General features: G+C 44.8%; 204 protein-coding genes, 2 tRNA genes, 1 other RNA gene, 8 pseudogenes and 2 other annotated features (2 of these 217 running past the window's edge). Of the genes and pseudogenes, 177 read left to right on the top strand and 38 right to left on the bottom strand.

What is annotated here, in order from left to right; translation table 11 throughout:
• The 4 genes from VSQ32_15845 to VSQ32_15830 form a co-directional block, all read left to right on the top strand.
• On the top strand, nt 1–214 hold the 3' portion of the coding sequence (locus tag VSQ32_15845) for a chemotaxis protein CheW (protein MEH2944292.1). 14 nt of this gene lie to the left of the window's left edge; the window shows 214 of its 228 coding nt (coding positions 15–228); its start codon lies off the left edge, out of view; its stop codon occupies nt 212–214.
• A gap of 318 nt (nt 215–532) precedes the next feature.
• On the top strand, nt 533–1,156 hold the full coding sequence (locus VSQ32_15840) for a cytidylate kinase-like family protein (protein ID MEH2944291.1): 624 nt from the start codon (nt 533–535) through the stop codon (nt 1,154–1,156).
• Entirely contained in the window at nt 1,153–1,437 is a 285-nt protein-coding gene (locus VSQ32_15835) for an MATE family efflux transporter (protein ID MEH2944290.1), read from the top strand. The genes VSQ32_15840 and VSQ32_15835 overlap by 4 nt, the downstream gene beginning before the upstream one ends.
• Nucleotides 1,434–2,483 (top strand): MATE family efflux transporter, encoded by a 1,050-nt coding sequence (locus tag VSQ32_15830; GenBank protein MEH2944289.1) that lies wholly within the window; start codon nt 1,434–1,436, stop codon nt 2,481–2,483. Before VSQ32_15835 ends, VSQ32_15830 begins: the two co-directional genes overlap by 4 nt.
• Nucleotides 2,484–2,822: 339 nt before the next feature.
• Here the strand turns inward: VSQ32_15830 and VSQ32_15825 are convergent.
• A protein-coding gene (locus VSQ32_15825; protein MEH2944288.1) for an IS3 family transposase occupies nt 2,823–3,955 on the bottom strand; the annotation gives its coding sequence in 2 pieces (ribosomal slippage) (nt 2,823–3,688 and nt 3,688–3,955; 1,134 coding nt in all).
• A 176-nt stretch (nt 3,956–4,131) separates the two neighbouring features.
• On the opposite strand from VSQ32_15825, the gene tnpA reads away from it, so the two are divergent.
• From tnpA to VSQ32_15790, 7 genes and pseudogenes are all read left to right on the top strand, one after another.
• Nucleotides 4,132–4,566: an IS200/IS605 family transposase gene (tnpA, locus tag VSQ32_15820; GenBank protein ID MEH2944287.1), complete on the top strand. Its 435-nt coding sequence runs from the start codon at nt 4,132–4,134 to the stop codon at nt 4,564–4,566.
• A gap of 143 nt (nt 4,567–4,709) precedes the next feature.
• Nucleotides 4,710–5,771, top strand: coding sequence for a hypothetical protein (locus VSQ32_15815; protein ID MEH2944286.1), 1,062 nt, complete (start codon nt 4,710–4,712; stop codon nt 5,769–5,771).
• Complete coding sequence (locus VSQ32_15810) at nt 5,768–5,905, top strand: transposon-transfer assisting family protein (protein ID MEH2944285.1); 138 nt, start codon at nt 5,768–5,770, stop codon at nt 5,903–5,905. Before VSQ32_15815 ends, VSQ32_15810 begins: the two co-directional genes overlap by 4 nt.
• A 798-nt stretch (nt 5,906–6,703) precedes the next feature.
• A pseudogene (gene ltrA, locus VSQ32_15805) lies at nt 6,704–8,111 on the top strand (group II intron reverse transcriptase/maturase).
• A gap of 189 nt (nt 8,112–8,300) precedes the next feature.
• Complete coding sequence (locus VSQ32_15800) at nt 8,301–9,200, top strand: hypothetical protein (protein ID MEH2944284.1); 900 nt, start codon at nt 8,301–8,303, stop codon at nt 9,198–9,200.
• A 55-nt stretch (nt 9,201–9,255) separates the two neighbouring features.
• Nucleotides 9,256–9,786 carry a hypothetical protein gene (locus VSQ32_15795; GenBank protein MEH2944283.1) on the top strand — a complete coding sequence of 177 codons (531 nt, stop codon included), beginning with the start codon at nt 9,256–9,258 and terminating at the stop codon, nt 9,784–9,786.
• Nucleotides 9,787–9,800: 14 nt separating this feature from the next.
• Nucleotides 9,801–10,484 carry a hypothetical protein gene (locus tag VSQ32_15790; GenBank protein MEH2944282.1) on the top strand — a complete coding sequence of 228 codons (684 nt, stop codon included), beginning with the start codon at nt 9,801–9,803 and terminating at the stop codon, nt 10,482–10,484.
• Nucleotides 10,485–10,561: 77 nt separating this feature from the next.
• Here the strand turns inward: VSQ32_15790 and VSQ32_15785 are convergent, their stop codons facing one another.
• The 3 genes and pseudogenes from VSQ32_15785 to mobC all read right to left on the bottom strand — a co-directional run bounded on the left by VSQ32_15785 (nt 10,562) and on the right by mobC (nt 12,517).
• On the bottom strand, nt 10,562–11,059 hold the full coding sequence (locus tag VSQ32_15785; GenBank protein MEH2944281.1) for a hypothetical protein: 498 nt from the start codon (nt 11,057–11,059) through the stop codon (nt 10,562–10,564).
• An 836-nt stretch (nt 11,060–11,895) separates the two neighbouring features.
• Nucleotides 11,896–12,336 (bottom strand): annotated as a pseudogene (locus VSQ32_15780) (relaxase/mobilization nuclease domain-containing protein).
• A pseudogene (gene mobC / locus VSQ32_15775) lies at nt 12,308–12,517 on the bottom strand (plasmid mobilization relaxosome protein MobC). The pseudogenes VSQ32_15780 and mobC overlap by 29 nt, the downstream one beginning before the upstream one ends.
• A 93-nt stretch (nt 12,518–12,610) precedes the next feature.
• On the opposite strand from mobC, the gene VSQ32_15770 reads away from it, so the two are divergent.
• Nucleotides 12,611–13,339: a LysR family transcriptional regulator substrate-binding protein gene (locus tag VSQ32_15770; GenBank protein ID MEH2944280.1), complete on the top strand. Its 729-nt coding sequence runs from the start codon at nt 12,611–12,613 to the stop codon at nt 13,337–13,339.
• A gap of 232 nt (nt 13,340–13,571) precedes the next feature.
• A complete protein-coding gene (locus VSQ32_15765; GenBank protein ID MEH2944279.1) occupies nt 13,572–13,874 on the top strand; it encodes a MerR family transcriptional regulator in 303 nt (100 codons plus the stop codon).
• Nucleotides 13,875–14,012: 138 nt separating this feature from the next.
• Here the strand turns inward: VSQ32_15765 and VSQ32_15760 are convergent, their stop codons facing one another.
• The 4 genes from VSQ32_15760 to VSQ32_15745 form a co-directional block, all read right to left on the bottom strand.
• On the bottom strand, nt 14,013–15,257 hold the full coding sequence (locus VSQ32_15760) for an MFS transporter (protein MEH2944278.1): 1,245 nt from the start codon (nt 15,255–15,257) through the stop codon (nt 14,013–14,015).
• Between the two features lie 97 nt (nt 15,258–15,354).
• Complete coding sequence (locus tag VSQ32_15755) at nt 15,355–16,524, bottom strand: helix-turn-helix transcriptional regulator (protein MEH2944277.1); 1,170 nt, start codon at nt 16,522–16,524, stop codon at nt 15,355–15,357.
• Entirely contained in the window at nt 16,506–17,840 is a 1,335-nt protein-coding gene (locus tag VSQ32_15750) for an RNA-binding domain-containing protein (protein MEH2944276.1), read from the bottom strand. The genes VSQ32_15755 and VSQ32_15750 overlap by 19 nt, the downstream gene beginning before the upstream one ends.
• A 122-nt stretch (nt 17,841–17,962) precedes the next feature.
• Nucleotides 17,963–18,154, bottom strand: coding sequence for a TnpV protein (locus VSQ32_15745; GenBank protein MEH2944275.1), 192 nt, complete (start codon nt 18,152–18,154; stop codon nt 17,963–17,965).
• A 207-nt stretch (nt 18,155–18,361) separates the two neighbouring features.
• On the opposite strand from VSQ32_15745, the pseudogene VSQ32_15740 reads away from it, so the two are divergent.
• The 18 genes and pseudogenes from VSQ32_15740 to rsmA all read left to right on the top strand — a co-directional run bounded on the left by VSQ32_15740 (nt 18,362) and on the right by rsmA (nt 34,929).
• Nucleotides 18,362–18,450, top strand: a pseudogene (locus VSQ32_15740) (sigma-70 family RNA polymerase sigma factor).
• Entirely contained in the window at nt 18,417–19,004 is a 588-nt protein-coding gene (locus VSQ32_15735) for a TetR/AcrR family transcriptional regulator (GenBank protein ID MEH2944274.1), read from the top strand. Before VSQ32_15740 ends, VSQ32_15735 begins: the two are co-directional and overlap by 34 nt.
• An 82-nt stretch (nt 19,005–19,086) precedes the next feature.
• A pseudogene (locus VSQ32_15730) lies at nt 19,087–19,930 on the top strand (ABC transporter ATP-binding protein).
• Nucleotides 19,927–20,607 (top strand): ABC transporter permease, encoded by a 681-nt coding sequence (locus VSQ32_15725; GenBank protein ID MEH2944273.1) that lies wholly within the window; start codon nt 19,927–19,929, stop codon nt 20,605–20,607. The pseudogene VSQ32_15730 and the gene VSQ32_15725 overlap by 4 nt, the downstream one beginning before the upstream one ends.
• Nucleotides 20,604–21,317: an ABC transporter permease gene (locus VSQ32_15720; GenBank protein MEH2944272.1), complete on the top strand. Its 714-nt coding sequence runs from the start codon at nt 20,604–20,606 to the stop codon at nt 21,315–21,317. The genes VSQ32_15725 and VSQ32_15720 overlap by 4 nt, the downstream gene beginning before the upstream one ends.
• A gap of 162 nt (nt 21,318–21,479) precedes the next feature.
• Complete coding sequence (locus VSQ32_15715; protein MEH2944271.1) at nt 21,480–21,911, top strand: MarR family transcriptional regulator; 432 nt, start codon at nt 21,480–21,482, stop codon at nt 21,909–21,911.
• A gap of 18 nt (nt 21,912–21,929) precedes the next feature.
• The gene (locus VSQ32_15710) at nt 21,930–22,343 is read left to right on the top strand and encodes an EamA family transporter (protein ID MEH2944270.1); all 414 of its coding nucleotides are present in this window, start codon (nt 21,930–21,932) and stop codon (nt 22,341–22,343) included.
• A gap of 167 nt (nt 22,344–22,510) precedes the next feature.
• Nucleotides 22,511–23,818, top strand: coding sequence for an MATE family efflux transporter (locus tag VSQ32_15705; GenBank protein MEH2944269.1), 1,308 nt, complete (start codon nt 22,511–22,513; stop codon nt 23,816–23,818).
• A 97-nt stretch (nt 23,819–23,915) separates the two neighbouring features.
• Entirely contained in the window at nt 23,916–25,124 is a 1,209-nt protein-coding gene (locus VSQ32_15700) for an aminotransferase class I/II-fold pyridoxal phosphate-dependent enzyme (GenBank protein MEH2944268.1), read from the top strand.
• Nucleotides 25,125–25,221: 97 nt separating this feature from the next.
• Nucleotides 25,222–25,502: a binding site (T-box leader), on the top strand.
• 332 nt (nt 25,503–25,834) lie between these two features.
• The gene (metG, locus tag VSQ32_15695; protein ID MEH2944267.1) at nt 25,835–27,802 is read left to right on the top strand and encodes a methionine--tRNA ligase; all 1,968 of its coding nucleotides are present in this window, start codon (nt 25,835–25,837) and stop codon (nt 27,800–27,802) included.
• 73 nt (nt 27,803–27,875) lie between these two features.
• Nucleotides 27,876–29,507, top strand: a complete 1,632-nt coding sequence (locus VSQ32_15690) for a tetratricopeptide repeat-containing diguanylate cyclase (protein MEH2944266.1) — start codon at nt 27,876–27,878, stop codon at nt 29,505–29,507.
• Nucleotides 29,504–30,280: a TatD family hydrolase gene (locus tag VSQ32_15685; GenBank protein ID MEH2944265.1), complete on the top strand. Its 777-nt coding sequence runs from the start codon at nt 29,504–29,506 to the stop codon at nt 30,278–30,280. The genes VSQ32_15690 and VSQ32_15685 overlap by 4 nt, the downstream gene beginning before the upstream one ends.
• A 134-nt stretch (nt 30,281–30,414) precedes the next feature.
• Nucleotides 30,415–31,260, top strand: coding sequence for an ABC transporter ATP-binding protein (locus VSQ32_15680; GenBank protein ID MEH2944264.1), 846 nt, complete (start codon nt 30,415–30,417; stop codon nt 31,258–31,260).
• Between the two features lie 71 nt (nt 31,261–31,331).
• Nucleotides 31,332–32,045: a hypothetical protein gene (locus tag VSQ32_15675; GenBank protein MEH2944263.1), complete on the top strand. Its 714-nt coding sequence runs from the start codon at nt 31,332–31,334 to the stop codon at nt 32,043–32,045.
• A 32-nt stretch (nt 32,046–32,077) separates the two neighbouring features.
• Complete coding sequence (locus VSQ32_15670) at nt 32,078–32,452, top strand: GntR family transcriptional regulator (GenBank protein ID MEH2944262.1); 375 nt, start codon at nt 32,078–32,080, stop codon at nt 32,450–32,452.
• A 55-nt stretch (nt 32,453–32,507) separates the two neighbouring features.
• On the top strand, nt 32,508–33,500 hold the full coding sequence (locus tag VSQ32_15665; protein ID MEH2944261.1) for an ABC transporter ATP-binding protein: 993 nt from the start codon (nt 32,508–32,510) through the stop codon (nt 33,498–33,500).
• Nucleotides 33,466–34,005, top strand: coding sequence for a hypothetical protein (locus VSQ32_15660; GenBank protein MEH2944260.1), 540 nt, complete (start codon nt 33,466–33,468; stop codon nt 34,003–34,005). Before VSQ32_15665 ends, VSQ32_15660 begins: the two co-directional genes overlap by 35 nt.
• Nucleotides 34,006–34,056: 51 nt before the next feature.
• On the top strand, nt 34,057–34,929 hold the full coding sequence (gene rsmA, locus VSQ32_15655; protein MEH2944259.1) for a 16S rRNA (adenine(1518)-N(6)/adenine(1519)-N(6))-dimethyltransferase RsmA: 873 nt from the start codon (nt 34,057–34,059) through the stop codon (nt 34,927–34,929).
• 58 nt (nt 34,930–34,987) lie between these two features.
• Here rsmA and VSQ32_15650 read toward each other — a convergent pair whose 3' ends face one another.
• Complete coding sequence (locus VSQ32_15650; GenBank protein ID MEH2944258.1) at nt 34,988–35,785, bottom strand: TIGR03915 family putative DNA repair protein; 798 nt, start codon at nt 35,783–35,785, stop codon at nt 34,988–34,990.
• 13 nt (nt 35,786–35,798) lie between these two features.
• Nucleotides 35,799–37,151, bottom strand: a complete 1,353-nt coding sequence (locus VSQ32_15645; protein MEH2944257.1) for a putative DNA modification/repair radical SAM protein — start codon at nt 37,149–37,151, stop codon at nt 35,799–35,801.
• A 192-nt stretch (nt 37,152–37,343) separates the two neighbouring features.
• On the opposite strand from VSQ32_15645, the gene VSQ32_15640 reads away from it, so the two are divergent.
• The 4 genes from VSQ32_15640 to VSQ32_15625 all read left to right on the top strand — a co-directional run bounded on the left by VSQ32_15640 (nt 37,344) and on the right by VSQ32_15625 (nt 41,434).
• A complete protein-coding gene (locus tag VSQ32_15640) occupies nt 37,344–38,276 on the top strand; it encodes a SpoIID/LytB domain-containing protein (GenBank protein MEH2944256.1) in 933 nt (310 codons plus the stop codon).
• 158 nt (nt 38,277–38,434) lie between these two features.
• On the top strand, nt 38,435–39,235 hold the full coding sequence (locus VSQ32_15635) for a M23 family metallopeptidase (GenBank protein ID MEH2944255.1): 801 nt from the start codon (nt 38,435–38,437) through the stop codon (nt 39,233–39,235).
• 302 nt (nt 39,236–39,537) lie between these two features.
• Nucleotides 39,538–40,956 (top strand): hypothetical protein, encoded by a 1,419-nt coding sequence (locus VSQ32_15630; protein MEH2944254.1) that lies wholly within the window; start codon nt 39,538–39,540, stop codon nt 40,954–40,956.
• A 220-nt stretch (nt 40,957–41,176) separates the two neighbouring features.
• Nucleotides 41,177–41,434 (top strand): GIY-YIG nuclease family protein, encoded by a 258-nt coding sequence (locus VSQ32_15625; protein MEH2944253.1) that lies wholly within the window; start codon nt 41,177–41,179, stop codon nt 41,432–41,434.
• Nucleotides 41,435–41,448: 14 nt separating this feature from the next.
• On the opposite strand, the gene VSQ32_15620 is transcribed toward VSQ32_15625, so the two are convergent.
• Nucleotides 41,449–42,114: a hemolysin III family protein gene (locus tag VSQ32_15620; protein ID MEH2944252.1), complete on the bottom strand. Its 666-nt coding sequence runs from the start codon at nt 42,112–42,114 to the stop codon at nt 41,449–41,451.
• 279 nt (nt 42,115–42,393) lie between these two features.
• Between VSQ32_15620 and VSQ32_15615 the strand changes: the two genes are divergently transcribed.
• The 3 genes from VSQ32_15615 (at nt 42,394) to VSQ32_15605 (ending at nt 45,697) form a co-directional block, all read left to right on the top strand.
• Nucleotides 42,394–43,986, top strand: a complete 1,593-nt coding sequence (locus tag VSQ32_15615; GenBank protein ID MEH2944251.1) for a DEAD/DEAH box helicase — start codon at nt 42,394–42,396, stop codon at nt 43,984–43,986.
• Between the two features lie 126 nt (nt 43,987–44,112).
• Entirely contained in the window at nt 44,113–44,964 is an 852-nt protein-coding gene (locus tag VSQ32_15610) for an RNA polymerase sigma factor (protein ID MEH2944250.1), read from the top strand.
• A gap of 49 nt (nt 44,965–45,013) precedes the next feature.
• Entirely contained in the window at nt 45,014–45,697 is a 684-nt protein-coding gene (locus VSQ32_15605; GenBank protein MEH2944249.1) for a DUF2461 domain-containing protein, read from the top strand.
• A 95-nt stretch (nt 45,698–45,792) separates the two neighbouring features.
• Here the strand turns inward: VSQ32_15605 and VSQ32_15600 are convergent, their stop codons facing one another.
• The 5 genes from VSQ32_15600 to tadA all read right to left on the bottom strand — a co-directional run bounded on the left by VSQ32_15600 (nt 45,793) and on the right by tadA (nt 48,330).
• Nucleotides 45,793–46,335: an NADH peroxidase gene (locus tag VSQ32_15600; protein ID MEH2944248.1), complete on the bottom strand. Its 543-nt coding sequence runs from the start codon at nt 46,333–46,335 to the stop codon at nt 45,793–45,795.
• Nucleotides 46,336–46,491: 156 nt separating this feature from the next.
• Nucleotides 46,492–46,890: a transcriptional repressor gene (locus tag VSQ32_15595; GenBank protein MEH2944247.1), complete on the bottom strand. Its 399-nt coding sequence runs from the start codon at nt 46,888–46,890 to the stop codon at nt 46,492–46,494.
• Nucleotides 46,891–46,997: 107 nt separating this feature from the next.
• Nucleotides 46,998–47,468 (bottom strand): hypothetical protein, encoded by a 471-nt coding sequence (locus VSQ32_15590; protein MEH2944246.1) that lies wholly within the window; start codon nt 47,466–47,468, stop codon nt 46,998–47,000.
• 30 nt (nt 47,469–47,498) lie between these two features.
• Nucleotides 47,499–47,760, bottom strand: an RNA gene (ffs, locus tag VSQ32_15585) — signal recognition particle sRNA large type.
• Nucleotides 47,761–47,811: 51 nt separating this feature from the next.
• Nucleotides 47,812–48,330 (bottom strand): tRNA adenosine(34) deaminase TadA, encoded by a 519-nt coding sequence (gene tadA, locus VSQ32_15580; GenBank protein MEH2944245.1) that lies wholly within the window; start codon nt 48,328–48,330, stop codon nt 47,812–47,814.
• Nucleotides 48,331–48,406: 76 nt separating this feature from the next.
• Between tadA and VSQ32_15575 the strand changes: the two genes are divergently transcribed.
• Entirely contained in the window at nt 48,407–48,982 is a 576-nt protein-coding gene (locus VSQ32_15575; GenBank protein ID MEH2944244.1) for a GNAT family protein, read from the top strand.
• Between the two features lie 5 nt (nt 48,983–48,987).
• Here VSQ32_15575 and VSQ32_15570 read toward each other — a convergent pair whose 3' ends face one another.
• Entirely contained in the window at nt 48,988–50,139 is a 1,152-nt protein-coding gene (locus tag VSQ32_15570) for a DUF6128 domain-containing protein (GenBank protein ID MEH2944243.1), read from the bottom strand.
• A 94-nt stretch (nt 50,140–50,233) separates the two neighbouring features.
• Nucleotides 50,234–50,878 (bottom strand): DUF5105 domain-containing protein, encoded by a 645-nt coding sequence (locus VSQ32_15565; protein ID MEH2944242.1) that lies wholly within the window; start codon nt 50,876–50,878, stop codon nt 50,234–50,236.
• A gap of 214 nt (nt 50,879–51,092) precedes the next feature.
• Between VSQ32_15565 and VSQ32_15560 the strand changes: the two genes are divergently transcribed.
• Complete coding sequence (locus tag VSQ32_15560; GenBank protein ID MEH2944241.1) at nt 51,093–52,028, top strand: helix-turn-helix domain-containing protein; 936 nt, start codon at nt 51,093–51,095, stop codon at nt 52,026–52,028.
• Nucleotides 52,029–52,737: 709 nt separating this feature from the next.
• Here VSQ32_15560 and VSQ32_15555 read toward each other — a convergent pair.
• A tRNA-Ser gene (locus tag VSQ32_15555) sits at nt 52,738–52,826 on the bottom strand.
• 246 nt (nt 52,827–53,072) lie between these two features.
• Between VSQ32_15555 and VSQ32_15550 the strand changes: the two genes are divergently transcribed.
• The 77 genes and pseudogenes from VSQ32_15550 (at nt 53,073) to VSQ32_15170 (ending at nt 144,448) form a co-directional block, all read left to right on the top strand.
• Nucleotides 53,073–54,146, top strand: a complete 1,074-nt coding sequence (locus VSQ32_15550) for an ATP-dependent 6-phosphofructokinase (protein ID MEH2944240.1) — start codon at nt 53,073–53,075, stop codon at nt 54,144–54,146.
• Nucleotides 54,147–54,148: 2 nt separating this feature from the next.
• The gene (gene dnaX, locus VSQ32_15545) at nt 54,149–55,747 is read left to right on the top strand and encodes a DNA polymerase III subunit gamma/tau (protein MEH2944239.1); all 1,599 of its coding nucleotides are present in this window, start codon (nt 54,149–54,151) and stop codon (nt 55,745–55,747) included.
• Between the two features lie 23 nt (nt 55,748–55,770).
• Nucleotides 55,771–56,124, top strand: coding sequence for a YbaB/EbfC family nucleoid-associated protein (locus VSQ32_15540; GenBank protein ID MEH2944238.1), 354 nt, complete (start codon nt 55,771–55,773; stop codon nt 56,122–56,124).
• Between the two features lie 21 nt (nt 56,125–56,145).
• Nucleotides 56,146–56,742: a recombination mediator RecR gene (recR, locus tag VSQ32_15535; protein MEH2944237.1), complete on the top strand. Its 597-nt coding sequence runs from the start codon at nt 56,146–56,148 to the stop codon at nt 56,740–56,742.
• Nucleotides 56,743–56,832: 90 nt separating this feature from the next.
• Entirely contained in the window at nt 56,833–58,632 is a 1,800-nt protein-coding gene (locus tag VSQ32_15530) for a LysM peptidoglycan-binding domain-containing protein (GenBank protein ID MEH2944236.1), read from the top strand.
• 111 nt (nt 58,633–58,743) lie between these two features.
• Entirely contained in the window at nt 58,744–59,928 is a 1,185-nt protein-coding gene (locus VSQ32_15525) for a DUF5711 family protein (GenBank protein MEH2944235.1), read from the top strand.
• 13 nt (nt 59,929–59,941) lie between these two features.
• Nucleotides 59,942–60,661, top strand: coding sequence for a CvpA family protein (locus VSQ32_15520; protein MEH2944234.1), 720 nt, complete (start codon nt 59,942–59,944; stop codon nt 60,659–60,661).
• A gap of 245 nt (nt 60,662–60,906) precedes the next feature.
• On the top strand, nt 60,907–61,260 hold the full coding sequence (locus VSQ32_15515; protein ID MEH2944233.1) for a hypothetical protein: 354 nt from the start codon (nt 60,907–60,909) through the stop codon (nt 61,258–61,260).
• A 49-nt stretch (nt 61,261–61,309) separates the two neighbouring features.
• Nucleotides 61,310–61,486 carry a hypothetical protein gene (locus tag VSQ32_15510; GenBank protein ID MEH2944232.1) on the top strand — a complete coding sequence of 59 codons (177 nt, stop codon included), beginning with the start codon at nt 61,310–61,312 and terminating at the stop codon, nt 61,484–61,486.
• 1,016 nt (nt 61,487–62,502) lie between these two features.
• Nucleotides 62,503–70,062, top strand: a complete 7,560-nt coding sequence (locus VSQ32_15505; protein MEH2944231.1) for a hypothetical protein — start codon at nt 62,503–62,505, stop codon at nt 70,060–70,062.
• Between the two features lie 25 nt (nt 70,063–70,087).
• Nucleotides 70,088–71,251, top strand: coding sequence for a class B sortase (gene srtB, locus VSQ32_15500; GenBank protein ID MEH2944230.1), 1,164 nt, complete (start codon nt 70,088–70,090; stop codon nt 71,249–71,251).
• Between the two features lie 36 nt (nt 71,252–71,287).
• A complete protein-coding gene (locus tag VSQ32_15495) occupies nt 71,288–72,844 on the top strand; it encodes a leucine-rich repeat domain-containing protein (protein ID MEH2944229.1) in 1,557 nt (518 codons plus the stop codon).
• 435 nt (nt 72,845–73,279) lie between these two features.
• A complete protein-coding gene (flgM, locus tag VSQ32_15490) occupies nt 73,280–73,555 on the top strand; it encodes a flagellar biosynthesis anti-sigma factor FlgM (GenBank protein MEH2944228.1) in 276 nt (91 codons plus the stop codon).
• Between the two features lie 15 nt (nt 73,556–73,570).
• Complete coding sequence (locus VSQ32_15485) at nt 73,571–74,083, top strand: flagellar protein FlgN (protein ID MEH2944227.1); 513 nt, start codon at nt 73,571–73,573, stop codon at nt 74,081–74,083.
• A gap of 83 nt (nt 74,084–74,166) precedes the next feature.
• Entirely contained in the window at nt 74,167–75,867 is a 1,701-nt protein-coding gene (flgK, locus tag VSQ32_15480) for a flagellar hook-associated protein FlgK (protein ID MEH2944226.1), read from the top strand.
• Nucleotides 75,868–75,880: 13 nt separating this feature from the next.
• On the top strand, nt 75,881–77,731 hold the full coding sequence (gene flgK, locus VSQ32_15475; protein ID MEH2944225.1) for a flagellar hook-associated protein FlgK: 1,851 nt from the start codon (nt 75,881–75,883) through the stop codon (nt 77,729–77,731).
• A 15-nt stretch (nt 77,732–77,746) separates the two neighbouring features.
• The gene (flgL, locus tag VSQ32_15470; protein MEH2944224.1) at nt 77,747–79,276 is read left to right on the top strand and encodes a flagellar hook-associated protein FlgL; all 1,530 of its coding nucleotides are present in this window, start codon (nt 77,747–77,749) and stop codon (nt 79,274–79,276) included.
• Nucleotides 79,277–79,288: 12 nt separating this feature from the next.
• Nucleotides 79,289–79,753, top strand: coding sequence for a flagellar assembly protein FliW (locus VSQ32_15465; protein MEH2944223.1), 465 nt, complete (start codon nt 79,289–79,291; stop codon nt 79,751–79,753).
• A gap of 1 nt (nt 79,754) precedes the next feature.
• Nucleotides 79,755–79,970: a carbon storage regulator CsrA gene (csrA, locus tag VSQ32_15460; protein ID MEH2944222.1), complete on the top strand. Its 216-nt coding sequence runs from the start codon at nt 79,755–79,757 to the stop codon at nt 79,968–79,970.
• 413 nt (nt 79,971–80,383) lie between these two features.
• Nucleotides 80,384–80,578, top strand: a complete 195-nt coding sequence (locus tag VSQ32_15455) for a sigma factor (GenBank protein MEH2944221.1) — start codon at nt 80,384–80,386, stop codon at nt 80,576–80,578.
• 131 nt (nt 80,579–80,709) lie between these two features.
• On the top strand, nt 80,710–82,161 hold the full coding sequence (locus VSQ32_15450; GenBank protein MEH2944220.1) for an IS5 family transposase: 1,452 nt from the start codon (nt 80,710–80,712) through the stop codon (nt 82,159–82,161).
• 13 nt (nt 82,162–82,174) lie between these two features.
• Nucleotides 82,175–82,564 (top strand): RNA polymerase sigma factor, encoded by a 390-nt coding sequence (locus tag VSQ32_15445; GenBank protein MEH2944219.1) that lies wholly within the window; start codon nt 82,175–82,177, stop codon nt 82,562–82,564.
• A 172-nt stretch (nt 82,565–82,736) separates the two neighbouring features.
• Entirely contained in the window at nt 82,737–83,213 is a 477-nt protein-coding gene (locus VSQ32_15440) for a flagellar protein FlaG (protein MEH2944218.1), read from the top strand.
• Between the two features lie 11 nt (nt 83,214–83,224).
• The gene (gene fliD / locus VSQ32_15435) at nt 83,225–85,159 is read left to right on the top strand and encodes a flagellar filament capping protein FliD (GenBank protein ID MEH2944217.1); all 1,935 of its coding nucleotides are present in this window, start codon (nt 83,225–83,227) and stop codon (nt 85,157–85,159) included.
• A gap of 15 nt (nt 85,160–85,174) precedes the next feature.
• A complete protein-coding gene (fliS, locus tag VSQ32_15430) occupies nt 85,175–85,561 on the top strand; it encodes a flagellar export chaperone FliS (protein MEH2944216.1) in 387 nt (128 codons plus the stop codon).
• A 1-nt stretch (nt 85,562) separates the two neighbouring features.
• The gene (flgN, locus tag VSQ32_15425) at nt 85,563–86,039 is read left to right on the top strand and encodes a flagellar export chaperone FlgN (GenBank protein MEH2944215.1); all 477 of its coding nucleotides are present in this window, start codon (nt 85,563–85,565) and stop codon (nt 86,037–86,039) included.
• 87 nt (nt 86,040–86,126) lie between these two features.
• Entirely contained in the window at nt 86,127–87,833 is a 1,707-nt protein-coding gene (locus VSQ32_15420) for an AAA family ATPase (GenBank protein ID MEH2944214.1), read from the top strand.
• Between the two features lie 256 nt (nt 87,834–88,089).
• Nucleotides 88,090–89,253, top strand: a complete 1,164-nt coding sequence (locus VSQ32_15415) for a flagellin (GenBank protein MEH2944213.1) — start codon at nt 88,090–88,092, stop codon at nt 89,251–89,253.
• A 133-nt stretch (nt 89,254–89,386) separates the two neighbouring features.
• A complete protein-coding gene (locus VSQ32_15410) occupies nt 89,387–90,493 on the top strand; it encodes a flagellin (protein MEH2944212.1) in 1,107 nt (368 codons plus the stop codon).
• 395 nt (nt 90,494–90,888) lie between these two features.
• On the top strand, nt 90,889–91,899 hold the full coding sequence (locus VSQ32_15405; GenBank protein ID MEH2944211.1) for an NAD-dependent epimerase/dehydratase family protein: 1,011 nt from the start codon (nt 90,889–90,891) through the stop codon (nt 91,897–91,899).
• A 24-nt stretch (nt 91,900–91,923) separates the two neighbouring features.
• Entirely contained in the window at nt 91,924–93,705 is a 1,782-nt protein-coding gene (locus tag VSQ32_15400) for a thiamine pyrophosphate-binding protein (GenBank protein MEH2944210.1), read from the top strand.
• Between the two features lie 14 nt (nt 93,706–93,719).
• Nucleotides 93,720–94,748, top strand: a complete 1,029-nt coding sequence (locus VSQ32_15395) for a radical SAM/SPASM domain-containing protein (protein ID MEH2944209.1) — start codon at nt 93,720–93,722, stop codon at nt 94,746–94,748.
• Nucleotides 94,749–94,808: 60 nt separating this feature from the next.
• The gene (locus VSQ32_15390; GenBank protein MEH2944208.1) at nt 94,809–96,485 is read left to right on the top strand and encodes a hypothetical protein; all 1,677 of its coding nucleotides are present in this window, start codon (nt 94,809–94,811) and stop codon (nt 96,483–96,485) included.
• Nucleotides 96,486–96,561: 76 nt separating this feature from the next.
• Nucleotides 96,562–98,583 (top strand): sulfatase-like hydrolase/transferase, encoded by a 2,022-nt coding sequence (locus tag VSQ32_15385; GenBank protein ID MEH2944207.1) that lies wholly within the window; start codon nt 96,562–96,564, stop codon nt 98,581–98,583.
• On the top strand, nt 98,580–99,512 hold the full coding sequence (locus VSQ32_15380) for a choline/ethanolamine kinase family protein (protein ID MEH2944206.1): 933 nt from the start codon (nt 98,580–98,582) through the stop codon (nt 99,510–99,512). The genes VSQ32_15385 and VSQ32_15380 overlap by 4 nt, the downstream gene beginning before the upstream one ends.
• Nucleotides 99,499–100,242: an NTP transferase domain-containing protein gene (locus VSQ32_15375; protein ID MEH2944205.1), complete on the top strand. Its 744-nt coding sequence runs from the start codon at nt 99,499–99,501 to the stop codon at nt 100,240–100,242. Before VSQ32_15380 ends, VSQ32_15375 begins: the two co-directional genes overlap by 14 nt.
• Nucleotides 100,229–101,767, top strand: a complete 1,539-nt coding sequence (locus VSQ32_15370) for a BCCT family transporter (GenBank protein ID MEH2944204.1) — start codon at nt 100,229–100,231, stop codon at nt 101,765–101,767. The genes VSQ32_15375 and VSQ32_15370 overlap by 14 nt, the downstream gene beginning before the upstream one ends.
• A gap of 559 nt (nt 101,768–102,326) precedes the next feature.
• A complete protein-coding gene (locus VSQ32_15365; GenBank protein MEH2944203.1) occupies nt 102,327–102,653 on the top strand; it encodes a hypothetical protein in 327 nt (108 codons plus the stop codon).
• Nucleotides 102,650–104,581 carry a 6-hydroxymethylpterin diphosphokinase MptE-like protein gene (locus VSQ32_15360; protein ID MEH2944202.1) on the top strand — a complete coding sequence of 644 codons (1,932 nt, stop codon included), beginning with the start codon at nt 102,650–102,652 and terminating at the stop codon, nt 104,579–104,581. Before VSQ32_15365 ends, VSQ32_15360 begins: the two co-directional genes overlap by 4 nt.
• A complete protein-coding gene (locus VSQ32_15355; GenBank protein MEH2944201.1) occupies nt 104,571–106,292 on the top strand; it encodes a glycosyltransferase in 1,722 nt (573 codons plus the stop codon). Before VSQ32_15360 ends, VSQ32_15355 begins: the two co-directional genes overlap by 11 nt.
• Complete coding sequence (locus VSQ32_15350) at nt 106,293–107,528, top strand: glycosyltransferase (protein MEH2944200.1); 1,236 nt, start codon at nt 106,293–106,295, stop codon at nt 107,526–107,528. It begins immediately after the preceding gene.
• Between the two features lie 7 nt (nt 107,529–107,535).
• Nucleotides 107,536–108,918 carry a radical SAM protein gene (locus tag VSQ32_15345; GenBank protein ID MEH2944199.1) on the top strand — a complete coding sequence of 461 codons (1,383 nt, stop codon included), beginning with the start codon at nt 107,536–107,538 and terminating at the stop codon, nt 108,916–108,918.
• Nucleotides 108,919–108,945: 27 nt separating this feature from the next.
• Complete coding sequence (locus VSQ32_15340) at nt 108,946–109,869, top strand: NAD(P)-dependent oxidoreductase (protein ID MEH2944198.1); 924 nt, start codon at nt 108,946–108,948, stop codon at nt 109,867–109,869.
• Complete coding sequence (locus VSQ32_15335; GenBank protein ID MEH2944197.1) at nt 109,870–111,465, top strand: aldolase catalytic domain-containing protein; 1,596 nt, start codon at nt 109,870–109,872, stop codon at nt 111,463–111,465.
• A gap of 15 nt (nt 111,466–111,480) precedes the next feature.
• Nucleotides 111,481–113,313: a thiamine pyrophosphate-binding protein gene (locus VSQ32_15330; protein ID MEH2944196.1), complete on the top strand. Its 1,833-nt coding sequence runs from the start codon at nt 111,481–111,483 to the stop codon at nt 113,311–113,313.
• A gap of 5 nt (nt 113,314–113,318) precedes the next feature.
• The gene (locus VSQ32_15325; GenBank protein ID MEH2944195.1) at nt 113,319–113,966 is read left to right on the top strand and encodes an HAD-IA family hydrolase; all 648 of its coding nucleotides are present in this window, start codon (nt 113,319–113,321) and stop codon (nt 113,964–113,966) included.
• A gap of 71 nt (nt 113,967–114,037) precedes the next feature.
• Nucleotides 114,038–115,138 (top strand): DegT/DnrJ/EryC1/StrS family aminotransferase, encoded by a 1,101-nt coding sequence (locus tag VSQ32_15320; protein MEH2944194.1) that lies wholly within the window; start codon nt 114,038–114,040, stop codon nt 115,136–115,138.
• 522 nt (nt 115,139–115,660) lie between these two features.
• A complete protein-coding gene (locus tag VSQ32_15315) occupies nt 115,661–116,884 on the top strand; it encodes an ATP-grasp domain-containing protein (protein ID MEH2944193.1) in 1,224 nt (407 codons plus the stop codon).
• On the top strand, nt 116,881–117,207 hold the full coding sequence (locus tag VSQ32_15310) for a GNAT family N-acetyltransferase (protein MEH2944192.1): 327 nt from the start codon (nt 116,881–116,883) through the stop codon (nt 117,205–117,207). The genes VSQ32_15315 and VSQ32_15310 overlap by 4 nt, the downstream gene beginning before the upstream one ends.
• Nucleotides 117,161–117,337, top strand: coding sequence for a GNAT family N-acetyltransferase (locus VSQ32_15305; protein MEH2944191.1), 177 nt, complete (start codon nt 117,161–117,163; stop codon nt 117,335–117,337). The genes VSQ32_15310 and VSQ32_15305 overlap by 47 nt, the downstream gene beginning before the upstream one ends.
• 17 nt (nt 117,338–117,354) lie before the next feature.
• A complete protein-coding gene (locus VSQ32_15300) occupies nt 117,355–118,668 on the top strand; it encodes an AMP-binding protein (GenBank protein MEH2944190.1) in 1,314 nt (437 codons plus the stop codon).
• 1 nt (nt 118,669) lies between these two features.
• Nucleotides 118,670–119,476 (top strand): formyltransferase family protein, encoded by an 807-nt coding sequence (locus tag VSQ32_15295; protein ID MEH2944189.1) that lies wholly within the window; start codon nt 118,670–118,672, stop codon nt 119,474–119,476.
• A gap of 12 nt (nt 119,477–119,488) precedes the next feature.
• On the top strand, nt 119,489–120,133 hold the full coding sequence (locus VSQ32_15290) for an RraA family protein (protein ID MEH2944188.1): 645 nt from the start codon (nt 119,489–119,491) through the stop codon (nt 120,131–120,133).
• Between the two features lie 38 nt (nt 120,134–120,171).
• On the top strand, nt 120,172–121,800 hold the full coding sequence (locus tag VSQ32_15285; protein MEH2944187.1) for a hypothetical protein: 1,629 nt from the start codon (nt 120,172–120,174) through the stop codon (nt 121,798–121,800).
• Between the two features lie 4 nt (nt 121,801–121,804).
• Nucleotides 121,805–124,144: a PEP/pyruvate-binding domain-containing protein gene (locus VSQ32_15280; protein MEH2944186.1), complete on the top strand. Its 2,340-nt coding sequence runs from the start codon at nt 121,805–121,807 to the stop codon at nt 124,142–124,144.
• Between the two features lie 35 nt (nt 124,145–124,179).
• A complete protein-coding gene (locus VSQ32_15275) occupies nt 124,180–124,929 on the top strand; it encodes a class I SAM-dependent methyltransferase (protein ID MEH2944185.1) in 750 nt (249 codons plus the stop codon).
• Nucleotides 124,930–124,939: 10 nt separating this feature from the next.
• A complete protein-coding gene (locus VSQ32_15270) occupies nt 124,940–125,548 on the top strand; it encodes a gamma-glutamyl-gamma-aminobutyrate hydrolase family protein (protein ID MEH2944184.1) in 609 nt (202 codons plus the stop codon).
• A gap of 1 nt (nt 125,549) precedes the next feature.
• The gene (locus tag VSQ32_15265) at nt 125,550–126,329 is read left to right on the top strand and encodes a phosphocholine cytidylyltransferase family protein (GenBank protein ID MEH2944183.1); all 780 of its coding nucleotides are present in this window, start codon (nt 125,550–125,552) and stop codon (nt 126,327–126,329) included.
• Nucleotides 126,330–126,352: 23 nt separating this feature from the next.
• Nucleotides 126,353–126,880, top strand: a complete 528-nt coding sequence (locus VSQ32_15260) for an adenylyl-sulfate kinase (GenBank protein ID MEH2944182.1) — start codon at nt 126,353–126,355, stop codon at nt 126,878–126,880.
• Nucleotides 126,881–127,038: 158 nt separating this feature from the next.
• Nucleotides 127,039–128,010 (top strand): class I SAM-dependent methyltransferase, encoded by a 972-nt coding sequence (locus VSQ32_15255; GenBank protein MEH2944181.1) that lies wholly within the window; start codon nt 127,039–127,041, stop codon nt 128,008–128,010.
• A 23-nt stretch (nt 128,011–128,033) separates the two neighbouring features.
• Nucleotides 128,034–128,810 carry a sugar phosphate nucleotidyltransferase gene (locus VSQ32_15250; protein ID MEH2944180.1) on the top strand — a complete coding sequence of 259 codons (777 nt, stop codon included), beginning with the start codon at nt 128,034–128,036 and terminating at the stop codon, nt 128,808–128,810.
• Nucleotides 128,811–128,848: 38 nt separating this feature from the next.
• Nucleotides 128,849–130,375 carry a glycosyltransferase gene (locus VSQ32_15245; GenBank protein ID MEH2944179.1) on the top strand — a complete coding sequence of 509 codons (1,527 nt, stop codon included), beginning with the start codon at nt 128,849–128,851 and terminating at the stop codon, nt 130,373–130,375.
• 267 nt (nt 130,376–130,642) lie between these two features.
• Nucleotides 130,643–131,695, top strand: a complete 1,053-nt coding sequence (rfbG, locus tag VSQ32_15240; GenBank protein MEH2944178.1) for a CDP-glucose 4,6-dehydratase — start codon at nt 130,643–130,645, stop codon at nt 131,693–131,695.
• Nucleotides 131,696–131,739: 44 nt separating this feature from the next.
• Nucleotides 131,740–132,510, top strand: a complete 771-nt coding sequence (gene rfbF / locus VSQ32_15235) for a glucose-1-phosphate cytidylyltransferase (protein MEH2944177.1) — start codon at nt 131,740–131,742, stop codon at nt 132,508–132,510.
• Nucleotides 132,511–132,551: 41 nt separating this feature from the next.
• Complete coding sequence (locus tag VSQ32_15230) at nt 132,552–134,336, top strand: AAA family ATPase (GenBank protein ID MEH2944176.1); 1,785 nt, start codon at nt 132,552–132,554, stop codon at nt 134,334–134,336.
• A 91-nt stretch (nt 134,337–134,427) separates the two neighbouring features.
• Nucleotides 134,428–135,765 carry a lipopolysaccharide biosynthesis protein RfbH gene (rfbH, locus tag VSQ32_15225; GenBank protein ID MEH2944175.1) on the top strand — a complete coding sequence of 446 codons (1,338 nt, stop codon included), beginning with the start codon at nt 134,428–134,430 and terminating at the stop codon, nt 135,763–135,765.
• Nucleotides 135,766–135,806: 41 nt separating this feature from the next.
• The gene (locus tag VSQ32_15220) at nt 135,807–136,172 is read left to right on the top strand and encodes a molecular chaperone (protein MEH2944174.1); all 366 of its coding nucleotides are present in this window, start codon (nt 135,807–135,809) and stop codon (nt 136,170–136,172) included.
• Nucleotides 136,169–136,834 (top strand): hypothetical protein, encoded by a 666-nt coding sequence (locus VSQ32_15215; GenBank protein MEH2944173.1) that lies wholly within the window; start codon nt 136,169–136,171, stop codon nt 136,832–136,834. Before VSQ32_15220 ends, VSQ32_15215 begins: the two co-directional genes overlap by 4 nt.
• Nucleotides 136,835–136,889: 55 nt before the next feature.
• Nucleotides 136,890–137,900, top strand: coding sequence for an N-acetylneuraminate synthase (gene neuB, locus VSQ32_15210; protein ID MEH2944172.1), 1,011 nt, complete (start codon nt 136,890–136,892; stop codon nt 137,898–137,900).
• Between the two features lie 13 nt (nt 137,901–137,913).
• Nucleotides 137,914–139,080, top strand: coding sequence for a UDP-N-acetylglucosamine 2-epimerase (gene neuC / locus VSQ32_15205; protein ID MEH2944171.1), 1,167 nt, complete (start codon nt 137,914–137,916; stop codon nt 139,078–139,080).
• 34 nt (nt 139,081–139,114) lie between these two features.
• Entirely contained in the window at nt 139,115–139,486 is a 372-nt protein-coding gene (locus tag VSQ32_15200) for a hypothetical protein (GenBank protein ID MEH2944170.1), read from the top strand.
• Nucleotides 139,440–139,880 (top strand): acylneuraminate cytidylyltransferase family protein, encoded by a 441-nt coding sequence (locus tag VSQ32_15195; protein MEH2944169.1) that lies wholly within the window; start codon nt 139,440–139,442, stop codon nt 139,878–139,880. Before VSQ32_15200 ends, VSQ32_15195 begins: the two co-directional genes overlap by 47 nt.
• 32 nt (nt 139,881–139,912) lie before the next feature.
• Nucleotides 139,913–140,167 (top strand): annotated as a pseudogene (locus VSQ32_15190) (PD-(D/E)XK nuclease domain-containing protein).
• Nucleotides 140,168–140,200: 33 nt separating this feature from the next.
• Nucleotides 140,201–141,274, top strand: coding sequence for a nucleotidyltransferase family protein (locus VSQ32_15185; GenBank protein MEH2944168.1), 1,074 nt, complete (start codon nt 140,201–140,203; stop codon nt 141,272–141,274).
• Between the two features lie 37 nt (nt 141,275–141,311).
• Nucleotides 141,312–142,292 (top strand): NAD-dependent 4,6-dehydratase LegB, encoded by a 981-nt coding sequence (locus tag VSQ32_15180; protein ID MEH2944167.1) that lies wholly within the window; start codon nt 141,312–141,314, stop codon nt 142,290–142,292.
• Nucleotides 142,293–142,333: 41 nt separating this feature from the next.
• Complete coding sequence (locus tag VSQ32_15175) at nt 142,334–143,500, top strand: DUF3880 domain-containing protein (GenBank protein ID MEH2944166.1); 1,167 nt, start codon at nt 142,334–142,336, stop codon at nt 143,498–143,500.
• Between the two features lie 135 nt (nt 143,501–143,635).
• A complete protein-coding gene (locus VSQ32_15170; GenBank protein MEH2944165.1) occupies nt 143,636–144,448 on the top strand; it encodes a flagellin in 813 nt (270 codons plus the stop codon).
• 124 nt (nt 144,449–144,572) lie between these two features.
• Here the strand turns inward: VSQ32_15170 and fliD (VSQ32_15165) are convergent, their stop codons facing one another.
• Complete coding sequence (fliD, locus tag VSQ32_15165) at nt 144,573–145,874, bottom strand: flagellar filament capping protein FliD (protein MEH2944164.1); 1,302 nt, start codon at nt 145,872–145,874, stop codon at nt 144,573–144,575.
• Between the two features lie 261 nt (nt 145,875–146,135).
• Between fliD (VSQ32_15165) and rpmG the strand changes: the two genes are divergently transcribed.
• The 13 genes from rpmG (at nt 146,136) to rpoC (ending at nt 161,892) form a co-directional block, all read left to right on the top strand.
• Nucleotides 146,136–146,285 (top strand): 50S ribosomal protein L33, encoded by a 150-nt coding sequence (gene rpmG / locus VSQ32_15160; GenBank protein MEH2944163.1) that lies wholly within the window; start codon nt 146,136–146,138, stop codon nt 146,283–146,285.
• A 36-nt stretch (nt 146,286–146,321) separates the two neighbouring features.
• Complete coding sequence (gene secE, locus VSQ32_15155; protein MEH2944162.1) at nt 146,322–146,528, top strand: preprotein translocase subunit SecE; 207 nt, start codon at nt 146,322–146,324, stop codon at nt 146,526–146,528.
• Nucleotides 146,529–146,544: 16 nt separating this feature from the next.
• A complete protein-coding gene (gene nusG / locus VSQ32_15150; protein MEH2944161.1) occupies nt 146,545–147,063 on the top strand; it encodes a transcription termination/antitermination protein NusG in 519 nt (172 codons plus the stop codon).
• Between the two features lie 62 nt (nt 147,064–147,125).
• Nucleotides 147,126–147,551 (top strand): 50S ribosomal protein L11, encoded by a 426-nt coding sequence (gene rplK, locus VSQ32_15145; GenBank protein MEH2944160.1) that lies wholly within the window; start codon nt 147,126–147,128, stop codon nt 147,549–147,551.
• Nucleotides 147,552–147,657: 106 nt separating this feature from the next.
• Complete coding sequence (gene rplA, locus VSQ32_15140; GenBank protein ID MEH2944159.1) at nt 147,658–148,350, top strand: 50S ribosomal protein L1; 693 nt, start codon at nt 147,658–147,660, stop codon at nt 148,348–148,350.
• Between the two features lie 34 nt (nt 148,351–148,384).
• Nucleotides 148,385–148,534 (top strand) — a sequence feature (ribosomal protein L10 leader region).
• A 23-nt stretch (nt 148,535–148,557) separates the two neighbouring features.
• Complete coding sequence (gene rplJ, locus VSQ32_15135) at nt 148,558–149,094, top strand: 50S ribosomal protein L10 (GenBank protein MEH2944158.1); 537 nt, start codon at nt 148,558–148,560, stop codon at nt 149,092–149,094.
• A gap of 115 nt (nt 149,095–149,209) precedes the next feature.
• Complete coding sequence (rplL, locus tag VSQ32_15130; GenBank protein MEH2944157.1) at nt 149,210–149,587, top strand: 50S ribosomal protein L7/L12; 378 nt, start codon at nt 149,210–149,212, stop codon at nt 149,585–149,587.
• Nucleotides 149,588–149,937: 350 nt separating this feature from the next.
• Nucleotides 149,938–151,248 (top strand): hypothetical protein, encoded by a 1,311-nt coding sequence (locus VSQ32_15125; protein ID MEH2944156.1) that lies wholly within the window; start codon nt 149,938–149,940, stop codon nt 151,246–151,248.
• A complete protein-coding gene (locus VSQ32_15120; protein ID MEH2944155.1) occupies nt 151,235–152,194 on the top strand; it encodes a tetratricopeptide repeat protein in 960 nt (319 codons plus the stop codon). Before VSQ32_15125 ends, VSQ32_15120 begins: the two co-directional genes overlap by 14 nt.
• Nucleotides 152,195–152,287: 93 nt before the next feature.
• On the top strand, nt 152,288–152,851 hold the full coding sequence (locus VSQ32_15115; protein MEH2944154.1) for a sigma-70 family RNA polymerase sigma factor: 564 nt from the start codon (nt 152,288–152,290) through the stop codon (nt 152,849–152,851).
• Entirely contained in the window at nt 152,841–154,007 is a 1,167-nt protein-coding gene (locus VSQ32_15110; GenBank protein MEH2944153.1) for a DUF4179 domain-containing protein, read from the top strand. The genes VSQ32_15115 and VSQ32_15110 overlap by 11 nt, the downstream gene beginning before the upstream one ends.
• A 284-nt stretch (nt 154,008–154,291) precedes the next feature.
• Nucleotides 154,292–158,158, top strand: a complete 3,867-nt coding sequence (locus VSQ32_15105) for a DNA-directed RNA polymerase subunit beta (GenBank protein MEH2944152.1) — start codon at nt 154,292–154,294, stop codon at nt 158,156–158,158.
• A 38-nt stretch (nt 158,159–158,196) separates the two neighbouring features.
• Nucleotides 158,197–161,892: a DNA-directed RNA polymerase subunit beta' gene (gene rpoC / locus VSQ32_15100; protein MEH2944151.1), complete on the top strand. Its 3,696-nt coding sequence runs from the start codon at nt 158,197–158,199 to the stop codon at nt 161,890–161,892.
• Nucleotides 161,893–162,025: 133 nt separating this feature from the next.
• Here rpoC and VSQ32_15095 read toward each other — a convergent pair whose 3' ends face one another.
• Nucleotides 162,026–162,853 carry a hypothetical protein gene (locus VSQ32_15095; protein MEH2944150.1) on the bottom strand — a complete coding sequence of 276 codons (828 nt, stop codon included), beginning with the start codon at nt 162,851–162,853 and terminating at the stop codon, nt 162,026–162,028.
• Between VSQ32_15095 and VSQ32_15090 the strand changes: the two genes are divergently transcribed.
• The 7 genes and pseudogenes from VSQ32_15090 (at nt 162,852) to VSQ32_15060 (ending at nt 168,963) form a co-directional block, all read left to right on the top strand.
• Nucleotides 162,852–163,331: a hypothetical protein gene (locus tag VSQ32_15090; protein ID MEH2944149.1), complete on the top strand. Its 480-nt coding sequence runs from the start codon at nt 162,852–162,854 to the stop codon at nt 163,329–163,331. The two genes, VSQ32_15095 and VSQ32_15090, sit on opposite strands and share 2 nt — an antisense overlap.
• 156 nt (nt 163,332–163,487) lie before the next feature.
• Nucleotides 163,488–163,910, top strand: coding sequence for a 30S ribosomal protein S12 (gene rpsL / locus VSQ32_15085; GenBank protein MEH2944148.1), 423 nt, complete (start codon nt 163,488–163,490; stop codon nt 163,908–163,910).
• 205 nt (nt 163,911–164,115) lie between these two features.
• Entirely contained in the window at nt 164,116–164,586 is a 471-nt protein-coding gene (rpsG, locus tag VSQ32_15080; GenBank protein ID MEH2944147.1) for a 30S ribosomal protein S7, read from the top strand.
• A 21-nt stretch (nt 164,587–164,607) separates the two neighbouring features.
• The gene (gene fusA / locus VSQ32_15075) at nt 164,608–166,722 is read left to right on the top strand and encodes an elongation factor G (protein ID MEH2944146.1); all 2,115 of its coding nucleotides are present in this window, start codon (nt 164,608–164,610) and stop codon (nt 166,720–166,722) included.
• Nucleotides 166,723–166,938: 216 nt separating this feature from the next.
• The gene (gene tuf / locus VSQ32_15070; protein ID MEH2944145.1) at nt 166,939–168,126 is read left to right on the top strand and encodes an elongation factor Tu; all 1,188 of its coding nucleotides are present in this window, start codon (nt 166,939–166,941) and stop codon (nt 168,124–168,126) included.
• A 313-nt stretch (nt 168,127–168,439) separates the two neighbouring features.
• Nucleotides 168,440–168,631, top strand: a pseudogene (locus VSQ32_15065) (hypothetical protein).
• A gap of 113 nt (nt 168,632–168,744) precedes the next feature.
• A complete protein-coding gene (locus tag VSQ32_15060; GenBank protein MEH2944144.1) occupies nt 168,745–168,963 on the top strand; it encodes a PC4/YdbC family ssDNA-binding protein in 219 nt (72 codons plus the stop codon).
• A 393-nt stretch (nt 168,964–169,356) separates the two neighbouring features.
• On the opposite strand, the gene gdhA is transcribed toward VSQ32_15060, so the two are convergent.
• Nucleotides 169,357–170,688, bottom strand: a complete 1,332-nt coding sequence (gene gdhA, locus VSQ32_15055; protein MEH2944143.1) for an NADP-specific glutamate dehydrogenase — start codon at nt 170,686–170,688, stop codon at nt 169,357–169,359.
• A 199-nt stretch (nt 170,689–170,887) separates the two neighbouring features.
• A complete protein-coding gene (locus VSQ32_15050) occupies nt 170,888–172,978 on the bottom strand; it encodes a TaqI-like C-terminal specificity domain-containing protein (protein MEH2944142.1) in 2,091 nt (696 codons plus the stop codon).
• Between the two features lie 77 nt (nt 172,979–173,055).
• Between VSQ32_15050 and bsh the strand changes: the two genes are divergently transcribed.
• Nucleotides 173,056–174,033, top strand: coding sequence for a choloylglycine hydrolase (gene bsh, locus VSQ32_15045; protein MEH2944141.1), 978 nt, complete (start codon nt 173,056–173,058; stop codon nt 174,031–174,033).
• Between the two features lie 80 nt (nt 174,034–174,113).
• Here the strand turns inward: bsh and VSQ32_15040 are convergent.
• Both VSQ32_15040 and VSQ32_15035 read right to left on the bottom strand, forming a co-directional pair.
• Nucleotides 174,114–174,187, bottom strand: a tRNA-Pro gene (locus VSQ32_15040).
• A 52-nt stretch (nt 174,188–174,239) separates the two neighbouring features.
• Complete coding sequence (locus tag VSQ32_15035; protein MEH2944140.1) at nt 174,240–174,824, bottom strand: biotin transporter BioY; 585 nt, start codon at nt 174,822–174,824, stop codon at nt 174,240–174,242.
• Between the two features lie 441 nt (nt 174,825–175,265).
• On the opposite strand from VSQ32_15035, the gene VSQ32_15030 reads away from it, so the two are divergent.
• The 12 genes and pseudogenes from VSQ32_15030 (at nt 175,266) to VSQ32_14975 (ending at nt 184,901) form a co-directional block, all read left to right on the top strand.
• Nucleotides 175,266–175,781 carry a hypothetical protein gene (locus VSQ32_15030; GenBank protein ID MEH2944139.1) on the top strand — a complete coding sequence of 172 codons (516 nt, stop codon included), beginning with the start codon at nt 175,266–175,268 and terminating at the stop codon, nt 175,779–175,781.
• Between the two features lie 41 nt (nt 175,782–175,822).
• Nucleotides 175,823–176,002, top strand: a complete 180-nt coding sequence (locus VSQ32_15025; GenBank protein MEH2944138.1) for a hypothetical protein — start codon at nt 175,823–175,825, stop codon at nt 176,000–176,002.
• Nucleotides 175,945–176,343: pseudogene (locus VSQ32_15020) on the top strand (helix-turn-helix domain-containing protein). The gene VSQ32_15025 and the pseudogene VSQ32_15020 overlap by 58 nt, the downstream one beginning before the upstream one ends.
• A gap of 171 nt (nt 176,344–176,514) precedes the next feature.
• Nucleotides 176,515–177,852 (top strand): citrate/2-methylcitrate synthase, encoded by a 1,338-nt coding sequence (locus VSQ32_15015; GenBank protein ID MEH2944137.1) that lies wholly within the window; start codon nt 176,515–176,517, stop codon nt 177,850–177,852.
• A 78-nt stretch (nt 177,853–177,930) separates the two neighbouring features.
• Nucleotides 177,931–178,677, top strand: coding sequence for a hypothetical protein (locus VSQ32_15010; GenBank protein MEH2944136.1), 747 nt, complete (start codon nt 177,931–177,933; stop codon nt 178,675–178,677).
• Entirely contained in the window at nt 178,667–179,737 is a 1,071-nt protein-coding gene (locus VSQ32_15005; protein ID MEH2944135.1) for an AAA family ATPase, read from the top strand. Before VSQ32_15010 ends, VSQ32_15005 begins: the two co-directional genes overlap by 11 nt.
• Entirely contained in the window at nt 179,734–181,113 is a 1,380-nt protein-coding gene (locus VSQ32_15000; GenBank protein ID MEH2944134.1) for a hypothetical protein, read from the top strand. Before VSQ32_15005 ends, VSQ32_15000 begins: the two co-directional genes overlap by 4 nt.
• Before the next feature lie 58 nt (nt 181,114–181,171).
• On the top strand, nt 181,172–181,429 hold the full coding sequence (locus tag VSQ32_14995) for a hypothetical protein (GenBank protein ID MEH2944133.1): 258 nt from the start codon (nt 181,172–181,174) through the stop codon (nt 181,427–181,429).
• A 104-nt stretch (nt 181,430–181,533) separates the two neighbouring features.
• Nucleotides 181,534–181,662 (top strand): hypothetical protein, encoded by a 129-nt coding sequence (locus tag VSQ32_14990; protein MEH2944132.1) that lies wholly within the window; start codon nt 181,534–181,536, stop codon nt 181,660–181,662.
• Between the two features lie 443 nt (nt 181,663–182,105).
• Complete coding sequence (locus VSQ32_14985) at nt 182,106–182,897, top strand: PepSY domain-containing protein (protein MEH2944131.1); 792 nt, start codon at nt 182,106–182,108, stop codon at nt 182,895–182,897.
• A gap of 86 nt (nt 182,898–182,983) precedes the next feature.
• On the top strand, nt 182,984–183,619 hold the full coding sequence (gene nth, locus VSQ32_14980; GenBank protein MEH2944130.1) for an endonuclease III: 636 nt from the start codon (nt 182,984–182,986) through the stop codon (nt 183,617–183,619).
• 22 nt (nt 183,620–183,641) lie between these two features.
• Entirely contained in the window at nt 183,642–184,901 is a 1,260-nt protein-coding gene (locus tag VSQ32_14975; GenBank protein MEH2944129.1) for a DUF1015 family protein, read from the top strand.
• Here the strand turns inward: VSQ32_14975 and VSQ32_14970 are convergent.
• The gene (locus VSQ32_14970) at nt 184,861–186,267 is read right to left on the bottom strand and encodes a PLP-dependent aminotransferase family protein (protein ID MEH2944128.1); all 1,407 of its coding nucleotides are present in this window, start codon (nt 186,265–186,267) and stop codon (nt 184,861–184,863) included. The genes VSQ32_14975 and VSQ32_14970 overlap by 41 nt on opposite strands.
• Before the next feature lie 333 nt (nt 186,268–186,600).
• Here VSQ32_14970 and VSQ32_14965 point away from each other — a divergent pair, with 333 nt between their 5' ends.
• From VSQ32_14965 to VSQ32_14945, 5 genes are all read left to right on the top strand, one after another.
• Nucleotides 186,601–187,026 (top strand): hypothetical protein, encoded by a 426-nt coding sequence (locus VSQ32_14965; GenBank protein MEH2944127.1) that lies wholly within the window; start codon nt 186,601–186,603, stop codon nt 187,024–187,026.
• A 4-nt stretch (nt 187,027–187,030) separates the two neighbouring features.
• Nucleotides 187,031–189,637: a hypothetical protein gene (locus VSQ32_14960; GenBank protein ID MEH2944126.1), complete on the top strand. Its 2,607-nt coding sequence runs from the start codon at nt 187,031–187,033 to the stop codon at nt 189,635–189,637.
• A gap of 219 nt (nt 189,638–189,856) precedes the next feature.
• Nucleotides 189,857–190,468 (top strand): GTP pyrophosphokinase, encoded by a 612-nt coding sequence (locus VSQ32_14955; GenBank protein MEH2944125.1) that lies wholly within the window; start codon nt 189,857–189,859, stop codon nt 190,466–190,468.
• Nucleotides 190,469–190,615: 147 nt separating this feature from the next.
• Nucleotides 190,616–192,349: a methyl-accepting chemotaxis protein gene (locus VSQ32_14950; GenBank protein ID MEH2944124.1), complete on the top strand. Its 1,734-nt coding sequence runs from the start codon at nt 190,616–190,618 to the stop codon at nt 192,347–192,349.
• A gap of 93 nt (nt 192,350–192,442) precedes the next feature.
• A complete protein-coding gene (locus VSQ32_14945; GenBank protein ID MEH2944123.1) occupies nt 192,443–192,673 on the top strand; it encodes a hypothetical protein in 231 nt (76 codons plus the stop codon).
• A gap of 198 nt (nt 192,674–192,871) precedes the next feature.
• Here the strand turns inward: VSQ32_14945 and VSQ32_14940 are convergent, their stop codons facing one another.
• Nucleotides 192,872–193,582 carry a GntR family transcriptional regulator gene (locus VSQ32_14940; protein ID MEH2944122.1) on the bottom strand — a complete coding sequence of 237 codons (711 nt, stop codon included), beginning with the start codon at nt 193,580–193,582 and terminating at the stop codon, nt 192,872–192,874.
• Nucleotides 193,583–193,801: 219 nt separating this feature from the next.
• Here VSQ32_14940 and hypB point away from each other — a divergent pair, with 219 nt between their 5' ends.
• The 3 genes from hypB (at nt 193,802) to VSQ32_14925 (ending at nt 197,620) form a co-directional block, all read left to right on the top strand.
• Nucleotides 193,802–194,473 carry a hydrogenase nickel incorporation protein HypB gene (gene hypB, locus VSQ32_14935; protein MEH2944121.1) on the top strand — a complete coding sequence of 224 codons (672 nt, stop codon included), beginning with the start codon at nt 193,802–193,804 and terminating at the stop codon, nt 194,471–194,473.
• 1 nt (nt 194,474) lies between these two features.
• A complete protein-coding gene (locus VSQ32_14930) occupies nt 194,475–197,213 on the top strand; it encodes an FAD-dependent oxidoreductase (GenBank protein ID MEH2944120.1) in 2,739 nt (912 codons plus the stop codon).
• A 65-nt stretch (nt 197,214–197,278) separates the two neighbouring features.
• A complete protein-coding gene (locus tag VSQ32_14925; GenBank protein ID MEH2944119.1) occupies nt 197,279–197,620 on the top strand; it encodes a hydrogenase maturation nickel metallochaperone HypA in 342 nt (113 codons plus the stop codon).
• A 75-nt stretch (nt 197,621–197,695) separates the two neighbouring features.
• On the opposite strand, the gene VSQ32_14920 is transcribed toward VSQ32_14925, so the two are convergent.
• Both VSQ32_14920 and VSQ32_14915 read right to left on the bottom strand, forming a co-directional pair.
• The gene (locus VSQ32_14920; protein ID MEH2944118.1) at nt 197,696–198,736 is read right to left on the bottom strand and encodes a glycosyltransferase family 2 protein; all 1,041 of its coding nucleotides are present in this window, start codon (nt 198,734–198,736) and stop codon (nt 197,696–197,698) included.
• Entirely contained in the window at nt 198,729–201,833 is a 3,105-nt protein-coding gene (locus VSQ32_14915; GenBank protein MEH2944117.1) for a YfhO family protein, read from the bottom strand. The genes VSQ32_14920 and VSQ32_14915 overlap by 8 nt, the downstream gene beginning before the upstream one ends.
• Before the next feature lie 353 nt (nt 201,834–202,186).
• Here VSQ32_14915 and VSQ32_14910 point away from each other — a divergent pair, with 353 nt between their 5' ends.
• The 3 genes from VSQ32_14910 to greA all read left to right on the top strand — a co-directional run bounded on the left by VSQ32_14910 (nt 202,187) and on the right by greA (nt 204,921).
• The gene (locus VSQ32_14910; protein ID MEH2944116.1) at nt 202,187–202,933 is read left to right on the top strand and encodes a response regulator transcription factor; all 747 of its coding nucleotides are present in this window, start codon (nt 202,187–202,189) and stop codon (nt 202,931–202,933) included.
• Nucleotides 202,926–204,311 carry a histidine kinase dimerization/phospho-acceptor domain-containing protein gene (locus VSQ32_14905; GenBank protein MEH2944115.1) on the top strand — a complete coding sequence of 462 codons (1,386 nt, stop codon included), beginning with the start codon at nt 202,926–202,928 and terminating at the stop codon, nt 204,309–204,311. The genes VSQ32_14910 and VSQ32_14905 overlap by 8 nt, the downstream gene beginning before the upstream one ends.
• Nucleotides 204,312–204,417: 106 nt before the next feature.
• Nucleotides 204,418–204,921 (top strand): transcription elongation factor GreA, encoded by a 504-nt coding sequence (gene greA, locus VSQ32_14900; protein ID MEH2944114.1) that lies wholly within the window; start codon nt 204,418–204,420, stop codon nt 204,919–204,921.
• A gap of 10 nt (nt 204,922–204,931) precedes the next feature.
• Here the strand turns inward: greA and VSQ32_14895 are convergent, their stop codons facing one another.
• Both VSQ32_14895 and VSQ32_14890 read right to left on the bottom strand, forming a co-directional pair.
• Nucleotides 204,932–205,294 carry a metal-sensing transcriptional repressor gene (locus tag VSQ32_14895; GenBank protein MEH2944113.1) on the bottom strand — a complete coding sequence of 121 codons (363 nt, stop codon included), beginning with the start codon at nt 205,292–205,294 and terminating at the stop codon, nt 204,932–204,934.
• 74 nt (nt 205,295–205,368) lie between these two features.
• Complete coding sequence (locus VSQ32_14890) at nt 205,369–205,935, bottom strand: glycerol-3-phosphate responsive antiterminator (protein ID MEH2944112.1); 567 nt, start codon at nt 205,933–205,935, stop codon at nt 205,369–205,371.
• A 209-nt stretch (nt 205,936–206,144) separates the two neighbouring features.
• Here VSQ32_14890 and VSQ32_14885 point away from each other — a divergent pair, with 209 nt between their 5' ends.
• The 4 genes from VSQ32_14885 (at nt 206,145) to VSQ32_14870 (ending at nt 211,845) form a co-directional block, all read left to right on the top strand.
• Nucleotides 206,145–206,849, top strand: a complete 705-nt coding sequence (locus VSQ32_14885) for a tRNA threonylcarbamoyladenosine dehydratase (GenBank protein ID MEH2944111.1) — start codon at nt 206,145–206,147, stop codon at nt 206,847–206,849.
• A gap of 194 nt (nt 206,850–207,043) precedes the next feature.
• Entirely contained in the window at nt 207,044–208,090 is a 1,047-nt protein-coding gene (locus VSQ32_14880; protein MEH2944110.1) for a DNA repair exonuclease, read from the top strand.
• The gene (locus tag VSQ32_14875; protein MEH2944109.1) at nt 208,087–209,739 is read left to right on the top strand and encodes an AAA family ATPase; all 1,653 of its coding nucleotides are present in this window, start codon (nt 208,087–208,089) and stop codon (nt 209,737–209,739) included. The genes VSQ32_14880 and VSQ32_14875 overlap by 4 nt, the downstream gene beginning before the upstream one ends.
• A gap of 21 nt (nt 209,740–209,760) precedes the next feature.
• Complete coding sequence (locus tag VSQ32_14870; protein MEH2944108.1) at nt 209,761–211,845, top strand: PBP1A family penicillin-binding protein; 2,085 nt, start codon at nt 209,761–209,763, stop codon at nt 211,843–211,845.
• A gap of 226 nt (nt 211,846–212,071) precedes the next feature.
• On the opposite strand, the gene VSQ32_14865 is transcribed toward VSQ32_14870, so the two are convergent.
• The 4 genes from VSQ32_14865 to VSQ32_14850 all read right to left on the bottom strand — a co-directional run bounded on the left by VSQ32_14865 (nt 212,072) and on the right by VSQ32_14850 (nt 217,557).
• Complete coding sequence (locus tag VSQ32_14865; GenBank protein MEH2944107.1) at nt 212,072–214,924, bottom strand: ABC transporter permease; 2,853 nt, start codon at nt 214,922–214,924, stop codon at nt 212,072–212,074.
• Nucleotides 214,921–215,604, bottom strand: coding sequence for an ABC transporter ATP-binding protein (locus tag VSQ32_14860; protein MEH2944106.1), 684 nt, complete (start codon nt 215,602–215,604; stop codon nt 214,921–214,923). Before VSQ32_14860 ends, VSQ32_14865 begins: the two co-directional genes overlap by 4 nt.
• A 115-nt stretch (nt 215,605–215,719) precedes the next feature.
• Nucleotides 215,720–216,727, bottom strand: a complete 1,008-nt coding sequence (locus VSQ32_14855) for a HAMP domain-containing sensor histidine kinase (protein ID MEH2944105.1) — start codon at nt 216,725–216,727, stop codon at nt 215,720–215,722.
• Nucleotides 216,728–216,879: 152 nt separating this feature from the next.
• Nucleotides 216,880–217,557 carry a response regulator transcription factor gene (locus tag VSQ32_14850; GenBank protein MEH2944104.1) on the bottom strand — a complete coding sequence of 226 codons (678 nt, stop codon included), beginning with the start codon at nt 217,555–217,557 and terminating at the stop codon, nt 216,880–216,882.
• A 205-nt stretch (nt 217,558–217,762) separates the two neighbouring features.
• Between VSQ32_14850 and VSQ32_14845 the strand changes: the two genes are divergently transcribed.
• The 4 genes from VSQ32_14845 to VSQ32_14830 all read left to right on the top strand — a co-directional run bounded on the left by VSQ32_14845 (nt 217,763) and on the right by VSQ32_14830 (nt 220,371).
• On the top strand, nt 217,763–218,704 hold the full coding sequence (locus tag VSQ32_14845) for an ROK family glucokinase (protein MEH2944103.1): 942 nt from the start codon (nt 217,763–217,765) through the stop codon (nt 218,702–218,704).
• A 48-nt stretch (nt 218,705–218,752) separates the two neighbouring features.
• Complete coding sequence (locus VSQ32_14840; GenBank protein ID MEH2944102.1) at nt 218,753–219,226, top strand: hypothetical protein; 474 nt, start codon at nt 218,753–218,755, stop codon at nt 219,224–219,226.
• A complete protein-coding gene (locus VSQ32_14835) occupies nt 219,226–219,780 on the top strand; it encodes a hypothetical protein (protein MEH2944101.1) in 555 nt (184 codons plus the stop codon). Before VSQ32_14840 ends, VSQ32_14835 begins: the two co-directional genes overlap by 1 nt.
• 186 nt (nt 219,781–219,966) lie before the next feature.
• Nucleotides 219,967–220,371, top strand: a complete 405-nt coding sequence (locus tag VSQ32_14830; GenBank protein ID MEH2944100.1) for a protein-export chaperone SecB — start codon at nt 219,967–219,969, stop codon at nt 220,369–220,371.
• A gap of 192 nt (nt 220,372–220,563) precedes the next feature.
• Here VSQ32_14830 and VSQ32_14825 read toward each other — a convergent pair whose 3' ends face one another.
• A complete protein-coding gene (locus VSQ32_14825; protein MEH2944099.1) occupies nt 220,564–222,588 on the bottom strand; it encodes an Ig-like domain-containing protein in 2,025 nt (674 codons plus the stop codon).
• Nucleotides 222,589–222,801: 213 nt separating this feature from the next.
• Here VSQ32_14825 and VSQ32_14820 point away from each other — a divergent pair, with 213 nt between their 5' ends.
• Nucleotides 222,802–223,035: a hypothetical protein gene (locus VSQ32_14820; protein MEH2944098.1), complete on the top strand. Its 234-nt coding sequence runs from the start codon at nt 222,802–222,804 to the stop codon at nt 223,033–223,035.
• A 13-nt stretch (nt 223,036–223,048) separates the two neighbouring features.
• Here the strand turns inward: VSQ32_14820 and VSQ32_14815 are convergent, their stop codons facing one another.
• On the bottom strand, nt 223,049–223,996 hold the full coding sequence (locus VSQ32_14815; protein MEH2944097.1) for an EamA family transporter: 948 nt from the start codon (nt 223,994–223,996) through the stop codon (nt 223,049–223,051).
• Nucleotides 223,997–224,191: 195 nt separating this feature from the next.
• Here VSQ32_14815 and VSQ32_14810 point away from each other — a divergent pair, with 195 nt between their 5' ends.
• The 6 genes from VSQ32_14810 (at nt 224,192) to VSQ32_14785 (ending at nt 228,637) form a co-directional block, all read left to right on the top strand.
• Entirely contained in the window at nt 224,192–224,365 is a 174-nt protein-coding gene (locus VSQ32_14810; GenBank protein ID MEH2944096.1) for a hypothetical protein, read from the top strand.
• A 39-nt stretch (nt 224,366–224,404) separates the two neighbouring features.
• Complete coding sequence (locus VSQ32_14805) at nt 224,405–225,238, top strand: bacteriohemerythrin (protein MEH2944095.1); 834 nt, start codon at nt 224,405–224,407, stop codon at nt 225,236–225,238.
• A 3-nt stretch (nt 225,239–225,241) separates the two neighbouring features.
• Nucleotides 225,242–226,285: an aldose epimerase family protein gene (locus VSQ32_14800; GenBank protein ID MEH2944094.1), complete on the top strand. Its 1,044-nt coding sequence runs from the start codon at nt 225,242–225,244 to the stop codon at nt 226,283–226,285.
• Between the two features lie 272 nt (nt 226,286–226,557).
• The gene (locus VSQ32_14795) at nt 226,558–227,004 is read left to right on the top strand and encodes a MarR family transcriptional regulator (protein MEH2944093.1); all 447 of its coding nucleotides are present in this window, start codon (nt 226,558–226,560) and stop codon (nt 227,002–227,004) included.
• Nucleotides 227,004–228,350, top strand: a complete 1,347-nt coding sequence (locus VSQ32_14790) for an MATE family efflux transporter (GenBank protein ID MEH2944092.1) — start codon at nt 227,004–227,006, stop codon at nt 228,348–228,350. The genes VSQ32_14795 and VSQ32_14790 overlap by 1 nt, the downstream gene beginning before the upstream one ends.
• Nucleotides 228,351–228,508: 158 nt before the next feature.
• Nucleotides 228,509–228,637: a hypothetical protein gene (locus VSQ32_14785; GenBank protein ID MEH2944091.1), complete on the top strand. Its 129-nt coding sequence runs from the start codon at nt 228,509–228,511 to the stop codon at nt 228,635–228,637.
• Nucleotides 228,638–228,849: 212 nt separating this feature from the next.
• On the opposite strand, the gene VSQ32_14780 is transcribed toward VSQ32_14785, so the two are convergent.
• Nucleotides 228,850–230,190, bottom strand: coding sequence for a butyryl-CoA:acetate CoA-transferase (locus tag VSQ32_14780; GenBank protein ID MEH2944090.1), 1,341 nt, complete (start codon nt 230,188–230,190; stop codon nt 228,850–228,852).
• Between the two features lie 230 nt (nt 230,191–230,420).
• Here VSQ32_14780 and VSQ32_14775 point away from each other — a divergent pair, with 230 nt between their 5' ends.
• Nucleotides 230,421–230,686, top strand: the 5' end (the start) of a protein-coding gene (locus VSQ32_14775; GenBank protein MEH2944089.1) for a TIGR00266 family protein. The gene runs 415 nt beyond the window's last position; the window shows 266 of its 681 coding nt (coding positions 1–266); it begins with the start codon at nt 230,421–230,423; its stop codon lies off the right edge, out of view.

Genomic DNA, 230,686 nt, shown 5'->3' with positions numbered 1-230,686 from the left:
ACAGATTATAATCTTTTATCTCGGAACAGAATGTTTTGGATTGGATATTAAAGGTGTAAATTGGGTGGTTACGGGGAAAGCAGAACAGGGTACAAAAATGGAAGCGAAAGCGGACAGACGGACAGTGACTCTGAATAATGAAGTGATACCAGTTTTGAACCTGTATAAAAAATTACATATTAAGCCTTTGAAAGAAAATAGTAATTTTTTTTGATTCTTCCTGATGCTAAAGGCAGTTTTATAGCAATTACTGTTGATAAAGTGGAAAAAAGCTGTCCGATACCGTTTGAATGTATAAAACCGGTGCCACTGGTTTTAAGGAATTCAAAAACGCAGTATTTGGAAGAAATTGTGAGCTTGGAAGGCAGACTTATATTGATGGTTTCTAAAGAATGGCTGTTTCAGATAACAAGGTAAAGCATAGTAATATTTTATTTTGCATAAAAAGAACGAACAGCTATTGACTCTCCTACGGTGGGATAGTTTATAATCTTATATTGGCGGCAAATTTTAGAAATTGGAGGAATGACATATGAAACATAAAATTATTACAATCAGCCGTGAGTTTGGCAGCGGGGGACGTGAATTAGGAAAGCGGCTGTCTGACCAGCTTGGTGTTCCCTATTTTGACAGGGAGATTTTGGAAGAACTTTCCAAACGGCTTAGTATGGAGGAAGATTATATTGAGAAGATTACGGAAAAATATCCTTTTGGCATTACGCTGCACTTTAACCGCAGTATCAGCACTTTTTCACAGGTCACACAGGGATATACGGAAATCCTTGGCATTCAGCATAAGCTGCTGAAAGAAATTGCAGGGCGGGAAAGCTGTATCATTGTAGGGCGTGGTGCAAATGTTATTTTGGAGGAATATGAACCGTTTAATATTTTTGTGTATGCAGATGCAGAGTCAAAAGTAAAACGCTGTAAAGAACGTGCTGCCGAAACAGAAGTAATATCCGAAAAAGTGTTTCTGCTCCAAATGAAAGAGATTGACCGTGCAAGGGCAAAAACGCAGGAGCTTTTTTCTTCCAGCAAATGGGGGGAGAAAAGCGGGTATCATCTCTGTGTCAATACAAGCTGGCAGGAAATTAAAAACCTGACTCCGGCTGTTGCGTCCTATATTACTGCATGGTTTGAAGGGAGAAATTTATGAGAATACAGTTATCTGACCATTTTACCTATAAACGGCTCGTGCGTTTTGTAATGCCGTCCATATGTATGAATGTTTTTTCAGCGTTATACTACATAGTAGACGGCTTTTTTGTTTCCAATTTTGTAGGGAAAACGCCTTTTGCGGCAATTAATCTTATCTTCCCGCTCCTTATGGCTATCAGTACGATAGGGTTTATGATTGGTTCGGGTGGAAGCGCAGTCATATCCAAAACATTAGGGGAGGGAGAACAAGAGAAAGCAAACCAGTATTTTCCCTTATGATTTACTTTATTATCATTATAAGCACGATAATTGCCATATTTGGAGCGATATTTATCCGCCCTATTATGTCTATGTTCGGTGTAGATGGAGAAATTCTTGAATATGGTATTCTCTATGGCAGGATTATGTTTATTACACTTCCGGCTTTTATCCTGCAATATACATACCAGTGCTTTTTTGTCGCAGCAGAAAAACCAAACCTTAGTCTTGTGTTTATGGTGGCATCAGGGGTTACCCATGTTGCGCTGGACTGGATATTCATTGCCATTTTCGACTGGGGTATTTTGGGGGCGGCTTATGCCTGTGCTGTCGGACAGATTATTGGCGGGGTTGGACCTCTGATTTATTTTGCAAGAAAAAACAGCAGCCTGCTCAGGCTGACAAAAACAAAGTTCTATGGAAAAGTCCTTTGGAAAACCTGCACAAACGGTTCTTCTGAAATGGTAACAAACCTTTCTACCTCTGTTATGAACATGATTTATAATTTCCAGCTTTTACGAATTGCAGGGGAAGATGGCGTTGTTGCATATGGTGTTATCATGTATATCTATGTGATATTTACAGGCGTGTTTTTCGGATATTCTATTGGCAGCTCACCAATTGTAGGCTATCACTATGGCGCAGGCAATACAGACGAATTAAAGAATATGTTCAAAAAAGGGATTGTTTTGATGGCGGTTTTAGGTGTAGGAATGTTAGCTGCTGCAGAAATTTTGAATGTTCCACTCGTTCGGACTTTTACAAGTTATGATGAAGAACTGTTCCGCATGACATCAAGGGGATTTCGAATTTATTCATGTTCGTTCCTGTTTATGGGATTTAACATTTGGGCGTCCGGATTCTTTACAGCTTTAAACAATGGGGCAGTTTCGGCGGCAATCTCTTTTGTAAGGACTTTTGTTTTTCAGATAGCAGCTATTTTCATTTTGCCGCTCCTAATTGGAATTGACGGAATATGGTCTGCTATTGTGGCGGCGGAATTTATATCGGTGTTTATGTCCGTGGCTTTTTTATATGCATACAGAAAACGATATCAATACGTTTAAGCAATAAAAAGATTGTTTTTAGTATTGTTTTGTTAACGAAACTTTCTTCACAAAGCTGCTTTCGCTACATAGGTATATCTAAAAACAGCATATTTAAAAAGTGTAAAGGGAGTATACGAATAGCTGACAACAAGAGTATTCATGATAAGTGTGGCATAATGCCTGAAGAACAAAGAAAAGCAACATAATGAAAATGAAACAAAAAGTACATAAATACAAGATTAAGAAGGATTTCAAAATTAATAGCATACTGCACAAAAAAAGTGTATCGGAATGAGGCATAAAACTTCAATTACGATACACTTTTTAGTACCATATAAGTGGATTGTCAACACTTTTTCAGACAACTTTTTTAAGGTTGTTTTCCCTATATTGTACCGGTGTTTGATATCCTAAAGCGGAATGTATTCTGTGATGGTTATACCAGTTCACATAATCCCATAACTTCAATTTCAGCTCCTTCAGATCTGCAAATGTTTCATTCCATACGAATTCTGTTTTTATAATCTTAAATGTCGCTTCTGCTACGGCATTATCATAAGGGCATCCTTTATGGCTCAGGGAACGTTCTATATCAAATGCCTCCAGCAGTTCTTCGATTGTCTGGTTTTTGAATTCGTTTCCACGGTCAGTATGGAACAGGCGGATATCCTGCAGACTTCCTTCCACACTCTGGAATGCCTCTTTTACAAGTCCTGCCGTTTTATGCTCTCCGGCACTGTAGCCTATGATTTCCCTGTTAAAGAGGTCTACAAGTACACATATGTAATTCCAGTCTGTCCCTACCCTTACATATGTTAAATCGCTTATTACAACGTCCCTGTATTCCCTGTCCTGAAACTGACGGTCCAGGACATTTCCTGTTTTGGATTCGTTGCAGGTGTCTTTGTGCGGCTTAAATTGTGCGGTTGTGTAATTGGAAACCAGGCCTTCCTGCTTCATGATCCGTCCAGTCCGGCGTCTGGATACCTGTTTTCCTGTTTTCATCAGCTCCTCCTTTATTTTGCGTGTGCCGTAATTGTTACGGCTTGCTTTGAAAATTTCTGTGATTTCAGAGGAGAGCTCTGAATCGACGGGCGTTTGTTTTGCTTCGTAATAATAAGTGCTTCTGTTTACCTGCAGGACGCGGCACATTGCTGATACAGAGTATTTGTGGGCATTGGCCTTTATCACATTTACTTTCGTCCTGAGATCAGCGCCGCCTGTTTTAAAATATCGTTCTCCATCTTAAGCTGCTGGTTTTCCTTACGGAGTTTTAGCAGTTCTTCCTGCTCTGGTGTGCGGTTGTCCTTTTCGTGGAAAGAGCCGGAGTTTTCCGCCTGCTTTACCCATTTATCAAACAGGGAATGAGCAATATCGTATTCCCGGCAGATATCACATCTTCGTTTACCGGAATGGTATAAATCCACCAGCTGCTGTTTAAATTCATCTGTGTACTTACGAGGTTTTCTGTTCTGTTTTGATTCGGTCATATTGGCTGCTCCTTTTCTTACTGGTTTTATATTATATGACCTTAAAAAATCTGTCCAGTTTATTGTCTGTATAATGGGGTTAAAACCCTCGCCTTTAGGCGAAACCTTTAGGTAAACCCCATAGCTTCAAGTTTAGAAAAGGTGAAAACAGAGATACTAAACTTGAGGTGAAAGAAATGGAAAATTACAGAAAGTCAGCACATTGCACATACGATATCAAGTACCATTTAGTCTGGATAACAAAATATCGAAAACCAGTGATAACAGGAAAAATAGCGATAAGAACAAGAGAACTCATCAGAATCATCTGCCAGAGCAATGAAGTAGAAATACTGGCAGGACATGTTGGAAATGACCATATCCATCTGTTGGTATCCGTTCCGCCGCATTTGTCAGCGAGTAAGTTGGTACAGTATATAAAAGGGAATACGTCGCGAAAATTGCAGATGGAATATAAAGAATTAAATAAGCAATTCTGGGGTCAACACTTGTGGGCAAGAGGCTATTTTGTAGCAAGCAGTGGAAATGTAACAGATGAAATCATCAAGGAGTATATCAAGAATCAAGATCTGCAAGAGAGGAGCAATTCTGATAACTTTGAGATAGGATAAAAGTAATGGGATACCGATAACTTGCAGCATGCACAACTTTAGGCTGCTTTAGCAGCATGTTGAACCTACCGGCTTTAGCCGGTAGTGGTTCAGTGTAACCTATCCAGACACAGGAGGATATAGAACTGGGTGTCTACGCTTATTTGCAGTCTAAAATTGACGAGTATGGGATAAATATAGAGCTTGTTGATGCAGCAGTATCCGGAAGTCGGTGCAGAGGTTTGGAGGAAGCGGCTTCTGACCTTGACGTGGTGGTGGAGTACCGGGGAAGGGAAAGCGAAGATGACCTGTTCAATGCCTTTAACGAGGACGGTTTTACAATCGGCGGCGTTAAGGTAGACATCAATCCCATTACAGAGGGCAAGACCGGGACGCTTGGGGAGTATCTTCCGGGTGTGGAAGCCTGTCTTGCGGAAAAAAGAGCCGCCCTGCAGGAGAAAGCCGCAGAGCAGGCACAGGAGGAAAAACAGACGGTTGTCACCCTTACAGTGGCGGAGTGCGGGGAATTCCACAATTTCGGAGAGTACCATGAGGATATAGCGGGTGTGGAGGAAGCAATCGCCATTTTCAACCGGATACCGCCGGAGAGGATGAACGCTGTCCCAAGCATCGGCATCAATATCCATACAGAAGGGACAGAGAGCTATGAGGATACGCAGATGGATATTGTATCCGGAAGAATTGCGGATTTGGAGATTCTGGACTATGTGCCGGATATTACCGACAACCCGAAGGCGGTGGAGATCATTGCGGAGCTGATCGACAAGCTGCCGGACATCGAGGTGCGGGGTTCTCTGGAAAAGTGGCAGGCGGCTTTCCTTGCTGCGGAGATAGACCAGCTTTCCTGCAACTACAACACTGTTCAGTACAATCAGACCGTGGAGGACAGGGAAGCGCAGATAGCGAACATCACAGAGGACATCAGGAACGGGAATACCGGGTACCTGAATGATTTCCTCAAGGCGCTCATTTCAGACAGTATCCGGGAAGGCATGACGGACATTATCGGGAAAGGGACGGAGCCTGATGACAGTAAGGGCGTACAGACCGCAAGGAAGGCGAAGGAGCTGTTAGATAAGCTGGCGGAATACAAGCCGCTTGCAAAGATTGAGGAACTGGAAGAATGTAACTACAACATGATTGATAACGTCCTGAACAATGAGAAGCCGAAAGAGGAAAAAGAGAAGCATACAGGAAGGGCATGATTGCCGACATAAAGAACGTGATCCCCCATATACAGGACAGTGACATGGTGGAGCTTGCCGGACAGATCTTAGGGAAACTGGAAGCCATGAGCGATGCGGAATTTGCAGAGGTGGTATTGGAAGCGGCAGAGTGATTAACGCAAATCTTTTATAGCATTATTCGACATAACGTGCTATAATTCTCTTAGTCAGATTAGAGCAGGTAGGGATAGTCTGCGGTTGTCCTTTCTGGAAACGGAAAGGAGGTCGGTATGAACACACTTGAGATACTTACACTGCTGTTGGTCATTTTCGCAGCATTAACATACTTAGACAACAGAAACAACCGCAAGTAACGGAAAAGGCTATCTTCTACTGCAATAGAGGATAGCCTGTAATCCGTTTGCTTTTTTGAAATTGATTACTCGTTTCCGATTGCCAGCCGTTGGACGCTTCAATATCCTTCGGTTTCTAACCTGATTATAAACCAACACTGCGAATTTTGCAAGAGGGTTTAGGGAATGGGGGTGCTTCGGCACTCCTGTTTTTTTGGTGTGCCCGGTGGGCATACATTCTAACGGGTGAAAGTCCCCAATCCGCCCGGCAGTGGGAAGGATACAGCCAAAGCCAGGGGTGTCCATCGTGAGGTGGAATCTGAAGAAAGGATCAGGCAAAACTCTGGCTTGCTACATTTGAGGCTAAATACAGGGATAAGGTTGCCAAACAAACCAAAGTCCGATAACTGCACGAAACTGTAGTTAGCAGTTATGGAGTGAGTATAAGAGGGAAAGAGCGTGTGAGTACCCGGGGAGGTCTCGTGGACGCATCCAGTGCAATAAAATATTTGCGGAAGCGGTTGAAACAAGATTTATCACGAGAAGTCAGCAGAGGTCATAGTACCACTACGGTTGCAAACGTGGTGGGAAGGACTGAACTTTAGGAGATGTGAGTAAATGAATGTAACCAAAGATGGGTTTAAGGACAGACAACTTGATATGGAAGACTATCTGCAAATGGTATCTGCGGAACAGAAAGAGTATGCAGAAGTGTCCGTCTGTCAGCGGATTACTGAAAACAACGACATCATCACGGACTTTTGGACGGACAATCTACTGGAACTGATTTTGCGAAAAGACAACTGAAACAAAGCGTATAAAAGAGTGAAATCAAACAAAGGCAAAGGCGGGATTGACGGGATGCAGGTGGATGAACTTCTGCCCTGCCTGAAAGAAAACCAGAGCGAAATAATCCAGAAGATAAGGGAAGGAAAATATAAACCGAATCCAGTCCGCAGGGTAGAGATACCCAGGGAAGAAAAAGGCAGGGTCAGGAAACTGGGAATACCCACTGTTGTAGACCGCCTGGTTCAGCAGGCAGTCACCCAGGAACTGTCGCCGCTGTTTGAACCGCAGTTTTCAGAAAACAGTTATGGGTTCAGACCGGGAAGGAGCCAGCATGACGCATTGAGAGCCTGCAAAAAGAATGCAGAGGAAGGGTATGTATATGTGGTAAGCATGGATTTAGAGAAATTTTTTGATACGGTAAACCACAGCAAACTCATAGAGGTACTGTCACGGACAGTCAAGGACGGACGTGTGGTATCGCTGATACACAAATACCTGAACGCAGGAGTATTGCAGAACGGATTCTTTGAGAAAACGGAGGAAGGCGTGCCCACAGGGTGGACCGTTAAGCCCATTGTATGGAAATGTGATGCTGAATGAACTGGATAAGGAACTGGAACGCAGGGGACACCGATTCGTAAGGTATGCGGACGATGCGCTGATATTCTGCAAGAGCAGAAAGAGTGCGGAGAGGACGCTTGCGAACATAATCCCATTCATAGAGGGAGAATTATTCCTGAAAGTAAACCGGGCCAGGACAACAGTAACCCATGTCAGCAAAATAAAATATCCGGGATACGCATTTTACAGGAACAAAGGGGAGTGCAGATTCCGGGTACACCCTAAGAGTGCCAAAAAGATGAAAGGCAAGCTAAGGGAGATAACCCGGAAGAGCAAAGGGTGGAGTAACGACTACCGGCGACAGAAACTTGCGGAGTATGCCAGAGGGTGGATAAATTACTACAAACTTGCAGACATGAAAGGACTGATGTCGGAGACAGATGAATGGCTCCGGCGCAGAATACGTGCAATCTATTGGAAACAATGGAAAAAGGTGAAAACGAGGTACCGAAACCTAAGAGCGTTAAAGATTGAAGAATGGCAGGTGCATCAGATAGCCAACAGCCGGAAAGGTTACTGGAGGACAGCACAGATATTAAGAATTGCCCTTACCAATAAAGTAATAGCCAGGCTGGGATATATCTCCATGCTTGACTATTATCTAAAAGTATCGTGAAAACTATTGAACCGTTGTATACCGAACGGTACGTACAGTGGTGTGGGAGGTCGGCTGCTCAATTAATGGGTAGCCTCCTACCCGATTGTCTTGAACAATGGAGAGTTTCTCTGTATAATAAAACCATAGCAGACAGGGCATAGCTGATCTGCCAGATTGATCAGCAAAAGCCAGAACCGAGGTGATACGATGCAGGGTGAAACATTACAGGAAGAACCAAAAGGGAAAACAGCGGAGAAAAAGGAGGCGTTTGCAAAATATACGGCGAAAGACAGTGTTTTTTCAACGCTTTTTCGGGATAAGAAGTACCTGATACAGCTATACCATGCGCTCCACCCGGAGGATGCGGAGACGACGGAAGATGCGCTTACGGACATTACGATAAGAAATGTCCTCACGAATGGGATCTACAATGACCTGTGTTTCAGAGTTGGGGATAAAGTCATGTTCCTGGTCGAGCATCAATCTTCATGGACGATGAATATCATTATACGTGTGCTGATGTATTTAGCGCAGATTTACCACGATTACTTTGAGGAACAGGATGCAGACTTATACGGAAGTAAGAAAGTTCATGTACCAGAACCGGAATTATACATGATTTTTACAGGAGAGCGTACCGACAGGCCGGAAACGATTTCACTTTCCAAAGAATTTTTCGGTGGTAAGGAATGTGCCATTGAAATAAAGGTGAAAGTGCTTTATGGTGGCAAAGGCAATGACATTATCAGCCAGTATGTAAATTTTACAAAAGTATATAATGAACAGGTGAAACAGTATGGGAGAAGCCGGGAAGCTGTCACGGAAACTATCCGTATCTGTAAGGACAGTGACGTGCTCCGGGAGTTTTTGGCAGGCAGGGAAAAGGAGGTTATATCTATTATGATGGCTTTGTTTGATGAAGAAAAGATTATGCGTACCCATATAGCAAGCGAAAAGAAAGCAGCCTCAAAAGAGACTGCACGAAAAGCTGCGGAACAGATGTTGAGGTTGGGGAAATTGTCAGCAGAAGAAATTGCAGGCTGTTTTACGGAGTTGTCTGTGGAGGACATTCTGGAAATTGAAAAAGGATTGTTTCAAACGATATAATACTTGTCATCACGCAGATACAATGGAGAAAAATCAATAGAATCCCCGGCTGTGAATGGATATAGCCGGGGTTATTTACATGGAGGATACAGTGAAAGAATCAGAACTGATAGGGAAAGTACACTCTGCTGTCTACCACCAGTGCCAGAAGAGAGGATATGCTGCCCCGGCAGATGTACTGGTTGACGTAGGAGTGTTGCCAAAGCAGAAATATGAGGACTGGAGGTTCGGGAAAATACGGTATCTGGAAGCGGTCTGTACGTGTAATTTAAAGAAACTTTCATTTATCATGAAACAGATTCGCTCCTATGCGAAGAAATCAAATCTGAAACCGTCCTTCTGCTACTATAAACGATGGGGCGTGAAGAAAAGGCATGGGCATAAGCCGGTAATCCCCCTGCAGTTCAGTAAAAGTGGAAATCCAGAGATTGAAAAGGCATATGCAACACATTATGTGGATTCAGGATGGATAGAACAGTTGAAGAAAGAAAAGATGGAGAAAGCGGCAGCTGCAAACCAGGCTGAAATATCGGACGGAACACAAGATATGCCGATTAATATTCCTGACAGCAGAAGTGGGGCATAAAATGGGGAGGAAAGATGGGAAAAGAACCGGACAAAAAATATGAAACCATGAAGAAAATCATGGATGCTTTAGAGGATATTTTATGCTCCTGCCAGGGCAGGGGGCATATGTCCGTGTATGTTGACCTGGATTCCCTTGCGTTTTTCACAAGCCTGATTGCATACGGCCGGGTACAGGTAGAAAATTACAGGTACGACTATAATGATAATATCTGGGAGGATGAAGAAGCTGAATGGATTTATAGGGAGTTTGTCCCGCAGACAAGATGGCGTGTAGGGCAGCATACCCAGATAGAAGCGATACGGATGAACGCATTGAAGCAGCTTGCGTCCCTGGGTACGCCGACATATCAGGGACAGATTTATTATGCGGATACAGGCTCTGTCCTGATATGTGGGGAAATCCTGCCCTATGGGATTTTCCAGTTGTTTACAGATATGCCGGAAGTGAAGAAATTATATGTTTTCCCCTACCCGTTCCGGGAGGGATGGGAAAAGCCGCTCTATTCTTCTTTTGAGCCGACAGAATCGGCACTGGAGGAAATGCGAAAATATGTGGAGAGGAAATTGGAAGAAACACTCCGTATAATGAGAGAAACACCCTTCGGGTATCCCTCTATGCCATCCGGCAGTAAAGAGGAAAAAAGCGAAAGCATTAGCGTAGTAATCCCTAAATTGGATGGAGAAGATATTTTTTAAATATATCCGTTTTATTAGAAAATAACAGCCGCAGAATTTTCATATGGAATCCTGCGGCTGTTTTCCTGCCAGAATGATTAAGAAATGTCGGCGCTTTTCTGTTTTCCCGGCTGTCGGGTATGCGTCTGTCCTAAGATATTATCGACATTGGAGCAGACTGTATACAATTCATTTTGGTAATCCCGGTAGTAATGGTAGGTTTTCTGTACCTCTTTTTTCTGTTGGAGCAGCTTTTCCTTTTCTGCTTTCAATAGTTTCATGGAGGGGAGTTTCCCGTCTGCAGACTGCCCTTTCAGAAATTTCCGTGCGGATTCATAGAGTGCAATTTCCGTCGGATATTCCTGCCGGAACTGCCCTTTATTCTTTACTTTCATAAACTTTTGGTAAGCAGATTTATTGGCGAGGTACTGGCCTGTGTAATGGATTTGAACATTTACCTTCCGGAGATTATCTTCCACAGACTTTAAATCTTTTCTGGAAGAGGAAGCATGGTTCTTAATTTCTGAAAAAGAATCTTCCAGGGAATCCCTTGTATCATACCTATGTTCCTGTATATAAGCGACCGTCTTAGCCATCTCTTTCAGGTTGGAAGGTTTCACCTTGTTAGCGTAGGCGGATTCTGCTGTGCCTTTACGCAGTCCTGCAGATTAACCACCAGCCGCAGATCCGACTTGATAAACAGGATTGATACAGCTTCCTTCTGCAGTAGATTGGATGGATGGGGTGCAAATTTCTCCGATTCCGTATTATATTTTTCCACATCAACCGTTTTCTTTTTGTTTTCTTTACGTTCTGCATTTTCCTTAAACAGCTCCCGGAGGTAATCTTCTTCATAATGTGTACCGAGCGCCCTTCCCGTTATATATTTGTTCCGCTCCGGGGGGAGATAGCTGAACCTGCCACGGCTGACTTTCAGTTTGACATCATATTTTTCAAAAAGTAATTTCTGAAAATCTTCCTGGCTGCAGGAAACGGCTGCGGCATCTTCGATTGCAGAACGTAAGAAATCTTTCTGTGTTTGGAATACCGTTTTTCGTGGTGTAAGCCCGTCTGCACGGAGCTGTCTGTTACGTTCATCCAGTTTCTTTTGCCCCCTGCGCCCTGCATGGTATTCCCGGTCTGTGATTTTTTTCTCTGCAGGGGCAAGGAGGTCTACCTGATGCAGATGTTCCCGGCGGCATATATCCATAAGTGACTGCTTTAAGTGGATCAGGTAATCTTTGGTGACATGATGCTTATACCCGGCACGGGAATCGCAGGGGCGCTCCACATAATATTCTGCCATGCCACCTCGATTCCGCTGCGCTCCATCTCGGTGCGGCTGATCGCCGTATACAGAATTGTCCAAACATCCCTTAGCAAGTGAACTTGCACGGTCTGCTTGGACAGTTCTGTGCATGGCTTGACAGGTATCATATTTCCGCAAGCTGTTGATCACGATATGCACATGGATGTTGCCGCTTTCATTATGCCCATCCATGTGGGTGCAGACAAGAGCCTGATGTCCGGGGAAGTTCTTCTTTGTATATTCCATTCCAATCTGCTGTGCCTGTTCCCCGGTCAGTCCATTTTCTGCTGCGTCCTTTGGATCGAAGCTGATGATATAATGGTGGGATTTGATTTCATCATAGGATTCGTTTTTGTGGTGCAGGGCGTTCAGTTCCCTGCACTCCATGTCGAACGTGAACGGCTCACAGTTTATGCCGTCCATGATATATTCCTTTCGTGGGATCAATTCACCATTTTCATCAAGTATCGGTTTGTTCGTACTTTCATCATACTGGAATATGAGATATCGTTGTGCTTCCCCATAGTCGGCATTTTTACTTGCTATGTGTTTCAGTATTGCCATCCAAACTACCTCCGGCGGCAGAGTGGAAATCTCCCGTCATCTTTAAGACTTCATACTTCATTTCATAAATTCTGGCCACGCTCTGGTCGATTGCCTTACGCATTTCCTGTGAGTGGATGCCGCCGCTGTTAAAATGTCTTGCAATCTGGTTTAAGTTGCTTCCGATTTTCCCAAACTTAGAAGGCTTCCACGCTTCGAAGAGCAAGATTCGCCTGTCATCATTGGAAGAGGAAGTCGGCATAAAGCTTTTTCACAGGGGGCAAGGAAAATCACTTTGACAAATGAAGGGATTCTGCTCAGGCGGCGGGCTGAGGAAATCCTGGCATTAGTTGATAAGGCGGAAAAAGAGCTGATTGAACAGGAAGAACTTGTAGATGGAAAGATTACGATCGGCTGCGGGGAACTGGCGGCAATGCAGCTTCTGCCGGATGTATTCCGGTCTTTCAACAAAAAACATCCGCTTGTCAGCTATGACCTTTATACTGCGAATGCAGATGAAGTAAAAGAGCAGATGGAAAAAGGGCTGATTGATATTGGCGTATTATTAGAACCGGTTGATATAGAAAAATTTGATTTTATTCGGCTGGAAAAAACAGAACGGTGGGTTGTCTTAATGCGTCCTGATGATCCATTGGCAGAGAAAGAAAGCGTATCAGCGGCAGATCTATGCGGGCATTCCATCATTCTCCCGCGGCGTTTAAATATACAGAGTGAACTTGCAAGCTGGTTTGGGGACCATTTCCAGAGCCTGCATATTTTATTTACGAGCAATTTGAATACCAACGGCGCCCTTGTGGTTCGGGGCGGCATGGGATATTCTTTGGTGATCGAGGGTGCGATGCCATTGTGGGATCAAAATGAAGTCACTTACCGCCCGTTATGCCCGGCGCTTTTTGCAAGCAGTGTCCTGGCATGGAAAAGAGGGCAGCCATTCAGCTTAGCGGTAACAAAATTTATAGAACATTTGAAAACAACCGATTTTTTACGCCAGGGAAATTCATAGAACTAAATAAGCACGATCCACGGATGCGTAAATATATGCTTTTAAGGCATAACCGGAGGGTACAAAACAAGTATTTGATAAGGATTACAACCCGTATTATAATGGGGGCATAGCAGAAAAGGCAGTAATCGTATTTTCTGTTATGCCCCTATTTTCGATAGGGATCTATTTATATCAGAAGGAGGGGAATCCGTGACGTTAGAAAGATGCAACGTGCAGATATGGACTTAGCATGGAAAAATTGCAGAGTTATGCAGAGGAAGGTTTTTTACATTGTCAGACAAGGCCAGACGGCAGTGTGAATTATGACGAAGAGGATTTTAAGAAAATCGGACAGATACAGTCACTCACAGCAATAGGGATGTCTCCGGAAAATCTACGGCTATTCTTTGACTTGCCTGAAAACAGCGCCCGGGGACGCGAAGGGAAAACGCGGATGCTGCGGAAATGCAGGGCAAGCCTGTTGGAAGAAATCCACAAAAAGCAGCAGATTCTGGATCGGATTGATTATTATATTTGTGAGCTGAAAAAATAAGGTGTTTTATGAGTTATCAATTTTATGTCCCGACGCGGACATTATTCGGCGCCGGTAAACTAAATGAACTTCACGCGCAGGAATTTCCTGGAAATAAGGCAATGGTCGTAATATCTAATCTGTAAGAGCCGGTATAAATTATTGTGTCATCTCGTCATCGCCCGTTTCATACACCCTGCGCACGTCCTTACGCCTGCCCCAGATCAAAAGCCAACTGGCAAGCATGGCGATGGCACCGCCGATCGTGACACACCAACGGTAGTCGAGAATTTCCCCAAAAAAGCCCATCATCAGGGAAAAAACGCTGGCTCCGGCGGTGATCAGTACGTCGTCAAAAGCATTGATACGAGACCGAAGTTTTTCGGGAATATAGCGCTGCACAGCTGCGCTTCGAAGAATTGCGCTGTTGCTCCCGAGGAATCCACAGATCCCACGGTTGACCAGCATCAGCGGATAGGGCAGCCAAAGCAGGCACATGTCCATAGATTCATAAACCTGATAGACAAAAAACACGAGGCCGTACTTCTTCTTATCAGGGATCTTGATTCGGTATTGCAGCGCACTGCCAATTGTCCGTCCGGCGAATTCTACCACGGAAAATGCTGAGTACATAGCGGCAGTGAAACCCGGAAAAGTGCGAAAGAATGCCACCAAAATGGGTGAAAAACCACTGGCAACACCGTTTGTAACTGCCATATATTCGTAGATACTGCGAAGACCACGCTCCTCCTTTAAGTACTGCACTGCCTCCCGTATATCACCAGCCCAAGCCTGTAGAGAGTATGGTGTACGGTGTTGTCGTTCTGTTTCGTCCAGATGGATAAAGCTCTCTGTGATGGCTGCTGCAAAAGAGAGACCACTTTGAGCAATCAAAATCCATGTGACGCCGAGCGTGTCCAGAAGAACAGCAGCCAACGGCGTCATGATGACCTTCAAAACCGGATAGAGCATGGAGGACACCGCGTAGCCTTTTTGCTCTGCGCCTTCCGGAATCAGTTCCGGATAGATGCTGGTGAATGCCAACTCATCCACCGCGCCAATGCAAGCCAGCAGCAAAGACACCGCAAGATAACCTACATAGGAAAAATTAAAAAATAGCAGCCACAGACCCATTCCGGCCAGCAATACAGCGTTTGCGATATCGCCTGCTACCAGAAATGATTTGCGGGGTAGCCGGTCCATGAACGGCGCAATCAAAACCGGGAGTAAAAGATGCGGAAGGAGCTGGATTGCTACAATCAGAGCCGAGGCCAATGTACTGCCAGTTTCATCAAATACCAAGAATGCTAATGCAAAACCGCCTGCGATTGCACCAACTGTGCCAATAGCTGATGCAAGAATCACTAAGCGGAAGTTCCGCGTCCATAGTTTCGCTTCTTTCATATGTATCACCTCTGCAAATAGTGTAGCAGTTCGGTGAGATAAATAATAGCCCGCATATTTGGGAAAGTTCCTCTGAATATGCGGGCTAAATTATGCTTTATAATGTTTTTTCAGGAAACTCCTCCAGCAGTTCGCAGGCTTTCTTATATTGCCTGGTTGCTTTATACCATTCCAGCACCCAAGGCAAGTGGAAGATTGCAAAGCCAGAGGGCAGTTCTCTTCGGAGGCGGGTAAAGCTTTCCAAAAGCAGCGTGCCATAATCCTCTCGTGGGAGATAGTCCGGGTGCTCTACGCGATACCGAACGAGAGAAAGAAGCTGCATGGCAAGGGAGCAATCCATCTCGTCGGTATCCATGCCTTCGGCCCGTTTCAATGTGCTGAGGGCCATCTCCCGCCGTCCGGTCTTTTCACAGCAGATCGCCAGCTTGTGCAGTGACATCAGTGAAGGCTGTTCCTGCCGGGAGAACCATGTGTAGGCATCCTCATAGCGTCCTGTCTCAATCCACGCCGATGCTGTGTTATAGCCAATGGCCCCAAGGGCTCTCTGATCTTGCAAATCCTCAGCCAGCCGCTGCGCCACCCGATATTGACGCTCCATGTTGGGAAGATCCTGCCGATTGCAATATGCGTTGCCGAGGAAGAGCTTCGCCTCCAGCATGATCCGCACCGCACCTTCCCTGCTTGCTAAGTCATAAGCAGTCTGCAGCGCGTCCACTGCGGATGAGTAGTTTCCGGCTTTATAGTCGGCCATGCCCAGCGTCAGGTAGGTATATGCGTTAGGCATGAGTTGCACCGCCTCAATTTCCCGCCCTTGTAATATCCGTTGCAGGGCTAATTGCCGTGTATCCATGCATGCTTCCAATGCAGTATCCAACGGCTTTTCGGAAGAAAGCAACGTCAGATCCAGCCACGCAGGAACAGCTCGATAGCGTTCTATGTCCTTTTCATGTAGCAGATGTCGTAGCTGATTAAACCTACCGTCAAACAGCAGCTCCCAACCCTGCATTGCTAATTCAGCAGCTTCTTTCTCAGTTCTTTGATCGCTTTTTAACTCAAGCCGCTCCAAGAGGAGACGCAAAACCTCTTCTGACGGATCTGCTTTGCCGGTTTCAATCTTGGACAGATACGATACTGTACAAATTCCTTTGCACAGCCCCGATTGACTCCAATTTCGCCGAAGCCGCTCACGATAAATGATATAGCCTAGGTAATTCATATAATTATAAACACCTTTCTTTGGAAGATTGATTATTTCAGCACTTTCCATCTCGGCTCCTGCTTGGAGCCGACACGCTGGATATATCCTTTGTCTCTTAAGGAATTCAACGCCCTCTGTACCGTTCTGACCGTTTTGGATATCTTGTCAGCGATTTCGCCGCGTGAAGAATCTGGCTTTTGCTTTAGAATAGCAAGAACAGCCATTTCTGTTCCGTTCAAAGTGACATCCAAAGTGACGCTGGGAATGTCACTTTGACGCTGCGGCCTATACAGGGTGAACTTGAAGCCAAGCTCATCGCTCTCGTAGGAAAAGCGGATTCCGGCATCCTTGCACAAACTGTTGATACGCTTAAAACCACTTCCGAACTGTTCGATCGACTTATTGAGATAAAGGATTTTGGCAATCGTGGCGTTTCGGATCACGGATTCGTAATTGCCCTTCATATAGTCTTCCGGCTTGTGATTGCTGGCATATTCGCCGGGTCTGTATATGGTGATCATTCCGGGATGAATACAAATCTCGTGATTCGTGCGGCTATTGTAAACCGCATGGGCAAAGCTGTTGGCCAAAACTTCTCTGATGACCGCCACGGGGATTTCCGGTATCTCAGTTCTCTCTGTGCCGATGATTTCGCTTCTCCACCGGATGTTTTTCAGTATGTAATCCTCAGCCGTTCCGAGAAGATTATAGATGTTATCCTCAAACAGCTTCATATCAAGGAAAGTGAGCTTTTCGTCCGTCGCAAATATGGCGGCTTTCAGCGTGACGGGATGCGTGCTTCCGAAAAGGTACTCACTCGCATTGTTGAGGTTGTCGCCATTGACAAGCCCATACCGCTTCAGGATGACCGGGCAAGTATATCTTCCCTCAGGTATTCTTCCGACGGAAACGGCTTTTTGCCAAAACGATTTGACAGTATTCTTATCGACCTGTTTCGCCGATGCGGTAGAGGGAGATTTTTCCCACTTTTCACGGTATTCGTTTGAAACGAAGAAGTTTTTCAGTTCTTCTGGCGTCACCTCTCGATCCTCGTCGGAGGTCCGAAGATAATACCTTCCAGCAGCGGAATACGGTGTATTATTACCGTTGAATTCTACCTTAATCAAATGTTTTCCGTCCAGAACGACTTCCTCAATGGCAGGATAGATCTGTGGCCGTATGCTTTCATATACGGATCGTGACACATCTCTGAGCGAGGATTCGGACACATCCTGACCGCAGATGTCACCATTAGGCTTTACACCAAAATAGAGCGTTCCGATCCCATGCTTATTCAGGATGGACGAAATAGAGATCATCGCCTCTTTCATTTCTCCTGTTGTCTTCTTGAATTCAAGTGTTTCTGTTTCTTTTCCTAAGTTCATATCCTGCCCCTCGCTTTCCGAAGTGACATTATCATACCACGTAGTGACATATTTGTCACTATAAAAATGTCAGTTCGATCGCAAAAATGGACAGCGGGGATTGCTCCCCGCCGCCCGGTTCATTATGCGTAGATCAGACTGTGATTTACGATCTCTATTGCCCTGTCCCGGATGTTGTTCATCCGTTGCACCCACAGCATTTGATCCTGCGCCTTGAGCTGTTCGGTGACGCCCTCACGCTCTGCCATCTGTTTTATCAGCAGGAGCATTTGCTCCGTCGCCTGCTCGTTGATGTCGTCAAGGTAGGTATTCAGCCTGCCGCTGGTCAGCAGTTTCGTGTACAGGGTTTTGCGCTCTGTTTTGATGAGAGGATTTCATAAAAGCCCTATAATCACTGGCGGATGCCTATGATTTCGGGGATTTCAGAATTCCTGTTTGCAGGGAAGAACAAATACATCGTCAAAGAATCAGATGTAAAGACGCAGAGCCGACAGACGCACAGAAGTATACAGGAACACATCATGTATTCTTTCAATGGTTTTTGCAAAGTCGTCATACGCTATGCAGCTTCAACCTATGGCGCGACAGGAACAGACGTGGCAAGGAGAAATTTCTTCTCTAACCGCAAGTAACGGAAAAGACTATCCTCTACTGCGAATAGGGGTCCGCCGCACAACAGTCGATGAAATCGTGAAACGGGTGAATATTCCAAAAGGAACTTTCTATCTCTTTTATAAATCAAAAGAATTACTTTTGGTTGAAGTTATCCAGGAACAGCAGGAAAATGTCAACCGCAGACTGTATCAGACCATTTCCGGCATTGCCAGTACAGAGTTGTCAGCAAAAAAGCTGACCGACGTGATATTTGAGTTCTATAAAATGACAGAGGAAATGCTGATTTTGAAATTGACAGATGTCAATGAAGTGGAATTGCTTGTGCGTAAGCTGCCACGGGAAATTGTGGAGGAGCATTTTCAGGACGATACAGATACGATTGAAAAAATGCTTACCCTGTTTCCTGTGAAAAAAGAAGTAGATATAAAAGTTCTCAGTGCCGCATTCCACGCAATTTATTTTGCAACGCTGCATAAGGCGGAGATTGGCGAGCAGTATGATGAAGCGTTGTATTCCCTGATTTATGGTGTGGTGACACAAATTATTTAAAGAGTCTGGCAACCGGCCGGACTTAAAACAGCCCCTAAATTGACTATATAGAGCGATTAAGTCAAATGGTATGAAGGTAGACATGATTACAGTAGAAAATCTTTCGTTTCGTTACACGAAAACCCCACTTATTTCCGGTATGAATTTTTCTGTTCCGGAGGGTGAAATTTTTGGATTTTCAGGACTATCCGGGGCAGGCAAAAGCACATTGCAGAAAATCCTGATTGGAATGTTGAGAACATATCAGGGCTCCTGTCTGGTAAATGGCATTGAGTGTAAAAATCGTACAAAGAATTTTTATGAGAATATAGGGGTTGATTTTGAATTTTCAACAATGTATGAAAAGTTGACGGCAAGAGAGAACTTGCAGTTTTTCTCATCATTATACGAAAAAGGCCGCGCCCGATGGATGAACTTTTGGAAACGGTAGGTTTGGAGCAGGATGCAGATAAACGTGTAGCCGATTATTCAAAGGGCATGAAATCTCGCTTAAATTTTATAAAAGCATTGCTGCATGACCCTGTCCTGCTCTGCCTTGACGAGCCGACCAGCGGGCTTGACCCCGCAAACAGCCGCAGGATGAAAAATATAATTTTAGAGGAAAAGGCAAAAGGGAAAACCATTCTTCTGACGACGCATAATATGCAGGACGCAGCCGAGCTTTCGACAGGGTAGCGTTTATTGTAAACGGTAAAATATGCGCCCTTGACAGCCCGCACAATCTGATTATGTCAAAAGGAGCGGCAACCGTAACTTATACATGGGTTGAGAATGGGGAGCACAGTGCAGGCTGCCCTTTGGAACAAATATCTTCTGATGAGCGGCTGAAAAGGCTGATAGCTGAAAACCGTCTGCAATCCATCCACAGCAGTGAGCCAACCTTAAATGACATTTTTATGGATATTACAGGGAGGACGCTGTTATGAGGTTGAAAAAGCTGTTTTTACTGGATATGCGCTTTCAGGCAAAATATGGTTTTTACTTTTTATATGCAGCGTTGACTGTAATCTATATAACAGTACTGTTTGCGCTTCCCGAAAACTGGAAAGAAAAAGCTGCCGCAATTTTAATCTTTTCCGACCCCGCGTCCATGGGGCTGTTCTTCATGGGAGCGATTGTCCTTTTGGAAAAGAGCCGGCATACAACATGTGAATTGGCAGTTTCTCCTGTCCATGCGGCAGAATATGTGATTGCTAAAGTTTGTTCATTGTCTGCCATTTCACTTGTTGTAGCAGCTATTTTAGCGTTAGCCGCAGATGCGAATCATTTGCACATTGTACTTTTTGGCACGTTTCTATCCGGTGTTATATTTACATTATCTGGAATAATCGTTGCAAGAAAAATTACAGGCCTTAACCAGTTTATATTGTGGACTGTGCCAATCGAAGCCGTTTGCTTTGTTCCTGCAATTTTGCATTTATTTAAAATTACTCCTGCATGGTGCAGGTATTATCCTGTCAATGTCTGTATGGATATGGTTTCAGGGCATTCTTCGTCCGCAACAGGTTTTTTGGGCGTGGTGGCAATGATGGTAATTCTATTTGTGATTTCAGGATTTTGTGTTTCGAAAATGTGGGATAGCATGGGAGGTGTAAAGCTATGAAAGCAATTAGATTGAGCTTTTTCCAAATGGTGGCAGCCATGCGGCGGGACATGATGTTGTCTGTATCTTGTTTTGCGCCAGTCCTTGCAGGCATTTTCTTTCGGTTTGCCATACCTTCAATAGAAGCTGCTTTGACAGACAGTCTTCATATGAATGCAATTATTTCTCCCTGTTACAAATTGGTTGACATCCTGTTTGCAATGCTGTCGTCCACTATGTTCTGTTTTGTTTCAGCAATGATTTCTTTAGAGGAAAGGGATGAAAAGACAGACGTCTATTTATTCATCACGCCTTTAAGAAAAACAGGATACATAGTTGCACGGTTTGGTGTGCCTTCTGTCATTGCATTTTTTACGACTATTATTCTGCTGCCTGCTTTTAAACTGACGCCCCTTTCTTCGATTACCATTTTATTGCTGGCGGCAGGAGGAACCTTGCAGGGCATGATTGTTGCATTACTTGTACTGACGTTTTCATCAAATAAGCTGGAGGGTATGGCAGTAACGAAGCTATCTACGCTGACTGTTTTTGGTGCAGTTATCCCGTTTTTCATTAAATCAGATATACAGTATGTAATATCTCCGCTACCCTCTTTTTGGATTGGAAAAGCGATTTTAGAGAATATACCTCTTTATATGCTTCCCGCATTTGTTTTATCTGCTATGTGGATTTGCTTTTTGTTTAAACGGTATTTGTGTAAAATCCGGTAAGAAATAAGCATCTGTTTTATGAAAGAAAAAGATTTTTATGTTACAATATCCTGCTATTCGGCTATTTTGAAGCGGTACTTTAGTCGGAACAGAAAGGTCTTGATAAAAGTATGTATAAATACTATAATGGCATTTAGTATGAGGAAACAGGGAGGGAGAACTATGCCTGCAGATGAACAGAAATTATGGACAGTATGGGGAAAGTCAGATGGACTGTACAATTCCTGGGCAGCTTCCAGGAATATAAATTATTATCTTCTGCTTGTGCTGTATGCTCTGGAAGGACAGAAGGCAATGACACAGAAGAAAATCTGTATCTGTACCGGACTGACCAAGCAGACGGTCAACAGTGTGATTCGCTCTTTGAAGAAAGACGAATATATTGAACTGGTTCCCGGCACTGAGGACCGGAGGGAAAAGCAGATTGCATTAACCGGGAAAGGCATTGCTTATTCCAGAGAACTTTTAACACCGTTGCTGGAACTGGAACACCGGGTATTTCAGATTATGGGAAACGACAAAGTGCAGCAAATGGTTGACAATATCGCATTGTTTAATACGGTATTTGAGAAAGAAATGGAAAAGGATATGTGAGGCTGGAGGTGAACATATATGTGGTTTCTATTTGCAATACTGTCTGCGGTGTTTGCGGCGTTAACGTCCATACTGGCTAAAATTGGAATAGAAGGCGTTAATTCGAATCTTGCCACAGCAATACGTACCGTGGTGGTTCTTGTCATGGCATGGGGAATGGTATTTCTGACGAATGCCCATAGCGGCATAACAGAAATCAGTAAAAAAAGCTGGATTTTCCTGATTCTTTCCGGACTGGCAACCGGAGCGTCCTGGCTCTGCTATTACCGGGCATTGCAGGTGGGGAAGGCCTCTCAGGTGGTTCCTGTTGATAAACTGAGTGTGGTGATTACCCTTTTACTGGCGTTTATTTTCCTTCATGAAGAAGTTACGGTCAGGTCTCTGGCAGGCTGTATACTAATCGGTGCAGGGACATTATGTATGGTTTTATAATTTGCTTTAAAGCTGCATATTTCTTTTACACAGTACCGCAATGGGGCTGTCGGGAAAAGGCAAATTTCATTTTCCGGCAGCTCCATTTTTTCTTGACATTTAGTCCGTACATATACTATAATGAATATAGTACATGTACGGACTAAAATAAAGGAGCAGTAAAATATATGAGTAATACAAAAACGTTTTTTCAGTATGTGATACCTTCTGTATTATCCTTTACATTGTCAGGGATTTATTCGATTGTAGACGGTTTTTTTGTGGGGAACAGTATCGGTGATATGGGGCTTTCAGCCATAAATATCGCTTATCCGATTGTGGCAGTTATCCAGGCATCGGGGACCGGAATCGGTATGGGCGGAGCAATTTATTATTCCATCAGTAAAGCGGAACAGAAAGACGCTCAGGCAAAAGAATTTACGGCAGGCGCGTTATGGCTTCTGATGATTTCGAGTATTATCCTGACAGTTTCCACCTTCTTTCTGAACAGTTCCCTTTTAAGGCTGTTAGGAGCAGACGGGCAGCTTCTTTCTATGGGGGAAGAATATATTGCTGTGATTGCTGCAGGAGCAGCTCTGCAGGTAATCGGTACGGGGCTGGTGCCCTTTATCCGCAATCACGGAGGCGCCTTTTATGCAATGGTTTCCATGATTGCAGGTTTTGTTACGAATATCATTCTGGATTATGTGTTTGTGTGGATACTGGGACAGGGAGTAGCAGGTGCGGCATGGGCTACCGTTATCGGGCAGGGGGTTACCATGCTGACTGCCCTGGTTTATTTATTGAGGAAAAAACAGTTCACATTATGTATTTCTTTTTCAAAAACGGGAAAGGTGTGGGCTTCCATCATTAAAGTTGGAATTGCGCCTTTTGGACTTGCCATGTCGCCCAATATATCGCTGATGATTATCAACCGTTTTTCTGCTTTCTATGGAGGAGAAAAGGCAATCGCAACTTATGCGTGTATTGCGTATGTGATTTGTATTATTTATCTGATATTACAGGGAGTAGGCGATGGAAGCCAGCCCCTGCTCAGCCGGTGTTACGGCGAAAGGAACTGGAGTGAACTGAAATTTGTGCGGAAATCAGCGTATGGCTTTGCATTTGCATTGTCCGTGGCCGGCTGTATCGTTATGTATCTGACCAGAGGAAGCCTGGGAGCATTATTTGGAGCTTCTCATGAAGTAAACAGAGAGATTGCCGAAATTATGCCTGTTTTTCTGATTTCTGTACCCTTTGTGGCTGTTCTCAGAATTACTACGACAAGTTTTTATGCAACGGAAAAAAGCGCGTTTTCCTATATTCTGACTTTTACAGAGCCATTGTTTATGCTGGTGCTGATGCTTGTTTTACCGCCGCTGTTCGGCGGCCAGATTATGATTTGGTGGAGTACGGTGTTTGCAAGGATTTTATCTGCTCTTTTGGCATTAATTCTGAAACATCATGTGGATAATACCTGTGATAAACAGATATAAAATTCTTCCGGATATTTTTAAAATTCATGTGTCTGAAGCAGCGGCGTGTGGTAAAATATGCAGTAGAGACAGAAGAAAACACACGGAGGAAGAAGCCATGAAATACGATTTTACTTCAGTTATGGACCGCTGCGGCAGAGACGCCATTGCGGTAGACGCACTGGGAACGGAAATGAGCGGAGCTCCGGCAGCTCCCCAGGAGGGATTTGACCCCATTCCCATGTGGGTGGCCGATATGAATTTTCCCACAGTTCCTACGGTGCAGGAAGCAATTACGGAACGGGTGAAACACCCGGCATTCGGATATTTTACACCCACAGATGAATACTTCCAATCCATCATCCGTTGGCAGGAATGCAGAAACGGTGTAAAGGGGCTGAAGCCGGAAGATATCGGATATGAAAACGGTGTTCTGGGATGCGTTGTATCCGTTCTGAATGCTTTTGCAGCGTCGGGAGATAAGGTATTGCTGCACAGTCCCACTTATGTGGGATTTACAGGCAGTATCGAAAACAACGGATATAAAATCATTCACAGCCCTCTGAAACAGGATGAAAATCATGTCTGGCGCATGGATTTTGAGGATATGGACAGGAAACTGAAGGAACATCGGATTCATGTGGCCGTATTCTGCAGTCCCCACAATCCCTGCGGCCGGGTCTGGGAGCAGTGGGAACTGGAGCAGGCCATGGAGGTCTACCGGAAAAATGACTGTGTGGTAATCTCAGATGAAATCTGGTCTGACGTTATTCTGAACCATCACAGGCACATTCCCACCCAGTCGATAAGCGAAGACGCCAGAAACCGTACGGTGGCTGTCTATGCCCCCAGTAAAACCTTCAACCTGGCGGGTCTGGTGGGCAGTTATCATATTATCTATCATCCGTATCTTAAGGACCGTGTAAGGGCTCAGGGCAGCAAATCCCATTATAACAGCATGAATGTGCTGTCCATGCACGCACTGATTGGGGCATATAAGCCGGAAGGCCAGGAATGGGTGGATGAGCTGCGGCAGGTGCTGAGCACAAATATAAATTATGCCTGCGACTATATCGGACAACATTTTCCGGGGGTGCAGGTCAGCAAACCGGAGGGAACCTATATGCTGTTTTTAGACTGTTCCCGTTGGTGCCAGGACCATGGAACCACCATTGATGAGGTATTGCAGGCAGGCTGGAAAGTGGGAGTGGCCTGGCAGGACGGCAGAATGTTCCACGGAGCCTGTGCTGTCCGCATGAATCTGGCCCTGCCTTTTTCCAGGGTACAGGAGGCTTTTGAACGGCTGAACCGATATGTTTTTCGTTAAAGTTCATACCATGACGAATTACTCCGCTGATTTGTCATGGGCATTTATCTTGACTTTCCGCCGGTTCTGTGGTAGTCTTTGATAAAATAAAAACAAACCAAACACAGCGAAAAAGAGAGTATGCATAACGGAATGACACAGAGAGTTCCGGCTGGTGAAAAGGGACGCAGGAGGTTATGCAGAAGATGGCTTTGGAGTGGCATTGCTGAACGGTATGCTCCGGCCCGCAGCAGAACGGAGCGGCAGAAAGATACGGAGAAAATACCGATAAGCGATGACAGGTTCGCCTGTTACAGCGAAAAGTATGGAATACTTGATAAGGCTCTTTTTGTGAGAAAGGAGCGAAAAGAAGTGGTACCGCGGACAGCCGCCTTCTGACTGATGCAGAAGGCGGTTCTTTTATCTTACAGGAAAGACCTTGTCACGCTAAAGCGTGAAAGTGTCTTCCTGTAAGATAAAAAATAATATGCGCACTCGTGCGAATGGAAGATGTCACTACGTGACCGTCCTAAGGTATCCCCCAGGCAAGCCTGGTACCCCTTAGGACAAATCCGCACTCGGCGCGACAAAATGTGCAAATCTACGCTCCGCTTCGGTCCGCGCTAAACGGACATCCGCAGGATGTCCAGCGCCCCTCAAGACTGAGGGGCAGGAGAGTTGAAGTGGGCTTGCCCATTTTGTTCTTCCAATTATTTAAGGAGGCAGATCATATGTGTACAAAATGCACCAAAGGGAAATACTACATGACAACAGCCATTGCCTATACATCCGGGAAACCTCATATTGGAAATACCTACGAGATTGTACTGGCAGACAGCATTGCAAGATTTAAGAGGCAGGAAGGGTATGATGTTTACTTCCAGACCGGAACCGATGAACATGGGCAGAAAATTCAGATTAAGGCAGAGGAAGCCGGAATTACCCCCAAAGAATATGTGGATAAAGTGGCCGGCCAGGTGAAAGAAATATGGGATTTGATGAATTCATCCTATGACAGCTTCGTGCGTACTACGGATAAGGACCATGAGGAGCAGGTGGCAAAGATTTTCAAAAGGCTTTATGACCAGGGAGATATTTACAAGAGCGCCTATGAGGGACTGTATTGTACCCCCTGTGAATCTTTCTGGACGGAATCCCAGCTTGTGGATGGAAAGTGCCCGGACTGCGGCGGAGAAGTGCAGCCCGCCAGAGAAGAAGCCTATTTCTTTAAGATGAGCAAATATGCGGACCGCCTGATTGAACATATCAACACCCACCCTGAATTTATTCAGCCCGTATCCAGGAAAAATGAGATGATGAACAACTTCCTGCTGCCGGGCCTCCAGGATTTGTGCGTATCCAGAACTTCTTTCAGCTGGGGAATTCCGGTGGATTTTGACCCCGGACATGTGGTTTATGTCTGGCTGGATGCACTGAGCAACTATATTACCAAAATCGGATATGATGCTGCAGGAAATTCCAGTGAATTATTTAAAAAGAACTGGCCGGCAGAGCTGCATCTGATAGGGAAAGATATTATCCGTTTCCATACCATTTACTGGCCGATTTTCCTGATGGCCCTGGATTTGCCCCTGCCGAAACAGATTTTCGGCCATCCTTGGCTTCTGCAGGGAGAGGGGAAAATGAGTAAATCCAAAGGAAATGTACTCTATGCCGACGAAATGACGGAAATTTTCGGTGTGGACGCCGTTCGTTATTTCCTGCTCCATGAAATGCCTTTTGAAAATGACGGAGTGATTTCCTGGGAACTGGTAACGGAGCGCCGCAATTCCGATCTGGCAAATACCCTGGGAAATCTGGTGAACCGCACCATCTCCATGAGCAATAAATATTTTGAAGGAGTGGTTACCAATGAAAATGTGGCGGAAGATGTGGATGAAGAACTGAAGCGGGTGGTTACAGGCGCCGCAGCCAAAGTAACTGCCAAAATGAATGAGCTGCGCGTGGCGGACGCTCTGACGGAAATCTTTAATCTGTTCAAACGCTGCAACAAATATATTGACGAGACAACCCCCTGGATTCTGGCAAAGGAGGAGGCCTCCAAACCCCGTCTTGCCACGGTTCTGTACAACCTGGTGGAGAGCATTACCATTGGGGCCAGCCTGTTAAAGAGCTTTATGCCGGAAACTTCGGAAAAGATTCTGTCTCAGTTAAATGCCTTTGAAGTGCCTTTTGAGGAGCTGGGCAGCTTCGGCCATTATGGAAGCGGAACCAAGGTGACCTCCCAGCCGGAAATCCTGTTTGAGCGGATGAAACCGGAGGATGTGCTGGCAAAGGTGGAAGAACTGTATCCGGAGACTCAGGAATCAGCGCCGGAACCGGAAGAGGCAGGCATAGATTTGGAGGCGAAACCGGAAATTGAATACGATGATTTCATGAAAATGCAGTTCCAGGTGGGCGAAATCATCGCCTGCGAAGCAGTGGCCAAGTCCAAAAAACTGCTGTGTTCTCAGGTGCGTATCGGAAGTCAGGTGAAACAGATTGTGTCCGGCATTCGGAAATACTATGCTCCGGAGGAAATGGTTGGAAAGAAAGTCATGGTACTGGTAAACCTGAAACCGGCAAAACTGGCAGGGGTATTGTCTGAAGGAATGCTGCTCTGTGCAGAAAATGAAAAAGGAGAACTGGCGCTGGTAGTACCTGAAAAGAATATGCCTTCCGGAGCGGAAATCTGTTAGACAGGAAGTCAGGCCCTTTTGCGGGAACAGAAGATCGGGCAGCCCGGGGACGGGCTGTCACGGAGGAAAAAGGATGGACTTTACGAATTACGGGAAAGAAATTCAGGCGCAGATAGAGGAAATGATGGAGCTCCGCTATAAGAGAGGAGAACCGTACATGGAAAGCTGCCGCAGGCTGGTGGATGTTGGAAAAGAGAAGAATGATTCGTATCTTCTGGGATTCGCATATTACTATCTGGCGGAAAGTTATCTCTGTCTGAATGATCATCAGAATCTGATGATCTGCCTGGCAGAAAGCATTGTAAACCAGCAGAAGGCTTCCCAGTGGGATTTGCTGATACGTTCTCATAATGTGATGGGAGTTGACGCGTTTAACCGGGGAAACACCACGGTGGCGCTGGATCAGTATATTACAGCATTGTCTTATGGGGAAAAGTATGATTTTCCCTATGAGACTGCTCTGGTTACCTGCAACATTGGGCGCCTGTATATGGGTTTTGGAGAATTTGATTCCGCAGTCCGGTATCTGAAAAAGGCACAGGATATTTTTTCAGATTATAAACAGGAGTTTTTTGGCAGAGGAAATCTGGCCAACACTTATGCCTCGCTGGGGAGGTGCAGCCTGTTTCAGAAGAATCTGGAAGAAGCTGCAGAATACGAAGAAAAAATCCGTGAAATCGGAGAAATGGATGAGACAGGTATAGATTTTTTCATGACTCAGGGGCTGATTGTGAGAATACGTCATGTCCAGGGACGTTTTGCGGAGCGGGATCAGTATATTGAAAACATAATTCAGAAACTGGAAAATCTCCAGATTATTATGGACAGCCATGAAGACGTTTTCGATTTTCTGGATTTTCTTCTGGAAATTGGGAAATTTAAGGAGCTGGAAAGAATTTTTCCGGGACTGGAGCTGCTGGTGAAAGAGACAGGTATTACCAATCTGCAGATGGAACTGCTGCGCCGGCAGGCAGAATATTACCGGGATACCGGACAGCGGGAACGATATCTGGAGGTTTGCGCCAGTCTCTATGAGGACGGAAAGATTCTGAAAGAAGAAAATGTGGGAGTGATTCACCGATCTACTGAGCTGCGGTTCAGCCTGAAAGAGGCCCGTCTGAAAGAGGAGGCTTTACTCAAAGAGAAGAAAGAGTTGCAGGAGCGTTCTGAGAAAGACGAACTGACAGGGCTGCCCAATCGCTATAAACTCAATGATTTTGCCGGAAAGATATTTGACAGAGCCAGTGAAAATCAGGAGCGCCTTTCCATCGAAATTTTTGATGTGGACTTTTTCAAACAATATAATGACGCATACGGACATCAGGCAGGCGATACATGTCTGCAGCAAATCGGTGAAATCTTAAAAGAGCTGATGAAGCGGGACAGTAATATTTTCTGTGCCAGATATGGCGGCGATGAATTTATCATTATCTATTATGGGAAAACCGATGAAGAGATTCTGGCACTGGCCAAAGAGCTGCGGGAGCGGATTTCAGGGCTGAAGATAGAGCATAAGGGTTCTCAGGTATCAGAATATGTAACTGTATCGCAGGGAATCCGAAACAGTGTTCCCACACATCAGAACCGGATGTGGGATTATCTCTATGCGGCAGACGGGGCTCTGTACAACGTAAAGCGGAAACAGAAAAACAGTATCTGCCTGATACACAGAAATGAAGATAATGCGGAAAGTGTGATATTATGATATTTGAAAGTCATGCCCATTACGATGACAGAAGGTTTGATTCTGACCGGAAAGAGCTTCTGTTATCCATGGAGGAACATGGGATTGAAACGATTATAAATGTGGGTTCCGATTTGGAGGGAGTGAAAAAAACTCTTGCCCTTACGGAGGAATATCCTTTTATTTACGGAGCCATAGGCATACACCCCAGCGAAATAGAAGATTTGAGTGAAGAAGTGTATGAATGGCTGCGGGAAAGGTGCTGTTTGCCCAAAGTTGCGGCTGTGGGAGAGATTGGCCTGGATTATTACTGGGATAAAGATGAGGAAGTGAAGCGGAGCCAGCGTTACTGGTTCTGCCGGCAGATGGAACTGGCCAGGGAGCAGGAACTGCCGGTCATCATCCACTCCAGAGATGCGGCGGAGGATACTCTGAAGCTGGTACAGGGTATTCACGGGGAACAGATACCGGGAGTGGTACATTGTTTTTCCTATTCACCGGAACAGGCCTTTGCATATATAAAAATGGGTTATTACATTGGAATCGGAGGAGTCGTAACCTTTAAAAATGCCAGAAAGTTAAAGGAGACTGCGGCCGCAATTCCCCTGGAACATATTCTGCTGGAAACGGACTGTCCCTATCTATCTCCGGAACCGGAGCGGGGGAAACGGAATTCATCCCTGAATCTGCCTTATGTGGCGCAGGAAATTGCACGTCTGCGGGGGATTACCCAGGAAGAAGTGATGGAGGTTACCAGAGAAAATGCCCGGAGGCTGTTTTCCAGAGTCAGATAAGACAGTATTCCGGATGGCAGATGAAAATGTTTCGAATTTCTGAATAAAGTATTGACATATCTGTGCATATACTGTATATATAGATATATACAGTATATGCACACTTTGCGTTTCAGGAAGGAGGGAATGTATGTATGGAACCGATATTGCGAATTGAAGGTGCCGGGGCGGAACGGGGAACCACTTTCTGGCTGCGGGATATAAATCTGACGCTGGAGCCTGGAATGTTTATGGGTGTAATCGGCAGGAACGGAGCCGGAAAGACAACGCTGTTTCATATGATTTGCGGCCTTTCCCGCATCAGCCAGGGCGATTTATGGCTGAAAGGCGTCAGCATGAAGCAGGAGCCGGAGCGGTGTAAACGGGAGACAGGAGTTATTTTTGACGATGACTACTTCCGGCTGGACTTGTCCGTAAAACATGCGGGAGCAATTTATGGAACTTATTATAAAACATATAATCAGAATGATTTCCTGAACTACTGCAGGCAGTTTGATGTGGATACGGGACAGAATCTCAGAAAGCTGTCAAAGGGGAATTATATGAAGTTTCAGCTTGCTTTTGCACTGGCCCGCCGCCCTGGACTGATTCTGATGGATGAGCCGGAAGCGGGACTGGACCCGGTATTCCGCCGGGAATGGATGAACCTGCTGTATGATGTGCTCAATGATGATTGCGGCATTCTTTTTGCCACTCATCTGACGGAAGAACTGGAGCAGTACGCGGATGCGGTTACCATGCTGTCCAAAGGCCGCCAGATTTTTTCTCTGACTATGACAGAGCTGGAAGAACAGTACAAAATTGTGCGGGGCAGCAGGAGGCAGATGGATTATCTGGACAATCGCCTGACTGGCAGGCGGAGTATGAAATATTATGAAGAAGGTCTGTTTCAGGAGGATGGACGGGGACTGTGGGTGGACGTCAGCGTGTCCCGTCCCACTCTGGCAGAACTGATGTATTATCTGGACGGAAAATTCTGACGGTGAACGAATGTTCTGACAGATCAGAACCTGGTTTCGGAAGCCGAAAGCGTGGGAAAAGAGGGATTGGAATGAAAGGTATGGATACATGCGCTCAGAATAAGGGCACAGGAAATTTTACACCGGGAAAATTCCTGTTTACAGGAAGGGAAATTCTGGTGGAACTCAGAGCTTCTCTGCATACATTCCGGGGAAAATTTGGATTTGCACTGCTTCTGTTCGGAATTGCGGTGGGTTTCTACGGGGTTCTGCAAGGGGCAGAAAACAGACGGGAACTGGCAGATCAGCTGATAAGCAGCCTATGCTGGAGCAATATAGGGCTGATCATTATGATAAACTTCCAGAACCACAGATTGATATATCTTCTTCCGATAAGCAGGAAGGAGTTTGCCGCCATGCAGATACGGAAAATGCTCTGGGTGGCTATGTTTCTCCTGCTGCTCACATCAGCAGAGCTTGCCTGTGCAGGCCAGGAGACAGAAAGATTCTGGTGGGATTTCTTTGCGAGAGTAATACCGGTAAGTATGGCCTTAAGTTCTTCTCAGATTGCAGCTGTGCAGCCTGTAAAGGGGAGTGAAAGGAACGGGACAAAACTGTACGGCCTTTCCATTATGGTGCTGTGTCTGGATGTGGGAGCTGCTTTTTTTAATCTTCTGTCAACAGGCGATTTCTGGAGCATACCAGGGTGCCTGTTGCCAGCCGTGAATTATCTGACAGGCCTGTTTGCAATTGGATATTTTTACCGGAAAATTGCCTGTGCAGATCTGTATTACGATGAACTGTGAGGAACGGAATCATAACAGGAAGGGACTGCTTCATGAAAATTATAATTTCCAATACAAGTAACCTTGCAATTTATGAACAGATTGTCCGTCAGATCAAAGATGCGGTAATTGCCGGGGATTTGCGGGAGGGGGAACCCCTGCCTTCCATCCGTTCTCTGGCCAGAGATTTGCAGATTAGCGTTATAACTACCAAACGAGCTTATGAAGAACTGGAGCAGGAGGGGCTGATTTACCCGGTAGCCGGAAAAGGCTTTTATGTTTCCCGGCAGAATACCAGTATGCTCAAAGAAAAGAGAATACAGATGCTGGAGGAGGAACTGGGCAAACTGGCGGTGGAATGGAAGAAAGCCGGGCTTTCCAGAGAAGATATGATGGATTATATTGAAGTTTTATTTGAGGAGCTGTAGCGTTGATACAGGAAAAGCCGGGGATATCTCAAAGGAATCCGGAAGGGAGAAGAAAATGGAAAAATTAAAGGAGAGCCGGAAAAAAGAAAGTTTGCAGAGGGACGGTCTCAAAGTGGAATGTCTTTCCAAAAAGTACAGACGATTTCGGCTGAACAATATTTCCCTGGAGATACCGCCGGGAAATATTCTGGGACTGCTGGGAAGAAACGGGGCGGGAAAGACTACCATTATCCGAATTCTGACAGGCCATACCTCTGCAGACAGCGGGACTGTATGGATGAATGGCATAAACATGGGAAAAGACCGTATGGGGGTCCAGGTTCAGACGGGATTTGTGCTGGATGAGCCTGTGTTTCTGGAAACAGAGAGCCTCTGGAAGAACGGGCTGGCTTTCGGGCGGTTTTATCCGGAATTTACAGAAGAAAGATGGGGAAAATGGCTTTCTGTCTGCGGGCTGAAGAAATCGGAGCGGCTGGGTTTTTTGTCCAAAGGCTACCGGATGAAGTTTCAGTTTGCCTTTGCCATGGCCCATCGGCCCCGGATTCTCCTGCTGGATGAGCCTACAGGAAATCTGGACCCGGTTTTCCGAAAAGAATTTCTGGATATGCTGCAGGCAGCAGTGGAAGAGGAGGAACTCAGTGTACTGCTGTCTTCCCATCTGACCTCGGATATGGAACAGGTGGCCGACCGGATTGCTTTGCTGGAGCAGGGAGAGATACTCTACACAGATTCCATGGAGCGCCTTCTGACCCGTTATCGCCGCATCAGAGGAGGGCCGGAAACAGGCCGGAGACTCCGGGACGGGAATTATCCGGAAATTGTGGGAATTCAGGTGAGTAACGTGGGCTTTGAGGCATTGCTGGACCGGGAGCGGATACCTGAAAGCCGTGGGAACCTGTACGGCGGGAATGGTATGGCAGGGGACTGGCTGAAAGAGACGGAAACCGGGATTCTGTGCGAAGATACGGATTTGTCAGGGTGGATGTATTATATGACAAAAGGAGGCGGAGACGGTGAACAGAACCTGGAAGAATATCAGAGCCTTTGACAAAAGGCCCATGGGAGCCAGAGCTATCCTTCTGTTTCTGGGAGAAAGTATTTATTTTATGCTGCTTCTTGCGGGAGACTATGAAGAACCTCTGTTTCTGCGCAATGTATCGGCGGCAGCCATGATGGCCTTTCTCTTTTGCGTTATGCTTTCTTTTACCAGATGGGAACAGGAACACTGGCGCTCCATGTACGAAAAAATCCGGTATTTTCCGGTGGACCGGAAGAAATATCTGCTGGCAAAAGCAGTGCCTGCCGGAAAAGTGTTTGGCCTCCAGATTGGAATACAGGTAATTGTGTATCTCTGCAGGCTGCTGATGCATCAGGAAATCGCGGTGTCAGCGGCAGGAGGAATCCTCCTGTGCAGTGCAGTCAGCGGAATCTGGTTTTTCTTCAGTTTTCTGGGAATGCTTGCAGCGGGGGAACGGGGTCTGCTCATGTCTCCGGTGTTTTATATGGCGGGGATGGAGATAACAAACGGATTGGGCAGAATCCTGTGGAACTGACTGGAAACCGGATATGGCAGCAATACAAATCACAGCAGAAAGAAGGTAACAATGGCTGATTTAGGAAAACCACAGAATACCATAGCGGTATTGCAGAAATATAACTTTAATTTTCAGAAAAAATTCGGGCAGAATTTTCTGATTGATACCAGAGTTCTGGAGAAAATTATTCAGGCGGCAGGAATTACAAAGGAAGATTTTGTACTGGAAATCGGTCCGGGAATCGGGACCATGACCCAATATCTCTGCGAAAATGCCAGAGAAGTGGCTGCGGTGGAGATTGACAGGAATCTGATTCCCATTCTGGCCGATACTTTACGTGCATATCAGAATGTGGAAGTGCTGAACGAAGATATCCTGAAAGTGGATATCAACCGTCTGGCCCAGGAGAAGAATCAGGGCAGACCTATAAAAGTGGTGGCAAATCTGCCCTATTATATTACAACGCCCATTATTATGGGATTGTTTGAGAGCCATGTTCCGGTGGACAGTATTACCATTATGGTTCAGAAAGAAGTAGCGGAACGTATGCAGGCAGGGCCGGGAACGAAAGATTACGGAGCTCTGTCTCTGGCGGTTCAGTATTATGCCAGACCGGAAGTGGTGGCAAACGTCCCCCCGAACTGTTTTATTCCCCGTCCCAAAGTGGGAAGTGCTGTGATTCGCCTTACCCGGCACAGGGAGAAAGCAGTTGAGGTACAGGATGAGAATCTGATGTTCCGACTCATCCGCGCTTCCTTTAACCAGAGGCGCAAAACACTGGTAAATGGTCTGAACAATGCGCCGGAGCTGAATCTGGAAAAACAGCGGATTGTAAATGCCCTTGCAGAAATGGGGCTGGCCCCCGGTATACGGGGAGAAGCGCTGACACTGGAGCAGTTTGCAGCGCTGAGTAATCTGCTGAGAGATACTTCCGGAACATAAGAGTCCGGTTCCGGAAGTTCTTCCGAAAGAATTGCGGACAGGGAAGACAGGCCGGTGTTTAAATTCTGCGAGGTCTTTGAAACTCGATTACGTCCTGCTGAAACCGTTTCAGGATGTTCTGGTTCTGAAGTTTGGGATTAATCCGGGCTTCCACGGCGATACTGTCAAAGAATCTGCACCAGAGCTTCTGATATTCCGTTTCTTCCGGAGAATAACGGTGGAGCATTTTCTCATCCAGTTCTCCGGTGTCTGTGAGGAAGAAGCCTTTTCCCTTTGGGTGCAGGGCAGCCTGGCTGTGGGACGCGTCGTAAATCATGAAATTTTCCTGAGGAAGACGGTCGGAAAAGTGTTCTCCCAGGAATGGGAGTACATGGTTCCTGGGATGGATTCTGGCGAAAAGGATACCGTTTTCCAGTTCCTGGAACCGGAGAAATCCAAGGAGATGATGGGCTTCATTTCCGGTGCTCCGGGAAAGGTGAAAAACCCGGTTGACATAAGGCTCTCCCAGATAATTCAGAACCTTGCTTCCGTCTTTCAGAGCCAGGGCCAGAACAATGGTACGGTAGATGGCTTCCCCTTTGTTCATGGCTTTTTTACGGCCGTATTCTTCTGTGGAAGAAGCGGCCTGACAAATTTCCGTATAAGTATCTTCTCCAAGGCGGCTGCGCAGTGTGCGGGCCACCTTTTCACTTTTTTCATAATCAGTCTGTACCGTAACGTATTCGTCGAACAGACTGTAGTTGTCCGGCGGACAGGTGGTAAGGGAAATGTTGCCATGGCCGTATCTGCTGGCCCAGGCGTCGTATACTCCGGTAAAAATACCGTCAATGCTGTCCTCACAGAGAAATATATACATAAATATGTCCTTTCTAAAGAGAGACAATCTGCTGACTGGGAGGGATAATCTGAGCGTCGGTGAGATGAAAATCCGCCCGCATATCCTGGTCAAAGAAACTGAGCTGCTGGTAGCCGCCTTCCCGGATATCCCTCGGAACCTGAGTTTTATCCCCCATGAGATTCCGGCAGATATAGTCCTCTTCCAGTTTGGTATTGTACATCATTTTCCCGGAACAGGTAATAAAATACAGGGCCCGTTTTAATACCACGCCGATTTTCTTCAAATCGTCGAAGGTCAGGCGGTTTCGCCGGCGGGCTTTTACAATCCGCTCCGCCGATTTATAGCCGATGCCGGGCACCCGCAGCAATGTCTGGTAAGAGGCTTTGTTGATTTCCACAGGGAAATATTCCAGATGCCGCAGAGCCCAGTCGCACTTGGGATCCAGGAAAATATTAAAATCCGGCCGGTCTTCCGATAAAAGCTCCGAAACGTGAAAATGATAATAGCGCAGCAGCCAGTCCGCCTGATACAGGCGGTGTTCCCGCAGCAGAGGCGGTCCGCCGGGAAGAACGGGCAGCATGGAATTGCCGTTCACATTTACAAAGGCAGAGTAAAAGACACGTTTGAGCTGAAATTTCTCATAGAGGCTTTCCGCCACGCTCATAATCTGGAAGTCATTCTCCGGTGTGGCGCCGATAATCATCTGGGTGGACTGGCCGGCCGGAACAAACCGTGGTGTTTCCCGGTAAACCATCAGTTCCTGTTTGTTGTCGGTAATACGGTTCTGAATCTGCCGCATGGGTTTTAAAATGGTAGTCCGGGATTTACAGGGAGCGAGCTGCCGCAGACTGTCTGCTGTGGGAAGTTCCAGATTGATACTCATACGGTCCGCCAGGTATCCGGTCTTTTCAATCAGGGCAGAATCGGCTCCCGGAATAGACTTCACATGGATATAACCGTTAAAATGATGGATACGGCGGAGCCTGTAAATGGTCTGATAGATGAGTTCCATGGTATAATTGGGACTGACCATAATGCCGGAGCTCAGAAACAGTCCTTCGATATAATTGCGCCGGTAAAATTCCATGGTAAGGGTGCAGATTTCATCGGGAGTGAATGAAGCGCGTCTGACGTCTGTGGTACAGTTGTTCAGGCAGTAGGCGCAGTTGAAAATGCACTCGTTGGTAAACAGTATTTTTAAAAGGGACACGCACCTTCCGTCTGCGGAAAAGGTATGGCAGATACCTGGCGCGATGGAGTTCCCCATACCTCTTCCGCTGCCCTTACGGTCAACGCCGCTGGAGGTACAGGCCACATCATATTTGGCTGCGTCAGACAGGATGGTCAGCTTCTCGGATAATTCCATATTTTTCTGCAAATTCATAAGAGAAACCTCCTGTCATAATTTATAAAAAGAACTTATGTTCTGAGTACATCATACCACAGAAAAAAAGAAAATGCAACAGAAAAAAGAACATTTGTTTGCATTTTTATTATCTTAAGATTCAGAGAACGGGAATCACGTCAGTTATATTTTCCACTTTTCCGGCATATAGTCAGAAAAGGGGGTGCTGTTTTGAAAGAGAAAATAAAAACATTTCTGGCGGTCTGCGTACTGATTCTCACAGTACCATATATTGTAACCCTGTTGTTTCAGAACGGTCAGACAAGCCCGGACAGGGAGAAAATTCGGGATGTGCCGGGGGAAGAATCTGTTCCGGTTCTGGAAACAGGAGACGGGGAACTGGATGTGGAGGAATACCTTACCGGAATTATAGCAAAGGAAATTCCGCTGGATTACCAGTCAGAGACCATCAAAGCTCAGGCGGTGATTGCCAGAACAGAGCTGACGGCTGCTCTGGCCACGCAGGAAAAAATTCTGCCGGAATCCATGTCCAGGGAAGAAATGCTGGAGCTCTGGGGCCAGGATGGATTTGAGGAAAATTACCGGGTTCTGGAAGCAGCAGTAGCCGACACCAGAGGGGAAATCCTCTGTTACGGAAAAACTCCCATTCATGCGGCCTTTCATGCAGTCAGCGCGGGCAAAACCCGAAGTGCCAGAGAAGCCCTGCAGCGGGAGGATGAACCTTATCTGGAGTGTACGGACAGCGGAATGGACATCCCTTCCCCGGATTTTCTGAAGGTGGTTTTTCTGGAAAAAGAAGAATTCATGAAAAAACTGAAAGAACTCTGTCCGGAGTTTGAGTGTATACCGGAAAAAATTCTGGAATCAGTCACTGTTGCAGAGCGGGATTCCAGTGATTATGTGACAAAGGTAGCGGTAGGAGAGCAGACCATAACCGGAGAAGAATTTCGGAATCATTTTAAGCTGAATTCTTCCTGTTTTTATCTGAAAGAGGTGGAAAACCAGGTGCGGATTGTCACAAAAGGCCTTGGCCATGGCCTGGGATTCAGTCAGTATGGTGCAAATGTGCTTGCAAAAGAAGGAAAAGAGTATAAAGAGCTGCTGCAATATTATTATAAAGATATTTCCATTGAGAAAAACTGAAATAAAATTTTCAACGGTTTTGCTGAGCAGACGGAAGTAAAAATGTTCAGTGATTCCGCCTGGAAAGGGTAAGTAAAATTTTCTCATAATTCCTGTATAATACCAGTTTTTCCGGCAAAAATAAGAAGGAAAAACAAACAGAAATGGAAGGTGACAGGATGAGAAATAAAAAACTCCCAGCATTTTTTAACCGGAAATCCTATATTGTGGCAGCGGTGATTATGATTGTGGCCGCTTTTGGTATGACAGGATTGTACTATGCTCAGCAGGAGCGGGAACAGGAAGCACAGCTGGCCAGAGAGAAAGAAGCGCAGGTGCAGCAGGCCAGAGAAGAAGATGCGGCTCAGATGAAGGCAGCGCAGGAACGGGCGAAAGCAGAAGCAGCCGCCGAGGCCAAAGCGAAAATCAAAGCCAGAGAACAGGAAAAAGAACAGGAAAAAACTACGGAAGAAGTATCCAATATCCTTAAACCGCAGGATGATAATTTTATGGATGAGCCGGAGGTTGTGGCAGAAGTAAGCAATCCGGTGGAACCGGAACTTCATTTTGACGCGGCGGCGGATTTGAGCTGGCCCCTTCAGGGAAATGTGATTCTGAATTATAATATGGACCAGACGGTATATTTTGCAACACTGGACCAGTATAAGTATAACCCTGCAGTGATTATCCAGGCAGAAGTCAATACGCCGGTCAATGCGGTGGCTTCCGGCAAGGTGACTTCCATTGAGACCAGTGAAGAGACAGGAATTACCATGACTGTGGATTTGGGAGACGGTTACAGCGCCCGGTATGGACAGTTAAAAGAAGTGCCCAAAAATCAGGGCGATTACGTGGAAAGCGGCGAAACCATCGGCTACGTGAGCGAACCCACCAAATATTACTCCGTAGAAGGGGCAAATCTTTATTTCCAGCTTCTGAAAGACGGAGCGCCGGTAAATCCCATGGAACATCTGGAATAAAAAAAGCAATAAAAAAGAACTGCCGTATCAGTGATAAAAGAATCAGTGGTGCGGTGGTTTTTTGTCTTATAAGATTAGGGTGTCATGCTAATGCGTGAAAGTATTTCCTGTAAGACAAAATAGTTATGCGCACAGCACATTCTTTTTCACATTGCAAAAGAGCAGAAAAACTCCGGGAACCTTATGGAAAGCCGGGGTTATTTATGTTAGAATACAGAAAGAAAAATGAATTTTGAAAAACAGACAGGATGAAATGTCCGATTTGATTCAAATCAGGACAGAAAGGACAAAGGAGTGGGAGAATGGTTATATTTTCAACAATGTTTTATGTGACAAAAGAACTGACAAAAGAGAAAATGGCGGAACTTGCCTTCGAGTGGGTAAACATGAGTCCCCATTATGGATTTGACAGTCTCACCTGGAATGGAGAGGATTACTATGAGCAGAAATGTGAAAAGCAGAAGTTTTCTGTGATTGTGTCAGATGATAAAAAAACCATGGCAATCCGGCTGGAAAACAGAGACGGTGATATCCTTTGGACCAATAATTTTACCTTTACGGAAAGCGATGACAGGAATCTGCTGTTTGTACGTCTGAACCGGGACGCCATGGATAAGGAAAGTATTGTACCCCACAGATTCCATCGCCCAAGGCTGATGAAAGAAATACTGCGGGCCGGCTATGGAGCGAAAGACAATACATTGCAGATTTCAGATAAGGAAGTTCTGATTACCCGGCAGAATATCACGCTGGCGGAGGATGTGATATGCGGTAAAACAAAGTATCTTCTTCCGATAGTATACGTTACCAAACGGTTTATGGACAGCACCACCATTCTGGATACGGAGGAACTGGCCAAAGACCTGGCCGGAACTGCCCATGTACTGGTGGAGGAAAGTACGGATATAACAAGAAAACTGAAAAGGAGGACAGGAGGAAAGAATCCATTTAACGGAGCAGTACATATTTATTATACGGACAAGGCAGGGAACCGGATTATTCCGGAAGAATTCAGCGAATCCAACACGTTCCGAAAAGAAATCGTGGAATCTGTATGTAAGAGGCTTTCTCAGGTGAAAGTGGAAGATAGATATACCTGGGAGACCATAAAATATCAGAAACTGCTGGAGAAGAATCAAAAATATAAAGAGGAAAATACGGAGCTGGCAGAAGCCTCTGAGGAAGTCCTGAAATTGAAAGACGAAGAGTATGCGCAACTGGAAGAAGAAGCAAATGAACTGAGAAGCAAGGTGGAATATTATAAGGATGCCCTGCAAAAAAAGAAAGACCGGCAGACAGGAGACATTGTATTTGCATGTAGCGAATCGGAATTTTTTGAGGGAGAAATTAAAGATATGATTCTGGAACTGCTGGAGCGGGAAAAGAAACAGATGGATGATGACCCCAATCAGGTGGGATGGAGAATATATCATGTACTGAAAGCCATTTTGGAAGAAAATGCAATTACAGGGAAGGGGAAAATCCTGGAAGGGGATTTGAAAGATATTCTGAGCAGAGTGGACCGGCTAAATGCGAAAGACAAAAAGAGACTGAACGAACTGGGATTTATCAGTAAGGAGAATAAGCACAATAAGCTGTATTTTCACGGAGACGGCAGGTATATGATTACCCTGGGAAGTACGCCCAGTGACGGTCATGCATCCAACAATGCGGCCTCAACGGCAGTAAATACCATTGTCTGCCGCCTGCACAAAGTTTAACTCATGTAAAACAGGCACCGATTCCCATCTTTCTCATAACATAAAGTATAAATAAAAGCGACCATCCGCAGCACGGAATTTCACAGAAAGAAATTCTTTTATACATGAAACGGAGATTGTTGGAAATCATATTCTATGGATTATATACCGGCATTACGTGCTGCTTTGCATACAGGAGACTGCCTGCAGTCTCTGTACATAACAGGAGTCAACAGACAGAATGAAAGAAAAAGAAAACGTTACTTATATTTTACAGTGCAGTGACGGTACCCTGTATACAGGATGGACCAACAATCTGGAAAAGCGGCTGGAGCAGCACAATGCGGGAAAGGGAGCCAAATATACCAGAGGGCGGGGGCCGGTAAAACTGCTGTATCAGGAAGCGCACGAGACGAAACAGGAAGCCATGCAGCGGGAAGCCTGGATTAAAAAACTTACCAGAAAAGAAAAAGAAGCGCTGATACATGGACAGGCTTAATCGTGCCTGGTACATCAAAGCAAAGGCATATTTGCAACAAAACAGTACATCATAATAAAATGACACACACTGCCGCCCATAACAAACAGATGAAAAATCTCATGAGAGCCGAAATTTTTATGTCTGGAATTGAAAATCGGCAGCTTTAAAGCGTATATAACACCTCCGATGGTGTAAATAATGCCTCCCGCCAGCAGCCATCCGAATGCCTGGGGAGAAAGAGAAGTGATAATCTGGGTAAAAGCCAGCACGCACACCCAGCCCATGGCAATATATAATATAGAAGAAAACCATTTCGGACAGGTAATCCAGAAAGCCTTCACAAGGATACCCACAAGAGCAATACCCCATACCAGAGCCAGAAGGCCATATCCAGTCCGGCCTCCCAGAACAATCACACATACCGGCGTGTAAGTGCCGGCAATCAGCACAAAAATCATCATGTGATCCAGCTTGCGCAGAATCCGGTTTGTCTTTTCCGATAAATCCAGTGCGTGGTAAGCCGCGCTGGCCCCATAAAGTAAAATCATGCTTATAATAAAAACAGAAAGAGAAACCACATGAACCAGGTCCGGATTCATGGAAGCACGGATTAACAGAGGTGTGGCCGCAAACAGAGCCATCAGCATACCGATAAAATGAGTAATGGAACTTCCGGGGTCTTTCAGCTTGAATTTCATAATAACATATCCTCCTTCTGGTAATCATTTAAAAGTGTAATCAACAGTTATAGTATATGTAAAAGTAATGGAAATATGATTACATAGTATTAAAAACTACATTGTTTATAAACAGATACTACACCTTGAAGAAATAAAAGTCAATAAGAAGGGGAAGATTTTTGAAAATAATTGTATCAGTTCAGCCTTTCCCCCATAACTGTTACAAATAATTTGACAATGGCCCGTTTCTCTGCTATGATAAGCAACAGACTTTGTGAGAGAGATGAAAGGAATTATATGGAAACAGTAAGATTTGACGAATTAAATTTATACCCACAGATATTGAGAGCAATTCAGGAGATGGGATTTGAAGAAGCCACGCCCATTCAGAGCAAGGCAATTCCCGTTGTCATGGAAGGCGTGGACGTAATCGGACAGGCCCAGACAGGAACCGGTAAAACAGCGGCATTTGGAATTCCATTGCTGATGAAGGTAAATCCCCATGATAAACATACCCAGGCGATTGTCCTCTGTCCCACCAGAGAACTGGCCATCCAGGTGGCGGAGGAAGTGCGCTGCCTTGCAAAATACATGCATGGCGTGAAAGTCCTTCCCGTATACGGAGGACAGGACATTGTGAAACAGATTCGTTCTTTAAAAGGCGGAGCTCAGATTATTATCGGAACACCGGGGCGGATTATGGACCACCTGAGGCGGAGAACCATCAAGTGCGAAGAAGTAAATACCATTGTACTGGATGAAGCGGACGAAATGCTGAACATGGGATTCCGTGAAGATATTGAGACGGTTCTGGAATATATTCCGCAGGAGCGGCAGACTGTGCTGTTCTCCGCAACCATGCCCAAACCTATTCTGGAGATTACCAAAAAGTATCAGAAAGACGCAGTTACCATTAAAGTGGTAAAAAAGGAACTGACCGTTCCCAATATTGAACAGTACTATTATGATGTAAAACGTAAAGACAAAGTAGAAGTGCTCAGCAGGCTGCTGGATGTGTATGATCCCAAACTTTCCCTGGTATTCTGCAATACCAAGCGGATGGTGGACGAACTCACCAATGCACTGCAGGGACGGGGATATTTTGCGGAAGGCCTCCACGGCGACATGAAGCAGATGCAGCGTGACAGGGTGATGAACCATTTCCGCAACGGCAATACGGAGATTCTGGTAGCCACCGACGTGGCTGCAAGAGGCATTGACGTGGATGATGTGGAAGCAGTATTTAACTTTGATCTGCCCCAGGATGACGAATATTATGTACACCGTATCGGCAGAACCGGACGGGCAGGCAGAACCGGACGTTCCTTCACCTTTGTAAAAGGAAAAGAGGTCTATAAATTAAAAGACATTCAGCGTTACTGCAAAACCAAGATTCTGGCACAGAAAGTGCCCAGCATGGAAGACGTGGTGCAGGTAAAACTGGAGAAAATTATGGACCATATCGGAACCATTATCGAGGAAGAAGACCTGACCTCCATGGTAAATATGATTGAATCACAGGTAAATGAAGCAGATTACACTGCCATGGACATTGCGGCAGCTTTCTTAAAGCTGGCATTGCTGGGCGAAGAAGAAAAAGCTCAGAGCAGTATGGAAAATTACGAATTCGGCGATACAGGTGCAGAAGAAGGCATGGTGCGTCTTTTTATCAATATCGGGAAAAAACAGCATGTGAAGCCGGGAGATATTCTGGGAGCCATTGCCGGAGAATCCGGTATGCCCGGAAAGCTGGTGGGAGCCATTGACATGTACGACAAGTATACCTTTGTGGAAGTACCGCGGGAATACGGAAAAGAAGTACTGCAGGCTATGACCAACTCCAAAATCAAAGGCAAAAGTATCAACATTGAGCCTGCAAATCAAAAATAAGCGATACAGGGGATACCTCGTCAGAACAGATCATGAAAAATTTGTTCCGGCGGGTTTTTTCCTGTCACAAAAGCAGAAATATTACGTCTTATTATACAGGAGGTAAAGAACGTGGAACAAAAGAACATGGAACATAAAACAAACGAAGAACTGTCCCTTTTGATTGACCAGGCAGTTGCCGGGGACAAAGAAGCTCTGGAAACGGTGATTTCCGGCGTGCAGGATCTGATTTTTAATCTGTCCCTGCGCATGTTGGGTACGTTTGCGGATGCGGAGGATGCGTCGCAGGATATTATACTGAAAGTGATTACCCATCTGTCATCTTTTCGGAAGGAAAGCGCTTTTTCCACCTGGGTATTCCGTATTGCGGTAAACCATCTGAAAGATTATAAAAAGCATATGTTTGCAAAATATCCCCTGAGCTTTGAATATTACGGTGATGATATCAAAAACGGAAAGCTGGAGGATATCCCGGATTTGAGCCAGAATGTGGAGCGGAGCATCCTGGAGGAAGAACTGAAAATGGCCTGTACCAATGTAATGCTTCAGTGCCTTGATACGGAGAGCAGATGTATTTTTGTGCTGGGCACCATGTTTCGGACAGACAGCCGGATAGCCGGGGATCTTCTGGATATGACTCCGGAAGCCTATCGTCAGAAGCTGTCCAGAATCCGACGGAAAGTAGGTGATTTTCTGGAAACCTACTGCGGGGAATACGGAACAGGCGCCTGCAAATGTAAAAACCGGATAGATTATGCCATTCAAAACCACAGAATTAATCCGGCTCATCTGGACTATGTTGCAGCCACAGCAATTCCGGATGATAAAATGCGGGATGTAAAAGAGGCCATGGAAGATATTGACGGTCTGGCAGCAAAATTTTCCTTCTGTAAATCTTATGAAACGCCGGAACATCTCAGAGAATTTGTACGGGAATTTCTGGATTCCGCTTCCATGTCCGTAGTAAAGAATTCATAACATAAAAAGCATAACGTAAAAGAAAGCATAACATAAAGGAGAACATCACATGAATACATCACTGATACTGGATTACCTGAAAGAGTTAAGCCAGAATAATAATCGGGAGTGGTATCACGCCCATAAAGAAGCATACCACCAGGCAAATGAAGCGTTCGAGGAATTCCTGCAGGAGCTCATGCTGAAAATCGGCGCATTTGACAGCAGTATTCTGCACCATGAACCCAAAAATCTCACCTTCAGGCTGGTGCGGGACACCCGTTTCAGCCATGACAAATCCCCTTATAATCCTTCCTTCCGCGCCCATATGGGCCCGCAGGGCAAGCTGCCGGTGCCGGTGGGCTATTATCTTATGATAAAGCCGGACAATCAGTCCTTCCTTGGAGGAGGGCTCTTTGCGGATATGTTTAAGGACGCCACAAAAATGGTGCGGGATTATATTCAGGAACATCCGGAAGAATGGGAAGAAATTATCTGCCAGAAAGAATTTCAGGAAAATTTTAAAGTGCAGGGCGCAGCCCTGAAAAATGTGCCCCGCGGTTACGACAAAGAACATCCCCAGGCTGAATTTCTGAAATATAAAAGCTGGTATCTGGAATATCCGGTGACAGATGAACTTATCAGAAACGGAGAAGAATTCCTGACATTTGCGGCGGACATGTTCCGGAACATGAAGCCCTTTAACGATTGCCTGAACCGGGCGCTTAAGGGTTTTCAGATGCCGGAGCGGTAAGGGAATCAGAAATGCAGAGAAAAAATAAGGGTGCATGGACTTTTATCCATGCACCCTGAAATTGCCGTAAATGCTTATTTTATGCTGTTTTCAGCTTATCCAAAGTATCTCTTAAGCAGACCTTCAAATGCCTTGCCATGTCTTGCCTCATCTCTTGCCATCTCATGAACGGTGTCATGAATTGCGTCAAGATTTGCAGCTTTTGCACGTTTTGCCAGGTCAGTTTTGCCTGCAGTTGCACCGTTTTCAGCTTCAATTCTCATTTCCAGATTCTTTTTGGTGCTGTCAGTAACAACTTCGCCAAGAAGTTCTGCAAATTTAGCAGCATGTTCTGCCTCTTCATAAGCAGCTTTTTCCCAGTAAAGGCCAATTTCCGGATAGCCTTCTCTGTGAGCAACTCTTGCCATAGCCAGATACATACCAACCTCGGTACATTCTCCGTTGAAGTTTGCTCTCAGGTCTTTGATAATATCTTCAGAAACACCCTGTGCAACGCCGATTACATGCTCTGCAGCCCAGGACATTTCTCCGGTCTGCTCTGTGAATTTGGAAGCAGGTACGCCGCACTGCGGACATTTCTCCGGTGCTGCATCTCCTTCATAAACATAACCGCATACGCTACATACAAATTTTTTCATAGTGATTTCTTCCTTTCTATGTATTTATTTTATTTTCAGGATTAGGGTGTCAAAAACACCTTTGGCGCTGCGCACCCTTTTGATACCCAAATCTTGTTAGTAAATTAAAAACAGTAATTATTACTGAAATTAAAATAGCATATCTCCGGGCTTCTGTCAAGAGATATTTTCATTATTTTCTTTTTTCATGCATTCCCTGCAGGTACCGAGAAAATAAGTGATATGCCCGTGGATTCTGCCCTCAAATTCATTGCCGGCAATAATGTCGATATGGTTGATATTTTCCATTTTCAAATCCATGACACTGCCGCATCCGGTGCAGAAAACATGATAATGGGGGGATGTATTTCCGTCGAAACGGTCAGGTCCTGTACCGGTCGAAATTTTCCTGATTTCTCCCAAATCGGCCAGAAGAGATAAATTACGGTATACGGTTCCAAGACTGATATTGGGAAAATCTTTTTTCACATTCATGTAAACTGTCTCGGCAGTAGGATGGTCACAACGGTCAGCAAGAAATTCACGTATGCATTCCCGTTGGCGGCTGTATTTCATCAATGTTCCTACCTCCTGTAATAATGATAATTATTATTGATTCCTGTTTAATATAATCCCCCGGCGCCGAAATGTCAAGGGCCGGGGGACAGTAAAATTTTCCCATATCAGTTCTGGATGTCTTCAGAAGACGGCGCCGGCTCCCTGCCGGAGGGTTCCGAGCCGGAATTGCCGGAGAAAATACCGTAACTTCCCTTGCGGGCAGGCAGATTGATATATTTTTTGATAGCAAACAGAATTCCGATACTCAGAATGGTGATAAGATTTTCCACTACGGTAGTGTGGTCCAGGATCATATGGCGGGCCACAAGGAAAATCAGAACTTCCAGTACCGTATCTTCGCTGGGCTGACAGAGCATTTTTAAAAATTCAATACCAATCAGGATATTGAACACATGTCCCACAAAAGTCAGGAAAGCGGCGTTGGAACTTCTGTCGTTCCAGTAATCCAGAAAAGAACTGCCAAGGGAGCTACATGCAATCAGAATAGCGGCCAGAACCACAAGGGCCATCATCAGCTCCAGAAAATTACAGGATTCATACAGGGCGTTTCTGGTTTTGCGCAGTATATGTTTCAAATGAATTCTCCTTTTTTGGAAATTTAAAATCCGAGCGTTCTGCTTTGAATCCTGACCATGGGCGTTACTCTTACAGTTAGCTCAGCCCAGGCGCCCTTACGGCACATGAAAGATTCTGCTTAGTGCTGCTTTGTTCCCAACCTGACACGGTTCACAGAGTTCCATTGCGTAAGACCCAGACGTCATCACCACTTATAAAAGGCAGCCCCACAGGCAAAAACCCGGGGCAGAACATCACTCCAACTATAGCGGATTGTTGGTACAGGGCACCGCTACCGCCCCAGCTGCTCGGAGTCTTAAGTATATCCTTTTTAAGGGAAAATGTCAACCGTTCCGAAAGGTTTTATTCCATTTGTTGTAACAGTTCAGCCTTCAGCTTCCCTGTTACCATTTGTTTCTGCTGCCGCTTTGTTTCCCGCAGCTTTCGGAAAAATTCGCTGAGCATGGAAGAACATTCTTCTTCCAGTACGCCGTATTCCAAATCCACCTGATGATTGAATGCAGGTATCTGCAGCAGATTCAGTACAGAACCGGCACAGCCTGCTTTGGGATTCATGCTTCCGATGACCACCCGGTCCATTCTGGACTGGACGATGGCTCCGGCGCACATCTGGCAGGGTTCCAGCGTCACATACATGGTACACCCTTCCAGCCGCCAGTCTCCCAGCTTTTTACTGGCTTTTTTTATGGCGGAAAGTTCCGCGTGAGCCAGCGTATTCTTATCCGTATTTCTTCGGTTGTAGCCTCTGGCAATAATTTTATTTTCGTATACGATAACGCAGCCGATGGGAACCTCCTGAATTTTTTCAGCTTTCCGGGCCTCCCGGATGGCGGCCTTCATAAATTTTTCTTCCTGATTCATAGGCGCTCCTGTTTTTTTCTGAATGAGTATGATAAGATAATGATATCATTATACAGGAAACCAGGAGAACATACAAATGAATCTGATGTATCAGACCGAACGTCTGGAATTAAAAGTACTGACGGATACAGCCGCCCCTCAGATACTGAAATTCCATCTGGATAACCAGGAAATATTCGAAGAATACGAGACGGACAGGCCCCTGCAGTTTTATACGGAAAAATTTCAGAAAAAACTGATTCAGTGCGAGTACAATATGGCAGTAAAGCAGAAATCTGTCCGGTTCTGGGTGTTTGAAAAAGGAAAGCCGGAGAGGATTATCGGCACCGTGTCTTTTCATCATATTAACCGGGGCTATTACCAGTCCTGTGAGCTGGGATACAAATTTGATCACAGATACTGGGGAAGAGGTTATGCCAGGGAAAGTATTTCCAGAGGAATCCGCGTGATGTTTGAGGACATGAAACTGCACCGGATAGAGGCAAGTGTGCTGCCGGAGAATACTGCTTCCGGTAAACTGCTGCGGAACCTGGGATTTGAGCTGGAGGGCGTAAAAAGACAGAGCGTCAGACTGCATGGGGTCTGGAGAGACCACGAGCTGTACGCTCTGCTTTCGGAGGCGGATGCCTCCCAACGAGGCGGGGAGGCATAATTCTGTCAGGGCTCGTTCAGGTAGCGGTACCAGTAGCCGAATTCCCCGGTATTTACAGGGACAGACTTCTCGTTACGGAATTCCGGGAATCCGAACAGGGTGGCCATCACCCGCTCCGGATTCTGGTATATGCCGGGAATGCCCACAAACCAGCGTTTTTTTCCGTTTTTCTCCGTCATACCCAGAATCAGATAGCGGTAATTGAAAAATCCGTGGAGCAGGAAACTGTTATTGCCCAGATACCAGTACTGACGGGGCAGAAGACGCAGATCCTTTAACTCCAGACGGACGCAGAGGGTGGATTCATCCCCGGCAAAAGGCGTCATCACCGGATAATTTTCAAGAATAAAGTCCCATTTCAGGCTCCAGTTTTCCGGCAGAGGTTCCGGTTTTTGTGCCGGCCCGGCAGAGACCTGGGTCTGGGATTGAGATGGGAATGAACGGTTCTGCCTGGGAAATTCCGCTAACTTCGGCGCGGCTTCTGCGGCCCTGAGATCTGAATCAGGAACAGAAGAAGGAGCAGGAATATCACTGTCTCCGGAGCCGGACAGGGGAAAGGGAGGCAGTTCATCCTCCGGGGCAGTCTGAGACGGAATACTGCCGGTGGAAGCAGCCTGCACTGCCGAAGGCTCCGGGGAGCCGGGGTCTGCGGTACGGTTTCCCTGTCCGGGGCCTGCAGACATTGCTGCTGAAGGCTCCGTGGAGCCGGGGGTTGCGGGAGAGGCCGGTTCCGGAGACTTTTTCTGCGGAGCCGGTTCCGACTGATTCCGGGGCTCTGTAAAACGTTCTCTCACAAATTCCCGGTCATTCCACTGGCTGACAAACATGATTTCCGAATCCAGAGGAATAAAAATTCCGCTGACATCATCCAGCCTGTAGCTGCTGTCACATAAGGTCTCTCCTTTTAATATTGTTTTGAAATCGCCGTTTCCGCGGGTGAGCCCCATGGTTCCCAGCAGAATGCCGGGAAATTTCTGCTGATTTTCGGCATAGAAATACACCGGAATCGGCGAAAGGCTGTGACCGGTGTTTTTCATATGTATTTCCACAAGACACTGGCTGTCTCGTTTTTCTATTTTGGCAAATCCTACGTTGTGACGTTTGATTCCGCGCTCATATAAATAAAGATATGTAATCATTCGATGAAATTCAGACATTTTTCTGCTCCCGAAAAACTTTTTACATCTTATTCTCATCGTATGAAATTTATGCATAAAAATTCACAGGGACGTATGCAGTCCGGATTTTGGGCTACTGTGTCTGTCCGGTAATGGCCAGAGCCAGGTCGGAGCCGAAAGAAGACATATTGGCAGGCACCCAGGTATTGTTCTGAATGACACAGTCCACGGAAATGTCCGTGGTTTTTTCCGAAGGCGTCACTTCCTGGTAGGCAGCAATTAAATTCTCGGTGTAAGTGTCCATCAGAAATCTGTTCTGTTCTTCCGTAGTGGCAAAGCTGTTATGCCGGGCTTCTTCCTTGGCGGCGAAAAAAGCATCTGTGTCCAGCTCAGATTCATCAAAACAGGTAGTGTGAATCACAACCGTTGCTTTTCCGTCCGTTTCGGAGACGATTTCGGCGGTAGCCTTCAGTTTGGCAAGGGCAGCCTTGCGGGCGTTGCAGAGTTCGTCCAGAACCTGTTCTTCTATTTCCTGTCCGCTGGCGGCGAAATTGGCCCGGATGGTTTCTTTCAGAGACTCGTCATACGTCCGGCGGGCAGTATTGATATCTTCTTCTGTCATTCCCAGCGAGGTGATGCCCTGGGTATCGCCCAGAATATACAAATCATAAATTGCTCTGACAGAGTCAGCGGCATTTTTTTTCGGTTCGCCGCAGCCGCTCAGGAAAGCAGCGCATAAACACATGGAAAAAAGCAAAAGAGAAACATATTTTTTCATGGGAAATCCTTTCCTGTATAAAAACAGTAAAATATTCTGAATCGTTATCTGATTTTCATTCTTATTATATAGGGAAATAAAATAAAAGGCAAGAGAAACAGAAGGCGGTACAGGAAGCAATTGGAGATTTGCAGATTTCGTGGACAAAGAAACCCAGGTGTTTTATAATGTCAGACACAGAGGAGGGAGAGGAAAGGCAGGGAAATAATTAAGAATGGCGGTATATGAAATTGGAAATTATATCCACGATATGAGGGTGGAGCGTGGATATTCCCAGGAAGAATTATGTTTTGGTATCTGTTCTGTGGGAAATCTGTCCAAGATTGAAAACGGGACGCGGATGCCCAACCGGAAAACTGTGGAAGCGCTGACGCAGCGCCTGGGCTGCGGGGAGACGTTTCTGCAGTATTCCAGCAGAGAGGAAATGCAGCAGGTGGAGATATGCAGCCGGATTGTCCGCAAAATTACCAATTACGAGTATGAAGGGCTGGAAGAGCTGATTGACAGATTTGAGCGCACCATAGCAAAAGGAGATATCCTGAATTCCCAATATTGCCGATTTACCAGAATTATAGTGAAACAGCGGAAAAATCAGGACTGGGAGGGAGCTATTGAAGAACTGGAGGAAACTCTGCGCATGACAAAACCAAATGGAATTGCGATGGAAAATATTTTGAAAGGTCTGCTGACTTACAACGAAATGGTAATTCTTATTAACATCGCAAGAGCTTACCGGAAGCTGGGCAGGCGGGATAAAGCCATAGAAATACTTTTCGGACTGAAACAGTATATGGATACTCATATGATAGACCGGAAAGAAAAGGTGCAGAAATATCCGATGATCCTGTTTAATCTTTCCAATCTGCTGCTGGACGAACACAAATTTTCAGATGTGGTGGAGCTGTGTAATCAGGGAATTGCCATGAGCCAGGAAAATAACCGCTTCTGCCTGTTCCCGGAATTCCTCATCAACAGAGGTCTGGCCCTGCTGGAACTGCAGGAGAGAGAACAGGCAGAAGAGTCGCTGGTGAAAGGCTGCTGCGCTTTTTATGCCCTGGGGAACAGAACGCAGTGTGAAAGGCTGCAGACTTTTCTGAAAGAAAACTGGCAGATGGAATCAGTAATACTCGATGAGATCGTCAAAATATGACAGGGTGCTGATTCCGGGCAGCTTCAGCTGAAATCTGAAAGAGGGCAGTGACGGAAAAAGTGCAGATAAAAGGCAAAAAGATAAACAGGTGCTTATGATTGTTTTTTTCATAAAAATACCTCCTCTGTGAAATTGACAGTTATGTGTCCGGCTGATGATGGGAACACTGATATGTTGATGGAAGTATAGCATGATATTTGCCGGGCAGCCATGAACTTTGAGGAAAAACCAGGAAAAATTTCCTATTTTTATCTTATCAGGAAATACCGCGTCGCACTGACGCGTGAAAGTAAAGTTCCGGAGCAGGATATAAAAATCTGAAAAACCAGGAAATTTTCCTCAAAGTGTATGGCGGCTGACATAAAATGTCGGTAGAATTATTACAGGGGTATAAAAAGGGGAGAAGATCTCAATTCAATTTTAGCTCCGAAAGAAATCTTTGTGACTGGATTAGGAAAAGTACCTGCAGGGTGCGGTTTCCACAGGTGCAGAGATTTTTTTCCTGTGGCAGGCATATTGAAAAAATTTTGCATATGCTATAATGCCAACAGGCAAAAAAAGAGATAAAAAGTCCATGTGGGCGAAAGAAACGAATCCCCGGACCGGTATGGCAGTACCGTCTGAGGATTCGTTTTTTGTATTTTCTTCTTTTGTACTTTCTTCTTTTGTCCCTGACTATTTGGTTATAAAAACAAAAAAGTGCCGGAAACGGAGGAGGGGGGATTTGAACCCCCGCGCCGGGACTACCGACCTGCTGGTGTTCGAAGCCAGACCCTTCAGCCGCTTGGGTACTCCTCCGTAATATTCTCATTACAGACTGGAAATATTCTGTAATGGGAATTGCTGCCTCTTTGGGCAGTGTAATATCCATAGCTATTATACCAGATATTTTCAGAAATGCAAATGGAAACAGCAGAAAAATCTTGTGATGGGCCGGAGAATGAGCTATAATATTTCCGTCAGGCAGGAAATAATTTTTCTGCCGTGAAAAGGAAAGATATATGAAAATACTGGAAATGAAATATGGTAAAGGATGTGAAGATTATGAAAAGAATTGGAATGCTGACAAGCGGAGGCGACTGCCAGGCGTTAAATGCGGCAATGCGCGGAGTGGTAAAAGGACTGAGTAAAAATGTGGAAGATCTGGAAGTATATGGTTTTTACGAAGGGTACAAGGGACTGATATACGGAAATTACCGTCTGCTTACCGGTTCGGATTTTTCAGGAATTCTTACAAAGGGCGGTACGATTCTGGGAACTTCCAGACAGCCATTTAAAATGATGCGCGTGCCTGATGAAAAAGGGCTGGACAAGGTGGAAGCCATGAAACAGACTTATTACAAGCTGCGTCTGGACTGTCTGGTGATTCTGGGAGGAAACGGAACCCAGAAAACGGCAAATCTTCTCAGAGAAGAAGGACTGAATGTGATTCATCTTCCCAAAACCATAGACAATGATATTTACGGTACGGATGTGACCTTCGGATTCCAGAGCGCCATCAATATTGCAACGGAAGCCATCGACTGCATCCATACCACAGCCGCTTCCCACAACCGTGTGTTTATTGTGGAAGTCATGGGCCATAAAGTGGGCTGGCTGACATTGTACGCCGGAATTGCAGGAGGCGCGGACATTATTCTGCTTCCGGAAATCCCCTATGATATTGACAAAGTAGTTTCCGCTATTGCCGGAAGAAATAAAGCCGGAAAAGGATTTACCATACTGGCAGTAGCCGAAGGCGCCATTTCCAAAGAAGACGCGGCCCTGTCCAAAAAAGAACTGAAAGAAAAGAAAAAGAATATGAAATACCCTTCTGTTTCCTATGAGGTGGCAGCCCGGATTGAAGAAAAAATCGGAAGTGAAGTGCGCGTGACCGTTCCGGGACATACCCAGAGAGGTGGAAGTCCCTGCCCCTACGACCGCGTACTCTGTACCAGACTGGGCGCCGCAGCCGCAAATCTGATTCTGAAAGAGGAGTACGGGTATATGGTAGCCATGGTGGATGGAAATACGAAGAAAGTTCCTCTGGGAGAAGTGGCAGGAAAATTAAAAACCGTAGAACCGGATTCCAAAATTATTAAAGAAGCAAAATTAATCGGAATCAGTTTTGGTGATTAAAGATGTCATATACGGCCTTATACCGGAAATTCCGTCCCCAGGAATTTGAAGACGTCCGGGGACAGGAGCATATTGTAACAACCCTGAAAAATCAGATACGGGCAGAACGGGTGGGACATGCCTACCTGTTCTGCGGAACCAGAGGAACCGGAAAGACCACCATTGCCAAAATATTTGCCAGGGCAGTCAACTGCGAACACCCTCAGGAAGGAAGCCCCTGCGGCCAGTGCCCCTCCTGCAGGGCCATTGCCGCGGGCAGTTCCATGAATGTGATTGAAATTGACGCAGCCTCTAACAACGGTGTGGATAATATCCGGGAAATCCGTGAGGAAGTGGCTTATTCTCCCACGGAAGGCAGATATAAAGTCTATATTATTGATGAAGTTCATATGCTTTCCACAGGAGCCTTTAATGCACTGCTGAAAACCCTGGAAGAACCGCCCTCTTATGTGATTTTTATTCTGGCTACCACCGAAGCCCACAAGATACCTGTGACCATCCTTTCCCGCTGCCAGCGGTATGATTTCCGGAGAATTTCCATTGATACCATTGCCGCAAGGCTGGAAGAACTGATGGAAAAAGAACAGACTGAGGTGGAGCCCAAAGCCATCCGCTATATTGCCAGAGCAGCGGACGGCTCCATGAGAGACGCCTTAAGCCTGCTGGATCAGTGTATTTCCTTTTACCTGGGAGAACGTCTCACTTATGACCATGTGCTGGAAGTTCTGGGAGCTGTAGATACCGAAGTGTTTTCCGGAATACTGCGGAAGATTTTGCAGCAGGATGTGGCCGGCGCCGTCGGCCTGCTGGAAGAACTGGTGGCACAGGGCCGGGAACCGGGACAGTTTGTGACAGATTTCACCTGGTATCTGAGAAATTTGCTTTTATTGCAGAGTTCTGATAATATGGAAGACGTGCTGGATATTTCCAGCGAAAACCTGCAGCTTTTAAAAGAAGAATCGAAGATGGCGGAGCCGGAACAGCTCATACGCTATATCCGTATATTTTCGGAACTGTCCGGCCAGCTTCGGTATGCTGCCCAGAAGCGAATCCTTCTGGAAATAGCCCTGATTAAGCTGTGCAGGCCCCAGATGGAGCGGGATTACGAGTCTCTGGTTCAGAGAATTTCCAGTCTGGAGCAGAAGCTGGAACAGGGAATACAGATACTGCCGGAACAGGTTTCCGGAAGAAGCGGCGGCAGGAATCAGAGAGAAACGACAGCAGGTCAGCCGGAGCCGGCAGGGAAGAATGAGGATGCGGCTCCCCCTGTGCCTAAAGCAGTGCCGGAAGATATCCGGCAGGTAGTACAGAACTGGCGTTCTGTAATTGAAGACCTGTCCGGCGGACTGAAAAATTATCTGAAAACCGCCCGCTTAAGCCTGGCAGGAGAGAACCAGCTTCTGATTGTGCTGGAAGATGAAGTGGCAGAGGCCTTTGTCAGCTCAGAAGCCCATATGCAGGAATTAAAGCAGGTCATATTTCAACGGATTGGAAAAGAAACAGAAGTAAAAATTCAGCTGCATGAGACAGGACGTCCGGCGGAAGATACTTATGTGGATCTTGGAAAGCTCATAAATATGGAAATAGTCATAGAAGACTGAAACAGAGATTAGGAGGAAATACCATGGCGAAACGCGGAGGATTTCCGGGAGGAATGCCCGGCAACATGAATAATCTGATGAAACAGGCTCAGAAAATGCAGAAGCAGATGGAGGAGGCCACCAAAGCGCTGGAGGAGAAAGAAATTACAGCGGCTGCAGGGGGCGGAGCAGTAGAGGTTACTGTTTCCGGCAAGCGGGAAGTCACAAAAGTGAAACTGACGGAAGAAGTAGTGGACCCGGACGATATTGAAATGCTGGAAGACCTGATTATGGCGGCCACCAATGAGGCGCTCCGTCAGATTGAAGAGGCGTCCCAGCAGTCCATGTCGAAAATCACGGGAGGACTCGGCGGAATGGGCGGCGGATTTCCATTTTAGACACAGGCAGGGAGGGAGAAAATGGATTATTACAGCAGCCAGATAAGTAAACTGATTGAGGAGTTATCTTCTCTGCCCGGAATTGGAAGCAAGTCGGCACAGCGGCTTGCTTTTCATATTTTGCATATGCCGCTGGAGCATGTGGAAAGGCTGTCCTCATCCATAACGGAAGCCAGAAGAAATGTAAAGTACTGCAGGGAATGTTACACCCTCACCGACGAGGAACTCTGTCCCATCTGTAAAAATAAAAACCGGGACCATAAAACCATTATGGTGGTGGAAGATACCAGGGATTTGGCAGCTTACGAAAAAACCAACAAATACGAAGGGGTGTACCATGTGCTCCACGGGGCCATTTCCCCCATGCTGGGCATAGGCCCCGGAGATATAAAGTTAAAAGAACTCATGCACCGCCTGCAGGCAGATGTGGACGAGGTGATTATAGCCACCAACTCCAGTCTGGAGGGAGAAACCACAGCCATGTATATCAGCAAACTGATTAAGCCCACCGGAATCAAGGTGTCCAGAATCGCCAGCGGCGTTCCTGTGGGAGGAGATCTGGAATACATCGACGAGATGACGCTGCTGCGGGCTCTGGAAGGCAGGACAGAATTGTAGAATCCCGTCGAAATGTTTTTCCGGGGCCTGACAGGGATTTCCAAAAACTGCAAACAGAATATGCTACCATGTGGAAAAAGAGGTGAAGACATGATAGAAATTGTTTGCAGAGAGGGGTTACCGGAAGAAAAAGAGAAAAAAATATGCCTTCCGAAGAACATCCGTCAGATGGGCAGCCCTGCAGGGAGACATAAGATATACCTGGAAGATTACGTGTATACATATCTGAAAACTCTGGCCGGGAAAAATGAATCCTGCGCCGCAATATTTCTGGGAAACAGCCAGGTGTGCAAAGATATCCGCTATACCTTTATCAGCGGAGCCCTGGAGTGCGGAAACACGGTATTTCAGCTGGAGCAAATCTGTATGGACGACAGTTTCCGGGAATCTGCGGAACGGGAAATCAGACAGTATTTTCCCGAAAAGGAGATTGTAGGCTGGTTTCTTGGAAAAAAAGGACAGGCCATGGAACTGACGCCCGTTGCGGAGGCAGCTCACCGGAAATATTTTTCAGGCAGGGACAAGGTGCTTATGCTGATGGACGTGCTGGAAAATGAGGAAGTGTTCTTCATTTATGACCAGGGCTACCTGCAGAAACGGGAAGGCTATTACATCTATTATGAGAAAAATATTCCCATGCAGGAATATATGATCAGCAAAAAAGAAGAAGAGCAGCGGCTGGAAGAACTGACAGAGCTGGCGGAGGCAGAAGAACGCACGGAATTTGCAGAACTGCACCGGGAATTGAAGGCCGGAAGGGAAACAGAAAAACAGCCGGGGACAAAAAAAGCCGGGACGCAGAAACGACCGGAAGCAGAGAAAACCCGGACACAGGAGCAGTCAGAGACAGAGAAAACCCGGACACAGGAGCAGTCAGAGACAGAGAAAGCCCGGACACAGGAGCAGTCAGAGACGAAGAAAACCCGGACACCGGAACAGCCGGAAGAAGCCCCCCAGGCACAGACATGCCCGGAAGACGAGACAGTTCCGGAGCAGCGTGGGAAATCAGTGCAGGAACCATCCGAAACAATTTCGGCGGCGGAAGCATTCCAGGAACTGCACCGGGAGCTGGAACGGGGAACGGAACCGGGAAATCCGGAGAAAATATTTGCCAGAAACAATCTGGAAGAACCCCGGACCCATGCAGAAGAAGCGCTGGAATCCTACCGGAACATGATACTGGAACGACAGGGCAGACAGCTTGCAAAACAAAACCGGAATTTCCTTTATACCGCTTCCTCCTTTTTCCTGGTGGTTGTCTGTGTTCTGGGAATTACCACCATCAATAATTACCGGAAAATGCAGAAAGTAGAGGATGTTCTGGATGTGATGAGCCATGTGGAATCGGAAGGGAAGCGTTCCGGGGATGAGAACGGCCCTGTGGTGGAAAGCGTATCCTCCCAGGTATCCCCGCTGGAAGAAGAAACTTCTGCTTCGGAACCTGGACAGGCAGGAGACAGCCAGGAAACAGGTACCGGAGAAACAGCAGCCCAGGGCGCTTTGCAGCCGGAAGCTGCCGGTGACCAGACCGGGCAGGGAACCCCGCAGCCAGGAAATACTGATAATCAGGCGGGACAGGAAGCTCCGCAGTCAGGAAATGCTGATAATCAGGCGGGACAGGGAAACACGGACAGTCAGGAAACTGCAGAACCGGATGCAGCAGGAACAGACTCTTCTCCGGAGGCTCCTGCAGAAGATAATACCGCACAGGAAACCTCAGGCGGACAGGCGGCAGAACCCCGGTATTATACGGTGCAACCGGGAGATACCCTGGCTTCCATCTGTATCAGCATTTACCATACCAAAGACATGATGGGAAAAGTCTGTGAAGTAAACGGGATTGAAAATGGAGATAAAATTTACGCAGGGCAGAAACTGCTGCTTCCATAAGAGCCGGAATCACTATATTATGAAAAAATGTGCATGAAACGTAAGAGTATGATATGATAAGGACGGACTTTCCATGCACAGTTGACGGATTTCATACCTGGAGGTGTAGTTTTGGCAGATAAAGCATACCGGATTGTAAAATCGGATGTAAAGGAAATGAATGAGAAAATCCACAGGCACCGGAGAAGAATACTGGGTATCATTGCTTTTGTAACCATTCTTCTTCTGGCCGGAAGCGCCGGGCTGTATATATATTTGCAGACCAGGACTTATACCGGTTACGAAGTGCTGAAAACCGTAAAACGGGAGGATACTTCGGGCACTCAGTTTGATGTGTTTAACGGAAATATTCTGAAATATAACAAAGACGGCGCCTCTCTGGTGGATACGAATAATAAAACCATCTGGAACCAGACCTATGAAATGCAATCTCCCATGACAGATTCCTGTGAGAACTATGTGGCGATTGCAGATAAAAAGGGCGACCGGATTTATATTATGGACACAACGGGCCCCTGCGGGGAAATTAAAACGTCCATGCCCGTTCAGCGGGTACAGGTGGCCGGCCAGGGCACCGTTGCGGTGCTGTTGGAACAGGAGGGCACCGGATACATACAAGTGTATGACAAATCAGGAGAATATCTGGCAGGCGGGGAAGTACATACGGAAAACAGCGGATACCCCCTGGATCTGACCATATCCAATGACGGGAAGAAACTGGCGGTGTCTCTGCTGGATGTGAATGAAGGATTCGTAAAAACCACCATTACCTTTTTCTATTTTGACGCCATGGGCCAGAATGAAATTGATAATATTGTGGGCCAGTATTCTTACTCCGAGATGGTAGTACCCAAAGTGGAATTTCTCACAAACGATATTATGGTGGGGTTTGGAAATGGAAAAGCGGTAATTTTTGACGCTTCCCAGAAACCGAAAGTCAAAAAGGAACTGGATTTGAAGCGGGAAATCCGCAGCATTTTCTATAACGACGCCTATATGGGATTTGTGTTTGATAATGAAAATAAAGAATCTTCCTATCATATGAATATTTATGACCTGCGGGGAGCAGAAGTTCTCTCCCAGGATTTCCGGATGGAATATCAGGAAATCGGCTTTCTGGAAAATGATGAAATCTGTATTCGGAATGATTTGGAATGCGCCATATACACCCTGCGGGGTATTCGGAAGTATCACGAAAACTTTGAGAAAAACATCTGGAAGGTAATGTCTGCCAACAAAGTCAGAGATTATATTTTCCTGACAGATGGAGAAACACAGAGGATCAGACTGAAATAGGAGTACAGCAAACATGGACATATTACTGATAATCGTGCTGATTGTTCTGGGGTGCTTTGCCCTTCATGGCTATATCAGAGGGATGGTTCGGATGATTTTTTCGCTGGTGGCCATCGTGCTGACCATAGTTCTGGCGTCGCTGGCCGCCCCGTATACAGCGGAATTTCTTCGGACACAGACGCCCCTGTATGATACCATCCGGGAAAAATGCATGGAAGCCGTTTCATCCGGGATTGAGAAAAATATGGAAGGCAGACTGCCAGAGCAGCAGGAAGGCTCCGGCCAGAATGAAACAGCAGAACCAGAGAAATGGAACGTATTCGGTGTGGAACTTCCCTCTGAAGTGCAGGAATTCCTTACCGGAAATCTGACAGAGCAGACAGGAGACCTGCTGGAAAACAGCGGGCTTTACGAACAGGCGGCAGATTTGATTGCCGACGCGGTGCTGCTGCGTCTGTCCTGGACGCTGTCCTTTATTATTATCAGTATTCTGCTGGGCGTTCTGATTCATCTTCTTGACATCATTGCAAGATTGCCTGGAATTAACAGCATTAACCATGTGGGCGGCCTGATTGTGGGCGCTCTGGAAGGACTGGTAATTGTGTGGATTCTGTTTTTTGTGATTACCCTGTGCCAGAGCAGCGACTGGGGAGGAGCCATGATGCAGGAGATACAGGAGAATCCACTGCTGAAGCTGCTGTATGAGAATAACGTGATTGAGCAGATACTCTGACAGAGTATCCGGAATAATATATAAATTTTTCGGAGAAATCCCCTGGAGCTGACCCCTGGAAAGGCTCTGAGGGGATTTTTGCTGGCTTTGCCTGAAAATATCGGCTCCTGCACTGATATCAGACAGATGTTACTCTCAAAATATCGGCTCCTGCGCTGATATCAGACAGATGTTACTCTGAAAATATCGGCTCTTGCACTGATATCAGACAGATGTTACAATGTAAAAAAAGAGGAGGGGATGGAATGTCAGAAGGGATTGCCTGGCAGAATAAAGATATAGAATTCAAGATACTGAGTGAGGCTTACAGAGAGAAATCCTTTGAAGCCTATGGGCTGAAACTGCCCAGGATAAAAGAAGTTCTGCCCACGAATCTGCCGGAGGTATCGGCAAATGAACTGAGGATGGATAACCTGTTTCTGCTGGAGGACGGAACATATGCCCTTGTGGATTACGAATCCGGAAACACCACAGAGAATCGGATAAAATACCTGAATTATATTGGGAGAGTGATAAAGCGTATTTACGCTGATACAGGAGAAATTCCTCTGATAAGAATGATAGTGATTTGTATTTTCCGGTCTTCTGGTAGTGAGTGATAAATTCATCAGCGGAGAAGACGCGGAGACAATAAGGAGGGAGCTTGCCATGACGAAAATCGGAAAAATGATATATGAAGATGGAATAGAAAAAGGGGAACGTAACGGACGGAGAGAAGAACGTATAGTTGCTGTCTTTAATATGTTAAAACTGAGTGTTCCGGAATCACAGATTCTGGAGCTGTATTCGGCAGAGGACTTAAAAGCAGCAAAACAGCGGCAGTAAAGTAAATTTTTTCACAGTCTGCCCATGTCATAGAACGAATGCAATACCTGGGCGATTACTATTTGAAACTGGGATATTATTCTCTGACTCAAAAGTGGCTGTCAAAAGTAATACTTATGTGCAGTGCGACTTAGGCACATTGGATGGAAAAACATTGGAATGGTCAGGCGGACAGGTTTCGAATGGATTACAGGATAAACTTATAACATTGAAAGAAATCATTGCTGCAGGAAGTGAAGGTGATGAGCAAAAAGCCATCAAAAGGTACCTGGGACTATGATTGGGAATTTAGATTTACAATTAAGAAGTTACAATTATAGAAAATAATAAAATTTTATGTCAGAAAGTGTCATATTCTGTCCTGCTTAATTGTTATTATAGACAGGGAGTATAAATTATTGCAGAACCCCCTGGAGCTTCCCCTCATAACAGCTCCAGGGGGTTCTTATAAGTTTTGAGAGCAAAGCGGGCTTTTGCCGGGCTTTCCTGTTCCCTTTTTCCTGAGGAACCTGATTGCATACGCTGCTGACTTTGAACAGTAAAACAACTTTTTTAAATTTTTTTAAAAATTTTACCGAAAAGTGTCATATTCTGTCCCGCTCGGTTGTTATTATAATAGGGAGTATAAATGATTGTAGAATCCCCCGGAGCCTCCCCTCAAAAACGCTCCGGGGGATTTCTATGTACTTTTACGGGAAAAATACCGTGTGTCTGCGAAATCTGCAGAAATTACCAGTCATATAAAAAATTTCCTGAAAGAATTCCGTAAAAAAATAGCATTCTTCGGAAAAATGTGTTATAATTCATAAACGGAGTATTGTATCCGGAGCAGATAGGATACGGTTTTACCAACTTTTACAAAAGAGGAAGCTGCTCCGGATGTGATTCTCCTGTTTTAAAAAATTATACCGGAACTATTATGAATACAGGCAATAATGCCGAAAAAAATTAATAATATAAATATAGACAGACCGAAAAATGGTATGCGTGTGGGATGAAGCAAGGAGGAATGGACTATGCATAGGGATGTTGGGAAGAGGATAATGGCAGTGTTGTTAAGCATCTGCATGATAGCCGGGATGGTGGACTGGTCCGGCTTTACGTCGCGTGCGGCGGATGATACTTCGAAGTTGACTATCAGCAGAATAGATATAAAGGCTTCAGGAACCAAGATATATAATGGTCAGCCTCAGAAACTGGACGCGGCAGATTTTGAGGTCTGGGCGGAGGATGATCGAGGAAACTCGGAGCTGGTAACAAACCCGGATGGGTATACGCTGTCTTATAGTCAGAGCGAAAACAGTATGATAGACGCGAAGACTTATACGGTAACGGTAACAGGAAATCCGGAGCAGGGGTATGAAGGAAGAACAACAGGGAGTTTTGTAATCAGTAAAAAAGATATTACTGCGGCTCCAAGTATTACAGTGGCGAATATTCCTGGCAAGAAAGCGGTAGCGGGGCAGGTAGTTCATCCGGAAATAACCGTATCAGATTCAGAGACTGGAAAGACATTAGATCCCACCTCAGATTTTACCCTTAACTGGATAAAGGATACGGTCGCAGAGACAGAACCTTCTGCAATCGGTGAAGTAGAGGTTGTCGGTCAGGGTAACTATACGGGGAAAAGAACTGTTAATTTTAACATTGTAAGAATTGATGCTGCAAATCTGACGATTCAGTTAAAGAATGGGTATAACGGCCCCAATACAGGAATACTGGAAATGAGTGGTGGTACGCTCCGGGCACTTTATACCGGCAATAAGCTGGAACTTACGGAGCATGATGTAGAGGTGACATACGATAGTGAAACTGTTCCCTGGGAGAACCTGGAATTTATCTACAATCCGGACCGAAACAGCGGATATGTAGGTATTATGAAAGTACAGGCCAAAGTAAAAAGCGGGGATTATATTGGACTGGTAAGCAGCAATACGGAAGAGTTTACGGTTTTTAGAAACATTTACAAACATCCTATAACATACAGGAATCTGACGGCGAAGCTGGGTTCCGGAAGTGGCCTGGAGGTGGATTATGAGAAATCGGAATTTATTGATAATAATGCCAGTGATGCAGTAAAGGAAATACCTGCTCAGGAGAAATTTGAAGTTACGGTTCAGAATGGCTGGCAGTCTGAACCGGTAGTGAATGGAAAACTGCAGTGGAGGTGTAATGTTAAGGGAATAGGAAATTATTATACGGGGACGGCGCAGGATGTGCCCATCACTCTTGAAATCCCGGAATTATCCGATTCCATGATACATATCCTGGACAATGGTGTGGAAAACACGAAAAGGGAGTATGTATTTGACGGTTCCACAGACCGGGTGAGTAATATAGTCGCTGATTATACAACACGTCTCAGGGTTGGAAGCGAAACAGAGCCTTATACCCCTGTCGATGATTATACTGTTAAGGCGAAAACATCCGGTACAGATGCAAATACCTATTATCTTACGGTAACCCCTACATCTACCGGAAAACTGCGGGGTAAGGCAGTGGATGTACCCATTAAGATTACACCAATGCCCATGGATTCTGCTAATGTTAATATTACTGTCCCAAACGGAACTTTCACAGGCCAGCCGGTAACGCCCACGCCGACCCTTACTTATACAAATGGGAATGGTGTGGAAGTGCCCATGACCGGAGGAGGCGTTGATTATACCATAGGCAGATATGTTAATAATATTAATGCCAGTCAGAATGCAGAGATACCAATTACCGGAAATCATAATTTTACAGGTACTGTCAACCAGAAATTTACTATTGACCCCATGATACTGGATATTTCCAATACAACGATTACAGGAGTGACCGATGGAGAAGAGATAGAATATAACGGTGGGCAGCCGATTGAACCAAGGCTGACGGTTACGGTAAATACCAGACAGCTGAATATGGGAACGGATTATACCGTAACATATCGCAACTCCGGTGGAGGAGAGACCCATTCCCAGGTATCTGATGATGAGATTACCATGACTATTACAGGTACGGGGAACTATACAGGCGGTAATTTTACAAGAACATATAAAATTGTGCCACGTCCTTTGCGGGCCAATGAACTGGCTGCGGTTTACGATGCAAACCAGGAATATACCGGAGAAGAAATTATACCGGAGTTCAGCCTTACTTACCAGAACGGAACGGTCAGAAAACCAATGACCCTGGGTGTGGATTATATGAAGGGCCACAGTAACCACATAAATGTTACAACTTCTGAGAGAAAAGCGAAAATTATTGTAACAGGACAGGAGAATTTTACCGGAACACTGGAATATGAGTTTAATATCAATGCCTGTAATCTTGAAACACTGGCCACATTGGGGGTTACAGCAATAGATGAGACAGGTCTTGAGAAAGATCTTGTGGCCGGAAGCGTGGGAGATAAATATCTTGAGAACTATTATCTCTACACTGGCAGGCCCGTTCCGGAAGAGGGAAGTGTTCTGAACGGTTTCCGGATTACTCATAATGGCCGGACAATAGATTCCAAAGATTATAAGGTAAGCTACAGGGACAATACGGATATAGGGAAAGCAGTCCTTGTGATTGAAGGGACGGAAACCAACAACTATACAGGAAAACGGGAACTGTATTATGCAATTAAGGGCAATCTGAATGATTTTAATGTAACCGGCGGAAGAACTAAGATTGAGATTGAGCCGGAAGAATATACGAAGGACACTATTGTGCCCAAAAATGTAACAGTCACATTCCGCACGGAAAAGGAAACGAAGACGCTTATACGGGGAAGGGACTACGAAGTGACCAATCCAAGGAGCGGTAATGCGGATCCGGATCACATAAGTCCTGTCAGTCAGAATGAAACGGCGACCATCACTGGTCAGGGATTATATGTAAATTCATCAACCGCGTCCTTTATTGTAGATCCTCTGAGTCTGGACAAAGACAGGGATGTTCTGGAAAAGGATCATAATTATGAGATTAAGGATGTAGAGCCGAAATACACCTATTCCGGTCTTCCCATTACACCGGATCCTAAGATTACCCATAGCGGCAAACCGGTAGAAAAAGACACAGAATACGAACTGGAATACTATGCCTATGCCAACGGGACTGCCGTTGGAACGAAAATAGAGGATATAACAGATGGAAGTAACTTTCCGGTAGGCTCCCATTATGGTCTCAGAATAAACGGAAGAACCAATTACAAAGACTACATCGAACTGCCCTATGAAATTACACAGTACAATCTTAAAACAGACGGTGTGGAACAGGGGAAAATTGAACTTGAAGGTACGTCGGCGGCAGTAGTGCTTGATCATGTGAAATATCCGGATGCTTCTTCCGATACAGCCTTGTCACCGCCATTGCCCGGCGATGCTCTGGCCACCAATATGGAACTGGATGAAAACGGCCAGCCCACAGATACACCCACTGACGGAATTGTCTGGAAAAATCTTCAGGTAATGTATACTCCTGTGGATATAGAAGGTAATACCGTACTAGGTGATGATGGAACTCCGTTAAAATATGCTTTGCGTTATGGCATAGATTACACTGTCACCTATGAGAACAATACGGAGCCGGGTACTGCATCCTATACCATCAGAGGTGTGGAAGGCAGCAACTTCACAGGTGAATTTACAGAAGAATTTAAGATTCTTGCAGACCTGAGCAGTGAGAATACCACAGTGGAGGCGGCAGACTGTACGTTTAAGCCTTCTAATGATGCGGCAAGACCGGCGAATGAACCGGAAGTTACCGTTAAGTATGTGGTTAAAATGGTAGACGGAAGGGAAAAAGAGATTTCCCTGAATACAGAAGGTCAGGATTATACGGTAAGTTATACTCACAATGACCGGGCTACCAAAGGACCGGAGGATGATCCGGAGAATGAAAATGCGGCGCCGGAGCATGATAGTACCAATGCGCCTACAGCTACCATAACTGCAACTGCCGACGGATTTGCTTATGGAAGCAACAGCGATACCTTTGAAATTTTCCAGCGGGTGCTCAGCGAAGAAGAAGACTCCGGACTGGTTGTGGAAGGTGATCTGGAGTATGAATATACGGGTGCTCCTATTGTGCCGGATCTTGAGATAACCTGTGATGGAGTGGCTCTTATAAGAGAAGATTCCGGGACGGTACCATATGATTATGGAATTACAGCCGAACATAATCTGAATGTATGGACCTTTGAAGATGCGGCTCAGACCATAAGACTGAATCCCACAGCCACCATTTCAGCAAGAAAGGGTGCAGACGACGGTAAGTATACAGGAAATTATTTTGGAGAATTCAAGAAGGAATTTACCATTACGCCCAGAAGGCTGGACCGTGATGCCGAGGGCGTTACAGTTGAAGTGGTGAATAAGAGAACGGATCTTTACAGCACAAATAAGGACGGAGAATGGGAATGTGAATATACCAGAAAACCGATTACGTTCCCGGACAGCGGGGAATCGGTGCCATATCCGAATAAAAATGGACTGGATATTACATGGAAGAAAGGAAATGTATCTGCGAAGCTGACAGAGGGAACCGATTATACGGTAACCTATGAAGATAATGTAAAAATCGGAGATGCAAAAATCTGGATTGAAGCTCCAGATAACCTGTACAGCAATTATACCGGAAGATATGACCAGCATTTCAAGATTATGGCTACCATTGCGGAAGTAGATAATGACAATCCTCTGAATGGTGTACGCTATATGGAACTGGTAGGCTACGGAAAGAACGATCGTCCCAATGTTTATTATGGCGGCGGAGTAGAAGTGATTCCGGAACTGAAGTTTGAAGATATTTCCGGACCTCTGTCCGGTGACAGTGAGGAATCTTATATTCTGGAACAGGATAAAGATTTTGTAATTCTTACGCAGCAGAACTGTGCCCAGTATGGAGAGAAGGAATACAGTACCAATAACGTGAATGTCAGCGGCGAAAATGAAACAGCGAAGCTGGTAATTAAGGGAATCGGTTACTACACAGGAATCGTGAAACGAGAGTATAAAATCATACCCAAGGATTTCTCTGATATCAGAAGCGGAATTACCGTGCAGTTTGTGGGAAGTAAGACCGGTGAAGGGTATGAGAACGGTTATGTGTATAACGGTCAGGCTCAGCGGCCCACCGTTAAGGTATTTAACAACAATATAAAAGACCTGGAGAATCCGGGACCGGATTTCAATCCCTATGATTCAAGACGGGAACTGAAATCTACAGAATATGAAGTTGTAGGCTATTACGACAACAAGGAATTGTCTACGGAGGACAAAAAGGCCTATGTGCTTATCAGAGGAAAAGGGCCTAATTACAGCGGTGAAAACAGATTTTACTTTATGATTATCCGTAAACCCATTGATGAAGCTGACTGCGTGATTGCGGAGAAACCGGTGTATAACGGAAGACCTCAGACACCGGAAGTTCAGGTATCCTATATGGATGCCGGTAAGAAAGTAACGCTGGTAGCAGGCACTGACTACGATATTGCCTATGAGAATAATACGGAGGCGGCTGATGCCAGTGCTGAGAATGCACCTGAAATTGTTCTCACCGGAAAAGGCGGATATGGCGGTGTGGCAAGAATTAAATTTACCATCAGTCCGAAAAATATTAACAGCGAAGATATTACAGCTACCGGCTCTGCCCTTTATAAAAATGGAGAACCGGTGGAAGCCAGAGTGGCTGTAACGGATAACGGCGCTCCGGCAGAGCGGGCCACACTGGTACGGGATACGGACTTTACCCTTTCTGACCAGAGTAACCAGACAGGTATTGGAGAACAGGGAACGGTAACTGTGACAGGAACAGGCAACTACACCGGAACACGTACAGCTACATTCCGAATTCTTCCGCCGGACGGTACCTTCCAGATAGATCCCATCGAGGCCCAGGAGTACAACACGAAGCCCATCCAGCCGAAGGTGAAGGTAAACCTTCTGGTACAGGATTCCGATATGTCCGTGGAGCTGACGGAGGGACTGGATTATGACGTTGCGTATGCTAACTGTCAGAATGCAGGAGTTGCCACAGTAACCGTTACAGGGAAAGATATTTTCCTGGGCAAACGTGTCACAGCCTCCTATGCTATCAATCCAAAGAGCATCGGCGCAGACGGTGTAATCGACGCCAGCATGATTATGGGAGATATCAAAGATTACCAGTTTACCGGCACTGCCATTGTACCGGCTGTGGATCTGCGGTTCCAGCTGCCGGCAGCAGAAGGAGCAGCAACCCCTGGGGAAGCAGTTCCCCTGGTAGTGGGAAGAGATTATCAGGTAACCTGTGTCAACAATACTTCCATCGGAGTTGCCACAGCTACCATTACAGGTATCAATAATTATTCCGGAACCATAACCAGAGATTTCCGGATTCTGGGCAACATGAATATGGCCACGGTAGCGCCTATCCCCACCCAGCAGTATACCGGAAGCGCCGTAACGCCGGAGCCCATGGTAAGCATGGGAGGAGTTGCACTGGTAAAAGGTGTCCATTATACCGTAGAATACAGGAACAACGTGGAGCGCGGAACTGCCAGCATTATTCTGACAGGAATCGGAGAGTGGCTTTCCGGAACGAAAACCGTAACATTTGACATTGCAAGAGAACTTTCAGACAGTACCGCGATTCGCGGAGTTGCTGCAGCCTATACTTATACGGGAGCAGCCATAGCCCCTCCGGTACGTGTGGAAGAAGAAGGCAGCCTGCTGGTAAACGGTGTGGATTATCAGGTGATTTATGAGCAGAATGTCAACGCGGGAACTGCGACCATTACCATTATGGGAATTAACAAATACAGTGGCAGCAGAACCGTAACATTCCGAATTACGCCTCAGCAGTTAGGAAGAGCCACCGTAGCTCCTGTGGAAGAACAGATTTATGACGGGCAGGAAAAGAATCCTCCGGTAACGGTTACCAGCGGAACCACAACCCTGGAAAATGGCCGGGACTACAATCTGGTATATGTAAACAGTGCAACCCCCGGAATGGCAAGCATTATCATCAAAGGGGAAGGCAACTATACCGGAACCCAGACTGTAAACTATAACATTGCGGTACCGGAAATTACAGGTGTGAAAACATCCAAATACACCAATAAGAGCATTACCCTGTCCTGGACGAAGAACAGCGCGGTAAGCGGATATGAAATTTACAATTCCAAAAACAGGCGTGATGTCAGAATCACCAAACCAGGTACCACCAAAGGCACCATATCCAAACTGAAAGCAGGAACAGGAGCAACCTTCCGGGTACGTGCCTATGTCAACAAGGACGGCCAGTATTATTACGGTCCCTTTACAAGTATTAAAACGGCTACTGCGCCGGATTCCACTAAAATCAGCAGTATTGCCTCTAATAAGGCAAAGCAGGTGACCGTCAAGTGGAAGAAGGTAAAAGGAGCTACTCAGTATGAGGTTTACCGAAGTACTAAATCAAAAAGCGGTTATAAGAAGATTGGAACCACCAAAAAGACCTCTTACACCGATAAAAAAGCAACCGGAGGCAAGAAGTATTATTACAAAATCCGTGTATGCAAGAAGATTGACAAAAAGAATTATTACAGCAGTTACTCCGCTGTGAAGTCAGTAACAGCGAAAAAATAAGCAGGGAAGGAAGGAGATTGATACCATGAGCAGAGTATATTGCATTGGAAAGTTCCAGTTTGATTCCTATGAAAAGTATCGGGAAGCTCTGGATGATATCGAGAAAATCAGATATATCTCCAAGAAAATGGATATCAATGAGCCTGGAGTGGCCCAGCGTCTTTATTCACTGATTCGGGAAGGGAAGATTATATTTAAAAGCGTCATAGGAGACGATTATCTCCTGTACCTTTCCGATATGGTGGCAGAAGACTACAAGGCCATTTCCAGGACCACCTTCACCGGCCAGATTGCGCGTAAACTGAAACAACTGTCGCCCGGCCAGATTGCAGGTGCTATCTGCATGGTCGGCGCGGTGGTGTGCTTTCTGATTTTCCTGGGAAGTGAATATCATGACCAGCAGAAAATCCGGGAACTTGAGAAAATAAAAGATGAACAGGAGATTTCCGTAGCCTCTGACTGGCTTTCCGCCAGGTTTATAGAAGCCATGAACGGAGATGATACAGAAGAGGAGCCTGTAACAGCTCAGACAGGTACGGTGGAAAATACTATTTACGGAGCAGAGCTGGAGCAGGAGACTGTGGAGAAACCCCAGGGGCCGCCGATTTTGCCGGAATACCAGGGACTCCATGAACAGAATTCAGATTTTGCCGGATGGCTTACCATACCGGGAACCGAGATTGATTATCCGGTTATGCAGGCAGTACCGGAGAGCAGTGATTTCTATCTTACTCATAATTATGACGGGCAGGAGGATATCAACGGCTCCATATTTCTGGATTCCAGAAATGATTATGAACAGCAGGACGATAATCTGATTATATACGGACACAACATGAAGAGCGGAATGATGTTTGGGGGATTGAAAAATTACCTGGATGAAAGCTACAGCCTGGAGCATAAAATGGTGACCTTCAATACCATTTATGAGAAAGCTCAGTATGAAATCATAGCCGTATGTCTGTCAAAAGTATCCCAGGAGGGAGAGGAAGGAATCCGGTATTACGATTTTATCAACGCCGGAACGGAAGAAAATTTCAATCATTACCTGGATTACATAAAAGAGATGAATATAATAAGCGGAGACATTAATGTCTCCTATGGAGATAGATTATTAACTCTTTCGACCTGTAACAACTATACGGAAGATGGAAGGTTATTTTTGGTGGCGAAGAAGTGCTCACCTTAACAGCACATACACCAATAATTCAAGGAGGACAGGAGAATGAAAAAATTACTTGGCAGATGTTTCAATGGAATATTGATACTGGCCTTAACCCTGGTGCTGTGCCCGGTGGTACCGGCCATGGCCCAGGAAGACCTGAGTGCATATATTATGGAAGGCTCGGTGATTACCGGTTACAGCGGGCCGGGCGGCGATATTACCATACCGGCTTCTGTGACAGGAATTGCTGATTATGCCTTTGCAGGCAATGCGTCAATTTCAAGTGTTACGATTCCGTCTAATGTAACCAGTGTGGGAAGTTATGCTTTTTCCGGATGCACCGGACTGACCAGCGCAGTAATCAGCGGCCCGGCAAGTGTGGGAGGAGGCGCCTTTTACGGCTGTTCTTCACTGGGATATGTGGAACTTCCGGCAGGTCTCTCTGCAATCGGAGCGGAAACCTTTGACGGCTGCGGAAGTCTGGGTGTTGTCAATATTCCGGAAGGTGTAACCTCCATTGGAGCTCAGGCATTTAACGGTTGCGGAAGCCTCGGAAGTATCAGTATTCCGGGAAGCGTAACAGAGATTGGAAGCAGTGCGTTTAATAACTGTGTGGGTCTTTCTGAGATTACATTTCCTTCTTCCGTAAGTTCCATGGGAAGCGGCGTTCTGGCAGGTTGCAGCGGATTGTCGTCGGTCAGCCTTTCAGCGGGAATATCCTCAATTCCGGAACTTACTTTATATGGCTGCAGCAGCCTTTCCAGTATTACCATTCCCGGCTCTGTGGGAAGCATTGGCTCCCAGGCGTTCGGAAACTGCAGCGGTATCGGAAGTATCAGCATACCTGCCTCTGTTTCATCCATAGATTTCAGTGCCTTTGATGGCTGTAGCAATCTGGCAGAGGTAAATATAGAAGGCGGAAACGGAAGCTATGCTTCCTCAGACGGTGCGGTATACGATGCAGGCATGACACAGCTTCTGTTCTGCCCTATCGGCAAGTCCCAGCTGACACTGCCGGACAGTATGACTTCCATAGCATCTTCTGCTTTCAGTAATTGTCCTTATGTATATAACCTGGAGATTCCCAGTTCCGTAACTACCATTGAAGTAGATGCTTTTACCGGAAGCGGAATCAAAGCAGTTACTATTCCTCCCAGTGTTACATCCATTGGTTCCCAGTCCTCCTGGACGCCGGATGTAATCCGCGGATATACAGGTTCTCAGGCAGAGCGTTTTGCAGATGAGAATGGATATATTTTTGAAAGTATAGGAAATCTTGGGGAAGATCCGGAACCGGACCCTGAACCAAAACCGGATCCTGAGCCGGAACCGGAACCCGAACCAAAACCGGATAACAACGATAGCAATAACAATAATAACAATAACAATAATACCGGTGGAAACAGCGGCGGAACCACGCAGACAGGAACCGGCGGCGGAACAAATGCCGGAACCAGAACTTCTGTTTCCAGAAATATGGGAACTGCACAGGTGGGCAGCGGAACTCCTAAGACAGGAATTGCTTTTGACGCAAGATATGTGCTCTGCCTGGGTGTATTCTTTGCCGGTGGATATCTGGTAATCAGTAAGAAGAAAAAGAAAGTTGATGTGGAATAAGGATATTTATTTTATAGGTGCTGCACATCTGCGATTAATTGCAGATGTGCAGCACTTTGTTCTCTTATAGGAAAGACCTTGTCACGCTAAAGCATGAAAGTGTCTTCCTATAAGAGAAAAGTAATATGCGCACTCGTGCAACAGGTATTAGTCGCTAAAGCGACTGCACTCGGCGCAGCAAACCGTCCAGGTCCCTCATGAATGAGGGATTCAGGGAGCTGATGCGGACCTGTCCGCTTTGTTCTGTATCAGAGAAAGCGGAAAAATTCTTTCAAAGCATAAGGGAAATTGCAGTTAAGGCGATTCCTTTTTATTGTTGCCCAATATTTCCTAAAGTTTCTATCCAAACAACCGATAAATAAATTAGATAACAATTCAGACAGCTGGATATACTAACAGTATAGAAAGAGAGACAGAAAGGGAGGAGATGCCTTTATGCGTATAGAAGCATATAATCAGATAGGCCAGGTTTTTAATACGGGGAGAGCTTCCAGAATTAAAGGCAGCGGAGCCGTCTCCAGAAGAGATGAAGTGGAGATTTCACAGGCAGGCAGGGATTATCAGGTTGCCAAACAGGCAGTGGCAGAAGCATCTGATATCAGAGAAGATAAGGTTGCCGCGTTGAAGAGCAGTATTGCATCCGGAAACTACAAGGTGGAAACAGGAGATTTTGCTGCTAAATTACTGGAAAAATATGAAACATATTTTTAGAAATGAGGTTTTCACGTGGCCAGTTTAATGGAAGATTTTATCAGTATATTGGAGAAAGAGAACGGGGAATATGAGCGTCTGACTGAACTGTCTCAGGAGAAACGGCAGATTATTATTGACGGGAATATCCCCGCTCTTGAAGAAATTACCAGCCGGGAACAGGAAGTGACCAGTGTTCTTAAGAATCTGGAAAATAAAAGAGAAGAAGTTGTCAATGATATGTCTATCGTACTTAGTAAGAAGCCGGAAGAACTGACTATTACTAATATGATAGCCTTTTTAAATAAACAGCCGAAAGAGCAGCAACAGTTAAAGGAACTGAAGGAGAAGCTGCGTACCACACTGGAGAAAATGGCGGATATCAATGCACAGAACGAAGCGTTGCTGAAACATGCCATTGAGATGACTGAATTTGATCTGACGCTGTTTAAGAGTATGCGTCAGGCCCCCACTACTGCCAATTATGACAAACGTGCCAATAACACCGGAGATCTGCTGGGAAGCAGCGGGTTTGACGCGAAGCAGTGAGAGCGTCGGTGAATATGTATAACAGAATTACAACAGGGAAGGCAGAATCAGCAGGGAAGCGGAAATAGAAGGAGAAAGCAGATATGGCAAATGGAATGGGAAGTTTGTATATCGGTGCATCCGGGCTGCAGAACAGTCAGAATGCGCTGAATACTACAGCCAATAACCTTGCAAATGCAGATACCAAAGGATATGTGAGGCAGCAGGTATTATTTGCAGACAGAGATTATGTAACCTTTCAGAGTGCTGCCATCAGTAAACAGCAGGCGGGACTTGGACTGGCGATTGCCGATGTGATACATACCAGAGATTATTTCCTGGACAGATATTACCGCACGGAGAATGGTCGTCAGTCTTTTTATGAGACAAATTACCTGGCTGTACAGGACGTGGAAAATATTTTCCAGGAACTGGAAGGAGAGCAGTTTCAGACTCAGCTGGAAGAATTCTGGGAATCTTTTGCAGAGCTGAGCAAAGGTCCCAATACAGAAGTAAACCAGAACCTGGTGGTTAAAAACGCAACCCTGTTTATTGAAAGAGCGCAGGGTGTTTATCAGAATATGAAGGAATACCAGAAGCGGATTAATATTAAGATCCGGGAAGGTGTTGACCGTATCAATGAACTGGGCCATACCATTCAGAATCTGAATAAAGAGATTATGAGAATCGAATCCGGCGGTGTGGAGACAGCCATGACCCTGCGGGATGAGCGTGATAATGCGCTGGACGAACTTTCCTCCCTGGCCAAAGTGGAATTTCGGGAAGATGCCAACGGAGCAGTCAGAGTCCGGCTGGAAAATGTGGAATTTCTGGATGAAGTCCATGTATTTGAAATTGGTATTCGGCAGGATGATGTGACAGGTTTTGTAACGCCCTACTGGCCCCGGTTGTCGGATCTGAGCAGAGGAAAATATGCGGATGTGTTTGACTTTGATGTGGATATTGCTCCGGAATTGAATTCAGATATCGGAGAACTGAAAGCCCTTGTACTCAGCAGAGGAGACAGATTTGCTACTTACCGTGATATTGCCGGACTTTCTGCAGACGAATACAATGACGGAGCCGGCATGTCTGTTATGCTTTCGGCAGAAGCTGAATTTGACCAGTTTATTCATGAAGTGATTACAGCCGTTAATGATGTGCTCAGTCCCACTAAAACCATATCATTTACAGGGGCGGACGGTACGCCGTACAATAATGTCCGTGTCTGGGATGAAGATAAAGGATGCCTGGGGGCAGACGGACAGAAGCCCGGCAGAGAACTGTTTGTAAGACGGGGCTGTGACCGTTACAGAGAAGTTGCAGATAATCAGGTTCCGCCCAACATTTACTATGTGTACAATGAAGAAGATTCACCCGATACCTTTAAAATGTATACCATTCAGAACGTTGACGTGAATCCGGATTTACTGGAGACAGAGTCCGGAATGCCTCATCTGAATCCGGATGGGACTCCTGCCTGGGATATGGCTCAGCAGCTTGTGGATATCTGGGAAGCCAAGAAATATATCAGTAATCCCAATGATACCAATCCCTGTAATTTTAAAGAATATTACAAGAAAATGATTGTTGATATCGGCACAAACGGCAATGTTTACAAGTCAATGGCCGAAGACCTGGAGGCTGAGGTGGCTTCTATTGAGAACAGCAGACAGCAGGTATTTGGCGTATCTTCTGATGAAGAACTTCAGAATATGATTAAATATCAGAGTGCTTACAATGCAGCCAGCCGGTTTATCAACGTGATTTCTGAAATGCTGGAACACCTTGTGACCAGACTGTAACAGGAGGGAAAATATGCCATCAACATTTTTTGGACTGACCATAGCGGGTTCCGCTTTAAATACATTTCATGTGGCCACCAACACGGTTGCCAACAACATTTCCAATGTGCACACGAAAGGTTATACCAGACAGGAAGCTGTGCGTGTGGCTGCAGAGGCCCTTCGTACCCATCAGCGCTACGGCATGGCGGGCAGCGGAGTCTGCACTACGGAAATTATACAGAAACGTGATTTTTATTATGACGTGAAATACTGGGAAAACAATGCCAAAATCGGGATGTTTGACGCTCAGTTATATGGAGCGCAGCAGATAGAGAATTTTCTGGAAGATGAGGATGCTGTCAAAGGCTTTGGTTCTATTCTGAATGAAATGTTTGACGCATTGGATGATGTGAAAAAAAACGCAGAAAGTCTGGACGCCAGAAAAGCATTTATCAGCAAATGCCAGAATTTTACTAATTTCTTTACCAGCATGAATGTGGGACTGATTCGCATTCAGGAAGATGTTAATCAGGAAATTGCCACACAGGTAGCGCAGATTAATGCTATCGGCCAGAAAATTTCCATGTTGAACCGTCAGATTAATATTATCGAGCAGCAGGGCACCAATGCCAATGATCTGCGCGACCAGCGCGCGGTTCTGATAGATCAGCTTTCCGAACTGGTACCGGTGGAAGTGACCGAGTCCAAAGTAAGCAACAGCAATTATCCGGATATGTATACCGGAGGAACCAACTACATTGTGAAAATCAACGGACAGACGCTGGTGGAGAACTTTGAATACAATACGCTGGAATGCAGGGCCAGGGATTATAAGGTCAATGCCTCAGATGCAGAAGGGCTGTACGACATTTACTGGACCAGGAATAATGTGCCCTTTAACGCTTCAGGAAGAACCTGTACCGGAAGGCTGAAAGGTCTGTTTGATGTCCGGGACGGCAATAATAATGAAGCATTTCAGGGAAGGGTACAGTCTCTGAATATGGTTGGCACCGGCGATGACAGACATTATCAGGTTACCATCAAAAATCCCAGTATCACCAGTGTTAATCAGATGACCATGGATTCCGAGGGAATCATTACAATTAATAACAGGGATTTCGCTTATACGGGATTTTCCTATGATTCGGAAACCCAGACCTATGTGTTTGACCTGAAAATAGACACCATGAGCGCAGAGACGGAACAGGATTTACTGGAACGGACTGCAGTAATTGGCGGAGATATTGACGCCATGGGTGTACCTTATTATCAGGCTCAGTGCAACAGTTTTCTGAGGGAATTTGCAAAACAGTTTAACGAACTGCACAAATCAGGGGTTGACCTGAAGGGGAATGACGGTATTTCCTTCTTTGTGGCAGAGAACCCTGCGGATGGTTCAGAGTATAATTTTGCTGATTTTGATCTTGATAAAACAGACAGCATGACCTCTACGGGAAATTATTATTATATGCTGACTGCCGCAAATATTAAAGTGGCCTACGACCTGGAGCATGACCCCAATTTCCTGGTAACCATGAATAAACCCGACATGCCGGATAACGTGGCGACTCAGGATATTGTGGTGGAGATGCTGAAACTGAAAAAAGATGTCAAGGTTTTCCGCGGCGTGGGAGCAGATCAGTTTCTGGCCTGCCTGATCAGTGACAATACCGTAGATACCCAGAAAGCGAAAACTTTACTGAAAAATTATGAAAATATTGGTGAGACAATTCTGCAGAAACGTATGTCTATTTCCGGTGTGGATGAAGATGAGGAGGCTCTGGATATGTTAAAATTCCAGAATTCCTATAATCTGGCCTCCAGGATGATTCAGACCATGTCAGAGATGTATGACCGTCTGATTCTGGAAACCGGTGTGTAAGGAGGTTTGATAATTATGATGCGTGTAACTAACAGCATGATCAGCAGAAACAGCATGACTAACATTAACAGTAATAAAGTAAACGTGGATACACTGAATACTCAGATGACCACTCAGAAAAAGATTATCCGGCCTTCTGACGATCCTATTATTGCAGTTCGGGCCCTGCGCCTGCGCAGTAATCTGAGTGAGCTGAATCAGTATTATGAGAGAAATATACCGGATGCCAAATCCTGGTTCGAGGTAACCGAAGGAGCCCTTGATAATATGGAAGAAATTCTTCGGAATGTTTATGAGAAATGTGTGGACGGTTCCACAGATGTGAAAACCCAGGAAGACCGCGCAGCCATTCTGAAAGATATGCAGTCTCTCCGTTATCAGGTGTATGCGGAAGGCAACACAGACTGCGCCGGAAGAAGTGTATTTACCGGCTATAAGACCAACAGCAAGCTCACTTTCCTGAAAGAAGAAAAAGATACTTCCTATGAGATTACAGAGCCTGTATCTTTTGAAGATATTGAGGAAAAGCGTTTCTACAGCAATGAGGTGAAAGTGCCCAATTCTTCTGCAGAAGTTCTGACAGGCGTAGCCCTCGGTGATATGCCGGAGGAACATGTGATTAATAGAATCCGTCTGTCTTATGAGGGACTGGGAGACATTGAGGCAGGGGATATCAAATATATTGATGCAGATGGAAATGTACAGGAGCTGGAAGGAACAGGTTACGATGATGACGGAAGACCCATCACAGTGACCACAGATATGACCTATGATCAGTGGGTGAAAGATGGATATCCTGTGGGGTATGGAGAGGTAATTTATTTCAAGGAAACCGGAGAACTGGTAATGGGAAAAGGAGTGGCAGATTTTCTGGGCAGTGAAAAAGCCCAGCTGAGCGTCACCTATACCAAACAGGGATTTAAGGAAGGCGAGGTAAGACCGGAGCATTATTTCGACTGTAAGAACACCACAGATCCCAAAAATGAGATTACTTATGTAAAAGAAAATCAGGAAATTAAATTTACAATTGCATTCGGTCAGGAGCTGACCATCAATACACAGGCCAGTGATGTCCTTGACGCTTCCATCGGGCGAGATGTGGATGATCTGACCAATGCGGTTCAGGCAGCCATTGCAGCCCATGATAAAGTAGAGAAGATTAAAGAAATGCAGACGCAGCAGCAGTATTCCGACCCTGCTTCTCAGGAGGCACTGGGTCAGTGGCTGGAAGCAGCGGAAAAAGAAGCGGTTTATGCAGACGAGAATATGCAGAAACTTTATGCAAGAGGAATAACGAAATTTCAGGGGTATCTGGATCAGGTGAAACTTGCCAGAACAGATATGGGCAGCCGGGAAGGACGTCTGAATCTTACGGAAAACAGGATGGCTAACCAGCAGACGACTTTTGAGCAGCTGAAATCCAGAAATGAAGATATGGAACTTTCAGACATCATCATCGAATATACAGCGGCCTATAACGCATATCAGGCGTCCCTGCAGGCGTCTGCCAAAGCAAACGGCCAGACACTGCTGAATTATCTGTAACAGGAGGAAGCTATGCAGATTGAGACACGATTATTCGGAGAGATAGATATAGAAGATGAGAAAATAATCTTTTTTGAAAAAGGCATTATCGGTTTTCCGGACTGCCAGAAATTCACACTGATTTACGATGAAGGAGAGGACGGGGCCCGCAAAGGAATTTCCTGGCTTCAGTCTCTGGATGAGCCCGCATTTGCCCTCCCGGTTATGGATCCGCTGCTGGTGAAAGAGGATTACAATCCTCAGGTGGAGGACGAGGCGCTGGAACATCTGGGGAACCTGACCGCAGAAAATACTTACGTACTGGTAACTGTCACAGCCAAAGAAGACATCACACTGCTGAGTGTGAATCTGAAAGCACCTGTTGTAATCAATACGGATGAACGGAAAGCCCATCAGGTCATTGTAGAAGATGATTTTCCGGTAAAATTCCCAATATACGAGATTTTGAAGGCTAAAAAAGAAAAGGCGGGTGAATAGGATGCTGGCATTAACCAGAAAAAAAGGAGAATCCATCATTTTAAATAATGATATTGAAATCAGTATCCTGGAACTGCGGGGGGATCAGGTGAAAGTTGGAATCAATGCACCGAAAGAAGTTCCTGTGTATCGCAAAGAAGTATATCTTCAGATACAGAAAGAAAATGAGGCCGCTTCTTCAGCAGACAGCCTGACAGCCCTGAAGAGTATTTTATAAGAACAGGTTCACAGAAAGGATGGTATTTCCATTTTTCTGCCAGAAGAACAGAGATTGATTGCAAAAGAAAAAGTCCATGGGAATCAGGGACAGTAAGCTCCTGATTCCCGTGGATTTTTTTTCTTACAGGAAAGACCCTGTCACGCTAAAGCGTGAAAGTATCCCCCGGGCAAGCCTGGTACCACTTAGGATAAATCCGCACTCGGCGCGACAAAATAATTATGCCTGCTCACCCTGTTTTTTATAAAAAATACCGGAATTCTCGGAATACAGGAATTAATTCTTCAAATTTTCCGGCGTGGGGATTGAAAAGGGGCAAAACAATGTGTAAAGTTTATATATAAGATAGCAGCAGAGATTTTGCACCTTTTAAAATTCACAAAAGAGAAAAGAAGTTACTGGAGGGGAGAGATATGTTTCAATATCTGCTTCTGTTGGAAACAGATGAAGAAAGGAAATTTTTTACGAAAATTTATGAGAAGTACCGGGACGACATGTTCCGAATGGCAAACAGCATTCTGCACAATCCTTCCGATGCGGAAGATATGGTGCATGAAACCTTTGTGTTACTGATACAGTATGTGGACCGGATAATTAGTGTCTGCTGATTAGGTTGCAAACACTTGATTTTACTGACTTTTGCCCCGTTTTCTGGTACAATAATTGCAAGGATTTTGACGAAAACAAATCGTTTTTCTTGCAGTTTTTTACAGATTTTGAGTATAAAGGAGCTAAAACAATGTACAAACCGATTGACAAGTTACAGCATTCATTCCTCGATTTCAACCAGCCTATGGGACTCCACATGAATCCGGATAACCGTTGGATCAAACTGGCTGACCGCATCCCATGGGACGAGTTTGAAGTAAAATATGCCAAGCTGTTTCCAAGTGATACGGGCAATGTTGCCAAGCCTCTTCGTATGGCATTAGGAGCTCTGATCATCCAGACCAAGTTCCAGTATTCCGACCGTGAGCTTGTAGAACAGATCGCAGAGAATCCGTATCTGCAATACTTTATCGGGCTTCCTGGATTTCGGGAAGAAGCTCCGTTTGATGCAAGTACACTGGTTCTCTTCCGTAAACGCATTTCCGCAGAGATGCTGATGGAAGTAAACGAGTATCTTCTTTCCCATAAGGATGATGACAAAGATGACCATACTCCTCCATCCGTAGGAAAATCCGGTGATGATGGTACTGCAAAAGAAGATACAAACAAAGGAACGCTGACCCTTGATGCAACCTGTGCACCTGCAAACATACGTTATCCGCAGGACATCTCGCTTTTGAACGAAGCAAGAGAGAAGCTGGAAAACATCATTTACCGATTTTGTAAATGTTATGGTCTTAAGCTGCCCAGAAGATACCGCAAACGCGCCAGAAAAGAGTATCTTGCATTTGCCAAGAGCAGAAAGCACACGGCAAAGAAAATCCGCAGCGCAATCCGCAGACAGCTTGGCTATGTGAAAAGAGATCTTGGCTATTTGGAACAGTTCATGAGTGATGGATACGCCATGGCAGGTAAGGATATCGACTTGTATCTTACCATCATCAAGCTGCATGAACAGCAACAGTATATGTATGATAACAGAGTCCATTCTGTGGAGCATCGCATTGTAAGCATTGCGCAGCCATGGCTTCGACCGATTGTCAGAGGTAAGGTCAAAGCACCTGTTGAATTTGGTGCAAAATTTGATCTCAGTCTTGACAGCGAAGGTTACGGGCGTATCGAAAAAATATCTTTTGAGGCATACAACGAGAGTACCTGCCTGATTGAAGCAATAGAGCGTTTCAAAGAACGTACTGGTTATTATCCGGAACGTGTTCTGGCAGATCAGATATATCGGACCAGGGAAAACAGGAGTTATTGCAAGGAGCATGGGATCCGGTTATCAGGTCCAAAGCTGGGCAGACCAAGTGCCACAGCAAAAGTTGATAAAAAGCAAGAGTATCAGGATAATACCGATAGAATCGAAGTGGAGCGCACCTTCAGCCTGAGCAAACGCTGCTATGGTATGAGCTGCATTACCACAAAACTGGAAGAAACGCAGCTGACTTCTATTGCATTATCTGTATTCGTGACGAATCTGTTCAGGATTCAGAGGCGAATACTTTGCGCTCTTTTGCATCTGTTCCGATTCTGGCATGACCGGAGCAGATGTAAGAGTTGGAAGTTGCAGATAGCTACTTAATCAGCAGACACTAATTAACGCGGAACCTCACAAAGCATGGTATTACATAAAACTCACGTTGCGGCACAGAACGTTCGACCTGTACAGGCAGAGACAGAAGCGAGGGGAAGTGGAGCTGGATGAGTCATGGACACAGGAAGATATTTTTGACAAAGATGTGGCATTAATTCTGGAGGAGGCGGAAGAACAGAAAGCTCTGGTGAGTCTTCTGAAAAAACTGAAAGTTTCCTATCAGGAAGTGCTGATTCTGCAATATTATTATGATATGAGCACGAAAGAGATTGCGGAAGTCCTGGGGAAAACAGAAGATAATGTCAGACATCTGGCCAAAAGAGCCAGGGAAAAGCTGAGGGCCATAGTGGAAGAAAACGGGCTGTGGAATGAGAAAAAGAAAGACAACTGAATCGCTGACGTATGCTGCGGTTTTTGACAGCCTTATCTGAACATGCGGCCAGCCTGCAGACAGAGGGATGTAAGCTGAAAATTAAGGGATAGTTCTTAATTTTTCTGTCAGACGACCGATATATAATAAGAGATAAAACTATAACGGTCATGTTTCACACGGAGGTGATAGTATGGAAGTTCGAAAGGTAAGTACATCATCCGCGCCTTATCAGGGAAGTGGGCCGGAGGTGCCTGTTAAACAGGAAGTGGTTACCAGACAGGAAACTGCAGGAAGCCCTGAAACACCGCAGGCAGAGCGGAAAATGACTTTGCCGGACGCTGTGATTCCGGAGAAAAACAGAGTATTGGAAAAGACCGGGGTTTCAGAGAAAGCAGGAGTTTCAGGAGAAGAAAAGCAAAGTCCCATAGAAGCGCAGGAGATGGCGAAGAAGAAAAACAGCATGAAGCGTGCAGTGGAGGAAGTAAACCGGAAGGCGAAGAACTCAGAACTTATTTTCGGTATACATGACGCCACCAACCGGGTCACCATTAAGGTGGTAGACAAAGGAACCAAAGAAGTGATTCGGGAATTTCCGCCGGAAGAGACGCTGGATATGATTGCAAAAGTATGGGAATTAGCGGGAATTATGATAGATGAACGAGGATAGGAGGAAGAAATATGCCAATCAGACTTTCTGGATTAAATTCAGGACTTGATACGGATGCCATTGTACAGGAACTGGTATCAGCGTATCGTACCAAACAGGATAAATATACAAAGGCTCAGACCAAACTTTCCTGGAAGCAGGAATCCTGGAAAGACATGAATACCAAGATTTACAATTTCTACAGCAAGACCCTGTCAAATATGCGCCGGGTAGGTAACTTTAACAAGAAGACAACTACCGTATCTGACGAGACTAAGGCAAAGGTAACAGCAGGGGCCGGTGTTGTCAACGGAACTCAGACTCTGGAAGTAAAGAGGCTGGCAACTGCCGGGTATCTGACCGGAGGAAAAATTAAGCAGGCTTATGGCGGACAGATTACAAACGATACAAGTCTCTCTGCTCTGGGCGTGAAAAGCGGGAATCTGACTTTTGATGTGGGTGGTGAAAGAAAAACCATATTTGTGAATGCAACAGATACCGTGGCTGATTTGACAAAAGCATTAGGTGAAAAAGGTATTTCTGCAAATTTCGACGTAACCCAGCAGAGATTTATTTTAAGTTCAAAAACTACCGGAGTAGGAAATGATTTCAGTTTTGTAGTAAACGAAGGGGATACGGCAGCATTTAATATGCTGAACAGCCTTGGACTGGCAACAGAAGAGAATTTTGAAGCAGCCGGAGGAGATTATGCGTTCTCATCCAATGGCATGATTTCAGGAAGCAGTAAATTTAATGGTTTGGATCTGGACAGTACCTCTCCGTCAAATGACCTGAACAATCTTCTGGCACTCAGTTATAAAATTCCCACCGGAACCATGAAGTTTAACGTGGGAGGTGTTGAAAAGACAATAACCGTTGATGAGAACAGTACATGGAACAGCCTCATCAATGATTTTGATGCCACCGGCATGAAGCTGGAATACGATTCTGCAAAAGGCGGATTTAACCTGAGTTCCAAAAACGGAACGGATGCCGTGGAACTGGTTGCAGGTAAAGGCCCGGACGGCAAGCCGGATGACAGTTTTAAAGTTGCAGACAGCCTTGGACTGGCTACAAAGAAAGACTATCAGGACGCCGGTGCGGTTGAAACTTCAGGTATGAATCTTGCCACCAAGCAGGATGCTACGAATGCTCAGATTATTCTGAATGGCGCGCTGTTTGAGGGAGAATCCAATGATTTTTCCATCAATGGTCTGAATATTACAGCTACAGGCGTCAGCAATGGAGCAATGACTATTACCACATCCACAGACGTGGATGGTGTCTATGATATGATTAAGAGTTTCTTTAAGGAATACAATGAACTGATGAATTCCATGGAATCTGCTTATAATGCTCCTGCTGCCAAGGGATATGAACCTCTGACGGATGATGAGAAAGAAGCCATGTCCGAGAAGGAAATAGAAAAGTGGGAGACCAAGATCAAAGACTCCATTTTAAGACGGGATGAGACACTGCGCTCCGTAATGAGCAATATGTCCATGAACATGGCAAAAGTTTTTGAGGTAGACGGCAAAAAATACAGTCTTGCTTCTTTCGGAATTAAAACAGCAGGATATTTTAATGCGGCAGAAAATGAGTCTTATGCATATCATATTGACCATGATGAAGATGATGCTGTTTCTTCCGGTAATGATGACAAACTGCGCAAAATGATTGCCGAAGATCCCGACGGAGTGGCAAGTTTCTTTACACAGCTTGCAAATACTGTTTATGACGGCCTTCATGAGAAAATGCAGGCTACCAGTTCCAGCAGTATCTATAAGGTTTACAATGACAAACAGATGCAGGCCGAGTATGACGAATACACCAAGACTATTAAGAAATGGGAAGAAAAATTACAGGCCATGGAAGAAGCCTATTATAAGAAATTTGCTGCCATGGAAACTGCACTTGGAAAACTGCAGTCTCAGACAAATTCACTTTCTTCATTGTTCGGAGGCTGATAAGGAGGACATAACGTGATAGCGAACAGAGGATATGATGCCTATGCAAGGAACAAAATTATGACAGCTTCCCCTGCGGAGCTGACATTGATGCTCTATGAAGGGGCAATCAAATTCTGTAATATTGCGATAGTTGCAATTGAAGAAAAAAATGTGGAAAAAGCACATAATAATATTACGAAAGTTGAAAATATTATTTCAGAATTTTTGTCAACACTGGATCATAAATATGAAGTTGCCAGAGATTTTGAAAATGTTTACAATTACATCATGGACCGTCTGGTCGAGGCAAATCTGAAGAAAGACAAAGAGATTCTGGAAGAAGTGCTGTCCCATCTTCGTACCATGCGCGACACCTGGAAAGAAGTGATGGGGCAGAATAAAGCTGCAAAGGCGGAATAATATGGGAAATGATTATGTAAGCGTTATGATTCAGAGCCTTCAGAAAAAGGTGCAGGTTCTGGATGAAATTATTGAGAAGAATAAAGAACAGCAGCAGATTCTGGAACAGGAAGAGTTTGACGGAGGTGCCTTTGAGCAGAACGTGGAGGAAAAGGGGAACCTGATTGATCACATTAATTTTCTGGATGAAGGGTTCGAAGAACTGTACAGTCGTGTGAAAGCTGTTCTGGAAACAGAAAAACAGGCCCATAAAGAAGATATTCTGCTTATGAAGCAGCTTATCACGGAAATTACGGAGAAATCCGTGACGATTCAGAGTGAAGAAGTTCGTAACCGGAGACTGGTGGAGCGTCGCTTTTCTCAGGAACGGAAAAAAGTAAAAAGTATGAGGAATTCTTCTACGGTAGCGAAGCAGTATTATACCAATATGGCAAAGCTGAATTATGTAGACGCTCAGTTTATGGACAAAAAGAAATAAAAAGCAGATACCCCTCCGGACGGATGTCCGGAGGGGATTGTGTTATGTACAGATGGAAAAACTGATATCCGAAAAGAGGTGAAAATTGTGAAAGAAAGGAAAAAACTCCCGATAGGAGAAGAATTTTTTCGAAATATCAGAACGAAAGGATTCTATTACGTGGATAAAACAGGTTTTATCAGTGAACTGCTGAGAACCAGAGGCAGTGTAAACCTTTTTACGCGTCCCCGGCGCTTTGGGAAAAGTTTAAACCTGGATATGCTGAAAACATTTTTTGAGATTGACACGGATCCTTCATTGTTTGAAGGGCTTGAAATTGCAGAAGAAAAAGAACTGTGTGAACAATATATGGGAAAATATCCTGTTATCTCTGTCAGTCTGAAAGACGTTGGAGGGGAAAACTTTCAGGCTGCATATGATGCGCTGTGTACGGTTGTCAGCGAAGAAGCTGCAAGATTGGATTTTCTTATGAAAAGCGACCGATTAATGCCCCATGATCAGGAAAAGCTGGAACACTTGATAAAAAATCGGTTGGAGAAATCCTCTGATCTCCATCATAGCCTGAAACTGTTAACAAGACTGTTGCGAAAACATTATGGGGTATCTGCTATTGTACTGATTGATGAGTATGATGTGCCGCTGGACAAAGCATATCATAATGGATACTATCTGCAAATGGTAGATTTGATTCGTTCCATATTCAGCCAGGCCCTTAAAACAAATGAGAATCTTGAGTTTGCAGTGATAACAGGCTGCCTTCAGATTGCCAGAGAAAGTATTTTTACAGGACTGAATAATTTCAAAGTTCGGACAGTTTCGGATGTCCGTTTTGCAGAATATTTTGGTTTTACAGATCAGGAAGTAACCAAATTGCTGGACTATTATGATTTGGGAGAGAAGATCGCATTATTCAGAGAGTGGTATGATGGATATCGATTCGGAAATGTTCATGTTTACTGCCCCTGGGATGTACTTAATCAGTGCGATAAATTTTGTGAATCAGAAAGTGCCTGGATGGAATCACATTGGGAGAACAGCAGCAGTAACAGTATTGTGAAAGATATTCTGGAACATTCTACCGAAGCCACGAGAACAGAAATGGAAGCGCTTATATCTGGTGAATCCATAGAAAAACCGCTGATTTCAGGACTGACATATTCAGATTTTGACAACGGGAACAGGCAGAAAAAGCAGATGTATCTGTGGAGTATACTTTATGCAACCGGTTATCTTACAGATGCAGGGGAATCAGCTGGCAGGATTCACGAGCTGGTTATTCCGAACAGGGAAATTCTTGGAATCTATGAAGAAAAAATTCTGGCCTGGTTTGAGAAGAAAATGGTGAGTAATACGGAGCGGTGGCAGAAGTTCTGCACAGCAGTAAAAGAAGGGAATGGGAATACGGTTCAGGTATTGTTCAATAGTTTTATGGAAGAATCCATCAGTATTCGTGATACTTATGTCAGAAAAGAAATGAAGGAAAATTTTTACCATGGAATGCTGCTTGGGCTGATGAGGGCAGAAGAGAGCTGGATTGTAAAGTCAAATGCAGAATCCGGGGTTGGTCATATGGATATTATGCTTATCATTCCATCGGAGAAGACCGGATGTATTATAGAAATAAAATATGCTGAAAACGGAACCTTTGACGCTGCCTGCAGTCAGGCGATGGAACAGATTGAAAAAAAGGGATATGAATCACTTTTGAAACAGGAAGAGATAAAAACAATCTATAAATTTGGCATTGCCTGCTATAAGAAAAGCTGTAAAGTGGCAGTGGAATGCAGTACATGACAAAAAGTAAAATTAAATGTAAAAAAGTATAAACTCTTTTCAAAAAGAACCGATAAAAATAATGTAAGTCAGAAGTGCAACTGTTACAACTGAAGAAAGAGTTGCATAAAGTTTCCGGAAGGCTGTTCAGAAGCCTCAGGGAACAGAACGAAAAACTGCTTCGGCAGAATGGTCATCTGTATTATATACAGGCAGATGATTATAAAAATATCACATGCAGCATGGAAGCTGCGTTAAATTCAAGGAGGAAAACATTATGGCAATGGTAGTACAGCACAATCTTACAGCAATGAACGCGAACCGTCAGTTAGGCGTTACCACAAGCACACAGGCAAAATCATCTGAGAAATTATCATCCGGATACAGAATCAACCGTGCAGGCGATGATGCAGCAGGATTAAAGATTTCCGAGAAGATGAGAAGCCAGATCAGAGGACTGAACAAAGCATCCTCTAACGCACAGGATGGCGTATCATTGATTCAGACAGCAGAAGGCGCGCTGAATGAAGCTCACAGCATTCTTCAGAGAATGAATGAACTGGCAGTACAGGGAGCAAATGACACCAACCAGAACGTTGACCGTGACGCAATCAATCAGGAGTTAAGCGCACTGGTAGAAGAGCTTGACCGTATTTCCGCAACCACACAGTTCAATAAACAGTCTCTGTTAGATGGCAGCTTTACCGGAAAGAACCTTCAGGTAGGAGCAAACCAGAATCAGAAGATTACCATCAATATTGCAGCAATGAATGCAGCAGCAATCGGAATCAAACCTACCCAGGTAGGAGCAATGTCTGGTTATCTGACAACCAATGAAGTTGTGAAGAACCAGAAAGTTAAAAATGAAGCTGGTACCTATACAGCTGCTGATGCGACCACTAAGGCAAGCGGTACAGCTGGTTCTGCAAAGCTGAGAGCATCTATTGCGAACCTTGCAGCATGTACTACACAGGTTGGTGCACTTTATTCTGCAGGTAATACAAAGACAGCATATTTCAAAACAAACAATGGAACCATTACCACATTATCCGGTCTGGTAAGAGCATGTGCAGCAAACCTTGCAGCATGTGCAGCACAGGTTTTCGCAGTTGCAAGCAAGCCGGCTACAACAGTTAGCTCACCGAACGTAAGAGATTACCAGCAGGCAACCGGAACCATTACAATGGTTCAGAATGCAATCAACAATGTATCCAGCCAGAGATCTGCACTTGGAGCATTACAGAACAGACTTGAGCATACAATTGCCAACCTGGATAATGTAGCAGAGAATACTCAGGCAGCAGAATCCCGTATCCGTGATACAGATATGGCATCTGAAATGGTTGAATACAGCAAGAACAACATTCTTGCACAGGCAGGCCAGTCCATGCTTGCACAGGCTAACCAGTCTAACCAGGGCGTACTGTCACTGTTACAGTAATAGTATAATCTTATTAAAAGTTAAGAAGTTTGTTATTCTGCCTGTCAGAAATGGTTATCTGACGGGCAGATGACTATAATATCACATGCAGCATGGAAGCTGCATTAAGTTCAAGGAGGAAAACATTATGGCAATGGTAGTACAGCACAATCTTACCGCAATGAACGCGAACCGTCAGTTAGGCGTTACCACAAGCACACAGGCAAAATCATCTGAGAAATTATCATCCGGATACAGAATCAACCGTGCAGGCGATGATGCAGCAGGATTAAAGATTTCCGAGAAGATGAGAAGCCAGATCAGAGGACTGAACAAAGCATCCTCTAACGCACAGGATGGCGTATCATTGATTCAGACAGCAGAAGGCGCGCTGAATGAAGCTCACAGCATTCTTCAGAGAATGAATGAACTGGCAGTACAGGGAGCAAATGACACCAACCAGAACGTTGACCGTGACGCAATCAATCAGGAGTTAAGCGCACTGGTAGAAGAGCTTGACCGTATTTCCGCAACCACACAGTTCAATAAACAGTCTCTGTTAGATGGCAGCTTTACCGGAAAGAACCTTCAGGTAGGAGCAAACCAGAATCAGAAGATTACCATCAATATTGCAGCAATGAATGCAGCAGCAATCGGAATCAAACCTACTCAGGTAGGAGCAATGTCTGGTTATCTGACAACCAATGAAGTTGTTAAGAATCAGAAAGTTGGTACAAATAATTCTGCAGCTTTAAGAGGATCTATCGGGGCTCTTGCAGCATGTACCGTACAGGTTGGAGCGATTTATTCTGCTAATTCAAAAGGTGTGGCATATTATAAGACCCAGAATGGAACAATTACTACAAATTCTGGAGATGTAAGAACATGTGCTAAGAATCTGGCAATGTGTGCAGCTCAGATCTTTAAAGTTGCAAGCAAACCGGCTACAACAGTTAGCACACCGAACGTAAGAGATTACCAGCAGGCAACCGGAACCATTACAATGATTCAGAATGCAATCAACAATGTATCCAGCCAGAGATCTGCACTCGGAGCATTACAGAACAGACTTGAGCATACAATTGCCAACCTGGATAACGTGGCAGAGAATACTCAGGCAGCAGAATCCCGTATCCGTGATACAGATATGGCATCTGAAATGGTTGAATACAGCAAGAATAACATTCTTGCACAGGCAGGCCAGTCCATGCTTGCACAGGCTAACCAGTCCAACCAGGGTGTATTGTCACTGTTACAGTAATATAAGATTTTTAAAAAGAGTCGGTATATACCGGCTCTTTTTTTATTTATTGGAAGATTATTTATCTTCATTTTCGGGCTCTTTTTACTATATTATAAAAAATAAAAATACGTTATTTTTTAGTGCAAATATAACAAAAAGGACGGGATAAAAGAAAGAAAAATTGGGAAAATATTACATATATTTTGAAAAGCTAAATTATTTTTTTATATGTTCGATATATAATAGAGTGAATGATTCAAGTATCAGGTCTGTTGCAGCATGGAGGCTGCGTTAAATTCAGGGAGGAAGTCATGGCAGAGAGGATCTTAGATCATATTTCTAAAAAATTTTTAATTGAAGACGGAATGTTATAAAAACCAGAAGAATTGCTTTGCAGAAGTGGTTCTTTGGTTTTGGTAGCAGAATTAAGAGGTTGGCATTTGTCAGCTTTTTTGTTTGCATTACAGGGAATAATAAGAATTTTATCTGATATTTTTACTGTAATTGTAAATAGGATAAGGAAAACAGATATGTTAAAAATTTTGATTACCGGCGGAAGCGGGTTTATAGGGCGCAATGTAATAGATTTCCTGGCGAGGAAAAATGAAAAATATATAGTATATGCGCCCTCCAGTAAAGAGTTGGATTGTTTGAATGAGAAACAGGTAACACAATATCTGGAAAAACATCATTTTGATTATGTGCTGCATTTTGCAGTATATGCGAAACGTCCGGATAACCAGAAAGACGATACAAAAAAAGTGGAATATAATCTGAGAATTTTTTTGAACTTTGCACAAAATATAAATTTATATGGAAAAATGTTTTATCTGGGTTCCGGGGCAGAATATGATAAAAGATTTCCCATAGTCAAAGTGAGAGAAGAAACTGTTGGAGCCACGATTCCGGTAGATACTTATGGACTGATGAAATATACAATTGGTCAGCTGATAGAGAGCAGTCAGAATATCTATAATTTTCGGTTATTTGGTATTTTTGGAAAATATGAATATTATCCTCTTAAATTCATATCTAATGTGTGCTGTAAAGCGATTAAGAATTTGCCATTATCAATAAGTCAGGATGTTTGTTTTGATTATTTGTGGATTGAAGATTTTTGCAGAATGCTGGAGTGCTTTCTGCAAAATGAGCCGAAATATCATACTTATAATCTGGTATCAGGAAAAACTGTCCGGCTGAGTGAGATTTGTCAGATTGTTTTAAAAGTGAGCAAAAAAGATTTGCCGGTACTGATATGCAGAGAAGGAATGGGAAATGAATATACAGCACGATGTGACCGTTTTCTGGACGAGTTTCCCCAATTCGAGTATACACCTTTGGAAAAAAGTATAGAAAAATTATATGACTGGTATGAAAATAGCGCAGATATTGATATATATGAACTTTTATATTGCGCAAAATAACGGAAGCGAAAGGAAGGTTTTCAGATGAAAAAGCGCGTGGCGGATATTATCATGGATACATTGTCTGCTTTGGGTGTGACAGAATGTTTTGCAGTAGTTGGCGGCGGGGCAATGTATCTGGATAACGCGTTAGATATATGTAAGGATATAAAAGTGTTTTTTAATCATCATGAACAGGCCTGCGCTATGGCTGCAGAGGCCTATGCAAGGTATAGTGGCAGAATGGCAGCGGTCTGTGTTACATCAGGACCTGGCGCGGTAAATGCGTTGACGGGAGTAGTAGGAGCCTGGCAGGATAGTATTCCAATGATCGTACTTTCCGGGCAGGTTCGTTATCAAACGTCTGTTTCTGCTTCCGGATTGCCATTACGTTATCGAGGAATGCAGGAGTTTGAAATTGTTCCAACTGTTCGGAATATGACGAAATATGCCAGAATGATCACAGACCCGCTGGAGATAAAAAGAGAGTTGGTGAAAGCTGTTCACATAGCTATGGATGGACGAAGAGGGCCTGTGTGGCTGGATATACCTCAGGATATTCAGAGTGCAGAAGTAGAAGAAGCAGATTTGTATTCTGCAGAAAAATTTGATTGCAGCAGCGTTAAACCAGAGCAGACCGTTGTAAATGATATATTGCAAACCCTGCAGTATGCGAAGCGTCCGTGTATTCTGGCGGGATCCGGCATTATCAGCAGTCATGTCAGAGAAGAATTTTCAGAATTTGTAAATTACATGTCTGTACCGGTAATCGGAGGGGCATGGGTCGCAGATGTCTTTTATATGGAGCATCCGCTGTATTATGGTTTGTCTGGCAATATTGGACCCAGGAGTGGAAATTTTGTATTACAAAATGCAGATGTGATTCTTGTATTGGGAAATAGTCTGGGATTTCGGCAGACTGGCTTTAATCAGAGTGGTTTTGCGCCAAAGGCAAAAATATACATGGTAGATGCGGATGAAAATGAAGGTAAAAAGCCTGGATTAAATATTCAACAGTTCCTGAATGCCAGTTTACAGACCTTTTTTGATATGGCTCAAATATCTGATGTGAAAATACAGGAGCATACAGAATGGATAGAATATTGTGATTATCTGAAACAAAAATTTACGGTATTTGAGTCTGTACAGAACCTGAGTCAGAGTGAAAAAGTATCTTCCTACTGTTTCTGGGAAAAATTTCAGCAATATGAAGAGGATGACAGTATTCTGGCTTTGGGAAATAATACGGCAAGTTCTGCCAAATTGCAGATAGGAACAGTTAAGAAGGGACAGAGGGTAATGACAAATTATACCTGTGGTTCTATGGGGTATGATTTGCCTGCTGCGATTGGTGCAGCTGTGGCCTCCGGAAAAAATGTATATTGTCTGACAGGTGACGGGAGTATTATGATGAATCTTCAGGAACTTCAGACAATAGTGCAGTACAATTTGCCCATAAAATTAGTTGTGTTTAATAATAATGGGTATGCGGCAATTCGCCAGACCAGCAATAATTTTTTCAATGGAAGATATGTCGGCTGTACTCCGGAGACAGGAGTAAGTTTTCCCGATTTTAAAAAGGTTGCGGATACTTTTGGGTTTGAGTATATAAAGTGTGAGACTAATAGAGAAGTAGAAATTAAGCTGAAACAGTTTTTTCACTCTGAACAGAGAATTTTTCTGGAAGTTATACAAAAAACGGATGATCCCATTACACCAAAAGTAATGTCACATCTGGACGAAAATGGGAAAATGCAGTCTCCGGTTTTACATGATATGTTTCCCTTTTTGGATGAAGAGGAAATGGAGCGGCTGATGCTCCAGTAAAAGGAGGTTCGAAAATGCCTGCGATAAGACAGGGAAAAATATACGCAAGAGAACGAATCAATCTGGGAAGTGCTGTACCGCTGGAGGTACCGTTTTCCGTTCAGATTGATGTATGCAGTGCATGCAATATGAAATGTAAATTCTGTTATCATTCTGATTCAGAAGCAATTAAGCGTGAAGGTGTAAAATTTGGTATGATGTCGTACGGCCTTTTTTGTAAAATAATTGACGATATGAAGACAGAATGGAGAAGTCAGGGACGGAAAATCAAAAAGTTGCGTTTGTTTAAAGCAGGGGAGTCTTTGCTTCATCCGGAAATTTGCGCTATGGTACAATATGCAAAGGAATCAGATGTGGCAGAATGTATTGAGCTTACAACAAACGGAACATTGTTGAGCGAAAGTATGAGTGAAAGTCTGATAAAAGCCGGGCTTGATATATTAAATATATCTGTGAACGGGATAAGCAGAGAGCAGTACAGGGATGTTTGCCAGTATGACCTGGATTTTGAAGAGTTTCGAAAGAAAATAAAATTTTTTTATGACAGAAAGCAACAATGTAAATTGTTTTTGAAATACAGCGACATAGGGTATACTCAGGAAGAGAGAGACAGTTTTTATGATATGTTTGAAAATTGCTGTGATGAAATTTTTGTGGAAACAATTTCATCTACCCTGTGGCCGGATACTAATGTGGAAGAAAAAATAGCGAATGCAGAAAAGGGAACTTATGGTCAGGAGTTAAAAGAGAAAAAAGTCTGTCCATTTCTTTTTACTACTATGGTAATAAACGATGCCGGGATTGCCCATTTATGCTGCGTTGACTGGAAGCTGCATTATATATTAGGAGATTTGAAAAAAGAAAAAATTTCAGCTGTCTGGGCAGGAGAGAGGCTGAGAACATATCAGTGTAAACATTTGAAGGGTGAAAAAAACAGTATTAAAATTTGTGAGAAATGTGAAAGTCTGTCAGCAAATACAATTGATGATATTGACGACTATGCCGAAGCAATATTAAAGCGTTTTGGAGAAGGAAAAATCTGATGAGATTGTATAGAATCGATGGATCAGGGCCTGATATTACAGGAAGGAGTTAAAAATAAAATGGTATTGACTGGACAGGAATTGCTTGAATATGCCTGCGGGCAGTTTGAGGGCGGGGCATATGAAACAGCCCTCAGGGCCTTCGTACTGGCATATGCTCGAAACTATGAGCGTGAGTGGATACTGGAAAACATTTATAACTGTTATATGGCAGGGAATGAAATGGAATTCAGGAATTCTTATGGACGTTGGGATTTTGGAGAAAAAACAGCGTATGAAAAGTGTATGTTGGATTTTATCCCATACTGTGAAGGGGAATATTATATTTACGACAGGGAAATACAGGAATTCCGGGGTGTTTTTTCTGTAAAAACAGTAGAGAGTGTTGTCCGGCAGGAATGTTTCAAACAGTCTGAGTTCAGTGCAATGGCGGCGATAACAGACTGGAACTGGAGCAAAATGCCGGAGATTTTGTCAGAAGCAGAATATCGAAAAGTGTACTTAGTCTGCAAAGATAAAAACAGATGTGATTCTTTTTTTAAAATTCCTGAGCTGGAAAAGTTTGCAAAAAATATTATGATATTCTCATGTAAAGAAGAGTTTCAACAATATTTTCATGAGAATACAGCTGAATATCTGCCAAAGCAGTGTGCAGGAGAGGAAGAGGAAAGGCAGGGCCTGCTGGAGATCATTAATCAGGAACATGCATACAGGCTTACTCCGGAAGGACGTAATACGGAGCGTGTGTTACTGACAATAGGAATTCCTACCTATGAGAGAGGAAATCTTCTTTTAAAACGTCTGGAGAATCTGAGGCAGATGCCATATGATGCAGAGATAGAGTTTGCCATATCGAAAAACGGGACAGCGCTGTATCAGGAAGAATATAAAAGCGTTTCTTCCATTCCGGATGCTCGAATCAATTATAAGGGATACGATGAAACATTAACAGCCTGGTATAATTGTAAAAGCGTAATGCAAATCGCTGCCGGGAAATTTGTCTTAATAGTTTCAGATGAAGATGATGTAATTATCAGTGCGTTGGAACATTACCTGAAAGTGCTGAGTTCTTATACTGATTTGGCGATGGTCAGGGCAAAAACATGTGTGCAATATTCTACGATAGACAGAACAATGTATTATAAAAAAGGAAAAGAGGCGCTTTTGGGTGGATTTTTAGGTCAAAATTATATGTCGGGTGCCATTTATCATCGGGAAAAATTCTGGAAGTCCGGAGTAGATGTCTGGGATGAAAAATATTATGAAGATAACAGTTTTTATGGCTTCTATCCCCATGCATGGTGTCAGGTATTATTAAGTGATATGGGAGATTATCTGGAGGATAATGTATGTCTGATATCAGAAGGAGATTCAGCTTACGAGGATATGAAGGAACAATATAGCCAAACAGGGAATTCCCTGGCTGAAAATCTCAAATGGGACAGAAATATTCCAGTATATGCCACATGGGAAAGCCGTATTGAGCAACACAAAGATGCATTGGAATGTATCCATGATTTTGCAGGCGGTGATAAGGAACTGGAGTTGAAAATGCTTCAACGAATGCTGGAAAAAACGGTTTATCTGATGATTAATGTGAAAGATAAATACGAGTTGAATGAGAAAAAGGAGCTTGCAAATACTTTTGTTGATGAGACATTATTGAGACTGGACGCTTTTGGGATGGGACTGTCGGAAAAAAGTAAAGATGGTATTATATCACAGTTACTGAGTTAAAAAGAGAGTAATGAGCCTTGAAACTTTTGGAAAATAAGATAATCTGATGAAGTATCCATGATTCAGGAGGGAAGATGTGAAGAAAAATGTAATTATGATTGTATTGGACAGTCTTTCAAAATGGTATATTGACCAGATGGAAGAAGACAGTTTTTTTTCAAATATGGAAAAGAGCAGTTATTGTGCTGCCAATATGTATGCGAGCGGACCATTTACAGAAGCGGCCATAAGAGGACTGTGGGAGTCAGCAGATCCTGTGACAGGGAATGGATTACTGGGTGGAATTGAGAAATTCAGAGCAATGCCGTTTTTTGAATTATTTCAGAAAAATGGATATAAAGATATTTACATGGATTATCCAATGCTGTTAAGTACGGATGAATTGCGCAGACGGGAAATTCAGGGTACGGGCTGGGTAGGAGATACCGTATTGGACAGATTAAAATATTATGCTGAGCTTAAACAGAAAGGGGAGCTGCGGTCCGGAGATTACAGAATTATCGGGATCTGGCTGGAACATTGGTTTGATATTTACAGGCATAAGGAAAAAGCCCCGTCAGAATATGCATTGTATTTGCAGAATAAAAGGCGGTATATAGATGAACTTTTAGAAGATGAACTGAGACAGGAAAATTTCCGCGACGAAGAAAGTGAGCCATCTGCCCGAAGTTATCTGTCAAGGGCGGAAAGGGTGGAAAATAAACCTTTATCAGATTCTGAAAGTAAACTGGAATCTTTGGTCAGGCATAAAAATATTCAGTATATTATGTCGTCCCAACATTATGACAGAGAAACTGTAAATCTTATGCTGGGCCAGGAAGTCTATAATAAAGATCTGGCGACAGGTGATAATGTTATGTACTCAATGAGAAGGCCAATTTCCAATATCAGGGAGGATTTTGAACATTTCTGGGAATGGCATGATAACAGAACAGATATAGAAGGGCCGTTTCTTGCTTACATTCATGACAGTTCTTTTCATTTGCCGGAAAGTTTTATGGACAGACGGTATGGAGAAGCTGGTTATGAGGAAGAAATATGGGAAAAGGTACAGGAGACAGAATTATTACCCTTTCAGAAAATGTCAGTGATGAAACAATTATCCCTCAGGCACATTTCAAAAAATCTTAACCTGTTCTGGAAAGAGCTTGAAAAGAGAGCACTGCTGGAAAACACATATGTAATTATTACCGCGGATCACGGTTCGGCCAATACGATATACTGCCGGCCTGAAAGTAAATGGAATTATAGCCGAAGAGTTTTTCAGGTTCCATTTTATATGACCGGACCGGATATCACGCCGCATATAGATTATGGATTTCATATGGCACAGGATATTTTGCCAACTCTGATTGACAGGTGTGGACTGGATACATATGGAAATCATTATATGGGTCATAATATTGAAAGCGGCGGAGATGAATATGCCTTTTCAACCTGGGTGCATGGTGCGTTTGACTTATACAGGCAGGAAATAAAGATGGGAATTCGGAATGAACGGTACAGTATAAACTGTATTGGTTATATTACACAGTTTTTTGGCAGCTGCCGTTTCACTGCATGTGATCTTATGGCAGATCCGGATGAAGCAGATGACGTCTATGAATCAGTCAGGGAAAGAGAGGATTTTATAAATTTATATAAGAAACTGCAAAACAGATGGTTTGAGATTATTTTTGATGTTTTGACAGATCAGGAAAATCCATGGGATTTTAGTGAAAAATATGGTTTTCTGGTGGATAAAAAAGAAAAGTACAGGGAATTCAATGAAAGTCAGAAGAGATATCCCAGAGAAAAGTTTGAGAAAGAACTGAAGGAAAAACAGGTTGTGATTGTGGGGACGGATGAAGAGCTGGAAGTATTTTTAAAGAACTTTGGTTATAATTATCAGGTAAAGGAAGTCTGGGATATTAATCCGCAAAAACTGGGAACCAGCATATTTGGCCATAACATTTGTATGCCTCATGCAGATATTGACCAAAGTAATACGTTATTTGTTGTAACCGGCAGACAGGAACTGGAACTGAAAGAATATCTGGATGATGCAGGGATCAGAGATTATTTATACTGGCGTTTGATCGGGCAGGGAGATATATGAGTGAAACATTGAGATTTTCTGAAAGCGGAATTGCTCCGGATATTGTGGATCAGATTGCGAAAATATTTCATGTTTCTGCAAAGGAAATTACAGATATCAGAATCATGAAAAAGGGAATGACAAACCGTTCATTTTGTTTTTCTGTGGGGGGAACCAGATACATAATGAGAGTTCCGGGAGAGGGAACAGAATATCTGATTAATCGCAGTCAGGAAGCACAGGTCTACCGTATAATTGCGGATAAAGGATTATGTGACAATATTGTGTATTTTAATTCGGTAAATGGATATAAAATCACAAAGTATCTGGAAGGTGTGAGAACCTGTAACCCTGACAGTATCTCTGATTTGAAAAGATGTATGGAAAAGTTACGGGATTTTCACAATATGAAATTGTTTGTTTCTCATGAGTTTGACCTGTTTGGACAGATTGATTTTTATGAAAGTCTCCGGATGGGGAGGAAGTCCATGTATAAAGATTATCCGCAGATAAAACAGAAAGTGCTGTCTCTGAAAGGGTATATCTGTAAACATATTACTTCATATTGTCTTTCCCATATAGATGCAGTGCCGGATAATTTTCTGTTCTATATGGACAGTGGAGTGGAAAAGCTGCAGCTTACGGACTGGGAGTATGCCGGTATGCAGGATCCACATGTGGATATTGCCATGTTCTGTATTTACAGTTCTTATGACAGAAGCCAGGTGGAAAGACTGATAGATATTTATTTTGAAGGAAATTGTTCATCCTGTACACGTATCAAGATATACTGTTATATTTCTGTCTGCGGACTTCTGTGGAGCAACTGGTGCGAATATAAGAGAAGCCTTGGAGTGGAGTTTGGGGAATATTCTCTGCGGCAGTATGATTATGCGAGGAAGTATTTCGAGATTGCGGAAGAAATGGGGGCTGTGAATGAATCGGGTTGAGAAAGCTGTTATTCTGGCAGCAGGTGCCGGAAAACGTATGCATCCCATTACGTTAAAGACACCGAAGCCTTTGGTACAGGTGAACGGTTTGAGAATGATTGATACAGTGATTCGCGGGCTGCATGAAAATGGAATAAGTGAGATTTATATAGTAGTTGGCTATAAAAAAGAACAATTCAGATGTCTGCTGGATGAATATCAGGGAATTACCCTGATTGAAAATCCCTGTTATGATGTGAGTAATAATATATCTTCACTTTATGCTGCACGTTGGTATCTTGAAAATTCCATTATTCTGGACGGGGATCAGATTATTTTTAATTCAGATATATTGTCTCCGGAGTTTGAATATTCAGGTTATAATGCAGTGTGGACGGAGAAAGAGACAAATGAATGGCTGATGACAGTAGAGGATGGATTTGTCAGGCATTGTTCCAGAAACGGTGGAAAAAGGGGCTGGCAGCTGTACAGTATTTCAAGATGGAGTGCAGAAGATGGAAAGAAACTTTGCAGGCATTTGGAAATAGAATTTGAAAAAAAGAAAAATACGCAGATATACTGGGATGATATTGTCATGTTTTGTTATCCGCAGGAATATCAGCTGGGAATCAGACAGATGCAGGAAGGTGATCTGATTGAAATAGATGAGTTGAAAGAACTGGCTGCATTGGATGCAGCATATTCAGATTACGTCGGGAAGGGGAATACGGACAGGGATGGGCGGCAATAAATTAAAGTCGGAAAAAGGTGTACGGGGAAATATTGATCCGGTGACGACAGCAGTGCCTCTGGCAGTAGTTCTTTTGCTGTGTATTTCGTTTACCGTATGTCCTGAAGTATCTGCAGGGATTCTTATGACAATTCGGGGATTTCTGGGTGATACGCTTGGAATCTGGTATCTTGCAGTGGGATTGGCTGTTTTGCTTATTTCGTTTTGGATAGCATTTTCAGATATAGGAAAAATTACACTGGGAGAAAAGGGGGAAAAGCCGAAATATGGTTTCCTGGCATGGGGAGCAATGATTTTTACGTGTGGACTGGCGGCAGATATTCTGTTTTATTCTTTTTGTGAATGGATTTGTTATGCGCAGGAACCCCATGTGTCAGAAGCTGGTTCTGTTCAGGATTGGGCTTCGACCTATCCTTTATTCCACTGGGGGCCGATTCCATGGAGTTTTTATGCGGTACTGGCTGCCTGTTTTGGGTTTATGCTGCATGTCCGTAACGTCAGAAAGCAGAAATATTCAGAAGCATGTCGTCCGCTTCTTGGGAGTCAGACAGACAGGGGGGCCGGAAAGATAATTGACATTCTGGCTGTTATAGCTTTGATTGCCGGCACCACAACCACATTTTCGGTTGCCACACCATTGCTCTCTGCTGCAATAGCAGATCTGGCAGGAATTCAGAGTTCAAAATACATAACAATTATGATTCTTGTTATTACCTGTTTTATCTATACATTTGCTGTCATGAAGGATTTAAAGGGCGTTTCAGGGCTGGCAAATATCTGTATGTATCTGTTTGGCGCCCTGCTTATTTATGTTCTGGTATTTGGCGGTGAAACCAGATATATACTGGAAACAGGATTTTCAGCTGTTGGAAATATGATCCAGAATTTTATTGTGCTAAGTACATGGACGGATGCGCTCAGAGTGTCGTCATTTCCCCAGAACTGGACAATATTTTATTGGGCTTACTGGATGGTATGGTGTGTGGCATCTCCCTTTTTTATGGGCAGTATCAGCCGTGGAAGAACAGTAAAACAGGTAATTCTTGGTGCGTATACCTTTGGTCTGGGGAGTACGCTGCTTTCTTTTATCATTCTGGGGAATTATGGGCTTGGTCTTCAGATGACAGGAAGGTTTGATGGAATTTCGTTTTTCAATCAGTGCGGAGATCTGTACCAGACAGTGATGGCGATTATCCGTACACTTCCGGCCTGTCCGGTGTTTCTGATTTTGCTGACTGTTTCCATGATTGCATTTTATGCAACTTCTTTTGACAGTATTACACTGGTGGCAAGCCAGTATAGTTACAGAGAATTCAGAGAAGGAGAGAAAGCAGGAAATGGCATGAAATTTTTTTGGGCGGTTTTGCTGATTTTGCTGCCAGTAACTTTTGTTTTTTCAGAGAGTTCCATGAAAAATATGCAGACCCTATCTATAATTGCGGCATTTCCGGTTTCGATAGTTATTATTTTGATTATTGTCAGTTTCGTTAAAGATGCAAAAAAATATTTATATGAAGAACAGTGACGGAGTATATGGCCACTGTTAATGTAATATCATACTTGCTGATACAGGGGCTGTTGCAGAATGCAGCTCCTTTTGTTTGTAATTTTTAGCATATTTTAGAAACACTAAAGTATTTTTTTTGATGTCCGATATATAATACAGTAAATGATTAGGGCATGAGTCTGTTGCAGCATGGAAGCTGCTTTGAATTCAGGGAGGAAGTCATGACGAAAATGGTCTGGAATCATAGTTCAGGATGGTACTGTAATTATAAATGGAATGTTATGAGGAACAGGGGAATTACTTTATGATAAGTATACCTGCCCTGTTTGTAGTAGCATAATGTTAAGAAGTTGGCATTTGTCAGCTTTTTTATTTATCTTATAGGAAAGACCTTGTCACGCTAACGCGTGAAAGTATCTTTTCTATAAGATAAAAATAATATGCGCAGGGTCTGCTCACTTTGTTCTCATACAAAAATTACTGTGCTATAGTTTAACTGTGTATGGGAATTTCACAGGATAAAGTTTTCCCAAATAAAAAATGCAGTATCATGTGGAGGAATAGCAGGGAGAATAGTATGGAAGAATTTAACGTATTGTTGGGTAAAAATATAGAACTGGTAGAAAAAATAAGCTGTAAAATTGAAAGCGGGGAACCGTATATGGAGTCCCTCAGGATTTATTTGCCGTCTTTAAATCAGATGGTAACAACTATCATTAATATGGTACAGGTACCGGAGATTTCACTGGAATTAAATCAGGCATTTGTATTACAGGTATTGCAGGATATTCTTTATGGAATAGAAAATGAGGATTCCGTATTTTTACTTGATGTTCTGCGATATGGCCTGTTAGAGATTTATCATTATGTTGAAACGGAATTGCAAAGTGAGGGAATATCATGAACGAACTGATTTATAAAAAAAATATGGAGGCGTTGAGAGGGAAATATCCGGTATGGGCAGCTATACTGGAAAATGTAAAACGGAAAAAGAGAAATTTTGATGTAATAGCGGAAGAAAGTCTGATGGAGAATACAACTATCCTGAAGGTGGTACAGGATGGAAAGACATTGTATCTCAATGGAAAATACGCACCTTCAGCAGTCATTGAGCGTTGGTTCCAAAATCAGGGAAAAATAGATGAGTATGCACCTGTTGTTATCCTGGGTGTTTCTAATGGCGAGCATATACGGCAGATTATGGAGCGAGCCCCGAAAACGTCAAATATACTGATTTATGAGCCATCTTTTGAGGTCTTTCGCAGAGCCATGCAGGAAGTGGATTTATCCTTTATTTTTCAGCCGGATATTCCGGTGGGGATTATAGTAGAGGGGATCAATGAGGAGGAAATAGAATCATATTTCAGATTATTCATTTCCTATGATAATATGACGTTGTTGCGGTATTATATTTCAGGAAATTATCACGACCTGTTTCAGGAAAAGACAGAAAAATTCATTACAAATCTTAAAAAGTATGTGTATGATATACATGTGGCATGGAATACAAGAGTACGTTATGCAAATGTACGGGCGGTAAATGTATTTGTTAATTTACATTATTTATATGAAGGATATAGTGTCAGGGCTTTGTATGGAATGCTGCCAAAAGAGGTTCCGGTTATCATAGTTTCTGCAGGTCCGTCCCTGAATAAAAATATTATGGATTTGAAAAAAGCCGTGGGAAAGGCCTGTATTATTGCCACAGATACAGCTGTGAAACCCCTTTTAAATGCAGGGATTATTCCGGATCTGTTTGTAATTATAGATGGATTAAAACCGGACATCCTGTTTCAGCATAAAGATATATCAAGAGTGCCTATGGTTGCCATGACAGCGGTATCTACCGGGCCCATGACATACCATAAAGGGAAAAAATTTTTTTATGGCGCAGATTCTGCTCTGGAGGATTATCTTACAGGGGATATTAAAAAGAAAGAAAGTGAGCAGTCAACAAGAGTGATTCCGTATCTTGTAACTGGCGGTTCCGTGGCGACTTCAGCATATGCCCTTGGCCTGAACATGGGAACGGGGACAGTGATTCTGGTAGGACAGGACCTGGCAATGACAGGGAACAGGACCCATGCCGATGGAACTTTTCAGGATGAGATGGATCAGATTGATGCAGACAGCGGAGAATATTTTGAAGTTGAGTCTGTAGATGGGGGTAAAGTTCTGACCAGGCTGGATTTTGATTTATACCGACGATGGTTTGAAGATCATTTTGAAAAATGGGATCACGTTACTGTGGTGGATGCCACAGAAGGCGGAGCTCTGATTCGCGGTACTAAAATTATGACACTGAAAAAGGCAATTCAGAAATATTGTGTCAGGGAATTTAACGTAAAATGGCATATTGATCGCTGTAAAAAGTTATTTGTGGGAGATGACCGCGAAAAGGTTTTAAATTGTTTTGGGGGATCTCTGAAGAAACTTGAGGAGGTAAAGAAAAAAGCCAAAGAGGGGCTGGGTTATTATGAGCGTCTGGAGAAGCTGTCCAGGAAGAAGAATGTGTCAGATCAGGAACTGGCAAAAGTATTGAAGAAGATATCAAAGGTAAACCGTTATATGGAATCTGACTATATGGCGCGGACCGTGATGGACAGTCTTGAGGGACTGAATTATACTTTAAGACCCATTGCATATCAGATGCAGGCAGATAAAGCGGGGGAGCTCATGGATGTGGCAGAGCAGGGAAAAGTCCTGTTGTACGGAGTGACAGTAGCAGCAGATGAAATATCAGATATTGCAGAGCAGACCATTGTAAAATATGCGGAAGAACATCCGGTAAAAGATAATGAGAGGCAGGAAGGAAATAAAAATGGCACTTGAGAACAGAGAATTGATGGAATATGCCTGTGAAAGATTTGAGGAAGGAAAATATGATGAAGCGTTAGAGTCTTTTGCTTTGCTCTATATGAGAGGCTATGAACAGGAATGGCTGATAGAGACAATTTATAATTGTTATATGGCAGAAAATGATGAAAAATTCAGGAAGGCCTTTCATCCATTTGCAGAAAAAAGTAAGGATATTTATGAGGAATGTATTTTAGATTTTATTCCATACAGAGATGGGGAATATTACATTTTTGATAAAGAACTGGAGATTTTTCGGGGGATTTTTTCTGTTCCGGATTTGGAAAAAACAGATTTGAGACCGGTATTTCAGGAAATGGAATTCAGTGGGGCAGTGCTGGAACTGGACTGGGACTGGAATAAAGAAAAACCGGTACTGGCTGCTGCCAGGAATCGAAAAATTTATGCAATTTGCCATGACAGAAACAGATGTATGTCTTTTTTCAAGATTCCGGAACTGGCAGATTATATGAATAATATCAGATTATTTTCGGATGTATTGGAATTTCAGGATTATTTTCATCAGAATACTTCTGTCTATTTACCGCGTATTTTGCTTGGAAATAAAGATACCATAGAAAAATTAGATAACATTATAGACCAGGAGCACCAGTATCGTTTGACTCCGGAAGGGCGTAATACAAAAAATGTATTGCTGACAATCGGTATTCCAACAGCAAATCGGGGACATATGGTTTTAAAACGTCTGGAAAATTTATTAAGAATGTGCTATGATGCAGAAATTGAAATTGCAATTTCTAAAAACTGTAATGATTATTATCAGGAAGAATATGATGAAGTTGGCAGGATAACGGATGCCAGAATTCATTATTTTGATCATGGAATAAGATTAAAAGCATCTGATAACTGGATTTATACAGTAGAAATGGCCCATGGAAAATATGTTTTATTTGTGTCAGATGAAGATGATGTAGTGATAGAGGCGGTGGAACATTATCTGGCACTTTTAAGTAAACACCCGGAAGCAGGTCTTATAAGAGCCCGGACAGAGTTCCAATGCGCAGATATAAAAGAAAACCTGCATAAAAAAAAGGGGCTGGAAGCCTTTAGCGCAGAATTTCTTCGACAGAATTATTTGTCAGGTCTCATAGTAAGGAGAGAGGATTTTATTCTGGAGGATTTACATAAATTAAATGAATTTTCTGATAATTATTTTTTTGCCTGTTATCCCCATGAATGGTGGTGCGCAATACTGAGCAGACGTGGCGATTATTTGGAGGATCCGGTTACATTGATTTCTGAAAACGAATCATTAATTTCAGAAGAAGTAGAGATGGGCAGGAAAAAAGGGCTGGAGTTGCAGGCAGGAGAAGAAGGGCTTGTAAAAAATTCAAAGCTCCCTACTTACGCCACATATGAGTCGAGATTGAAACAATTTAGAGGATATATAGATTTTATACATTATTTTATGGAAGAAGATTGCCAGGGTGCAGAAGCCGGACTGGCATTGGCCATTGGTAAGGCATCGTTTTTATTTGAGTTAGCAAGAAGGTACAGTTATAAGCCGGATGACTTTTTGAATATGACGGACAAATTACTCTGGAGTTTTATGGAGGCAATAGATGAATTTACTCTGGAAGAGGAACAGAAAATACATCTTTTGAAAATGGCAGAATCATGTGGACTGCATTTAATGGGGCTTCATGAACAGCTTGGGGGAATATAGATGAAAAAGGATATTATGGTGTCTGTATTGTGCCCAACATACAATCATGAAGCATTTATAGGAGATGCGATAGAAGGAGTGCTCAGTCAGAAAACAGAATTCAAATATGAGTTGATTATTCATGAAGATGCTTCTACTGACCGTACAGCGGAAATTGTAAAAGAATATGCGGACAGATATCCGGAGCTGATACGGGTAATCTGGCAAAAGGAAAACCAGTTTTCAAAATATGATATAATGGGGAAATACATGATGCCGCTTGTCAGAGGCAGATATTTTGCATTGTGCGAAGGGGATGATTACTGGACAGATGACAGAAAACTGCAGAAACAGATTGATTTTCTGGAATCACATCAGGACTACTCCATGTGTATGCATAATGCGGTTAAATTAGACATGAGGACAGGGGAAAAAGTTTTACTGGATACTTTCCCGCGGGACGGGACATATTCACAGGAAGAACAGATTAAGGCAGGTTTGGGTTCAGATTTTCCGGCTACTGCTTCTTATGTTTTTCGGACAGATTTGTATTTGGAAATGCCTTCTTTTTTCTCGGAACCTCGGATAATAGATTATTTTCTTCGCCAGTATTATGCAAGCAGAGGAAAAGTATACTATTTTCAAAAGCCGATGTCAGTATATCGTGTCATGGTACTGAATTCCTATAAAACAAAAACGGTGGAAAATCAGGCGTTTTGTAATGAGCATACGATTAATACGATCCGTTTCATGGAAAAACTGGATGTTTATACAGAAGGAAAATACCACGAGCTGCTGGAAGGTAAAACAGAGTCTGATTATTTCGGATATTGCACTTCGATTGACAAAGAGGCTGGCATAAAAAAAGCTCTGGAGCGAGACATGAATTTAGAGAGAATTCAGAAATGTTATGATTGTCTGGACGTATTACGGTTAAGCTCTTCTGTTATTGAAATATCATTGGCTTCAGAGAACCTGTTTATTTATGGAACCAGCAGACTGGCCATGATATGCAGACAACAGATGGAAAATGCAGGAGTAGAATTTAAGGGATTTGTTGTATCAGATGGGCAGATAGGCCCGAAAATCCTGGAAGGAAAGAAGATATATCATTTACAGGAAGTGATTGACAGGTTTAGAAATCCGGGGTTTATACTGGCAGTGCAGCCGGTGAACGCAGATGTAATTGCAGAGTATTTAGAAGAAAAGCATATGGTGAATTACTGTATGCCATACAGATTGGAAAAAGAGAGGTAAATAGCGAATGAAGGTTTGTAAACGGGCATTATATGCTCAGGTGATTGATGGAATCGGAACGGTTCGTGCCTGCAGCTGGGCAGGATTTTATCTGCTGGGTAATCTCAGGGATAATACTATGAAGGAAGTATTCAACAGTGAGGCGGCAAAAAGATTCCGCCAGACGCTGGTGGATGGTACTTATGATTATTGTAACGAAGAAAATTGCCTCTACATGGCAAATAATAATCTGGAATCCTATATGGTTGAGATTGATGAATTCCCGGAATATCCGGAGATAGTAAGTCTGGCATATGACAGGCGATGTAATTATCATTGTACCTGCTGTGCTTCCAGGAGCGATGAAAAACCGGATCCGAATGTTGAAAAAAAGGTTGAAAGTGAGATACGGGCCGCTTTGCCATATGTAAAAGAGTTTTCGGCAAATGGGCTTGGCGAATTTTTTGTCAGCGACAGTATGATAAGGCTGGTATCAGAATGGAGACCTGAGGTGAAGGAACAGGCAAATTTTTCACTGGAAACAAATGGCTCATTATTTACACCGGAGAACTGGGAGAAGATTAAAAATATTGGAGATGTCCATCTGGATGTGGCTATAACGGTCCATAGTTTTGATGAGGCGGCTTATCAATGGTGTTCAGGAACAAAGCTGCCGGTAAAGCGTATAGAAGACAACCTCAGATTTGTAAAGAAACTTCGTCAGGAAGGGAAAATAAATTTTCTGGAGCTTGCCATGGTGATGCAGGAGCGGAATTTTAGAACGCTGCCGGAATATATTGACAGATGTATCAATGAGTTTGGAGCAGACGTAGTCCGAATTCGCAGATTTTTACCGGAAAAAGCCATGGAAGAAAACCTGGAGTGGTTTTTTGATATCAGAAATCCGCTTCACCCATATCACCAGGAGTATCTCCGGATTATGGAGCACCCTGTATTTGAAGACCCACGTGTATATATATGGACAGGAGATCATTTGAGCAACAGAGGAGAGTTACCGGCTAAGGGAGATTATCGGGTGTTCCGGAATTTATTTTTCATCGAAGATGTTGGAAAGAAGCTGGCAGATTATCTGAAGGAAAGAGGCATAGAAAGGATTATACTGTATGCTGTTTCAGAAATTGGAAAAGCATTGACAAAAATATTAAAAGACCAACCTGTTGAGATTCTGTATATTTATGACAGAAATACTCATATAACAGAGTGGAATGGATATGAGGTGAGAACGCCTGCATGTGAAGCACTGGCGTCAACAGAAGAACCTTTATTGGTGACCCTGGCGTCTCGTTATGGGGAAATTGCAGAATATGTACAGGGACGCGGCTATAAAGGGGATATATTATCCTTGGATAAAATACTGGAAGAACTCAGAAGAACAGAGTGTGGATGCTGAATTTGAATCTGATGGAGGTTCAGATATATGAAGCGTGTGGCAGTAACCGGTGCTACCGGTGCAATAGGGATGGCACTGATACAGAAATGTATTACAGAACAGGTGGAAGTATGGGTATTCTGCAGAAAAGATTCTGAAAGAATAAATTGCATTCCCAGGCATCCTCTGGTACATCTGACAGAATGCAGTTTAGACGGAATAAAAGAGTTATCGGCAGAAAAAATTCCAGGGTGTGAAGTGTTTTATCATTTTGCCTGGGCATCTACAATTGGTGCAGGCAGAAACGATGTGTATCTGCAGCTTAAAAACGTAGAGTATACCCTGGATGCTGTACATCTGGCGAAACGAATTGGGTGTGAAACTTTTATCGGAGCAGGTTCTCAGGCCGAATATGGCAGGCATGAGAATTTGCTTACACCGGATACACCGGCATTTCCGGAAAATGGATATGGAATGGCAAAGCTGTGCGCAGGTCAGATGAGCAGGCTGGAGTGTAAGAAACTTGGGATGCGCCATATATGGACCAGAATATTAAGCGTATACGGTCCTTACGATGGACAGGCTACGATGATTTCCATGTTAATTCGGAAACTTTTGAATGAGGAGAGGCCCCTGTTGACAAAAGGGGAGCAGCAGTGGGATTATCTCTACAGCCAGGATGCGGCAGAGGCGTTATTTAGTCTGGGGTTAAAGGGCAAAGAGGATAAAGTATACTGTGTTGGAAGTGGTAAAACAGCGCCTTTATGTGAGTATATGGAAAAGGTCAGACGAGCTGTTAATCCGGCGGCAGAACTGGGAATAGGTGAAGTGCCTTATACTCCAAATCAGGTGATGTTCCTGGGAGCGGACATATCGGAACTTATCAGAGATACAGGCTTTCAGCCAGATACAGAGTTTGATGAAGGAATCAGAAAGACAGTTCAATGGTTCCGTAAACAGGAGGGACTGTGAATGGGAGAAATAAAACTGCTTGACTGTACGTTACGGGATGGAGGGTATATAAACGACTGGAAGTTTGGGAATAACAATCTCGTAAGTATCTTTGAACGTATCGTAGATGCAGGAACAGACATTATAGAAATTGGCTTTCTGGATGAAAAGCGCCCCTTTGATCTGGACAGAAGTATTATGCCGGATACGGGATGTGTGGGAAAAATATATGGAAAATTGAATAAAAAACAAACCATGGTTGTAGGGATGATTGATTATGGAAAATGTGGTCTGGAGTACATCAGCCCATGCAATGAGAGCTTTCTGGATGGAATCAGAGTAATTTTCAAAAAACATTTAAGAAAGCAGGCCATAGCCTTTTGCGGAGAATTAAAAAAGCTGGGATATAAAGTTTTTGCGCAGCTTGTCAGCGTTACCAGTTATAGCGATGAAGAGATGATGGATTTGATTCAGCTGGCGAATCAGGTCAGGCCTTATGCGGTATCCATGGTAGACACCTATGGACTGATGCACCAGAATAATCTTATGCATTATTTTACCCTTTTAAGTGAAAATCTGCACAGCGGTATTGGATTAGGGTATCATGCCCATAATAATTTTCAGATGGGATATGCAAACTGCATCACTATGTTGTCAAATGAAACAGAGAGAATGATGATTGTAGATGGTTCTCTTTATGGGATGGGAAAGAGTGCCGGTAATGCACCCATAGAACTTCTTGCCATGCATTTGAATCATATTCATGGAAAACGGTATCGTATCAGCCAGCTTCTGGAAGCCATTGATTCAAATATTTCACAATTTTATCATCCTGCAACCTGGGGATATAATATGTTTTATTATCTGGCAGCTTCTAATGACTGCCATCCGGATTATGTATCGTATCTGATGAACAAGCACACATTGTCAGTTAAGTCTATCAATGAATTGCTGGGGAAACTGGAGGGAGAGAATAAACTTCTTTATGACAAAGATTATATGGAGCAGTCATATGTTCAGTATCAGTTAAATGAAATTAATGACCGGAAAGCGCAGGAATTATTAAAGAAACTGTTTGAAGGGAAGGAATTATTACTGGTGGGGCCGGGGAAATCCATGGAGTTGGAACATGATAAAATAGAAAGCTATGTGAAAGAACGGAATTTGCCGATTATATCCATTAATTATATTCCGGATTATCTGCATCCGGATTATATTTTTATCAGCAATTCAAAACGTTATGTACAAATGGCTACAAATTTAAGTCAGGAAAAATATAAAATAATTGCCACGTCAAATGTCACCTGTTCCAGTGGAGAGTTTGATTATGTAATAAATATAGGTCCTTTACTGGATCGTGAAACAGAATTGATTGATAATTCACTGGCTATGTTATTAAGACAACTGATTCGTTTACAGGTAAAGACTGTGGTTTTGGCAGGGTTTGACGGATATTCCTGTGGAGAAATGAATTATTTAAATGAGCATATGGAATATGAATTTATAAAAAATAAGTCAGATTATCTCAACAGATATATGAGCGCGTTTTTGACAGAAAACAAATCCCTGATAAATGTTCGGTTTTTGACAAAAACGAAGTATAAAATGGAATACTGATGGGAGAAAGCAATTATGAGAATAAAAGTTGCACAATACATTTCGGAGTTTCTGGTAAATCATGGTATCAGGGATTGCTTTATGGTAACAGGCGGCGGCGCCATGCACCTGAATGAGGCCATAGGCCATCAGGAGGGATTACATTGCGTATTTAATCATCATGAACAGGCCTGTGCGATTGCAGCGGAAGCCTATACAAGAATGACAGGTGAATTAGCCGCAGTCTGCGTGACCAGCGGACCTGGAGGGACAAATGCCATTACAGGAGTGTTCGGCGGCTGGGTAGATTCCATACCTATGTTTGTCCTGTCCGGACAGGTGAAAAGGGAAACTACAGTCTGGTCGTGTCCGCAGCTTGCATTACGTCAGCTGGGAGATCAGGAATGTGATATTATAAAATCCGTATCAAATATGACAAAGTATGCAGTGATGGTTAGGGAACCGGATGCGATTGCCTATCATCTGGAAAAGGCTTTGTATTTATCCAGACATGGGAGAGGCGGTCCGGTGTGGCTGGATATTCCTCTGGATGTTCAGGGAGCCGAGATTGAGACAGAGCGGCTGCAGCATTTTCAGTCTGAGACAGAGCAGTTTTGGAAGATACCGGAACTGTCAGCCAATCAGGCAGATATTATTTTAAATAAAATCAGAAATGCAAAGTCTCCATTGCTTTTGGCAGGTACAGGGGTGCATTTGGGAAATGCGGAAAATGAATTTCTGGAACTGATTAATAAATTGAAGATTCCGGTTGTGACTGCATGGAATGCCAATGATACGGTGGCTTATGAAAATCCGTATTTTGCAGGAATGCCGGGAACAGTTGGGACAAGGCCCGGTAATTTTGCGTTGCAGAACAGTGATTTGCTGTTAAGCCTGGGATGCAGGATGAATATTCGGATGATTGGATATAATCATTTTGATTTTGCGAAAAATGCATATAAGATAGTGGTTGATATAGATGAAAAGGAACTTATAAAGCCCACAGTTCATGCAGATATGCCGGTTCATGGGGATGTAAAACAATTTGTCAGAAAGATGCTTGACATGGAATATGAACCGCCCGGCCACCATAAGGCGTGGGTGGACTGGTGCCATAAGGCATTGGAACAATATCCCGTTGTTCTGGAAAAGTACCATGATTCAAACAACAGATTAAATCCATATGTTTTCATAGATGTTTTGTTTGAAAAACTAAATGCGGCTGACAGAGTTATTTGTGGGAATGGCGGAGCATGTGTTATTACATTTCAGGCCGGAAAGATAAAGCAAGGACAGCGGATGTTTACAAATTCCGGATGTGCGGCTATGGGATATGGGCTGCCGGCAGCAGTGGGAGTGGCTGTATCAGATAACAGCAGGAGAACTATTTGTATCGACGGAGACGGAAGTATCATGATGAATCTCCAGGAACTGGCGACAGTTGCTTATAATAAGCTGAATATTAAGCTGTTTATCCTGAATAATAGCGGGTATCATTCCATACGGCAGACTCAGAGAAATCTGTTTCAGTCGTCGTTTGTGGGCATTGACAGTGAGAGCGGTGTGGGCTTTCCTGATTTTGAAAAACTGTCCGGGGCTTTTGGCATAAGTTACTGTAAAATAGATTCAGAAGCACAGTGTAATGAAATTTTAGCAGATGTACTGTCCTGCGAAAGAGCATGTATCTGTGAAGTTGTTGTTGATTCGGAGCAAAATTTTGAACCAAAATCGTCTTCAAGGCTGCTGCCGGATGGAAGAATAGTATCGCCTTCTCTGGACGATATGGCACCCTTTCTGGAACGGGAGGAATATGACAAAATGCGATATAAGCGGAATGGTTACAGTAACATAACAGAAAAAGGAGAATAAATGTTATGGGGTGCTTCAGACTTGTGATATTTGATGTGGACGGCACCTTACTGAATACTTCAGAAGGGATTTTAGAATCTGTCCGTTATACAATTAAAAAATACGGCCTGGAAATGCTGGAGGAGTCAGTATTAAAGACATTTATCGGTCCTCCAATACAGGAATCCTTTCAGAGGGCTTATCATCTGGATGAAGAAACTGTAAAAAAACTGACGGAGACATTTCGCGACAGATACAAAAGTGTCGATTTGCTGAAAGCAGTACCCTATGAAGGAATTTTTGATGTTTTCAGGTATTTAAAGGAAAGTGGAACGAGAATTGCCATAGCAACTTATAAAAGGCAGGATTATGCAGAAATTATCCTGCGTCATTTTGGATTTGGAGCATACAGTGATATTATTTTCGGGGCAGATCATAACAATAAACTGAGAAAAAGCGATATTATAAAAAAGTGTCTGTCAGCGGCGCAACTGGATTCTTCAGCAGAAGCAGTTATGATTGGCGACAGCGAAAATGATGCCACAGGTGCGAAAGAGGCCGGTGTGCAGTTTATAGGTGTAACGTATGGTTTTGGTTTTCAGAATCAGTATATGGAAAAAGTTTCGGCGTTGGGAATGGCAGATGAGCCAATACAGCTGAAAAAGTATTTATAAATGGTCACGGTATCGTTGTCTGACAAAATTAATATGAAATACCGTAAAATAAGAAAAAGGAGAAATAAGAAGTGCAGGAAAATATCTTGGTAACACAGTCTTCTATGCCTCCTTATGAAGAATACATAGAAGCGATTAAGCCCCTGTGGGATACCCACTGGCTGACAAATATGGGGCAGTATCACGGGCAGTTGGAGAAAGAATTACGGGAATATCTGGATGTTCCGGAATTATCGTTAATGGTAAACGGCCATATGTCACTGGAAATGGCGATTCAAATGATGGGCTTTCCGGAAGGAGCGGAAGTAATTACAACGCCGTTTACTTTTATTTCAACAACACATGCAATTGTAAGGAATGGCTTAAAACCCATATTTTGTGACATAAAACTGTCTGATGGGACAATAGATGAGACAAAAATAGAAGATTTAATCACGGAACATACAGTGGCAATTGTACCTGTGCATGTGTACGGAAATATCTGTAACGTAGAAGCAATTCAGAGAATAGCAGACAAATATGATTTGAGAGTGATTTATGATGCAGCCCATGCTTTTGGTGTAAAGTATAAAGAAAAGGGGATTGGGTGTTATGGTGATGCGTCAATATTCAGTTTTCATGCGACAAAAGTGTATAATACCATTGAAGGAGGGGCAGTTACCTTTTCGGAACATCGCTATTACGAGAAGCTGTATAATCTCAAGAATTTTGGCATACGCAATGAAAATCTTGTGGCAGGAGTAGGAGCGAATGCAAAAATGAATGAATTCAGTGCAATTATGGGGCTGTGCAATCTGAAGCATGTTGAAGAAGTAAGAGAAAAACGAAGGCACAATTATGATTGTTATATGGAAAATCTGAAAGAAGTAAAAGGAATCCGCTTCTTTAAGAAAAATCCGGAGGCAAACAGCAGTTATGCTTATTTTCCTGTGATTATAGAAGATGAGTATAAGATGAGCCGGAATGAACTTTATGATCATTTAAGGCAGCACGGAATTTATTCCAGAAAGTATTTTTATCCCCTGACCTCAGACCAGGCATGTTATAAAAATAAATATAAAAAACTTGATTTAAGAAATGCAAGAAATTTGGCCGAGAAGATATTGGTACTTCCGTTATATGAAAATTTGGAAAAAGAAGGGATAAAAAAGATTATCAGTTTATGTATATAAATATTATCAGAGCATTTTAAATGGATATACAGGCAGCAAACCAATGGCATTCTCTCAATATTTATGAAGAAGAGAGGAAGGAGTGAGTGAGCGTGAATAGCTTTTGTTCTATAACCGAATTGAAAGAAAAAGGCATTAAATTATGAGGGGAGAGGTAAAAACGTATTAATCAGTAAAAAGGCGAGTATATATGGAACAAAAAACATTTCAATCAGTAGTAATATAGGAATTGATGATTTTTGAATTCTGAGTGGGAAAATTATAGTAGTGAAAATTTTAGAAATACTTCCCCGGAATAAGGCGAAATTGGAAACAATGATTTTTAACCAGGATGAAAAAATGGTTGTTTCCGGATATGTTTTGGTAAAACTACCAAATTGAGTTTACATTTTCAGGAGAAACAACCCTTCGGAAACGCTGAAATTGTGTTCCATATGCATTTTATTTGAATAAAAAATTCAGGAAGGAGAACGTACTGATAATTTAGATTCAGGATTGTATATCAGTACGTGAGTGGTTGTTTTGGGAAAAAAAATTGTGGTATTACCAGGCAGTGAATGGCAGATACCCATAATAAAAAAAAGTAAGGCAAAGGGATATAAGACATTTGTGATTAATCCATATGAAGAATCTCCGGCATTCAAATATGCAGATGGATATTTACAAAGTGATATTTTTGATGTTGAGAGAGTGGTAAAATATTGTGAAGATATAAAAGCTGATGCTGTTATTTCAGAGGAATGCGATATTGCGATGCCTTTGTTGGCAGAATTGGGAGAACGTTTATGTTTGCCGGCACTGGACAGAGAAAGCGCACGTCTTTTTACAGATAAATACGAAATGCGGGAGTTTTCCAGAAGAAATGGATTACATGTACCGGAATACAGGATGTGCAGGACCCTGGAAGAAACAGTTGATTTTTTTGAATTTATTAATTCAAAAATTATTATAAAACCATTGGACAGTAATAGCAGCAGAGGTGTTTTTACAATTGAAAGTACGGAAGATATCCGAAGGCATTTTGAAGAAACATTATCTTTCAGTAAAGTACGGAATGCCATACTGGCGGAACAATATATAGAAGGTACGGAGTTTACTGTTGACGGGATCAAAACTCCGGACAGGCACTGCACGCTGGCTATTTCTCAAAAGAAACACTATGCGTACAATTCCAATATTGCCTGTGAGCTTTATTTTACTCATGACAGCGAACTGTATGATTATCAGGAATTAACAGTGGAGAATGATTTATTTGTAAATAAATCGTCCTTACAGTTTGGCTTAACACATGCAGAGTATAAATTCCAGAATGGCAGATATTATTTGATTGAGATTGCGGCCAGAGGAGGGGGAAACTTAATATCTTCCCATATTGTTCCTTTTATGTCCGGGGTGGATAATTATGATTATTTGCTCGAATGTGCTCTTGGTAATATCACAAGTCCGGAGTTTGAAGTAAATAAAAATCTGAGGGAGCGCTGTGCGGTATTAAGATTTTTTGATCCTCCTGCTGAAAGAGGTATTGTTGAAAAGATAGATGGATTGGATATTTTGAGAAACAATCCTGATATCCTTGCGTATGGATTTAATATTAAGGCAGGCACTTATATAGAGAATGCTCAAAATGATGCTGAGAGAGCCGGATTCTATATTGCGGGCTGTGAGAAAAAAAGTGAGTTGGATCAGTTGATAAAAGATATAGATAATAATGTGAAAATTGTATGTCGGCAGGAGATAAAGATATGATTTTTTCTACAGAAAATGAAAAGGATATAATTGAAAATATTTTATTTGAATGTCGAAATGACTTGTACAACAAAAACATTTCAGATGAAAAATTAAGAGAACTAAGTGAAAAATTTGCATCAAAAGCAGAATTTATGGTTATAAGAGATGAAAATTCCGGTATGGATAATATGGGGTATGCCTCAGTTTATGCAAATGATATAACTGACAGAATTGCCTGGCTGTCGATAATAGTGGTACGGAAAAAATACAGAGGGGGGGGGGTACGGGAATTACCTGCTCAAATCGACAATAAAGACTGCCAGGAAGAATGGAATGCATAAAATAAGACTGGAGGTTGCTAAAACAAATCTGATTGCTTATGAAATGTATACAAAATCTGGATTTGAAAAAATTGGAGATAATGATTCCAATATATTAATGGAATTGAAAATCAGAGATGACTGTTTGTAAAAGGAGAGATATACATCATGACAGAAAGAGAATTAAAATATACAGCTTTTGTGAAAGATGATATTGAGAATAATAAAGGGCGTCTGGTAAATTGCTGTGATGAAATTGATTATATACTTGGACATCCGGAATGTACGGAGATATTTCAAAAACATTATTTAAATGAGATTCTTAACTTTGCAACTATGTTTTCAGACTATTACAAAAAGTATAAAGGATATCAGACGTTACAGGACTTCCCTGTTGTTGATAAATCTCACTTAAAAGAGCACTGGGATGAAATTGCAGTAAAAGAATATGAAAACCTGGAAGATAACTGCTGTAAATATACAAGCGGTTCTACAGGTACGCCTTTTAAAATGGTTATGGACAGATATAAACATTGCAGATGGATAGCCGGAAATAAAGTATTTCGCGCTAATGTGGGCGTTCCATCGCATACAAAAACACTCTTTATCAGTGAGACAGTAGCTGATAAAAATATACCTGTGGAACGGCAAATCAGAGATAATGTTTATTATTTGGATAGTAAACATCATGATGAAAAAGCATTTTCCAGTCTTCTGGAATATTTGGAAAAAGAAAAATTTGAAACACTCACATGTATGGCTTCCTATTTGGATCATCTTTCGCGTTTTATTATAAATGGGAAAGCAGCGGGGAGAAAATGCCGGTTAAAAGGGATATTTTCGGTTTCCGAGACATTGAAAGAAACTGCCAGAAAGACGATTTCAGAATATTTTGGCTGCCCGGTGTATGTCCTTTACGCTAATGAGGAAAATGGCGTACTGGCTGTAGAAGATGGAAGCGGTCTTGGCAGCAGGGCAAATACGGCAGATTTTTACTTTGAAATATTGAAAATGGACAGCAATGAGCCGGCAGAAGAGGGAGAAGTTGGGAGACTGGTGCTTACTGACTTTTTTAATAAAGCATTTCCTGTAATAAGATATGAGAACGGTGATTTGGTGACGAAAAAGACTATGGCAGACGGAAAAGTATATATAACAGAAATACATGGAAGAAAGACAGATGCCCTTTACACTACGGATGGACAAATGATAAATTATTTTAACAGTATTTCATTTTTAGAGCCCTTTATGGATATCAGACAATTTCAGCTTGTTCAGGAGGATTATCATAATTTTACATGGATATTGAATACGACAAATCATACTTATGAAGATATGATTGTGAAAGAATGTAAAGAACTTTTCGGCGGAGACAGTAACTGGAAATTTGAATATGTAGATGATATTCCAAAGCTCAGAAGCGGAAAGACTCGGATGACCGTCTGTAAAATACCTGAGAAATGCAGGAATCAGGGAAAGTAAAATGAAAAAGGTAATTTATTTTGGATATTCTGAGAAGATGATAAAATATCTTCTGGAATGTGAATTCCTGGATTTGACAGGTGCTGTTGGTGTAACAGGAAGGTTGACAGAGAAATATTACGAATTGGTAAAGAATAAAAATCTGAAATATTATGAAATAAGTAAAAAACAGGAATTAAGCAGTATTACAGATAATGTTTCTGCCATGGAAATTGATTTTATCATAATGTACAAATTTGAATTTATTATTCCGGAAAGTATGGCTCAGAAGTATGCTATCTATAATTTTCACGGAGGAAATTTACGCTTTAACAGAGGGGCGCATGCTGTTGTAAGAACTATACTTAACAGAGATACTGAAACCTGTTTGTCTTTATATAAACTGACAGGAGGAATAGATGAAGGTTTGCTTATTGGTGAATATGAAGTTTTGGTAGACCAGGAGGATGATGTGCCTTCATTAAATGCAAAACTGACAGAAGGTATTCCATATTTGTTAAAACGCCTGGAATTGTTTCTGAATGGGAAACTGGAGGGAGAACTGATTCTCGCCGGGAAATATTGGCCTAAAATTTCTGAAAAAGATATTATAATTGATTTGAATTTTGATACTTTTGATGTAATCCGCGGAAAGATTTTGTCCCAGCGGGAATTTTATGGAGCAATTTGTGAAATTAATGGCAGAAAGCTCAGAGTAAAAAGGTATTCTTTTGAAAATAAAAAATCAGATGAAAAGACGATGATAACAGATAATGATACTGTTATTTTAACAGATGCCAGCGGTACAATGATATTACATTGTGAATAGCAGGAGGAGGATATGGATATAAAACAAAAGATTATTGACTATATAGAACAAAATCGTGTTTCAACAACAGAGGTGGCAGACTGTCTGGGAAAAACCGGAGCGTTATGTGAAGTCCAGGCACTGAATGCCAGACATTTTGCTGTAGGAGAAATAGAATATCTGTATGCTGTTCAGGAATCGAACTGGACAGTGCATGAAGATTTACATAATAAACCCGTTGCCGGAAAGATAGTTCTGATAGATGCGATAGACGTACATGAACGGGCAATTATTGGTGATATTGTATCAAAATATATTTTACTGTATTTAAGAAACAGGGCAATTGTCTGTACAGGAAAAATGAGGGATGCCCATACGCTGATCAAAGAGAATTATCCTGTCTGGTGTCAGGGAGTATCTCCTGTGGGTTGTTTTAACAAACCTGTAGATAAAACAGAATACAGGGAAATAATCAGTAACAGGAGAAATGTATATCAGGGGGCAGTGGCAGTGTGCGATGACTCAGGAGTAGTAATTATACCCAAAGAAGAAATAAATGAAACATTTCTTCAAAAGTTAATCCAAATTGAGGAACAGGAAGATATCTGGTATGACTGCATAGACCGGAGAAAGTGGTCTACCTTTGAGACGATTTGCCTGAAAAATTATTTGAAATAGTGCGTAAGTTAAAGTTGATTATAAGGAGTAGTGAAGAAATGTGGCATAAAAGTATAACAGATACGATTAATCAGGCGAAAGAACGGGAAATGTGTTTGTATGGGGCTGGTTTTTGGGGTGAAATTGCGTATCGGATATTTACAAAAATGGGATGTAATCCGGTGTGTTTCTGTGATGATGCACCGGAGAAGTGCAGACAGAAATATCAGGATTTACCGGTTTATTCTCTGGAAGAAGCAGTAGAGAGATATCCGAATGCTGTATATCTGGTTTGTATTGATGTGGAGAAGAGAGTTGGCACATGGAACAGAGACGGATTTACCAATATGATCAGAAATCTTAAAAAATATGGAGTATATGACAGCAATTCAGAGTTGCGGATTCCTCTGTATCTTTATTTGCTTGACCTGGCGAATGTGAATGATATGGACATTGTTGAGAATCGGGAAGAATTAATTTGTGCAGAAGAAATACAGAATGTGGTTATTTTTAATCACATGTCAAATTCAGGCAGTTTTTATCTGGAACAGCTTTTAGACGGTCATCCGGATATTTTAACATTGCCATACAGTACCCATGTATTTGGACTCGTTTACGAACACAGGTTGAAATATCTGGAAGGTACAGAATTACTGATTGAAATGGGAGCACAGATGTTTGGATATTTTCATTCAGCATACGGCCATTTGAGTTGTGTGAAAAATAATAAATTTGCATTAATTATGGACGAAAAAGGCCAGTTTATGGATGATGTTCTGATACATCCGGACGATTTTATGCGTCAGCTTCGGATACAGTTTGCAGGACGGAAGATATCACTTACTTCTTTTGGAGATATGATGAAAATTTATGCGGCAGCATATAATAATTGTCTGGGAAGAAAGAAAAGAGACACTTCTTATTGGCTTTTTTATCATATGCATAAAACAAATTATGATGTGGCTGATACATATGAATATTTTCATAAGGATGAGTTTTCCAGGATAGAAAATCTGATCATTATCCGGGAACCCGTGCAGCAATGTTATTCTTATGTTCGCAGGATGATTATAAAAGGGAAAGATAATATTATTCTCACAAAGGATGCAGATTTTATTCATACCATAAAATGTGAGATGGGTTTGAATCTGGAAAAGCGTAAAGGTATTGACTGCGTAAAGGTAATTCGTTTTGAGGATTTAAAATTCCGTTCGGAAGAAACAATGAGAAGTCTGTGTGATTGGATGAAAATTCCATACAGTGATATTCTGTCGTCTACCACAACAAACGGATATGAAGTTTATTTTCCGGTGTTTACAGCGGATGGTGTGAAATATATTACAGGCAATGATACAACAACAGTTGGAGAAAAGAATTTTTCAGAGGCACTGACAGTATGGGATGAAGCAAGGCTTAATATGATTTATTCTAAATTTAAAAAGGCCTACGGATATGAAAATGATGTACCGGAGTTTACAGAATTTGATGAAGCAGCTCTGGAGCAGATATTGCAGAAAGATTTTAAATTTGCCTCAATTGCTCAGGAGGTTCTTGATGAATATGGAAGACCGGAAGATAAATATGATATAAACGAGTTTATAAAGAAGATGTATGCAGAATATATGCGTGGATACAAAGAAGAAACAGAATACTATGATTATATCAGACCGGTTGCAGACGAGGGATAAGTCAATGTTGGAGTTAGGAACAAAAGCTGAAACATTACAGAGAATATATGGAAAACTTTCCAGGGCACAGGTTCTGCCTCAGCTTTCTTTTACAGTGAAAGAATGGAATGAGAAAAGACAGGAAACACTGTGGGAGAAAATTATAGAAGAATTTTCAGTAAGTCCTCTGATCGTCAGAAGTTCTGCCTTAAATGAAGACACGGCTTCAGAGTCTCAGGCCGGAAAATTTGAATCAGTGGGAAATGTAACATGCTATGAGAATTTTGTACAGGCTGTAAACAGAGTGATTGCTTCTTTTGATGATGATAATGGAGGTAACCAGATTCTGGTTCAGCCCATGCTGCAAAATGTGAAATATTGTGGGGTTGCATTTACAGCTGAGCCAAGTACACTTGGAAATTATTATGTGATTAACTATGATGAGACAGGTTCCACATCAGCTGTCACATCAGGCAGTGGAAAAGAGAGTAAATTACTTTACAGGTTCAAAAAGGAAGCAACGGGAGCGGAAAAAGGATTTCCTGCAAATTTATATATCACATTGGAAGAACTGGAAAATTTGTTTGGGCAAAATAATCTGGATGTGGAATTTGCGGTAACAGAAGAAGATATATTGTATATTTTTCAGGTAAGATCACTATGCTTAAACGGAGCGACGGCGGATTGTGAAAGACAGGAAAAAGAACTTGCCAGGATTGAAAGAAAAATTAAAATGGAGCAGTCTCCCCGACCCTTTTTATGTGGAAAAAAGACAGTCTATGGCGTCATGCCGGACTGGAACCCTGCTGAAATGATAGGAATACGTCCAAAGCCCCTGGCAATGTCATTATACCGTGAAATTATTACCGACAATATATGGGCGTATCAGAGAGATAATTATGGATACAGAAATCTCAGGAGCTTTCCACTTATGGTTGATTTCTGTGGGTTGCCCTATATTGATGTTCGGGTCAGTTTTAATTCTTTTATTCCGGCAGAACTGGATGAAATGATAAGTGAAAAACTGGTAAATTATTATCTGGAGCGACTGGAAAAAGAACCGTCGAAACATGATAAAGTTGAATTTGATATTGTATTTTCCTGCTATACACTGGATTTGCCGGAACGCATCCGGATATTGGCAGAGTATGGTTTCACATCAGAGGAAACGGAAGCAGTTATAACTTCTCTGAGGAACATTACTAATCGGATTATTAACCATGAAACAGGGCTCTGGCGGAAAGATTATGAAAAAATCAGAGTTCTGGAAAAGCGCTATGAAGAAGTAATGTCCAGTGATCTGGGAGATTTGGAGAAAATATACTGGTTACTGGAAGACTGCAAGCGATATGGAACACTGCCTTTCGCAGGACTGGCAAGAGCGGCGTTTATTGCAGTGCAGCTTTTGCAGTCACTGGTAAATAGAAAGATTATTTCAGAGAAAGATTATGAACTTTTTATGGCAGGGGTTGAAACGGTCAGCTCTAATATGAACAGAGATTTTAAAGAACTGTCCAGACATAGTTTTCTTAAAAAATATGGACATCTTCGACCAGGAACATATGATATTACTTCTCCCCGCTATGATGAGGCTCCGGAACTTTATTTTGACTGGAATAAGGAGGACAGTGAAGAGAAGGTATCTTCCGGGGAGGTATTTCGCCTTTCTCTGAAGCAGATGCAGGGTCTCACCGATGCACTGACTGAGAATGGCCTGAACAATAACATTCTGGAACTTATGGATTTTATAAAAAGAGTAATAGAGGGAAGGGAGTATGGAAAATTTGTTTTTACCAGGAACCTGAGTAAAGCGATACAGATACTGGGAAAAATCGGAGAAAAGTATGGTATTTCCAGGGAAGAATGCGCCTATATGAACATACAGGCAGTCAGAGAACTGTATATGTCCACAAAGGACACGGAAATGAATTTAAAGAGAGCCGCAAAAAAAGGCAGGGAAGAATATGAGCTGACAAAATCTGTGACGCTGCCGCCTCTTATCCTGAACGCAGAGGATGTCTGGTCTTTTTATTATCCGGATACAGAGCCTAATTATATTACGCTGGGATGTGTGGCTGGTGAGACGTTGGTGCTGGAAGGCTCTGTTGACAGTAAAGAAATAAAGGACAAAATAGTATTCATTCAGAGCGCTGATCCGGGCTATGACTGGATTTTTGCACATGGAATCAGAGGGTTTATCACAAAGTATGGAGGGGCAAATTCCCATATGGCTATAAGGGCTGGAGAACTGGGGATTCCAGCGGTGGTAGGCGTTGGTACGAAGCGTTTTGAACAGTACAGAAAGGCTGAAATACTGGAAATCAATGCATTGGCGAAAAATGTCAGGATTTTAAGAAACAGATAGTAATTGCTTATTTATAATTTGAAAGGAGAATCAGAATGAAAACAGAATGGGATTATACAGAATTGGCAGCAGCATATTTGAAAAGGCCGGATTACGCACAGACAGCTATTGATAAAATGTTACAGACAGCAGGAGTGCGGAAAGGTGATCTGGTTTGTGATGTTGGAGCCGGAGCAGCTCATCTGACCATAAAACTGGCAGAATATGGCCTGGAAGTATTTGCTGTGGAGCCAAATGACGCCATGCGGGCAAACGGAATAGAGAGAACGAAAAAATTTGAGAATGTCAGATGGTTTGAAGGCGTTGGAGAACATACCGGTATGGAAACCGGAAAATTTGATATGGTGACGTTTGGATCTTCCTTTAATGTGTGTGACAGGCAGAAAGCACTGGTGGAGGCAAAAAGAATTTTAAAGGATAATGGATGGTTTGCCTGTATGTGGAATCACAGGGATTTGAATGACCCGTTGCAAAAGGAAATTGAGGCTGTATTAATGCAGGAGATTGAAAATTACGGTTATGGGACCAGAAGAGAAGATCAGACGGGGGTGATTAATGAGAGCGGAAACTTCCGGGAAGTGGTTTTTGTGGAAGGAACCGTTATACATGAAGTTCTGTCAGAAGATTTTATTGAAGGCTGGAAATCCCATGGGACAGTTCAGAGGCAGTCAAAAGAAAAATTTCAGTATATCAATGAGAGAATAAGAGAAGTGGTAGAAGGGAAAGGGCAGGAATATATTAAAATTCCTTATACTACCAGGATATGGATGGCGCAGGTAAAGTGAGGAAACTGTAATGAAAATCGTTTTATATACGCAGCGGGTAGAGGTCGTGGAAAGTTATGGAGAACGGAGAGACTGTGCAGATCAGTGCATTCCTGTTTTTCTGGAAAAGTGCGGATTTCTTCCGATTCCGCTGCCAAATGTTTTATCAGTAGCAGAAGAAATGATGTATCAGTTGAAGCCTGCCGGTCTTGTTCTGACCGGTGGGAACAGCCTGGTGAGGTATGGCGGACAGGCGCCTGAACGTGATGAGACAGAGAAAAAATTACTGGACATTGCATTGAAAGGGAACGTACCTGTTTTTGGTTTTTGCCGTGGAATGCAGGTGATTCTGGATTATTATGACTGTAGACTTGAGGAAATCAGTGGGCATGTGGCAGTTCGCCATAAGGTTCAGGGCAGTCTGGGGGAATTTACCGTAAACAGTTATCATAATCAGGCATGTTTTCAGGTGAAGCGTCCTCTGGAAGTTCTGGCAATTTCAGAAGATGGAGTGATTGAGGCAGTTACGGACCGGGAAAAAGGCATTCTGGCGGTTATGTGGCATCCTGAAAGAGAGTCAGAATTTTGTATGGAGGATATAAGACGATTACAGGATTTATTTGAAAAAGAGAGGAAATGAGATGAAAGTAATTATACTGGCAGCGGGGCAGGGAAGCAGGCTGCGTCCGTTGACGGAGCATTGTCCGAAATGTATGGTTGAGGTAAATGGAAGAAGCATTATAGAGCGGCAGCTTGATACCATGTACTCTTGTGGTATGAAAGAAGAAGATATTACGATTGTTGCTGGCTATAGAAGTGATGTGTTAAGAGAAAAGCTGCAGAAAACAGGCATTCATTTTATAATTAATGAAGAATTTGAAACAACGAATATGGTATGCTCTCTCATGTGTGCAAAGGATCTGATGGAACGGGAGGATGATATTCTTATTTCGTATGGAGATATCATATACAGCGAAAAAGTCCTGAGGAAAATTCTGGAAACATCTGATGATATGTCGGTGATTGTGGATGATGGCTGGTATGAATACTGGTCAGAAAGATGTGATAATCCACTGGATGATGCGGAGTCTCTCATGTTTGATGAGAATGATTATCTTACAGAAATCGGCCAGAGGACATCAGAACTGAAACATGTACAGTCTCAGTACATTGGCCTGATGCGATTCAGGGGACAGGGGTTAAAGAATGTACTTAATCTTGCAGCAGAGGCCAGAAGACGATCAGAAGCCGGAGAACAGCTTTGGAGAACAGAACGGAATTATGATAAGATGTATATGACAGATTTGCTGCAGGGCCTTGTTGATGAGAATTATAAACTGAAAGCGGTACATATTCAGCGTGGCTGGTTTGAAATTGATGACTGTGATGATTTAAAGATTGTGGAGAAAAAGATAAAATAGTATCAGGCAGGAAAGGGCAGGAAATGGCAGCAGTTTATTGGATTACAGGACTTTCAGGAGCAGGGAAAACCACTATTGGCAGGATATTTTATGAAAAATTAAAAACGAAGTATTCCGGTACAGTATTTCTGGATGGGGATATTATGAGGGAGATTTTTGGGAATGATCTTGGATATTCGGAAGCAGATCGAAGAAAATGTGCCATGCGATATTCACGTTTATGCCATATGTTACAGAGTCAGGGATTAAATGTAATTTGCTGTACAATTTCCATGTTTGACAGTGTACGGGAATGGAATCGGGAAAATATCGAAAATTATCATGAGATTTATGTAAAGGTTACCATGCAGACGCTGAAAAAACGTGACCAGAAAGGACTGTACAGTGCATATGAATCCGGAGAGGAAAAGGAGCTGGCAGGTTTTCAGGTAGGACTGGAAGAACCCAAATGTCCGGATTTGACAATTCAGAATGACGGGAATATATCTCCGGAGAAACAGGCAGAAAAGATAATGAGTTTTTTTGAAAAATCAGGTAAGGAAGGTATGTAATTGTGGGAAACAGAATTTGTCCTGTATGCGGCGGGAATCATACAGAGGTGATCAGGAAAATTGAAATGAGAGTTCCGGAAAATTATCGTCTGCCGGATTCCTATAATGTGGTGGTATGTGATAACTGTGGATTTGTTTATGCAGATACAGCGGCGTCTATGGAAGATCTGGACTGGTATTACAGTAATTTTAATTTTTATGGTGATGACAGCAAAGATGATAACAGTCTTCGTTTTGAAATGGTGGAAGAGTTTTTATTGAAATATATTACAAAAGAGTCTGTGATGTTGGAGATAGGGGCAGGAAACGGACGATTTGAAGTGGCATTAAAGCAGCATGGGTATTCAAATATTACGGGAGCAGATCCCTCTGAGGAAAGTGTGAGGCGTTTACGAGAAACGGGAATTGAGGCGTATGTTGCAAGTATTTACTCTGAAGTTGCACCGGAAGAAACAGAAAAGTATGATTGTATTTTCCTGTTTGAGGTGGCAGAGCATTTGCTGATTCCAGGAAAAGGGATGGATAATGTTGCAAAGATGTTGAAAAAAAATGGTGTATTCATGATAAGTGTTCCTGATTATTCAGAAATCGAAGATGATATGTCCAGTATTCCCAACCATTTTAATCTGGAGCATATTAATTATTTTTCAGCAAAATCGCTGGATTATCTGATGGCCCTGCATGGTATGGAACGAATTGCACAGAAACATGATGCGATAGATTTGATACAGGTTTACCGTAAGGCAGATCAGACAGTATTGCCTGAGAAGGATACTGCTACAAAAAATGCGGTTTGTTCTTATTTTCGACGCCAGGAGGAGCGTGCAGAACGGATAAAATCGGTTATAGAAACGTTAAAAAAAGAAAAAACAGAACTGGTGATCTGGGGAACAGGTTCTTATGTGATGAGTTTGCTGGCGACTACAAATTTATCACAATGTAATATAAAAGGATTTGTAGATAATAATAAAATTAAACAGGGAATGGAAATATATGGATATACAGTATATTCACCTGAATATTTGAAGGATCAGCATTGTACAGTTTTAATCTGTTCTATGTTGTATGGAGAAAGGATCAGAGAACAGCTGGAAGAAATGCATACGGAGAATGAGGTTGTTCTTTTGTAGACGGAAGCAATAGAGGTAAGCAGATGAAAGTAATTATACTGGCAGGCGGCCTGCCAAGCACATTGATAGAAGAAGACGAAAAGATGCCAAAACCAATGGCGGAGATTGGCGGCAGACCGATTTTATGGCATATCATGAAACAGTATGCTTATTATGGATACAACGATTTTATTATCTGTACCGGATATAAAGGCGAGGCAATCAAAGAATATTTTATGAATTTTTATATTTATCAGTCTGATATTACGGTAGATTTGCAGACAAATGATGTGGAAATACACCGGAAGCAGACAGAAGACTGGAAGGTGTCTGTAATTGATACCGGGCGCAGTTCTTCCGTGGCAGACCGGCTGTATATGGCAGGAGAATACAGCGGAAGTGAAACTGTGCTGGTGACTTATGGAGATTGTCTGTCTGACATTGATATCCGGAAAATGACAGAGCAGCACAAAGCTCATGGAGATATCGCTACTTTTGCGGTTGCCCATCCCACAGGAAGAAATGAGATACTGGCTTTAAGTGAGAACGGCAAATACCAGGGTATTATGGACAGAGCTTCTGCCGGTGAGGCTTGGGTAAATGCCTGCAGTATGGTACTGGAGCCTGAGGCAATTCCGTATTTTGCGCCTGATTCTCCCACCAGAGCGGCTACACTGATGGAGTGCCTGGCGCAGGAAAAGGCAGTACAGACATACCGGCATGAGGGGTTCTGGTCGCCGGTAGAAACAATCCGGGATAAAACGTGGCTTGACAACCTTTGGGCAGCAGGAAAAGCGCCCTGGAAAGTATGGGAGGATTAGTTCATAGGAAACAGGGAAACCTTTAACGGGAGTTTGGAATGGAAAGAAAAAATATTTTATTAATAAAAACAGCATCGCGTTATGCTTCTTCAGAACGATATATTGAAGAATGGGCATTGGCCATGCGGAAACTGGGGTGTAATACCTGTACTCTGGATGGATGGTCTCTGGCGCAGCCCATGTTATATAATCATGTACTTGCGAAATATAAATTTGATATGGTTCTGGATTTGAACGGTGTATGCTGTGACTGGGGAATTACGAGAAATCTTTCAACGGAAAGCATATACGGTATTTATCTGTGTGATCCGCCTGTTGGAGTTGGGGCCCATCTGAATCAGGCAGATGACAGGACAATTGTGTTTGGATGTGACAGAAACTTCTGTGATTACATAGATAAATTTTTTCCAATGGTTAAACACACATCGTTTATTCCGTTGTCAGGAAGCGCACGTCCGGAATATATACCGTATGAAAAGCGGACTCTGGATATTATATTTACCGGAACCTGGCAGGATCCGGAGCAAATAAAGAAAGAATTATCAGAACGGTTTGGACAGGGCGGTGTACTGTTAAAATTTTTGGAAGACATGCTGGAAGATATTATTGTAAATTCACAGTATACGCTGGAGGAATGTCTGTCCAGAACATTGAAGAAGTATAATCAGGAAGTAAGTGATGCAGATTTTCATGAACTGATGGGTGAATTTTTTAAAGTTGATTTTTATGCCCGTTTTTATTATCGGGACAAAGTAATCCGTGCATTATTGGGTGACGGCCTGACCATTCATGTGTTTGGACAGGGGTGGGAGAATTTTTATTCGGAACATATGGAAAATCTTGTGATTCATGAAGGCGGTGCTTATGCAGCAGAAAAAGCGCTGGCAGACGCCAGAATTGCTCTGAATATTATGCCCTGGTTTAAGGATGCTTTTCAGGAGAGAATCGCAGCGGCCATGTTGAGTAAAGCTGTTGCGGTTACAGATGAAAGTAAGTATACTGTGGAGAATTTTAGGGATAATGAAGAGCTGATTATTTTTTCATTAAAAGATGTTGAATCCCTGTCCGGACGTCTGAAATATCTGCTGTCACATCAGGAGGAAGCAGCTGAAATTGCAGAGAATGGTTATAAGAAAGTTCAGAATCATACCTGGTATAACCGTGCTTACGACATGCTGAGGAAGATGGAAGAAGAGTTTGGCATTTCTCTGCTTCAGGAAGGGGAAGGAAAGCGTCTGGAATTTGATCTGGAATATCCGGAAGCACAGTCAGTCAGACTTGACGCAGTGTATGAATTATACAAAATGGCAGACCTGGCTGATCATGATGTGGGAAAAATTGAAAGACTGACAGAAGGAGATATGAATTTTCTGGCAGGAAAGTTTGAAGTTTTTAACCGTCAGTTTGGAAGTCGTCTGGAAGGCATGGATTTGAGTGATGTTGTGCGAAACCATATGTCTGATTCAGACCAGGGGAATTTGAAGGAAGCCGTAGAATTATTTTCCATGCAATGTAAGGCTCTTGCGGGAAAGCTGTTGTTGGAAGAAAAGGGGCTGAGGATATAAACGAACAGACTATGGTTTGATTCAGTCAGCAGTCCATTGAATTTATGCAGCTCAGTTGTAATTTCGCCAAAAATCCGTTATACTATGGTCAGTTGACAGTATAGCGGATTTATTGTTTGGAGTGGCTTATGGCAGGAACCATCCATAATCTGTTTCATTCGCCATATATGTTATGCAGGAATGAAATATTTACGATAATATATACGGAATGATTCTTATTACCGCTTACATACCAGATATTGCGAAGTGTTCGTGGAGGAATAAAACATGTCTGATTTTTATAAAAACAAAACCATACTGCTCACCGGCCATACGGGCTTTAAAGGCGCCTGGCTCAGCCTTATGCTGCAGATGACAGGGGCCAGGGTAATTGGTTATGCATTAAAGCCGCCGGCAGAAGAGAACCTGTTTCAGCTCTCCGGCGCAGGAGAGGGAATGACAGATCTGGAAGGCGATATCAGAGATTATCAGAACCTGAAATCTGTATTCGACAAATATCAGCCGGAACTGGTTATCCATATGGCAGCCCAGCCCATTGTGCGGGAAAGTTACGAGAATCCCGTCTACACTTACGAGACCAATGTGATGGGAACGGTACACCTTCTGGAGTGCGTGCGGAATACGGAAAGCGTAAGTTCCGTACTAAATGTAACCACGGATAAGGTGTATGAAAATCGGGAATGGATTTGGGGATACCGGGAGACAGACCCGCTGGATGGTTACGACCCTTATTCCAACAGCAAGTCCTGTTCTGAGCTGGTTACCCACAGCTATAAGAAATCTTTTTTTGACAGCAGGAATATTGCGGTATCCACGGCCAGAGCCGGAAATGTTATCGGAGGCGGGGATTTTGCAAAAGACAGGATTATCCCTGACTGTGTCCGGGCAGCGCTGGCAAAAGAGGAAATTATTCTGAGAAATCCTTATTCCATACGCCCGTTTCAGCATGTACTGGAACCTCTGACTGCCTATCTGGCCATTGTGGAGCAGCAGGCCGAAGAGGCCCATAAGCAGGGCTATTATAACGTGGGCCCTGATGAGGAAGACTGCATTACCGTAGGGGAACTGACAGATCTGTTCTGTCAGTCCTGGGGAGAAGGACTGAGCTGGAAAAATCTCTGTGAAGAGGGTCCCCACGAAGCCTCCTTCCTGAAGCTGGACTGTTCCCTGATTAAAGCCCGGATTGGCTGGAAGCCCGCCTGGAAGATTAGAACTGCAGTGGAAAAAACCGTGGAATGGACCAAAGTATATCGGGAACGGGGAGATATCCGTTCCTGTATGGAGTGCCAGATTAAGGAGTTTTTGGGGAAGAAGCAGTAAGTGTAACATCAGATAAAAGAATTCACAATGAAAGAGCGGCAGATATGAAAGTAGTTATTTTAGCAGGCGGAAAAGGAACGAGAATCAGCGAGGAATCCAGGCTTCGTCCCAAGCCCATGGTGGAAATCGGAGGCAGGCCCATATTATGGCATATTATGAGGCAGTATGCGGCTTTCGGATTTCAGGAATTTATTATATGCTGCGGTTACAAAGGGCATATGATAAAAGAATATTTTGTCAATTATTATCAGAACAACAGCCAGCTGAAAATCAGCCTGAAGAACCAGAAAGTCCAGGTGCTGGACAAAAACAGCGAGCCCTGGAAGGTGACGCTGGTGGACACAGGGCTTGAGACACTCACAGCGGGAAGAATTCTGCGGGCCCGTGATTACATAGGCGAGGAGCCTTTTATGCTGACTTACGGGGACGGTGTTTCCGATGTGGATATCCATCGTCTTCTGGAATTTCACAGAGAGCAGAAAAAATCAGTGACGATTTCCACCACTCAGCCGGAAGGCAGGTTTGGAGCGCTGCAGCTGGATGCCGCGGGCAATCAGGTGCTGGGTTTTCAGGAAAAAGCCCGTTCTGACCAGGCCTGGGTCAACATTGGATTTATGGTTATGGAGCCTTCCGTATATGAATATCTGGGAGACGGAAGTACCATGCTGGAGCGGGAGCCTTTCGAGAGGCTGGCAGCAGACCGCCAGATGGCGGCGTATAAACATCCGGGCTTCTGGTCCCCCATGGACAATATCCACGACCGGGAATATCTGGAAAAGCTCTGGAACAGCGGGAAAGCCCCCTGGAAGGTATAAAGGTCAGGCCGGGGATTTGAAGCTATCATTTGGAGGAATTTATGGCAGGAACTGTAGGAATCGGACATCAGGATTTTGAAAAAGTAAGAATCAGTCATAATTTCTATATAGATAAAACAGATTTTATAGAAGAATGGTGGGAATCCAATGACGAAGTGACATTGATTGCCCGTCCCCGTCGTTTTGGCAAAACTCTGAATCTGAGCATGACGGAAAAGTTTTTTTCTGTTAAATACGCGGACAGGGGAGATTTATTTGAAGGCCTGGCCATATGGCAGAAGGAGAAGTACAGGGAACTGCAGGGAACCTGGCCGGTTATCAGTCTTTCTTTTGGCAGTGTGAAAGAGACTTCTTATGATATGATGAAGCAGAAAATCTGCCGGTTGATGATTAATTTATATTCAGAGTATGAATTTCTTCTGAATAGTGATAAACTTTCGATGGCAGATAAATCATATATGTATGGCGTAAGAGAGCAGATGAATGAAGTGGATTTATCTCTTTCCCTTTCTCAGCTGTCGAAGTTTTTGTATCAGTATTATGGGAAAAAAGCAATTATTCTGCTGGATGAATATGATACACCAATGCAGGAGGCATATGTGAATGGCTACTGGGAGGAAATCACAGCCTTTATCCGCAATCTGTTTAATTCGTCATTTAAGACAAATCCCTGGCTGGAACGGGCTATTATGACGGGGATCACTTTTGTAACCAATCTGCCTTGCAGATTGATTGCCTGCTCGCCTGCCATTCGCGAAGCGAATTTTTATGCAGGCGATACCAATATAAGTGAGAAGTCCGTAGTTTTAGACCTGAATTTAAAGGTGATAACAACCACGTCAGAAAAATATGCAGATGATTTCGGTTTTACAGAGGAAGAAGTTTTTCATGCCCTTGATGAGTTTGGCTTATCGGCCAAAAAGCAGGATGTGAAAAAGTGGTATGACGGTTTTATTTTTGGCAGCCGGACAGATATTTATAATCCCTGGTCGATTCTGAATTTTCTGGATAAAAGGAAATTTGCAGCATACTGGGCAAATACCAGTTCTAACAGCCTGGCAGGAAAACTCATTCGGGAAGGAAGCCCGGAGTTGAAGGAATCATTTGAAATCCTGCTGCGTGGAGAGCATTTGTTCGTGCCCATAGATGAACAGATTGTATATAACTGGCTGGATGACAATGAGTATGCTGTATGGAGCCTGCTTCTTGCCAGCGGATATCTGAAGGCAGTCAGCTATGAAGACTATGGAAGCGATGAGCTGATAACGGAACCTGAATATGAACTGGCACTGACAAACCGGGAAGTGAATCTGATGTTCCGAAGTATGATACACAGGTGGTTTTCCGGTAATCCGTCAAGTTATCAAAGGTTTATCAAATCATTTCTGAGAGGAAATCTGGAAGAAATGAACGCATACATGAATCGTATTACCAGTGAAACCTTCAGTTATTTTGATACGGGAAAGCATTCTGACAGAGAGGAATCAGAACGATTTTATCATGGATTTATGTTAGGTCTGCTGGTAGAACTGGAAAACCGCTATATCATTACTTCCAACAGAGAAAGCGGATTTGGCAGGTATGACGTCATGCTGGAGCCCAAAAGTCAGAGTGGTAATGGAATTATTCTGGAATTTAAAGTACAGGATTCCCGGAAGGAACAGGAACTTTCTGATACGGTGGCGGAAGCGTTGAAACAGATAGAAGAGAAGAGTTATGCCGCGGCGCTTACAGCCAGGGGAATTCCGGAAGAAAGAATCCGGAAATACGGATTTGCTTTCTGTGGAAAACAGGTGTTGATTGGAACATGTGATAAGCGAAGCTGAAATATTGAATAATAATTATAGTATGAAATTCTGGTGATTTATCAGTTACGCAATGCTCTGGTATTAATTCAGACAGAAAGGAAGACAGATTATGTTTGAACAGAAGACAGAACAGGAGGCAAGGGAGGAAATCCTTTCCATGGTGGAAGCATATTATAAGACTTTCCATCAGAACACAGAAGAATATCGGGAGGGAGACCGGATTTCCTATGCTTCCAGAGTGTATGACCAGGAGGAAATGCGGAATTTAACAGACAGCGCTCTGGAATTCTGGCTCACTTCCGGGCGCTATACGGAACAGTTTGAGCAGGAACTGGCGGAATATATCGGTGTAAAGTACTGCTCCCTGGTGAATTCCGGTTCCTCGGCAAATCTGCTGGCATTTATGACACTGACTTCTCCCCTTTTAAAAGAGAGGCGTATTTGCCGGGGAGATGAAATCATTACCGTGGCGGCAGGTTTTCCCACTACAGTAACACCATGTATTCAATACGGAGCGGTGCCGGTTTTTCTGGACCTTACCATTCCCCAGTATAATATCGACGTGAGCCTTCTGGAGCAGGCCCTTACAGAGAAAACAAAAGCCGTGATGATTGCCCATACCCTGGGAAATCCCTTTGATTTGAAAGCAGTGAGAGAATTCTGTGACAGACACAGCCTCTGGCTGGTGGAAGACAACTGCGACGCTCTGGGCAGTGAATACCATATGGACGGTGTATGGAAGAAAACGGGAAGTATCGGGGACATGGGAACCAGCAGTTTCTATCCGCCCCATCATATGACTATGGGAGAGGGCGGTGCTGTCTATACAGACAATCCCCTTCTGCACAAAATTATGCGCTCCATGCGGGACTGGGGACGGGACTGCATGTGCCCTTCCGGACAGGATAATCTCTGCGGCCACCGTTTTGAGAGGCAGTACGGAGAACTGCCCCTGGGATATGACCACAAATATGTCTATTCCCATTTCGGTTATAACTTAAAGGCTACAGATTTACAGGCTGCTGTGGGCTGCGCCCAGCTCAGAAAACTGCCGGGATTTGTGGAAAAGCGCAGAGCCAACTTCAACCGGCTGAAAGAGCAGCTGCAGGAACTGGAAGAATATCTGATTCTGCCGGAAGCCTGTCCGGATTCTTCACCATCCTGGTTCGGCTTTCTGATTACCTGCCGGGAGGGCGTGGACAAAAATCAGGTTGTCAGCTATCTGGAACATCACGGTGTTCAGACCAGAATGCTGTTTTCCGGAAATCTGGTGCGCCAGCCCTGCTTTGATGAGATGAGACAGGAAGGCCGGGGATACCGGGTGGCAGGCTCGCTGGAGCAGACAGACCTTATTATGGAGCGCAGTTTCTGGATTGGGGTTTATCCGGGAATGACAGAGAAGATGATTGATTATATGGCAAAAATGATAAGAGAAGCCATTTCATAACATAGTTTGTAAAGAAATATACAAATCAGGAGGATAAAAAAATGATTGAGAACAGAGCAGAACAGAAAGAAGCACTGGAGACATTACTGGAGTTTAATGTACGTCTGGTAAAAAACATGAACATTATTGTAAAGGAACTGTCCGGAGAACGTCTGGAAGATACCGAAGCATTTCTGAACGATATCGTACAGGCCATGAACTGGGAAATTCAGGTATTCAACGGTACCATGGAGTTGCTGAACGAGGACAAAGTCCGCATTGAAAAAGAAATGTTCAACGAAAAAATAAAAGCCCTGGGCGACGCCATTGCAGCCAAAGACGACGCACAGATGGCAGAGAAATTTACGGAAGTGATTCCTGTATTTGAAGCCCTTGGAGAAGCTGCAAAAGAAGTAACTGCAAAATGACACAGAACCTGATTTTAGCAGGCTCCGGCGGCTGTATGCGGGAGCTTCTCTGGCAGCTTGAAATGGTAAATCAAAGCCATGCCCCGAAAGGCCTGTGGAACATCATGGGGTATGTGGATGTAAAGCCCCGCATAAGCCATGGCACAACGGATATTTCTGTGGGAAATATCACCTGCCCTTATCTGGGAGACGATGAGTATCTGCTGGCCCTGGAGCAGGAAACCAATGTGGCAGTCTGCGTGGGAGAGCCGGGGCTTCGCAGGAAAATTGCAGAAAAACTCATGGGAAATCCCCGGCTGAAATTTCCGAATCTTATCCTGGGAGATACCAGAATCTGCTCCGATGTGCACATGGGGCAGGGCTGTATACTGTCCATGGATTGCAGGGTATCCACCAATGTGACACTGGGGAATTTTGTGTTTCTCAACACAGGTTCCATGATTTGCCATGACGGAACGGTGGGGGATTTTACCACGTTAAGCCCGGATGTAAAGCTGGCCGGACAGGTTACTGTGGGCTGCCGGTGTGATTTGGGCCTGGGAACCAGAGTAATCCAGGGGATTACCATCGGAAATGATGTGACTGCCGGGGCCGGCAGTGTAATTGTGAAGGATATTCCATCCGGCAGCAAAGTGGCCGGAGTTCCGGCACGGCCTATGTGAAAAGAATGAGGAATGAGAACTGTGATGGGTTCTGAACGGTTATGAGGAGTAGTCTATGAGCATTATCATAATTGCAGAAGCAGGCGTCAATCACAACGGCAGTCTGGAAACAGCAAAACAGATGGTTCTGGCGGCCAGAGAGGCAGGCGCAGATTATATTAAATTCCAGACCTTTTCTCCGGAAAAACTGGTGTCCGTTTTTGCTGAGAAAGCGGAATATCAGAAACAGACCACCGGAACAGAGGAAAGCCAGCTGGAAATGCTGAAAAAGCTGGCCCTGACACAGAAGGATTTTCTGGAACTGAACGAATACTGCCGGCAGCAGGGAATAGGATTTCTGTCCACTCCCTTTGATTTGGACAGTATTCATTTTCTGGATAAACTGAATATGGATTTCTGGAAACTGCCTTCCGGAGAAATCACCAACCTGCCTTATCTGCTGGAAATTGCCGGTACAGGAAAACCGGTGGTTATGTCTACCGGCATGTGTGATCTGGAAGAAATACGGCAGGCTGTGGACTGCCTGAAAAAGGCAGGCACACCGGAACTTACCCTGCTCCACTGTAATACGGAATATCCCACGCCCATGGAAGATGTGAATCTGAAAGCCATGGCAGCCATGGAACGGGAATTTCATCTGCCTGTGGGCTATTCAGATCATACGAAGGGCATTGAGATTCCCATTGCAGCGGCGGCGTTGGGGGCCTGTGTCATTGAGAAACATTTTACTCTGGATCGGACCATGGAAGGGCCGGATCACCGGGCCAGCCTGGAGCCGGAGGAACTGAAGGCCATGGTAACAGCAGTCCGCAATGTGGAACAGGCCCTGGGCAGCGGGAAAAAAGAACCTTCGCAATCCGAGGAGAAGAACCGGGCAGTAGCCCGGAAAAGCATTGTGGCCAGATGCCGGATAAAAAAAGGCGAAACACTCAGCGAGGACAATCTGACTGCCAAAAGGCCCGGAACGGGAATTTCTCCCATGCGCTGGCCTGAACTGATGGGACGGAAGGCAGACCGGGATTACGCGGAAGATGAGCTGATTGGGACAGAAATATTGAGACAGTAAAAGGATTCCTGCCATGAAAAAAAAGAAAGTCTGTATTATAACTGCTACCAGAGCAGAGTACGGTATTTTAAAACCGCTGATTCTGAAACTGAAATCGTTGCCGGAGCTGGAAACCAGCCTGGTGGTTACCGGTTCCCACCTGACGGAAAGCCAGGGATATACCTGCCGGGAAATTGAGAGGGACGGAATAGAGATTTCAGCCAGAATTCCCATAAATGCAGAGGGAAATACCAGCTATGATATTACCCGAACTCAGGCATGTGCATTATTGGAATTCGGCCGGTATTTTCAGGAAGAAAAACCGGATTTACTGGTGGTTCTGGGAGACCGGACAGAAATTCTGGCTTTTTGCACAGCGGCCATGAATGAGCAGATACCCATAGCTCATATTCATGGAGGCGAGCTGACCCAGGGAGCTGTTGATGATAATATCCGCCATGCGGTGACGAAAATGAGTTATCTGCACTTTGCTTCCACGGAAGAATACCGCAGGAGAATCATCCAGATGGGGGAGGAACCGGAGCGGGTATTTAATGTGGGAGCTCTGGGTGTGGAAAATATATTACAGGAAAAACTGCTGAGCCGGCCGGAACTGGCAGAGCAGGCCGGATTTCCGGCAGAAAAAGATTATGCGGTGGTTACGTTCCATCCCGTTACACTGGAGCCGGGAGAGGCTGAAACGCAGGTCAGAGAACTGTTTCAGGCCATGGAATCCCGGCCAAATCTGTTTTATCTGATTACAAAAGCCAATGCAGACGCCGGAGGAGAAGCAATCAACGCATATATGGAGCGGGAAACATCCGGGCATTCCAATATGAAACTGGTGGCCTCCCTTGGTATGAAACGCTATCTGAGCGCAGTAAAATATGCCAGGTTTGTTCTGGGCAATTCTTCCAGCGGAATCATTGAAGTTCCGGCTCTGGGGGTTCCCACCGTCAATATCGGAGACCGGCAGAAAGGCCGGATTATGGCAGACAGTATTATAAACTGTGGTTCCGACTGCCAGTCCATCCAAAGAGCCATGACGCAGGCTCTGGAAATGAAAACCGGAACATACCGGAATCCCTATGGAGACGGAACCACATCGGAACAGATTGCCCGGATTATAAAAAGTTTTCTGGAAAAAGAGCCGATAAACTTAAAGAAGACCTTTTATGATATTTCCTGGAAGGATATATGAAAAAAACAGCAGTTAATCTGATCTGGAGGAGCATATGAGAAACAGCAGTGATTCCGGCCCGCAGGAGCCTGTGATAAGCGGCAGCCAATCCGGCCCGCAGGAGCCTTTGAAGCATATCGCAGTGATTCCGGCCCGCAGCGGCTCGAAAGGATTAAAAGATAAAAATATAAAACCGTTAAACGGGAAACCTCTGATGGCCTACAGCATAGAAGCAGCTCTGGAATCCTGCCTGTTTGACTGTGTGCATGTATCCACGGACAGTCCGGAATATGCCGGGACGGCTCGAAGGTACGGGGCGGAGGTTCCCTTTCTGAGGAGCCCGGAGCTTTCTTCTGACAACAGCCACCACCTGGGACGCCATGCGGTATGTTTTAGAGGAATACAGGAAGCTGGGAAAAGAATTTGATACTCTTGCGGTGCTGCAGCCAACATCTCCTCTGCGCACCAGCCAGGATATCCGCGCTGCTTATCAGATACTGGAAGAAAAACAGGCGGACAGTGTGGTGGGGGTATGCGAAGTGGAACATTCGCCCCTGTGGAGCAATACATTGCCGGAGGACGGATGCCTGAAAGGATTTATCCGGGAAGAGGCCAACGGCCCCAGACAGAAACTCTCCAGCTATTACCGGATTAACGGGGCAGTGTATATCGTATCGGTACCGCTGTTGGTGAAAAAGGGAACCCTTTACGGAGAACGGGGCTATGCCTGTATTATGTCAAAAGAACATTCCATTGATATTGATGATGAACTGGATTTTGCAATGGCAGAGTTTTTGCTGGGGCATATCCTGCACCTGTAACCTTTGAAAGATTTAACGGAGGAAATGGAAGGGCTGATATTATTATGCGCTCTCCCGGCCGGCATGGATTTGCCATAATATTTGAGCTGAAAATAGCAGAGACAATTGACGGACTGAAAGAAGCCTGTGAAAAAGGCCTTCAGCAGATTGATGAAAGAGGTTATGCAAAAGAACTGGCAGAAGACGGGTACAGACAGATCAGAAAATATGCCGTTGCATTTTACAAAAAGGACTGTGAAGTAATGTGCCCTGAGGATAAGGAACAGATATTTGACAAGGATTGCTGACAGGAAGACAGCACAGGAAACAGGAGGTTTCCCATGAAACAGGAGGAACTTTATGATTTTCTCATAGCCGGGACCGCTACTGTGGTGGAAGCCATGCAGAAAATTGACTTGAATACAAAAGGAATTCTATTTGTGACAGATAAGGAGGAAAAGCTGGCCGGAGTCATTACCGACGGAGATATCCGCAGATGGCTGATTAAAACAGGAAATCTGCAGGAAGAAATCTGGCGGATTATGAATAAAAATCCCAAAATTATTTACTGTAAAGAAAGAAACAGAGCGCAGGAATTTATAGAAAAATATGTAATCACTGCCCTGCCGGTGGTGACCACAGAATACCGGATCATTGATATTATTTTCAAAGAGGAAAAAATAATCGGCGAAAAAATTAAGGAGCGGGATACCCTGAAAGAGGTTCCTGTGGTGATTATGGCAGGCGGAAAGGGAACACGTCTTTATCCATATACAAAGATTTTGCCCAAGCCTCTGATACCTGTCGGGGATATTCCCATTATGGAGCGTATTATCAACGAGTTCCGTACATACGGGGTCAGGGATTTTCATGTAACGGTAAATTATCGGAAAAACATGATAAAGTCTTATTTTTCCGAAAGTATGGGGGATTACAGCCTGAAGTATGTGGAAGAAGACAAACCGCTGGGAACCGGGGGAAGCCTTACTTTGCTGGAGGGGACGTTTTCCAGGCCCATTATTGTAACAAACTGTGATATTCTGATTCATGCGGATTATGCCGATATATATGAGTATCATCAGAAAGCAGGAAATGAACTCACCATTGTAACAGCCCTGAAAAACATCATTGTGCCTTACGGGGTGGTTCACTCCAGCGAGAACGGCCGAATCAGAGCCATGGAGGAAAAACCGAAAATTTCTTACTTCGTAAATACGGGTATGTATATTCTGAGCCCGGAGCTGCTGCGGGAAATACCGAAAGATACCTTTTTTCATATGACGGATCTGGCAGACCGGCTGTTAAAAGAAGACCGCCAGGTGGGCATGTATCCAATCAGCGAGGATTCTTTTCTGGATATGGGAGAATTTGAGGAAATGCATCGTATGGAGCAGAAGCTGAATCTGAAATCGTAACAGGAAATCTGAAATCAGAACAGAAAGGATACTGTTTATGAAAAAAGTACTGGTAACAGGGGCAGACGGTTTTATCGGAAGCCACCTTACAGAGAGTTTGCTGGAAAAAGGCTATGAAGTAAAAGCCTTTGCTTATTATAATTCTTTTAATACCTGGGGGTGGCTGGACAGCCTTCCGGCAGATAAATTAAAAGAAATTGAAGTATGTACCGGGGACGTCCGGGACCCCAACGGGGTACGGGAAGCCATGGAGGGAATGGACGCAGTCTTTCATCTGGCTGCGCTGATTGCCATCCCCTTCAGCTACCATTCTCCCGATTCCTATGTGGATACTAATATTAAGGGAACATTAAACGTACTGCAGGCAGCACGTCAGTTAGAAACGGAACGGGTGCTGGTGACGTCTACCTCGGAAGTGTACGGGACGGCTCAGTATGTGCCCATTGATGAAAAACACCCTTATCAGGGCCAGTCTCCCTACTCTGCCACAAAAATCGGTGCAGACCGGCTGGCAGAGAGCTTTTACCGAAGTTTTCAGATGCCGGTGTCCATTGTGCGCCCCTTTAATACCTTTGGGCCCAAACAGTCTGCAAGGGCAGTGATACCCACTATTATTTCCCAGCTTCTGGCGGGAAAGGAAGAGATAAAATTAGGCTCCCTGACTCCCACCAGAGATTTTAATTATGTGAAAGATACGGCGGCAGGCTTTATTGCCATTGCGGAATCGGCCCGAACCATCGGGGAAGAAATCAATATTGCAACCAGGCAGGAAATTTCCATCGGAGAGCTGGCGCAGGAAATCATTTCCCAGATTAATCCAAATGCGAAAATTGTCTGTGATGAACAGCGCCTGCGTCCGGAAAAAAGCGAAGTGAACCGCCTGCTGGGGGATAATACAAAGATTCAGGCTCTGACAGACTGGAAACAGCAGTATACCTTTGCACAGGGAATTGAAGAAACCATCGGCTGGATGCGGCATAATATGAACGCATACAAGACAGATATTTATAATGTGTAATGAAGCAGATGATGAGAAGCAGATGATGAGAAGCAGATGATATGAATATATTATTTTACCGATATAACAGTATTTGCGAGCCGGACATTCTGGCGGTTCTGACCAGACTGGGGCATAAAGTAACGGAAATCACGGAAGAAATGAAAAATAAAAAGCTGGGGGCCAGGGGACAGATGAACCTGGTCAGCGGGGCTTTGAAAAAGCAGGAATACCAGATGGTATTCAGCGTCAGCTTTTTTCCGGTGATTTCGGAAGTGTGCAATATTTTTCATATACCTTATGTGAGCTGGGTGGTGGACTGTCCGGCCATGGAGTTGTATTCCCATTCTGTCAGCAATTCCTGGAACCGCATTTTTCTGTTTGACTATGCGCTGTATGAGGAATTTCATACGAAGAACCCCAGGAAGATTTTCTATCTGCCTCTGGGCGCGGATTATGTCCGTCTGGACAGTTTGCTGGAACACATTACCAGGCAGGACAGAGAAAAATATGCTGCGGAAGTATCTTTTGTAGGTTCCCTCTATACGGAGAAATGTCCATACAATTACCTGAAAGAGGACAGCTATCTGAAAGGTTATCTGGACGGGGTAATAGAAGCGCAGGTGAAAGTGTACGGCTATAATTTTCTGGAGGAATGTATTACGGAGGAAATTCTGCAGGCTTTCAAAGAAAAAGTGCCCTTTTATCAGTTTCCGGAACGTGCGGAACACAATGAGCGGGCGGCCATGGCCCATCTGTATCTGGGCAGCAAGGTTACGGAGCAGGAGAGACTCCGTCTGCTGAAACGGGTGTCGGAAGAATTTGAACTGGATTTGTATACGTCCAGTGATTTCAGTGTTCTGCCCCGTGCCAGCTACCGGGGAATTGCCAGCGCTGCCACAGCCATGCCGAAAGTTTTCCATCTGTCCAAAATCAATCTGAACTTTACTTCCAAACCCATACGGACAGGTCTGCCCCTGCGGTTCTGGGATATTCTGGGGGCAGGCGGATTTCTGCTGACCAATTACCAGAGTGAAATACCGGAGTATTTTGAAATTGGAAAAGATCTGGAAATCTATGCCAGTGAAAAAGAGCTGACTGACAAAATCAGATATTATCTGGAGCACGAAGAAGAACGTCTGGAAATTGCCCGGAACGGCTATGAAAAAGCAAAAGAACGGTATTCTCTGGAAGTGCGGGTACGGCAGATGCTGCGGCTGGTGCATTAGAGCCGGGAATTAATGACCTTTCCTGAAAATTTTTCCGGATAATCATTGCAAAAATTTCCTCCTTTGCTATAATAAAACTAATAACATCAGTGGCGAACAGCATACAGTATTTTAGAAAAAGAAAGGAGGCATATTATGAGTATTTCATCCATTGGCAGAAGCCAGAGTTTATACAGGAATCAGAGTTTATACAAAAATCAGCATCTGAACCAGCAGCGCAACGCGCAGAAACTTTCCAGCGGAAAGCGCATCAATTCAGCGGCAGATGATGCAGCAGGCCTTGCCATTGCCCAGAAACTTCTGAAGCAGCAGAAAGGCCTTGATATGGGCACCAGAAATGCCGCTACTGCTCAGGATATGGTAAATGTGGCAGACGGAGGTCTTTCCATGATTTCCGATTCTCTGCAGCGTATGCGGGAACTGAGCGTACAGGCATCCAATTCGGCCATTTACGGCCCCGATGACCGGGCAGCCATACAGCAGGAGATTTCTCAGTTAAATGAGTATGTTACTTCTGCAGCAGGCAGCACTCAGTTCAACAATAAGAACCTGTTAGACGGAACCATGACCAACGCCCATGTGGCGTCCGGCCCCGACGGCAGCGGAATGAATATTACCATGCCCAATGCCACATCCGCTTCTCTGGGGATTTCCGGCTACAATGTAACAGAGAATTTCGATATTTCCGCTATTGACAGTGCATTGAACAATGTATCCTCGGCCAGAAGCAGCCTTGGCGCCACATACAATCGTCTGGGATACACCATCAACAATAATTCCTATACATCCCTGAATACTTCAGCGGCCCACAGCCGTATTGAGGATCTGGACTACGGAAAAGCAGTTTCTGATAAGAAAAAGGACGATTTGCTGAAAGAATACAGGATTCTGATGCAGAGAAAGCAGCAGGAACAGTATGGAACGGTAAACAGACTTTTGAAGTTCTGATGGAAAATGTCATAAAAACACCTCAGCCGAAATGGCTGGGGTGTTTTGTAATCCGCCTGCACAGAGAAAAACGCTCATATCTCTTAAAATGAAGAAACATGAGCGCTGTATTTCAGGAAATTCATCAGCAATACCGATCCATCATCATTCCGGAATAAATGGAAGTGATATAAGGGGTAACCAGATGATTTTTCACCGGATTTTTGTAGGTAACCACAATTTTGTCCACATATTTCATGGGGTCTAAAGAGGCGTTGTTCGCCTTGGTATTTAACAGGTTTTTAAAATCATTTAATACGGACAGATGTTCCTCGGCGTTGTCCTCGGAAACAGATTCGGTCAGCAAAGCCTTATCTATGGAAATTTCGCCCTTATCATCCACCAGAAGCCCCATACTTTCCAGACTGTTCTGAAATGCAAAGGCTGTACTGCTCATATCCCGATATAATTTCACGCTCTGATGCTGTGAATCGGAATATTTGTTGGCAGTGTGCAGAATAGAATTATAGGAATCCACCAGGGTCTGAATATTTTCCGCCATGGCGTCTGCATTGGTCTTAAAACCAATGACTGCCGGATTGCCTTCTTCACTGATTCCGTGAAGTCTTAATTCAAAAGCATGGTTGATGGTGAAAGTATTTGCATAAGAAGACCGTTCTTCTCCGTTTAAAAGGAAACGGGCATTTCTGGCTTCCTGTGAAACGTGGTCTATACCGAGGGATTCCACAGCAGAGATGGAATCTCTGGTTCCCTGAGGATAAATGGAAAAGAGGAACGGTTCTTCCGGGGCAATTCCGGTGGAGACAGATTCAATCTGCAGAGCGCTCAAACCGTTTTCATCTTCCACCACAGAAGCCTTCAGTCCGATGTCGGCGTTGGTAATCAGGTTTGACAGCTTGCTCTGGGTGCTGTAATTGGTATCGTCAGCGTTGATGGTAAACTGGAATTCAAAGGTGGAAGTGCTGTTTTCCAAATCAAAAGAATAGGAACCTGGCTTCAAAGTCAGATGATTTTTATCCAGAAAATTACCCAGATTAATCTGGGGAGATGCCAGTTCTTTTACTTCAATAAGAAAACTTTCCAGTTCGTCAGTTTCCTTATTGTTTCCGATATAATCTGCTGAAACCACATCCTCCTGAGAAGAAACAGCTATTTTTTTCTGAAATGCGTTACCGATGCCTTCTTCCGCATCTGAAAGGGAAGCAACGACATTTTTGATAATGCGGGTACTTTCCTTAATGTCTATGGCAAATTTCTGAACATCCCCTGAGTGTTTAATTTTATAGAGGGGGGCATCTTTATTTATTTTGACGATTGTATTATATATATTGCGTAATTCGCTTTTTTTATGCGAATCATAACGGGAAGCCGACTGATTTGCATAAGTGCTCAGATAATAATGATAAGCAGTATCAATAGCGGCCATATAAATCCCCTCCTTTCATCCGTGAAATCATGCCGAAGCACGGGGGCACAAAACAACTCCCTGTATAATTTTGTGTTTGTCATATATAATTTACACTATATATCGGTTGCCGGAGAGAATTTGTTAATATATTTGTGTTTATTTTTTGAAATATCTCCAAAAGTATTGACGAAAACAGGCCTTATATGCTATAGTAGACAGGCGATGGAAGTAGGTCTTTTTTTTATGCCTAAAATTAGAAATTAAGTGGAGGTGGAAGTTGTGCGCACAAGAATTACACTGGCATGTACGGAATGTAAACAACGGAATTACAACATGACCAAAGACAAAAAAACTCATCCGGACAGAATGGAGACGAAAAAGTACTGCAGATTCTGCAGAACACACACATTACACAAGGAAACCAAGTAATGGGACGGTGTGACAGTACACCACTGGAGGTAAAAAATGGGAGAAACCAATACAGAAAAGGCTTCAAAAACCAGTTGGTTTACCGGTCTTAAGGCTGAGTTTAACAAAATTATCTGGCCGGACAAAAAGTCACTTGGCAGGCAGACAGCGGCTGTGGTTGCCGCTTCTGTTGTATTAGGTCTGATTATTGCCGTATTGGATGTATTCATTAAGTACGGTGTGGATGTCCTGGTGAAATTATAGGAGGCATAGGTGATTTATGGCAGAGGCAAACTGGTACGTAGTTCATACTTATTCGGGTTACGAAAATAAGGTCAAGGAGAACATTGAGAAAACAATCGAGAATCGGCATCTGGAGGACCAGATTCTGGAAGTACGGGTTCCGATGCAGAGTGTTGTGGAAATGAAAAACGGAGTGAAAAAGACCGTGGAGAAAAAGATGTTTCCAGGATATGTTCTGATTAACATGGTTATGAATGATGATATATGGTATGTTGTCAGAAATACCAGAGGTGTTACCGGATTTGTTGGTCCGGGTTCCAAACCCGTACCGCTCACTGAAGCTGAAATGAGACCATTGGGTATCCAGGTTGAAAGTCACGTGGTTGTAGACTTTGAGGAAGGAGATTCCATCAGAGTTACCGGCGGTGTCTGGAAAGATACGGCAGGCATTATCCAGTCCATAAATCATGGAAAGCAGATGGTTACAATCAATGTAGACCTGTTCGGTCGTGAAACACCGGTTGAAATAAGTTTCACAGATATCAGAAAGTTATAAGATGCACAGTTTACAGGGTTCCGCGGAATGCCTGTAAAGAAACATGAAGGAGGAATTTCCAAATGGCAAAGAAAGTAGAAGGATATATCAAATTACAGATTCCTGCTGGAAAGGCTACACCTGCGCCGCCAGTTGGACCTGCCCTTGGACAGCATGGTGTGAACATTGTTGAATTTACCAAACAGTTCAATGCCAAAACCGCTGACCAGGGAGATTTAATCATTCCGGTAGTAATTACCGTATATTCAGACAGGAGTTTCAGTTTTATCACAAAGACTCCGCCTGCTCCGGTGCTGATTAAAAAGGCATGTAATATCAAATCCGGTTCTGCAGTACCGAATAAAACAAAGGTAGCGACCATTTCCAAAGCAAAAATTCAGGAAATTGCAGAACTGAAAATGCCGGACTTAAACGCTGGTTCTCTGGAAGCAGCCATGAGCATGATTGCAGGAACAGCAAGAAGTATGGGAGTTACTGTTGAGGAATAGACCGAAAGCAACCAGCGACTGGCGAGCCGATAGTCGAATGTAACTGCCATATTTGCAAAATCGTGGGAGGGACAGCTCCCGATATTACCACAGGAGGTTATTTAGAATGAAACGAGGAAAGAAATATACAGAGGCTGCAAAAGCAATCGACAGGACAGTGCAGTATGATACTGCAGAAGCAATCAGCCTGGCTAAAAAGGTTGCAATTGCAAAATTTGATGAAACCATTGAAGCTCATATCAGAACCGGTTGTGACGGACGTCATGCAGAACAGCAGATTCGCGGCGCTGTAGTATTACCCCATGGAACCGGTAAAACAGTTAAGGTACTGGTATTTGCCAAAGGCGATAAAGTAGACGAAGCACTGGCAGCAGGCGCTGACCATGTGGGCGGAGAGGAACTGATTCCGAAAATCCAGAACGATGGATGGCTGGATTTCGACGTTGTGGTTGCCACTCCGGATATGATGGGCGTTGTAGGACGTCTGGGACGTGTACTTGGACCGAAAGGCTTAATGCCGAACCCCAAAGCAGGAACTGTTACCATGGACGTTACCAAAGCAGTAAACGATATCAAAGCCGGTAAGATTGAGTACAGATTAGATAAAACAAATATTATCCATGTGCCAATTGGAAAAGCATCTTTTACAGAAGAACAATTAGCGGACAACTTCCAGACCCTTATAGATGCCATCATTAAAGCAAAACCATCCGCTTTGAAAGGACAGTATCTGAAGAGCGTTACCCTGGCTCCTACCATGGGACCGGGCGTAAAAATCAATACTGCCAGATTTATTTAGTTTTAATGTTGACATCTGAAATATAGAATGTTATACTTGACAAGTATATTGACCGAAGACAGCAGGCGCCGGAAGGCGTAACCATGTGGCCTGCCGAGGGAATTTACAGGTACATTGTACCTGTAAACCATGAAAGATGATTTCAGCCTCTCTGTCTCGGACAGAGAGGTTTTTATCTTACAGAAAATATAAGGAGGTGCACAATTCGTGGCAAAAGTAGAATTAAAGCAGCCTGTGGTACAGGAAATTTCCGAATACATTAAGGATGCCCAGTCTGTAGTGCTGGTAGATTACCGTGGATTGACGGTAGATGAAGATACGAAGCTGCGGAAACAGCTGCGGGAAGCAGGTGTGGTATACAAGGTATACAAGAATACCCTGATGAATTTTGCGTTTAAGGGAACTGACTTTGAAAGCATGAGTGATTTGCTGGAAGGGCCCAATGCAATTGCTGTTTCCAAAGATGACGCAACTGCTCCGGCAAGAATCCTTGCAAAATTTGCAAAGACTGCTCCGGCGCTGGAATTAAAAGCAGGTGTGGTAGAGGGAACTTTTTATGACGCTGATGGAATTAAAGTGATTGCTTCCGTTCCATCCAGAGAAGAACTGCTTTCCAAATTCCTTGGAAGCATTCAGTCACCGATTACCAACTTTGCCCGTGTTCTTAATCAGATTGCAGAACAGGGCGGCGGTGCAGAAGCAGCAGAAGAAGCTGCTCCGGCAGGAGAAACTGCTGAGGCTTAAACTGAGACCGAAAGCAGCCAGGACTGGCGAGCCGGAGGCGAAAACAGAGCGTGTTGCAGAGTCATTGTGAAGTATGAAATAACCAGAACAAATATAAAAATGGAGGGAAATTATAATGGCAAAATTAACAACTGCAGAATTTATTGAAGCAATTAAAGAGTTAAGTGTATTAGAGTTAAATGAACTGGTAAAAGCATGTGAAGAAGAATTCGGCGTATCTGCAGCAGCAGGCGTTGTAGTTGCGGCAGCAGGCGGAGACGGTGCAGGCGCAGCGGAAGAGAAGACAGACTTTAACGTAGAGCTGACCGAAGTTGGCCCGAACAAGGTTAAAGTTATCAAGGTTGTACGTGAAGTAACCGGCCTTGGACTGAAAGAAGCAAAAGAAGTAGTAGACGGTGCTCCGAAGGTAGTAAAAGAGGGTGCTGAAAAGGCAGAAGCAGAAGATATTAAGGCTAAACTGGAAGCAGAAGGCGCTAAAGTAACCTTAAAATAATTGTTTTCGGCAGATTGAGGACTTGAAGCAGGGCTGCCGCATCAGGGATGAAAATATCCCGGTGCGGCAGCCCTGTTCTCTTATAGGAAATACCGTGTTACTATGAAGTGTTAAAGCGTATAGATTTCCTATAAGAGAAAGCCCTCCGGACGGGATGCGCACTCGTGCAAGAGGTATAAGTCGCTAAAGCGACTGCACTCGGCGCCACAAAGCACCCAAGTCCCTCATGAATGAGGGATTTAGGGAGTTGATGCGGACTTGTCCGCTTTGTTCTGTATATAAAACTTTTGCTAATAAGCAGAACATGAGATATAATAATAAAAAATCACTCGAAGGGAAGGAGTTCTCAAATGAAGTATGCAAACCGGATATCTGAAATTATAAATGCATTTTCACCGGAGCCTTTAAGAGCGGAGCAGATGGAGCAGTTTTACTGCAGTGACACGATGGAGTACCGTATGAGTGACAAATACAGTTCACCCATGGAAGATATTTTTGACAGTTGCCTGGAAGGAACGGGCGGGAATGCTTTTTTGCTTCTGGGCCATAAAGGATGCGGAAAGAGTACGGAACTGAATCGGCTGTCTGAAAAATTTGAAGCAAAAGGTTATCGGGTAAAAACCATTGTATGCAGTATGGATTTGGATTTATTTAACCTTGTATATTCAGATCTTTTTATTTTAATGGGAGAAGCATTGCTGGAAATTGCAGAAGAATCTCAGTGCAGGATTGGCAGAAAACTTCTGAATGATATTACACATTTCTGGAGTGAGGGAATGGAAACTGTCATATCCCAGGAAATGGAAGAATCTTCTGTCCAGGCAGGAATATCGGCAGAAACGCCCGGTGTTTTAGCTCTTTTAAAACTGTTTGCAAAAATGAAAGCAGATTTAAAATTTAATGAAGAACTGAGAAAAGAATACAGAAGGAAAATAAGTGTACGTTCCAGTGAATGGATAAAAATGCTTGGCCAGGTGGCGGCAAAGATTTCGGAAAAAACAGAGGGGAGGAAACCGGTTATTATTTTTGAGGATTTGGATAAACTGAATCCGGAAGATGCCTGGAGGGTATTTTATAATTATGCGGCAGTCCTTTCCGGAATGGACTTTCCGGTAATTTATACATTCCCTGTAGCCCTTTCTTACGATGGGAAGTTTTCTGCGATGGAAAGTTATTTTATAACCAAAACCCTGCCCATGATTAAAATCGAATCAATAGACGGAAGGCCTTTTCAGGAAGGGATTGAAGTTGTAAAAGAAATCGTGAGCAAACGTGCCAGTCAGGAACTGTTTGAGCCGGGAGTACTGGAACTGCTGATTCAATATACCGGAGGTTCTCTGCGGGATCTTTTTTATGGGATTAATACATCTGCCAAAAGAGCAGAGCGGAGAAACGATTCTGTTGTTTCTGTGGAGGATGCACAAAGAGCACTGGAGGAATTGAAGACTTCTCTGACAAGACGTATTGAAAAGAAAGATTATCCGTTTCTGCTGGATATTTATCGGGGCAATAAAGAAATGATCAGTGATAAGGAAATGCTGCTTAAGATGCTGCAGGCTTCCGTAGTGCTGGAATATAATGGAAGACGCTGGCATAATGTCCATCCGCTGATTGGAAAATTTTTAGAAGAACAGGGGCTGACAGAAAATGAAGGAGCATAATCAGGAAGAATACAGGACACTGGACTGGATTATGGCTCAATCAGAGAAAGGCATTTATCTGGTTGTGGCCGAAGAAGCAGTTCAGGAAGAAATTGTAGATTGCTATAAGGGCAGAAAAACAGGTATTTATGATTATAAAATAAATCCTGGTGCATATTCCTTTCAGATTTTGCAGAAGCAAATTACTGGTATGCCGGAAATGTCAACCTTTCTGATTGCCAATTTTCAGCTGGCAGTGCAAAGTCAGGAAGACCTGGAACGCCTGAATTTCAGCAGAGATATGCTGGCGGGGCTTGAAAAAAATCTGATTTTTCTGATTACGCCTTATGGAGATCATATGCTGGCATCGGGGGCATATGATTTTTATTCTTTTGTGAAATTGCGTGTGATATTTCAGGAATGCGCGGCAGGGGAGGAAACGAGGCATTTATTTTTGAAGCTGAGCGAAACAGGTTCAGGGGAAGAAATTTCACATATGGAAAGAATACAGGAGCCGGAAAGTGCCAGGAGGAAGGTGCGGGAAGGATATACCTTGCTGGAGCTTGCAAAAGAAGAAACAGAACATGAAAATTATCAGGCGTCTATAAGATGGCTGTGGTATGGAATAAAAATTCTGGAAAAGCAGCTGGGTGCGGATTATCCGGAACTGGCCAGACCATATGGTTTACTGGCGGATGCTTATCAGAAAGCAAGTTGCTTGCAGGAAGCAGAGAACTGTTATACAAAAGCTATTTCCATAAGGAAAATGACAGAAGAGAATCATCCGGATACAGCAGCTTTTTATCAGGGACTTGCCGGTCTGTATGAAACACAGGGGAAGTATCAGGAAGCGGAAAATCTGTATCAGAAAGCGCTGGCCATATATCAGGATGCCGGTCTTCCGGATGCTCAGGCAGTTTCCGAACGCCTTGAAAATCTGAACAGAAAGCGGGGAATAAAAAAATAAAAGAATTCTGATAGATTTCCGTATTGCCATCCGTAATAATAAGTGTAAGACAAAACAAGCCGGCGCGCAGGTTTGGAAAAGAGGATAATTTTTATGAAGATTGGAGAAAAGAATTATATTCAGCAATTACAATTGCACAATGAAAAAGCACTCATGTATGTAATCGATGAATATGGCGGGCTTATCATGGCAATTATCCGCAAACATCTTTTCAGCCAGCCGGAAAAGCAGGAAGAATGCTTTGACGATGTGCTCCTGAAAATCTGGCAGAACATTTCTGAGTTTGATGAACGTAAAAATTCATTCAAAAACTGGGCGGCGGCCATTGCAAGATACCGGTCCATTGATTACCTTCGCCAGTATCAGCGGGAACTGGTGACGGTGGATATTGAAGATACCGCCATTGCCCAGGAGGACAGTATGCTGGCCGGAATACTGGAAAAAGAAATATCTGAGGAAATGGAACGGATACTGGGATGTCTGAAACCTCTGGACCGGGAATTATTTTTGAAATTATATGTGGAAGAAAAGACCATGGAGCAGGTAAGTGAAGAAACGGGAATGAAAAAAGAAGTAATTTACAACCGTTTATCCAGAGGAAAAAACAGAATCCGCAGGCATTACAGGGCAGAAAGGGGTGTCTCGTATGGCAAATAATATTTATGGATTACTGAATGAAGTGGAAACTGATTTTAGTGAATATGAAGAAACAGAATTATCCTCCAAAGAAAAAGAAAGACATAAACAGAGAATTTTGATGGAGGTAAAAAGAATGGAAAAAAGAAATCATAAAAAAGGAAAAACCTGGAAAGCGGCAGCAGGAACAGCGGCTGCCTGCGTAATCGGCATAGGAGCGCTCGGTCTGGCAAATCCGGTTCAGGCACAGGAATTATTCAGCAGCGTGTTTGGAAAGCTCATTGAGGCTTCTCAGGGGGAGAAATACGAAGAGGAGGACACCGAGAGATATAAGACCATCGGAGAAAATGCGGTTGCAGTTCAGGAAGAAGTAGACAAACGTCAGGAAGAAAGCTATGTGCTGACTGCTGAACATGAAGGGGTTACCATTTCAGTATCCGACGTGTACTGTGATGGCTATGTCCTTTATTACACTACCACCCTGAAAACCGACCGTGAAGATTTAAACAGCGCAGACGGAATTGTCGTTGAGAAAAAGACCGGGGAACCTTACGATATCAAAGTCAACGGTGAAGAACTCTCAGAGGTCATGCGGCCCTTTGAAAAATCGCCGGACGGAACCTTTGTGGCTGCTCAGCAGATAGACCTGATGGCTCCCTGTGATATCAGCGCTCATCCAATTGAACTGACACAGGATGATGAGGGGACACTGGTGGTAGACTGTACGGTACGTCAGCTTGACGGATATCTCTGGGATGCCTGGGACGAAAACGGTGAATATAAGACTACCGGAACTGCAGCCGGGGAATGGAGCCTCCGGTTCCCGGTAACGGTAGATACTTCCCAAAACGAAGCCTTTGATATTAATAAAGAAGAAAACGGCATTCTGGTAAAACGCGGTATTAAAACAAAAGCAGGCCTTATAGTAGAAGTGGAACTTCCGGATTTCAGGCAGGAGCCTTATAATGACCCCCACAATGACCCGGAAATAGGAATTAAGGACAGTCAGGGGAAGTATATCCAGTGGCTGAATCAGAAATCAGACCTCCGGGAGGACGGTACCTGCACCAGCCAGATTATGGTGCTTTACAACGGACAGAAGGATTTGTCATTTAACGTAACTACCAGGGATGAAGACCAGATTCAGATTGCAGATATCGAATTCCAGGTACCGTAACACAGGCGGTTCCCGATGAATTACAGATAAATACCGGAACATGAAAAACCCTTTCCGCGGATATGCGGAAAGGGTTTTTCAAAATAATCCTTGACATAAAATCGGCGGTTGTGCTATCATATAGGGTGCACTATTGTGATAAAGTGTGCTTATTATAATTAATCATAGAGAAACAACAGGAAGCGTATTTTAGAAACGAAATATTCGGCGGTGAAAACCGCTGAATTACTGTTGGTTGTTGCACGGAACTGTTAATAAATTAGAAAACGAGAGGTGAACCGTCAATGGAGAAAAACAGAATACGTCCGATTAAAGCAGGAAAAAGCGTTCGTATGAGTTACTCGCGACAAAAGGAAGTATTGGAAATGCCGAACCTGATCGAGGTTCAGAAGAATTCTTACAACTGGTTTATCAATGAAGGGTTGAAAGAAGTATTTGCTGATATCTCTCCCATCGCAGATTACAGCGGGCAGTTAAGTCTGGAATTCGTTGATTTTACATTATGTGAAAAAGATGTGAAATATTCCATCGAAGAATGTAAGGAACGGGATGCAACTTACGCCGCACCCTTAAAGGTAAGAGTAAGATTTTACAACAAAGAGGCAGTTGAAGAAGTCAAAGATTATGAAATCTTCATGGGCGATTTACCACTTATGACAGAAACAGGAACGTTCGTAATCAACGGAGCGGAGCGAGTAATCGTCAGCCAGCTGGTACGTTCTCCTGGCATATATTATGGAATTGCACACGATAAAGTGGGTAAGACATTATATTCCTGCACTGTAATCCCCAATCGTGGTGCGTGGCTGGAATACGAGACAGATTCCAATGATGTTTTCTATGTACGTGTTGACAGAACCAGAAAGGTTCCGGTTACCGTATTGATTCGTGCACTGGGAATTGGAACCAATCAGGAAATTATAGATTTGTTTGGGGAAGAACCCAAGATTATCGCCAGCTTTGGAAAAGATGTTGCCACCAATTATCAGGAAGGCCTGCTGGAATTATACAAGAAAATCCGTCCGGGCGAGCCTCTTACCGTGGAAAGCGCGGAGAGCCTGATTAATGCAATGTTTTTTGACCCAAGACGTTATGACCTTGCAAAAGTAGGAAGATATAAATTTAATAAAAAACTGTCTCTCAGGAACCGCATACACGGACAGGTTCTGGCAGAAGACGTGGTAGATGTGTCCACCGGAGAGATTATTGCGGAGCAGGGAGCCACCGTCACCAGAGAACTGGCAGATGATATCCAGAACGCTGCGGTTCCCTACGTGTGGATTCAGGGAGAAGAACGCAATATCAAGGTGCTGTCCAACCTGATGGTAGACGTGACCAGGTATGTGGATATAGACAGAGAAGAAGCCAGAAAACTGGGCATTACAGAGCTTGTGTACTATCCGGTTCTGGAAACCATTCTGGAAGAAAATGAGACGCTGGAAGATATCAAAAATGCTCTGCACCGGGATGCGGCAGACCTGATTCCCAAACACATCACCAGAGAAGACATTCTGGCGTCCATCAATTATAATATGCACCTGGAATACGGACTTGGAAATGACGACGATATCGACCACCTGGGCAATCGTCGAATTCGTGCCGTGGGAGAATTGCTGCAGAACCAGTACCGTATCGGACTTTCCCGCATGGAACGTGTGGTGCGGGAACGTATGACAACCCAGGATCTGGAGGGAATCTCGCCCCAGAGCCTGATTAATATCAAACCGGTGACGGCTGCGGTAAAAGAATTCTTTGGTTCTTCCCAGTTATCCCAGTTTATGGACCAGAACAATCCTCTGGGCGAACTGACCCACAAAAGGCGTCTGTCCGCACTGGGGCCCGGAGGTCTGTCCAGAGACCGTGCCGGATTCGAGGTCCGCGACGTGCATTATTCCCATTACGGAAGGATGTGCCCCATTGAGACCCCTGAAGGACCCAATATCGGTCTGATTAACTCCCTTGCAACTTATGCGAGAATCAACGATTACGGGTTTGTGGAAGCGCCCTATCGTAAAATAGATAAATCCGATCCCAAAAATCCGCGGGTTACGGACGAAGTTGTCTATATGACAGCAGACGAAGAGGACAATTACCATGTGGCCCAGGCTAACGAAGCGCTGGACAAAGACGGACATTTTGTGAGAAATTCCGTGTCCGGACGTTACCGGGAAGAGACACAGGAGTATGAAAAAACCATGTTTGATTACATGGACGTTTCCCCAAAAATGGTATTTTCCGTGGCAACCGCACTGATTCCTTTCCTGGAAAATGATGATGCCAACCGTGCGCTGATGGGATCCAACATGCAGCGTCAGGCGGTTCCCCTTCTGACCACAGAAGCCCCGGCGGTAGGAACCGGAATGGAGACAAAAGCGGCTGTGGACTCCGGAGTCTGCGTGGTTGCGAAGCATTCCGGCGTGGTGGAACGCTCTGTTTCCAATGAGATTACCATCCGCACCGAAGAAGGCAGGCGGGAAGTATATAAACTGACCAAATTTTCCCGAAGCAACCAGTCCAACTGCTACAACCAGAGGCCCATTGTATTTAAAGGCGACAGAGTAGAAGCAGGGCAGGTAATTGCAGACGGTCCCTCCACTTCCAACGGAGAGCTGGCACTGGGAAAAAATCCTCTGATTGGATTTATGACCTGGGAGGGTTATAATTACGAAGATGCGGTTTTATTAAGTGAACGACTGGTGCAGGAAGATGTTTATACTTCCGTGCACATTGAAGAATATGAGGCGGAAGCCCGCGATACCAAACTGGGACCGGAAGAAATTACCAGAGACGTGCCCGGTGTGGGTGACGACGCACTGAAAGATCTGGATGAACGAGGGATTATCCGTATTGGGGCGGAAGTCCGTGCCGGAGATATTCTGGTGGGCAAAGTAACTCCCAAGGGAGAGACAGAGCTGACAGCAGAAGAACGTCTTCTGCGGGCAATTTTCGGTGAAAAGGCGAGGGAGGTCAGAGACACATCCCTGAAAGTGCCCCATGGAGAATACGGTATCGTGGTAGACGCCAAAGTATTTACCAGAGAAAACGGAGATGAATTATCCCCTGGCGTAAATCAGGCAGTCCGCATTTACATTGCTCAGAAACGTAAGATTTCCGTGGGCGACAAGATGGCGGGACGTCATGGAAACAAGGGTGTGGTTTCCCGTGTACTTCCGGTGGAAGATATGCCTTTCCTGCCCAATGGCCGGCCTCTTGATATTGTACTGAATCCTCTGGGCGTGCCTTCCCGTATGAATATCGGGCAGGTGTTGGAAATCCATTTAAGCCTTGCGGCAAAAGCCCTTGGATTTAATATTGCGACTCCGGTATTTGACGGAGCAAGAGAAGATGACATTATGGATACCCTGGACCTGGCAAATGATTATGTCAATCTGTCCTGGGAAGATTTTGAGACAAAGTATAAAACAGAACTCCTGCCGGAAGTTATGGAATATCTCTATGAAAACCGGGGACATCGGGAAGTGTGGAAGGGCGTGCCCCTTTCCCGTGACGGAAAAGTAAGGCTCCGTGACGGAAGAACGGGAGAATATTTCGACAGCCCCGTAACCATCGGGCACATGCATTATCTGAAACTCCACCATCTGGTAGACGACAAGATTCATGCCCGTTCCACCGGACCATATTCACTGGTAACTCAGCAGCCGCTGGGAGGAAAAGCCCAGTTCGGAGGACAGCGTTTCGGTGAGATGGAGGTATGGGCTCTGGAGGCATACGGCGCATCCTATACCCTGCAGGAAATCCTTACGGTAAAATCTGATGACGTAATCGGACGTGTGAAAACTTACGAAGCGATAATCAAGGGTGATAATATTCCCGAACCGGGAATTCCGGAATCCTTTAAGGTACTTTTGAAAGAGCTGCAGTCTCTGGGCCTGGATGTAAAAGTTCTGGACGAAAACAGAGAAGAAGTGGAGCTGATGGAAACCAGCGAGTACGGCAATACGGATTTGAATTCCATTATCACAGGAGACCGCAACTTTGCCTTTGAAGAGGAAGAATCCTTCGGAGCCATGGGCTTCAGCAAGCAGGAATTCAGCGAAGACGAAGAACTGGTGGATATCGAAGAAGAGGAAGAAGAAGCGTTGGAACTGGAGGACGATTTCGCTGACTTTGACAGTGTTCTGGATGATTAGTCAAATATCCTGCAGAAATGAGGAAGGGAGAATCACATATGCCGGAAACAATGAATAAAGAAAAATACCAGCCAATTACCTTTGACGCCATCAAGATTGGACTGGCATCACCTGAAAAAATAAGAGAATGGTCCCGCGGAGAAGTAAAAAAACCCGAAACCATTAACTATAGAACCCTGAAACCGGAAAAGGACGGACTGTTCTGCGAAAAGATTTTCGGACCCAGCAAGGACTGGGAATGCCACTGCGGAAAGTATAAGAAAATCCGTTATAAAGGCGTAGTCTGCGACCGTTGCGGTGTGGAAATTACCAAGGCAAGCGTCCGCAGGGAACGCATGGGGCATATCGAGCTGGCAGCTCCCGTTTCCCATATCTGGTATTTTAAGGGAATCCCCAGCAGAATGGGACTGATTCTGGATTTATCACCCAGGACTCTGGAAAAGGTGCTGTATTTTGCCTCCTATATTGTACTGGACAAAGGCACCAGTGATTTGCAGTACAAACAGGTATTGTCGGAAGCAGAATATCAGGAAGCAAGAGAAAAATACGGCAGTGATTTCCGGGTAGGCATGGGTGCGGAGTCCATCAAAGAACTGCTGGAAGCCATTGACCTGGAAAAAGATGCGGTGGAGTTAAAGACAGCTTTAAAAGACGCCACGGGCCAGAAACGTGCCAGAATTATCAAACGTCTGGAGGTTGTGGAGGCTTTCCGGGGATCAGGAAACCGGCCGGAGTGGATGATTATGGATGTGATTCCTGTGATTCCGCCGGATTTACGCCCCATGGTACAGCTGGATGGAGGAAGATTTGCAACCTCCGACTTAAACGATCTGTACCGCCGGATTATCAACCGGAACAACCGTCTGCGCAGGCTGCTGGAGCTGGGCGCACCGGATATTATTGTGAGAAATGAAAAACGTATGCTGCAGGAAGCAGTAGACGCTTTAATTGATAACGGCAGGAGAGGACGTCCGGTAACCGGGCCCGGAAACCGTGCGCTGAAATCCCTGTCCGATATGTTAAAAGGAAAATCCGGACGGTTCCGTCAGAACCTGCTGGGTAAACGTGTGGATTATTCCGGACGTTCCGTTATCGTGGTGGGACCGGAACTGAAAATTTACCAGTGCGGCCTGCCGAAAGAAATGGCCATTGAGCTGTTCAAGCCTTTTGTTATGAAAGAGCTGGTATGCAACGGAACGGCCCATAACATTAAGAGCGCAAAAAAAATGGTGGAGCGTCTTCAGTCAGAGGTATGGGACGTTCTGGAAGAAGTAATCAAAGAACATCCGGTTATGCTGAACCGTGCACCTACTCTTCACAGACTGGGAATTCAGGCATTTGAGCCCATACTGGTAGAAGGTAAGGCTATTAAGCTCCATCCTCTGGTATGTACGGCATTTAACGCGGATTTCGACGGAGACCAGATGGCTGTGCATCTTCCATTGTCTGTGGAAGCTCAGTCAGAGTGCAGATTTTTGCTGCTGTCTCCCAATAACCTGCTGAAACCCTCCGACGGAGGCCCGGTAGCAGTGCCTTCCCAGGATATGGTCCTTGGTATTTACTACCTGACACAGGAACGGCCGGGGGCACTGGGAGAAGGAAAATTCTTCAAAAACGTAAATGAAGCGATTCTGGCCTATGAAAACGAGGCTCTGACCCTTCATTCCAGAATAAAAGTGCGCATTACCAGAACTATGCCGGGAGGCGAGGAAATAAACGGAAATGTGGAGTCCACCCTGGGCCGCTTTATTTTCAATGAAATACTTCCTCAGGATCTGGGATTTGTGGACAGAAGCAATCCGGAGGACGTTCTGAAACTGGAAATTGATTTCCATGTGGGGAAAAAGGGTCTGAAACAGATTCTGGAAAAAGTAATCAATATCCACGGTGCTACCAGAACAGCGGAAGTGCTGGACGATATCAAAGCCATGGGTTATAAATATTCCACCAGAGCGGCCATGACGGTTTCCATTTCCGACATGACGGTGCCGGAGAAAAAACCTGCCCTGATTAAGAATGCTCAGGATACGGTGGATAAGATTACCAGGAACTACAAGCGCGGTCTGATTACGGAAGAAGAGCGTTACAAAGAAGTTGTGGAAACCTGGAAAGAAACAGACGACATCCTGACGAAAGAGCTGCTGGATGGTCTGGATAAATACAATAACATTTATATGATGGCAGATTCCGGAGCCCGTGGTTCTGACAAACAGATTAAACAGCTTGCAGGTATGCGAGGCCTGATGGCTGATACCACAGGACGGACCATTGAGCTGCCCATCAAATCAAACTTCCGTGAAGGACTGGACGTACTGGAATATTTCATGTCCGCCCATGGAGCACGGAAAGGACTTTCCGATACTGCGCTTCGTACCGCAGACTCCGGTTATCTGACCAGACGTCTGGTGGACGTATCGCAGGAGCTGATTATCCGTGATATTGACTGCTGCGAAGGAAAAGAAGCGCCTGGAATGTATGTAAAGGCCTTTATGGACGGAAAAGAAGAAATTGAAAGTCTTCAGGAGCGTATTACCGGGCGGTTTGCCTGTGAAGATATCTGCGATGCAGAAGGAAACGTACTGGTCAGGGCCAATCATATGATTACCCCGAAACGTGCCGCCCTTGTGATGAGCAAAGGAGTGGATGACAAAGGGGAGCCTCTGGACAGAGTAAAAATCCGTACGGTGCTGACCTGCCGTTCCCATAACGGTATCTGTGCAAAATGCTACGGCGCCAATATGGCTACCGGTCAGGCAGTACAGGTGGGAGAATCCGTGGGCATTATTGCGGCCCAGTCCATCGGTGAGCCGGGAACACAGCTTACCATGCGTACCTTCCATACCGGCGGCGTTGCCGGCAACGACATCACACAGGGTCTTCCCCGTGTGGAGGAGCTTTTTGAGGCCCGCAAACCGAAAGGACTTGCAATTATCACCGAATTTGCAGGAGTTGCCACCATCAAGGATACCAAGAAAAAACGTGAAATTATCGTAACTAACGATGAAACGGGAGAAACCAAGGCATACCTGATTCCCTATGGTTCCAGAATCAAGATCATGGACGGGGCAGTGCTGGAAGCCGGAGATGAGCTGACGGAAGGAAGCGTAAATCCCCATGATATTTTGAAAATCAAGGGCGTTCGGGCAGTACAGGATTATATGATTCAGGAAGTGCAGCGTGTATACCGTCTGCAGGGTGTGGAAATCAACGATAAGCATATTGAGGTGATTGTACGCCAGATGCTGAAAAAAATCCGCATTGAAAACAACGGAGATTCTGAATTCCTCCCTGGAACCCTGGTGGATATACTGGAATATGAGGACACCAATGAGAGTCTGGAAGAAGAAGGACTGGAGCCGGCAGAAGGCAAACAGGTGATGCTGGGAATTACCAAGGCCTCACTTGCCACCAATTCTTTCCTGTCCGCAGCATCCTTCCAGGAGACCACAAAAGTATTGACTGAGGCAGCCATCAAGGGTAAGGTTGACCCGCTGATCGGACTGAAAGAAAACGTAATTATCGGTAAGCTGATTCCTGCCGGAACCGGTATGAAACGTTACCGCGACATCCGCCTTTCCACCGATGTAAATGACATGGACAGTATTTACTTTGACGAAGAAATGCTGGATTTCAGTTACGTGCCGGAAGAAGAGGAACCGGAGGAGGAAGATTTCGGGGAAGATTTTGAGGAGCTGGACGAAACAGAAGAAGCAGAAGTGCTGGAAACAGAATAACATAAGATAAAGGCAGAGGCCGCTCTTTCCATAGCAGCAGAAAGGGCGGCCTTTTTGAAATGAACCTGGGCAATTCAGGTTATTCCGGGAAACATAAAAGTTACCATACATAATTCAGAAGTCTGCGAATGTCTTAAACGGGGAAGCAGGCATTGACAACAAATGTCATAATAAATATTGCAAATGCCGGCGGGTCAACGTGCGAATCAGATCCGCTGTTCAGAAAATGACCTTCAAAGTCGGCAAGCAGAGAAGCAATTGTGCCAAATACCACGCTCATCAGCAATGACAGCCAGAGATTTCCTGAGGACGCATAGCATTGTACCACAGTTGCAGCGGCAATGATTACAATATGGTGGCAGCCGAAGAAAGGCTGTCCGATTTCTGCAAAAATCAGGCCAATTGCTGCAAGTCCGAAAATCAGGGTGGGATACGCTCCTCCAAATCCTTCTGCCGGTACACCGGAATGAATAGCGCCGGTATAAATTCCGCCTGTAACCAGACTGTAACCAATGGCAATAATCAGCGTGTTTGCCAGAGGTTTTCCTTTACTGAATACTTCTGTTCCCGTTCTCAGTTTTCCGCCGAAGACCAGACGGACCAGGATTGCAGAACAGAACACAGTAATTCCGGGTGCATCGGTAATCAGGCGGTTGGAAATGGTTCCTGCAAAAAGATTTGCAACGACAAGTTCTTTAAAAAGGAAACCAATTACGCCGAAAATACCGCCCACAAGGAGAACAGATGGCTCGTTGCATCCGCCCAGTGCAGTGGCGATATCCGCTCCGTTTTCCGTAATGCCTTTTTTTCGGGCAAAAGCAGAAGCAGCTACGCCTCCGGCAAATGCAATATGCGGGCCGAAAAACGGGCCGAAAGCAACATAGTTCAGCAGAATGTTGGATGCGTCTCCCGCACCGCACATGGCTGCCACAGACCCCGCTACGGGGAATACGCCGGTCATGATAAAGGCCGGTAAAGCTCCGATGGAAGCTGCAAAAACTCCGCTGTATGGCGTAATGGCCCGCTGTCATCCTCTGGCCGAAAAAGAATCCATTCATCTGTCTGATCTGGAAAATCAGGAGCTGTTGCTGTTAGACCTGTATAATGAATTTAACAGAAAAATTTTAGAACTGGCTGACAGAGAAAAAATTTCTTATATTATGCGGGGAGTCGTAGAAATGAACAGCTTTCTTCCCCTTATTTTTTCAGGACCGGCCATTGGATTTACAGACAGAGAGATTTATCGCTATTATGATTTTCATGAGGAAATATCTCTTCTGCCACTGGTACTGGAAGATGGGGAGCAGCTTTATGTGGAATCCCACCTGGTTACGCTGAAAGGGATTGCTCCGGACTGGGAAACGCAGCATTATATTGACTATGAGAAAGAAAAATGGGGCGATGTGTTTCCAATGGATAGCGCAGAGAAAACATTTTAACATAGAGGATTTCCGGAACTGTTGCGGAGAAGGATGAATAGAAATGGAAAATCCGGGAAAAATTAGAAAAAGTCCTTGACATGGCGATTTTATCCTTATATAATGATTTAGCGTGCATATTGATATGCACTTATAATTTTACAGGAGGTGAAAAGAATGCCAACATTTAACCAGTTAGTAAGAAAAGGAAGACAGACATCTACAAAGAAATCTACCGCACCGGCTTTACAGAAAGGATACAACTCCTTAAAGAAACGCCCAACGGATACTTCTGCACCCCAGAAGAGAGGTGTTTGTACCGCAGTGAAAACTGCAACTCCTAAGAAACCTAACTCTGCTCTTCGTAAAATCGCCAGAGTCCGTCTTTCCAACGGAATTGAAGTGACAAGCTATATTCCGGGTGAAGGCCATAACCTGCAGGAGCACAGCGTTGTTCTGATCAGGGGCGGAAGAGTAAAAGACTTGCCAGGTACCAGATATCACATTATCCGTGGAACTCTGGATACCGCAGGCGTTGCAAACAGACGCCAGGCACGTTCCAAATATGGTGCAAAGAGACCAAAAGATGCCAAAAAATAATCTGAAATAACCTGAAATTTATGGCAGACAATAGTATCACAATGGTTAGTGTTGGAAACCGCGAGAGCGTACATTCTTTTTGACGCATAGAAACAGACGGAAAGCAGCAGGCTTTCCGCACAGACAGATTTCCGCACGAACACAGAACAGTGAGTACCGTTGAATTAATCGAGAAAATCAGAAAATGATTAAGGAGGGAAGCGACGTGCCACGTAAAGGACATACTCAGAAGAGAGACGTATTAGCAGATCCACTGTACAATAATAAAGTGGTTACTAAACTTATCAACAACATTATGCTGGATGGTAAGAAGGGCGTAGCTCAGAAAATTGTATATGGAGCATTTAACAGAGTTGCAGAAAAAACCGACAAGCCGGCAATCGAAGTATTCGAAGAGGCTATGAACAATATTATGCCGGTACTGGAAGTAAAAGCAAGACGTATCGGCGGTGCAACATATCAGGTGCCGATTGAGGTAAGACCTGACAGACGCCAGGCCCTGGCGCTCCGCTGGCTGACTCTTTTCTCACGCAAGAGAGGCGAGAAGACCATGGAAGAAAGGCTGGCAAATGAGATTATGGATGCGGCAAATAATACGGGTGCATCTGTAAAGAGAAAAGAAGATATGCACAAAATGGCAGAGGCAAACAAAGCATTTGCGCATTATCGTTTTTAACATTTTTAGGAGGAAAAAACCTTGGCTGGAAGAGAATATCCATTAGAGAGAACCAGAAATATCGGTATTATGGCTCATATTGACGCTGGTAAAACTACCACGACAGAGCGTATTCTTTACTATACCGGTGTTAATTATAAGATTGGTGATACTCATGAAGGTACTGCCACCATGGACTGGATGGAGCAGGAGCAGGAAAGAGGTATTACCATTACTTCAGCCGCTACAACATGTCACTGGACGTTACAGGAAAACTGTAAGCCGAAAGAAGGTGCATTGGAGCATCGTATCAATATTATTGATACTCCGGGACACGTTGACTTTACGGTTGAAGTGGAACGTTCACTCCGTGTACTGGATGGCGCCGTAGGCGTTTTCTGTGCAAAAGGCGGGGTAGAACCTCAGTCTGAAAACGTATGGCGCCAGGCCGATACCTATAACGTACCGAGAATGGCATTTATCAATAAGATGGACATTCTGGGAGCTGATTTCTACGGAGCAGTGGAACAGATTAAAACGCGTCTGGGTAAGAATGCAATCTGCATTCAGCTGCCCATCGGTAAGGAAGATTCTTTTAAGGGAATCGTTGACCTGTTTGAAATGAAAGCCTATATCTATAATGATGATAAAGGCGATGATATTTCAGTTATAGATATTCCGGATGATATGAAGGAAGACGCAGAACTGTACCGTACGGAACTGGTGGAAAAAGTATGTGAGCTGGATGACGACCTGATGATGGAGTACCTGGAAGGGGAAGAACCATCAGTGGAAGCCATGAAAGCTGCTTTAAGAAAAGGAACCTGCGAATGTACGGCTATTCCGGTATGCTGCGGTACTGCTTACAGGAATAAGGGCGTTCAGAAGCTGCTGGACGCAGTAATTGAGTATATGCCCTCTCCGGTAGATATCCCTGCAATTAAGGGAACAGACATGGAAGGCAATGAAGTAGAGAGACATTCTTCAGACGAAGAACCATTCTCAGCGCTGGCATTTAAGATTATGACAGACCCGTTCGTAGGAAAGCTGGCATTCTTCCGTGTGTATTCCGGTACCATGAATTCCGGTTCCTATGTACTGAATGCAACAAAAGATAAAAAAGAGCGTGTGGGACGTATCCTTCAGATGCATGCAAATAAGCGGGCGGAACTTGATAAAGTTTACTCCGGTGATATTGCGGCAGCAGTAGGATTCAAATTTACCGCTACAGGAGATACCATCTGCGATGAGCAGCACCCGGTAATTCTGGAGTCCATGGAGTTCCCGGAACCGGTTATTGAGCTGGCAATCGAGCCCAAGACAAAAGCAGGACAGGGCAAGATGGGCGAGGCTCTTGCCAAACTTGCAGAGGAAGACCCCACCTTCCGCGCACACACCAATGCAGAGACAGGACAGACCATTATCGCAGGTATGGGCGAGCTCCATCTGGAGATTATCGTTGACCGTCTGCTCCGCGAATTCAAGGTAGAGGCAAATGTAGGTGCGCCTCAGGTTGCTTACAAAGAGACATTTACCAAACCAATCGATCAGGAATACAAATATGCAAAACAGTCCGGCGGACGCGGACAGTATGGCCACTGTAAAGTCAGATTTGAGCCAATGGACGCCAACGGAGAAGAACTGTTCAAATTTGATTCCGAAGTTGTGGGCGGCGCTATTCCGAAAGAATATATCCCTGCAGTAGGGGAAGGTATTGAGGAAGCTACCAAAGCCGGTATTCTGGCAGGATTCCCGGTTGTAGGCGTTCATGCTACCGTATACGACGGTTCCTACCATGAAGTGGACTCTTCTGAAATGGCATTCCATATTGCCGGTTCCATGGCATTTAAAGAGGCCATGAAGAAAGCAACACCGGTACTGCTGGAGCCTATTATGAAAGTGGAAGTAACCATGCCGGAAGAATACATGGGCGACGTAATCGGAGATATCAACTCCCGCCGCGGACGTATCGAAGGTATGGACGACCTGGGCGGCGGCAAGATTGTGCGCGCATTTGTGCCTCTTGCTGAAATGTTCGGATATTCCACAGATTTACGTTCCAGAACACAGGGACGCGGAAACTATTCCATGTTCTTTGAAAAATACGAACAGGTACCGAAGAGTGTTCAGGAAAAAGTAATCACCGCAAAAGACTGATGTTTATTCGCGCGAGGTTTTTGATTCCCTTGCCGGAAGTTACTGGAACACCCGCAGGGTGTGAACAGTAACACAATTTGCCGGCAGTGACATGGAAAGTCATAGAAAACACTTGAAAATCCGGTGATTATCGAATATAATCATAAATAGCTGATTAGAATTCTGTATTCAATTAAGAAAGCCCAGGAGGGCAGAAATTAAGGAGGACGTTATAAAATGGCTAAAGCTAAATTTGAGAGAACAAAACCGCATTGTAATATCGGAACCATTGGTCACGTTGACCATGGTAAAACAACTTTAACAGCGGCTATCACAAAAGTTTTATCTGAAAGAGTTGCAGGAAACGAAGCTACCGATTTTGAAAACATCGACAAAGCTCCGGAAGAAAGAGAAAGAGGTATCACCATCTCTACCGCACACGTTGAGTATGAAACAGAAAACAGACATTACGCACACGTTGACTGCCCAGGCCATGCTGACTACGTAAAGAACATGATTACCGGTGCTGCTCAGATGGACGGTGCTATCCTTGTAGTAGCTGCTACTGACGGTGTTATGGCTCAGACCAAAGAGCACATCCTTCTGTCCCGTCAGGTAGGCGTACCTTACATCGTTGTATTCATGAACAAATGTGACATGGTTGACGACGAAGAGCTGCTGGAACTGGTAGAAATGGAAATTACTGAGATTCTGGAAGAATATGAATTCACAGACTGCCCGATTATCAAAGGTTCCGCTCTGAAAGCTCTGGAAGATCCAAGCGGAGAATGGGGCGACAAAGTTATGGAACTGATGGCAGCAGTTGACGAGCATATTCCGGATCCTCAGCGTGCAACAGATCAGCCGTTCCTGATGCCTATCGAGGATATCTTCACCATTACAGGTCGTGGAACCGTTGCTACCGGTAGAGTAGAGCGTGGTGTTCTCCATGTAAATGAAGAAGTTGAAATCGTTGGTATCAAAGAAGAGACCAAGAAAACCGTTGTAACCGGTATCGAAATGTTCCGTAAACTGTTAGACGAGGCTCAGGCTGGTGATAACATCGGCGCACTGCTTCGTGGTATTCAGAGAACTGAAATCGAAAGAGGACAGGTTCTTGCAAAACCCGGCACAGTAACATGCCATACCAAATTTACCGCTCAGGTTTACGTTCTGACAAAAGATGAAGGTGGACGTCATACTCCGTTCTTCAACAACTACAGACCTCAGTTCTATTTCAGAACAACTGACGTAACAGGCGTTTGCAACCTGCCGGAAGGTACAGAAATGTGTATGCCTGGCGATAACGTAGAGATGAGCATTGAGCTGATTCATCCGATCGCTATGGAGCAGGGTCTTACATTCGCTATCCGCGAAGGCGGACGTACCGTAGGTTCCGGACGTGTGGCTTCTATCGTTGAATAATCAGTAAAAAGTCAGACTTTACAGGGCTTTCCGAGAAATCGGAAAGCCCTTTTTGAAACTTTGCAGCAGAAAAAAGTGGAAAGCGGTGCCAGGAAATAAAAATTGTAGTACAGACTATTTTGGAAAGTAAAAAACACCCATACACATATGCGCATGAGTGTTTTTCAGCCATAATCAATATAGCTATCTCTATTTTAGTATATTACCACATTTACAAATTTATGACAAGAGTTTGTAGTAAATTTTTGAAAATAATGTGTTATAAAGTATCGAATTTATGGTATTCAATTTTTGATTTGGGTAAAGCAATTGTATAAAAGAAAACAATAATACAATCCGTAGTCTGACCGGAGAATACAGGAAGATAGAGCCGGATTGCCGGGAGGGAGTGCGGCTGCAGTTGGAGCGCATGAAAGAACTTTGTAGAGAGCGCAATAGTTTGTATGAGAAGCAGAATGATTTGAAAGGGCAGAAATGGAAGATTGAGAAATCGCCGGAGCGATAAAAGGTACGGAGTATGGTGATTGCTGTGCCTTATGCTTTTGTGGTAAAAGGAGCATGAACGTGGTATAATCGAAGTTATAATCTGATGCCGTATGGAAAAGAGGTTGTTTATATTTGAAAAACTATGTTATTTACAGGCATATAGGTGATTTGTCTAAATCAAATAATGGTTGGGTAAAAGAATTAAATTTCATTTCGTGGAATAACAGAGAGCCGGTTTATGATATAAGAATATGGAATCAGGACCATACAAGATATGGTAAGGGAATTATGATTACGCCGAAGCAAATGCTTATATTAAAAGGACTGTTAAGAGAGATTGATATATTTTAATAATATGGACAGCAACTTTTCAGAGGTGACTGAGATGGGGAAGGTTAGACTCACGATTACTGACAGCAGTTGCCGAGGCGGCTATTTCATAAAAGGTCAGGAATAGCGGAAATACTGATTTTCTCAAAGCGAGTTAATTACAGAAATATTTTTCAGAATGATTATGAAAGACATGGCTTTGTACTTACAGGGGAAAAACAGCCCGGAGGAAGGTACGCAGGAGTATATACTCCGAATGGAGTGTTAGCATTCTGCCGGACAGGAAAAAGGTTCTTCCGTGATGAAATAAAATCCCGGAAGAACCTTTCGATTTCAGTTTACAGAAAAGATGTCATACGCTTATTGTTTTTTATGAGTATTCTGATATTATTTCCCGGCATACGCCTGGAATGATTATACACCCTGAGCAATCATGGCTTCCGCCACTTTTTCAAATCCGGCGATATTTGCGCCTGCCACATAGTCGCCTTCTTTGCCGTAACGTTTTGCAGCGTCATCCAGGTTATGGAAAATATTTACCATGATACTCTGAAGTTTGCTGTCCACCTCTTCAAAGGTCCAGCTCAGGCGTTCGGAGTTCTGGCTCATTTCCAGTGCGGAGGTAGCTACGCCACCTGCGTTTGCAGCTTTTCCGGGTGCAAATAATACCTTATTCTGCTGCAGATATTCGGTTGCTTCCAGTGTGGTGGGCATGTTTGCGCCTTCAGCAACTGCAATACATCCGTTTGCTACCAGTGTTTTGGCGTCGTCTAACAGCAGTTCGTTCTGGGTTGCGCAGGGAAGCGCCACGTCGCATTTTACACTCCATACGCCTCTGCCCTCATGATATTCTGCACTGGGTCTTGCTGCCGCATATTCGGTGAGACGCGCGCGTTTTACTTCTTTTACCTCTTTCAGAAGTGCCACGTCAATACCTTCGGGATCATAAACCCATCCGGTGGAGTCGCTGACGGTTACCACTTTTGCCCCTAACTGATGTGCTTTCTGAGTTGCATAGATTGCCACATTTCCGGAACCGGATACGCAGACAATTTTGCCTTTCATATCGTGTCCGTTGCATTTGAGCATTTCTTCAGTCAGATACAGCAGGCCGTATCCGGTAGCTTCGGTACGTGCCAGAGAACCGCCGTAGGAAAGACCTTTGCCTGTAAGTACGCCTTCGTAAGTGCCGCGGATTTTCTTGAACTGGCCGAACATATAGCCGATTTCTCTGGCGCCTGTTCCGATATCTCCTGCAGGAACGTCGGTATCTGCGCCAATATATTTGCAGAGCTCTGTCATAAAGCTCTGGCAGAATGCCATAACTTCACGGTCGGATTTTCCTTTGGGGTCGAAATCAGAACCGCCCTTGCCGCCGCCGATGGGAAGGCCCGTCAGGGAGTTTTTGAAAATCTGCTCAAATCCCAGGAATTTGATAATTCCAAGATTTACGGAAGGATGAAGCCTTAAGCCGCCCTTGTAAGGTCCAATGCTGTTGTTGAACTGTACACGGTAGCCGGTGTTTACCTGTACCTGGCCTTTATCATCCACCCAGGGCACACGGAATTTGAACTGTCTGTCCGGTTCGGTCAGACGTTCCAGGAGGGCTTCTCTGCGGTATGTTTCTTCATTTGCTTCAATCACCGGGCGCAGAGAGTTCAGAACTTCCTTTGCTGCCTGATGAAATTCAGGTTCTGCCGGGTTTTTTGCAATTACGCGTTCTAATACTTCATCAACATAGCTCATATTATTTTCTCCTTTATTGTTAGAATTATCATCAACAGATATATTTTAGTATTATTTTTCTGATTTTGCAATCTTTTTCTTTTATTCTTTACAGTTTTATCGCAACAGAGTGCAGATGCGGACAAAAGCATTCAAAGAAATATTTGAATTCATAATAAAAAAAACTTTTTATTATGGTAAAATCACAGAATATCCGGAATTAACTGAATATTTCTTCGGAGGAAACCTGGATTATCCGGTATTCTCCTTCCGTCAGCCCATAAGCCAGGGCGATGCTCCGGTCTGCTTCTTCATAATATTTCATCCATCTTTGGGAATCTGTTTCCTGCATTAACTTTTCGGCCAGGGAAATCATGTGCTGCTGTTCCTGCTCCGGAATGCGGGGAATGGGAATCTGTTCCAGGCTGGCCCGCAATACCTTCAGTGAACGGAATTTGTTCTCGTAAATAAACTGGGCAGTTCTGGAATTTAAAACAGCCAGAATATAACGGATGTCCAGATGAGGAATCTGCGGAATTAAAATATTGCAGCTGTTTAAAGACAGTCTCTGTCCATTGTCATAGGCAAATACGAGCTGACTGCCGATAAAGCGGTACAGCAGCTTTTCTTTTGCCCGGTAGCAGGCTTCAGGGGCGCACTGCTGGAAGTTTTCCGGCTGCCAGGAGAGATATCTGTTCCGGGGAGTAATCTTATATTTTTGAATATCGGCGCCTTTGAGTACGACTTCGTTATGGGTGGTTTTCCTGTGCCCAAGCAGGGCGGAATTATTGCCTGTGACGATTCCCAGGGCAAATTCTGCCTGGCCTTTCAGGAATGTCATGTGGCGCTGCCGTTCTGTTTTTTCGATTAACAGACAGGCCTCATCTGTTATATGAAAATTAAAATTTTCAGGATTTACTTTGCGGCTGAGGCGTATTTCAAATTCCTGATTTGGGCCGGAAATCTTCATGCTTTTTGTATCCAGGGGCAGTCCGGTATTTGTTATCTGTAAAATAGAGGCCGGGCACTGTACCTTGTGGAAAACATTTCCCAGATATTCCAGACGGTCTATATGAGTCTGCGCTGCAATCAGCCTGCGGACAGGCAGATGGGATTTTACATGAAGCACTGCTTCCGGGATTACGAATGCAACGGTACCATTCGGGACAGTCCGGTTCAATGCCTGTTCCAGGAAAACATCACAGGATTCCGTGTGTTTTTTTACGGCAGTCCGGAAATTCTTTTTTAAAAATGTTTCAGTAGTCTCATCAAACTGAAAGCCCCAGGGAGGATTTCCAAGAATCAGATGGTACCGGCGGGAATCTTCATCCAGAAGAAAGTCCTGCAGGCGGATTTGTGCCCGGATTCCGGAAACAGGGGTATGCGGAAATTTCAGGGCCATGTTGATTCGGGCGATGAAAATGCTGACGGCGTCAATATCAAATCCGAAAATCTGTTCCGGCGCAATACTGTCCGGAAGCTGCAGCAGGAAGTTTCCGGTGCCGCAGCAGGGGTCCAGAATGAGAAAAGATTTTTCCTGAGGGAGTTCTGACAGCAGGTTTTCTATTAATTTTTTCACAATATGAACAGGGGTGTAGTAGGAGCCTGCTGCTTTCCGTTCTCCCAGATTTTTCAGGGAAATATAAATCATACCCAGTATGTCTGCTTTTTTTTCCGGCAGAACGGTAAAGGGAATCTCCCTGAGAATGTCTGCCGGAGGGAATGCAGATAAATGTCCGGAGTTTTGCCGGGGGGACAATAAACCGGAGGCCGGTTCTGTGCCTGTTAAGAGCTCGTGAACCAGCACCTGGTACTCGCCCAGGGGCAGCGTTCCTCTGAGAAAAGGAAACAGAAGGGGTTCCGTAACTTCCGGTTTCCGGTTTTCGGCGGGGCACAGAAGCTGCAGAGCACATTCTGCCAGGATTGCCCGGATTTGACTGTTTGTCAGGGAAAAGCCTGACAGTTGTTCCAGTATGTGTTCGACAGAAGGCAGATTGGGGGAGTCTGCCGGAAGATAATTTCGATACATGCTGCTTCCGGTGATATATTTCTTATTTCTCCTGGATTTCAGAGTGTTTCTGTGTTTCTCTTTCAGTTGTGTCAGCAGTGCTTCGGTATATGTGACGGAAAAATACGGTTTTCCTTTCCGCTCTGCGGTGGGAGAAATTTTTCCCAGTCTGAGCCAGTTCCGTCCGGTAGCCTGAGAAATGGAAAGAATACTGCAAAGTTCAGACAGGGAATATTCTTTTTCATCAGATGATTTCATGGTTATTCTCCGGTAATCACAGGTGTCTGCAATAATTGTGTTCATATTTAAAAGAGTTTCTGGATATGATAAAGCATAACATAAGGTTATTGGCCTGTCAAAAGGGCGGAAAAGGAGATGCGATGTGTACCAGTATTTCGATGAAAACAAAGGATTTTTATTTTGGGCGTACCATGGATCTGGCAGAAGGATTTCAGGAGTGCGTGGTGTTTACGCCGCGGAATTTTGCGTTTCAGTTTCGGAAGGAGGGAATGCTGCACCGGCATTATGCCATGCTGGGAATGGCCTCTGTGATAGAAGGAATTCCTCTGTATGCGGAGGCTGTAAATGAGAAGGGACTTTGTATTGCGGGGCTGAATTTTCCTGACAGCGCGTATTATCCCATGGAAGAGGAGGAAGGCAGCGCCAGTATTTCTCCTTTTGAACTGGTGTACTGGATTCTGGGAAAGTGTGCTTCTGTGGAGGAGGCCAGAGAACTTCTGGCGTCCACACGTTTAATCGGGATTCCTTTCAGTGAGGAAATACCTCTGACGCCTCTGCACTGGCATATTGCAGACAGGGAATCTTCTATTGTACTGGAGTCCACCAAAAGCGGGCTGGAGGTTTTTGAAAATTCTGTGGGAGTGTTGTCAAACAATCCGTCTTTTCCGTTTCAGATGACAAATATCTGTCAGTATCAGAATCTGATTACAGGCCAGCCTGAGAACTGTTTTAACCGGATTTCCACTTTGCAGCCTTTTGGGCAGGGACTTGGGAGCTTTGGCCTGCCTGGGGATTTTTCTCCGGCCTCCCGTTTCGTAAAGGCCTCTTACCTGAGTATGAATTCGGTCTGTGAGGAGGATGAGCAGAGCAGTATTTCTCAGTTTTTCCATATGCTGGATTCGGTGGCTATGGTAAGAGGAAGTGTGGTTACTCCGGAAGAACGTTATGAGATTACCAGGTATGCCTGCTGTATCAATGCAGATAAGGGAATTTATTATTATAAGACTTATTCCAACAGCCAGATTACTGCAGTAAATATGAACCGGGAAAATCTGAATGGCTGCCAGTGCAGGAGATTTCCTCTGAGAACTTCCCAGCAGGTGGCCTGGATGAATTAAAACAGGAAATATGAAAATAGAAAAAGTGCCGAAATCCCTCATATGAAAGGAAATCGGCACTTTTGTCCTGTACCATATAATCGATGCGACAGGATTTGAACCTGCGACCTCTGCGTCCCGAACGCAGCGCTCTACCAAGCTGAGCCACGCATCGACATCACTATGGCATAATAACATACTTTTTGAGGTTTGTCAACAATTTTCTTTCAGGAACGAAGGCCGGCCCGGATTAGCTGATTCCGAATCTGAGGCCCGGCAGTCATGGCAAGAACCATCTTTATAAGATCCCCCGGTATAAAAGGAATAACTCCGGCAAACAGAGCGGCCTTAACGTCCAGACCGGCCTGAACAGCCAGCCATGCGGTTCCAAAGGCGTAGCAGACAATGGTTCCCAGAATCATTCCGGTCAGACAGAGCATACGGCTGGAAGCAAATTTCTCAATGAAAATCCCGGCGATAACAGCCATAGGGAGGAAGCCCACCAGATAGCCGCCGGTGGGGCCGAAAAGTTTTTCCGGTCCGCTGGTGAACCCGGAAAAAACAGGCAGGCCGGCCAGACCAATCAGCAGATAGACCAGATAACTGATGGCTGCGTCCCTGGTGCCCAGAACGTACAGGGAAAAATAAATGACAAGGTTTGTCAGGGATATGGGCACCGGCCCAATGGGAAGGGAACAGGGGGCCAGAATACAGGTAACGGCAGTAATAAGGCCGATGACAGCAATCTGGCGGACCGAAAAGCCGGTGGGAGAAGAAAAAGAGTTTTTTGTGTCTGACGATGTTTTTTTCATAAATATCCTCCAAAATTTTTTATGTGCTTACAAGTATAATAGCAGGCTGACAAAATGTCAACTAAAAAAATATATTAGTTTACAATTTAAACCGATTGTACATTTGTAAAGGAAATGTTATAATGAATCAATATTCTGAAAAGGAGAGTGCAAAATGAACAGGTTAGGGTATGTTCCGGTTTGCAGCAGCAGTCCCATGTCAAAAACATGTAAAATTCATGTTTACAGGATTACTGCGCCCTTTTTCAGAAAAATTCAGTGATTTTGCTCCTGTGAAACCACCACGTCAGAAGGTTCTGAAAGATAAGATTTGCAGTAATTCCAGATGAGTTTGGCCCCTGCGCGGCGGCCAGACTCTTTTTGCCTTACAGGATTAAATAATTATGCGCAGCTCGCGGAGGTGAAGTTTATTCCCGCAAGCAATGAGGAAAATAGCCATGCTTGTATGGGTATTTGATTACAAATCTGAATATGCAAAGTTCCATATGGGTGCTGTATCTGGCATATTGCGGGATGAGTCTGGCAGAAATCGGAATACTGGAGGGGGTATATCATGCAACCAGTATTTTTGGCTGGTTTGCCCTGAGTTTTATGATGCAGGCCCTGGGAAATAATTTCAATTCAGGCTCGGAAGAGGCGCTGGTTTATGACAGTATGAAATGTCTGGGCCGGGAAGAACACTGTATGGGCGTATATGGTAAATTAAATGTTGTAATAGAAATTTCTCAGGGGATTGCCACGGTTCCGGGCGGTATTCTGGCAGAATATTCTTATTTTTCATGCTACAGTGCATGTCTGGCAATTGGAGTGCTGGCTCTGCTTCCGGTATCGTTTATGACGGAGATACCCTGCGGTTCTTCCGGAAAAGAAACGGGAGGTGTCCGGGAACTGGTGGTACGGCATTTTAAAAACAGTATTATTTTGAGCTGGGTTATAATAAAATCCAAATCAGTCTGATTCTGCTGCTGACAGGCGGGGCCTCCTGTCTGGGAGCTGTGATGAGCGAAAGGATTTTCCGGAAATACCGGGAGAAAACATCTTTTGTGGGAGCAGTGGTAATCGGGGCTGGTTCTGGTATTTACCGTATGCTGGAATCGAAGAGAAGAGTAAAAGGCTTCAGATGTTTTTCATCTGCCGGACAGCAAATGTTGCAGAATGGGTTACTCAACGAAAATTAAACTTGATTTCCCCGGAAATACGTGATATATTTAGTTTAAAATTAAACTATGAGGTAAGAAGCATGGACTGGATGCTTGAGGGTCTTCTGCAGGGGACCCAGTTTCAGACATTATATAACCGGAGAATCGAAGCATTGCGGGCAGAATATAACCTGCGGAAAATTGATATTGACATTCTGTATTTTCTCTACAAATCCGGGGAACACAACACATCAAAAGATATCAGCAGTCTCAATTTATTTAACAAAGGGCATATTTCCCAGTCTGTGGACCGTATGGCGAAACAGCAGCTCATCTATGCGGTTCCGGACCAGGCAGACCGCCGATGCAGGCATCTGATGCTGACGGAGCAGGCAGCCGGAATAGCAGACCGGGTGACAGAGCTGCGCAGACAGATGTATGACATCATTCTGAACGGAGTGACGGAGGAAGAGAAGAAGGTATTGCTCCAGGTATCCGGGAAGGTCAGCCGGAATATGAAAAATGCCCTTTGCAGCCGAAGGAGGTACAATATGCGAAATGAAAACGAATTGATGAATTACGCCATAAAACAGGAAACAGTCTGCAGGAAAAACGACAGTATTTCAGATAAATTATTTGAGGAGTACGGAGTAAACCGGGGACTGCGGGATATGAATGGAAAAGGAGTGCTCACAGGTCTTACCACCATTTCCAAAATTACATCTTTTCAGGAAGTGGACGGGGTGAAAACTCCCTGTGACGGACAGTTGTGGTACCGTGGCTACAATGTGCAGAATCTGGTGAAGCGCATGGGTGACGACGGATTTGGATTTGAAAAAACAGCGTATCTTTTGCTGTTCGGAGAGATGCCGGGCGAGGAAGAACTGAAGGAATTCTGCGGAATTATGGCCCGGTGCAGGACTCTTCCCACCAATTTTACCAGAGATGTCATTATGAAAGCGCCTACCAAGGACATTATGAATTCCATGACCAGAAGTATTCTGACACTGGCTTCCTATGACAGTCAGATGGATTCTCCGGAAGTCATCAGCAACAGTCTGCGTCAGTGTATTGAGCTGATTAGTATTTTCCCCATGCTGGCTGTGTATGGATATCATGCCTACAACCATTATGAAAATGATGACAGCATGTACATACACCGGCCGGAGCCGGAGCTTTCCACAGCGGAGAATCTGCTGCTTATGCTGCGGCCGGATAAGCAGTACAGCAAGCTGGAAGCCAAGGTACTGGATGTGGCGCTGCTTCTGCATATGGAGCATGGCGGCGGAAATAATTCCACCTTTACCACGAGAGTGGTGACTTCCTCCGGTTCCGATACATATTCTTCCATTGCGGCGGCTATGTCTTCCCTGAAAGGGCCCAAACATGGCGGAGCCAATATCAAGGTAATGGAAATGATGGAAAATATCCGGGACCATATCCGGGATGTTCATGACAAAGAAGAAATCGAAGCGTATTTAAGTAAAATTCTGGAGGGAGAGGCCTTTGACGGTAAGGGACTGATTTATGGAATGGGCCATGCGGTGTATTCCCTGTCTGACCCAAGAGAACAGGTATTTAAGAAATATGTGGAGAAACTGGCATCGGCCAAAGCAAGGGAGGAAGATATGCTGCTTTATAACAGCATTGAGGAACTGGCTCCAAGACTGATTGCACAGAAACGCCATATTTTCAAGGGTGTAAGCCCCAATGTGGACTTTTACAGCGGGTTTGTTTATGATATGCTGGGCATTCCCAGAGAGCTGTATACCGCTATATTTGCCATTGCCAGAATCGTGGGCTGGAGCGCTCACCGGATGGAGGAGCTGATTGGAATGAATAAGATTATCCGTCCTGCCTACATGAGCGTGATGGAAGAAAAGGAATAAAAATGTGCTGCTGTATTGAAACAGCAAAGGACAGAAGTATAATCCGGATTTTATTTCCGGGAGAAGGGCTGGGAACCCATGGAACTGAGGGGATGGAAGTACGAAGGAAGAAAAATATCGGAAAAGCTCCACCGGCAGATTCTGGAAATTACCGGAATTCTGAATGATACGGAGAAGTCCGGCGGACGAAGCTGGAGGTCTCTGCAGGAGTATATGGCAGAGGAGCTGGGCACAAAGCCGGGCCAGATACGGACTATTAAGCGGATGATGGAGGAATTCGGCATACTGAAAAAGGGTGTGCTGAAATCCTCTGAAATTCCGGACAGGGAGCAGATTTATACAGAGGACGGACGCCTTCTGTTGGAATTGCTGGAAATGGAACAGCTTATGAGCCAATGTCTGACGGAGGCCCACCGGCAGCAGATGGGAGTGCTTCAGGAAATTTACCGTCTCTGTTATCAGAAAACGCTGATTTCCTATACCTGTGAAAAAGGAATGCTGCACCCCTTAAAAGCCACCCTGAAGGCATTGGAAGAATATGAATATCTGGATTACTGGGAATGGTATCTGCTGAACACGGTAATCCGCAGAGACGACGATGTGGGGCAGGAGGAAGAGCTGGGACGTCTGATAGAAGAATACCGGGCAGGAAAGTTATCTTTCGGAGCTGGGGCCATTGTGGAAAACAAACTGTCTCACATCTATGTGCCCGGTAATTTTGCATATGGAGGATTTCTTCTGGAAGAAGGGAATCATCTGGATTTGAGACTTACGTTGAACGGGGAATATCGGGAACTTGCGGAAAAAATTATAAATGAGAGGTGAGCATATGGCCGGGGAAGCGGAACGAATGATTGACGAACAGATTGACGCCAGACTGAGGAAGATTATGGAAGCGAGAAATCTGTATGACAGCGCCGGACATATGCCGGAGCAGAAGCCGGATTACAGGGAATCTTCGCCTGATTCGTCTGAGCGCAGGCTGGAAGCCCGGAAACCAAGACGACAGAAGCTGCATCCTCTGAACCAGATTCTGTATGGAGCGCCGGGTACGGGCAAAACCTATGCCACGGTGGAATATGCCCTTGCCATTCTGGAAAACAGAGCTGTTTCAGAAGGGCCGGCGTCTTATCAGGAGCGGAACCGGCAGATGGAAGCGTATGAAAGGTACCGGGCGTCCGGCCGGATTGTGTTTACTACGTTTCACCAGAGTTACGGGTATGAGGAATTTATACAGGGGATTCGGCCCGGACTCTCCGACGAGACGGTGTCATTTCAGGTGGCAGACGGCATTTTCAAGAAGATGGCAGATACTGCCCGAAAGGATGATGAGAACAGCTATGTGATAATCATTGACGAGATTAATCGGGGAAATATTTCCAGAATTTTCGGAGAACTGATTACGCTTCTGGAGGAGGACAAGCGCTGGGGAGAACAGAATCAGATTGCGGTTACGCTGCCTCTGGGAGAGCTGTTTGCAATTCCCAATAACCTTTATGTGATTGGAACCATGAATTCGGCGGATAAGTCGATTTCCCTGATTGACGCCGCATTGCGTCGGAGATTTGATTTTGTGGAGCTGGCGCCCAGGCCGGAGCTGATTGAGGATACCGGGCTTCGGAATGTACTGGTCAGGCTGAACCAATATCTCCGGCAGGAGCTTCGGAGTACAGATTTGCTGGTGGGACATTCTTATTTTATCGGAAAACAGGAAAAAGAGCTGGGAACGGTTATGAACCGGAACATCATTCCCCTGCTGTATGAATATTTTTATGATGAAGAAGCCAAAGTGAAAAAGGCCCTGGAGTGTATCTCCGGCAGCAGTTTTGAGGTGGATGATACAGGGAACAGGCGGATTCGGGTAAAAGAGAAGGTTAGCCAATGACGAATGGTTTTGAATTTATGAAGCTGAGAACAGAGCGTCTTCCTGAATCCTGGCAGGAAGCTGGCGCCCTGGCGGAGCTGGAACAGTTTTTACAGGAAGACTGGCGGCAGCGGGCAGTTTTTTACAGAGACGGGCAGGTGGCGGGCCGGCAGCAGTTTATAGATTTTGACAGGAAAAACGGAATTAAGCTGCAAAATTACGTGGGCACGATTCTCTTTCGGGGCGGACAGCTCAATATTTTCCCCAAAATCTTTAAGGAAGACGAGGATGATTTTGACGGGGCAGACCTGACGCCGGAAGATTTGATAAAGAATCTGGTTTACTGGCTTGGCTATTGCGACAGGCTGCATTTCCCCTTTCTCTCTGTAAAGAGTCAGTTGTGCCATGCGGAAAATCTGCTGGAGCTGTTTATTACCGTCTATGCCCATTATGTAAAAGCGGCGGTGGACTGGCAGCGGTATTACCAGTATGAAGAAATCAGAGAAAAGGGAACGATTATTAAAGGAAGAATTAATTTTAATACCTATGCCCGGAATTATGCTTCCGGATATCCCCATTACCTGGATTATACCTGTGCCGGATTTGTGTTTGACAATCAGATGAACCGGATTATAAAGTGTACCTGTCAGTACCTGCTGAACCTTACCTGTCAGGAAGGGACGAAACAGATACTTCGAAATATTCTGATGAAGCTGGGGGATGTGGCCAGCCGGATGTGCCGCCCTGCCGACTGCGACGGAGTGCATCTGAATCTTCTGCGTTCGGACTACCGGATGATTCTGAGCATGAGCAGGATGTTTCTGTTGAATCAGACTGCTTCCTGCCGGACGGGAATGGCGGATACCTTTTGTTTTCTGTTTCCGGCGGAGATGCTTTTTGAAGGGTTCTTAAGCGGATTTATAAAGGAAATGTTCCAGGAAACTGCCAGGGTGCGGACGCAGACCGGAGACCAGTATCTGGCCAGCCTTGTGGTGGACGGAGAAAATCTGGGAGATGTGTTCCGTCTGCGGGAAGACATTTTGCTGGAATCAGAGTACGGAACTGTGGTGGTGGACGCCAAATACAAGGAAATTGACCGGTTCCGGAAAGTGAAGGAAAACCGGAAATTAAAGGTAAGCGATAACGATGTGAAACAGATGGCTGTTTATGCCGCCAGACGGGGCGCCGGGAAGCTGTTTCTTATCTATCCCCTTCATCGGAATGAGGAACCGGAAACCATGGAGGTGCGGTATGATATTAATCTGGGAGCGGACGGGACTTCGGACTGTATTCCAATGGAAATATTAAAGGTGCCTTTTGCCCTCAGAGAGAGTGAGGAAAAGACCGGGGAACTGCTGCGGGTGATTCTGGGGAAGATGAACCATACGTTACAGTAAGGTTCAGGCGCAACTTTATTTTTTTGCAGATGTGGATACTGCTGTTGATAATCTGGACATGTTGGCGCACAGTGAAGAAATGAGAACCATCGCAGTTGAAACAGATGTGGAGGATTCGGCTTTTCTGGATTTATTTAAAGAAGAAAAAGGAATTGAAGTTGTTTCAAAAACATTTCAGAAGGATAATCCGCCATATGCGGAAAATATTCCCGGAAGGAAGTATACAGGGCTGTCTTTTCAGGAAAAATACATATGCGTCAGCAGCAACGAATACATTGTGAAAAAGAATCTGGTTGAAAAGGAGTGGATAGTATGAGAAAACAGACCATGGAAGAACTGGCTGCATTATAAGGCCTGGAAATTAATGAAACAGAACCTGGAAAAGGAGGTCTGTTTTATGAGGATTCCGAAGGAAATAAAATGCCGGTAAAAGATATTTTTGATACGGCAGATTACGTTGGTTTAAAACAGGAAAGTATCAGTCTGAAGGAATGCCGCAGCTATTCGACTTATGGAGCTGGTGTTTCTCTGATGCTGAATGTGGCGTAAAGAGGTAATCTTATGAGGAAAATAAGTGAAGCGAGAAGTATTCTTACTTAAAAAAAACGCTCATTGATAAATTAAGTTTTGAACGATTTTCATATGATATAAAGGCACAGATTTCGGGAATTTTTTCTGTTTCTGAAGAATCTGTCCCTGGAAAAAAGGTACTGGAGAATAATACGGTTGCCATTTTTTTCCCTGTCTGAGAAGTCAGCTGATGCTTTTAACTTCACAGCCGGGATTTGAACCGGTTATTTTGCCGGTAATGAATATCAATGCTTTGCTGAATGAGGCTGAATGAGGAAGACTGATAAAATCATAAAACGAATAAAAATAATAATCCTGTCCGGAATAATTTCTCTTTACCAGACAGGATTTTTTTGTATAATAGAAAGGCAGTTGTAACGTTTAAACCGTTCCTGCAAAATCCACAGAAAGGAAAGAAAATTATGAAGAAACGGACGCGTCACAAAAGCGAAATATTTCGCAGAACGGGAATTTGCCTGATACTGGCCATGGTTCTGGCGGCAGGTTGCGGAAATCAGAATATACAGAAAGATACCCCTCAGCAGGAAAACACGTCTGCGCAGCAGGAGGACACTCAGACAGACAGCAGACAGACAACGGACAGTCAGACGCCTGCAGACCGGCAGACAGACAACGGACAGCAGAAGGACAGTCAGACGCCTGCAGACCGGCAGACAGACAGCGGACAGCAGGAGAACAGTCAGACGCCCGCAGACCGGCAGACAGCAGGCCAGACAGCTCAGAGCGGAAATCAGGCAGGGACGGTGAATCAGCCGAAGCTCAGCCCGGAAGAAGCAAGAGAAGCTGCTTTGAAACACGCCGGAGTGACCGGGGAGGAGGCCACGGTTATCAAAGAAGAACTGGACTATGACGACGGTGTGACAGAATATGAAATCGAATTCGTGGCCGGCGGCACAAAATATGAATATGAAATCAATGCGGAAGACGGAGCTGTTCTGGGCAGTTCTCAGGAACCGGTGGAAAAACTTCCGGAAAACCTGCAGGGACAGGGAATTATTTCCGTGGAAGAAGCAAAAGAGGCGGTGCTGAGCCATGCAGGATTCACGCCGGAGCAGGTGACTTACACCAAAGTGGATCTGGAACAGGACGACGGTGTGACAGAGTATGAAATTAAATTTTATGCGGACGGAAAAGAATACAGCGGCAAGGTAAATGCGTCTACAGGAGCTATTCTGGAGTATGAGATGGATTAAAAAGAATTTGCCGCAAAAATCAGAGACCTTGCAGCAGGCTGGCGGGGGTTCGGACAAAGGATGTATTTCCGCAGGAGAAAATGGAAATGACAAAAGAAGAACTGGCACTGGAACTTATTGAAAGACTGAAACAGGAATATCCGGACGCAGGCTGCACCCTGGATTATAATCAGGCCTGGAAACTGCTGGTCAGTGTCCGGCTGGCAGCCCAGTGCACGGACGCAAGGGTAAATGTGGTGGTACAGGATCTCTATGCAAAATATCCGGATGTGGCGTCGCTGGCCGAAGCCCCGGTGGAAGATATAGAGGCCATTGTCAGGCCCTGCGGCCTGGGCCGCAGCAAAGCCAGAGACATCAGCGGCTGTATGAAAATGCTTCAGGAAAAATACGAAGGCAGAGTTCCCGATGATTTTGATGAATTACTGAAACTGCCCGGCGTGGGCAGAAAAAGCGCCAACCTGATTATGGGAGACGTATTCGGGAAGCCTGCCATTGTGACAGATACCCACTGTATCCGTCTGGTCAACCGAATGGGACTGGTGGATAATATCAGAGAACCGAAAAAAGTGGAGATGGCATTGTGGAAGCTGATACCGCCGGAGGAAGGCAGTGATTTCTGCCACAGACTGGTGTATCACGGCAGGGACGTGTGCACCGCCAGAACCAGCCCCCGCTGCGAAGCATGTTGTGTCAGTGATATTTGTGTCAGAAACGGCGTATAGGAGAGAAAGAGAGGAAATACAGATGGCAGTAATCAGACCTTTTTGCGCAATCAGACCGGCCAGGGAAAAAGCGGAGAAAATTGCGGCCCTTCCTTATGATGTGTACAATCGGAAAGAAGCGAAGGAAGAAGTGTCAAAACATCCGGAAAGTTTTCTGAAAATAGACCGGGCGGAAACTCAGCTTGGAGATGATGTAGATACTTACGATGCGGCAGTATATCAGAAAGCCCACGATACCCTGTGGGAGATGGTCAGGGACGGTTCCTTTGTAACAGAAGAAAAAAGATGTTACTACATATACGAGCTGACCATGAACGGCAGAAGCCAGACCGGGATTACAGCCTGCGCTTCCATTGACGACTATGAAAAAGGCGTGATAAAGAAGCATGAAAATACCAGAGCGGAGAAGGAAAAAGACAGAATTAATCATGTGAGTATCTGCAATGCCCAGACCGGGCCCATTTTTCTGGCCTACCGCTCCAGTTCCGTCATAAACGAAGTGGTGGAGGAAGTAAAAAAGGAAGAAGCCCTGTATGACTTTACCGCGGAAGACGGAATCCGCCATCAGGTGTGGGTGATTTCTCAGGAGAGCCAGATTGACACGGTGGAAAAAGCCTTTGCGGGGATTGGAGAAATCTATATTGCAGACGGACATCACCGGGCGGCTTCAGCAGTACGGGTGGGACAGATGCGAAGAAAAGAACATCCGGACTATACCGGAGAAGAGGAATTTAATTATTTCCTGTCGGTGCTGTTTCCCGATGAGCAGCTTATGATTATGGATTATAACCGGGTGGTAAAAGACCTGAACGGGCTGGACGAGGAAGAATTCCTGGAAAAGGTATCAGAGATTTTCCAGGTGGAAAAGATTGGGGCCAATGGAGTAAAACCGGAGAAAAAAGGCAGTTTTTCCATGTATCTGGGAGGAAACTGGTATGGGTGTACCATGAAACCGGAGGATATTCCGGACGACCCGGTGGAAGGGCTGGATGTGTCGGTACTGCAGAACCGTCTTCTGGCTCCCGTTCTTGGAATTAAAGACCCGAAGACCGATAACCGGATTGATTTTGTGGGAGGAATCCGGGGACTGGAAGGACTGGAAGAACGGTGTGGAACCGATTGTGCGGCAGCTTTTGCCATGTTCCCCACATCCATTCAGGAATTGTTTGCAGTAGCGGACGCAGGCCTTTTGATGCCGCCAAAATCCACCTGGTTTGAGCCGAAGCTGCGGAGCGGTTTATTTATTCACAGTCTGCAAATACCTGACAGAGCCGGGAAATAGCTTCTGCCATGTGTTCCGGCTGAATGGCAGAGTAGTTCATAATGAAGGTATGCTCCACAGAAGGAGATTTCTGAAAATAATACCGGGACAGGGAAGCCATGCCCAGTCCCAGAGATTTTGCCCGCCGGAGAATGGTTTCATCTGAAACAGAGGTATCTACATACATCAGAAAATGCAGCCCTGCGTCTTCTTCCATAATGGTGATATGGGAGGAGATGGGGCTGTTTTTTAAGCCCTTTAAAAGCAGATCACGCTGGCCGTGATAAAAATTCCGCATACGGTTGATATGACGCTCAAAATGTCCGTCCTGCAGAAAGCGGGTCAGGGTGTACTGCTCAAAAGTGGACACGGTACAGGAATAAAATCCCATGGTGGTGCGGAACCGCTCCATCAGATGTTCCGGCAGTACCATATAGCTGATTCGGATGGTGGAAGCCAGGGTTTTGGAAAAAGTGTTCATGTAGATGACTTTTTCCATTACATCAATGCTCTGGAGGGAAGGAATGGGTTTTCCCATAAAACGGAATTCGCAGTCATAGTCGTCTTCAATAATATATCTGGAATCAGAACCGGCGGCCCAGCCCAGAAGCTCATATCTGCGGCCCACAGGAGTGACTATTCCCGTGGGGAAATGATGAGAAGGGGAAATATGTACAATATCTGCTTCCAGTTCTTCCAGAGCATGTATGCAGATACCCTGCCCATCCATGGGAATATGGCGGCAGGTGACCTGGTTGCTTCTGTATATGGAAGAAATTTTCTGATAGCCAGGTTCCTCCACGCCGTAGATTTTTTCATGGCCCAGAAGCTGAATCAGCAGTCCGTAGAGATATTCCGTTCCGGCCCCCACAATAATCTGTTCCGGACGTACGGACATGCCGCGAAAATCTTTTAAATGAGCGGCGATGGCCTGCCGCAGCGGAAAGATGCCGCTGCCGGGAGGGTTTTTCATCAGCTCTGCGCTGTAACTTCCGATGACTTCACGAAGGAGTTTTGCCCATATGGAAAAAGGAAAGGTGTCCGGATGAGTCTGACTGCTGGTAAAGTCTGCAAAATATGTATCTTCCTGTTGTTCCGGCAGAGGTCTCGACGGGGGATTCTGAGACGCGGGAACCGGCCCGGCAGAAATATCCGCTGCATAATAACCTTTTTTTGGAATGGAATAAATATAGCCCTCTGCCAGAAGCTGTGCATAGGCATTTTCAATGGTGATGGTGCTCACATTCAGGTGTCTGGCAAAACTTCGCTTGGAGGGCAGGCGGCCGCCGGGAGCCAGCACCCCTTTCAGAATATCGTTTTTGATACATTTATACAAGTATTCGTACAGGCTGTCCGTGCCAATATCAGAAAAAGAATAAGTTAGCATTTGGGAATCTCCAATCTGGCTATTTCAGTAATGTGAAAAATATAATTTTCAGTATTGTCAATATTATAAAGAAACCGAAGGGGTTTGTAAATAGCTTGATTGTAAAGTTCCGGAAGTGGTGTAATGTGCCCTGAGGAGGGGCCCGGCGTTTGCCCTGAAGAGGGGGCCCATTGTTTGCCTTGAGGAGGAGACCTGAAGGCCGGTTGTGAGGGGACCTGAAGGCCGGTTGGAAAGAGCCCTGAAAGCAATTGGGAGGAGCCCTGAGTGCGAAAAAATATATACCGCAAAGAAATTATGGCATAATTGTTGTAAATTTAAAAATCAGGAGATAAAATGGCGAAAACACGAGCAGACAGAAAAAACTACAAACGTGCATTTCAGAAACATGCCCATTCTTATGATAACTGGGAAAAAGGAAGTGATATCAGCCGCAGGCTTCTTTTGTGTTATTGTGTTGAATGCGGATTAAAATGCAAGATTATGCAGGATAATAAAATTGACAGGAAGTCGCAGGCCGATACAGATTTGGAGAAGGTTCCTGGAACTCATGATTTCAGGTCATTGCTTAAAGCAGTAAAAGGGGCGAAAGTTTATGAGTTTAAAGATTTTCAGACAGAATACCATGAAGTGGTGACAGCGGAAAATTTCCATCAGATATGCAGGTATTGTATAGAGCCTGACAAGGGAGAAATGGATTCTGTAAATGAATTTGAGAAAACATTGAAAGGGATTGCAGAGTGGTTAAAAGAGGAGATTTGATTTTATGAGATTTTATACATGGAAGGATATGGAACGTTATTGTCTGAAAAAGCGAAGCCAGTGGGAAGGGCTGATAGATTTTATAGAAGTTTATCCGGATGAAATGGTGGTATATGCAAAAGAGAATGTTACTGACGATCGGATTCTGGGTATACTCGGAGATATTTTTCCGGGAAATATTAATCCTGGAGACCGTACCATAACCCTTGACAGAGAAGGAGAGTATATACAGATTTCTTTTGAACGGGAGTATGACGTATGGAAAAAGACGACGAAGCCTTTATTTGAGAAAGTGATTTACAATGAGTCGGCGTATCCTTCCGGTCCATTGAAAGAGCTGGGCTGCCCTGTGGTGGCGTTCCACTCTTATAAAGGCGGTGTTGGGCGTACACTGTCTCTGCTTGCATTTGCAAGGGCCTGGACAAATGTGCACAAAAACGATGAAAAAAGCAGGCTGCTTATCATTGATTCAGATTTGGAGGCTCCGGGACTGACCTGGATACAGGGGGAAAGGACGGAAAATGATTTCAGTTATCTGGATTTACTGACACTCATTCAGGATATGGATGATATGGAACCTGTGGTGGAGGAGGCAGTACGGGAGATGGGAAGCCTGACTGTTACCATAGAGGCGGACCAGAGGGAAGTAGAACATATATTTTTGCCCACATTTCGCTATGATGAACAGTTGTTTGATTTATATGCAACTCCGGGCTCTGTAATAAGAGGAAAAAATAAAGGGTATGTTCTGGCGGAAGTTATTTCCAAGATAGCACTTCGTCTCGGTGCTGTTGCAGTACTTGTTGATTTGAGAGCCGGAATCAGTGAATATTCGGCCCCGCTGTTTTTTGACCCGCGGGTAAAAAAATATATTGTAACTTCCACTTCTTATCAGTCTGTGACAGGTACGAAAAAGCTCCTTGGGTATCTTGCCAGGGGATTGGAAATAGAGGAAAATGCAAACCTGCCCGTAATTCTGTTAAGTATGGTGCCTCCCGACCTGAATTCATCGGAAAAAGAGGAAATTATTGCCGAACTTATCCGTTGTTTTAAGGCGGATACAGGGAATGAACAGCTGTTGGATAACCTGGTGACTGAGCTTCCTTTTGCCAGCGAGCTGATTCATCTGACGAAACTTCCTCAGATACTGGAACGTTTGAAATCCAGGGATATGTACTATAATATAGAAAATATTGTTCAGCAATATTACGGCGTAAATAATACAAAGAAAAATAATTTTGGAGAAAAGCAGCGTGAAACGATGCTGGATGAAATCTATCATTTTGCAGACAGACAGATTACTGCTGAAGCAAATGGAGCAGCCAGGATGCTGCTGACGAAATCTGTTAAAAATTTATGTGCCAGATATCAGAATCATATTCCGGCAGTGGTTATCAGAGGCGCAAAAGGTTCCGGAAAAACGTTTCTCTATCGGCAGCTGGCAGAAAAAAAACAGTGGTATGCTTTCTGTGATGATATTAATGAAAAAAATGTCAGGAGAAGAGGGGGATATATTCTGCCTGTGGTGGCTTCAAAAAGCATTGGGCAGATGAAGGAAATATTACGGGAATGTATCCATGAATTGAATGCGAATCTTTCTTTTGCAAAAGTATCGGAATCCGTGTATTTGGACAATTCCGGCAAGATAAAAAGGCAGAGTGAACATAAGACGGATTGGATGATATTCTGGGAACGGATGATTGCCGCTTCTGTCAATGGAGCGTACAATTCCTTTGAGCAAGTCAGTCAGGCCCTTGAAAAACAGGGAGAAAAAATTGTATTTTTAATTGACGGTCTGGAAGATATTCTGCGTAACGTTTCTTCGGATGCCATACAACAGGAAGCCGTCCAGGTTCTTGGTCAGGATATTGTCAATTTGTTGTCTGTCAAATATAAAAATATGGGGATTATCATATTTTTACGCAGTGATATGGCGCAAAATGCAATTACTGTGAATTACGAACAGTTTAAACAGTCCCAGGGGGAAGTGGAACTGAAATGGTCTTCCGATGAGGCCTTAAAGCTGACGGTATGGCTGGTGGGACAGGCAACGGACAATTTTTATGAAGGGTCTGTTCCGGTGGAAAATGCCACAAGGGATGTGATAGACAGACATCTGGAAAAACTCTGGGGATTAAAACTGGGGAAAAATAATTCCAACGAAGCCTACTCTTCCAGATGGATTCTGGCGGCTTTGTCTGATTTCCATGGTCAGCTGCAGGCAAGGGATATGATTCGCTTTCTGAAAAATGCTGCATCTTCAAAGGTAAAAAATCCATCCTATGAAGACCGTATACTCATGCCGGCAGAGATACGCAAAGCGGTGTCAATCTGTTCGGAAGAAAAAATCGACGAGATTAAAACGGAATATGAAACGCTGAAACCAATATTTGAAAAACTGAAAGATTTCCCGCTGGAAAAGAAAATTCTGCCTTTAAATCCCGAAGAAGATTTGCTTACTCCCATGGAAGAAAAACTGATGATTCAGGCAGGGTATCTCATAAGAAATGGAGAAAAACTGTATTTGCCGGAAATCATAAGACATGCACTGGGATTTAAATATGAAAAAGGGGCAAGGCCGAAAGTATTATCTCTGATTTTAAAGCGGTAAAGTGCCTTGTGTGATTATCCCATATTGCAATATCTTTTTTCTGAAATTCCGCCGGATTCCGACAGAATTTTCCGTCCGGCTGTGTTATAACAGATAACGTGAAAGCCTTTGCCTTTCGAAATAAAGATGTTCCTGGGACCTGTAAAAGGCCTGCGGAGCAAGATGGAAGTTTTAGATTGAGGCGGACGGATATTCTTATAGCACAGTTTGGAGGAAACCATGGATTTAAAAGATTTTTTACAGCAGGAGGATTTCATTGTAAAGTGTCAGTGGGGCATCAGCCTTATGAATGCCAGACTGCAGATGATAAATGCGGAACTCAGTATGCGCAGCGGCAGAAAAGTGATACACAGCTATACCAGCAGAATTAAATCCTATGACAGTATCGCCGCAAAACTGAGGAAAAAGGGACTGCCGGAAACAGTCCGCTCCATGGAGGAACATGTCAGCGATGTGGTGGGCGTCCGGGCGGTCTGTACCTATACGGACGATTTGTACCGGATTGGAGAAATGCTCTGTGCCCAGCGGGATATGCGTCTTTTAAAGAAGAAAGATTATATCCGGAATCCCAAAAAGAGCGGATACCGCAGCCTGCATCTGATTTTCCAGGTGCCGGTGTCCTTTCAGGAGGATGTGCGGTGGATTCGCATTGAGGTGCAGCTTCGGACCGGAGCCATGGATTACTGGGCCGGGCTGGATTATCAGCTTCAGTACAAAAAAGAAAACCGGGAGGCGAAAAATATCAGCCGGGAGCTGAAAGAATATGCCAATGCCATAGAGCAGATTGACAGCAAAGTGCTGGAGCTTCGGAAGCGCATAGAGGCCATTTAAAGACAAAAATTCACAAAGCTATACAAAAAATGCACATATATCCGGAATTGTTGCTTGAAACCTGTGGTCTGAGACGTTATAATCAAAGCAGTAATAAAATGATTTATGACATGTTTGAAAATATGAGAAAGTATGGAGGGCGCACAGGTGAATGAAAACACAGGACCAAAAAGAAAAGTAACCTTTGGAATCAGGGAAAAGATTTTGGCTATTGCATTTGTTCCTTTAATTTCCCTCGCAGTGATAGCTTCAGTTTTTTCTGCAATTACATTGAAAACAGGAATGGAAGACGAGGCTATCAAGCGTCTGGAAGATGTGGCCGGCGGGCTGGAACATTCCCTGCTGGCACTGGATGAAGGAAACTTCAGGTCCGAAGGCGGAGAACTGTATAAAGGGGAACATAATATTTCGGCAGATCTGGATATACTGGAATCTTTCAACAATTCATCCAATATAGAAATTACCCTGTTCTGGGGCGATACCCGTACGGTGACCACACTGATAGATGAAAGTACCGGAGAGCGCATGGTGGGAACTCAGGCGGCAGAGCATGTGGTGAAGACGGTGCTGCAGGATGGAAACGGTTTTACGGACAAGGATATTATGATTAATGGAAAACCATATTTCTGCTGCTATATCCCTCTGGTGAATGATGACGGAAGCATTGCAGGAATGATTTTTACCGGAGAACCCAGCAGCAATATTGAGGATTACATCAATCAAAAAGTATTGCAGATCATCCTGGTGGCGGTTGTGATTATTCTGCTGAGCAGCGTGGTGATTATATACTTTTCCCGGACTCTTTCCGGAGCATTCAAAGAAGAAGAACAGATTATCGAGCAGCTTGCGGACGGTAATCTGAATATACGGGTGAATGAGAAATTCCTGGGGCGCAGGGACGAACTGGGAAATATTGCTAACGCGCTGCAGGAGCTGATTCACAACCTTTCCGGCATTCTCAACCATATCCGCCAGTCGTCCAACGAATTGCTCCAGTCCGGCAATTCCCTGGATGAGATGGCAGAGCGGGTCAACGTGAATGCGACGGAGATTGGAAAAGCGGTGGAAGAAATTTCCATGGGCGCTGTTTCCCAGGCTGAAGAAATTGAGACAGCTTCCGGCCAGATTATGGATATGGGCCATGTAATCGAGAATATTGTGGATGATGTGGGCAAGCTCAATGTCACCTCCCGTTCCATGAAGGAAGCAGGAGATACTTCCGCGGAAATCATGCAGCACCTGGCTGCTTCTACCGAGCGGACCATCTCAGCTATCCGGAAAATTGGTATGCAGGTATATGCAACCAATGATTCCGCCCAGAGAATCCGTGAGGCAGTGGATATTATTTCATCCATTGCCAGCCAGACTTCGCTTCTGTCTCTGAATGCAAGCATTGAAGCTGCCAGAGCGGGAGAATTTGGAAAAGGTTTTGCAGTTGTGGCTTCTGAGATTCAGAAACTGGCCGATGAATCCAGTAATTCTGCGCAGACCATTACGGATGTTATCAACGCCCTGCTGACAGAATCGGAAATGACCGTGGAAATCATGAAAGAAGTGGAATCTATTATCAAAGACCAGAAAGAGAAGCTGAACGCAACCCAGAGCCATTTTGTAAATGTGACTACGGGAATTAACAGTTCCAGAGAAGATACTTCCATGATTGAGAAGCGGACGCAGGTATGCGATTCCTCCAGAAAGACCGTGGTGGATGTGATCAGCAATCTGTCCGCACTGTCCCAGGAAAATGCGGCTTCCGCACAGGAGACCACAGCATCCATGGAAGAACTCAATGCAACCATTCATCTTCTGGCAGATGCGGCTAACAGCCTGAAAGGACTGTCCGGCCAGATGGAAGAAGAAATGAAATTCTTTAAATTTTAAAAGAGCAGATTTGGAATATCAGGAGAAAGCTCCGGGAATAATAGGATAGAAGCGATAACTTCGCTTCAAAAACGTTACACCGGAGGAAACAGGATGAAACCTGAGAAAAAAAGAACTCGTTCCGCCAAATCGGAGCCAACGTACTCCATTACGGACATGAACGGTAAGAAAGAATGGGGGCATTACAGTTATCTGAACGCCAACGGTGAGACAGACAGCCCCCGTATTTTCTCTTTTCTGGATACCAACGGCAGAACAGAACGAAAGAGCCTTCTGTATTCCCTGCTTCATATGAACGGGCTGCTGAAAGGCCAGAGACAGTAAAAGATATCCTGCTCAACAAAACGTTGAGCAGGATGTTTTTTATCTTACAGGAAAGACCTTGTCACGCCGGAGCGTGAAAGTGTCTTCCTGTAAGATAAAGCCCTCCGGGCGGGATGCGCAGCTCGCGGAGAGGAAGTTTATCGCCAGGCAATCCGCTCACGCGCGGAGAATGCGCAGGCGCATTCTTTTTTATATACTTCAGCTTTTATAGTAGATTTCACGGGAACCGTGAATGCTCTCCCCCACAGAGTCGTGAATCCATTTTACCGCACCCTCCAGATCTCTGCGCCTCAGATAAGTCCACAGGGTATAATTGTTCTGATAAAGGGCCTCTATTCCGTAAAGGGAACAGAAGCGTTCCCAGAGGGTGAGTACCGGAATGCGAAAAGAATGAAAAATCAGGGGAATCAGGGTATTTTTGGATAAAAAGGCAAGTTCATGCTGAAATTCAAAAGCGGCACTGGCGGCTTTGCTGTCAGAGGCTGCTTTTTTGATTGCTTCTACTTTTTCGTAAAGGATTTCCAGATCTTCATCTGTCATATGCTCCAGAAAAAGCTGAACGGCAAAACAATCCAGGCCGATGCGGACTTCCAGAATAGAACGGATTTCTTCATCCCGCAGATGTCCGCCGTTGTAATTCATAATGGAAATCAGTGTTTCCAGTGTTCCGGTTCGGCGGTAATCGGCCACAAAAGCGCCTACTCTCGGCTTGATAATCACAAATCCCTTTCGCTCCAGTTCCGCAAGGCCGCCGTTTACCACAGCACGGCTCACCTGCATGGACTGGGCAAGCTGCCGCTCTGTGGGAAGTTTTTCTCCGGTTTTCAGCTTACCGGACAGAATCATGTGTTCCAGTTGCTGTACAAACAGTTCGTGAAGAGATGGTGCACATAGTTTCTGAAATTCCATAAAACACCTCCTGTAATCTGGTAGAACCACATACCAATAAATGAATTAACATTATTATATTGTAAAATCTGTCTAAAATCAAGTAGAAGATTCGTAAAAAATGGCGAAAAATAAGGGGATTATTGACTTATTATATATGGAATGTTAAAATTATATCAAAGTGCAGCATGAAGATAATCTGGTTCAACCAGAATCTGGAAGGAGAAGGAGGAGCAGTAAATGAGCGAATTCAGAGTTTTGGAGATTAAACAGAGCGTATTTGAAGATAACGACAGAGATGCACAGGCATTGCGTCAGGATTTAAAACGGGAAAAGACATTTTTGTTAAATCTGATGTCATCCCCCGGCGCCGGGAAAACCACCACCCTGACCCGCACCATAGAAGCCCTGAAAGATGAAATGAAGATTGGCGTGATGGAAGCGGATATTGATTCTGATGTGGACGCTCACACCATTTCAAAAACGGGAGCCAAAGTAATCCAGCTTCATACGGGCGGCATGTGCCATCTGGACGCGGACATGACACGTCAGGGCATCAAAGGCCTTGGTACGGATGAAATAGATCTGGCCATTCTGGAAAATGTGGGCAATCTGGTATGTCCGGCAGAATTTGATACCGGAGCGTCCAGAAACGCCATGATTTTAAGCGTGCCGGAGGGGGATGACAAACCCTTAAAGTATCCCCTGATGTTCCGTATCTGCGATGTGCTGTTAATCAATAAAATTGATGTGCTGGAATACTTTGATTTTGATCTGGAAGCATGTAAGGAACGGGCCAGAAAATTAAATCCGGATATAAAAATTATCCCTGTTTCAGCCAGAACGGGGGAAGGAATCGAAGAATGGGCCGACTGGCTCCGTACAGAAGTGAAGGAATGGAGGAACGAATAACATGAAAGATCTGACAAGGATGTATTTTCCGGACTGGTATAAATGCGAATATAAGCAGAAGGTGCTGGATCTGGCCAATCATATCGGAAGAAAGAAACCCGGCTCCAAAGGCGCTTACCAGTGGGATGACCCGGAATATGTCATTCTGGAAGCCGGTGTGGACGACGAAATGGCAGAAGTGGGCATGGGCCTTGGAATCAGTGAAAAACGCTCCGTTGCCCAGATTGCAAAAATCGTTGGCAAACCGGAAGATTACTGTTTTGAGCAGTTGAAAAAGCTGGCTGTTTACGGGGTCTGTTTCTGGAATACGGTGAACGGGGAAGAAGTGTTCTGGGCGGAGACCTGGATTCCCGGTACCATGGAAATGATTGTAAATAATTCGGAAAACTGTAAAAAATACCCCATTATCGGATATGCCATGGAGGCTTATGGACGTGTGCGGGGGCCGAAAAGTTCCGGCAGCTTTCCGGTGGGAGTGGGCCTTATGCGCGTGATTCCCATTGAGACAGCCATTGAGGGGAATACCCGCCGGGCTTCCTATGAAGAAGTGTCCAAATATCTGAATGAAAATGATATTTTCACCGTGACAGACTGTTCCTGCCGGACAGACCGGGAGCTGATGGGAGAAGGCTGCGGCCATCTGAAAGAAGACATGTGCATTCAGATGGGCCATGCGGCAGAATACTATATCAAAACAGGCAGAGGCCGCCAGATTACCAGGGAAGAAGCCTTTGAGATTATCCGCAAGGCAGAGGAAAACGGTCTGATGCACCAGATTCCCAATATCGACGGCTCCGGAAAGACCCATGCCATCTGCAACTGCTGCGGCTGCGGCTGCCTTTCCCTGCGTACTGCGGAAATGTTTAAAAATAACGATATGGTCCGCTCCAATTATGTGGCGAGAGTCAATAAAGATAACTGCGTGGCCTGCGGCCAGTGTGTGGAAAACTGTCCGGTCAATGCGCTGAAGCTGGGACAGAAGCTGTGCTCCTCCCAGCCGGTGACGGAGGATATTACCACCAGAGAAACGCCGCGAGATACCAAATGGACGGAAGACAAGTGGAATCCCGATTACCGGATTAACCGGGAAGACGTGGTGGATACGGGAACAGCGCCCTGCAAAACCAACTGTCCGGCCCATATCGGCGTACAGGGCTATATCAAACTGGCTTCTCAGGGCAGATATAAAGAGGCGCTGGAGCTGATTAAACATGAAAATCCTCTGCCGGCAGTCTGCGGACGCATCTGTAACCGCCGCTGTGAGGACGCATGTACCCGCGGCGACGTGGATGAACCCATTGCCATTGATGAAATTAAGAAATTCATTGCCCAGCAGGAGCTGGATAAAGACAAACGGTTCCTGCCCGCCAAACGCCACGATTACAGTGATAAGAAAATTGCCATTGTGGGTGCCGGGCCTGCCGGATTGTCCTGTGCCTATTATCTGGCGCTGGACGGCTACACCATTACCGTCTTTGAAAAAGAGCAGAAGCTGGGCGGTATGCTCACCATGGGAATTCCCGCGTTCCGTCTGGAAAAAGATGTGGTAGCGGCAGAAATCGACATTATCCGGGAAATGGGCGTGGAATTCAAAACCGGCGTGGAAGTGGGCAAAGACGTTACCCTTGACCAGCTGCGCAGCCAGGGTTATAAAGCCTTTTATCTGGCACCGGGCGCCCAGGGCGGAAGAAAAGTGGGTATTGAGGGCGAAGACGCCGAAGGCGTCCTGTCCGGTATCGAGTTCCTGAGAAATCTGAATCAGGACGAGACCAGGAAAGTCAGCGGAAAAGCAGTAGTCGTAGGCGGCGGAAATGTGGCCATCGACGTAAGCCGGACTGCAGTACGTGCCGGAGCAGAGACCGTGCAGCAGTTCTGTCTGGAGAGTCGTCAGGAAATGCCTGCGGCAGAAGAAGAAATTATGGAGGCGGAAGAAGAACATATTGTAATTCAGAACGGCTGGGGTCCCAAACGGGTTCTGGTGGAAAATGGAAAAGTAAAAGGCATTGAGTTTAAGAAATGTATTTCCGTTTTTGATGAGAACCACAGATTCAGCCCAAAATATGACGAGAACGATGTGATGACTGTGGAAGCAGACTATGTGCTTCTTTCCGTGGGCCAGTCCATCCAGTGGGGCGGATTGCTGGATGGATCCAAAGCAGAAGTAAAAGCCAACGGCGCCATTATTGCAGATGACTTTACTTATCAGACCGGGCAGGAAGATATTTTTGCGGGAGGAGACGCTTATACCGGGCCCAGATTTGCCATTGACGCCATTGCGGCAGGAAAACAGGGAGCCATTTCCATTCATCGTTTTGTACAGAACGGCCAGAGCCTTGTATATGGACGGGACCGCCGGATTTATAAGGAACTGAACAAAGAAGCGGCAGTCATTGAGGACTTTGACAATACGCCCCGTCAGCGGCCGAATACCATTCGTTCCGAGAAAAAAGCAGAGGAGAGCTTCCGGGATTTACGGGGAACTTTTACCGAGGAACAGATGCGCAAAGAGACAGAGCGGTGCCTGGGCTGCGGCGCTACTGTTGTGGATGAATATATGTGCGTGGGCTGCGGACAATGTACCACCAAATGTAAATTTGACGCCATCAAACTGGAGCGTGTCTATGACGGTGAGGGTGTGCAATTCCTGGATATGAAGCCGGTGGTGGTAAAACAGATGGTAAAACGCCAGGGCAAAATTGCCGCCAAAAAGGTAAAAAGCGTATTCGGAGGAAAAAATTAGGCGGTTTTAGCATTTTAAGAATATATTAAATCATTCTTTAACAAACAGAAAGCAGGTGGAAAACAGTGCATGAACTGGGCGTAGTGATGCAGGTGGTGAACGTTGTGGAGAAATTTGCCAGGGAGAATCAGGTGGAAAAGATTGATACGGTGGTGCTCCAGATTGGAGAGCTCTCCTCCATGATTCCCAAATACGTGGAGGAAGTATATCCGGCGGCCGCGGACGGAACCATGTTAGAAGGGAGCCGGCTGCAGGTGGAAATTATGCCTGCCAACGGACGTTGCAACCAGTGCGGCACCGTGTTCCACCTGGTAGAACATGAGGGAGAATGCCCTCAGTGTAAGAGCGCCGACTGTGATATGCTCAGCGGCCGGGAGTTTTATATCAAGGAAATTGTGTGTTATTAAACATTCATAATTATCCCACTGCGGCGGAAAAGAAATAAATTGCCAGGGCAACCCGCCGCAGGTGGAAAATCCTTTTTATGCCTGGGGTACCGGACGTCTCCGGCGCTTCTTTCCATTTAATTCGTGCGCACCGGAACCAGGTTCCTTCCGGTCATATGCTTCATGGGTCTGAGCCAGAGGCCCGTGCTGCTCATCCCGTTCCCGCAGAAGATACAGGGGGCGTTTTTTATTTTCCAGATAATCTCTGGACAGATATTCTCCCAGAATAAATACCATCATCATCTGCAGGCTGCTCAGAAAGATGACCAGCAGGGAGATTCCGTACAGAGTTCCCATACTGTGATGGAACAGGGCCTGCTGCACCAGTGCCAGAATTCCCATGCAGCAGGAAATCAGAAACAGCAGCATACCAAGAATACCGGGAAGTTTCAAAGGTGCGGTGGAAAAGGAAAGGATTCCGTCAAAAGCATAGGAAAACAGGCTTTTCAGGTTCCACTTGGAGGTTCCGGCCGCCCGTTCCACATTCTGGAATTCCAGCCATTTTGTCTCAAATCCCACAAAGGAGAAAATGCCTTTGGTGTACCGGTTGTATTCTTTCATCTGAAGAATGGCGTCCACCATGGTGCGATTCATCATGCGGAAATCTCCGGCTCCGTCCCTCATATCCATATGGGTCATTTTCTGTATGACTTTGTAAAAGCTGCGGGAAAGGAGGCCCCGAATGGCTCCGTCCCCTTCCCGGCCCATACGCTTTCCGGCACAGCAGTCATATCCTTCCTGGCTTAATGCCTGATACATGGGAGCCAGAAGCGTGGGCGGATGCTGCAAATCCGCATCCATAATCACACAGTAATCGCCGGAGGACTGTTCCAGTCCCGCATACATGGCGGCTTCTTTTCCGAAATTCCGGGAAAAGGAGAAATAATGACAGTGCTTATCCCGGTAGCAGAGGAGACGCAGAATATCCAGTGTGTGGTCTTTGCTTCCGTCGTCAATAAAAATAAATTCATAATCCAGATTCTGGATAGCTGTTACGGATTTCAGTGTTTCCTGATAAAAGAGGGCAACTACTTCTTCTTCGTTGTAGCAGGGAACGATAATACTCAGTTTATTCATGGATTTCCTCTCCTTTCTCCGGAAGGGGCCGGGTGTTCAGATATCCGGCAGGTTTCCGGAAAATCTGGCATTTGCAGATGACATAATTGGCGGCTACCGTCACAAAGCTGACTGCAAGTTTGGACAGTACGGGATGGATTTGACAGCGCTGTATAAAAAGTATCAGAAGCAGGTTTTCCGTCAGCAAAGTCAGGAACCGGAGAGACACGAAGGAAACCAGTTCTTTTCCAATCTGATTTTCAGAACGGAATACGAATCTGCGGTTAGCTACATAGGCAAAGGATACGGCAAATATCCATGCAATGGTATTTGCGGCCAGATAATCCGCTTTAAAATGCAGCAGGGTCAGATAGACTCCATAATTAATCAGTGTGGTAGCGCCCCCTGTCAGCAGATAGCTGAACATTTCCGACAGGGAATGTTTCGAGGCGGAAGCAGTCAGCAGACGGTGGTTTTTCAGGTTAAAATACTTTTTCATCATAACTCCTCTTTTCTTATATATATTTTCCGGCAGTATGCCGGCGGCAAACAATAAAAGCGACAGGAAACTGATTACAGCGGCGGCTGTTTTTCCAGGGGGCACATAAGAAATGCTTATCTCATGAGTTCCGGCAGTCAGGGGAAATCCCACAAATCCCTGGTTGACAGAGCGGGGGGAAATCTCTTTTCCGTCTGCCCGGACCGTATAGCCCTTACGGAAAGGGAAAGAGGTTACAAAAAATCCGTCTTTCTCACAGGAGACAGTGCCCCGGAACAGAGTATGGCCCGATGTTTTTTCGGAAGAGGCAGGTACTGCGTCCGGTTTGCCCCAGTCTTCCGTATCCATAATCCAGAACTGCAAATCTGACAGAAGATACGTTCCGGAGCTCAGGGTAATATCCAGTGCATCCAGTGTCTGACTGGAAGAAATCAGCCAGGTAAACGTATGGTTCTGGTTGGGATAAGGGGCATTTTTACCGGAGAGTCTGTTCCGGATGCCGTTGATTTCCAGGGTAACCTCTCTGTTTTTGGGAGACTTTGCGCTGAAGGAACAGATAAGAATTTTATCTTTCAGAGGTTCCCGCAGAGGCAGGGTAATTTTGGTTTCCTGCTTCAGAGACAGGGAAAGTACCGTGTCGTCATCCTGTTGCTGCCAGGAGGCAGCCGATGCCTCAAACATATCAGACAGCCTTTCCACCGTCAGATCTTCCAGGGAAACCGGGGTAATCCGGGAGGTTTTCTGAAATGTTTCGGCAGTAACGGAACCCTGCAGGCTGCCGGAATTTTCTGTCCGGGAACTGTCTGCAATGGTGTATCTGGTCAGAGCTTCCAGTGTCCAGGGGAATTCCAGTCTGTCAAATTCTTCCTGAGCCATACAGGAAATACTGGTGTAGGCGACGGGAAGTACCCGGCTGTTTTCTGCAATCACCGTATGGCCTTTTCGGGCAATGGGCTCATACCCCCAGGGGATATGGGAATCCCAGGTCTGAATGTAGCGAATCCCCATCAGATAAGAAAAAAAGGGATTGGCGTCTGTCATCAGCGCCACCCGGTTACGCACCCGGATGGGATTTTTCATAATATTATAGTAAAAATCCGCATAATTACTGTCTGTGACAGAGGAATACATGGTGGTGCTTCCCATGTCCCGCAGCGGCAGTACATTTACGTTGGCATAAGGTTCTGTGAGACAGTCAAAACGGTAATTTCTGTTTAGTTCCAGCGTTTCCAGTTCTTCCTGAGAAAAAACAGCCTGCCGGTTGTCAGAAGCAGAGATAAACTGGTCGTTCTGTCCAACTGTGACGGACACAGCTGCCGGAACCAGGCAGAACAGCAGATAAAAAGGGAGCGGTTTTCTGTTTGCCGGAGATGATGTATTTTCTGCCCGACCGGGGATGACAGCTTCCGGATGTCTGCTGCCCCATAGCTTTTTTGCCAGGGCAATCACGGTGAATATCAGAGCTGTCAGCACAACGTCTGCCAGCGCTGCCTGGGGCAGTTCAAAAAAATATACCGGTATCAGACAGAGCAGGCCGCAAAACAGACTGTGGCGTTCTTTTCCGGTAAACAGCAGTTCCAATGTGCGGGTGCATAACAGCAGCAACAGAGGAACCAGAGGAATCAGTACCTTATAACGGATATAGAGAAAGCCGCTCAGTATGTAAGGGCAGATATTCCATGTCAGGCAGACCAGCAGTGTCAGGGCCAGAATTCTGGTGCTTTTCCGCCTTATACTCAGCAGCAGCGTATACAGGCAGAGAATAGTCAGCCCGCAGCCATAAGGGTGATAAAGCAAGGATTCCATGGAAAAATTCACAGAAAACAGTTCAGCAGGGGCGGCAGGAGTACCTGCGTCTTTACTGGTGGAAAGCAAATCCAGCCCCGTGGGCAGCAGCAGAATGGCACTGATTCCAATGGAAATAACAATGGAAAAAGCAAATCTCAGCCAGTATGCGATTTTGCCCTTTTCCCCTGTAATTTCTTTTTCAGAATACAGACGAAACAGGAACCAGAGCCCCACCGCCGCCAGCACTGCCGGAGCAAAATAGTAGCTGTGGAGATAAACCAGCACCAGAGAAACCACCAGAAGCCCGTGCTTTTCTTTTTCCAGCAGACGGTCCGCGCCCCGGAGGGCCAGCAGCAGAAAAGGCATATAATTTACAAACATAATCTGATGATGGGCCTGATAAAAACATGCGGCACAGGAATATAACATTCCGCCTATAAATCCGAAAAATGGGATGGACAGATGTCTGTTCAGCCAGTAATAACAGAGCACACTGCCTGCCATCAGCTCCAGAATGGCATAACCGGAAAGAATCCATCCCATGGAAACATCGGGAAGCAGAAAAGAAATCAGTACGTCCGGCCGGAGCAGTCCATAATAGGAAAAATCATAAATATTGCTGCCGGCGCCCGCCGGAGAAATATCCGGTAAAATCCGCCCTGTTTCATAAAAAATAGTCCGAAACTGTTCCGCCACAGCCAGATGCTGGCTGAACCAGTCCCCTTCGGAGCCGAAAAGAGCGCCCTCCGGCAGAACCAGCAGTACACAGATAAATGTAAATATAATCAAAAGAAGGGGATAAAAGTAAGTCCATTTATTTATTCTGTTCATAATATCCTCCCGGTAAATAACAAGTCAGCCTTATATTATGCGAGTGCCCATATTACATGTTTCTCTTACAGGAAAGATGTTTTCATGCATTAGCGTGACAGGGGCTCTCCTGTAAGACAAGGAAAAGTATAAAGTTTAAATCTTAAAAATTCATCAAAGAAAATCTTAAAGATTCTTAAGAATCTCTAAAAGAAACCAGGGATGTGATATAATCTGCGTAAAGCAATGAGCAGTGCCTGGACAGTCATGGGCAAAATGCCTGCTTGCAGGCAGATTTGACCAGAGCTGTTCAGCCAGGGCGAATGCCCGTGAACGAAGAAGCCCTGAAGACCGGCCGGGAGGAGACATAAATCATGAACACAAATGAAACATCACGCATTCTTATCGTGGATGACAATCAGGAAATCCGGGAAGTGGTAAACATTTTGCTGTCCGGAGAAGGATATGAGGCAGAAGAGGCCGCAGACGGAGCAGAAGCGCTGGAAAAAATCCGGCAAAACACCTACGACCTGGTGATACTGGACGTGATGATGCCCAATATGAACGGATATCAGACCTGTATGGAAATCCGCAAAAGCAGTAATACGCCCATTTTGTTTCTGAGCGCCAAATCCCAGGTGGAAGATAAGATGCTGGGATTTTCCAGCGGGGGAGACGATTATCTGCCCAAACCATTTTCCTGCCAGGAGCTGATGAGCAGAGTGAAAGCTCTGATTCGCAGGTATCAGATTTACAGAGGGAAAGAAGGGGCAGGAGAATTAGCCGAAGAAATCAGGGAACCGGCAAGTCAGAATGCAGAACATGTCATTACGCTGCCGGGAATCAAAATTTACGAAGACCGGCAGAAAGTCCTGCTGGAAGGAAAAGAGATTGAGCTGACAGAGATTGAATATTCCATTCTGTATCTGCTGGGGAAATACCGGGGCCAGATTTTTTCCGTGCAGCGCCTGTACGAAAGTATCTGGGAGGAAGATTATTATTACGGGGCTTCCAACACGGTAATGGTGCACATTCGGAATCTGCGGGGGAAAATCGAGAAAGACCCCCACAATCCGAAAATTATCAGAAATGTCTGGGGAAAGGGGTACCGCTGTGAGTAAAAAGAACGCGTCGGCCAGAAAAAAACATGAGAAAACAAGTATACGGGACAGAATCTTTCAGTTTCCCCGGAAAATGACAGGGAGGCTTTTTCTGCTGCTGATTCTGTGCGCAGTTCTGAGTATTTTTACTTTCCGCTATACCATGCAGCATCAGACCTGGGTGTATGTGGAACTGGTGAAACGGGGCATTACATCCTTTAATCCGGAAAAAATTGTGCAGGAAATGCAGGAGAAAGCAAAATACATATCTTTTCAGGAGACAGGAGATGAAGAACTGAGGAAACTTCTGGATGTGGAAAAATATGACGACGGCTATACCATGATAACTTTTTATGATGAGGAGAGTCTGTTCCGGTGCTACGGCATAGAGCCCGCTGTGTGGGATTCCTTTGTCAGCGATATGTTCTGGTATAATGATGTGGGTTATTACCGCGGACAGGATTACATGGGAAAACTGGAATTTCAGGATATCACAGGAGAGGTGATGATATATTCCATGCATCAGGCTCAGATCGTAGTGCCTTATTTTCTGACTGCCCTGATAATCAGCCTTCTGTTTTTCAGCCCGGTACTGATTTATGTGTGGAACAGAATGCGGTATGTTGGAAGGCTGAAAAATGAAGTGCTGGTCATGGCGGAAGGAGATCTGGAACACCCTGTCACTGTGAAAGGGAGAGACGAAATCGGCATTCTGGCCCGGAATCTGGATGAAATGCGTCTGGCGCTGGATGACAATATCCGCAGGGAACAGGAAGGAAAGAAAGCAAATCATGATTTAATAAGTTCTGTTTCCCATGATTTGAGAACACCTATGACCACATTATACGGCTATCTGGAGATTATGAGCCAGAACAGGTGCCCGGAGCAGAAACGGGAAGAATATCTGGTCAGATGTATTGAAAAGGTAGAAGAAATCCGTACTCTGTCCGATAAAATGTTTGAATACGCACTGGTATATGAGACCCGTGAGCAGACAGAACTGTCAGAAATTTATCTGGGAGACCTGCTGGAGGAACTGGAGGGACATCAGGAATTTTTACGATTGAAAGGATATCAGGTACAGACGGATTTCCAGGTGGAAGAATCTGTAAAAATTATGGGAAACCACATGTTCTTCCGACGGATGTTCAACAATCTCTTTTCCAATATTCTGAAGTATGGAGAGAGAGGAGAGCCGGTGCTTGTAAAGGCAGCTCTGGACAGGGGCAGCCTGCAGATGGTATTTTTAAACGAAAGAAGACAGCGGATGAAACAGGTGGAAAGCAACCGGATTGGACTGAAAAGCGTCCGTAAAATGGCAGAATTGCAGCATGGGAAATTTTTCATGGTGGAAGGAGAGGAGACCTTTGCGGTTACCATGGAATTTCCATTAATATAAATCAGACAATTGCGAAACTCAGTAATTATACTGATTTCATGTACAATTTCCACAATTGAAGGGTTTTGCAATTGCCTGAATATAAATGCAGAAAAGGAGCAGAGTGATGAGAGAACAGCTAACCAGAAGTGATGTAAAGAAAATAGAAGAAGAAATAGAATACCGGAAGCTGGTAGTGCGCAAAGAAGCGCTGGAAGCAGTAAAAGAAGCCAGAGCTCACGGAGATTTAAGTGAGAATTTTGAGTATCATGCGGCAAAAAAAGACAAGAACAAGAACGAGAGCAGAATCCGCTATCTGGAACGGATGCTGAAAACAGCGGTGATTGTGTCCGATTCCTCCAGAGAAGATGAGGTGGGAATCAATAATACGGTGACGGTGTACTTTGAGGAAGATGACGAAGAACAGGTATTTCGTCTGGTGACTTCCATCCGGGGCAATTCCATGAAGAACCGTATCAGCACGGAATCCCCCATTGGAAAAGCCATTCTGGGCCGCAAAGTCGGCGACAGAATCCAGATAAAAGTCAATGAAGATTACAGTTATTATATCGTGATTAAACAAATAGAAAACACAGCGGAAGAAGCCGGAGAAACCATACGCAGCTTTTAATCCCATATTTTTATTTGACAAACTGCTCAATGGCATTTTTCAGGTCTTCCAGAGCCTGGCTGTCCCCATGCTCTACAGCATCCACAATACAGTGGGAGATATGGTCTTCCAGAATCAGTTTTCCAATGTTGTTGATGGCAGAACGAACAGCAGCAATCTGTATCAGTACTTCACTGCAGTCCCTGCCGTCTTCCACCATCCGTTTTACCGCCTCCATATGGCCGATGGCACGGGACATGCGGTTCAGCACGGCCTGAGTCTGTTCGTGAGTGTGCACATGGGAATGAGACCGGTCATGAGAATGAGCCTGTTCCTGGTCATGGCTATGAGACTGGTCATGAGAATGAGCCAGGGGCTGATTTTCACTGTTCATGCAGAAATCACCTCCTTAATTCCGTACATTGTACATGAAATGCTGAAAATGGTGAGTGATACAATCCTCTGAATTTATAACTGCCAGATTTCCTCACTGGTAGAGGATACGCAGGCAGCTCCGGCGGAAAGCATGGAAATCACATCGTCTTTATCGTCTACAAGACCGCCGGTAATCACAGGCACACTGGCCATACGACAGATTTTGCTGAGAATCCGGGGCATCAGGGCAGGAAGTATCTCAATTACATCCGGCCGGACGTTCTGAAGCTGCCGTTCAATATTGGAAAGAGCCAGAGAATCAATGACGAAAAAGCGGAGTACCGTGAATAAAGATAATCTGGCCGCATATTTTATTAATCCGGGTTTGGTGGATATAATGCCGTCGGCTTCTGTGCGCTGTCTGATGAAATCCACAGCAATTTCTTTGGAAGCCAGACCGGTAATCAGGTCGATATGGATGACAGCCAGTTTGCCGGCAGCTTTTACTTTTGCCACAATTTCAGAAATATTGCAGATATCCCCGAACAGAATAAAAATAATATGGCTTTCGCAGGTCAGAGCCTTTTCCAGGCCGTCAAACGTATTTACGGCTGCAATGACATGAGAATCTTCAATTGCTTCACGATATTCTTTTTTCATAATCCCACTCCTTTTGTATCGAAAATCCGTTCATGTTCCCCGTTATCTATACCACCCGGCTTTTATTATACATGATATTGCGCGTAATAGAAAGGGGAATGCAACATATCCTTGTATATTCTCTCTCAAAAGTGTAAAATAAGAAAGAAATGTTTCGAAATATAAATCAGCGGAAAATGACGTTACAGGCTGCCGGAAGGAGGAAGCATATGGAAGAAAGATTTATGCGGACCGGACTGCTTCTTGGAGAAGCGGCGCTGGAAAAACTGGCCGGCTCCAGGGTGGCGGTTTTCGGTATCGGCGGTGTGGGCGGTTATGCGGCGGAAGCTCTGGCAAGAAGCGGCGTGGGACATCTGGAACTGACGGACAGGGACGTGGTCAGCATTTCCAATATGAACCGGCAGATTATTGCCACAACAAAAACGCTGGGAAAATATAAAACACAGGTTATGAAAGAACGGATTCTGGAAATCAATCCCAGAGCAGAGGTAACGGTCCACAATTGCTTTTTTCTGCCGGAAACAGCGGAAGAATTTGATTTCAGGGCATACGACTATGTGGTGGATGCTGTAGATACGGTAACAGCCAAAATCGAGCTGGTGATGAGAGCAGAGGAGGCCGGCGTTCCCGTCATTTCCAGTATGGGTGCAGGCAATAAGCTGGAGCCCTGGCGGTTTGAGGTGGCAGATATCTATGATACTTCTGTCTGCCCTCTGGCGCGGGTTATGCGCCGGGAACTGAAAAAGAGGGGCGTCCGGAAATTGAAGACCGTTTATTCCAGAGAGGAGCCCAGGCAGCCTCAGGTAAGGATATCCGACGAATCCGGAAAAATAATACCGGGAAGCACTGCTTTTGTGCCTCCGGCAGCGGGGCTGATACTTGCCGGAGAAGTTGTGAAAGACCTGGTTATGTAAAAAATTCTGCCAGGCGGGAATTCCGCCGGCGGCGGATGAGATTTCAGGTAATTGCGAAATTTAATAATTGTACAAGTTTCATGTACAATTCGGAAAATATTTAAAAGCAACTGTGGTAATTGTACATGAAATTTTGAAATTGGATAATTTCGCAATTGCCTGAGATGAGATTTACCGATAAGGAGAAAGATTTTATGAAGTTCATTCATATAGCAGATGTACATCTGGGGGCAAAACCGGATAAGGACAAACCCTGGGGAAAGGACCGGGAACAGCACAGCTGGCAGGCTTTTGCGGATGTGATTACCAAAGCCGGAGAAGAACAGGTGCAGCTTCTTCTGATAGCCGGAGATTTGTTTCATCGTCATCCCCTGCTGCGGGATTTAAAAGAAGTAAATTACCAGTTTTCCAGAATTCCCCAGACCCAGGTGGTCATGATAGCCGGGGAGCATGAGTATCTCAGCGATTATTCTTATTACGGCGCCTTTCCCTGGGGAGAAAATGTACATTTTCTGAAAGAAGAAAAAGTGGACTATGTGGAACTGGAGGGGCTTTGTACCAGAGTATACGGACTGAGCTATCATCACCGGAATGTTTATGAAAATCCCTTTCAGGGCATGATGCTGAAAAAGGACGATTACTGCAATATCCTTCTGGCTCATGGAGGCGACGAGGAACATATGCCCTTCCAGGTAAATGAGCTGGAACGCATGGCGTTTGACTATGTGGCTCTGGGCCATCTGCACAAACCCATGCAGATAACAGGACATAAGGCAGTGATGGCAGGGGCTTTGCAGCCGGTGGAGGCCGGCGATATGGGTGAGCATGGATATTTTATGGGAGAACTGGAAAAGGGCGCATGCAGCGTCACATTCTGTCCCATCCGTTATTGTGAATATGTTTCCATGAATCTGAAAGTAAGCGAGGAAACCACCAGGGAGGCTCTGCAGGATGTGCTGGCGGAACAGATAAGAAAAGCGCCGTCCCATCAGCTATTCCGGCTGGTGCTCACAGGTTCCGGCAATCAGGACAATTCCATTGACACAGAGGCTCTGGAGCATATGGAGCGGGTGGTTCAGGTTATGGACCGGTGCCGGCCGGATTATGATTTCCGGCAGTTGAAACAGCGGTATAAAGAACAGATTCCGGGAAGGTATATTGAGACTCTGGAGGAGCTGCCGCAGGATGAAATTACCCGAAAAGCATTATACTATGGTGTGGAGGCTTTGTTGGCAGAATGAAGATTACAGAAATTCAGATAAAAAATTTTGGAAAACTCCATAATATCAATATCCGGCCCCTTTCGGGCATTAATGTGATTTACGGGGAAAATGAAACGGGAAAATCCACCCTGCAGCAGTTTATCACGGGCATGTTGTTCGGGATAGAGAAGCAGAAGGGGCCGGGAAGCCAGAATGACAGCTACCGTCAATATGAACCCTGGAACGACAGCTCCAGTTATTCAGGCGGCCTGAAATTTACGGTAGATGGAAAACCATTTTTTCTGGAACGGAATTTTTACCATAAGGAGCCCTCTGTAAAACTGGTAAATGAGCGGGATCTGGAAGAACTTTCCGTGGAACAGGGCGACCTGGAAATGCTTCTGGGAGGCATGAAAAAGGAAACCTATGAAAACACTTTCTGTATCCGGCAGGCAGAGGTGGAAACAGACCGGGAATTCTCGGATATTCTTCAGAATTATTTTGTAAATGCATCTCTGGGGCAGGAAGGGGGCGTGGATCTGACCGGCGCCCGGAAACGGTTGAAAGCCAGACAGGAGAAAGCCAGACAGAAGCTGCAGGAGAAGAAGGAAGAACGGAAGAACCGGGAGGAAAAACTGCTGTTGGAAGAAAAACTGCTGAAAAAAGATGTGGAGCAGCTGAAAAAGCAGAAAAATGACGGTTACAAAGGTCTTATGCACAGGCCGGATGAAATCATTCCCCCGGAACATGACACCAATCAGATGGCAGAATATCTGCGGGATATCCGTCAGCAGAAACAGCAGAAGGATTATAAGATGCGTTTTGCCTTTTCTCTGTTTCTGATACTGGCGGCAGCAGGTGCAGGAATCTGGAACGGACTGGCTCACGGCCTGTTTCAGGGCGCCGCCCCTGGATGGATTATTCTGGAAGCGGCCCTGTGTATACTGTTTCTTTTGGGCTGTACGGGCATGTGGTTCTGGCATAAGAAATCCAGGAATCTGAAACTGCTGCGCAGACAGCAGGAGGAGGAAGCCAGAGAACGGAACCAGTATACCTCCATGGAGCGGGAACAGCAGCGGTACAAAGAGCAGCAGGAAAAGCAGGCCCGGAAACAGGCGGTGGAAGAACTGCTGCAAATCCAGCTTCTGGAAAAACAGGCGGAGCTGATGAATCTGCAGGAAGAACGGCGGGAATGGAGGATTCCCTCAGAAGAAGAGCAGGAGTATGAACGTCAGGTTCGGGCATATGAGCTGGCGCTCCGGACGCTGGAACAACTGTCTCAGGAGACGTATCAGGATACCAGAGCCAGGATGGAGCAGGAAATGTCTGAAATTCTGTCTGAGCTGACCAACGGGACATACAGAAAAATCGGTATGGACGCTCAGATGAACCTGGTGGCCACAGCGGGAAAACGCAGGCTGTATCCCTGGCAGCTCAGCCGGGGAACCATGGAGCAGATGTACGTGGCGCTGCGGATGGGAGCAGGAGGATTTCTGACCAGAGAGGAGTCCATGCCGGTGCTGCTGGACGAGGTATTTGCAGCTTTTGATGAAAAACGTCTGGAAGGGGCCATGAAATGGCTGGGAAGGCAGAATGGACAGATTTTCCTGTTCACCTGTCAGAAACGTGAAATGGAGATTTTGGAACGGCAGGGAATCCCTTTTGGAAAAATTATGCTGAGCAGATAAAGACAGAAAACAGGACAGACTATGAGTAAAAAGAAGAAAAAAAAGAAGAAATACCGTGTATTCTGGTTTTTTGCAAAACTCCAGATGCTGCTGCTTCTGCTGGTGGCAGGGGCTATGGCCTGGTATTATTACGGTGGCTATGCCCGGAAGGTGAGCGCATTGCAGCAGGAAGCCAGAATGCTTGTGCAGAAATCCAGCGAAGCTACTTTCCGCTCCGTACAGACCAGTCTGGTGTACGATACCAACGGAAAGCTGATTTCCACACTTAAGGGTGAAAAGGACGTATATTATCTGGAATATGAAGAGATTCCGGCTTATGCGGTGGCGGCCATGATCAGCATTGAAGACAAGAAATTTTACCGCCATAACGGTATTGACGTAAAAGCCATTATGCGGGCGGCCAAAGCCATGATAGAAAACGGAGAGGTAACCCAGGGAGGAAGTACCATTACCCAGCAGCTTTCCAAACTGATTTTTCTGACCCAGGAGCGCACCTGGGAACGTAAGATAGAGGAAATGTTCATTGCGGTGGGCCTGGAAAAGGTGTACAGCAAGGATAAAATTATGGAATTTTATCTGAATAACGTATATTTTGGAAATGGCTATTACGGAATACAGGCGGCCGGCAGAGGGTATTTTAATAAGGACGCCAGGGATCTTTCCCTGTCTCAGATTGCTTTTCTGTGCGCCATTCCCAACAATCCCAGCCTGTATGACCCGGTGACCAATATAGATAATACCATGAAGCGGCGGGACAGGATTCTGCACCAGATGTTAGAGGACGGGAAAATCAGCCAGACCACCTGTCAGCAGGCCAGGACGGAACCAATTACCCTGAACCGGCCGGAAAAGACGAAAAACGACTATGTGGAAACCTACACATACCACTGTGCCATCCGGGCGCTCATGCAGCAGCAGGGCTTTAAATTCCGGACGGAATTTTCCTCGGAGGAGGAAAAGGCAAAATATAAGGAAGAATACGACGCGCTGTACGGGGAATGCCAGAAGAATCTCTATACGGAAGGGTACCGGATTTATACTTCCATTGATCTGGATATGCAGCAGCAGCTTCAGGATGCGGTGGATAACGGACTGGCAGAATTTACGGAGCAGAACGAAGAAGGCATTTATGCATTGCAGGGCTCTGCTGTGTGCATTGACAATCATACAGGCTTTGTAAAAGCCATTGTGGGCGGAAGAAACCAGAACCTGCCCGGCTATACTCTGAACCGGGCGTATCAGAGCTTCCGGCAGCCGGGCAGCGCCATCAAACCTCTGATTGTGTATACGCCGGCTTTGGAGGGAAAGTACACTCCTGACACCATCGTGCAGGATGTCAGGACCGAGGAAGGCCCTTCCAATTCCAGCGGTTATTATGACGGGGATATTACCCTGCGGTATGCGGTGCAGACTTCCAAAAACACTGTGGCCTGGAACCTGCTGGAAGAAATAACTCCCCAGGAGGGGCTTTCCTATCTGAAAGAAATGAAGTTTTCCAGACTGGATGCCAAAGACAATCAGCCAGCCAGTGCGCTGGGAGGATTTACCAACGGGGTATCCGCGGTGGAGATGGCCTCCGGCTATGCCACCCTGGTTCACGACGGCAAATTCCGGGAGCCCACCTGTATTACAAGAATTACCGATGCGGAAGATAATGTGATTCTGGAGACGGAAACGGAAGAAGTGGACGTCTATAAAATGAACGCGGCCCGTATGATGACGGATATGCTGGTGTCTGTGATACAGGAGGGGACCGGCAGGGGCCTTGCACTGAGCAATATGCCCTCTGCCGGAAAGACCGGAACCACCAACGACAACAAAGACGGATGGTTCGTGGGCTATACCAGCTATTATACCACCAGTGTGTGGGTGGGATATGATATGCCGCGGGAGCTGCCGGGGCTGTCCGGAGCCAGCTATCCGGGAAGTATCTGGCACACCTTTATGGAACAGGTGCACCAGGGGCTGGAACCGGTGGAATTCCTGCCCTATATAGACGAGAGCAGGGCCCCTCTGGATAACGAGGAATATCTGGAAAGCCTGCAGAATGAGATGGAAGATACGGGCGAGGGGCCGGAGGATTTGCAGGAAGGAGCGGGGGAATAAGAGCAGGGATGCAGCATGTAGTTTGTATATATTATATGGTGTGACACGGATGGTCTGGATACCATATAATATATACAATGTCTGTGTTGGCAGTATATTGAAAAATCATACCGTATACCCAAATAGTTTGCATAAATTATAGAAACAATAAATACACATTATACTAAAAGTATGAAAAATCCGTAAAGAATCGGTAAATCAAAAGATTCTTTACGGATTTTTCAGCCTACAGATTCTCGTTTTTCAGCACATCAATGGTATTCCCTTTTTTTATCCTGCTCATGGAGTAAAGCATGGTCACAAACACCACCAGGAACACGCTGCCCACTGCGATGGCAATGCTGTACCAGGGAATGTAGAAGCTGGTGTTCAGTCCGTTGGAGATGGTATGGTAAATGTACCAGGTCACAAGGAAGGACACCGGAAGCCCGTAGAGCAGCCCCTTAAACCCGTAGAGCAGACATTCAAAGTTCATCATTTTCTGAAATCCTTTCGGGGTCATGCCCACCGATTTCAGCATGGCAAACTCCCGCCGCCGCAGATTGATATTGGTGGAAATGGTGTTAAATACGTTTGCCGCCGCAATCAGGGAAATCAGTGTGATAAACCCAAAGGCAAATACATTTACAACAGTCATCATGGCCCGGTCGCTTTCCACGCTGGCTGCATAGTCGTACAGACCGTCTGTGGGAAGGCCTCTGGAAATCAGGAGACTGCGCATGGCTTCGTAAGTTTCCGCGTGATTTTCGCACTGGAAATACAGAGTTCTGGTGACATGTTCGCCGGGCGGAGTTCCGGGAAGGTTCCAGTATTCCGTGTCAGGCTCCAGAGCGGAAAATACATCATCCATAAGGCTGTAAGGATAGAACAGCCGGGGATAATCATTCCCGGAGGCAAATAATGCGGGGGCCTGCGTTGCAGTGGCTCCTATGGCAAGGGGAATGGTCAGGCAGCTTTCTTCCAGTGAAAATGTCTCGGTTGTCTCGTTGTAATAGTTCCAGCTTCTGCACTGAAGTTCTCCGGTAGCCGAATCAGTGGTCAGATAAGCGGAATCATAATCTTCCATCTGGCGTATCAGGTGCAGATTTATACTGGCATGCCCGGAGTCGGAGAACAGGGAATGGCTGTAATATTTTCCGTCGTGGCCATTGTATTCCACCAGGGAATCCACAGCTACAGCAGCAGGTTTTTCCCCGTTAAAATAAGGGGCTTCCGGCAGATTCTGCTCTTTCAGGTAACTGCGAAATAAGTCATCCTCCAGGAAAATCAGTTTAAATTCGGTCAGCAGGGGTGCAGATTCCAGCCAGGTTTCGCCCCGCTGGGCAGCAGTCATTTTTCGGTATTCCCGGTATTCTTTGCTGACGGCAGCAGCGGGCAGGGAACAGGTGAAGTACAGCTCGCTGCTGTAAAAGGCAGAATTTATATTATTTATTTCCTTCATCTCGGAGATAAGGGTATCTTCCGAATAGCCGGATTCCGGGTGAAGCCGGTAAATAATATCATAGCTGGAATCGGAAAGCACAGCCCTTATGGAATCGGTGAGATAACTGCACCAGCTACTGGCGGATATAAACAGCGCAATGCTTAAAAACAGGGAAATTACCGTGGCACGGTACTTCTTCCGGTTGCGTTTGTAATTTTTGGCTGCCAGCATTCCCTCAAAACCAAACAGTTTTTCCGTAAGCCGGGAGGTTTTAACCTTGCCGGGACGGATGGAAATATCACCGGTCTGGCGGATGGAATCAATGGCTGATTTCTTTACGGCCCGTTTTACAGGAATCCAGGCGGAAATCAGTATGGTCAGCATGGAAATGCCGATGGCAAGGGCAAGGGCCGGGAAGGACGGATGCAGTTCCAGTGAAACTTCTCCGGCCGGTCCCAGTGCCTGGATAAACCGGGCAGCTTCGTATCCGTATCTGCCGGCGTCGGGAATACCCAGGACGCTGGCAATCATGTCTTTTGTGAAAAAGAAAGTGACGCCGATACCCAAAAGCCCTGACAGGATACCCAGGGGAATACCGATACAGCTTAAAAACAATGCCTCAAATAATACGCTTCCCGTCAGCTGTTTTCGGGTGGCTCCGATGGAGGCCAGCAGTCCGAACTGTCTGGTGCGTTCACTGACGGAGATGGAAAATGCATTGTAAATCAGTGAAATGGAGCCAAACATGATAATGGCAATCAAAATCCCGGCCAGTCCGAACAGAACACTGTTATACCGGCTTTCTCCGGAATATCCATACAGGCGCAGCAGACTATAGTTAGCCTCGAAACCGAACAGTTCGGATTCCAGTTTTCCGCAAAGGCCGTTCAGAACGGACATGGAATTTTTGCCGGAGACGGTGCGCACATAAGAGGTATAAAGGTGCTGGCTGTCTCCTTCTCCGATAGTCAGAGCTGTGTAAGCAGGAGCGGCGTAATCCTCAAAAGAGGGACGTTCATAAAATCCCACTACCGTGTAAGTTCTGGCTTCACCGGGAATCAGTTCTTCGGAGACAGGACTGTTCTCCCCGTCATCCTGGCTGCTTTCCGACAATTCTTCGCTGACAGGGTTCAGATACATGGTATGGTTGGTCAGTATATCCCCGTTGTCGGCCCTGCGGATTCCAGGTTCCAGATCAAGCCTGTCGTTTAATTTATACTGTATGCCTCCGTTGGCGTACAGGTGATTGGGAATCAGCAGTTCGCTGCTGTTTTCCGGCATTCTTCCTTCGGTAAGATGTATGGGCATCAGTTCGGTAAAATCATCCTGTATGCCGAAAATGCCAAGAAAGGGTTTTGATTCATTGGTGCAGTCCTTCAGTTCCGAGTATCCCAGCAGTTCCAGGGATACGGCCTGGCTCACCTGTTTATCTGAGCGGAGGGTTTCCGCGTCTTTTGCGGAAATATCCGAGAAAGCGCCGTACCAGCTTCCGTCCTCGTAAATGGCGGACTGTATCAGACAGTGCCTCAGGGAGGAAATACTGATGGTGGTGGCGGAGAACATGGCCGCCGAGAGTATAATCCCCACAATGGTAACAAGTGTCCTGGTACGGTTTTCTCTGAGATTCTTTATGGTGACTTTCTGGAAAATGTTCATGGACAGATCACCTCATCTCTGATAATCTTCCCGTCTTCCAGAGCGATGATACGGTCAGCCTGGAGGGCAATATTTTCATCGTGGGTGATGACGATTAAAGTCTGTTTATAGGCTTTGTTGGAATATTTCAGCAGTTCCACAATTTCCTGGCTGTTTTTGGAATCCAGGTTGCCGGTGGGTTCGTCAGCCAGAACCACCGCCGGGGCGTTCATCAGTGCTCTGCCGATGGAGACCCGCTGCTGCTGGCCGCCGGATAACTGGTTCGGAAGGTGCCCTTCCCGGCCCTTCAGGGACAGGATATTCAGAAGTTCCTCCAGACGCTGCTCATTTACCTGCCGGCTGTCCATCAGCACCGGAAGAGTCATATTTTCCATTACGTTCAGTACGGGAATTAAATTATAGAACTGGTAAATCAGCCCCACCTGACGTCTGCGGAAAACGGCAAGCTGGCTCTCGCTCCGGGCATAGACGTCGGTTCCTTCCATAAAGACCTTGCCGGAGGTGGGAACGTCCACGCCGCCCAGCACATGCAGTAAGGTGGATTTGCCGGAGCCGGAGGGGCCGATGATGGAGAGAAATTCTCCTTTCCGGACGGAAAAAGACACGTCGTCCAGCGCTTTCACCTGATTCTCTCCGGAGCCGTAGATTTTCGTTAAATGTTCTGCTTTTAAAATTTCCATAACAATTCGCTCCTTTTTCTGGTTTCTGAATTTTATTCTAACCAGGCCCGGTGACAGGGCAGTGACTTCCCTGTGACAAAACTGTCATAATTGAAAAGAAGTATTGTCAGGAAATTTACGGATGCCGGAGATATAATTTTATCACAAACCGGGCGCCGCCTTCCGGACGGTTTTCAGCTTTCAGGGTACCGTTTTGCTGAAGGATAATCATACGGGACAGAGCCAGGCCTATGCCCACGCTCTGAAGAGAAGCATTTTTCCCTTTATAGAATCGTTCAAAGAGATGGGGCAGATCCTCAGGGGCAAATCCCTCCCCATTATCCTCAATGATAATTTCCGTAAAAATGGCATTTTCAGAAAAGGCTGCCTGTATACAGCCTCCGGAGGGGGTATGTTCCATGCAGTTTTTCAGAATATTCAGGACAGCTTCCTGGGACCAGGAAAAATCCCCGGTGAACTGAGCCTGGGAATCTCCCTGAAGAGTTAAAGTCTGCTCCCGCAGCTCCATGGGAATCATCAGAGGTTCCGCCGCCTGGCGAATCAGTGTTTCCACATTTACGGAGGTCTGCTGGAGACGGATGGTTCCCGCATCCATTTTTGACATTTTAAGCAAAGATTCCACCAGCCAGTCAATACGGGAAAGAAGCTGCATAAGTTCCTGTAACAGTTCTTTTCTGCGGGCAGCCGGCAAATCCGGCTCCATCAGCAGGGAAAGAATCAGGTTGGAGGAAGTCAGGGGAGAACGAATCTGATGGGAAATGTCAGCCATGGAATCTGCCAGGAATTTTTTGTCGTCGGCCAGAGCGGCAGCCTGCTCGCTGAGACGCAGAGTCATTTTGGACAGTTCATTTTCCAGAATGGACAGTTCTCCTTCCCGGTATTTTTCAAAATGAATGGGAATCTGGTTGTGGAGCATATCGTCGATTTCATGGACAAGCTGTTCCAGCCTGCGGTATCTGCGCCAGGTAATCCAGTAGTGGGAAAAAATAAAAAGAAGGGCAAAAACCATCAGCAGAATTCCGGTATGGGCAGGAAACAGAGTATTCAGACACAGGGCCGAAAGGAGCAGAAAAAGATACCAGAACAGACTCAGCCTGATTTCAGGATTTCGAAAGAATTTCATAAGGTAACCTCCCGTGATGAAATTTATTCCCGCGGGCAATGAGCCATGCGGCCGCCGCAAGAGGATGCGCAGCTCGCGGAGATGAAGTTTATTGCCATGCAATCCGCTTGCGCGCGGAGAATGCGCACAGCGCATTCTTTTTTATGTGAATATCAGTCTCCCATTTTATAGCCCATACCCCGGATGGTTTTAATCAGCACGGGATTTTGCGGGTCTTCTTCGATTTTTTCCCGCAGCCGCTTGATATATACCGTAAGAGTGTTGTCGTTGACAAATTCTCCCGCCATATCCCAGAGGGCGTCCAGAAGCCGGGAGCGGGAAAGAACAATGTCCTTATTATTCATAAAATACAGCAAAAGCCGGTATTCCAGGGCGGATAGCTGAAGTTCCTGTCCGTCTTTGGATACGGTGCCCCGACTTACATCCACCGTCAGATTCCGGTATTCCAGCAGGGTGTTTGTCTTGCCGTAGCGGCGCATAATATTGTGGATACGGGAAACCAGCTCCCGTGGCCGGAAAGGTTTGGCAATGTAGTCGTCGGCTCCCAAATCCAGGCCTGTGACAACGCTGTATTCATCTCCGGAGGCAGTCAGGAAGATTACAGGCAGGCCGGTGGTGGATTTCACTGCCCGGCAGACAGCAAAGCCGTTGCCTTCCGCCAGGGAAACATCCAGCAGTATTAAATCAAAATCGGCGGCGGATTCCTCAAGCAAAGCCAGAGCCCTGGTCTGACCATCCACCGATGTGATGGCAAAGCCCTCTTTCTGCAGGAATTCTGTCAGGTTGGTCACAATGCTCTTGTCGTCTTCCACTAATAAGATATGAGTCATGGGGTATCATCTCCGTCAGTTTGTGTCCCCCTATTGCATTTGCAGCAGGGGTATAGTATAACTATAATATAAAAACAGCGGAGGTGCAATATGGTTGTCGTACAAATTTGCATGGCTGCCGTCTGCGCGTTACTGTTCACACGGTACCGTGCACTACGCTGCACGCTGCCCCGCTGGAATATACAGGATAAAGGAGAGGTCTGGCATGAAAAAATATGGTTTTGGCGTGGATATCGGGGGAACTACCTGCAAAATAGGTTTATTTGAAACCACAGGAAGCCTTGTGGATAAATGGGAAATTCCCACGGATACCCGTGAGGAAGGGAAAAACATCCTTCCGGATATCGCTGCTTCCCTTCAGGAAAAAATGGCGGAAAAAAAGATTGGAAAAGAAGAAATCGAGGGAATCGGCATTGGACTTCCAGGCCCGGTACAGCCGGACGGAAGCGTACCCTTGTGTGTAAATCTCGGATGGAAAAATAAAAACATACCGGAAGAAATGGGAAGCCTGATGGAAGGCGTTCCGGTAAAGGCAGGAAACGACGCCAATGTGGCGGCCCTGGGAGAAATGTGGCAGGGGGGCGGCAAAGGCAATAAAAGTCTGGTTATGGTAACTCTCGGCACCGGCGTGGGCGGCGGCATTATTATTGATGAGAAAATTGTGGCGGGAGCCCACGGAGCAGGCGGAGAAATCGGACACATTACGGTAAATCCCCATGAAAACATTTCCTGTAACTGCGGCAGAAAGGGATGTCTGGAGCAGTACTGTTCCGCAACAGGGATTACCCGCCTTGCCAGGGAGAGTCTGGCAGAGAGCCATGAAACATCTCTTCTGGACCACGTCCGGGAAGTTTCTGCCAAAGCTGTGTTTGACGCATACAAAGAGCATGATAAACTGGCGGAGAAAATTGTGGAGAAATTTGCCCGGCTGCTGGGAAGGGCCCTGAGCAATATTGCCTGTGTGGCAGACCCGGAGATTTTTGTAATCGGGGGCGGCGTGTCCAAAGCAGGAGAAGTTCTGCTGGAAGCTGTGGAACAGTATTTTAAGGAATTCGCATTCCCCTCCTGCGCAGATACGAAATTTGCCCTGGCTTCCCTGGGAAATGACGCGGGGATGTACGGATGTATGAGGCTGATTCTGGAATAGGGAATAGCAGATTTGAAGCTGAAATGAGCGACAGAAAAGTGGGATAAAATGAATACTGATAAGGGAAACAGGACAAAAGAATTAAATTCCGTGATACCGGAAGAAATCAGGAAGAAAATATGGGAAAGCGGGGCCGCGGAAGAACATTTTCAGCAGGTATACAGAGTTGCGAAATGGGGAAAATTAGAGGAAAAAGCCTTTGTCAGCACTTATGAGGAAGTTTTGGAAGGAATGATACCGAATCGCTATTCAGAAGAAGAGATTGGGACATATTCGACTTCGGTATACACCAGCAGAAAGAATTGTGATAAATTTATTAATTGCCTGAAACGAAGTGTAAGATTGCGGACGCAGTATCCCCATCCGGTATTGCTTACCGGAAGCACATCTCATGGACTGGTACAGAGGACATCTGAGAGGATTTCTGACTATTCAGATTCAACACATATTGACTGGTGGATTTTTGAAGGGGCCCTGAAGAAAGCTGTCAGAAATTTCAGAATTTGTGAGGAGAGTGATTAATGAAAGCATATTTTAAAAATGTTTTGGAAATTGGAGATCTGAGTTTGGATAAAGTGCTTTTTGAATTCGAAAAGCTGCCCATAATTTTTGTGTGCCGGGACAGGGAAGAATTTTATTATTTTTGTCTGTGCACGGATATGATTATAGACAATACATGGATGCTCACAAAAGTGAGCAGAGGTTTACTGCTGAAATTATTGGATAATGAGATTTCCATACTGGATATATTTAAAATGTCCGGCAATGAGGTAATCATTATTAATCAACATGGAGAAAATATATCCTGCGAAAAGAAAAAATTTCAGGATATACCGGAAGATGAATTGCCGGAGGAAAATGAAAAGCTGGAGAATCCCTGTCTCGCAGATTACAGAGAAAGACTTCAGGACGAAATGTATAAAAAGAAGTCAGTGATCTGTGAATATGAAGGAAAAGTATCTGATCTGGTACAGGATCTTATGATTTTCGGTTTTGAAACGGGAGTGCAGGAACATGAGGGATGTATGAAAACATTTCACTTCAGAAATACAATAGTGGAGAACAGAGAGAAGTAACAGCAATATTATTTATAAATTTCCGGGTATGAATCGAAAACAATTTTGCTTTGTCGAACCGATAAAAGATGATATTTATTATTTTGATATAATGAGCGGCGAAGAGGATAAATACAAAAAAAGAAATTTGAAATTTCAGGAAAAATCCTTTTTTATTGAGTCTGTGGAAAGTGCAGGAGTCTGAGAATGAGAGTGAAATGTGAAGATATATCGCTTATAGATATGAAATTTACGAAAAAAGCAGACAGGGAACCGGGAAAACACGATATCCCTGTCTGTTTGGAACCTGAATATGCAATGAGCAGTGAACCGAATGATAAAGCGGCAAAGCTAATGATAAGATTTAAGGTTGGAGAACCGGAAAATGAGAGCCTGCCCTTTTATTTTTCTCTGAAGCTGGCAGGTATTTTCAGTTGGGATGATTTAACAGAGAAAGAGGCAGAGAAAGAAATTATATCAGAGGGTGCTGAACTGCTGCTGTCATTTGCAAGGACTTCTCTCTATGATATAATGGGTAAAGCCGGATTAAAGCAGATTATTCTTCCGATAGAGCATTTTGGGAAAGATGATATTTTTTCAGATGAATTATGATATTATCATACAGACAGGAATGAAAATCCTGTTTATATCTTATAAGATATAAACAATTATGCGCAGCTCGCGGAAATTGAAGTTTATTGCTGCGCAATCCGCGCGCGGAGAATGCGCTGCGCACATTCTTTTTTATCTTACAGGAAATACCATGTCACGCTAACGCGTGAAAGTATTTCCTGTAAGACAAAACTATTTCTTCAATGGTCTTGCAATCATCACAATATTGCTTTCTTTTCTGTAATACCGCAGGGGTTTTTCCAGTCGGTAACCATCTCCGTAATACATGGAAACATGATAAATATTCCGGTATCTTCCGTTTCCTCTTCCGGGTGACCGATAGAAAATCAAATCTCCGGGCACCAGTCTGGAAGCATCAAGGCCCTTGTAGGAAATGACTTTTCCGGTGCGCTCCATATGGGCAGCCATGGAAGCGGCAGTAGGAGCCCAGGAAGGGGTGCCGCCCAGAAGTTTTGCATCGCAGTTATAAGCCCGGAATACCAGAGCGCTGCAGTCGTAATAGCCTGCCGACATCCGGCGGGCCTGGCTGTAAGAAGAACTGTTGATGATTTTATAGCCTTTCTTACATGCCTGCAGGGCGCGTTTGGAGGCAACGCTTACATGAAGGGTAAAGGTGTTGCCGTCTGCGGTAATCAGAATATCGGTATTTCCGGAGGCGCGGGGTGTGAGAACTCCGGATTTGCTTACTTTCACGATGGACTTTTTCTGAGATTTATATGTAATTTTACTTTTGGAAGAAATTCCGCTCAGTTTTATTTTTGATTTTTTTCCAACGGTCAGGGTCTGATTTGTCTTTTCAAGCTGAGGGTTGGTAATAATCAGCTCATGGTTAATCGTCTTGCCGTCCACGGTGACAGAAACGGTGGTTTTCCCGGTGGAAGTCCCGGCAGTCAGAGTACCGTCCTGGTCGATGGAGGCAAGAGAAGGCTTTTTTATCTTCCATTTTACACTGCTGTAGGGAGTGGTTCCGGTTAATTTCAGCCGCTGTGTTTTCCCGATGGACAATACGGTGGCCGAAGTTTGCAGCCGTGGATTTGAAATCCTTACGGTAGTGGGAAATTCAGCGGAGGTGCCGTCAGAGTAATTTACCGTGGCTGTGATTTCCGCTTTTCCTGTCTTTTCTCCGGTTACGGTTCCATTGGAAGGATGAACCTGGGCCACTTCCGGGTCAGAGGAAGCCCACCTGGTAGCCTCGACGGAAAGACCGGGTTTCTCAATGTTTTCCAGTTTCAGATCTTCCTGGGCATGTACTGCCAGAGCAATCTGCTGCTGGGCAATGCCGTTTTCAATTACCGTTATCTCGCAGGTGCGTTTGCAGGTCACTTTCTGTTCGCCTGTATCTGTGGTGCAGACCGCATTCAGTGTAACGGTTCCCGGATGTTTTGCGGTGACTTTGCATTTGTTTCCGGAAGCGGAAATATCTGCCACATCCCCGGAAGAACCTGAGAGCTGGAAGGAAACGGAATCTTTTTCGGAAATATTGCTCAGATAAAAGGTGGCGCTGTTTCCCTGCACCAGTGTCTGGGAGGTACGGTTCAGCTCATGGTCATTTTTAATGACTGTTACCTGGCATTCCGCCTTTGCGCCCGGAACGGAGGCGGTAATCGTAACGGTACCGGAGGATTTGCCGGTAATGCCCCCCTGGCTGTCCACAGCGGCAATTTTAGAATCAGAAGATTTCCATCTGACCTGGCCGGAAGGGCGGGCGGTGGTTTTCAGCCGGTATGTGCTTTCCTCGAATAAGGTAACAGAAGTTTTTTTAAACTGTACGGAGGGCTGCCGGACGGTAACCTGGCAGCTTTTTTCCATGCCGTTGCAGGAAGCGGTAATGGTGGCGGTGCCTGTTTTTTTCGGGATGAGCTTTCCCCTGTAATTGACAGAAAGTATTTTCCGGTCGGAGGTTGTCCAGGTAATTTTGCCTTCCGGAACTGCGGTTGCCTCCAGATAAACAGGATTATGTAAATAGACCGTAGCCTTTGATTTTAAATTCAGAGTCTGAGAATTTTTACGTCCGCGGGGATTGGCGGTAATAACTGTGAATGGAGCGGTTTCCTGAGAGGAATCAGATGTAACAGCAGTCTCCTGAGATGAAAGGGAAGTTTCCTGAGATGGAATGGAAGCTGCCAGGGAAGTAACAGGTGTTTCCAGCAGAAGCAGGCAGCCCAGGGCAAATGCAAAAAACTTTTGAAATTTCATTGGTAAATGCCTCCTGTGTGTTTCATTAATTTATCCGATGCAGTGGAAATTTGTAGCTTTACGTATAATAATAATCCCTTTTTCTCTGAGTTTCAAGATGGCAGAAAAAAATTTTACATTTTTATTACAAAATTGTGGACGGAATGGTATAATTTGCCATGAGAATGCCTGAGAGCAGAGGTTACAATTATTAAAATGGAAAGGATGAAGAGTATGGCAGGAATGAATCCCACACAGATGTTTCAGCTGATGGGGGCGTGGCAGAAATTTACTGCAAATCACCCCAAATTTCCCAAATTTATCAAGGCAGTTGCCGCAGAAGGCGTCAGGGAGGATACCCTGATTGAAGTGAATATCACCACGCCGGAAGGCAAAACCTACTGCTCCAACCTGAAAATTACCCAGTCAGATCTGGAGCTGTTCCGGCAGATGAAAGATATCACATAATTTTCCGGGTTTATCAGTCCTCCGAATCGGGCCGTGAGGTTCTGTTTACCAGATAAATTCCGATACAGACCAGAATCAGTGCCAGCAGGCTCTGAATTCCGGAGGCCTGTCCGGTTTCTCCCAGTAGCAGCGCCGACAGCAGCACGCCGAATACCGGATTCATAAAACCGAAGACAGCCACTCTGGAAACAGGGTTGTATTTCAGCAGAATCCCCCACAGAGAATAGGCCAGAGCAGACACCAGCGCCAGATAGCAGAGCATTCCCATTCCGGAAGGGGAAATACGTTCCAGGCGTCCTCCCATGGCGCTGCCGCAGAGAATCATGGTGATTCCGCCGGCGAAAAACTGCCAGCCGCTTAACAGTACCGGGTGTTCTGTCTCAGAATACCGCTTTAAAAATACTGAGGAGAGGGCATAGGCAATGGTGGAAAGAAAGATAAATCCTTCTCCCCGCAGACTCATGTTCATATCCAGGCCGGAGCCGGTAAGATTGACAAGTACCACCCCTGCAAATCCCGTCAGGCATCCGGCAATTTTAAGGCCGCTTAAGGTTTCCTGATGGAAGATAAGGCTTGCAACCAAAATGGCCACGAACACGTTCATACCCTCGATAATGGAGGCTTTTACTCCGGTGGTATGTGCCAGACCGATATAGAAAAACAGATATTGAATGACCGTCTGCAGCAGGCTGAGCCGGATAATTTTGCCGGCGGTTCCGGCTGTTTTGGGCAGCAGCGGTTTCCGGTTCAGAAGGCTGCCCAAAAGGATGGTAAGGACGCCTGCCAGGGTGAACCGGTATCCCGCAAACAGAATCTGAGCCGGCGTGTCAGAGGCTTTAATCTGAAACAGTTCGTATCCGATTTTAATACATGGAAATGCACTTCCCCACAGGGCGCAGCATATCAGTGCGCCTGTCTGGACCACAAATGTTTTCTGCAGCCAGTGTTCTGTCTTTTTCATAATTTTCCTCGCTTTTTGTATGTTCCGGCAGTAATTCGGAACTTTCTGTACCTTTATGGCACATTCGCAGTTCAGGTTCAATGATTATAGCTTACCGGATTTTTCAGGTAATTTCAAGAGAGAAGAAAAGCGGAATATGCTTGAATTTACATTGGAGAAATGATAGTATGAAACCAGAAAGGTACAGGTGATAGTATGAAAAGTGCATTAAAAGAACCAGGAACACGCAGAGTTTTAAATGAAGGAATAAATGAGACCAGGAAGGAAATCGTTCTCAGAATGCTGCGGGACGGAGCATTGTCTGTTGAAAAAATTGCGGAATATACAGGGCTGGATGTTGCGCAGGTAGAACAGCTTGCAAAGCTTTAAGAAGTACAGGAAACGCGGTATTTGGAAAGGAGAACAAAAATGTATCGGTTTACGGAGGACTGCTTAACAGGGATTGGGCAGATTGATGAGGAACATGAGAGGCTGTTTGAACTGATTAACCGCACCATGGAACTGCTGCAAAATCAGATACTTCAGGATAAATATCATCAGGTTATGGAAGTAATTGAAGAACTGAAAAATTATGCGGATACCCATTTTGCCAATGAGGAAGCCTATATGGCAGCCATCAATGACCCGGAACTTACGATTCAGAAAAAACAGCATATGGCATTCCGGGAGAAAATTGATGTGCTGGATTTCTCCAGTATTGATGAACTGGAAAATCAGCATGAGACTCTGGAGGAACTGCTGCAGTATCTGACCCGCTGGCTCTATCAGCATATTTTAAGCAGCGATATTATGATTGGAAAAATGCCTTCCGTGGAAGAATGGAAGACAGCGGATAATCCATGTGTATTTACGGAAAAATACATGACGGGAATTCCCCTGATTGACGGAGAGCATGAAACACTGTTTGAGATTATCGGGGAGGCAAACGAACTGGTGAAAGCGGAACTTCTCCACGATAAATACGACAGAATTGTGGAAATTCTGGGGAAATTAAGAGATTATACCAATGAGCATTTCCAGGATGAGGAAGAATATATGGAAGGCATTGGTTATCCGGGACTGCCCGCCCAGAAAATGGCCCACAAGGCTTTTGTGACGAAACTGGAGGAAATAGATCTGGAACAGATTGACCAGAATCAGCAGGAATATCTGGAGGAACTGATGGAATTCCTGTTTGGCTGGCTGTCCAATCATATTCTGAAGTCAGATAAGCTGATTGCAGAGCATAAAGGGAGGGAATGAGCCATGGAAACACAGGCATTCGGACTGAATCAGAAGGGGAAAAAGACTTTTCTGTACATACTGGAAAATAAAAATCATATGAAGATAAAAGTTTCAGACCACGGAGCCACTCTGGTGTCTGTTTTTGTACCGGACAGAAAGGGAGTGTTCCGGGATGTGGTTCTGGGCTATGATTCCGCCGCCGAATATGAGAACCATACCTGTTATTTCGGCGCTTCCGTGGGCAGGAACTGCAACCGGATTGAGGGGGCTCAGGTGGTAATAGACGGGGCAGCCTGCACCATTCCTGTGGACGAAAGGGGAATCAGCCTGCACAGCGCTCCCAACGGGTTTGAGCGGGCCCTCTGGAAGGTGAAAGAATCCTCGGCGAACCGTATTACCTTTGCCCATCTCAGTACCGAAGAAGAACAGGGATTTCCGGGAAATCTGGAAGTGGAGATTACCTATACGCTGACTGACGATAACGCGGTGGAAATCAGTTATCGGGGGAAATCAGATAAATCCACAATTATGAATTTTACTAACCATTCTTATTTTAACCTGGGAGGCCATGACAGCGGGCCCGTTTTGAATCAGAAATTGCAGATTCTGGCGGAAAGCTATACGCCGGTGAAAGACGCCGTGTCCATCCCCACAGGAGAGATTGCGCCGGTGGCAGGCACGCCTCTGGATTTCAGAACCATGAAGCCCATTGGACGGGATATTGAGGCAGATTTTGACCAGTTGAAATTTGCCGGAGGTTTTGACCATAACTTTGTTCTCAGTGAGAAACCGGGAGAACTGAAAGTGATGGCAAATGCTTACTGCGAAGAAACGGGAATTGCCCTGGAAGCCTCCACGGAGTCCTGCGGCGTGCAGTTTTATGCGGGGAATTTTATCGGTTCTCAGACCGGAAAGGGAGGAGTGGCCTATGAAGACAGGTGCGGCTTCTGCCTGGAAGCCCAGTTTTATCCCAATGCGGTAAACCGGGAGAATTTCCCGTCTTCTGTGGTAAAGGCCGGAGACATATTTACCACGAAAACCATCTATCGCTTTTCTGTAAAATAGAATGATAAAAGGGGCTGCCTCATCCGGATTCCGGGAATCGGTGATGAGGGCAGCCCCTGAAGTTATCTGACAGTTCATGAGCAAATCTTCTTTCTTTTCCCAAAATTCCGGCAGGGCTTCTTTCCGCTGCCCGGCCGTTTTTCCATATACGTCCGAAGGTGTGAATTTTCTACAAAAAACATGCCATGCGCATTTTGCGGGCAAAAAATTCCTTGACATATGTTTGGCTTCTCCTTATAATAGTTAGGTACCGAAATAAATGGAGGTGAACTATGAGTATTCAGACGGATGCCGGAAGGTATATTAATAAAATATCCAACCGGCTGCGGCGCCAGTTTGGAGTAGCGGAGGAGCTGGCCGGAGTGACCACAGCCCAGGGGAACCTGTTAAGTTATATTTTACTGGAAGGGAAGCATAACCGGATATATCAGAAGGATGTGGAAAAGGAATTTGACCTGCGGCCTTCCACTGCCACGGGACTGCTGCGGGAACTGGAAAAAAAAGGATTAATCCGGCGCATCAGCGATGAGAAAGACGGGCGTTATAAGATTTTACAGGCTACCGGGAAGGCAGAGAGCATTCGGAAAAGCCTGCAGGAGGAAATCCGGGAGAAAGAAGCCATACTGACAAAAGGTATTTCTCCGCAGGATTTGGAGCAGTTTAAACGTACGGCGGAGAAAATGCTGCGGAATCTGGAGCAGAGAGAGGAGGAATCTTAATGGAAGAAAGAAAATTATCGGATGATTTTACACAGGGAAGCATTACAGGAAAGTTATTAAAATTTATGATACCCATTCTGGGAGCGCTGGTTCTGCAGGCCATGTACGGAGCGGTGGATCTTCTGGTGGTGGGCCAGTTCGGCACCAGCGCAGGGATTTCGGCTGTTTCCACCGGAAGCAATATCATTAACCTGGTTACTTTTGTGATTACAGGTCTGACCATGGGTGTTACGGTTCTCATCAGCCGTTATCTGGGAGAAAAGGCGGAAGAAAAAATCGGGAAAGTAATCGGCGGGGCCATTGCTTTTTTTATGATGCTGACAGTTATCATGATGCTGCTTTTACTGGTTTTTGCACCTGTGCTGGCGGGCTGGCTGAATGCGCCTTCGGAAGCCTTTGAACTGACGACGACCTATGTGCGTATCTGCGGCGCAGGACTGATTTTTGTGGTTGCCTATAATGTAATCAGCGGAATTTTCCGAGGCCTGGGGAACTCCAGACTGCCGCTGATTTTTGTAGCCATTGCATGTGCGGTAAATATTGCGGGAGATTTGCTGTTTGTGGCGGTTTTTCATATGAATGTGGCGGGAGCGGCTCTGGCCACTATCCTGGCTCAGTTTGTCAGCGTGGTGATATCTCTGGCGATTATCCGCAGGCAGCAGCTTCCCTTTTCTGTGACCAGACAGGATATCGGATTCCACCCGGAAATTAAGACCTTTCTGAAGCTGGGGTTTCCTATTGCGCTGCAGGATTTCCTGGTGAATATTTCATTTCTGATTCTGTGCGCCATCGTAAATGGAATCGGTCTGGAGGCTTCTTCCGGATATGGAATTGCCCAGAAGGTGACTGCTTTTGTCATGCTGATTCCTTCTTCCCTGATGCAGTCCATGTCTGCTTTTGTGGCTCAGAACGTGGGCGCAGGCAAAGAGGATCGGGCAAAAAAGGCAATGCTTACCGGAATGGCGGCAGGAGTCTGTATCGGAGTATTTATTTTTGCCCTGAGTTTTTTCCGGGGAGATGTGCCTTCCGCACTGTTTACGTCTAATCCGGAATACATCGCCAGGTCTGCGGAATATCTGAAAGGATTCAGTCCGGAAGCAATACTGACCTGCCTGGTGTTCAGCTATATCGGATATTTTAACGGCCACGGAAAGACCATGCCGGTGATGATTCAGGGAATTTCCTCATCTTTCCTGGTGAGAGTTCCCCTGTCTTATCTGTTCAGCATTCAGCCGGGGGCAAATCTGGTTACCATAGGGCTGGCGGTGCCCATAACTTCTGTTTATGGAATACTGTTTTTCACTGTGTGTTATATTATGTTCCGGAAAAAACAGCAAATGATATGATATTTCCTCGATGGCCAGTCTTTACGCCTGAAAGGGTTTTTGATATAATGTACATATCAAAACAGTTGTGATTATACGGGAAAAGCAGGTGATTGTATGCCGGCAGGTATTGAAGTTATAAAAGCAGCTCTGGACGATTTAAAAAAATTCAGGAATATATGCTGTTAGCAGGAAAAGAAAATGCTGTTGAAACGTATGCAAAGTTAAAGGATGAATATTTAACGATAAAAGCATTACTTCAGGTGTCAGGTGTAAATCTTACTGATATTGACAAGATAAAAGAATAGCGGAATGCAGGATTTCAGAAGGAAACTGCGAATAGCAAAACCCCCGTCAGCAGGCTGGCGGGGGTCTGTTTATCTTACAGGAAATACAGTGTCACGCTAATGCGTGAAAGTATTTCCTGTAAGATAAAATAATTATGCGCACTCGCATGAATGGAATAATGTCGCTGAAGCGACCATGCTCGGCGCGGGGAAATGAAACAGAAGAATCCGGATTATTTGTTGCTTCTTCTCCAGATGTGCATTTTTTCTGCTTCCGCAATCAGTTCATCTCTGAAATCGGGATGTGCGACGGAAATGATGGCTTCACATTTCTGCCATGCGGACAATCCCTTTAAGTTTACTTTTCCGTACTCTGTCACCAGATAATGGATGTTGGCACGGGTATCGGTAACAATGGAACCCGGATGCAGGGTGGGCAGGATTCTGGATTTCAGCTCTCCGTCTTTTGTTTTGAAGGTGGAGGAGCAGCAGATAAAGCTCTTGCCTCCGTTGGAGAGGTAGGCGCCCAGTACAAAGTCAAGCTGTCCGCCTGCACCGCTGATCTGTTTGATGCCGGAGGATTCGGAGCTTACCTGGCCGAACAGGTCGATATCCACAGCATTATTGATGGACATAAAGTTATCCAGTGCGGAAATGGAGCGGATGTCGTTGGTATAGTTTACCGGGGCGCTTAACAATTCCGGGTTGTCATCAATATAGTCGTACATTTTCTTCGTACCTGCACCGAAAGCAAATGCCTGGCGGAACCGGTCGATATTCTTTTTGGAACCGTTGATTTTGCCGGCTTTTGCAATGTCCACAAAAGCATCCACATACATTTCCGTATGAACGCCCAGATCCTTCAAATCAGATTCTGCAATCAGGGAGCCCACTGCGTTGGGCATACCGCCGATGCCAAGCTGCAGGCAGGCGCCGTTCGGAATTTCCTCTACGATTAATTCAGCTACCTTTTTATCTACTTCAGTGGCAGGTCCGCCTGCACCCAGCTCTCCGATGGGAGGATTCTCACCCTGTACAATAAAGTCTACATCGGAAATATGTACACCGTTTTCAAAACCGCCCAGGCAGCGGGGCATATTTTCATTGACTTCTACGATAATTTTGGCGGAAGTTTCACAAACGGCTGTCAGATGAGAAGCATTTGGCCCGAAATTGAAAAATCCATGTTTGTCCATGGGTGCAACCTGGAACATGGCGACATTATTCCGGATGGGCAGTTCCCGGTAATACCGGGGCAGTTCGGAATAACGGATTGGAGCATAGTATGCGCAGCCCCGGCCAATCAGTTTGCGTTCAACACCGGACATATGCCAGGAGTTCCATGTGAAGTGTTCCCCTGCATCTTCACGTTCAAAGATTGCCAGCGGTTTTAAAAGAATGCCACCCCGCAGGTTGATATCGTCCAGTTCATCCGTGCGCTCTGCCAGTGCACGGTCCAGAAGATCCGGAGTGCCGTTGCACCATCCGTAATCTACCCAGTCACCGGAGTTGATGACTTTTACAGCTTCTTCTGCAGATACCAGTTTCTGCTCATATTCCTGTGTGTAATCCATGATTAAACCCTCCCTGGAAATTAAAATATAAAAGTGTCAGAAGCGTCCGTTGACACTCTGATTGTTAAAGATGTAACATATTTTCATATTAGCATTTTTCCATCCAGGGGTCAATAAGGTAATCGGGCAAAATTTTTGTGGAAGAATCGGACGTTCTGTACTATAATAGAAGAAGGTCATAATCTGAACTGGCCGGCAGTTAAATTTTCAGACAGTAAAGGAGAGGTAAAATGAGATATGAAGTTTTGGGCGATACCATGCCCGCGGTAGAGGTGTTTTTTGATGTTGCAGGTGAAACCATGTATACCCAGTCCGGTGGAATGGCATGGATGACAGAAGGGGTTTCCATGGATTCCAATATGAAGGGCGGCTTTGGAAAGAGTATCGGAAGAATGTTTTCCGGGGAGTCTTTGTTTATGGCTACTTATAAAGCGGAGCGGCCGGGAACCATGATTGCCTTTGCCTCCACGGTGGCCGGGGAAATCCTTCCTGTGGA

The organism is Lachnospiraceae bacterium JLR.KK002, from assembly GCA_036941025.1.
In the GTDB taxonomy this organism is placed as follows: domain Bacteria; phylum Bacillota; class Clostridia; order Lachnospirales; family Lachnospiraceae; genus Petralouisia.
The sequence above is the reverse complement of the archived record's forward strand: the minus strand, read 5'-3'. Positions and strand labels throughout refer to the sequence as shown.

What these genes read in the sequence shown, in the direction of transcription:
- VSQ32_15840 (MEH2944291.1), top strand. Translation starts at nt 533, where the DNA reads ATGAAACATAAAATTATTACAATCAGCCGTGAGTTTGGCAGCGGGGGA.
- VSQ32_15835 (MEH2944290.1), top strand. Translation starts at nt 1,153, where the DNA reads ATGAGAATACAGTTATCTGACCATTTTACCTATAAACGGCTCGTGCGT.
- VSQ32_15830 (MEH2944289.1), top strand. Translation starts at nt 1,434, where the DNA reads ATGATTTACTTTATTATCATTATAAGCACGATAATTGCCATATTTGGA.
- tnpA (MEH2944287.1), top strand. Translation starts at nt 4,132, where the DNA reads ATGGAAAATTACAGAAAGTCAGCACATTGCACATACGATATCAAGTAC.
- VSQ32_15810 (MEH2944285.1), top strand. Translation starts at nt 5,768, where the DNA reads ATGATTGCCGACATAAAGAACGTGATCCCCCATATACAGGACAGTGAC.
- VSQ32_15800 (MEH2944284.1), top strand. Translation starts at nt 8,301, where the DNA reads ATGCAGGGTGAAACATTACAGGAAGAACCAAAAGGGAAAACAGCGGAG.
- VSQ32_15795 (MEH2944283.1), top strand. Translation starts at nt 9,256, where the DNA reads ATGGATATAGCCGGGGTTATTTACATGGAGGATACAGTGAAAGAATCA.
- VSQ32_15790 (MEH2944282.1), top strand. Translation starts at nt 9,801, where the DNA reads ATGGGAAAAGAACCGGACAAAAAATATGAAACCATGAAGAAAATCATG.
- VSQ32_15785 (MEH2944281.1), bottom strand. Translation starts at nt 11,059, where the DNA reads ATGGCTAAGACGGTCGCTTATATACAGGAACATAGGTATGATACAAGG.
- VSQ32_15765 (MEH2944279.1), top strand. Translation starts at nt 13,572, where the DNA reads ATGGAAAAATTGCAGAGTTATGCAGAGGAAGGTTTTTTACATTGTCAG.
- VSQ32_15760 (MEH2944278.1), bottom strand. Translation starts at nt 15,257, where the DNA reads ATGAAAGAAGCGAAACTATGGACGCGGAACTTCCGCTTAGTGATTCTT.
- VSQ32_15755 (MEH2944277.1), bottom strand. Translation starts at nt 16,524, where the DNA reads ATGGAAAGTGCTGAAATAATCAATCTTCCAAAGAAAGGTGTTTATAAT.
- VSQ32_15750 (MEH2944276.1), bottom strand. Translation starts at nt 17,840, where the DNA reads ATGAACTTAGGAAAAGAAACAGAAACACTTGAATTCAAGAAGACAACA.
- VSQ32_15735 (MEH2944274.1), top strand. Translation starts at nt 18,417, where the DNA reads ATGGCGCGACAGGAACAGACGTGGCAAGGAGAAATTTCTTCTCTAACC.
- VSQ32_15725 (MEH2944273.1), top strand. Translation starts at nt 19,927, where the DNA reads ATGAGGTTGAAAAAGCTGTTTTTACTGGATATGCGCTTTCAGGCAAAA.
- VSQ32_15720 (MEH2944272.1), top strand. Translation starts at nt 20,604, where the DNA reads ATGAAAGCAATTAGATTGAGCTTTTTCCAAATGGTGGCAGCCATGCGG.
- VSQ32_15715 (MEH2944271.1), top strand. Translation starts at nt 21,480, where the DNA reads ATGCCTGCAGATGAACAGAAATTATGGACAGTATGGGGAAAGTCAGAT.
- VSQ32_15710 (MEH2944270.1), top strand. Translation starts at nt 21,930, where the DNA reads ATGTGGTTTCTATTTGCAATACTGTCTGCGGTGTTTGCGGCGTTAACG.
- VSQ32_15705 (MEH2944269.1), top strand. Translation starts at nt 22,511, where the DNA reads ATGAGTAATACAAAAACGTTTTTTCAGTATGTGATACCTTCTGTATTA.
- VSQ32_15700 (MEH2944268.1), top strand. Translation starts at nt 23,916, where the DNA reads ATGAAATACGATTTTACTTCAGTTATGGACCGCTGCGGCAGAGACGCC.
- metG (MEH2944267.1), top strand. Translation starts at nt 25,835, where the DNA reads ATGTGTACAAAATGCACCAAAGGGAAATACTACATGACAACAGCCATT.
- VSQ32_15690 (MEH2944266.1), top strand. Translation starts at nt 27,876, where the DNA reads ATGGACTTTACGAATTACGGGAAAGAAATTCAGGCGCAGATAGAGGAA.
- VSQ32_15685 (MEH2944265.1), top strand. Translation starts at nt 29,504, where the DNA reads ATGATATTTGAAAGTCATGCCCATTACGATGACAGAAGGTTTGATTCT.
- VSQ32_15680 (MEH2944264.1), top strand. Translation starts at nt 30,415, where the DNA reads ATGGAACCGATATTGCGAATTGAAGGTGCCGGGGCGGAACGGGGAACC.
- VSQ32_15675 (MEH2944263.1), top strand. Translation starts at nt 31,332, where the DNA reads ATGAAAGGTATGGATACATGCGCTCAGAATAAGGGCACAGGAAATTTT.
- VSQ32_15670 (MEH2944262.1), top strand. Translation starts at nt 32,078, where the DNA reads ATGAAAATTATAATTTCCAATACAAGTAACCTTGCAATTTATGAACAG.
- VSQ32_15665 (MEH2944261.1), top strand. Translation starts at nt 32,508, where the DNA reads ATGGAAAAATTAAAGGAGAGCCGGAAAAAAGAAAGTTTGCAGAGGGAC.
- rsmA (MEH2944259.1), top strand. Translation starts at nt 34,057, where the DNA reads ATGGCTGATTTAGGAAAACCACAGAATACCATAGCGGTATTGCAGAAA.
- VSQ32_15650 (MEH2944258.1), bottom strand. Translation starts at nt 35,785, where the DNA reads ATGTATATATTTCTCTGTGAGGACAGCATTGACGGTATTTTTACCGGA.
- VSQ32_15645 (MEH2944257.1), bottom strand. Translation starts at nt 37,151, where the DNA reads ATGAATTTGCAGAAAAATATGGAATTATCCGAGAAGCTGACCATCCTG.
- VSQ32_15635 (MEH2944255.1), top strand. Translation starts at nt 38,435, where the DNA reads ATGAGAAATAAAAAACTCCCAGCATTTTTTAACCGGAAATCCTATATT.
- VSQ32_15630 (MEH2944254.1), top strand. Translation starts at nt 39,538, where the DNA reads ATGGTTATATTTTCAACAATGTTTTATGTGACAAAAGAACTGACAAAA.
- VSQ32_15625 (MEH2944253.1), top strand. Translation starts at nt 41,177, where the DNA reads ATGAAAGAAAAAGAAAACGTTACTTATATTTTACAGTGCAGTGACGGT.
- VSQ32_15620 (MEH2944252.1), bottom strand. Translation starts at nt 42,114, where the DNA reads ATGAAATTCAAGCTGAAAGACCCCGGAAGTTCCATTACTCATTTTATC.
- VSQ32_15615 (MEH2944251.1), top strand. Translation starts at nt 42,394, where the DNA reads ATGGAAACAGTAAGATTTGACGAATTAAATTTATACCCACAGATATTG.
- VSQ32_15610 (MEH2944250.1), top strand. Translation starts at nt 44,113, where the DNA reads ATGGAACATAAAACAAACGAAGAACTGTCCCTTTTGATTGACCAGGCA.
- VSQ32_15605 (MEH2944249.1), top strand. Translation starts at nt 45,014, where the DNA reads ATGAATACATCACTGATACTGGATTACCTGAAAGAGTTAAGCCAGAAT.
- VSQ32_15600 (MEH2944248.1), bottom strand. Translation starts at nt 46,335, where the DNA reads ATGAAAAAATTTGTATGTAGCGTATGCGGTTATGTTTATGAAGGAGAT.
- VSQ32_15595 (MEH2944247.1), bottom strand. Translation starts at nt 46,890, where the DNA reads ATGAAATACAGCCGCCAACGGGAATGCATACGTGAATTTCTTGCTGAC.
- tadA (MEH2944245.1), bottom strand. Translation starts at nt 48,330, where the DNA reads ATGAATCAGGAAGAAAAATTTATGAAGGCCGCCATCCGGGAGGCCCGG.
- VSQ32_15575 (MEH2944244.1), top strand. Translation starts at nt 48,407, where the DNA reads ATGAATCTGATGTATCAGACCGAACGTCTGGAATTAAAAGTACTGACG.
- VSQ32_15570 (MEH2944243.1), bottom strand. Translation starts at nt 50,139, where the DNA reads ATGTCTGAATTTCATCGAATGATTACATATCTTTATTTATATGAGCGC.
- VSQ32_15565 (MEH2944242.1), bottom strand. Translation starts at nt 50,878, where the DNA reads ATGAAAAAATATGTTTCTCTTTTGCTTTTTTCCATGTGTTTATGCGCT.
- VSQ32_15560 (MEH2944241.1), top strand. Translation starts at nt 51,093, where the DNA reads ATGGCGGTATATGAAATTGGAAATTATATCCACGATATGAGGGTGGAG.
- VSQ32_15550 (MEH2944240.1), top strand. Translation starts at nt 53,073, where the DNA reads ATGAAAAGAATTGGAATGCTGACAAGCGGAGGCGACTGCCAGGCGTTA.
- dnaX (MEH2944239.1), top strand. Translation starts at nt 54,149, where the DNA reads ATGTCATATACGGCCTTATACCGGAAATTCCGTCCCCAGGAATTTGAA.
- VSQ32_15540 (MEH2944238.1), top strand. Translation starts at nt 55,771, where the DNA reads ATGGCGAAACGCGGAGGATTTCCGGGAGGAATGCCCGGCAACATGAAT.
- recR (MEH2944237.1), top strand. Translation starts at nt 56,146, where the DNA reads ATGGATTATTACAGCAGCCAGATAAGTAAACTGATTGAGGAGTTATCT.
- VSQ32_15530 (MEH2944236.1), top strand. Translation starts at nt 56,833, where the DNA reads ATGATAGAAATTGTTTGCAGAGAGGGGTTACCGGAAGAAAAAGAGAAA.
- VSQ32_15520 (MEH2944234.1), top strand. Translation starts at nt 59,942, where the DNA reads ATGGACATATTACTGATAATCGTGCTGATTGTTCTGGGGTGCTTTGCC.
- VSQ32_15515 (MEH2944233.1), top strand. Translation starts at nt 60,907, where the DNA reads ATGTCAGAAGGGATTGCCTGGCAGAATAAAGATATAGAATTCAAGATA.
- VSQ32_15510 (MEH2944232.1), top strand. Translation starts at nt 61,310, where the DNA reads ATGACGAAAATCGGAAAAATGATATATGAAGATGGAATAGAAAAAGGG.
- VSQ32_15505 (MEH2944231.1), top strand. Translation starts at nt 62,503, where the DNA reads ATGCATAGGGATGTTGGGAAGAGGATAATGGCAGTGTTGTTAAGCATC.
- srtB (MEH2944230.1), top strand. Translation starts at nt 70,088, where the DNA reads ATGAGCAGAGTATATTGCATTGGAAAGTTCCAGTTTGATTCCTATGAA.
- VSQ32_15495 (MEH2944229.1), top strand. Translation starts at nt 71,288, where the DNA reads ATGAAAAAATTACTTGGCAGATGTTTCAATGGAATATTGATACTGGCC.
- flgM (MEH2944228.1), top strand. Translation starts at nt 73,280, where the DNA reads ATGCGTATAGAAGCATATAATCAGATAGGCCAGGTTTTTAATACGGGG.
- flgK (MEH2944226.1), top strand. Translation starts at nt 74,167, where the DNA reads ATGGCAAATGGAATGGGAAGTTTGTATATCGGTGCATCCGGGCTGCAG.
- flgK (MEH2944225.1), top strand. Translation starts at nt 75,881, where the DNA reads ATGCCATCAACATTTTTTGGACTGACCATAGCGGGTTCCGCTTTAAAT.
- flgL (MEH2944224.1), top strand. Translation starts at nt 77,747, where the DNA reads ATGATGCGTGTAACTAACAGCATGATCAGCAGAAACAGCATGACTAAC.
- VSQ32_15465 (MEH2944223.1), top strand. Translation starts at nt 79,289, where the DNA reads ATGCAGATTGAGACACGATTATTCGGAGAGATAGATATAGAAGATGAG.
- csrA (MEH2944222.1), top strand. Translation starts at nt 79,755, where the DNA reads ATGCTGGCATTAACCAGAAAAAAAGGAGAATCCATCATTTTAAATAAT.
- VSQ32_15455 (MEH2944221.1), top strand. Translation starts at nt 80,384, where the DNA reads ATGTTTCAATATCTGCTTCTGTTGGAAACAGATGAAGAAAGGAAATTT.
- VSQ32_15450 (MEH2944220.1), top strand. Translation starts at nt 80,710, where the DNA reads ATGTACAAACCGATTGACAAGTTACAGCATTCATTCCTCGATTTCAAC.
- VSQ32_15440 (MEH2944218.1), top strand. Translation starts at nt 82,737, where the DNA reads ATGGAAGTTCGAAAGGTAAGTACATCATCCGCGCCTTATCAGGGAAGT.
- fliD (MEH2944217.1), top strand. Translation starts at nt 83,225, where the DNA reads ATGCCAATCAGACTTTCTGGATTAAATTCAGGACTTGATACGGATGCC.
- flgN (MEH2944215.1), top strand. Translation starts at nt 85,563, where the DNA reads ATGGGAAATGATTATGTAAGCGTTATGATTCAGAGCCTTCAGAAAAAG.
- VSQ32_15415 (MEH2944213.1), top strand. Translation starts at nt 88,090, where the DNA reads ATGGCAATGGTAGTACAGCACAATCTTACAGCAATGAACGCGAACCGT.
- VSQ32_15410 (MEH2944212.1), top strand. Translation starts at nt 89,387, where the DNA reads ATGGTAGTACAGCACAATCTTACCGCAATGAACGCGAACCGTCAGTTA.
- VSQ32_15400 (MEH2944210.1), top strand. Translation starts at nt 91,924, where the DNA reads ATGAAAAAGCGCGTGGCGGATATTATCATGGATACATTGTCTGCTTTG.
- VSQ32_15395 (MEH2944209.1), top strand. Translation starts at nt 93,720, where the DNA reads ATGCCTGCGATAAGACAGGGAAAAATATACGCAAGAGAACGAATCAAT.
- VSQ32_15390 (MEH2944208.1), top strand. Translation starts at nt 94,809, where the DNA reads ATGGTATTGACTGGACAGGAATTGCTTGAATATGCCTGCGGGCAGTTT.
- VSQ32_15380 (MEH2944206.1), top strand. Translation starts at nt 98,580, where the DNA reads ATGAGTGAAACATTGAGATTTTCTGAAAGCGGAATTGCTCCGGATATT.
- VSQ32_15375 (MEH2944205.1), top strand. Translation starts at nt 99,499, where the DNA reads ATGAATCGGGTTGAGAAAGCTGTTATTCTGGCAGCAGGTGCCGGAAAA.
- VSQ32_15370 (MEH2944204.1), top strand. Translation starts at nt 100,229, where the DNA reads ATGGGCGGCAATAAATTAAAGTCGGAAAAAGGTGTACGGGGAAATATT.
- VSQ32_15365 (MEH2944203.1), top strand. Translation starts at nt 102,327, where the DNA reads ATGGAAGAATTTAACGTATTGTTGGGTAAAAATATAGAACTGGTAGAA.
- VSQ32_15360 (MEH2944202.1), top strand. Translation starts at nt 102,650, where the DNA reads ATGAACGAACTGATTTATAAAAAAAATATGGAGGCGTTGAGAGGGAAA.
- VSQ32_15355 (MEH2944201.1), top strand. Translation starts at nt 104,571, where the DNA reads ATGGCACTTGAGAACAGAGAATTGATGGAATATGCCTGTGAAAGATTT.
- VSQ32_15350 (MEH2944200.1), top strand. Translation starts at nt 106,293, where the DNA reads ATGAAAAAGGATATTATGGTGTCTGTATTGTGCCCAACATACAATCAT.
- VSQ32_15345 (MEH2944199.1), top strand. Translation starts at nt 107,536, where the DNA reads ATGAAGGTTTGTAAACGGGCATTATATGCTCAGGTGATTGATGGAATC.
- VSQ32_15340 (MEH2944198.1), top strand. Translation starts at nt 108,946, where the DNA reads ATGAAGCGTGTGGCAGTAACCGGTGCTACCGGTGCAATAGGGATGGCA.
- VSQ32_15335 (MEH2944197.1), top strand. Translation starts at nt 109,870, where the DNA reads ATGGGAGAAATAAAACTGCTTGACTGTACGTTACGGGATGGAGGGTAT.
- VSQ32_15330 (MEH2944196.1), top strand. Translation starts at nt 111,481, where the DNA reads ATGAGAATAAAAGTTGCACAATACATTTCGGAGTTTCTGGTAAATCAT.
- VSQ32_15325 (MEH2944195.1), top strand. Translation starts at nt 113,319, where the DNA reads ATGGGGTGCTTCAGACTTGTGATATTTGATGTGGACGGCACCTTACTG.
- VSQ32_15310 (MEH2944192.1), top strand. Translation starts at nt 116,881, where the DNA reads ATGATTTTTTCTACAGAAAATGAAAAGGATATAATTGAAAATATTTTA.
- VSQ32_15300 (MEH2944190.1), top strand. Translation starts at nt 117,355, where the DNA reads ATGACAGAAAGAGAATTAAAATATACAGCTTTTGTGAAAGATGATATT.
- VSQ32_15295 (MEH2944189.1), top strand. Translation starts at nt 118,670, where the DNA reads ATGAAAAAGGTAATTTATTTTGGATATTCTGAGAAGATGATAAAATAT.
- VSQ32_15290 (MEH2944188.1), top strand. Translation starts at nt 119,489, where the DNA reads ATGGATATAAAACAAAAGATTATTGACTATATAGAACAAAATCGTGTT.
- VSQ32_15285 (MEH2944187.1), top strand. Translation starts at nt 120,172, where the DNA reads ATGTGGCATAAAAGTATAACAGATACGATTAATCAGGCGAAAGAACGG.
- VSQ32_15280 (MEH2944186.1), top strand. Translation starts at nt 121,805, where the DNA reads ATGTTGGAGTTAGGAACAAAAGCTGAAACATTACAGAGAATATATGGA.
- VSQ32_15275 (MEH2944185.1), top strand. Translation starts at nt 124,180, where the DNA reads ATGAAAACAGAATGGGATTATACAGAATTGGCAGCAGCATATTTGAAA.
- VSQ32_15270 (MEH2944184.1), top strand. Translation starts at nt 124,940, where the DNA reads ATGAAAATCGTTTTATATACGCAGCGGGTAGAGGTCGTGGAAAGTTAT.
- VSQ32_15265 (MEH2944183.1), top strand. Translation starts at nt 125,550, where the DNA reads ATGAAAGTAATTATACTGGCAGCGGGGCAGGGAAGCAGGCTGCGTCCG.
- VSQ32_15260 (MEH2944182.1), top strand. Translation starts at nt 126,353, where the DNA reads ATGGCAGCAGTTTATTGGATTACAGGACTTTCAGGAGCAGGGAAAACC.
- VSQ32_15255 (MEH2944181.1), top strand. Translation starts at nt 127,039, where the DNA reads ATGGAAGATCTGGACTGGTATTACAGTAATTTTAATTTTTATGGTGAT.
- VSQ32_15250 (MEH2944180.1), top strand. Translation starts at nt 128,034, where the DNA reads ATGAAAGTAATTATACTGGCAGGCGGCCTGCCAAGCACATTGATAGAA.
- VSQ32_15245 (MEH2944179.1), top strand. Translation starts at nt 128,849, where the DNA reads ATGGAAAGAAAAAATATTTTATTAATAAAAACAGCATCGCGTTATGCT.
- rfbG (MEH2944178.1), top strand. Translation starts at nt 130,643, where the DNA reads ATGTCTGATTTTTATAAAAACAAAACCATACTGCTCACCGGCCATACG.
- rfbF (MEH2944177.1), top strand. Translation starts at nt 131,740, where the DNA reads ATGAAAGTAGTTATTTTAGCAGGCGGAAAAGGAACGAGAATCAGCGAG.
- VSQ32_15230 (MEH2944176.1), top strand. Translation starts at nt 132,552, where the DNA reads ATGGCAGGAACTGTAGGAATCGGACATCAGGATTTTGAAAAAGTAAGA.
- rfbH (MEH2944175.1), top strand. Translation starts at nt 134,428, where the DNA reads ATGTTTGAACAGAAGACAGAACAGGAGGCAAGGGAGGAAATCCTTTCC.
- VSQ32_15220 (MEH2944174.1), top strand. Translation starts at nt 135,807, where the DNA reads ATGATTGAGAACAGAGCAGAACAGAAAGAAGCACTGGAGACATTACTG.
- VSQ32_15215 (MEH2944173.1), top strand. Translation starts at nt 136,169, where the DNA reads ATGACACAGAACCTGATTTTAGCAGGCTCCGGCGGCTGTATGCGGGAG.
- neuB (MEH2944172.1), top strand. Translation starts at nt 136,890, where the DNA reads ATGAGCATTATCATAATTGCAGAAGCAGGCGTCAATCACAACGGCAGT.
- neuC (MEH2944171.1), top strand. Translation starts at nt 137,914, where the DNA reads ATGAAAAAAAAGAAAGTCTGTATTATAACTGCTACCAGAGCAGAGTAC.
- VSQ32_15200 (MEH2944170.1), top strand. Translation starts at nt 139,115, where the DNA reads ATGAGAAACAGCAGTGATTCCGGCCCGCAGGAGCCTGTGATAAGCGGC.
- VSQ32_15195 (MEH2944169.1), top strand. Translation starts at nt 139,440, where the DNA reads ATGCGGTATGTTTTAGAGGAATACAGGAAGCTGGGAAAAGAATTTGAT.
- VSQ32_15185 (MEH2944168.1), top strand. Translation starts at nt 140,201, where the DNA reads ATGAAACAGGAGGAACTTTATGATTTTCTCATAGCCGGGACCGCTACT.
- VSQ32_15180 (MEH2944167.1), top strand. Translation starts at nt 141,312, where the DNA reads ATGAAAAAAGTACTGGTAACAGGGGCAGACGGTTTTATCGGAAGCCAC.
- VSQ32_15175 (MEH2944166.1), top strand. Translation starts at nt 142,334, where the DNA reads ATGAATATATTATTTTACCGATATAACAGTATTTGCGAGCCGGACATT.
- VSQ32_15170 (MEH2944165.1), top strand. Translation starts at nt 143,636, where the DNA reads ATGAGTATTTCATCCATTGGCAGAAGCCAGAGTTTATACAGGAATCAG.
- fliD (MEH2944164.1), bottom strand. Translation starts at nt 145,874, where the DNA reads ATGGCCGCTATTGATACTGCTTATCATTATTATCTGAGCACTTATGCA.
- secE (MEH2944162.1), top strand. Translation starts at nt 146,322, where the DNA reads ATGGGAGAAACCAATACAGAAAAGGCTTCAAAAACCAGTTGGTTTACC.
- nusG (MEH2944161.1), top strand. Translation starts at nt 146,545, where the DNA reads ATGGCAGAGGCAAACTGGTACGTAGTTCATACTTATTCGGGTTACGAA.
- rplK (MEH2944160.1), top strand. Translation starts at nt 147,126, where the DNA reads ATGGCAAAGAAAGTAGAAGGATATATCAAATTACAGATTCCTGCTGGA.
- rplA (MEH2944159.1), top strand. Translation starts at nt 147,658, where the DNA reads ATGAAACGAGGAAAGAAATATACAGAGGCTGCAAAAGCAATCGACAGG.
- rplL (MEH2944157.1), top strand. Translation starts at nt 149,210, where the DNA reads ATGGCAAAATTAACAACTGCAGAATTTATTGAAGCAATTAAAGAGTTA.
- VSQ32_15125 (MEH2944156.1), top strand. Translation starts at nt 149,938, where the DNA reads ATGAAGTATGCAAACCGGATATCTGAAATTATAAATGCATTTTCACCG.
- VSQ32_15120 (MEH2944155.1), top strand. Translation starts at nt 151,235, where the DNA reads ATGAAGGAGCATAATCAGGAAGAATACAGGACACTGGACTGGATTATG.
- VSQ32_15115 (MEH2944154.1), top strand. Translation starts at nt 152,288, where the DNA reads ATGAAGATTGGAGAAAAGAATTATATTCAGCAATTACAATTGCACAAT.
- VSQ32_15110 (MEH2944153.1), top strand. Translation starts at nt 152,841, where the DNA reads ATGGCAAATAATATTTATGGATTACTGAATGAAGTGGAAACTGATTTT.
- VSQ32_15105 (MEH2944152.1), top strand. Translation starts at nt 154,292, where the DNA reads ATGGAGAAAAACAGAATACGTCCGATTAAAGCAGGAAAAAGCGTTCGT.
- rpoC (MEH2944151.1), top strand. Translation starts at nt 158,197, where the DNA reads ATGCCGGAAACAATGAATAAAGAAAAATACCAGCCAATTACCTTTGAC.
- VSQ32_15090 (MEH2944149.1), top strand. Translation starts at nt 162,852, where the DNA reads ATGATAAAGGCCGGTAAAGCTCCGATGGAAGCTGCAAAAACTCCGCTG.
- VSQ32_15095 (MEH2944150.1), bottom strand. Translation starts at nt 162,853, where the DNA reads ATGACCGGCGTATTCCCCGTAGCGGGGTCTGTGGCAGCCATGTGCGGT.
- rpsL (MEH2944148.1), top strand. Translation starts at nt 163,488, where the DNA reads ATGCCAACATTTAACCAGTTAGTAAGAAAAGGAAGACAGACATCTACA.
- tuf (MEH2944145.1), top strand. Translation starts at nt 166,939, where the DNA reads ATGGCTAAAGCTAAATTTGAGAGAACAAAACCGCATTGTAATATCGGA.
- gdhA (MEH2944143.1), bottom strand. Translation starts at nt 170,688, where the DNA reads ATGAGCTATGTTGATGAAGTATTAGAACGCGTAATTGCAAAAAACCCG.
- VSQ32_15050 (MEH2944142.1), bottom strand. Translation starts at nt 172,978, where the DNA reads ATGAACACAATTATTGCAGACACCTGTGATTACCGGAGAATAACCATG.
- bsh (MEH2944141.1), top strand. Translation starts at nt 173,056, where the DNA reads ATGTGTACCAGTATTTCGATGAAAACAAAGGATTTTTATTTTGGGCGT.
- VSQ32_15035 (MEH2944140.1), bottom strand. Translation starts at nt 174,824, where the DNA reads ATGAAAAAAACATCGTCAGACACAAAAAACTCTTTTTCTTCTCCCACC.
- VSQ32_15025 (MEH2944138.1), top strand. Translation starts at nt 175,823, where the DNA reads ATGAGCGAAAGGATTTTCCGGAAATACCGGGAGAAAACATCTTTTGTG.
- VSQ32_15015 (MEH2944137.1), top strand. Translation starts at nt 176,515, where the DNA reads ATGCGAAATGAAAACGAATTGATGAATTACGCCATAAAACAGGAAACA.
- VSQ32_15010 (MEH2944136.1), top strand. Translation starts at nt 177,931, where the DNA reads ATGGAACTGAGGGGATGGAAGTACGAAGGAAGAAAAATATCGGAAAAG.
- VSQ32_15005 (MEH2944135.1), top strand. Translation starts at nt 178,667, where the DNA reads ATGAGAGGTGAGCATATGGCCGGGGAAGCGGAACGAATGATTGACGAA.
- VSQ32_15000 (MEH2944134.1), top strand. Translation starts at nt 179,734, where the DNA reads ATGACGAATGGTTTTGAATTTATGAAGCTGAGAACAGAGCGTCTTCCT.
- VSQ32_14995 (MEH2944133.1), top strand. Translation starts at nt 181,172, where the DNA reads ATGTTGGCGCACAGTGAAGAAATGAGAACCATCGCAGTTGAAACAGAT.
- VSQ32_14990 (MEH2944132.1), top strand. Translation starts at nt 181,534, where the DNA reads ATGCCGGTAAAAGATATTTTTGATACGGCAGATTACGTTGGTTTAAAA.
- VSQ32_14985 (MEH2944131.1), top strand. Translation starts at nt 182,106, where the DNA reads ATGAAGAAACGGACGCGTCACAAAAGCGAAATATTTCGCAGAACGGGA.
- nth (MEH2944130.1), top strand. Translation starts at nt 182,984, where the DNA reads ATGACAAAAGAAGAACTGGCACTGGAACTTATTGAAAGACTGAAACAG.
- VSQ32_14975 (MEH2944129.1), top strand. Translation starts at nt 183,642, where the DNA reads ATGGCAGTAATCAGACCTTTTTGCGCAATCAGACCGGCCAGGGAAAAA.
- VSQ32_14970 (MEH2944128.1), bottom strand. Translation starts at nt 186,267, where the DNA reads ATGCTAACTTATTCTTTTTCTGATATTGGCACGGACAGCCTGTACGAA.
- VSQ32_14965 (MEH2944127.1), top strand. Translation starts at nt 186,601, where the DNA reads ATGGCGAAAACACGAGCAGACAGAAAAAACTACAAACGTGCATTTCAG.
- VSQ32_14960 (MEH2944126.1), top strand. Translation starts at nt 187,031, where the DNA reads ATGAGATTTTATACATGGAAGGATATGGAACGTTATTGTCTGAAAAAG.
- VSQ32_14955 (MEH2944125.1), top strand. Translation starts at nt 189,857, where the DNA reads ATGGATTTAAAAGATTTTTTACAGCAGGAGGATTTCATTGTAAAGTGT.
- VSQ32_14945 (MEH2944123.1), top strand. Translation starts at nt 192,443, where the DNA reads ATGAAACCTGAGAAAAAAAGAACTCGTTCCGCCAAATCGGAGCCAACG.
- VSQ32_14940 (MEH2944122.1), bottom strand. Translation starts at nt 193,582, where the DNA reads ATGGAATTTCAGAAACTATGTGCACCATCTCTTCACGAACTGTTTGTA.
- hypB (MEH2944121.1), top strand. Translation starts at nt 193,802, where the DNA reads ATGAGCGAATTCAGAGTTTTGGAGATTAAACAGAGCGTATTTGAAGAT.
- VSQ32_14930 (MEH2944120.1), top strand. Translation starts at nt 194,475, where the DNA reads ATGAAAGATCTGACAAGGATGTATTTTCCGGACTGGTATAAATGCGAA.
- VSQ32_14920 (MEH2944118.1), bottom strand. Translation starts at nt 198,736, where the DNA reads ATGAATAAACTGAGTATTATCGTTCCCTGCTACAACGAAGAAGAAGTA.
- VSQ32_14915 (MEH2944117.1), bottom strand. Translation starts at nt 201,833, where the DNA reads ATGAACAGAATAAATAAATGGACTTACTTTTATCCCCTTCTTTTGATT.
- VSQ32_14910 (MEH2944116.1), top strand. Translation starts at nt 202,187, where the DNA reads ATGAACACAAATGAAACATCACGCATTCTTATCGTGGATGACAATCAG.
- greA (MEH2944114.1), top strand. Translation starts at nt 204,418, where the DNA reads ATGAGAGAACAGCTAACCAGAAGTGATGTAAAGAAAATAGAAGAAGAA.
- VSQ32_14895 (MEH2944113.1), bottom strand. Translation starts at nt 205,294, where the DNA reads ATGAACAGTGAAAATCAGCCCCTGGCTCATTCTCATGACCAGTCTCAT.
- VSQ32_14890 (MEH2944112.1), bottom strand. Translation starts at nt 205,935, where the DNA reads ATGAAAAAAGAATATCGTGAAGCAATTGAAGATTCTCATGTCATTGCA.
- VSQ32_14885 (MEH2944111.1), top strand. Translation starts at nt 206,145, where the DNA reads ATGGAAGAAAGATTTATGCGGACCGGACTGCTTCTTGGAGAAGCGGCG.
- VSQ32_14880 (MEH2944110.1), top strand. Translation starts at nt 207,044, where the DNA reads ATGAAGTTCATTCATATAGCAGATGTACATCTGGGGGCAAAACCGGAT.
- VSQ32_14875 (MEH2944109.1), top strand. Translation starts at nt 208,087, where the DNA reads ATGAAGATTACAGAAATTCAGATAAAAAATTTTGGAAAACTCCATAAT.
- VSQ32_14870 (MEH2944108.1), top strand. Translation starts at nt 209,761, where the DNA reads ATGAGTAAAAAGAAGAAAAAAAAGAAGAAATACCGTGTATTCTGGTTT.
- VSQ32_14865 (MEH2944107.1), bottom strand. Translation starts at nt 214,924, where the DNA reads ATGAACATTTTCCAGAAAGTCACCATAAAGAATCTCAGAGAAAACCGT.
- VSQ32_14860 (MEH2944106.1), bottom strand. Translation starts at nt 215,604, where the DNA reads ATGGAAATTTTAAAAGCAGAACATTTAACGAAAATCTACGGCTCCGGA.
- VSQ32_14855 (MEH2944105.1), bottom strand. Translation starts at nt 216,727, where the DNA reads ATGAAATTCTTTCGAAATCCTGAAATCAGGCTGAGTCTGTTCTGGTAT.
- VSQ32_14850 (MEH2944104.1), bottom strand. Translation starts at nt 217,557, where the DNA reads ATGACTCATATCTTATTAGTGGAAGACGACAAGAGCATTGTGACCAAC.
- VSQ32_14845 (MEH2944103.1), top strand. Translation starts at nt 217,763, where the DNA reads ATGAAAAAATATGGTTTTGGCGTGGATATCGGGGGAACTACCTGCAAA.
- VSQ32_14840 (MEH2944102.1), top strand. Translation starts at nt 218,753, where the DNA reads ATGAATACTGATAAGGGAAACAGGACAAAAGAATTAAATTCCGTGATA.
- VSQ32_14835 (MEH2944101.1), top strand. Translation starts at nt 219,226, where the DNA reads ATGAAAGCATATTTTAAAAATGTTTTGGAAATTGGAGATCTGAGTTTG.
- VSQ32_14830 (MEH2944100.1), top strand. Translation starts at nt 219,967, where the DNA reads ATGAGAGTGAAATGTGAAGATATATCGCTTATAGATATGAAATTTACG.
- VSQ32_14825 (MEH2944099.1), bottom strand. Translation starts at nt 222,588, where the DNA reads ATGAAATTTCAAAAGTTTTTTGCATTTGCCCTGGGCTGCCTGCTTCTG.
- VSQ32_14820 (MEH2944098.1), top strand. Translation starts at nt 222,802, where the DNA reads ATGGCAGGAATGAATCCCACACAGATGTTTCAGCTGATGGGGGCGTGG.
- VSQ32_14815 (MEH2944097.1), bottom strand. Translation starts at nt 223,996, where the DNA reads ATGAAAAAGACAGAACACTGGCTGCAGAAAACATTTGTGGTCCAGACA.
- VSQ32_14810 (MEH2944096.1), top strand. Translation starts at nt 224,192, where the DNA reads ATGAAAAGTGCATTAAAAGAACCAGGAACACGCAGAGTTTTAAATGAA.
- VSQ32_14805 (MEH2944095.1), top strand. Translation starts at nt 224,405, where the DNA reads ATGTATCGGTTTACGGAGGACTGCTTAACAGGGATTGGGCAGATTGAT.
- VSQ32_14800 (MEH2944094.1), top strand. Translation starts at nt 225,242, where the DNA reads ATGGAAACACAGGCATTCGGACTGAATCAGAAGGGGAAAAAGACTTTT.
- VSQ32_14795 (MEH2944093.1), top strand. Translation starts at nt 226,558, where the DNA reads ATGAGTATTCAGACGGATGCCGGAAGGTATATTAATAAAATATCCAAC.
- VSQ32_14790 (MEH2944092.1), top strand. Translation starts at nt 227,004, where the DNA reads ATGGAAGAAAGAAAATTATCGGATGATTTTACACAGGGAAGCATTACA.
- VSQ32_14785 (MEH2944091.1), top strand. Translation starts at nt 228,509, where the DNA reads ATGCTGTTAGCAGGAAAAGAAAATGCTGTTGAAACGTATGCAAAGTTA.
- VSQ32_14780 (MEH2944090.1), bottom strand. Translation starts at nt 230,190, where the DNA reads ATGGATTACACACAGGAATATGAGCAGAAACTGGTATCTGCAGAAGAA.